Origin of the sequence: Thalassospira xianhensis MCCC 1A02616 (assembly GCF_003326475.1) — a bacterium.
In the GTDB taxonomy this organism is placed as follows: domain Bacteria; phylum Pseudomonadota; class Alphaproteobacteria; order Rhodospirillales; family Thalassospiraceae; genus Thalassospira; species Thalassospira xianhensis.
This window is the reverse complement of sequence record NZ_JPWA01000001.1, coordinates 1-220,602: the sequence shown is the minus strand read 5'-3', so window position 1 is coordinate 220,602 and position 220,602 is coordinate 1. Positions and strand designations below refer to the sequence as shown.

Annotated in this window: 257 protein-coding genes and 3 tRNA genes (1 of these 260 only partly in view); 119 read left to right on the top strand and 141 right to left on the bottom strand. The window is 51.2% G+C overall.

Annotated elements, in window-relative coordinates; translation table 11 throughout:
* Positions 1 to 550, bottom strand: the 5' portion of a protein-coding gene (locus TH5_RS01310; RefSeq protein WP_114120284.1) for a hypothetical protein. It extends 113 nt beyond the left edge of the window; 550 of the gene's 663 nt are visible here — the first part of the coding sequence; the start codon lies at positions 548 to 550; its stop codon lies off the left edge, out of view.
* A gap of 164 nt (positions 551 to 714) precedes the next feature.
* On the opposite strand from TH5_RS01310, the gene TH5_RS01305 reads away from it, so the two are divergent.
* Positions 715 to 1,509, top strand: coding sequence for a helix-turn-helix domain-containing protein (locus TH5_RS01305; protein ID WP_147250021.1), 795 nt, complete (start codon positions 715 to 717; stop codon positions 1,507 to 1,509).
* A 239-nt stretch (positions 1,510 to 1,748) separates the two neighbouring features.
* A complete protein-coding gene (gene trpS, locus TH5_RS01300) occupies positions 1,749 to 2,777 on the top strand; it encodes a tryptophan--tRNA ligase (RefSeq protein ID WP_114120279.1) in 1,029 nt (342 codons plus the stop codon).
* 6 nt (positions 2,778 to 2,783) lie between these two features.
* Here the strand turns inward: trpS and TH5_RS01295 are convergent, their stop codons facing one another.
* Positions 2,784 to 3,959 (bottom strand): DNA cytosine methyltransferase, encoded by a 1,176-nt coding sequence (locus TH5_RS01295; protein ID WP_147250020.1) that lies wholly within the window; start codon positions 3,957 to 3,959, stop codon positions 2,784 to 2,786.
* A gap of 122 nt (positions 3,960 to 4,081) precedes the next feature.
* Between TH5_RS01295 and TH5_RS01290 the strand changes: the two genes are divergently transcribed.
* Complete coding sequence (locus TH5_RS01290) at positions 4,082 to 4,801, top strand: hypothetical protein (RefSeq protein ID WP_114120276.1); 720 nt, start codon at positions 4,082 to 4,084, stop codon at positions 4,799 to 4,801.
* Between the two features lie 133 nt (positions 4,802 to 4,934).
* Here TH5_RS01290 and TH5_RS01285 read toward each other — a convergent pair whose 3' ends face one another.
* A complete protein-coding gene (locus TH5_RS01285) occupies positions 4,935 to 6,083 on the bottom strand; it encodes a DNA cytosine methyltransferase (RefSeq protein ID WP_114120274.1) in 1,149 nt (382 codons plus the stop codon).
* Positions 6,084 to 6,232: 149 nt separating this feature from the next.
* On the opposite strand from TH5_RS01285, the gene TH5_RS01280 reads away from it, so the two are divergent.
* Both TH5_RS01280 and TH5_RS01275 read left to right on the top strand, forming a co-directional pair.
* On the top strand, positions 6,233 to 6,736 hold the full coding sequence (locus TH5_RS01280; protein WP_167443425.1) for a DUF4262 domain-containing protein: 504 nt from the start codon (positions 6,233 to 6,235) through the stop codon (positions 6,734 to 6,736).
* A 59-nt stretch (positions 6,737 to 6,795) separates the two neighbouring features.
* Positions 6,796 to 6,981: a hypothetical protein gene (locus tag TH5_RS01275; RefSeq protein WP_114120271.1), complete on the top strand. Its 186-nt coding sequence runs from the start codon at positions 6,796 to 6,798 to the stop codon at positions 6,979 to 6,981.
* Positions 6,982 to 7,030: 49 nt separating this feature from the next.
* On the opposite strand, the gene TH5_RS01270 is transcribed toward TH5_RS01275, so the two are convergent.
* A complete protein-coding gene (locus tag TH5_RS01270) occupies positions 7,031 to 7,651 on the bottom strand; it encodes a response regulator transcription factor (RefSeq protein ID WP_114120269.1) in 621 nt (206 codons plus the stop codon).
* Positions 7,652 to 7,868: 217 nt separating this feature from the next.
* Here TH5_RS01270 and TH5_RS01265 point away from each other — a divergent pair, with 217 nt between their 5' ends.
* The 8 genes from TH5_RS01265 to TH5_RS01230 all read left to right on the top strand — a co-directional run bounded on the left by TH5_RS01265 (position 7,869) and on the right by TH5_RS01230 (position 17,085).
* Positions 7,869 to 8,963, top strand: coding sequence for a hypothetical protein (locus TH5_RS01265; RefSeq protein WP_114120267.1), 1,095 nt, complete (start codon positions 7,869 to 7,871; stop codon positions 8,961 to 8,963).
* 95 nt (positions 8,964 to 9,058) lie between these two features.
* The gene (locus TH5_RS01260) at positions 9,059 to 10,186 is read left to right on the top strand and encodes a hypothetical protein (protein ID WP_114120265.1); all 1,128 of its coding nucleotides are present in this window, start codon (positions 9,059 to 9,061) and stop codon (positions 10,184 to 10,186) included.
* A gap of 15 nt (positions 10,187 to 10,201) precedes the next feature.
* A complete protein-coding gene (locus tag TH5_RS01255; protein WP_114120264.1) occupies positions 10,202 to 12,130 on the top strand; it encodes an ATP-binding protein in 1,929 nt (642 codons plus the stop codon).
* The gene (locus TH5_RS01250) at positions 12,130 to 12,417 is read left to right on the top strand and encodes a hypothetical protein (RefSeq protein WP_114120262.1); all 288 of its coding nucleotides are present in this window, start codon (positions 12,130 to 12,132) and stop codon (positions 12,415 to 12,417) included. Before TH5_RS01255 ends, TH5_RS01250 begins: the two co-directional genes overlap by 1 nt.
* Positions 12,418 to 12,500: 83 nt before the next feature.
* Complete coding sequence (locus tag TH5_RS01245) at positions 12,501 to 13,463, top strand: DUF1523 family protein (protein WP_114120260.1); 963 nt, start codon at positions 12,501 to 12,503, stop codon at positions 13,461 to 13,463.
* A gap of 60 nt (positions 13,464 to 13,523) precedes the next feature.
* On the top strand, positions 13,524 to 14,972 hold the full coding sequence (locus tag TH5_RS01240) for a dynamin family protein (RefSeq protein WP_114120258.1): 1,449 nt from the start codon (positions 13,524 to 13,526) through the stop codon (positions 14,970 to 14,972).
* Between the two features lie 34 nt (positions 14,973 to 15,006).
* On the top strand, positions 15,007 to 16,356 hold the full coding sequence (locus TH5_RS01235) for a DUF6638 family protein (RefSeq protein ID WP_114120256.1): 1,350 nt from the start codon (positions 15,007 to 15,009) through the stop codon (positions 16,354 to 16,356).
* A gap of 12 nt (positions 16,357 to 16,368) precedes the next feature.
* Entirely contained in the window at positions 16,369 to 17,085 is a 717-nt protein-coding gene (locus TH5_RS01230; protein WP_114120255.1) for a hypothetical protein, read from the top strand.
* Between the two features lie 40 nt (positions 17,086 to 17,125).
* On the opposite strand, the gene TH5_RS01225 is transcribed toward TH5_RS01230, so the two are convergent.
* Positions 17,126 to 17,746: a hypothetical protein gene (locus TH5_RS01225; protein ID WP_147250019.1), complete on the bottom strand. Its 621-nt coding sequence runs from the start codon at positions 17,744 to 17,746 to the stop codon at positions 17,126 to 17,128.
* A gap of 182 nt (positions 17,747 to 17,928) precedes the next feature.
* On the opposite strand from TH5_RS01225, the gene TH5_RS01220 reads away from it, so the two are divergent.
* On the top strand, positions 17,929 to 18,879 hold the full coding sequence (locus tag TH5_RS01220) for a hypothetical protein (protein WP_114120252.1): 951 nt from the start codon (positions 17,929 to 17,931) through the stop codon (positions 18,877 to 18,879).
* 48 nt (positions 18,880 to 18,927) lie between these two features.
* On the opposite strand, the gene TH5_RS01215 is transcribed toward TH5_RS01220, so the two are convergent.
* Entirely contained in the window at positions 18,928 to 19,230 is a 303-nt protein-coding gene (locus tag TH5_RS01215) for a nucleoside triphosphate pyrophosphohydrolase (protein ID WP_097052719.1), read from the bottom strand.
* A 20-nt stretch (positions 19,231 to 19,250) separates the two neighbouring features.
* Positions 19,251 to 19,745 carry a tyrosine protein phosphatase gene (locus tag TH5_RS01210; protein ID WP_167443424.1) on the bottom strand — a complete coding sequence of 165 codons (495 nt, stop codon included), beginning with the start codon at positions 19,743 to 19,745 and terminating at the stop codon, positions 19,251 to 19,253.
* Between the two features lie 258 nt (positions 19,746 to 20,003).
* Here TH5_RS01210 and TH5_RS01205 point away from each other — a divergent pair, with 258 nt between their 5' ends.
* The gene (locus TH5_RS01205) at positions 20,004 to 20,609 is read left to right on the top strand and encodes a prepilin-type N-terminal cleavage/methylation domain-containing protein (RefSeq protein WP_114120249.1); all 606 of its coding nucleotides are present in this window, start codon (positions 20,004 to 20,006) and stop codon (positions 20,607 to 20,609) included.
* 70 nt (positions 20,610 to 20,679) lie between these two features.
* Here the strand turns inward: TH5_RS01205 and TH5_RS01200 are convergent, their stop codons facing one another.
* Complete coding sequence (locus TH5_RS01200; RefSeq protein WP_147250018.1) at positions 20,680 to 21,051, bottom strand: hypothetical protein; 372 nt, start codon at positions 21,049 to 21,051, stop codon at positions 20,680 to 20,682.
* Between the two features lie 135 nt (positions 21,052 to 21,186).
* Here TH5_RS01200 and TH5_RS01195 point away from each other — a divergent pair, with 135 nt between their 5' ends.
* The 4 genes from TH5_RS01195 to TH5_RS01180 are packed head-to-tail and all read left to right on the top strand — an operon-like array spanning position 21,187 to position 24,046.
* On the top strand, positions 21,187 to 21,966 hold the full coding sequence (locus TH5_RS01195) for a hypothetical protein (RefSeq protein WP_114120246.1): 780 nt from the start codon (positions 21,187 to 21,189) through the stop codon (positions 21,964 to 21,966).
* Between the two features lies 1 nt (position 21,967).
* Positions 21,968 to 23,251: a cation:proton antiporter gene (locus TH5_RS01190; RefSeq protein WP_167443423.1), complete on the top strand. Its 1,284-nt coding sequence runs from the start codon at positions 21,968 to 21,970 to the stop codon at positions 23,249 to 23,251.
* Complete coding sequence (locus TH5_RS01185; RefSeq protein ID WP_114120242.1) at positions 23,244 to 23,522, top strand: preprotein translocase subunit YajC; 279 nt, start codon at positions 23,244 to 23,246, stop codon at positions 23,520 to 23,522. Before TH5_RS01190 ends, TH5_RS01185 begins: the two co-directional genes overlap by 8 nt.
* Positions 23,519 to 24,046, top strand: a complete 528-nt coding sequence (locus TH5_RS01180) for a hypothetical protein (RefSeq protein WP_114120241.1) — start codon at positions 23,519 to 23,521, stop codon at positions 24,044 to 24,046. The genes TH5_RS01185 and TH5_RS01180 overlap by 4 nt, the downstream gene beginning before the upstream one ends.
* Here the strand turns inward: TH5_RS01180 and TH5_RS01175 are convergent.
* On the bottom strand, positions 24,043 to 24,453 hold the full coding sequence (locus TH5_RS01175) for a hypothetical protein (protein ID WP_114120239.1): 411 nt from the start codon (positions 24,451 to 24,453) through the stop codon (positions 24,043 to 24,045). The genes TH5_RS01180 and TH5_RS01175 overlap by 4 nt on opposite strands.
* The gene (locus tag TH5_RS01170; RefSeq protein WP_147250017.1) at positions 24,450 to 25,163 is read right to left on the bottom strand and encodes a hypothetical protein; all 714 of its coding nucleotides are present in this window, start codon (positions 25,161 to 25,163) and stop codon (positions 24,450 to 24,452) included. Before TH5_RS01170 ends, TH5_RS01175 begins: the two co-directional genes overlap by 4 nt.
* Before the next feature lie 363 nt (positions 25,164 to 25,526).
* Here TH5_RS01170 and TH5_RS01165 point away from each other — a divergent pair, with 363 nt between their 5' ends.
* A complete protein-coding gene (locus TH5_RS01165) occupies positions 25,527 to 25,838 on the top strand; it encodes a hypothetical protein (protein ID WP_114120236.1) in 312 nt (103 codons plus the stop codon).
* A gap of 82 nt (positions 25,839 to 25,920) precedes the next feature.
* Positions 25,921 to 26,406 carry a DUF7768 domain-containing protein gene (locus tag TH5_RS01160; RefSeq protein ID WP_208638379.1) on the top strand — a complete coding sequence of 162 codons (486 nt, stop codon included), beginning with the start codon at positions 25,921 to 25,923 and terminating at the stop codon, positions 26,404 to 26,406.
* An 86-nt stretch (positions 26,407 to 26,492) separates the two neighbouring features.
* On the opposite strand, the gene TH5_RS01155 is transcribed toward TH5_RS01160, so the two are convergent.
* From TH5_RS01155 to TH5_RS01115, 10 genes are all read right to left on the bottom strand, one after another.
* Positions 26,493 to 27,071 carry a TerD family protein gene (locus TH5_RS01155; protein ID WP_114120234.1) on the bottom strand — a complete coding sequence of 193 codons (579 nt, stop codon included), beginning with the start codon at positions 27,069 to 27,071 and terminating at the stop codon, positions 26,493 to 26,495.
* 69 nt (positions 27,072 to 27,140) lie between these two features.
* Positions 27,141 to 27,728: a TerD family protein gene (locus tag TH5_RS01150; RefSeq protein WP_114120232.1), complete on the bottom strand. Its 588-nt coding sequence runs from the start codon at positions 27,726 to 27,728 to the stop codon at positions 27,141 to 27,143.
* Between the two features lie 5 nt (positions 27,729 to 27,733).
* Complete coding sequence (locus TH5_RS25235) at positions 27,734 to 27,937, bottom strand: hypothetical protein (protein WP_147250016.1); 204 nt, start codon at positions 27,935 to 27,937, stop codon at positions 27,734 to 27,736.
* A 27-nt stretch (positions 27,938 to 27,964) separates the two neighbouring features.
* On the bottom strand, positions 27,965 to 29,029 hold the full coding sequence (locus TH5_RS01145; RefSeq protein WP_114120230.1) for a TerC/Alx family metal homeostasis membrane protein: 1,065 nt from the start codon (positions 29,027 to 29,029) through the stop codon (positions 27,965 to 27,967).
* A 145-nt stretch (positions 29,030 to 29,174) separates the two neighbouring features.
* Positions 29,175 to 29,630, bottom strand: coding sequence for a tellurite resistance TerB family protein (locus TH5_RS01140; protein ID WP_114120228.1), 456 nt, complete (start codon positions 29,628 to 29,630; stop codon positions 29,175 to 29,177).
* A gap of 24 nt (positions 29,631 to 29,654) precedes the next feature.
* On the bottom strand, positions 29,655 to 30,425 hold the full coding sequence (locus TH5_RS01135) for a TerD family protein (RefSeq protein WP_244204797.1): 771 nt from the start codon (positions 30,423 to 30,425) through the stop codon (positions 29,655 to 29,657).
* Between the two features lie 67 nt (positions 30,426 to 30,492).
* Positions 30,493 to 31,413, bottom strand: coding sequence for an HpcH/HpaI aldolase/citrate lyase family protein (locus TH5_RS01130; protein WP_114120224.1), 921 nt, complete (start codon positions 31,411 to 31,413; stop codon positions 30,493 to 30,495).
* Positions 31,414 to 31,419: 6 nt separating this feature from the next.
* Positions 31,420 to 32,517: a cysteine protease StiP family protein gene (locus TH5_RS01125; protein ID WP_114120222.1), complete on the bottom strand. Its 1,098-nt coding sequence runs from the start codon at positions 32,515 to 32,517 to the stop codon at positions 31,420 to 31,422.
* A complete protein-coding gene (locus tag TH5_RS01120; protein ID WP_114120221.1) occupies positions 32,514 to 33,311 on the bottom strand; it encodes an HAD family hydrolase in 798 nt (265 codons plus the stop codon). The genes TH5_RS01125 and TH5_RS01120 overlap by 4 nt, the downstream gene beginning before the upstream one ends.
* Positions 33,301 to 34,461, bottom strand: a complete 1,161-nt coding sequence (locus tag TH5_RS01115) for a phosphoribosyltransferase domain-containing protein (protein WP_167443422.1) — start codon at positions 34,459 to 34,461, stop codon at positions 33,301 to 33,303. The genes TH5_RS01120 and TH5_RS01115 overlap by 11 nt, the downstream gene beginning before the upstream one ends.
* 20 nt (positions 34,462 to 34,481) lie before the next feature.
* Here TH5_RS01115 and TH5_RS01110 point away from each other — a divergent pair, with 20 nt between their 5' ends.
* From TH5_RS01110 to TH5_RS01100, 3 genes are all read left to right on the top strand, one after another.
* A complete protein-coding gene (locus TH5_RS01110; protein ID WP_208638378.1) occupies positions 34,482 to 34,964 on the top strand; it encodes a hypothetical protein in 483 nt (160 codons plus the stop codon).
* 24 nt (positions 34,965 to 34,988) lie between these two features.
* Positions 34,989 to 35,558: a hypothetical protein gene (locus TH5_RS01105; RefSeq protein ID WP_097052697.1), complete on the top strand. Its 570-nt coding sequence runs from the start codon at positions 34,989 to 34,991 to the stop codon at positions 35,556 to 35,558.
* A 177-nt stretch (positions 35,559 to 35,735) separates the two neighbouring features.
* Entirely contained in the window at positions 35,736 to 36,521 is a 786-nt protein-coding gene (locus tag TH5_RS01100; RefSeq protein WP_097052696.1) for a hypothetical protein, read from the top strand.
* A 99-nt stretch (positions 36,522 to 36,620) separates the two neighbouring features.
* On the opposite strand, the gene TH5_RS01095 is transcribed toward TH5_RS01100, so the two are convergent.
* Complete coding sequence (locus tag TH5_RS01095) at positions 36,621 to 37,025, bottom strand: hypothetical protein (protein ID WP_097052695.1); 405 nt, start codon at positions 37,023 to 37,025, stop codon at positions 36,621 to 36,623.
* A gap of 317 nt (positions 37,026 to 37,342) precedes the next feature.
* Between TH5_RS01095 and TH5_RS01090 the strand changes: the two genes are divergently transcribed.
* From TH5_RS01090 to TH5_RS01060, 7 genes are all read left to right on the top strand, one after another.
* Positions 37,343 to 37,960, top strand: coding sequence for a type IV toxin-antitoxin system AbiEi family antitoxin domain-containing protein (locus tag TH5_RS01090; RefSeq protein ID WP_097052694.1), 618 nt, complete (start codon positions 37,343 to 37,345; stop codon positions 37,958 to 37,960).
* Positions 37,961 to 37,971: 11 nt separating this feature from the next.
* Positions 37,972 to 39,069: a nucleotidyl transferase AbiEii/AbiGii toxin family protein gene (locus TH5_RS01085; RefSeq protein WP_114120217.1), complete on the top strand. Its 1,098-nt coding sequence runs from the start codon at positions 37,972 to 37,974 to the stop codon at positions 39,067 to 39,069.
* Positions 39,070 to 39,078: 9 nt separating this feature from the next.
* On the top strand, positions 39,079 to 39,462 hold the full coding sequence (locus TH5_RS01080; RefSeq protein WP_114120216.1) for a hypothetical protein: 384 nt from the start codon (positions 39,079 to 39,081) through the stop codon (positions 39,460 to 39,462).
* Between the two features lie 72 nt (positions 39,463 to 39,534).
* Positions 39,535 to 39,990: an SsrA-binding protein SmpB gene (gene smpB, locus TH5_RS01075; protein WP_114120214.1), complete on the top strand. Its 456-nt coding sequence runs from the start codon at positions 39,535 to 39,537 to the stop codon at positions 39,988 to 39,990.
* A gap of 61 nt (positions 39,991 to 40,051) precedes the next feature.
* Positions 40,052 to 40,125 (top strand) — tRNA-Gly (locus TH5_RS01070).
* 95 nt (positions 40,126 to 40,220) lie between these two features.
* Positions 40,221 to 41,459: a hypothetical protein gene (locus TH5_RS01065; protein WP_114120212.1), complete on the top strand. Its 1,239-nt coding sequence runs from the start codon at positions 40,221 to 40,223 to the stop codon at positions 41,457 to 41,459.
* A 99-nt stretch (positions 41,460 to 41,558) separates the two neighbouring features.
* A complete protein-coding gene (locus TH5_RS01060; protein WP_147250015.1) occupies positions 41,559 to 42,632 on the top strand; it encodes a hypothetical protein in 1,074 nt (357 codons plus the stop codon).
* A 79-nt stretch (positions 42,633 to 42,711) separates the two neighbouring features.
* On the opposite strand, the gene TH5_RS01055 is transcribed toward TH5_RS01060, so the two are convergent.
* Positions 42,712 to 43,059, bottom strand: a complete 348-nt coding sequence (locus TH5_RS01055) for a hypothetical protein (RefSeq protein WP_114120208.1) — start codon at positions 43,057 to 43,059, stop codon at positions 42,712 to 42,714.
* 155 nt (positions 43,060 to 43,214) lie between these two features.
* A complete protein-coding gene (locus TH5_RS01050; protein WP_147250014.1) occupies positions 43,215 to 44,051 on the bottom strand; it encodes a hypothetical protein in 837 nt (278 codons plus the stop codon).
* Positions 44,052 to 44,283: 232 nt separating this feature from the next.
* On the opposite strand from TH5_RS01050, the gene TH5_RS01045 reads away from it, so the two are divergent.
* From TH5_RS01045 to TH5_RS01005, 9 genes are all read left to right on the top strand, one after another.
* The gene (locus TH5_RS01045) at positions 44,284 to 44,544 is read left to right on the top strand and encodes a hypothetical protein (protein ID WP_097052687.1); all 261 of its coding nucleotides are present in this window, start codon (positions 44,284 to 44,286) and stop codon (positions 44,542 to 44,544) included.
* A gap of 1 nt (position 44,545) precedes the next feature.
* Positions 44,546 to 45,334 (top strand): hypothetical protein, encoded by a 789-nt coding sequence (locus TH5_RS01040; protein ID WP_097052686.1) that lies wholly within the window; start codon positions 44,546 to 44,548, stop codon positions 45,332 to 45,334.
* A 28-nt stretch (positions 45,335 to 45,362) separates the two neighbouring features.
* Positions 45,363 to 46,151, top strand: coding sequence for a hypothetical protein (locus TH5_RS01035; RefSeq protein WP_114120204.1), 789 nt, complete (start codon positions 45,363 to 45,365; stop codon positions 46,149 to 46,151).
* A gap of 198 nt (positions 46,152 to 46,349) precedes the next feature.
* Positions 46,350 to 46,426: transfer RNA gene (locus TH5_RS01030), tRNA-Tyr, on the top strand.
* A 195-nt stretch (positions 46,427 to 46,621) separates the two neighbouring features.
* A complete protein-coding gene (locus tag TH5_RS01025; protein WP_097052684.1) occupies positions 46,622 to 46,945 on the top strand; it encodes a hypothetical protein in 324 nt (107 codons plus the stop codon).
* Positions 46,946 to 47,008: 63 nt separating this feature from the next.
* Positions 47,009 to 47,365 carry a hypothetical protein gene (locus TH5_RS01020; protein ID WP_114120203.1) on the top strand — a complete coding sequence of 119 codons (357 nt, stop codon included), beginning with the start codon at positions 47,009 to 47,011 and terminating at the stop codon, positions 47,363 to 47,365.
* Positions 47,366 to 47,457: 92 nt separating this feature from the next.
* Complete coding sequence (locus TH5_RS01015; RefSeq protein ID WP_114120201.1) at positions 47,458 to 47,718, top strand: hypothetical protein; 261 nt, start codon at positions 47,458 to 47,460, stop codon at positions 47,716 to 47,718.
* A 15-nt stretch (positions 47,719 to 47,733) separates the two neighbouring features.
* Positions 47,734 to 49,137, top strand: a complete 1,404-nt coding sequence (locus TH5_RS01010; protein WP_114120199.1) for a hypothetical protein — start codon at positions 47,734 to 47,736, stop codon at positions 49,135 to 49,137.
* Between the two features lie 9 nt (positions 49,138 to 49,146).
* A complete protein-coding gene (locus tag TH5_RS01005) occupies positions 49,147 to 50,136 on the top strand; it encodes a hypothetical protein (RefSeq protein WP_114120197.1) in 990 nt (329 codons plus the stop codon).
* Between the two features lie 5 nt (positions 50,137 to 50,141).
* On the opposite strand, the gene TH5_RS01000 is transcribed toward TH5_RS01005, so the two are convergent.
* On the bottom strand, positions 50,142 to 50,924 hold the full coding sequence (locus tag TH5_RS01000; RefSeq protein ID WP_114120196.1) for a metallophosphoesterase: 783 nt from the start codon (positions 50,922 to 50,924) through the stop codon (positions 50,142 to 50,144).
* Between the two features lie 11 nt (positions 50,925 to 50,935).
* A complete protein-coding gene (locus TH5_RS00995) occupies positions 50,936 to 51,436 on the bottom strand; it encodes a hypothetical protein (protein ID WP_114120194.1) in 501 nt (166 codons plus the stop codon).
* 14 nt (positions 51,437 to 51,450) lie between these two features.
* Here TH5_RS00995 and TH5_RS00990 point away from each other — a divergent pair, with 14 nt between their 5' ends.
* Positions 51,451 to 52,023: a hypothetical protein gene (locus TH5_RS00990; RefSeq protein ID WP_114120192.1), complete on the top strand. Its 573-nt coding sequence runs from the start codon at positions 51,451 to 51,453 to the stop codon at positions 52,021 to 52,023.
* A gap of 22 nt (positions 52,024 to 52,045) precedes the next feature.
* Entirely contained in the window at positions 52,046 to 52,387 is a 342-nt protein-coding gene (locus TH5_RS00985; RefSeq protein ID WP_114120190.1) for a hypothetical protein, read from the top strand.
* Between the two features lie 64 nt (positions 52,388 to 52,451).
* Here the strand turns inward: TH5_RS00985 and TH5_RS00980 are convergent, their stop codons facing one another.
* Both TH5_RS00980 and TH5_RS00975 read right to left on the bottom strand, forming a co-directional pair.
* On the bottom strand, positions 52,452 to 52,730 hold the full coding sequence (locus TH5_RS00980) for a hypothetical protein (RefSeq protein ID WP_114120188.1): 279 nt from the start codon (positions 52,728 to 52,730) through the stop codon (positions 52,452 to 52,454).
* On the bottom strand, positions 52,693 to 53,004 hold the full coding sequence (locus TH5_RS00975; protein WP_147250013.1) for a hypothetical protein: 312 nt from the start codon (positions 53,002 to 53,004) through the stop codon (positions 52,693 to 52,695). Before TH5_RS00975 ends, TH5_RS00980 begins: the two co-directional genes overlap by 38 nt.
* Positions 53,005 to 53,150: 146 nt before the next feature.
* Here TH5_RS00975 and TH5_RS00970 point away from each other — a divergent pair, with 146 nt between their 5' ends.
* Positions 53,151 to 53,900 (top strand): hypothetical protein, encoded by a 750-nt coding sequence (locus tag TH5_RS00970; RefSeq protein WP_114120184.1) that lies wholly within the window; start codon positions 53,151 to 53,153, stop codon positions 53,898 to 53,900.
* A gap of 59 nt (positions 53,901 to 53,959) precedes the next feature.
* Here the strand turns inward: TH5_RS00970 and TH5_RS00965 are convergent, their stop codons facing one another.
* Genes TH5_RS00965 through TH5_RS00955 form a run of 3 tightly spaced genes read right to left on the bottom strand, consistent with a single transcriptional unit; the run spans position 53,960 to position 55,336 of the window.
* A complete protein-coding gene (locus tag TH5_RS00965) occupies positions 53,960 to 54,361 on the bottom strand; it encodes a hypothetical protein (protein ID WP_114120183.1) in 402 nt (133 codons plus the stop codon).
* Positions 54,358 to 54,864: a hypothetical protein gene (locus tag TH5_RS00960; protein WP_114120181.1), complete on the bottom strand. Its 507-nt coding sequence runs from the start codon at positions 54,862 to 54,864 to the stop codon at positions 54,358 to 54,360. The genes TH5_RS00965 and TH5_RS00960 overlap by 4 nt, the downstream gene beginning before the upstream one ends.
* Before the next feature lies 1 nt (position 54,865).
* Positions 54,866 to 55,336 carry a hypothetical protein gene (locus TH5_RS00955; RefSeq protein ID WP_114120179.1) on the bottom strand — a complete coding sequence of 157 codons (471 nt, stop codon included), beginning with the start codon at positions 55,334 to 55,336 and terminating at the stop codon, positions 54,866 to 54,868.
* A gap of 266 nt (positions 55,337 to 55,602) precedes the next feature.
* Here TH5_RS00955 and TH5_RS00950 point away from each other — a divergent pair, with 266 nt between their 5' ends.
* On the top strand, positions 55,603 to 55,974 hold the full coding sequence (locus TH5_RS00950; RefSeq protein WP_147250012.1) for a hypothetical protein: 372 nt from the start codon (positions 55,603 to 55,605) through the stop codon (positions 55,972 to 55,974).
* A gap of 22 nt (positions 55,975 to 55,996) precedes the next feature.
* Positions 55,997 to 56,590, top strand: a complete 594-nt coding sequence (locus tag TH5_RS00945; protein ID WP_114120176.1) for an HAD domain-containing protein — start codon at positions 55,997 to 55,999, stop codon at positions 56,588 to 56,590.
* Positions 56,591 to 56,751: 161 nt separating this feature from the next.
* On the opposite strand, the gene TH5_RS00940 is transcribed toward TH5_RS00945, so the two are convergent.
* The 6 genes from TH5_RS00940 to TH5_RS00915 form a co-directional block, all read right to left on the bottom strand.
* Complete coding sequence (locus TH5_RS00940; protein ID WP_114120174.1) at positions 56,752 to 57,843, bottom strand: hypothetical protein; 1,092 nt, start codon at positions 57,841 to 57,843, stop codon at positions 56,752 to 56,754.
* Positions 57,840 to 58,193, bottom strand: coding sequence for a hypothetical protein (locus tag TH5_RS00935; protein ID WP_114120173.1), 354 nt, complete (start codon positions 58,191 to 58,193; stop codon positions 57,840 to 57,842). Before TH5_RS00935 ends, TH5_RS00940 begins: the two co-directional genes overlap by 4 nt.
* A gap of 20 nt (positions 58,194 to 58,213) precedes the next feature.
* On the bottom strand, positions 58,214 to 58,627 hold the full coding sequence (locus tag TH5_RS00930; RefSeq protein ID WP_114120171.1) for a hypothetical protein: 414 nt from the start codon (positions 58,625 to 58,627) through the stop codon (positions 58,214 to 58,216).
* A 135-nt stretch (positions 58,628 to 58,762) separates the two neighbouring features.
* On the bottom strand, positions 58,763 to 59,497 hold the full coding sequence (locus TH5_RS00925; RefSeq protein ID WP_114120170.1) for a hypothetical protein: 735 nt from the start codon (positions 59,495 to 59,497) through the stop codon (positions 58,763 to 58,765).
* A 14-nt stretch (positions 59,498 to 59,511) separates the two neighbouring features.
* Complete coding sequence (locus TH5_RS00920; RefSeq protein ID WP_114120168.1) at positions 59,512 to 60,042, bottom strand: hypothetical protein; 531 nt, start codon at positions 60,040 to 60,042, stop codon at positions 59,512 to 59,514.
* Positions 60,043 to 60,046: 4 nt separating this feature from the next.
* A complete protein-coding gene (locus TH5_RS00915) occupies positions 60,047 to 60,568 on the bottom strand; it encodes a hypothetical protein (RefSeq protein ID WP_114120167.1) in 522 nt (173 codons plus the stop codon).
* A gap of 151 nt (positions 60,569 to 60,719) precedes the next feature.
* Here TH5_RS00915 and TH5_RS00910 point away from each other — a divergent pair, with 151 nt between their 5' ends.
* A complete protein-coding gene (locus TH5_RS00910) occupies positions 60,720 to 61,274 on the top strand; it encodes a hypothetical protein (protein WP_114120165.1) in 555 nt (184 codons plus the stop codon).
* On the opposite strand, the gene TH5_RS25230 is transcribed toward TH5_RS00910, so the two are convergent.
* The 13 genes from TH5_RS25230 to TH5_RS00850 all read right to left on the bottom strand — a co-directional run bounded on the left by TH5_RS25230 (position 61,232) and on the right by TH5_RS00850 (position 72,418).
* A complete protein-coding gene (locus TH5_RS25230; protein ID WP_147250011.1) occupies positions 61,232 to 61,690 on the bottom strand; it encodes a hypothetical protein in 459 nt (152 codons plus the stop codon). The two genes, TH5_RS00910 and TH5_RS25230, sit on opposite strands and share 43 nt — an antisense overlap.
* A gap of 22 nt (positions 61,691 to 61,712) precedes the next feature.
* On the bottom strand, positions 61,713 to 62,258 hold the full coding sequence (locus tag TH5_RS00905; RefSeq protein ID WP_114120163.1) for a hypothetical protein: 546 nt from the start codon (positions 62,256 to 62,258) through the stop codon (positions 61,713 to 61,715).
* Between the two features lie 141 nt (positions 62,259 to 62,399).
* Complete coding sequence (locus tag TH5_RS25415) at positions 62,400 to 62,546, bottom strand: hypothetical protein (RefSeq protein ID WP_167443421.1); 147 nt, start codon at positions 62,544 to 62,546, stop codon at positions 62,400 to 62,402.
* Between the two features lie 81 nt (positions 62,547 to 62,627).
* The gene (locus TH5_RS00900; protein ID WP_114120161.1) at positions 62,628 to 63,095 is read right to left on the bottom strand and encodes an HAD domain-containing protein; all 468 of its coding nucleotides are present in this window, start codon (positions 63,093 to 63,095) and stop codon (positions 62,628 to 62,630) included.
* Positions 63,096 to 63,111: 16 nt separating this feature from the next.
* The gene (locus TH5_RS00895) at positions 63,112 to 64,194 is read right to left on the bottom strand and encodes a hypothetical protein (RefSeq protein ID WP_147250010.1); all 1,083 of its coding nucleotides are present in this window, start codon (positions 64,192 to 64,194) and stop codon (positions 63,112 to 63,114) included.
* Positions 64,195 to 64,235: 41 nt separating this feature from the next.
* Entirely contained in the window at positions 64,236 to 64,949 is a 714-nt protein-coding gene (locus TH5_RS00890; RefSeq protein ID WP_114120157.1) for a hypothetical protein, read from the bottom strand.
* A gap of 13 nt (positions 64,950 to 64,962) precedes the next feature.
* On the bottom strand, positions 64,963 to 66,087 hold the full coding sequence (locus TH5_RS00885) for a hypothetical protein (RefSeq protein ID WP_114120155.1): 1,125 nt from the start codon (positions 66,085 to 66,087) through the stop codon (positions 64,963 to 64,965).
* A gap of 10 nt (positions 66,088 to 66,097) precedes the next feature.
* A complete protein-coding gene (locus TH5_RS00880) occupies positions 66,098 to 67,198 on the bottom strand; it encodes a hypothetical protein (protein ID WP_114120153.1) in 1,101 nt (366 codons plus the stop codon).
* Positions 67,199 to 67,356: 158 nt separating this feature from the next.
* Positions 67,357 to 67,920: a hypothetical protein gene (locus TH5_RS00875; protein ID WP_114120151.1), complete on the bottom strand. Its 564-nt coding sequence runs from the start codon at positions 67,918 to 67,920 to the stop codon at positions 67,357 to 67,359.
* A gap of 117 nt (positions 67,921 to 68,037) precedes the next feature.
* Positions 68,038 to 69,300 carry a cation:proton antiporter domain-containing protein gene (locus tag TH5_RS00870; RefSeq protein ID WP_114120149.1) on the bottom strand — a complete coding sequence of 421 codons (1,263 nt, stop codon included), beginning with the start codon at positions 69,298 to 69,300 and terminating at the stop codon, positions 68,038 to 68,040.
* A gap of 169 nt (positions 69,301 to 69,469) precedes the next feature.
* Positions 69,470 to 70,321 (bottom strand): hypothetical protein, encoded by an 852-nt coding sequence (locus TH5_RS00865; RefSeq protein ID WP_114120147.1) that lies wholly within the window; start codon positions 70,319 to 70,321, stop codon positions 69,470 to 69,472.
* Positions 70,322 to 70,324: 3 nt separating this feature from the next.
* A complete protein-coding gene (locus TH5_RS00860) occupies positions 70,325 to 71,203 on the bottom strand; it encodes a hypothetical protein (protein WP_147250009.1) in 879 nt (292 codons plus the stop codon).
* A 732-nt stretch (positions 71,204 to 71,935) separates the two neighbouring features.
* A complete protein-coding gene (locus TH5_RS00850; protein WP_114120142.1) occupies positions 71,936 to 72,418 on the bottom strand; it encodes a hypothetical protein in 483 nt (160 codons plus the stop codon).
* Positions 72,419 to 72,585: 167 nt separating this feature from the next.
* On the opposite strand from TH5_RS00850, the gene TH5_RS00845 reads away from it, so the two are divergent.
* From TH5_RS00845 to TH5_RS00835, 3 genes are all read left to right on the top strand, one after another.
* Positions 72,586 to 73,164 carry a hypothetical protein gene (locus TH5_RS00845; protein WP_114120140.1) on the top strand — a complete coding sequence of 193 codons (579 nt, stop codon included), beginning with the start codon at positions 72,586 to 72,588 and terminating at the stop codon, positions 73,162 to 73,164.
* Positions 73,165 to 73,623: 459 nt separating this feature from the next.
* The gene (locus TH5_RS00840) at positions 73,624 to 73,890 is read left to right on the top strand and encodes a hypothetical protein (protein WP_147250008.1); all 267 of its coding nucleotides are present in this window, start codon (positions 73,624 to 73,626) and stop codon (positions 73,888 to 73,890) included.
* 52 nt (positions 73,891 to 73,942) lie between these two features.
* Positions 73,943 to 74,662: an SOS response-associated peptidase family protein gene (locus tag TH5_RS00835; RefSeq protein ID WP_114120136.1), complete on the top strand. Its 720-nt coding sequence runs from the start codon at positions 73,943 to 73,945 to the stop codon at positions 74,660 to 74,662.
* Positions 74,663 to 74,670: 8 nt separating this feature from the next.
* On the opposite strand, the gene TH5_RS00830 is transcribed toward TH5_RS00835, so the two are convergent.
* Entirely contained in the window at positions 74,671 to 75,210 is a 540-nt protein-coding gene (locus TH5_RS00830; RefSeq protein WP_114120134.1) for a hypothetical protein, read from the bottom strand.
* A 232-nt stretch (positions 75,211 to 75,442) separates the two neighbouring features.
* Here TH5_RS00830 and TH5_RS26120 point away from each other — a divergent pair, with 232 nt between their 5' ends.
* The 3 genes from TH5_RS26120 to TH5_RS00815 are packed head-to-tail and all read left to right on the top strand — an operon-like array spanning position 75,443 to position 77,564.
* On the top strand, positions 75,443 to 75,679 hold the full coding sequence (locus TH5_RS26120) for a helix-turn-helix domain-containing protein (RefSeq protein WP_114120133.1): 237 nt from the start codon (positions 75,443 to 75,445) through the stop codon (positions 75,677 to 75,679).
* Complete coding sequence (locus TH5_RS00820; RefSeq protein ID WP_167443418.1) at positions 75,672 to 77,012, top strand: type II toxin-antitoxin system HipA family toxin; 1,341 nt, start codon at positions 75,672 to 75,674, stop codon at positions 77,010 to 77,012. The genes TH5_RS26120 and TH5_RS00820 overlap by 8 nt, the downstream gene beginning before the upstream one ends.
* A gap of 33 nt (positions 77,013 to 77,045) precedes the next feature.
* Positions 77,046 to 77,564: a hypothetical protein gene (locus TH5_RS00815; protein ID WP_114120129.1), complete on the top strand. Its 519-nt coding sequence runs from the start codon at positions 77,046 to 77,048 to the stop codon at positions 77,562 to 77,564.
* 21 nt (positions 77,565 to 77,585) lie between these two features.
* Here TH5_RS00815 and TH5_RS00810 read toward each other — a convergent pair whose 3' ends face one another.
* From TH5_RS00810 to TH5_RS00800, 3 genes are all read right to left on the bottom strand, one after another.
* On the bottom strand, positions 77,586 to 78,017 hold the full coding sequence (locus TH5_RS00810) for a hypothetical protein (protein WP_114120127.1): 432 nt from the start codon (positions 78,015 to 78,017) through the stop codon (positions 77,586 to 77,588).
* Between the two features lie 34 nt (positions 78,018 to 78,051).
* On the bottom strand, positions 78,052 to 79,476 hold the full coding sequence (locus tag TH5_RS00805) for a hypothetical protein (protein ID WP_114120125.1): 1,425 nt from the start codon (positions 79,474 to 79,476) through the stop codon (positions 78,052 to 78,054).
* Positions 79,477 to 79,547: 71 nt separating this feature from the next.
* Positions 79,548 to 80,750: a hypothetical protein gene (locus TH5_RS00800; protein WP_114120123.1), complete on the bottom strand. Its 1,203-nt coding sequence runs from the start codon at positions 80,748 to 80,750 to the stop codon at positions 79,548 to 79,550.
* 121 nt (positions 80,751 to 80,871) lie between these two features.
* Here TH5_RS00800 and TH5_RS00795 point away from each other — a divergent pair, with 121 nt between their 5' ends.
* The 4 genes from TH5_RS00795 to TH5_RS00780 all read left to right on the top strand — a co-directional run bounded on the left by TH5_RS00795 (position 80,872) and on the right by TH5_RS00780 (position 83,187).
* Entirely contained in the window at positions 80,872 to 81,405 is a 534-nt protein-coding gene (locus tag TH5_RS00795; RefSeq protein WP_114120122.1) for a hypothetical protein, read from the top strand.
* A gap of 88 nt (positions 81,406 to 81,493) precedes the next feature.
* Positions 81,494 to 81,985, top strand: a complete 492-nt coding sequence (locus TH5_RS00790; RefSeq protein ID WP_114120121.1) for a hypothetical protein — start codon at positions 81,494 to 81,496, stop codon at positions 81,983 to 81,985.
* Between the two features lie 20 nt (positions 81,986 to 82,005).
* On the top strand, positions 82,006 to 82,491 hold the full coding sequence (locus TH5_RS25225; RefSeq protein WP_147250007.1) for a hypothetical protein: 486 nt from the start codon (positions 82,006 to 82,008) through the stop codon (positions 82,489 to 82,491).
* Positions 82,492 to 82,653: 162 nt separating this feature from the next.
* Positions 82,654 to 83,187 (top strand): hypothetical protein, encoded by a 534-nt coding sequence (locus TH5_RS00780; RefSeq protein ID WP_114120117.1) that lies wholly within the window; start codon positions 82,654 to 82,656, stop codon positions 83,185 to 83,187.
* A 20-nt stretch (positions 83,188 to 83,207) separates the two neighbouring features.
* On the opposite strand, the gene TH5_RS00775 is transcribed toward TH5_RS00780, so the two are convergent.
* The 5 genes from TH5_RS00775 to TH5_RS00755 all read right to left on the bottom strand — a co-directional run bounded on the left by TH5_RS00775 (position 83,208) and on the right by TH5_RS00755 (position 86,525).
* On the bottom strand, positions 83,208 to 84,512 hold the full coding sequence (locus TH5_RS00775; protein ID WP_114120115.1) for a hypothetical protein: 1,305 nt from the start codon (positions 84,510 to 84,512) through the stop codon (positions 83,208 to 83,210).
* A gap of 91 nt (positions 84,513 to 84,603) precedes the next feature.
* Positions 84,604 to 84,978, bottom strand: coding sequence for a hypothetical protein (locus TH5_RS00770; RefSeq protein WP_114120113.1), 375 nt, complete (start codon positions 84,976 to 84,978; stop codon positions 84,604 to 84,606).
* 78 nt (positions 84,979 to 85,056) lie between these two features.
* Entirely contained in the window at positions 85,057 to 85,467 is a 411-nt protein-coding gene (locus TH5_RS00765; RefSeq protein ID WP_147250006.1) for a hypothetical protein, read from the bottom strand.
* A 176-nt stretch (positions 85,468 to 85,643) separates the two neighbouring features.
* Positions 85,644 to 85,994: a hypothetical protein gene (locus TH5_RS25220; RefSeq protein WP_147250005.1), complete on the bottom strand. Its 351-nt coding sequence runs from the start codon at positions 85,992 to 85,994 to the stop codon at positions 85,644 to 85,646.
* Positions 85,995 to 86,303: 309 nt separating this feature from the next.
* Complete coding sequence (locus TH5_RS00755) at positions 86,304 to 86,525, bottom strand: hypothetical protein (protein WP_114120107.1); 222 nt, start codon at positions 86,523 to 86,525, stop codon at positions 86,304 to 86,306.
* A 280-nt stretch (positions 86,526 to 86,805) separates the two neighbouring features.
* Here TH5_RS00755 and TH5_RS00750 point away from each other — a divergent pair, with 280 nt between their 5' ends.
* The 3 genes from TH5_RS00750 (at position 86,806) to TH5_RS00740 (ending at position 88,717) form a co-directional block, all read left to right on the top strand.
* Positions 86,806 to 87,051, top strand: a complete 246-nt coding sequence (locus TH5_RS00750; protein WP_114120105.1) for a hypothetical protein — start codon at positions 86,806 to 86,808, stop codon at positions 87,049 to 87,051.
* Between the two features lie 16 nt (positions 87,052 to 87,067).
* Positions 87,068 to 87,478 carry a hypothetical protein gene (locus TH5_RS00745; protein WP_114120103.1) on the top strand — a complete coding sequence of 137 codons (411 nt, stop codon included), beginning with the start codon at positions 87,068 to 87,070 and terminating at the stop codon, positions 87,476 to 87,478.
* A gap of 102 nt (positions 87,479 to 87,580) precedes the next feature.
* Positions 87,581 to 88,717: a hypothetical protein gene (locus tag TH5_RS00740; protein ID WP_114120101.1), complete on the top strand. Its 1,137-nt coding sequence runs from the start codon at positions 87,581 to 87,583 to the stop codon at positions 88,715 to 88,717.
* Here TH5_RS00740 and TH5_RS00735 read toward each other — a convergent pair.
* From TH5_RS00735 to TH5_RS00710, 7 genes are all read right to left on the bottom strand, one after another.
* The gene (locus tag TH5_RS00735; protein WP_114120099.1) at positions 88,694 to 89,116 is read right to left on the bottom strand and encodes a DUF7831 domain-containing protein; all 423 of its coding nucleotides are present in this window, start codon (positions 89,114 to 89,116) and stop codon (positions 88,694 to 88,696) included. The genes TH5_RS00740 and TH5_RS00735 overlap by 24 nt on opposite strands.
* Before the next feature lie 301 nt (positions 89,117 to 89,417).
* Positions 89,418 to 89,747, bottom strand: coding sequence for a phage tail protein (locus TH5_RS00730; RefSeq protein WP_114120515.1), 330 nt, complete (start codon positions 89,745 to 89,747; stop codon positions 89,418 to 89,420).
* Between the two features lie 89 nt (positions 89,748 to 89,836).
* Complete coding sequence (locus tag TH5_RS00725) at positions 89,837 to 90,742, bottom strand: hypothetical protein (RefSeq protein WP_114120097.1); 906 nt, start codon at positions 90,740 to 90,742, stop codon at positions 89,837 to 89,839.
* Between the two features lie 326 nt (positions 90,743 to 91,068).
* Positions 91,069 to 92,169 carry an RIP metalloprotease RseP gene (rseP, locus tag TH5_RS00720; protein ID WP_114120095.1) on the bottom strand — a complete coding sequence of 367 codons (1,101 nt, stop codon included), beginning with the start codon at positions 92,167 to 92,169 and terminating at the stop codon, positions 91,069 to 91,071.
* A gap of 63 nt (positions 92,170 to 92,232) precedes the next feature.
* Positions 92,233 to 92,478, bottom strand: coding sequence for a hypothetical protein (locus tag TH5_RS25215; protein WP_147250004.1), 246 nt, complete (start codon positions 92,476 to 92,478; stop codon positions 92,233 to 92,235).
* A complete protein-coding gene (locus TH5_RS00715) occupies positions 92,468 to 92,761 on the bottom strand; it encodes a hypothetical protein (RefSeq protein WP_147250003.1) in 294 nt (97 codons plus the stop codon). Before TH5_RS00715 ends, TH5_RS25215 begins: the two co-directional genes overlap by 11 nt.
* 216 nt (positions 92,762 to 92,977) lie before the next feature.
* Complete coding sequence (locus TH5_RS00710; protein ID WP_114120091.1) at positions 92,978 to 93,334, bottom strand: hypothetical protein; 357 nt, start codon at positions 93,332 to 93,334, stop codon at positions 92,978 to 92,980.
* 60 nt (positions 93,335 to 93,394) lie between these two features.
* On the opposite strand from TH5_RS00710, the gene TH5_RS00705 reads away from it, so the two are divergent.
* Both TH5_RS00705 and TH5_RS00700 read left to right on the top strand, forming a co-directional pair.
* Positions 93,395 to 93,628 (top strand): hypothetical protein, encoded by a 234-nt coding sequence (locus TH5_RS00705; protein ID WP_114120089.1) that lies wholly within the window; start codon positions 93,395 to 93,397, stop codon positions 93,626 to 93,628.
* Between the two features lie 45 nt (positions 93,629 to 93,673).
* Positions 93,674 to 94,723, top strand: a complete 1,050-nt coding sequence (locus tag TH5_RS00700) for a hypothetical protein (protein WP_147250002.1) — start codon at positions 93,674 to 93,676, stop codon at positions 94,721 to 94,723.
* Between the two features lie 10 nt (positions 94,724 to 94,733).
* Here the strand turns inward: TH5_RS00700 and TH5_RS00695 are convergent, their stop codons facing one another.
* Both TH5_RS00695 and TH5_RS00690 read right to left on the bottom strand, forming a co-directional pair.
* The gene (locus TH5_RS00695) at positions 94,734 to 95,681 is read right to left on the bottom strand and encodes a hypothetical protein (protein WP_114120086.1); all 948 of its coding nucleotides are present in this window, start codon (positions 95,679 to 95,681) and stop codon (positions 94,734 to 94,736) included.
* 79 nt (positions 95,682 to 95,760) lie between these two features.
* Positions 95,761 to 97,041 (bottom strand): hypothetical protein, encoded by a 1,281-nt coding sequence (locus tag TH5_RS00690; protein ID WP_114120085.1) that lies wholly within the window; start codon positions 97,039 to 97,041, stop codon positions 95,761 to 95,763.
* Between the two features lie 1,253 nt (positions 97,042 to 98,294).
* Here TH5_RS00690 and TH5_RS00680 point away from each other — a divergent pair.
* Positions 98,295 to 98,702, top strand: a complete 408-nt coding sequence (locus TH5_RS00680) for a hypothetical protein (RefSeq protein WP_114120083.1) — start codon at positions 98,295 to 98,297, stop codon at positions 98,700 to 98,702.
* A 3-nt stretch (positions 98,703 to 98,705) separates the two neighbouring features.
* Positions 98,706 to 99,032, top strand: coding sequence for a hypothetical protein (locus TH5_RS00675; RefSeq protein WP_114120082.1), 327 nt, complete (start codon positions 98,706 to 98,708; stop codon positions 99,030 to 99,032).
* A gap of 14 nt (positions 99,033 to 99,046) precedes the next feature.
* Here TH5_RS00675 and TH5_RS00670 read toward each other — a convergent pair whose 3' ends face one another.
* From TH5_RS00670 to TH5_RS00585, 18 genes are all read right to left on the bottom strand, one after another.
* A complete protein-coding gene (locus tag TH5_RS00670; protein WP_114120081.1) occupies positions 99,047 to 100,540 on the bottom strand; it encodes an RCC1 domain-containing protein in 1,494 nt (497 codons plus the stop codon).
* Positions 100,541 to 100,794: 254 nt separating this feature from the next.
* Positions 100,795 to 101,364, bottom strand: a complete 570-nt coding sequence (locus TH5_RS00665; RefSeq protein WP_114120080.1) for a hypothetical protein — start codon at positions 101,362 to 101,364, stop codon at positions 100,795 to 100,797.
* A gap of 27 nt (positions 101,365 to 101,391) precedes the next feature.
* The gene (locus TH5_RS00660; RefSeq protein ID WP_114120079.1) at positions 101,392 to 102,024 is read right to left on the bottom strand and encodes an HD domain-containing protein; all 633 of its coding nucleotides are present in this window, start codon (positions 102,022 to 102,024) and stop codon (positions 101,392 to 101,394) included.
* An 80-nt stretch (positions 102,025 to 102,104) separates the two neighbouring features.
* Entirely contained in the window at positions 102,105 to 103,145 is a 1,041-nt protein-coding gene (locus TH5_RS00655; RefSeq protein ID WP_114120078.1) for a hypothetical protein, read from the bottom strand.
* A 19-nt stretch (positions 103,146 to 103,164) separates the two neighbouring features.
* Positions 103,165 to 104,391 (bottom strand): hypothetical protein, encoded by a 1,227-nt coding sequence (locus tag TH5_RS00650; RefSeq protein ID WP_114120077.1) that lies wholly within the window; start codon positions 104,389 to 104,391, stop codon positions 103,165 to 103,167.
* A 149-nt stretch (positions 104,392 to 104,540) separates the two neighbouring features.
* Positions 104,541 to 105,854, bottom strand: coding sequence for a secretion/conjugation apparatus DotM-related subunit (locus TH5_RS00645; RefSeq protein ID WP_114120076.1), 1,314 nt, complete (start codon positions 105,852 to 105,854; stop codon positions 104,541 to 104,543).
* A gap of 2 nt (positions 105,855 to 105,856) precedes the next feature.
* Positions 105,857 to 106,300 carry a lytic transglycosylase domain-containing protein gene (locus TH5_RS00640; RefSeq protein ID WP_097052598.1) on the bottom strand — a complete coding sequence of 148 codons (444 nt, stop codon included), beginning with the start codon at positions 106,298 to 106,300 and terminating at the stop codon, positions 105,857 to 105,859.
* An 11-nt stretch (positions 106,301 to 106,311) separates the two neighbouring features.
* A complete protein-coding gene (locus tag TH5_RS00635) occupies positions 106,312 to 106,839 on the bottom strand; it encodes a hypothetical protein (RefSeq protein ID WP_114120074.1) in 528 nt (175 codons plus the stop codon).
* A 25-nt stretch (positions 106,840 to 106,864) separates the two neighbouring features.
* The gene (gene parM / locus TH5_RS00630) at positions 106,865 to 107,911 is read right to left on the bottom strand and encodes a ParM/StbA family protein (protein ID WP_114120514.1); all 1,047 of its coding nucleotides are present in this window, start codon (positions 107,909 to 107,911) and stop codon (positions 106,865 to 106,867) included.
* Positions 107,912 to 107,925: 14 nt separating this feature from the next.
* Positions 107,926 to 108,210 (bottom strand): IcmT/TraK family protein, encoded by a 285-nt coding sequence (gene icmT / locus TH5_RS00625; protein ID WP_097052595.1) that lies wholly within the window; start codon positions 108,208 to 108,210, stop codon positions 107,926 to 107,928.
* 22 nt (positions 108,211 to 108,232) lie between these two features.
* Complete coding sequence (locus TH5_RS00620) at positions 108,233 to 109,294, bottom strand: PilT/PilU family type 4a pilus ATPase (protein WP_097052594.1); 1,062 nt, start codon at positions 109,292 to 109,294, stop codon at positions 108,233 to 108,235.
* Positions 109,294 to 110,544, bottom strand: coding sequence for a type IV pilus twitching motility protein PilT (locus tag TH5_RS00615; RefSeq protein ID WP_208638377.1), 1,251 nt, complete (start codon positions 110,542 to 110,544; stop codon positions 109,294 to 109,296). The genes TH5_RS00620 and TH5_RS00615 overlap by 1 nt, the downstream gene beginning before the upstream one ends.
* Before the next feature lie 142 nt (positions 110,545 to 110,686).
* Complete coding sequence (locus tag TH5_RS00610; protein ID WP_114120073.1) at positions 110,687 to 111,670, bottom strand: type IV secretory system conjugative DNA transfer family protein; 984 nt, start codon at positions 111,668 to 111,670, stop codon at positions 110,687 to 110,689.
* 15 nt (positions 111,671 to 111,685) lie between these two features.
* Entirely contained in the window at positions 111,686 to 112,264 is a 579-nt protein-coding gene (locus TH5_RS00605; RefSeq protein WP_167443417.1) for a DotD/TraH family lipoprotein, read from the bottom strand.
* 1,586 nt (positions 112,265 to 113,850) lie between these two features.
* Positions 113,851 to 114,225: a hypothetical protein gene (locus TH5_RS00600; protein ID WP_147250001.1), complete on the bottom strand. Its 375-nt coding sequence runs from the start codon at positions 114,223 to 114,225 to the stop codon at positions 113,851 to 113,853.
* A gap of 26 nt (positions 114,226 to 114,251) precedes the next feature.
* Positions 114,252 to 114,683 carry a hypothetical protein gene (locus TH5_RS00595; protein ID WP_114120070.1) on the bottom strand — a complete coding sequence of 144 codons (432 nt, stop codon included), beginning with the start codon at positions 114,681 to 114,683 and terminating at the stop codon, positions 114,252 to 114,254.
* Between the two features lie 41 nt (positions 114,684 to 114,724).
* Positions 114,725 to 115,099: a hypothetical protein gene (locus TH5_RS00590; protein ID WP_114120069.1), complete on the bottom strand. Its 375-nt coding sequence runs from the start codon at positions 115,097 to 115,099 to the stop codon at positions 114,725 to 114,727.
* 19 nt (positions 115,100 to 115,118) lie between these two features.
* The gene (locus TH5_RS00585) at positions 115,119 to 115,544 is read right to left on the bottom strand and encodes a hypothetical protein (RefSeq protein WP_147250000.1); all 426 of its coding nucleotides are present in this window, start codon (positions 115,542 to 115,544) and stop codon (positions 115,119 to 115,121) included.
* A gap of 414 nt (positions 115,545 to 115,958) precedes the next feature.
* On the opposite strand from TH5_RS00585, the gene TH5_RS00580 reads away from it, so the two are divergent.
* Positions 115,959 to 117,494, top strand: a complete 1,536-nt coding sequence (locus TH5_RS00580; protein ID WP_147249999.1) for a site-specific integrase — start codon at positions 115,959 to 115,961, stop codon at positions 117,492 to 117,494.
* Between the two features lie 117 nt (positions 117,495 to 117,611).
* Here the strand turns inward: TH5_RS00580 and TH5_RS00575 are convergent, their stop codons facing one another.
* Both TH5_RS00575 and TH5_RS00570 read right to left on the bottom strand, forming a co-directional pair.
* Positions 117,612 to 118,094, bottom strand: a complete 483-nt coding sequence (locus tag TH5_RS00575; RefSeq protein WP_114120066.1) for a hypothetical protein — start codon at positions 118,092 to 118,094, stop codon at positions 117,612 to 117,614.
* 30 nt (positions 118,095 to 118,124) lie between these two features.
* Positions 118,125 to 118,373, bottom strand: coding sequence for a hypothetical protein (locus TH5_RS00570; RefSeq protein WP_114120065.1), 249 nt, complete (start codon positions 118,371 to 118,373; stop codon positions 118,125 to 118,127).
* A gap of 444 nt (positions 118,374 to 118,817) precedes the next feature.
* Here TH5_RS00570 and TH5_RS00560 point away from each other — a divergent pair, with 444 nt between their 5' ends.
* The 3 genes from TH5_RS00560 to TH5_RS00550 are packed head-to-tail and all read left to right on the top strand — an operon-like array spanning position 118,818 to position 119,840.
* Positions 118,818 to 119,102: a hypothetical protein gene (locus tag TH5_RS00560; RefSeq protein ID WP_114120063.1), complete on the top strand. Its 285-nt coding sequence runs from the start codon at positions 118,818 to 118,820 to the stop codon at positions 119,100 to 119,102.
* A gap of 5 nt (positions 119,103 to 119,107) precedes the next feature.
* Positions 119,108 to 119,473, top strand: a complete 366-nt coding sequence (locus tag TH5_RS00555) for a hypothetical protein (protein ID WP_114120062.1) — start codon at positions 119,108 to 119,110, stop codon at positions 119,471 to 119,473.
* Positions 119,460 to 119,840 carry a hypothetical protein gene (locus TH5_RS00550; protein ID WP_114120061.1) on the top strand — a complete coding sequence of 127 codons (381 nt, stop codon included), beginning with the start codon at positions 119,460 to 119,462 and terminating at the stop codon, positions 119,838 to 119,840. Before TH5_RS00555 ends, TH5_RS00550 begins: the two co-directional genes overlap by 14 nt.
* A 275-nt stretch (positions 119,841 to 120,115) precedes the next feature.
* On the opposite strand, the gene TH5_RS00545 is transcribed toward TH5_RS00550, so the two are convergent.
* From TH5_RS00545 to TH5_RS00535, 3 genes are read right to left on the bottom strand one after another with little or no spacing between them, the layout of a single operon-like run.
* On the bottom strand, positions 120,116 to 120,691 hold the full coding sequence (locus TH5_RS00545; protein ID WP_114120060.1) for a hypothetical protein: 576 nt from the start codon (positions 120,689 to 120,691) through the stop codon (positions 120,116 to 120,118).
* Positions 120,692 to 120,704: 13 nt separating this feature from the next.
* Positions 120,705 to 121,274 (bottom strand): hypothetical protein, encoded by a 570-nt coding sequence (locus TH5_RS00540; protein ID WP_167443416.1) that lies wholly within the window; start codon positions 121,272 to 121,274, stop codon positions 120,705 to 120,707.
* Positions 121,275 to 121,303: 29 nt separating this feature from the next.
* The gene (locus tag TH5_RS00535) at positions 121,304 to 121,537 is read right to left on the bottom strand and encodes a DUF4926 domain-containing protein (RefSeq protein WP_114120058.1); all 234 of its coding nucleotides are present in this window, start codon (positions 121,535 to 121,537) and stop codon (positions 121,304 to 121,306) included.
* Between the two features lie 127 nt (positions 121,538 to 121,664).
* On the opposite strand from TH5_RS00535, the gene TH5_RS00530 reads away from it, so the two are divergent.
* A complete protein-coding gene (locus TH5_RS00530) occupies positions 121,665 to 122,930 on the top strand; it encodes a hypothetical protein (protein WP_114120057.1) in 1,266 nt (421 codons plus the stop codon).
* A 30-nt stretch (positions 122,931 to 122,960) separates the two neighbouring features.
* On the opposite strand, the gene TH5_RS00525 is transcribed toward TH5_RS00530, so the two are convergent.
* From TH5_RS00525 to TH5_RS00495, 6 genes are all read right to left on the bottom strand, one after another.
* Complete coding sequence (locus TH5_RS00525) at positions 122,961 to 123,365, bottom strand: hypothetical protein (RefSeq protein WP_147249998.1); 405 nt, start codon at positions 123,363 to 123,365, stop codon at positions 122,961 to 122,963.
* 77 nt (positions 123,366 to 123,442) lie between these two features.
* A complete protein-coding gene (locus TH5_RS00520; RefSeq protein WP_114120055.1) occupies positions 123,443 to 124,231 on the bottom strand; it encodes a hypothetical protein in 789 nt (262 codons plus the stop codon).
* A 45-nt stretch (positions 124,232 to 124,276) separates the two neighbouring features.
* Positions 124,277 to 124,669, bottom strand: a complete 393-nt coding sequence (locus TH5_RS00515) for a hypothetical protein (protein WP_114120054.1) — start codon at positions 124,667 to 124,669, stop codon at positions 124,277 to 124,279.
* Positions 124,670 to 124,804: 135 nt separating this feature from the next.
* Positions 124,805 to 125,446, bottom strand: coding sequence for a DUF3223 domain-containing protein (locus TH5_RS00510; protein WP_167443415.1), 642 nt, complete (start codon positions 125,444 to 125,446; stop codon positions 124,805 to 124,807).
* A gap of 295 nt (positions 125,447 to 125,741) precedes the next feature.
* Positions 125,742 to 126,083 carry a hypothetical protein gene (locus TH5_RS00500; RefSeq protein ID WP_114120051.1) on the bottom strand — a complete coding sequence of 114 codons (342 nt, stop codon included), beginning with the start codon at positions 126,081 to 126,083 and terminating at the stop codon, positions 125,742 to 125,744.
* Positions 126,084 to 126,111: 28 nt separating this feature from the next.
* Complete coding sequence (locus tag TH5_RS00495; protein WP_147249997.1) at positions 126,112 to 126,504, bottom strand: hypothetical protein; 393 nt, start codon at positions 126,502 to 126,504, stop codon at positions 126,112 to 126,114.
* A gap of 370 nt (positions 126,505 to 126,874) precedes the next feature.
* Here TH5_RS00495 and TH5_RS00490 point away from each other — a divergent pair, with 370 nt between their 5' ends.
* Positions 126,875 to 127,219: a hypothetical protein gene (locus TH5_RS00490; protein ID WP_147249996.1), complete on the top strand. Its 345-nt coding sequence runs from the start codon at positions 126,875 to 126,877 to the stop codon at positions 127,217 to 127,219.
* Between the two features lie 60 nt (positions 127,220 to 127,279).
* Positions 127,280 to 127,603, top strand: coding sequence for a hypothetical protein (locus TH5_RS00485; protein ID WP_114120048.1), 324 nt, complete (start codon positions 127,280 to 127,282; stop codon positions 127,601 to 127,603).
* A 19-nt stretch (positions 127,604 to 127,622) separates the two neighbouring features.
* On the opposite strand, the gene TH5_RS00480 is transcribed toward TH5_RS00485, so the two are convergent.
* The 8 genes from TH5_RS00480 to TH5_RS00455 all read right to left on the bottom strand — a co-directional run bounded on the left by TH5_RS00480 (position 127,623) and on the right by TH5_RS00455 (position 138,036).
* Positions 127,623 to 128,168, bottom strand: coding sequence for a hypothetical protein (locus TH5_RS00480; RefSeq protein ID WP_147249995.1), 546 nt, complete (start codon positions 128,166 to 128,168; stop codon positions 127,623 to 127,625).
* A gap of 88 nt (positions 128,169 to 128,256) precedes the next feature.
* Complete coding sequence (locus TH5_RS00475; protein WP_114120046.1) at positions 128,257 to 133,062, bottom strand: DEAD/DEAH box helicase; 4,806 nt, start codon at positions 133,060 to 133,062, stop codon at positions 128,257 to 128,259.
* A gap of 108 nt (positions 133,063 to 133,170) precedes the next feature.
* On the bottom strand, positions 133,171 to 133,881 hold the full coding sequence (locus TH5_RS00470; RefSeq protein WP_114120045.1) for a hypothetical protein: 711 nt from the start codon (positions 133,879 to 133,881) through the stop codon (positions 133,171 to 133,173).
* Between the two features lie 157 nt (positions 133,882 to 134,038).
* Positions 134,039 to 134,188, bottom strand: coding sequence for a hypothetical protein (locus TH5_RS25410; RefSeq protein ID WP_167443414.1), 150 nt, complete (start codon positions 134,186 to 134,188; stop codon positions 134,039 to 134,041).
* A gap of 86 nt (positions 134,189 to 134,274) precedes the next feature.
* On the bottom strand, positions 134,275 to 135,225 hold the full coding sequence (locus TH5_RS00465; protein WP_147249994.1) for a DUF2207 domain-containing protein: 951 nt from the start codon (positions 135,223 to 135,225) through the stop codon (positions 134,275 to 134,277).
* A gap of 137 nt (positions 135,226 to 135,362) precedes the next feature.
* Positions 135,363 to 137,486 carry a hypothetical protein gene (locus TH5_RS00460; protein WP_114120043.1) on the bottom strand — a complete coding sequence of 708 codons (2,124 nt, stop codon included), beginning with the start codon at positions 137,484 to 137,486 and terminating at the stop codon, positions 135,363 to 135,365.
* A gap of 4 nt (positions 137,487 to 137,490) precedes the next feature.
* The gene (locus tag TH5_RS25210) at positions 137,491 to 137,757 is read right to left on the bottom strand and encodes a hypothetical protein (RefSeq protein ID WP_147249993.1); all 267 of its coding nucleotides are present in this window, start codon (positions 137,755 to 137,757) and stop codon (positions 137,491 to 137,493) included.
* A 203-nt stretch (positions 137,758 to 137,960) separates the two neighbouring features.
* A tRNA-Ile gene (locus TH5_RS00455) sits at positions 137,961 to 138,036 on the bottom strand.
* A 39-nt stretch (positions 138,037 to 138,075) separates the two neighbouring features.
* Between TH5_RS00455 and TH5_RS00450 the strand changes: the two genes are divergently transcribed.
* Entirely contained in the window at positions 138,076 to 139,197 is a 1,122-nt protein-coding gene (locus TH5_RS00450; protein ID WP_114120042.1) for a phospholipase D-like domain-containing protein, read from the top strand.
* On the opposite strand, the gene TH5_RS00445 is transcribed toward TH5_RS00450, so the two are convergent.
* The 10 genes from TH5_RS00445 to TH5_RS00390 all read right to left on the bottom strand — a co-directional run bounded on the left by TH5_RS00445 (position 139,181) and on the right by TH5_RS00390 (position 149,771).
* Complete coding sequence (locus TH5_RS00445) at positions 139,181 to 140,065, bottom strand: hypothetical protein (protein WP_114120041.1); 885 nt, start codon at positions 140,063 to 140,065, stop codon at positions 139,181 to 139,183. The genes TH5_RS00450 and TH5_RS00445 overlap by 17 nt on opposite strands.
* The gene (locus TH5_RS00440; RefSeq protein WP_147249992.1) at positions 140,065 to 140,556 is read right to left on the bottom strand and encodes a hypothetical protein; all 492 of its coding nucleotides are present in this window, start codon (positions 140,554 to 140,556) and stop codon (positions 140,065 to 140,067) included. Before TH5_RS00440 ends, TH5_RS00445 begins: the two co-directional genes overlap by 1 nt.
* Before the next feature lie 80 nt (positions 140,557 to 140,636).
* Positions 140,637 to 141,596, bottom strand: a complete 960-nt coding sequence (locus TH5_RS00435; protein WP_114120039.1) for a nucleotidyl transferase AbiEii/AbiGii toxin family protein — start codon at positions 141,594 to 141,596, stop codon at positions 140,637 to 140,639.
* Complete coding sequence (locus TH5_RS00430; protein ID WP_114120038.1) at positions 141,578 to 142,234, bottom strand: type IV toxin-antitoxin system AbiEi family antitoxin domain-containing protein; 657 nt, start codon at positions 142,232 to 142,234, stop codon at positions 141,578 to 141,580. The genes TH5_RS00435 and TH5_RS00430 overlap by 19 nt, the downstream gene beginning before the upstream one ends.
* 768 nt (positions 142,235 to 143,002) lie before the next feature.
* Positions 143,003 to 144,385, bottom strand: a complete 1,383-nt coding sequence (dgt, locus tag TH5_RS00420) for a dGTP triphosphohydrolase (protein ID WP_147249991.1) — start codon at positions 144,383 to 144,385, stop codon at positions 143,003 to 143,005.
* A 96-nt stretch (positions 144,386 to 144,481) separates the two neighbouring features.
* Entirely contained in the window at positions 144,482 to 145,102 is a 621-nt protein-coding gene (locus TH5_RS00415) for a hypothetical protein (RefSeq protein WP_114120035.1), read from the bottom strand.
* Positions 145,103 to 146,143: 1,041 nt separating this feature from the next.
* On the bottom strand, positions 146,144 to 146,716 hold the full coding sequence (locus TH5_RS00405) for a helix-turn-helix domain-containing protein (RefSeq protein WP_114120033.1): 573 nt from the start codon (positions 146,714 to 146,716) through the stop codon (positions 146,144 to 146,146).
* A 251-nt stretch (positions 146,717 to 146,967) separates the two neighbouring features.
* Positions 146,968 to 147,486 carry a DUF262 domain-containing protein gene (locus tag TH5_RS00400; protein WP_097052191.1) on the bottom strand — a complete coding sequence of 173 codons (519 nt, stop codon included), beginning with the start codon at positions 147,484 to 147,486 and terminating at the stop codon, positions 146,968 to 146,970.
* A 70-nt stretch (positions 147,487 to 147,556) separates the two neighbouring features.
* On the bottom strand, positions 147,557 to 148,399 hold the full coding sequence (locus TH5_RS00395) for a nucleoside-diphosphate kinase (protein ID WP_114120032.1): 843 nt from the start codon (positions 148,397 to 148,399) through the stop codon (positions 147,557 to 147,559).
* Between the two features lie 76 nt (positions 148,400 to 148,475).
* A complete protein-coding gene (locus tag TH5_RS00390; protein WP_147249990.1) occupies positions 148,476 to 149,771 on the bottom strand; it encodes a hypothetical protein in 1,296 nt (431 codons plus the stop codon).
* Between the two features lie 193 nt (positions 149,772 to 149,964).
* Between TH5_RS00390 and TH5_RS00385 the strand changes: the two genes are divergently transcribed.
* From TH5_RS00385 to TH5_RS00370, 4 genes are read left to right on the top strand one after another with little or no spacing between them, the layout of a single operon-like run.
* Positions 149,965 to 151,518, top strand: coding sequence for a Wadjet anti-phage system protein JetA family protein (locus TH5_RS00385; protein ID WP_114120030.1), 1,554 nt, complete (start codon positions 149,965 to 149,967; stop codon positions 151,516 to 151,518).
* 1 nt (position 151,519) lies between these two features.
* Positions 151,520 to 152,251 (top strand): DUF4194 domain-containing protein, encoded by a 732-nt coding sequence (locus TH5_RS00380; RefSeq protein WP_114120029.1) that lies wholly within the window; start codon positions 151,520 to 151,522, stop codon positions 152,249 to 152,251.
* The gene (locus tag TH5_RS00375; protein ID WP_114120028.1) at positions 152,248 to 155,799 is read left to right on the top strand and encodes an SbcC/MukB-like Walker B domain-containing protein; all 3,552 of its coding nucleotides are present in this window, start codon (positions 152,248 to 152,250) and stop codon (positions 155,797 to 155,799) included. Before TH5_RS00380 ends, TH5_RS00375 begins: the two co-directional genes overlap by 4 nt.
* 9 nt (positions 155,800 to 155,808) lie before the next feature.
* Positions 155,809 to 157,077, top strand: a complete 1,269-nt coding sequence (locus TH5_RS00370) for a Wadjet anti-phage system protein JetD domain-containing protein (RefSeq protein ID WP_114120027.1) — start codon at positions 155,809 to 155,811, stop codon at positions 157,075 to 157,077.
* On the opposite strand, the gene TH5_RS00365 is transcribed toward TH5_RS00370, so the two are convergent.
* The 3 genes from TH5_RS00365 to TH5_RS00355 form a co-directional block, all read right to left on the bottom strand.
* On the bottom strand, positions 157,055 to 157,417 hold the full coding sequence (locus TH5_RS00365) for a hypothetical protein (protein WP_147249989.1): 363 nt from the start codon (positions 157,415 to 157,417) through the stop codon (positions 157,055 to 157,057). The two genes, TH5_RS00370 and TH5_RS00365, sit on opposite strands and share 23 nt — an antisense overlap.
* A gap of 56 nt (positions 157,418 to 157,473) precedes the next feature.
* Complete coding sequence (locus TH5_RS00360; RefSeq protein ID WP_114120025.1) at positions 157,474 to 158,733, bottom strand: hypothetical protein; 1,260 nt, start codon at positions 158,731 to 158,733, stop codon at positions 157,474 to 157,476.
* Between the two features lie 170 nt (positions 158,734 to 158,903).
* A complete protein-coding gene (locus TH5_RS00355; RefSeq protein WP_142994505.1) occupies positions 158,904 to 159,350 on the bottom strand; it encodes a hypothetical protein in 447 nt (148 codons plus the stop codon).
* A 280-nt stretch (positions 159,351 to 159,630) separates the two neighbouring features.
* Between TH5_RS00355 and TH5_RS00350 the strand changes: the two genes are divergently transcribed.
* From TH5_RS00350 to TH5_RS00320, 7 genes are all read left to right on the top strand, one after another.
* Positions 159,631 to 160,110 carry a hypothetical protein gene (locus TH5_RS00350; RefSeq protein WP_114120024.1) on the top strand — a complete coding sequence of 160 codons (480 nt, stop codon included), beginning with the start codon at positions 159,631 to 159,633 and terminating at the stop codon, positions 160,108 to 160,110.
* A 306-nt stretch (positions 160,111 to 160,416) separates the two neighbouring features.
* The gene (locus TH5_RS00345) at positions 160,417 to 161,253 is read left to right on the top strand and encodes a hypothetical protein (RefSeq protein ID WP_114120023.1); all 837 of its coding nucleotides are present in this window, start codon (positions 160,417 to 160,419) and stop codon (positions 161,251 to 161,253) included.
* Between the two features lie 35 nt (positions 161,254 to 161,288).
* On the top strand, positions 161,289 to 162,293 hold the full coding sequence (locus TH5_RS00340; RefSeq protein WP_114120022.1) for a phosphoadenosine phosphosulfate reductase domain-containing protein: 1,005 nt from the start codon (positions 161,289 to 161,291) through the stop codon (positions 162,291 to 162,293).
* A gap of 52 nt (positions 162,294 to 162,345) precedes the next feature.
* The gene (locus tag TH5_RS00335; protein WP_114120021.1) at positions 162,346 to 162,576 is read left to right on the top strand and encodes a hypothetical protein; all 231 of its coding nucleotides are present in this window, start codon (positions 162,346 to 162,348) and stop codon (positions 162,574 to 162,576) included.
* A gap of 97 nt (positions 162,577 to 162,673) precedes the next feature.
* On the top strand, positions 162,674 to 163,558 hold the full coding sequence (locus TH5_RS00330) for a hypothetical protein (RefSeq protein ID WP_114120020.1): 885 nt from the start codon (positions 162,674 to 162,676) through the stop codon (positions 163,556 to 163,558).
* 53 nt (positions 163,559 to 163,611) lie between these two features.
* On the top strand, positions 163,612 to 164,472 hold the full coding sequence (locus tag TH5_RS00325) for a hypothetical protein (protein ID WP_114120019.1): 861 nt from the start codon (positions 163,612 to 163,614) through the stop codon (positions 164,470 to 164,472).
* Positions 164,473 to 164,492: 20 nt separating this feature from the next.
* Positions 164,493 to 165,800 (top strand): hypothetical protein, encoded by a 1,308-nt coding sequence (locus tag TH5_RS00320; RefSeq protein ID WP_114120018.1) that lies wholly within the window; start codon positions 164,493 to 164,495, stop codon positions 165,798 to 165,800.
* A gap of 101 nt (positions 165,801 to 165,901) precedes the next feature.
* On the opposite strand, the gene TH5_RS00315 is transcribed toward TH5_RS00320, so the two are convergent.
* The 11 genes from TH5_RS00315 to TH5_RS00265 all read right to left on the bottom strand — a co-directional run bounded on the left by TH5_RS00315 (position 165,902) and on the right by TH5_RS00265 (position 177,286).
* Positions 165,902 to 166,888, bottom strand: coding sequence for a hypothetical protein (locus TH5_RS00315; RefSeq protein WP_147249988.1), 987 nt, complete (start codon positions 166,886 to 166,888; stop codon positions 165,902 to 165,904).
* A gap of 56 nt (positions 166,889 to 166,944) precedes the next feature.
* Positions 166,945 to 168,012: a hypothetical protein gene (locus TH5_RS00310; protein WP_114120016.1), complete on the bottom strand. Its 1,068-nt coding sequence runs from the start codon at positions 168,010 to 168,012 to the stop codon at positions 166,945 to 166,947.
* A gap of 28 nt (positions 168,013 to 168,040) precedes the next feature.
* The gene (locus tag TH5_RS00305) at positions 168,041 to 169,162 is read right to left on the bottom strand and encodes a hypothetical protein (protein ID WP_114120015.1); all 1,122 of its coding nucleotides are present in this window, start codon (positions 169,160 to 169,162) and stop codon (positions 168,041 to 168,043) included.
* Between the two features lie 10 nt (positions 169,163 to 169,172).
* Positions 169,173 to 170,156: a hypothetical protein gene (locus TH5_RS00300; RefSeq protein ID WP_114120014.1), complete on the bottom strand. Its 984-nt coding sequence runs from the start codon at positions 170,154 to 170,156 to the stop codon at positions 169,173 to 169,175.
* Entirely contained in the window at positions 170,153 to 171,145 is a 993-nt protein-coding gene (locus tag TH5_RS00295) for a hypothetical protein (RefSeq protein ID WP_114120013.1), read from the bottom strand. Before TH5_RS00295 ends, TH5_RS00300 begins: the two co-directional genes overlap by 4 nt.
* Positions 171,142 to 172,140 carry a hypothetical protein gene (locus TH5_RS00290; protein WP_114120012.1) on the bottom strand — a complete coding sequence of 333 codons (999 nt, stop codon included), beginning with the start codon at positions 172,138 to 172,140 and terminating at the stop codon, positions 171,142 to 171,144. Before TH5_RS00290 ends, TH5_RS00295 begins: the two co-directional genes overlap by 4 nt.
* A gap of 170 nt (positions 172,141 to 172,310) precedes the next feature.
* Positions 172,311 to 173,186 (bottom strand): hypothetical protein, encoded by an 876-nt coding sequence (locus TH5_RS00285; RefSeq protein ID WP_114120011.1) that lies wholly within the window; start codon positions 173,184 to 173,186, stop codon positions 172,311 to 172,313.
* 26 nt (positions 173,187 to 173,212) lie between these two features.
* On the bottom strand, positions 173,213 to 174,256 hold the full coding sequence (locus TH5_RS00280; protein ID WP_114120010.1) for a hypothetical protein: 1,044 nt from the start codon (positions 174,254 to 174,256) through the stop codon (positions 173,213 to 173,215).
* A gap of 63 nt (positions 174,257 to 174,319) precedes the next feature.
* Positions 174,320 to 175,375: a hypothetical protein gene (locus TH5_RS00275; RefSeq protein ID WP_114120009.1), complete on the bottom strand. Its 1,056-nt coding sequence runs from the start codon at positions 175,373 to 175,375 to the stop codon at positions 174,320 to 174,322.
* On the bottom strand, positions 175,372 to 176,313 hold the full coding sequence (locus TH5_RS00270) for a hypothetical protein (RefSeq protein WP_167443413.1): 942 nt from the start codon (positions 176,311 to 176,313) through the stop codon (positions 175,372 to 175,374). The genes TH5_RS00275 and TH5_RS00270 overlap by 4 nt, the downstream gene beginning before the upstream one ends.
* A 100-nt stretch (positions 176,314 to 176,413) precedes the next feature.
* Positions 176,414 to 177,286, bottom strand: coding sequence for a hypothetical protein (locus tag TH5_RS00265; RefSeq protein WP_114120007.1), 873 nt, complete (start codon positions 177,284 to 177,286; stop codon positions 176,414 to 176,416).
* A 167-nt stretch (positions 177,287 to 177,453) separates the two neighbouring features.
* Here TH5_RS00265 and infC point away from each other — a divergent pair, with 167 nt between their 5' ends.
* Both infC and TH5_RS00255 read left to right on the top strand, forming a co-directional pair.
* The gene (infC, locus tag TH5_RS00260; RefSeq protein WP_097052217.1) at positions 177,454 to 178,005 is read left to right on the top strand and encodes a translation initiation factor IF-3; all 552 of its coding nucleotides are present in this window, start codon (positions 177,454 to 177,456) and stop codon (positions 178,003 to 178,005) included.
* Between the two features lie 414 nt (positions 178,006 to 178,419).
* On the top strand, positions 178,420 to 178,827 hold the full coding sequence (locus TH5_RS00255; RefSeq protein ID WP_142994509.1) for a hypothetical protein: 408 nt from the start codon (positions 178,420 to 178,422) through the stop codon (positions 178,825 to 178,827).
* Here TH5_RS00255 and TH5_RS00250 read toward each other — a convergent pair.
* Positions 178,824 to 179,735, bottom strand: a complete 912-nt coding sequence (locus tag TH5_RS00250; protein ID WP_114120006.1) for a hypothetical protein — start codon at positions 179,733 to 179,735, stop codon at positions 178,824 to 178,826. The two genes, TH5_RS00255 and TH5_RS00250, sit on opposite strands and share 4 nt — an antisense overlap.
* 233 nt (positions 179,736 to 179,968) lie before the next feature.
* Here TH5_RS00250 and TH5_RS00245 point away from each other — a divergent pair, with 233 nt between their 5' ends.
* The 15 genes from TH5_RS00245 to TH5_RS00170 all read left to right on the top strand — a co-directional run bounded on the left by TH5_RS00245 (position 179,969) and on the right by TH5_RS00170 (position 191,554).
* Positions 179,969 to 180,691, top strand: a complete 723-nt coding sequence (locus tag TH5_RS00245; RefSeq protein ID WP_114120005.1) for a DUF2161 family putative PD-(D/E)XK-type phosphodiesterase — start codon at positions 179,969 to 179,971, stop codon at positions 180,689 to 180,691.
* A 45-nt stretch (positions 180,692 to 180,736) separates the two neighbouring features.
* Positions 180,737 to 181,426, top strand: a complete 690-nt coding sequence (locus TH5_RS00240; RefSeq protein WP_147249987.1) for a hypothetical protein — start codon at positions 180,737 to 180,739, stop codon at positions 181,424 to 181,426.
* 576 nt (positions 181,427 to 182,002) lie between these two features.
* Positions 182,003 to 182,395 carry an ASCH domain-containing protein gene (locus TH5_RS00230; protein ID WP_114120002.1) on the top strand — a complete coding sequence of 131 codons (393 nt, stop codon included), beginning with the start codon at positions 182,003 to 182,005 and terminating at the stop codon, positions 182,393 to 182,395.
* An 88-nt stretch (positions 182,396 to 182,483) separates the two neighbouring features.
* Positions 182,484 to 183,224 (top strand): hypothetical protein, encoded by a 741-nt coding sequence (locus tag TH5_RS00225; protein WP_147249986.1) that lies wholly within the window; start codon positions 182,484 to 182,486, stop codon positions 183,222 to 183,224.
* 96 nt (positions 183,225 to 183,320) lie between these two features.
* Positions 183,321 to 184,049: a hypothetical protein gene (locus TH5_RS00220; protein WP_114120000.1), complete on the top strand. Its 729-nt coding sequence runs from the start codon at positions 183,321 to 183,323 to the stop codon at positions 184,047 to 184,049.
* Between the two features lies 1 nt (position 184,050).
* A complete protein-coding gene (locus tag TH5_RS00215) occupies positions 184,051 to 184,497 on the top strand; it encodes a hypothetical protein (RefSeq protein ID WP_114119999.1) in 447 nt (148 codons plus the stop codon).
* Between the two features lie 158 nt (positions 184,498 to 184,655).
* Complete coding sequence (locus tag TH5_RS00210; protein WP_114119998.1) at positions 184,656 to 185,183, top strand: hypothetical protein; 528 nt, start codon at positions 184,656 to 184,658, stop codon at positions 185,181 to 185,183.
* 80 nt (positions 185,184 to 185,263) lie between these two features.
* Entirely contained in the window at positions 185,264 to 185,791 is a 528-nt protein-coding gene (locus TH5_RS00205) for a hypothetical protein (protein WP_114119997.1), read from the top strand.
* A gap of 248 nt (positions 185,792 to 186,039) precedes the next feature.
* Positions 186,040 to 186,420, top strand: a complete 381-nt coding sequence (locus TH5_RS00200; protein WP_147249985.1) for a hypothetical protein — start codon at positions 186,040 to 186,042, stop codon at positions 186,418 to 186,420.
* 66 nt (positions 186,421 to 186,486) lie between these two features.
* Positions 186,487 to 186,702 (top strand): hypothetical protein, encoded by a 216-nt coding sequence (locus TH5_RS00195; protein ID WP_147249984.1) that lies wholly within the window; start codon positions 186,487 to 186,489, stop codon positions 186,700 to 186,702.
* A gap of 60 nt (positions 186,703 to 186,762) precedes the next feature.
* Positions 186,763 to 187,221, top strand: a complete 459-nt coding sequence (locus TH5_RS00190; protein WP_114119994.1) for a hypothetical protein — start codon at positions 186,763 to 186,765, stop codon at positions 187,219 to 187,221.
* Positions 187,222 to 187,473: 252 nt separating this feature from the next.
* A complete protein-coding gene (locus tag TH5_RS00185; RefSeq protein WP_114119993.1) occupies positions 187,474 to 188,184 on the top strand; it encodes a hypothetical protein in 711 nt (236 codons plus the stop codon).
* Positions 188,185 to 188,195: 11 nt separating this feature from the next.
* The gene (locus TH5_RS00180; protein WP_114119992.1) at positions 188,196 to 189,554 is read left to right on the top strand and encodes a hypothetical protein; all 1,359 of its coding nucleotides are present in this window, start codon (positions 188,196 to 188,198) and stop codon (positions 189,552 to 189,554) included.
* Between the two features lie 32 nt (positions 189,555 to 189,586).
* On the top strand, positions 189,587 to 189,925 hold the full coding sequence (locus tag TH5_RS00175; protein WP_167443412.1) for a hypothetical protein: 339 nt from the start codon (positions 189,587 to 189,589) through the stop codon (positions 189,923 to 189,925).
* Positions 189,926 to 190,246: 321 nt separating this feature from the next.
* Positions 190,247 to 191,554, top strand: coding sequence for a Fic family protein (locus TH5_RS00170; protein ID WP_114119990.1), 1,308 nt, complete (start codon positions 190,247 to 190,249; stop codon positions 191,552 to 191,554).
* A 29-nt stretch (positions 191,555 to 191,583) separates the two neighbouring features.
* Here TH5_RS00170 and TH5_RS00165 read toward each other — a convergent pair whose 3' ends face one another.
* On the bottom strand, positions 191,584 to 192,735 hold the full coding sequence (locus TH5_RS00165; protein WP_147249983.1) for a hypothetical protein: 1,152 nt from the start codon (positions 192,733 to 192,735) through the stop codon (positions 191,584 to 191,586).
* A gap of 140 nt (positions 192,736 to 192,875) precedes the next feature.
* Here TH5_RS00165 and TH5_RS00160 point away from each other — a divergent pair, with 140 nt between their 5' ends.
* From TH5_RS00160 to TH5_RS00145, 4 genes are all read left to right on the top strand, one after another.
* Positions 192,876 to 195,197, top strand: a complete 2,322-nt coding sequence (locus TH5_RS00160) for a hypothetical protein (protein ID WP_114119988.1) — start codon at positions 192,876 to 192,878, stop codon at positions 195,195 to 195,197.
* A gap of 194 nt (positions 195,198 to 195,391) precedes the next feature.
* Entirely contained in the window at positions 195,392 to 195,781 is a 390-nt protein-coding gene (locus TH5_RS00155) for a hypothetical protein (protein ID WP_114119987.1), read from the top strand.
* Positions 195,778 to 196,500, top strand: a complete 723-nt coding sequence (locus tag TH5_RS00150) for a hypothetical protein (protein WP_114119986.1) — start codon at positions 195,778 to 195,780, stop codon at positions 196,498 to 196,500. Before TH5_RS00155 ends, TH5_RS00150 begins: the two co-directional genes overlap by 4 nt.
* 153 nt (positions 196,501 to 196,653) lie before the next feature.
* Positions 196,654 to 197,523: a hypothetical protein gene (locus TH5_RS00145; protein ID WP_114119985.1), complete on the top strand. Its 870-nt coding sequence runs from the start codon at positions 196,654 to 196,656 to the stop codon at positions 197,521 to 197,523.
* Positions 197,524 to 197,630: 107 nt separating this feature from the next.
* Here TH5_RS00145 and TH5_RS00140 read toward each other — a convergent pair whose 3' ends face one another.
* Positions 197,631 to 198,257, bottom strand: a complete 627-nt coding sequence (locus tag TH5_RS00140) for a hypothetical protein (RefSeq protein WP_114119984.1) — start codon at positions 198,255 to 198,257, stop codon at positions 197,631 to 197,633.
* A 202-nt stretch (positions 198,258 to 198,459) separates the two neighbouring features.
* On the opposite strand from TH5_RS00140, the gene TH5_RS00135 reads away from it, so the two are divergent.
* The 6 genes from TH5_RS00135 to TH5_RS00110 all read left to right on the top strand — a co-directional run bounded on the left by TH5_RS00135 (position 198,460) and on the right by TH5_RS00110 (position 203,132).
* Positions 198,460 to 198,996, top strand: a complete 537-nt coding sequence (locus TH5_RS00135) for a hypothetical protein (RefSeq protein ID WP_114119983.1) — start codon at positions 198,460 to 198,462, stop codon at positions 198,994 to 198,996.
* A 29-nt stretch (positions 198,997 to 199,025) separates the two neighbouring features.
* On the top strand, positions 199,026 to 199,688 hold the full coding sequence (locus TH5_RS00130) for an OB-fold-containig protein (RefSeq protein ID WP_114119982.1): 663 nt from the start codon (positions 199,026 to 199,028) through the stop codon (positions 199,686 to 199,688).
* Positions 199,689 to 199,710: 22 nt separating this feature from the next.
* On the top strand, positions 199,711 to 201,378 hold the full coding sequence (locus tag TH5_RS00125) for a flotillin family protein (protein WP_114119981.1): 1,668 nt from the start codon (positions 199,711 to 199,713) through the stop codon (positions 201,376 to 201,378).
* A gap of 134 nt (positions 201,379 to 201,512) precedes the next feature.
* Positions 201,513 to 202,376 carry a DNA/RNA non-specific endonuclease gene (locus TH5_RS00120; protein WP_114119980.1) on the top strand — a complete coding sequence of 288 codons (864 nt, stop codon included), beginning with the start codon at positions 201,513 to 201,515 and terminating at the stop codon, positions 202,374 to 202,376.
* Between the two features lie 9 nt (positions 202,377 to 202,385).
* The gene (locus TH5_RS25205) at positions 202,386 to 202,595 is read left to right on the top strand and encodes a hypothetical protein (protein WP_147249982.1); all 210 of its coding nucleotides are present in this window, start codon (positions 202,386 to 202,388) and stop codon (positions 202,593 to 202,595) included.
* Between the two features lie 279 nt (positions 202,596 to 202,874).
* Positions 202,875 to 203,132: a hypothetical protein gene (locus TH5_RS00110; RefSeq protein ID WP_114120513.1), complete on the top strand. Its 258-nt coding sequence runs from the start codon at positions 202,875 to 202,877 to the stop codon at positions 203,130 to 203,132.
* A 36-nt stretch (positions 203,133 to 203,168) separates the two neighbouring features.
* Here TH5_RS00110 and TH5_RS00105 read toward each other — a convergent pair whose 3' ends face one another.
* The 3 genes from TH5_RS00105 to TH5_RS00095 form a co-directional block, all read right to left on the bottom strand.
* Complete coding sequence (locus TH5_RS00105; RefSeq protein ID WP_114119978.1) at positions 203,169 to 203,663, bottom strand: hypothetical protein; 495 nt, start codon at positions 203,661 to 203,663, stop codon at positions 203,169 to 203,171.
* A 1-nt stretch (position 203,664) separates the two neighbouring features.
* The gene (locus TH5_RS00100; RefSeq protein WP_114119977.1) at positions 203,665 to 204,447 is read right to left on the bottom strand and encodes a 3'-5' exonuclease; all 783 of its coding nucleotides are present in this window, start codon (positions 204,445 to 204,447) and stop codon (positions 203,665 to 203,667) included.
* A gap of 2,028 nt (positions 204,448 to 206,475) precedes the next feature.
* Positions 206,476 to 207,159 carry a hypothetical protein gene (locus TH5_RS00095; RefSeq protein ID WP_147249981.1) on the bottom strand — a complete coding sequence of 228 codons (684 nt, stop codon included), beginning with the start codon at positions 207,157 to 207,159 and terminating at the stop codon, positions 206,476 to 206,478.
* A 185-nt stretch (positions 207,160 to 207,344) separates the two neighbouring features.
* Here TH5_RS00095 and TH5_RS00090 point away from each other — a divergent pair, with 185 nt between their 5' ends.
* Positions 207,345 to 208,148 carry a hypothetical protein gene (locus TH5_RS00090; protein WP_114119975.1) on the top strand — a complete coding sequence of 268 codons (804 nt, stop codon included), beginning with the start codon at positions 207,345 to 207,347 and terminating at the stop codon, positions 208,146 to 208,148.
* 86 nt (positions 208,149 to 208,234) lie between these two features.
* Here the strand turns inward: TH5_RS00090 and TH5_RS00085 are convergent, their stop codons facing one another.
* Positions 208,235 to 208,798 carry a hypothetical protein gene (locus TH5_RS00085; RefSeq protein WP_147249980.1) on the bottom strand — a complete coding sequence of 188 codons (564 nt, stop codon included), beginning with the start codon at positions 208,796 to 208,798 and terminating at the stop codon, positions 208,235 to 208,237.
* 624 nt (positions 208,799 to 209,422) lie between these two features.
* Between TH5_RS00085 and TH5_RS00080 the strand changes: the two genes are divergently transcribed.
* Together TH5_RS00080 and TH5_RS00070 are read left to right on the top strand one after the other, a co-directional pair.
* A complete protein-coding gene (locus TH5_RS00080) occupies positions 209,423 to 210,409 on the top strand; it encodes a Hint domain-containing protein (RefSeq protein ID WP_147249979.1) in 987 nt (328 codons plus the stop codon).
* Between the two features lie 713 nt (positions 210,410 to 211,122).
* Complete coding sequence (locus tag TH5_RS00070; protein WP_114120512.1) at positions 211,123 to 211,683, top strand: MucR family transcriptional regulator; 561 nt, start codon at positions 211,123 to 211,125, stop codon at positions 211,681 to 211,683.
* Positions 211,684 to 211,715: 32 nt separating this feature from the next.
* Here TH5_RS00070 and TH5_RS00065 read toward each other — a convergent pair whose 3' ends face one another.
* Entirely contained in the window at positions 211,716 to 212,036 is a 321-nt protein-coding gene (locus TH5_RS00065; protein WP_114119971.1) for a hypothetical protein, read from the bottom strand.
* Positions 212,036 to 213,010, bottom strand: a complete 975-nt coding sequence (locus TH5_RS00060) for a queuosine salvage family protein (RefSeq protein WP_114119970.1) — start codon at positions 213,008 to 213,010, stop codon at positions 212,036 to 212,038. Before TH5_RS00060 ends, TH5_RS00065 begins: the two co-directional genes overlap by 1 nt.
* A gap of 147 nt (positions 213,011 to 213,157) precedes the next feature.
* Between TH5_RS00060 and TH5_RS00055 the strand changes: the two genes are divergently transcribed.
* Positions 213,158 to 213,748: a hypothetical protein gene (locus TH5_RS00055; protein WP_114119969.1), complete on the top strand. Its 591-nt coding sequence runs from the start codon at positions 213,158 to 213,160 to the stop codon at positions 213,746 to 213,748.
* A gap of 11 nt (positions 213,749 to 213,759) precedes the next feature.
* Here the strand turns inward: TH5_RS00055 and TH5_RS00050 are convergent, their stop codons facing one another.
* From TH5_RS00050 to TH5_RS00035, 4 genes are all read right to left on the bottom strand, one after another.
* Complete coding sequence (locus tag TH5_RS00050; protein WP_147249978.1) at positions 213,760 to 214,434, bottom strand: hypothetical protein; 675 nt, start codon at positions 214,432 to 214,434, stop codon at positions 213,760 to 213,762.
* A 47-nt stretch (positions 214,435 to 214,481) separates the two neighbouring features.
* The gene (locus TH5_RS00045; protein WP_114119967.1) at positions 214,482 to 215,030 is read right to left on the bottom strand and encodes a hypothetical protein; all 549 of its coding nucleotides are present in this window, start codon (positions 215,028 to 215,030) and stop codon (positions 214,482 to 214,484) included.
* 110 nt (positions 215,031 to 215,140) lie between these two features.
* Positions 215,141 to 215,401 (bottom strand): hypothetical protein, encoded by a 261-nt coding sequence (locus tag TH5_RS00040; protein ID WP_114119966.1) that lies wholly within the window; start codon positions 215,399 to 215,401, stop codon positions 215,141 to 215,143.
* Positions 215,398 to 215,940: a hypothetical protein gene (locus TH5_RS00035; RefSeq protein ID WP_114119965.1), complete on the bottom strand. Its 543-nt coding sequence runs from the start codon at positions 215,938 to 215,940 to the stop codon at positions 215,398 to 215,400. The genes TH5_RS00040 and TH5_RS00035 overlap by 4 nt, the downstream gene beginning before the upstream one ends.
* A gap of 186 nt (positions 215,941 to 216,126) precedes the next feature.
* Between TH5_RS00035 and TH5_RS00030 the strand changes: the two genes are divergently transcribed.
* From TH5_RS00030 to TH5_RS00005, 6 genes are all read left to right on the top strand, one after another.
* A complete protein-coding gene (locus TH5_RS00030) occupies positions 216,127 to 216,822 on the top strand; it encodes a uracil-DNA glycosylase (RefSeq protein WP_114119964.1) in 696 nt (231 codons plus the stop codon).
* 139 nt (positions 216,823 to 216,961) lie between these two features.
* On the top strand, positions 216,962 to 217,372 hold the full coding sequence (locus tag TH5_RS00025; RefSeq protein WP_147249977.1) for a hypothetical protein: 411 nt from the start codon (positions 216,962 to 216,964) through the stop codon (positions 217,370 to 217,372).
* 100 nt (positions 217,373 to 217,472) lie between these two features.
* On the top strand, positions 217,473 to 218,396 hold the full coding sequence (locus TH5_RS00020) for a hypothetical protein (RefSeq protein ID WP_114119962.1): 924 nt from the start codon (positions 217,473 to 217,475) through the stop codon (positions 218,394 to 218,396).
* Between the two features lie 10 nt (positions 218,397 to 218,406).
* Complete coding sequence (locus TH5_RS00015) at positions 218,407 to 219,207, top strand: hypothetical protein (protein WP_114119961.1); 801 nt, start codon at positions 218,407 to 218,409, stop codon at positions 219,205 to 219,207.
* A 5-nt stretch (positions 219,208 to 219,212) separates the two neighbouring features.
* A complete protein-coding gene (locus TH5_RS00010) occupies positions 219,213 to 219,782 on the top strand; it encodes a hypothetical protein (protein ID WP_147249976.1) in 570 nt (189 codons plus the stop codon).
* Positions 219,783 to 219,843: 61 nt separating this feature from the next.
* Positions 219,844 to 220,509 carry a hypothetical protein gene (locus tag TH5_RS00005; protein WP_147249975.1) on the top strand — a complete coding sequence of 222 codons (666 nt, stop codon included), beginning with the start codon at positions 219,844 to 219,846 and terminating at the stop codon, positions 220,507 to 220,509.
* The last annotated feature ends 93 nt before the right edge of the window (positions 220,510 to 220,602 follow it).

The following is a 220,602-nucleotide window of genomic DNA, read 5'->3' as shown; positions in this document are numbered from 1 at the left end:
CCTGTCCGCCAAGCTCATCAACCAATTTCACAAGCTTGGCGACCAGTATCCCCTTCTCATACTCAAACGCTGCCCCCTTTGTGATTGCGAAACTGCTATCCTGGTCGCGGATCAATCGCTTCATAGCCTCATATTCATCCTGCGAAACGACTGTCGCCTCTGAGCCTTCGCGCTTAACGATGAACAGGTTTGCCTGCAAATCCGCCACAAGAGCCTCGATTTGGCCCAGTTGGTTTGCGGCGGACTGAGCAGATGCGTCTCCTTCTTTAAGTGCGGAGATTGCGGCCTCGATTTGATTTACAGGAAGCTTCATCGCGGCTCGCATGCGAGACAGTCCGATGGCAGCCGCAGCGCTCCCCGCTGTGCTTAAAGCGACAACCCCGGCAGCCAGGCATTTTCCCATGAACTCGTAAGGGACCTCCCCTCCGCCAAAGCCAGTCACCCATAGACTGGATGAGGTGGCTCCAGCAACGATGAATAGAGCACCTGCCCCGATGAGAAAACCTTTCCCGGATGGTTTTTCTGTAGACGAGTTGTTTGCCGAGTTCATTTCAGAGAGACTCCGACTGAGTGAGACTGCTGTAAGTCTTTCCTCGTAGGTGGCAAGAGACGAGGGATTTTCCGTTGTGGACTCGTCGTCGGTTTATGATATTTTCGCCAACTCAATTTTGACTGTAAGTATTTGTGCCTGCCATGCGAAGGAAGGTGGATTTTTTGAGCAAGCGCCCGGTTTTACTGCCTCTGAATGAGAGAAATCCCAAGGTTTTCGCGCTAGCCAAGAAGTTGATTGAAGACCCTTCCGTGCCCCTCTATGAGATCTCGCAAAAAACTGGCATTTCTCCAGGCGGGCTTTGCAATATGTTTCCTGATCGTCCGTCACGCAGGTCGGTTCCGCTCAAGGTGAAAAAGCCAAGTGCCTACGTCTTGGCTGAGGAATTGATGAAGGACGGTTCAATTCCCATTTCAGAGGTCTGCAAAAAAACGGGCTTAAGCAAGTCCGTGCTATATAGACACTTTTCTGTCCGAGCAGACAGGCGGATTTCATCGCATATGCGTGAGCGTCAGCGATTTGAAGAGGTCAAACGGTTGGCCCAAGACCCATCATTATCTATGAAAGAGGTCAGCTTTAGAACCGATATACCGCTATCAACTCTTTACAAGTTGTTTCCTGGGCGGTCAGAAATGAGGGAAGGGGTGGATCAGAAGCTATACGAATTGGCGAAGGCATTGATTCAGGATACGTCAGTGTCGTTAGTTGACATTTCTGAGAAAACTGGATTTTCACCTGCGATTTTGTGCATCATGTTTCCGGAACGGCCTACCCGTCGGCTCCCGGCGCTGAAAGTGCGGAATCCCGAACTTTACGCAAAAGCTGAAAACATGATGATGGATAGTCGAATTCCTCTGAAAGAGGTAAGTGAAAGTACCGGAATTAAGATACCGACATTGTGCAAAATGTTTCCTGACCGGCCAGAGAGGAAGAAAGGGCGCCCAAGGAGTAGAGTGTGAACTCTTGGTATTGTATTTGGGAGTACTGATTTTGTTGATCGGTACCACAGTGTCTGGTAGATTGTTGAAGGAATTTGAAGGAAAATGTCGATGTCGAAACACAATGTCTGCATGATTGTAGTGTGGTGGTCCGCGTAATCAACGCGGCATCGACGAATTGTGTCTGAAACCAATGCCGCTCGTCAAGAGTGGCATTTTTTTATGAGCCAGGCGCGCGGTGAATCAAAAGGAACTCCATTATGGCTCAGGTCATCAACACAGATAACTCAAACGTCCGAACTATCTTGACTGGCGATCGCCCGACCGGGCGCTTACATCTTGGACATTTCGTCGGCTCTCTTAAGTCGCGAGTTCAGCTTCAAGAGAAACATAGGCAATTCATTCTGGTCGCAGACATGCAGGCCCTGACGGATAACAATGGAAATCCGGCGAAAGTGCGAGAAAATGTGCTTGAAGTCGTAACCGATTATCTGGCGGTGGGGATTGACCCTCAACGAACGACAATCTGTCTGCAATCGGCGTTGCCCGCCATCTCCGAACTGGCAATGCTATACCTGAATTTCACAACAGTTGCCCGCCTGGAGCGTAATCCGACCATCCGAAGTGAGATTGTTCATCGAGGTTTCGAAAGAAGTGTTCCTGCGGGCTTCCTATGTTACCCGGTGTCGCAGGCGGCAGACATCACTGCGTTTGACGCTGATTTGGTACCGGTGGGCGAAGACCAGGCACCTTTAATCGAACTTGCAAACGAGATTGTCACACGGGTGAACAATCAATCCGGAAAGAGCACGCTCAAAAATATGGAGGGACTGTACTCGGAAACTCCAAGACTCCCCGGCGTCGACGGCAAATCCAAAATGAGCAAGTCCTCATCGAACTCTATCACTCTGGGCTCGTCTCCAGAAGAAATCCGGGCAGCTGTCCGTCAGATGTATACGGACCCTAAGCATATTCGAGTATCCGACCCAGGCACCGTTGAAGGAAACGTTGTTTTCAGCTTCCTTGATGCCTTTGATCAGGACAAGAATGAAGTTGACGCCCTGAAGGAGCACTATCGCGCAGGTGGGCTTGGCGATATGGTTCTCAAAAGACGACTGGAGGACCTATTGCAATCGCTTCTGGAGCCAATTCGTGAGCAGCGCAAGCGTTTCGCCGCGGACCCTGAGTATGTGCTGTCTGTGCTGCGCACTGGTACTGAGAAGAGCCGAGATGTCACGAGTGAAACCCTGTGTCGTGTTCGGAAGGACCTGGGTCATTTTATCCTGTAAGCGACCTTATCGTCGAGATGAGGCCGTTGGTCGGTTCCCCTCATCTCGACGGTGCAGACTGGTAAGCATTGGCTCTACACAGTGTTGCACGAGGTGCTGGACCACAGGAACAACCACGCCGTCTCCTGTGATGTGCAGAGCCGCAGTGTCATTGGAAGGAAGCCGGTAGCTCTCGGAGAGGCCCATCAGACGAGCACATTCTCTTGGTGTCATAAACCTGGATTTGACATCCCCATTTTCGATCACAAGTACGAGCTGCTTTGATGAACCGCCTGATGGGGTTCTCAGGCATCCGGCAACACCGTCAAACCGCACTTCAGCCCTTACTTCCCTGCCCCTATCCTTCGTCATTCTGGTGCGCCGGAAAACAGTGCCAATTTTTCGACCGCCTGAAAGGATTGCAGCTTTGACGTGGGCAGCGTGAGTGGCGCTCATACTATCCAGCAGTTTGGTTGTGAATAGAGTGCTTTTCCAGGTGACTGCGTCATCTGGCTCCAGGATATCCGATAGAGTGGTGGTTCGTGCCACAGGAGAGGGAAGTCCTATCCAGACACGATGCTCCCTTGTGTGATCTGAAAGGAACTTGTCTGCCTTAAGAATAGCCTTCGACGCAAACAGTTCTGTGGGGCCATCCAAAAGCATGTCCTGTGGGAACTCTAGTTCCGCAGCGAAGCAAACAATAAAAAGCCGCGGCCTGCTTTGAGGGACAAACAGGCTGGCATTGACTTCGAAGGGTGCCACTCTGTATCCAAGATTTACAATAGCTTCCAGTAAGGCGGCGTAATCTTTCCCATTGTTTGAAGTTAGTGTTCCAACGACGTTCTCGAGGATTATGAAGGGCGCACGCCTACCCTGCTCCGCCATATCCTTCATGATTTTGAGGAACGGCCAGATCAGGCCGCTTCGTTTACCTGAAATCCCGGCCTTCGGACCGGCAACCGAGAGGTCCTGACACGGGAATGAGGCCCAAACCAGTTCAGGGTGGCCGGGCAACTCGTCAAGTGTGATGCCTCGCATATCACCTTCAACGAAGCAGTGACTTTCGAAGTTTGCCGAATATGCCGCCGCCTTGACAGGGTTAACGTCATTCGCAAACAAGCATGACCATTGTGGTGTGAGCGCGGCCGACACTAGTCCCCCGCCAGCGAAAAATTCATAGAAAGTGGCCATATTTTCCTGCAAGCAATGTTTTCCTTATGGTCGCATCAGACTTTTACTATTTCAAGCAAAGGAATTAATCTCTTGTGGAAGTGTATGCTTGGTATATATTGGAATAAATGTTGACAAGACAGCGGTGAAACAAAATGACCCCGACGGCCAAGAAAATTTCTTCAGCTTTCTGTAAACTGGCACAGGAGAAGTATGGTTTTCCTGTTGAGCTTTCGCTTTGGCATAAGGAGTTGCCCGTCTTCTCAAGTGAATGGGACTCTGTCAGGCAGTATTTGTCGGCCAACAGAGCGTTCAAACTCGGCGTAGGAGCGATTGAGGATTTGACGCCAGAAGAATGGCTGACAAAGCTCGACGAATATGCAGCCAGCGTGACTGATGTGTGGTCGGAACCGCCTGGCACAGCCACCCGACATGCATGCTATTGGGGGCTGCCGAGTGGCCGAGTGCTGGGGTGTGCATGGATGATGCATCACGCGACAATGCACGAATACACTGATGTCATGATGCCGGGCTTTTATGAGCGGGCTAAAGGCGACAAATGGAGGCTGGACCTCCAAGGGCTGGCGGAGCTTTTGATGCAGGATCACGGATGGACCTGGGTCAGGCTGCCCCTGGCTGGGTCCGGCTTGGTGACCGAGGTATCTGTCAGATGCGGGAGCCCCGACCCAGCAGCTTTGGAAGCAACCATCAAGCTATTGCGGAAGCGTAGCCGAGAACTGCGCGGAATTTTCACCTTTACGCTGAGTTCGGTTTCAGATTGCTCAATGGAAACGTACCCCAAACTGGGAATGCTCATTTCAGCGCTTGAGGCAAAACGTCCAGTCCTGGCTGCGACGCCGCCAGCTATCCCATGACCCGAAAAATAGAACCCTGCCTGAACGCAGTTACAGGCAGGGTTCTTGGCTTAGATTGTCTGTTGACCCTCCCTAGATGGCATTGTTGGAGTCGCTCGTCAATAGGCAGATTCATGAAACGTTCCATTTGAGGTCAAGCGGCCCGGCAGGCAACTTCGCCCCCCGCCAGTTTCGCTGTTAGCCAACTGCTGACAGTAGATGCAAGTGCGACCGGCACCGCATTACCGATCTGTCTCATATTTTCCGACCACGCGCCCGATAAATACCAGCTGTCGGGAAACCCCTGCAAGGTTGCTGCCTCGCGCACGGTAAAATATCGCACAGTGCCATCATCTTTGACCATCATGTTCTCGCCGCCCGGGACACCATGTGTTCCGGCCTTCAGAGCTTTAGCCGGGAGGTCCAGCGGACTTCCGGTGTGACCGGGATAGATGCGAGCACCGCTTTGAAAAACGTGCTGATTTATACCGTCGGGTTCCCCCAGTCCGCCAAGCGCGTCTCGGACGGTTACCCAAGCTGCGCCAGTGGGCTCCGAGTTTGATTGCTGAAGGCGGGAGAGAATCCCAGCTTCCCGTTTGGTTGGAGTGCACGTTGGTGTTGAAATGCCGTGCCGGGCCCAGTAGCTACCAGTGACCCATTTATCCCATACCAACTTTGCTTCGCCGTGAGTGGGGGTTGGTTTGTCGATATCCAATGGGGTGGTGTTCATCCCTGCCCTAACTCCCACTAGGAACACGCGGTGGCGCTGTTGTGGTACGCCGAAGTCTGCGGCGTTCATGGTTAAAATGGTGACTTCGTATTCAGGAACTGCCGTCGTTGTCATCTGAAGGATGTTACTAATTTTATCGTGACTCTTGGTTTCCACGCTTGGGTGCTCAAGTGATGCCGTTACCCATTTGACGTAGTCCTTAAATGCAGGCCGCAACAGTCCTTTTACATTCTCAAAGATAAAGCCTTCCGGACGCAATTCACGAACGGCGCGAATTGCTTCGGGCCACATATCGCGTGCATCGAGATAGCCGGAATGTTTTCCGCCCATCGAAAACGGTTGGCAAGGTGGCCCGCCAGTCAACACCAGGGGGACTTCGCCTCTATATTTTTCCCAATCAACCTGACGAACGTCAGTTCGAATAACGTCGGCATGATGATGTTTTGCGTTTATGCGCAGGGTGTCACAAGCTGGGCGGTTGAATTCAAACGCGTGGCTGTGACGCAAGCCGCTGTATGAGCTGCCAAGCAGCAGGCCTCCGCAGCCAGCAAAAAGCTCTATGCAGGTTCTCATGAATCCCTTAAGGAAAAGTTTTAGCGTTTTCCTTAAGTGTCACCTGAAACCTTGCTGCCAGTAAAGAAGTTCTTCCCGATCAGTTGTTGCTCATCGCAAGAGGGAGTGATATGCCTTCCCATGTTCGTTTCACGTCGGTGGAGAGTTTGATGTCCGATATCACAAGCAAAGAAGCACTTTTTGCTAAACGGGAAGAACACATTAAAAACTATGGATATACCATTCAGGGGGTGTTCGCCTCTCAAGATGGTGCAGAGCCACCATTTTCATACACAATTGGTCTCCTTGAGACGGCAAACCATCCAGAAATCATGATGGTCGGGTTCGATGTCAACCTGATGGCTTCCATCATTCGCAATCTGGCAAAGGAAATCCTGGCAGGGAAAGTTTATGAAAACGATGCCAGGGTTAACAAGGTTATTGAGAGCTATCCTGTTGCACTGAGAGATGTGCCTGCCGCTGTTGTACAAGAACACTGTTTAGGTGCTCTCCGGCGGGGCATTCCTCATAAGTCGGTCAAGGTGCTTCAGATGTTTTTGCCGGACGTAAACGGAAAATTCCCATGGGATGACGGTGTCGATCCCAAGTATGCCGGGTGGCAGATGGCATTCCAGGAAATGAGGAAAAAACCAACCTTGCGCCCGTTGAATTAGCTCTGTTGACACATGTTGTTCTATTGGGCTGACTAGGCCGCCCTCGAGGAGGGCGATTAATGAGTGACCGCGTTGAGATGGATGATCTATTGGAGGCTATAGATTGGCTTCGGCTCAATGATAATGACTTCAAGGACGACAGGGGCGTGACAAAGGCGCAATCATGCAAGCGCGTCGCCGACGCGCTTGAACGGGAATGCGTCCGACGCATTACCCGGCGCCACTCCAGGCGTAAAAATAAATGAACACGCAGTTCTGCGCATCGTCGCAGGCATTTGGTAACGATGCCTTGGCTTAGGCATGAGAATGATGAAGTACGAATAACCGATCCGTTTCGTTCCATCGTAGCTTTGTCAGCAGATTATCGGCCAGCTCCTCAATTGTGATTCCGCAAGCCCGTGCGATTTCCTGTGCATTTGGACCAAACGGTTCAGACAGCTTTTCCCAGTCGTGCCCCTCGATCCGGCTGGGCGTTGTCTGAACACGCCCCATCGTCGCGAGCCAAACATTGGCGACCCCTGTTCTGTTCTTTACGCCCATCGCCGTAATAAGGTCTCGAACGATAATACAAACCGTCGGGCAGCTTTTCCCAATCAATGCAGCAATCTCGGCATCCGTGAATCCAAGCGACACTAATTCAGCAACTCGTTTGTGGGAAGCCGGGATGTCGCTTAACGACACCGGAGTGGTGCCAAACTCTGCACCCACAATGAATGTCAGCTGCGTACGGCGCTCGATACCGAGCTTTTGATACGCAGACTTCACGTGAGCCTTCACTGTGTTTTGTTTTAGCCCAAGAGTGTCCCCGATTTCTTTGTTACTGCGTCCCCAGGCTGCGAGTTTCAATACTTCTAGCTGAACACCGGAGAAGCTAGACAGGTTTGGAGTCTTCTTGTGTTGCCTTATTAACTTCATCTTATCCTCGGCAAAGATCTGGGCTGCTTCATGTCTTTATTCGATTTATGGGAAAGTTCGCTTTGAAAGCAAGGAAATTATCGGCTTTCCCTCAAATTTTGAAGGAAAAATATCAATTAGAGTAAAAGTATGTTGACAAGAATGTGCGTGAATGACATTTCTTTGGGTATCAAACAAAACGGCGGCGCATTTTGCTGCCATCCTAAGGAGAACTCGGATGCCAAAAAGTAAAATGTTGAGCCGTGCCGAAATTGCGAAGATGTCCCCTGAGAAGGTTCAGGAGCTTATGGAAGCTCGGATCAGTGACATTGGGCGCGAAACAGAAAAACATGCGAAGTTGGCATCCGACATCGGTGACATCGGCCTTGATGTGGACATCGCCGGAATGCGCCTGAGCGATATTCAGGCTCATCAGGAAGCGATGCAGGCTAGTATTTGCGAGTTGGTTGTCGGCCTTGATGTATCGGTGAACGCCATTGATGGCCACATTACTTCACTTCAGCAGGCGACTGTCGGCGAGAAACTCGTGGGCTACTTTTCAAAAGCAACCGCCAATGACATGCGCGAGAAACGCATTCGTGGTGCAAACCTGCGGACAAATCTGAACAACCTTCTTGCCAAATCCGATCGTATTGCTGCGATTCTCAAGGAACAGCTTAATACCATTTCAGGCCAGCAAGACGTTATTTCGCAATCACTCCAGTCGGTAAGCGAAGAGCGCGAGCAGGTTATTGAAGAAATGACCGGTCTAACTAGCGAGCTCGACAGGTTGACCGCTGATATCAGTCAGCTCCAGGAAAAGATCACCGCCGAGACTGACCTCAAAGTGCGTTCCAAACTGGAGACGGAGTATCGCGAGCTTGTAGGCCAGTTCGAACAGAAGAAAACGCGCGAACAGGAACTGCTTGCGGCGAGTAACACTCTGGAGAAGCACGCCAAAAACTACGAGATTTATCGTTCTTCGCTCAACGACCAGGCAGGTGCTCAGCGGACCCTTATCACTGTACTTGAGAAAGATACTGTGGCGCGCATCAATCAGTGGGACGCTCTTGTTGAAAGCATGAAGACAGCGGCCATTCAAGAGAGTGCGCATGCTATCCGCGAGGTTGGTGCCGCAGTCGACCGCAAGGCAATCCAGATTGTTGCCAGCGTGGCGGCCGCCTCTCAGGACCGCCTCGGCGATATGCTCAATAGTCATCACTCGACTTTGGCATTCCAGGCAAAAGTTGAAGAGGAGCGGGAAACCGCTCGGGATGAGTTCGAAAACTTGCTGTCCGATCTGTTGGAAAAGCATCAGGCCGGTCGATCCTGATAGTCGCCTCCACGGACTAATGGGCGGACTGCTCCTTTTCTGGAAGCCAGTTCGTCCAGCTTTCCCTTCTCGCTTTTTCCAAGCTGGTGCCGTGCATGAATAACAATCGCAAACATTACCGAGAACTTCAAAGTAGCGATGAAATTCACGGCTATTTTGCGAAGTGTGCGTCCGTTGTTTCGGCTCTCAAGAGCTTGTGCAAGCTCAGCGATGCTGAACAGGTGTGGGGTTGCACAAGCTCCGCAGAGCTAGACGTTGTGTCACACTATGTAGACCTTCTTGGAAACATGATGCGGCTGCTTCTTCTGAAATATGCCTATACGCCATACCTTTCGACGGACATGCCGCAAAAGCTCGCGATTGACGTTTCAAATGGCGGTATGCCCTACGGTGTTGAAGTTCGCCGACTTGAGAATGACTTCGAGGAGCTTTGCAACAAGGAGATCCCTTGGCACGACTATCGCAGCAAAATCGTGGATTACATCTTGGTCAACAAGAGCATTCCCCGGCATCTCCAGAATGAAATGGCACAGCAAACCTATCGCCACGCTGTGAAGCAGGGCCAGTTTATGAAGACGTTCGAGGCACCAAAGGTGTCAGCAATCGGAACGCCAGACTCAAATGGGGTCAAGTACGTTTTCATTCATTGGGCTCTTTATGATACATCGCGCTGTATGCCGGTCATCTACATTATGGTTGCGGAAGACTCATCTCGTAGCGGCTTGGTAAAGGATGACGGGCTTAAGGAGGTCTTGTCAGAGACCTGTGAAAGCTATTCGCAGTCGGCCCTCAAGTTGCTGACGGTAGCGACCGGGATTGACGAAAAGCTCGCGTTTCTTCATCCCAAACAGTTGACGCGTATTTCGCTCGGCTCCTTTTCAAGTAGCGATTTTCCTGAGAAGGAAAACAGTGTTTCTACGCTGCTTCAGGGGTTCTCAGAAAGTCCGTCTGAGGACTGGGTATTTGAGTGGAAAGTTGAAATCCTTCGCTCAATGGGCAGTGAGACCAATAAGGACGGCGTGTTCAGCGGTGCAAAGCGCACAGAAGTGTTTGACGTGAACAGGGCTGAGCATGGCGCCAATCTGTCTGGAGCGTCAGAAGTCCTGCGGAGAGTGGTCGTTCCACACTCCGTTTATCAATCCTTTCAGCAGGGAGACCATCCCTTTGCTGAGACACCAATTTATGTTGTCGGCAAGTCCGGCCACGTTGCATTGCATATGTAAGAAGGTCCAGATTTTATGGCTGAAAACACAAGTCTGATGGAAATCAAGCGGTCGGAAATTGAATCCTTTGTTTCGTCTGTAACCGATGCGCTCAAGAAGTCACGCTACGCCCCGGCAGTGGCTACATCTGCATCCTCCCACGATGTCGTCGGGCGTCGACGTTCATTTTCAATGAACCCGGTCCAAAACGGTGTAGGTGTCGCGAGCGAATTCAGCCTTGTCGATGCCATCCACGCCGTCAGCGCCGATGATGGGTTGCCGACAGCGGCTGAGATTCACATCCTTCGGGAAATTCGCGAGGGTGTCTCCATTGCCCGCGCGGTGGTCGAATTGTTTCAAAAGACAACGGAGCTTGGCAGGTTAAAGGCTCTGAACTCTGCAACACGTCTTACGCAGGAACAGCGTGACGCCTTCTGTGAGTACCAGTATGCGGCTGGTGTCATTATGAGTTTCGTGGCAGCTTCATATGTCGCATGGTCGCTTGCGGACTATCTTGCTGACCCGGCTGTCGTCGATGAAGCTCCTGAATCGTGTGAATTTGGTTTCACCAATCCCATTGCAGCCCAAGACGCTTTCCTATGGGAGTTGTCCACAATCGTCAAAGCGGCCAGAAGCGACGCTTCCCTCGCAAAGATCGTGCGCGACTTCTGTGCAAAGCGGTCCAAAGCTGTTTCCCTCACATCGGCCGGTACGCGGCTTGTTGAGGCGTTTGTGTCTGCCAACTATAGGGTGGAGGGCTCCGAATTCAGCATCAATGGCTTTGCACCGTCTGAACGCAAGGTTTCATCGGCCTCCCTCTCCATGACTTTCAAGAAGCCCGAAGAAGTTGTTGGAAACCATCTGGCAAAGTCGCAGTGCAATCGTCTTGCCAAAATGCTGATGGCATATGACTTCAAATTGCAGACAAGTCCGTTTGTTGAACTGGGTGGTCACATTTTCACCTTTATGGGGGATGGCTTCCCGGGAACCGGCAAAACCACCCTCATTCAGATGATGGCCGGTTTGTTGAACGACTACTGTCAGGTCGCAGGATATCCGTTCGTCTATCGGAATTTTGGTGTTCACGAGATTTCCGAGTATCAGGGTCGGTCTGGCCAAAATTGTCAGGCTTTCATCACGGCGGTAACGGACCCGCGTGTTATCGGCTTCGGTACGGTTGACGATATCGACCTGATCGCGGCCAGCCGCGACGATGCCCATGCATCAAACGGTCAAAAAGAAGTTACGTCCGTTCTGATGGATGCCTGGGCCGGGCCAGGCACGGTAGTTCGTGGCAATTGTACCTTTGGTGCTTTTTCCAACTACCCAGAAAAGGTTGATGACGCTCTTCGCCAACGTGCCGGTGCGCGCTTCCTGATTGATGGTCCGCAGACGACCGAAGATTACATCGACCTTCTCGCTTTACTGGCGGGACAGTCCGGGCAGAAAGCTCTCGGGTTGGGTGATGCCGAAGGAAAACTTTTTGCAACACAGAACATTCAGGCTGCCGCCGAGAAATCGTATGCAAAGCACTCGCGCCCGCAGGAAGCGAAAATTGCCAACCTTCTGGACCAGGTAACCGGTGAAATCGGGGAGTTGGACAACCTCCACAAGATTGGCGTCTATATGAAGCGCATTCAGGAACTTGAGCCGCGATTCACAGGGCGTGCCATCAAAAACATTATGGACAGCGTCAATACGCGTTGCATGGACTTCGAGATTCCCAACGAGTGGATGGAGAAGCCGGAAACTTTCATGCACCGTTCGATGCCGGACAAGATTTCAATGGTTCGGGAGCTTATGAAGCCTATGACCGCTGAAATGGTGTTGCAGGAAGTTAATCGGTACGCCGACAGCGAGGTACGTTATTCGGACAAATCGTTCGACAAAGCCGTCGAGAACGCGGTCCAGGATGCCAAGGTGCGTGCGGCCGCGGTTGAAAAACTTGGAAGGGGGCATGCGTAATGGGAAGATTTCTTGTTTGGGTGCTGCTTTTGCCCATTATCCTTTACGTCGCCTGGCTTTTCGGCTGCAAACTCAGTGAGTTCTTCGCGCGCCGTAAGCTGCGGCGCACGTTTCGCCAGGAAGCTCCCGATTTGAACGGTGACGACCGCAATTTGAACGAAGATGACTATGTCGAGAAGCATCTGGTTTCGATCAGCCGTTGGAAGGCAATTCAGCTCGGCTTTTTCACCTTCGTTATTCCGGTCGCTCTTCTAATCACGCTGATCTGGCATTCCACCAATCATTAAGGAAAATCCCAGTTGGATTCACGCTGTAATCCTTGGCTGCTTTCCTTAAATGTTCATAAACCTGCCCTCGAGAAAGGGAAAACATGACTGATATGAAAACAGATGGTTTCGCTTCACTGCGCTCAGCGTTTCGCGTGACCAAGATGATTGTGCTGGTATCGCTTGTACTGGTTGGTGGTGCTTTCCTGCACTACATCACGCCACGCGGTGAAGTTGTCGTTCTCACGGGCGCAGATGTTGTCCGGTTTGATGACGACCACGATAGCGCGTCGACCACGACTTCTTCTCGTGAAGATAACCAGAAGAAAAAGAGCCGAGACGTGCGCATTAACAGTGCTCAAACGCTCGACGGAAAATCTGTTCGTTCTTACCGAAACGAAGACAATAACTTCTATCTGAAATGGGACAGTGGTTCTGTTCAGTCGGAGGTTAACGCTATCTTGCTCAACCAGAGCCGAAGCCCCGAACTCCTCCACACTCTTGTTTACCGGATGGGGTGGCGTATTGAGCCAGTACTTGGCTGGTATCCCAACATGCTGTCGGTCGAAGTTGTGCCAGCAGATTATGTCTACTATCCGGTGCGCGAAGCCATCTTCGTGAGTGTTGTGTTTGCTATCCTGGCAGCAGTTGCATTGGTTATCTGGCGTACCATTCGCTTCGTGCGCAAAGAGGCCACGGATACAGTCACCAAAGTTCGCAACAGCGTGTCACAGACCGTTGATGACATCACCGAAACGGTAATGGGTGATGACCTGGCACGTGGCAACGCATCAACTGCGGCTCGCAACTCATCACGCGGAGTTAACACCTCTTCACCCCGTGGCCGACATCGTCGTGAAGGAGATGACGATGATGATTTCGACATTGGGGTATGGGCCGGTGCCGATTTGAGCTCCCGGTCTTATCGCGGTGGGAATTCCGATGATGCGTATCGTGGAGGGGATTCCGACGATAGCAAAAGTTCAACGGGCGGTGGTTACACCGGTGGCTATAGCGGTGGCAGTGATAGTGGTTACAGCAGCGATAGCGGCGGAAGTTCTGATTAACACGTCACGCCCCACCACTGCTGCCTCCATTTCCAAAATCGCTCAAGGGAGCTGACGATCATGTTCAAACCAAAAGAAACCAGCCTTGTTAAAGGCAAGAATGCAATGGTTCAAAGCCTTTGCGCGCATTTGGAAAAAGAAGACCAGGACCTGTCGTCCTTCGTTCAAACCACACTTGACATGGACAGCGTTCTGCACCGCTTGGGCCTGTACGAGCGACATGAAACATTGACGTCCCGGATCTCGTGGTGGCCGGTTGTTTCCGTTGTCGGGCTGTATAGTGCAGGCAAGTCAACAGCTATTAATGATTTGCTTGGTGTGACGGTTCAAAAGACCGGCAAGCAGGCTGTTGATGATAAGTTCACCGTCATTTGTTACGGGCAAAAACAGATGGATTTGCCGGGCACGGCTCTGATGAATGACGGGCGGCTTCCGTTTTATCGGATGTCTGACGAAATTGAAAAGGTCGCGCCAGGTGAGGGTCTACTGACCGACAAGTTCCTTGCTCTTAAGGCGGTTAACTCCGACGTGCTGAAGGGGTTAGTGCTTGTCGACAGCCCGGGTTTTGACGCCGATGAAGAGCGGGCCAGCAAATTGCGACTGGTTGACCACATTCTCGATTTGTCTGATCTCGTTCTTGTGTTGTGCGACGCCAACAAGGTTGAGTCTGGCGTGATGAAAAACACGCTTGAACATCTGGTTCGTAAATCGCATCGGCGTAGTGACTCACACAAATTCTGCTACATTCTGAACCAGATTGACGTCACTGCGAAGGACAACAATCTGGAGGAGGTTGTGGCAGCTTGGCAGCGTTCAATGTCGTCGACGGAACAAACATCGAGCCGGTTCTATCTGACCTATAGTGAGTCCGCGCGCATTGACATTCAGGACCCTGACGTGGCCGCACGTCTGAAGAGTATCCGGGACCGGGATATGGGCGACCTGCGCAAAGCAATTAACAAGCTTCGCGATGTCCGTGGGTATCACATTGCCCGGACAATTGAGGCGGTGGAGAAAGTCCTGTCAAATGACGTCGGGCAGACCCTGGAACGCCGTATCAATGCATGGCGGAAACTGACAAACATTTGTACGATTGCGGCTGGGACTGCGGGGCTGATTACATTGACTGCCGTTGCCAGCATCGTCCCGGAACTTCTGGCCTTGTTCATTGAGCAAGCTGCGGTCGCCTTTGGAGTTTGCGCTGTCGTTGCTTTCGCTTCTCATTGGTATATTGGCGGCTTGGTCGCCGCTCGGTTGGCCAAGAACCTTCCTGAAAAATACAGTGAGTTCGACCTGAACGTTCGAGCCGCATTCCTTCGCCGAGCGCGCGGTCTGGCCTTCCTGCGTAAGGGGCCGCAAGTTATGACGGGAAAAGTCGTGGATAAGGTTGGAGCCATCCAGAACAAGGTTTCAGCACTGGTTCAGGAATTGAATGACCGATTTGCGTCACCGACGGGAAAAGCCAGTCGCAAGCCAGTCAAAGACGTCAAGCATGCAGTAAGGGCTTAATTGACCCCGGCTCTTCCCAAATGAGGCATTGAATATGAGTGAACTGTCGTCGGCCGTTATGGGTTCCATCGAAAACCTGATGCTTGTTCAGCGTGAGCACCTGATTTCACGCTATAGTAACGCTATGGAAGCCCTTGGCTTGCCTAGAACTCGTCTTTCCTCATTCCATATTGATGCAACCGGATTTTCGCCGGAGATCGCTGAAGAGCTCGGAAATCGGCAGTACCTGAACGCGTTTGGGGTGAACCGAAAGTACATCTTGTTGGCTATCGAGCAACAGAACCTGGCTGTCTTGGATGCTCACTTCACCACGACCCCGTGGATGATGCGAGAGTTCATTTCCTTGAATGAAAAGGCCCTTTTTAACCTGACGGCGAAGGACGCCGTTTTCGGGGAGTTGGACAACAAGACATACCGAATTGACTCACTTGATGACCTGCTTTCGATGAAAACGGTCACCTTCAGCGTTCACACACCGTCCGGTCTTGTCGATGGCGCGGCGAGGTTAAAGACACTGGCGACGGATGTGCGTGAGTCCAGTGAAAGCTGGAATGATGAAGCTAAGCTCCTTGAGATGGTGAAGCTGGCCAAGAAACTGGGGGATGTCGAAAGTAATGACTGTCTGCCCGAGCATGTTGTGTTTGACAAAGGGAACTTCTACTCTCGGCATCTTGGTGGGCTGTATCTGTTCGATGTTAAAGACGGTATTGCGTTGATCCACGAAGACCCAAATTTCAATTGTCCGGCGACATGGAAAGGAAAGACGCTTTATCCGATCGATATGCGTGATAAGGATGCCCTGATGCAGTTCCTCGTGAATTACGATTTTATTGAAATTCCAAATATGGATTTCCTGCAAAAGAACAAAGCGGCGCTTCAGACCCGGCTTGAAGGGTTGCTTTTTGCTCATCTTGCAGAAGCAAAGCCGAATATGGATCTATCGGGCTTCACCTTTGCTGCGAACAAGCATCACATTTATGAGCAGTTTTCGTTTTTGCCAAAGGCGTTTCATACACTGAACTCGATGCTTAAACACATCGACAATGGAGTTTCCTGGGAAGATGACACTATGGGCGCGACGTGTTTGGCTTACACGACAAATGCGATGCCCGGTCGCGATAATGCTCTTGTTAATCACCTGCTTTCAAGGCTGACTCCGGCCGACTATGTTCGTTGTTATCACTACAACCCGGATTTATTCCAAGAGCGATTTGGCGAACTGCCTCCATCGGGCAAAGAATACGTGCTTTCTGTGGTTGTTAAGAAATACGAAACTGTGGATCATGATACCGGGGAAATCGTGGTTAAAGGGGTGTCGGAGGAAAGTGATACCCGGACCAGCTCTGTGACAAAAGGCCTAATTGGGCTGCTCCGTCCGTGGTAATTGGTGGCTTGTATGTACTTGGCTTTCATTCTGAACGATACCCAGCGTCAGGCGGTGGAACTTGAGTTCCCGGCCCCAATTCCGTTGGTTCACTGCCACACTCATGTGACAGTGCGTATGAGTGTGGGGGATGGAACTCCCCCATCTCGAGTCCCTGCCCGCCTTGATGTTGTCGGCCGACTGACAACCGATAGTCATGATGTTCTCATCGTGGCCGTCGACGGCGAAATCGAGCGCCCGGACGGCCTTATCTACCACATCACAAACGCGATGAAGGCGGACCCGGGTGCTCGCAAGTTCCATTCAAACGAGGTGATAGCAGATGCTATTGAGTCCGATGGGCTACAGTCTCTTTGGAACCTTAAAACTGCGGTCACAATTGGTGACCAAGTAATGTCCTTGGTGAAAGGGCTGAAGCAACATCGAAAAAGAAAAGGGCCTAAAAAGGACAACCCGAACGAAATCGTGGGCAAGTTCGACATTAACGACGCACTTGTGGCGGAGACAAATTTCAATGGACGCTACTTGAGAGTTGAAGTGTTCGATAGGCAGGGTGAGCGGCTTGCCCTGAAGGTGTACGACCGCGTGCCTGGATGCGGTGTCGTGGAAAAGAGTTTCGTAGCTCCTGGCACCAGTATGGAGGCTCTGATCGAGCGCTATGGCGGTTCCGATGCGGATCAGACTTGCGGAGACAGGAAAACGAGTAATGGCGTCCCGAAGCCGATGTAGGGACGCCATTTCGGCTTGACCGGCGACGTTGCCACCGAAATCAAGGCATCAAGGCCGCATCGTTGTCCGGCAAGGAGAGAGAGGAACAATCGGTTACCCACTGCGCCACCAATTCATCTATTACCTCATCCACATTGGGTGGGGTAATAATTCGGGAGGTGGCGCTATCGGAAGCAATCCGTGTGCAGTCAGCACCTTCGCGCACCATCTCATGGCAAACCATCGATAGGAAAACATAGCCCAGTCTCTGGTAAACTTGCTCATTGGAGGCGCCATCTCCCACATCGTGGGGTAGCGACTGAGAAACCCCAAACTCTATGCTATCATTCTCCAGAGGCGTTACAGTGATTTTCAGTGTCCCGTAAAGGTGACCCAGTTTGCTCGACAGATTGATGCCGCTAAACCCGAAATCGTTCTCCATCTCGTCATCGGTTTCGGGGCGCTCCCACATGCTAACGGAAATATCGTGTGTCGCGTTCTGCAACGACACCAGCACTTTCTCCAGCGCGGCGTTCAATTTCACGAGAACATTCTGTACGTTGCGGATCATATGGATCGCGACCGCTTTCTTATCATCGGTGTCAGGCATGCCTGCCGCCGCATCGGAATAAAACACCTGCATAAGGTCCAGCGGTTTAACGTCATTCGTATAATCAGCCACTTATCGGTATACCTTGTTCCCATCAACTTGCTGTGACAATAGCCTCCTGCCATGAGTGGAACAAGTTTTCTTTTCCATTGCTGACGCCAAAGATTTCAGAAAGGAAAATGTTGACGGGCAAAGCAAACATGATAGGCTGGTGCTCATTATATAGAATATGTCCTTTTGTTAAGGAGGTCTAAATGGCACACGCGTGGATTATCAGCAATTCTCCCTATATTGTTGGATTTAACCTTACTCAGGCCGAAGAAATCCTTTTAATTCATGCCTTGAACGTTGTTACATCTGATAGTCACGGAAAAAGTGATCCTCAATTGGTACAGTTCGAACGCTGGTTTTTTGAGGAAGGGAAAGGTGTCAGTGAGCAGGCTATTGCTCGGATTAATTCATTACTGAAAGCGGTTGGGAAAGATAAGCTGGAGTTCCATCCCTTCCCGTCTGGTAGTGAACCCTACATGAAACGGCGCGGCGAGGATAAATGTGAAGAAAGGCGGGTGTTGCGGTCACGCCTTAAGGGAATTGAAGTCGACCTTCTCCTGGCTGAGGCGCGTGATAAACATCAATGCCTCAATCATGATAATCCAATTTCGGAGCATGACTGGGAAGTCCAAAAGGATTTCTTCCGCTCGTATTATGACCGTCATGGCTTGAAAGATTTCTCTCATGACAATTCATTAACAGATGGAGAGCGGAAGCGGCGAATGGCGGCGCTTGCCAATGCCACCAAACAGTCCGCAAGTACCACCAATAAACAAACCCATAATAAAACAGATGTGCCCCCAGGCATGGGGGAGCAACCAATTGTCGCTAACGATGACGCTCTGAAATATATGCATAGCGACGCTCTTGCCAATGCTCAGCCATTTGGGCCACCCACCGGGGAAGCACTGGCAGAAATCGAAGCCGCCCGGCAGAAAAGAAGCTCCAACGCTCCAAGCGAAAGCGCCCACGGCACAAAGGCCTCAAAGCCAGGGCCTGCCGTTGATGTCCTGCTCCGGATTGAACAGATTCTCATGACTATCAACGCGAGCCTTGGTGGTATTCATAACGAAATTGCGACTTTGAATCAGCGTATGTCCAGCGTTGAACAAAGCCAGGCGGAAATCCGGCACATCGCTGGCTATCAGAAGTGAAGCCATCTTAAGTTTGATTGTGCATGCCAGTAAGTGTCTTGTCGGGCCCTAGTTTTGTGGGCCCGACCACACCAATCCTCTCTCAAAGCGCCCTTTCTCAGCTGCCTTCTTGTCCCTGGCGCTGAATACTTCTTCTTCCGTAATTCCACCTTGCTTAGCTATGTGCAAGACGACCTCGAGCACATCTGCAAACTCGTTCACATCGCTGTAATCCGTATCGGCAAGCTCGCCGAACTCTTCATGAAGTTTACGGATTGCCATCTGCCGCAGGCTTTCCGGGTTTTCCTCGATACGCAACTCGGCGGCTGGAATTCGGTCACTCAGTAAGTCTCGGACTAGTTTCTCTGCCATTTGGTTGGGTCTCCTATCTTTTACGGGTTCCTGAGGATAAAGACGGCGTCAGCGTCGGGCTTGAGGGCATAGAGCTCCGGGTACTTGTCAATGTGTATTGCTCTTGCCTCCCGGTTCTTCGCGACTGCGGGGGTCTTCGCTTCCCACTGTTCAAGTGTTCGGGTCAAACGTCCGTCGCGCTGAAGCAGTCGATCTGCAATGTCTACAACAAGTCCGTTTGGCATGGCTTCAGGCCTGACCTTCAGGATGTAATCAAGGGCTTCCTGTTCTCTTCCGGGTCCCAGCCGATCAGAGGCAATGGCGTACGCGAGCGCAGTTGACCGCCGAATTCCTGCTACACAATGAATGAGCATTTTCGATTCAGCATGCTCCCGTCCGAATGAGAGTGCTTCAGATACGACTTCTTCGGTTGCTTGCCACAGATGGGGGCAATCCTCGTCTACGTCTTCAAATCGCAGGATAAGGTGATCTTGGCGGTGCGGCCCATGGAACCGAACTCTGGAGCTGACTTTCATCAATGGGTCTTCGCAAGTCAATACGGCATCAAACAGTCTCTTATGCCGCCTAGCTTGTTGAATACTGCCAATGGCCAACCCGGGCTCTGTGAGTCGTGGCAAAGGGGTGGATGCCCATCTGTTTTTCATGCGATTCCCATTTTTCTTCCAAATACAGGAATACTGATGTTAGCCTAAAGGAAAGAGTTGCGCTATTGGCTAAATTCAATCAGAACTTTCGGTTCTGAATGCGCAGCGCTCTTATAAAGGGGAAATCGATTGAGCACTCATGGAACGGTTCTGCGTAGGCATTGGACTTCTGGTCGGCGCCAAGTTGGATTTGGCCTGCTTGAACTGTCTGTTGCGATTGGTATCTTTGCTCTTTTAATTGTGGGTGCCTACGCTGCGTACCTGTCGATTACTCATGCACAGCGGGCTCGGGATTTCGAAAAAGTCATCACGCAAATTACATCAAGTATCGGTGATTTGTACAAGGGCCAGGCTGGCTTTGATGAAATTTCGCCACAGGTGCTCGCTTCGGCCGGAGGCGTGGCGTCAAAGTTCGTTCGTAATCGTGGAACGCTTTCAGAGATCGTCGTCGCGGACAGTGCACTGATTGACATATTCCCCGACGCGCTTGGCCAACGGTATGTTCTCGTCGCAAGCCAGTTAAATGAGGATTTATGCGTAGCCGCTGCAAGGATGAATATGAAGGACAGGTTGGACCAAGTGTTTGTTGGCAGCAATGACCGCTCGGTATTTATTGAAGGTCGGCCGCTAACCCTTGAAGAAGCCATAGCCGTTTGCTCAGAGTCGACCAATAGTACAGTGGGTTTTTCGGGCAGGCTTTATGAAGGTAGCATCGTTGCATGGATTCTCCGGTAGATGCCACCACCCTTCCTTATGCGAAAAGCGCCCCTAGCATGGGGGCGCTTTTTTGGGCCTACGCGGTTCCCTAGGCTGCCAGATATTCCTGGAGTTGTTCCTCTTGGGATAGCGCGGCGCGATGTTCCTGTATCGTTGGTGTGTTGAAGCGCGCGCGAGGATTGGAACAGAGGCAGCACTGACAATCTTTCAGAGTGTCGCGGTGAGTTTTGGCCCAAGCGCGACGTGCCTCCTCGACAGAAGCCCATGAAGTCAGTCCCTGTTGACGCTGCCCTTTTGTGTCTTTCGTTTTCACACGATCCCTGTTGAGGTCTGGCTCGCCGAACAGATGATTGCTGTTTGCATAATTCAAGGCTTTCGCCTCCATGCGCTTCCTGTGATGAATGCGTTTTGCCCTCTTGGGCTCAACAAAGGATTGATGATAAACGTCGACATCGAACATCGCATTTCTCCTTTTTTTCATAGCCACTTCATTATAGCGCTCAGCATTTAAAAGAAAACATTAATCGTCACTAATAATGTTGACAAGCATAGGTTTGGGCTTATTATTCCCCTGACCCTATAACAGGAGGTTCGCATGGAAAAGGTCGACGAAGCTATCGACGCATTGCGCAAGCTGGTTTCAAGCCACGTTGCGGCCGTTGTAACCCATTTGCCTGACGGTCGGAAAGAATTCCGCTGTTTTGCAACTTTGGTCGCAAGGAACGTTTACGCAATGGGTCACGGCGTCTTCGCAAACTCCAACGTTATCTACATGGCCTATCGGAACCTGCACTTGCATTCCGTCGGTCCTGATGGGCAGATCTCGAACGACGGGGTTCGGGTTTCCACAGTCTATCGGGCCCCGCTGGGCGAAGTTTCATTACTATCGCCGGTCAGCAAGGTGGCGGAAAGCTTTGACCTTCCGCACGCATCTATGACCTGGTTTGCTTCGTCGCGTAATGCAGCACTGTCGGTTCCTTTTTTCAGCTCTGCGGTAGAAAGAGAGCTCGACAGTATCCAGTTTCAAACTGTCGTCTGTGGCTTTGTTCTCGGTGACTTTTCTGAGTTTCAGGTATCGCTCCCCCGTGATGCCAGCCGTACGACGCACGTTCGGGAATTCACTCTCGCGGGGTTTGCGGCTGATTGCGGCTACCTGTCTTCCCAAGACGTTGGAATGCCAGCATTCACCGAGAACAATCAGGTGGCGGGTGTTCTCGTCGGATGTGAGGTCGGCGCTGAACAGAAAATCGGAGTGTTTCTGCCAATGAGTTTCCTTTCACCCCTCGTGGAATATTTCAACAGCGTGCGCCTTTCGACGCGTTACGATCAATCGTCCCCCTCCACCCGCTTCTTTGCTCCAGAGTATGAGTTTTAGCATGGATATGCTTGACACCCTTGCCATTTTGTTTCTGGCCGTTGTTACCATCGGTTGGTTGAATGAGCGTTTCCTGAAGCTGCAAAATGAAATCGGCCTCCTACTCGTGGCATTGATTGCGACGAGCAGTGTGGGCGCGCTTGATGTGGTCAATCCTCATTGGACCATTTGGGAAAATTTACAGGAATTTACCACCAGCATCGATTTCTATGCGGTGGTTATGGTTTGGATGTTACCATTTCTGCTGTTCGGTGATGCATTGCATACCTCGGTCGGCCCCCTCCTCGCGCGCAAATGGACAATTGCATTGCTCGCCTTGGTGGGCACCCTGTTAACCACAGCCATTATCGGAACATCGATGTGGTATGTTTTGAACAACTGGCTGGGCGTTGAGCTTCCATTCTTAACAGCGCTTGTCTTTGGTGCAATCGTTAGCCCGACAGACCCAATTGCTGTCATCGCTATCCTCAAGAAGCACGCTGTGCCCGAGACCCTGGAAGCAAAGGTCGCCGGGGAAAGCCTCTTCAATGATGGTATCGGTGTCGTTGTGTTCGTGGTTCTGGTGCAGATTGCCTTTGCCAAAGAAGCAAGCATCTCTCCTGCACATATTGCAGAGCTGTTTTTTGTTGAGGCTATCGGCGGCATCGTCCTGGGGGGCATTCTTGGATACGGGGCCTATCGATGGACCAAGACCTCAAATCAGCACAATTGGGAAGTCTTGCTCACAGTCACCCTTGTGTTTGTTCTCAGTTCATTTGCGCGCGTCCTTCATGTCAGCGCCCCTCTTGGGAGTGTGATTGCCGGGCTATTCATCGGTAATCATGGGCAAAAATACGGAATGGTCGAAAACACCCGGCTCTATCTGCATAAGTTCTGGGAGGTCGTCCATACCGGTCTAATCGGTATGCTTTTTCTGCTTATTGGGGTCGAAGTCTTTGCCATCGACCACGGCACGACCGCTTTATTGGCGACAGGGATTGCGATTGTGGTGGCACTGGTCGCGCGCTTTATTGTGGTCGCAGGAGTGCTTGGCACTCTCTCAATCGGGTCTCACCAGTACACCCCGGGGGCTATCCCAGTGTTGACGTGGGGTGGTGTCCATGGCGGGATTTCTGTGGCGTTGGCTCTGGCTTTGCCGGAAAACCCGTTCAAGCAACTTCTTTTGACAATGGCCTATGGTGTGGTGGTGTTTAGCATCGTGGTCCAAGGATTGACGATGGACAGGGTCATCAAGCGATTTGTCCCTCAAAGCTCGGCAAGTTCGAAAGGGAATACTGATGTTTGACTTTCTGCTGTCGGCCGCGCCGGTGACACTGGTGTTCGTCGTATTTCTGATCGTTGTCATTCTCCCTCCCCGGCGAGCCGCCGCGCGCTTACGCAAGAGGGTCCTGGCGCTGCACGGAGGTGACCGTGTGCTCTTGAAGGACGGCCTCCTTGGCACTGTAATCACTAGAAACCGGGAAGCTCTCAACATCAAGATTGACGACGGTCCTTGTTTGAGCGTGCAAGTGAGTGCCGTCGAGAAAGTTGTTTCTGGTTCCGGGAGCGTGGCATGAAGGTTCTCACCTCATCGGTTCAAGCAGTCGAAGATTTGGTATCCTTCTTGACCAGAAATGGGCGGATGCCTTTTCTGGTTTTGGGCCTTATGCCAGAGGGAGAATTCCATCACAAATTCCCACGGAAACCCAAATTCTCAGACGGCATCAGATATGAGAGCATCCCTATGGGTGACACGGACACGGAAATTCCGTTGCTCCGCGGTGGGAGTGTGATGCCACCATCCAAGGAAGATGCGGCCGCCATTCTCGCCCTGGCAAGAGAGGTCATGCAAGTGGCCCCGTCAGCGACGGTTGTCATTCATTGCAATATGGGGGTCAGTCGAAGTGTTGCCGCGGCAGCTCTTTTTCGAGCTGTTGAATTCGGCCCTGGCCGGGAGGCTGATATTCCGTCACAGCTTCGAAAGGACGCGGGTCTTGAAGATTTTGAAGATCTGTCTCCCCTGGCAATTCTTATTCGCTATGGTGACGAACTGCTGGAGCGCGACGGTCGGTTGGTCGCCGCGCTGCTAAGTGACCGTTAGGGCTGGAAGGTTCCATCCTGGGTCATGCCCCCATCCCGCCAGCAACGTTCGACAACAATGAATGTCAAACCTTCTGAAGTAACTGCCGCTTCGAACGCATCAACGGCGCGCTTGCCATGTTCTATCGCTTCTTCTCGGGTGTTGAACCTGTAGTTTGCGATGAATGCTTCGTCGCGCGCTGACGGCAGACGGTCCGTCATCTCCATTACTCTTGAAAGGTCTCTCCCCACTGGTTCTCCATCACGGAACACGCCCCACCGGATTACAGGTTTGCGCTCGCTATCCAATCCGGGAACTTTCCGAACAGTGATAAGGGGTCGACCGTTATCCCGGGTGGCAAGAGTGAACTCCGATGCCAAAGCCAGTAGCTCGGTCAGCGTGGCATCTGCATTGTTTTGGTCGCTCATAATGATGGATTTTTCCCTGCTTCCAAAGTTCTGATGGCAGATGTCAGCATATCGATGCTTTTGTGATAACGTTGCTGAAGGCGCTCAATTCGTCGGATGTCCGATGGCTTTGTCAACTGGCTGTTTCGTTCGGCGCAGCTATTGTGCCGGTTGTCCGCCAGCTTCACTTTCATTGCCGAGATGTTCCCGCTGTCAATGATTCCCTGAATTTTCTCGAGGTACATCTTCTCGCGGTGTGTCCGGATGGCCTCCGCACTGAACCATGACGGCGCAACCCAGGACGATTTCCGGGTCAGAAGTTCGACAATTTCAACGACATCACGTGGAACACCCAAGGCGCGCAGATCTTCCCGAACAAGCGGTCGTTTGCCTTTTGCCCCGTCATCAATTGAGCAATCTTCGATCGTGTCGTGTAGCCAGGCTGCCATTCGTTCCGTTTCGGTTGCCTCTGGACCAAGATTATCGTGAACTGCCTCAAGGTGACCGGTGTAGGGCTTCCCCGCCAGGTCTTTCTGGTGCTTATGCAGCTCTTTGGCCAAGGCTACGACATCATCAAAGCTGGCCACCGGTTCGCTCAGTTCCAGATTGTGTCCATCGAAAACCTCCAAGCCGACCGGGACTCCACGGCCAGCCGACACGGCTTCCTTCAACGGCTGTTCGCCCAGGAAACACATCGCTAGCTGCATGCGACTGGGGAAAATCATATCCACGCTACGGTCATTTTCGTCTTCGAGATCAAGCCAACCCCAGTAATCGGGAGTCTGATGGATCGGAGAGCAAATCCGAACGGTTACAGGTACCGCATTTCCCTTGGAGATGCACATTTCTGTTTGCATTGCGGTCGGATAGATGTGCCGGAACATCGGATGCGTGTCGCGGCGGGCCGCATACATTTCAAACTGTGTTTCCATTGGCGAATACCTTCATACTGTTGACAATAAGAATAGCTGGAACTGACGCAAGGGAGAAGCCCATATTGCACCATTAATTAATTAATGTTGACAATAAGAGAAATAGGGGTAAAATCGGCCTTGCCGAGGGGTGCGCCCTCAGTAAATTGCAAGGAGAGTTCCATGGAAACGAAGTCGTGGGCAGTAAAATCGAACACTTTTGGAAGAGAGTATCAGATATCAGGATCTGATATCAAGGATGCAATCCTTTCGAACTTTGAAACCATTTCCAAGCATGCAAAGATTCCAGGCACGGCGAAGGTTAACAAGGTTACTGTTGTCTTCCAGCCGATGATTTTGAAAAGTCAGGGCGGCGTTGAACTAACCGTTGACTATTCCTCCGCCGGACGAAGCGAGCAGGCGGTGGTTTGGGTGCATGCATCGCCTAATGATATGCCGGATGGTCCGTTGAACCTGTCTGACGCCTTCAAGTAGGTAATTTCCTTTGTGTGACGAGAGTTTTCCAATATAATCGGGGCGACCGAAAGGAAAACTAGCTCCATCTTGAGGAAAACAGATGAATTGCGTCATTCTTGAAACGCCATACATGTATCGTCACGACGATCCATGCGAAAGACTATTGGGCCAACTGCGCAACATCACTTATGGGCGTCTGGCCATGAATGATTGTGTTGTTAATCATGGAGAGTCCCCCTATGGGTCTCACCTGCTTCTCACGCAACCTTTCGTGCTCAATGATGACGAGCCACGTGAACGCGAGCTTGGAATTAACGCTGGTTTCCAATGGCATGATAGAGCCGATTATTCGGTTTTCTACGTCGATTTGGGAATCTCTTCGGGGATGGAGCGAGGCATCAGCAATGTCGAGCAGAAAGGTGTCGCTGCCATTCGTCGGAACCTTCCTGGTTGGGAGAACGCATGCAACGAGACACCTCGTGAAACCCTGACCAGGTTGGGCCTCTATACCGATGTAGAGCTTGATGCCATTCTCACCTTCAGCGTCGAAGCGAACCCAGCAGCGGCGCTCGCAGGTTTTAAGTAAGAAACCCCAGCGAACAAAGAAAACCCCATCCAGAATTGGATGGGGTTTGATTTTATACAGCGTGTATTGAGAGATTTCGTCGGCAGTTAGCCGATATTCACACCATAGTCAGTTGCGACTTTGGCGAGGCCACCGGCATAGCCCTGCCCGATCGCCTTGAAGCGCCATTCGCCATCGCGACGGTAGAGCTCGGCAAAGATCATTGCGGTTTCAACAGAGGCATCTTCCGACAGGTCATAGCGGGCAATTTCGGTGCCGTTGTCGGCATCAACGAGACGGATATATGCTTTGTCCACCTGGCCAAATGCCTGGCCGCGGGCTTCCGCCTGGTCAATTGTCACAACGAACGAGAGTTTTTCGATGTCGGCGGCCAGACCTTCAAGTTTCACTTTGATGGTTTCATCGTCGCCATCGCCATCGCCGGTACGGTTGTCGCCCGAATGTTCAACAGCGCCTTCGGCACCGATTTTCGAGTTATAGAATACGAAGTCGCCTTCACCGCGAACTTTGCCATCGGCACCGAGCAGGAAGACGCTGGCATCCAGATCGAACATCGTGCCATCGGTTTTGCGCGGGTCCCAGCCGAGACCAACGAGAACATTTTTGAGGCCCGGTGCTTCTTTCGCCAGCGATACGTTCTGGCCTTTTACGAGACTTACAGCCATTGTGGCTCTCCTTTAGTGATGGTGCGCGCTTTTGTGCGCGTGGGACACAGAGACAGACCGTCGCCTGTGTTAATTTTCAACGGTGAGGCCGTAACTGACGACCAGTGCGGCCAGTCCACCATTGATACCTTGTCCGACAGCCTTGAAGCGCCAATCGCCATCACGACGATACAGCTCTCCGAAAATCATGGCAGTTTCGTGCAGGCCATCGGAAGTCAGATCGAACCGTGCAATTTCGGTGTCGGTATTTTTGTCAACAAGGCGAATGAACGCATTGCGGACCTGTCCGAATGTAAGGTCGGTTCCATGCTGGTCGTGGATCGACACCACAATCGGCAGGCGTTCGATAGCTGTGTCGATTTGGGTCAACTTGATGTCGATTTTCTCATCGTCACCATCGCCAGCACCGGTGCGGTTGTCACCGTGGTGAACGACGGTTCGGCTTTTGTTGGTCAGGTTGCCGTAGAAAACGAAGTCATCCTCGGTGCGGCATTTGCCACTGCCACCCAGAAGGAACACACTGGCATCCAGATCCGCCTGAACCTGGACGCCATTTTGACTGGGTTCGTCCCAACCCAAGCCAATGGTGACCTCGTTGAGGTTTGGAGCTTCCTTGCGGAGAGAAATGCCTTCTCCTTTATTCAGCTTTACGGCCATTTCTTTTATCCTTTCCGATGGCGATTTTTCTTACTCTTGGGGTGTGAGGTTCGCGGAGATGTTCTTCTCCGCTCTTCCTTCTGAATCAGATTGCTGATATCAACATCGTCTTCATCTCTCTCAAGCCGCTGAATGGTCATGGAGGCAAACCTCGCAATCAATTCACCTGCGGTTTGAAGCGGGCGAGCTGTTCGGACGGGCTTTTCCATAGCGAGCTCCAGCGGCTTGAGGGCTAGTTATTCAGCGGCACCAGTTTTTTGCTCGGCGGCTTCGTCTGACTGATCATCGTCCTGTGATGGGAAGATGATGGAGGCAATAACGCCGACGGCGAGTGTACCGAGAACGATTGCAAGGCTTACATTCGGGTCAATCGTGAACCCGGGCCAGCCGAACATGTGATTGGCTGCGCTGATGGTCAATTTGAACGCGATGAAGAACAGCAGTACGATGATAGCCTTTTCGAGGTGGCCCATGTATCGCTGCAAAGCATCCAGAACAAAGTACATCGACCGAAGACCCAGGATGGCGAACATCATGGCCGAATAGACCAGAAGCGGGTCTTTTGTGACCGCGATGACGGCCGGTACGCTGTCAAAGGCGAACAGGACATCCGAGAATTCGATGCAAACTAAGCAAAGGAACATCGGTGTCGCATAGAAGGCCGCGCGCCGAACTACGGACATCCCTTGGTTTTCCGGCTTCGCAAGTTCCGCATCAACCGTTTTCTTTGATGCAAAGAAATTGTGACCAATGAGCTTCGGGACAACCGGGACAATGCGTTGCGTCCAACGAACAGAGAAATGGTTCGAATAGTCGGTAATGCTGTCATCGTCGTCGCCGCCACTTAGCATTTTGTATGCCGTGAAGGCGATAATTCCAGCAAAGACAAACTCAACCCACGGGCCCAGGGCATATAGTGCGGCACCACCGACTACAAAGACCAGTCGGAAGAGGATGGCACCAATGATGCCCCAATACAGGATGCGGTGACGGTAGGCTTCTGGAATGCTGAATGCATTGAAAATGGCGATAAAGACCATCAGATTGTCAACGCTGAGCACTTTCTCGAGCGCGTAACCCGAGATAAACAGTGAAGCTTTTTCTTCGCCATAGGTGTATCCGAGATAACCGGCAAATCCCAGTGAGACGAGCACCCAAAGGAGTGACCAGGCCAGCGCGTCTTTCAAGCTGACAGGCTTATCCTTGCGGTGGGCAAACAAATCAATTCCGACAAACAGAAGTACCAAGCCAACAAACAGGGCAATCGTTGTCGCCGAGTATCCAAGCGTACCTTCAATCATTACAAACTACTTTCAAACCAAAGTGTCATGCCAACAAAAACGATGATCGTCGTCACCAAGTCAAAAAGCGTACCTTCGGTCATTTCAAATTACCCTCTTTGGGGAGTGGTCACCCCACTCCCCGAGTTGGCTTCCGAGGTTCGACCTACAGGTCAAACAGGCTCGGGTCGATTTTCATCTGCACACACATGTCTTTGACGGCTTTCTTCTCGTTGTCGTCAAAGTTGCCGTCAGCAGTGCCAAGGATGATGACGAAACGAACCAGAGCCATGCACTGCTGTTCGTTTCCCGCGATTTTCCCCACCTGTTCAAGGACTTGGAGCCTTCCGAAAATGTTGTCATCGGTGATCTTCTGAACATATTCGTTGAAGTGACCGATGATTTCGGATGCCTTGAAGACCTTGAGTTCGTCCGAGGTTTCCATGCGGCGAATAATCGCCGTCTTTTCTTCGGGCGATACTGTTCCGTCGGCACAGGCAACAAGTGCTGCGGCAGCGGCATTCGCAATCATGAAGTCACGATTGGCGAACTTCTTGTAGTCCGTGACGACTGTTGCACGTGCTTCGGTAGCAAAGTCCTTGATACGGTTCCAGAGCGACATGGCGCGGACCCCTTTTGTTGGAGGTTACAGTGCGGCCTGAATGACCGAATTCAGATCGGCAATCGTCCGGCCGGAACCCGGCAGCCCGTGAGCTGTCATCTTCCAGCCTGTCCCATCACGGAAGACGGTGGCCATCACCATGCCGGTGGCCGACTTGCAGTCGCTATCAGAAGTCAGTGCAAACTTTGCCAGCTCTTTGCCTGCGCCAATCGCCACGTTGGGGTCGCGAGCCGCAGTATTGCTGGTGTCAACCAAGCGACAGAACGCGTTGTCAACGTCCGCAAACTTCTGACCGCGGAAGGATGAAACGGTAAAAACAAGGGTGTGCACAGAAGCTGGCAGCTTTTCAAGATCAACGCCAATTACCTCGTCATCGCCTTCGCCTTCGCCGGTGAGGTTGTCTCCGCCATGTTGGACGGCACCCCCAGCGCCGGTTTGGCGACCGAAATAGACGGTTTCGAGAAGTTTTTTGTTGGCATCAAACAGCCCAACTGAGGCATCAAGGTCAATACTGTTCGCGACGGGGGCGGTAAGTTCGGCCATTGCGCGCCTGATCCAGCCACCTTTTTTCGTCTCTTGTTCCACCTGCACGGCATCCCAGCCGAGCCCCATGACCACTTTCGTTAGCTTACCGCCATCCTGTTTGGCAAGCGAAATGCTTTGTTTCTTTGCAAGATCGACCATACGGCCCTCCTTTTGATGCGTTTGCCGACAAGGAAAATGCGGCAGTGAAGAACAAGTATTCTTTACTATTTGCTTTGTCAATAAGGAAAATACCCGAACTGATAATCCCATTCGTCTCTGACGTTAGTTTTCCTTGTTGTATTTCTTTCCGAGCAGGCTCTTACTGATATTGCGAAGCCTAAACCGCTACTCGGATTTGAAGGTTTTCCTCGCGAATTCCATAAATTTCTGCCCGCGTGACCATTTTCAAAGAAGCAGATCGGTGGGTTGCTGGCTCGCACATCGTGTTGTGCATGTTGAAAACGGCCGGGGCGTCGTCTTGGAGGATAGCGGTGGCTACCTCGAACTCTTGCTGTGACACTCCATAGAAGTGCTCGATGAGCGGAATTTGTGACGGGTGGATGGCTGTTTTGCCAAACAGGCCGTGGTCCAGATCCTGGACCACTTCACGCTTCAGTACTTCGGGATGCGCGAAGCTTTCGAACACCGGGCCGGTCAGGTTAAAGCCATGCGGCTTGAAGGTTGATGCCAAGGAAGCAATCGTGTGCCCGAGGCCGGTTTCATAGATCGTTCGCTCAGGCGACCGACGAATACCAAGAACGGAAAATAGGTCATTGCCACCAATTCGGAGCGACAGAATGCGTTCTTGCACGCCTCTCGTCAGTAGCAGGTCTCTGAGCTTCTTCATAGCGTCCTGGTCAAAGACCTCTGCTGTTTCGAGAGTTGGCATCAAATGGAATTTCTTGTCGTGGCTCGACAAGAGATCGAGATAGGTTCCAATATTGTTTGCTGTAATTTTTGGCAAAACGAACCCGTCGACATTTGATGCGCCCTCCATGCTAAGGATTTGGCCCATCACGGAAGCATTGCGAACCCGGATAAAGCGCAATTTGTTGGGTGTTTTCTTGAAGGAGGGAAGCGACTTGCGAAGGTTGTTGAGCGCAAAACGCACCTCTTCAAGGCCAATAGAATCTTCCGTGCAGAAGATCATAGACCTGACATGCGGCAGCCGCAGACCATTCGCGTGCGCCAAAATGTCATTCTTGATTGCTGGAATGTAGAGGGAGGCGCCGAGCGCTTCTGGAAGGATTTTTTGCATCTGTCTTTAGCCCTCGCCAAGTGTTTTAATGATAACGGTCGCGCGATACGGCGGTTGAAGGTTCGGGTCATGCCGAACGGTTACACCGCGCTCGTTGGCAAGTTCAATTAGGTGTGCTGTATCGGGATGGTTCTTGTCCTGCACAATGAGCGTGTCTGGAACCCGGCGAAGCAAAGAACGGGTTGATTCCCCAATGCCGGGTTTCACTCGATTGCGATCGGAGATTTGGTACTCGGACATTACCTTGTCGATAAATTCTTCGCATTCAATACTCGCCGCCTGGGGCGCACTTTGCGAAGCTTGGGGCTGCCTGCCAAAAGCAATTTGTCGGATGCACTCTGTAATGGTGTTCACGAAATCCCGTGAAATGTCGTGTTCCCGAAGGTGGTCATAATACACACAGCCATGGTAGTCGTTCGGCCCAACAAAGGCCTCGTTGAGAACGGTTCGGCTAACGAGACCTGATACGACTGCATTCAGGATAGAGCTGGGGATGAGGTAGTCCTCGCGGGAGGCCGTGTAATCTGCGACGCCTGCGAGGTCTGTAATGACCGCCAAATCATCGGGAATGCGACAATTGTACTTCGCATTGAATTTAGCGATAGCAGACTTCAGCTCGCGCGTGATGGCGCCTTTGCCGGTCCACCCGTCGACGAAAACAATGCTGCTGTCGTTGTGATTTTCCGTGATGTAGCGGAGTGCATTTTCATCAATTCCTCGGTCACGGATAATTGAAATCGAATAGTGATTCACATCGCGTGCAAGCATCGAGAGCGCGTGCTTGAGCAAAACGCCGACCGGCGTCCCGGCACGAGCGAGACTTACGAGGGTGATTTCACTACCTGGGCGGGCGGCAGACAGGCAGTTGGCCAAAGACCAGATGTCGGATGCAAACCTGTGCTTATTGCGCTCAAGCACACTCCAGAAAAACTCCATGTAGGACGTTTCCGGTGCATGTTCCGCTGAGAGCATCTCAGAGTAGTGCTGTCGTCCCGACTGGATCAGCTCTTCCTTCTCGTCTACCGGTGTTGGCGCCATGTCGATAAACTTCAAAAGGAACGTGACGTCGTCCGGCTCATAGCTTCCTGAACGTTGAATGTTCATTGATGGTATTCCTGAATTTTTGAGAAGTTTTGCGAATGAGAGGTTGGAAAAATCGCGAAATCGCAAAGTCCAATGAACTTGAGGTCAGAAAGGCTGTCCCCCATGCCAAGTGTTAGCCCGACATCACGAAGTTTGTGCTCCCACAACCAAGAGACAGCTTTGTCTTTGCCGAGATATGGCGGCAAAAATCCAAGATTGTTGTCGTTGAGATAGAGATGCCAATTGCGTGGGAGCATCCACTTGAAGCGTCGGGCAAAGTCCGCCAGTTCAACTGTGTCGTAGCTGTTATGCCTCACGCAAATGTATAGGGGCTGTCCGATGTCCCAGATGACTTGAACCTTGAGGTCGTAGTGACCGGCGGTGGCAACTCGCTTCAAATCATCGACAAGAACATCAAGATGTTCCTTGTACTTGCTGGCTTCTGCTTCTGTCCGCGCGCTCCAGTCTTCGATGAAGCGACATTGCTCATCAAGGATAAAGCCGCCAAAGGAACCAATGGAATATTCGGCATTCAAAGTCGTGGTTACTCGCTGGAGGGCCGACATCGAGCGGCCGGTAACCACAATAACCTTTCCGATGGCTTGGAGCGCGGCAAGAACGTCCATCTGTGCCGGAGACCGAAACGAATGGTGTTCCCCTGTTCGGTCGACGGACGCCGGTTGATGGTCGGACGTGACGCCACCCTTCTCAGAAAGTTTCCGTTTGCTGTTGAATAGGCAATCATCAAGATCAACAAAGGAATACGTCTGCCGTCTTACGGCGGCTGCTTCACTACCGTTACTCTTAATAGGCATGGGATGCTCCAGGAATTTCAAAAAACTCTGCTTTTAGGAAACGGAGAAGATCAGCGCTCATCGATGGCAGACCGGTTTCTGCGCTGATAATGACGCGGTCGTATTTGGCGTCTGCGACGTTGTAGACGTAGTTATCGATGCACTCGCCGTAATTGTCTCTGAAGGTAATGGCGCTCTTGACATCATTACCGACGAGAATCGGTGACCTTGTGGTCGACTGGTAGTGCACGTCGACACCGGCCTGCTCCAGGTCCTCAGCGAGGCGGAATGGGCCCCAGGCAAACTCACCGGTGCCAAGAACCAATGTTTTCTGATGCTTCCTTCCGGTAGCAAGAACTGCCGCGTTAAAGCGATAGGGGTCTGACCAGCAACCACACCGGCCATAGTCAGTCCGCAAGGTCGGTTGTTTATGTGTAAGATCCTGCCCACCCCCTGATGCCCTGTGCGGAACCAGGTGTCGCTGGTCGAACCGATAGCTCCCGCACAATAGCGACGACATATAAACGGGGACTTGGAGCGCTTTCTCAATTCCGATTTGCGCTTTTCCGTCGCTCCAGTCAGTCAAAACGCACGCGGCAACTGCCTCGATATTTGTGCAGAAGGATTTGGAGGCTTTGACGAAATTTGCAAAAGTTTTCCCGGTTGATGCCTCGTCATCCACCAACACAATAGACCTCGCCATTCTCAAGGCCTTCTGCATTTCAGGGTCCAATGGGCTATGGACGAAATGGTCCGTCGCGTGGCTATGTTCCTCCTGAAATGTAAAAGCGAGAGGAGTTCCGGTCTTATATCGAGTGGTATGAAGGAAAAAGGAATCTGAGCGGCCAGTTTGTCGTGACCATTCGTCGAATACGCCGGTTCCCAGGCATACAGCGGTTTCCGCCATACCCACAAACAGCACCGGCCCGGGGAGGCTTTTGGGGATCTTTCCGGCGAGAGTGCGGAATGTTTGTCGCATCGCCGCCGGACGCACGGGAATATGCTTTCCGAGAACACGGGATACAAACAAAAAGCCGCGCTTCAGGTTTCGTCGCCCCGCAAATCCACAAATCTTCGGCACGGCAGCGACGTCTGGTGTTCTTACCGCGAGCGTGCCCGTCGGCAATTCAACCAAAAGCTCGGCCATATCAAAGGAATGAGCAATATTCATTTTCTGTTTCTCCTTAATGTATGAAGGAAAACAAACAGATTTGTACTTTTCAGTCAACATTTTTTGCTTCGATGGTTAAGTTGGCAACGGCGCGAAAGAAAATAATGTTGACATATTCAGGGTTCGAGCTGATTCTCCTGACGGAATTAACTATAAAAAGGTCTTCAGAGATGACGAAATATCAAGCATTGATTGGTAGCTTGGCCACAACGGGCACCGGAACCATGAAGTGTTTTGGCTCCAGTATGTTGCCGCTTCTGCCCAATCCATCTGTTTGTGAATACAAGCGTGAAAGCACCTATCGAGTTGGAGATATTGTCTTTTGCAAGGTAAATGGGCGCTTCATCGATGCTCACAAAATCACAAAAATTGGCCCAGACGGTCGCTTTATGATTTCCAATAATCACGGGCACGATAACGGATGGACGCGAACTATTTACGGACGCGTCGTGCGCGCCACGGCAAAGGATGGAGCAGTGTCGGAATTTGCTTCAAGAGGATGATTCTCTACTCGAAAGGCTCGTCGTATGGTAGCCTTTTTCATCTGTGACACTCGGATTATTAAGGCGAGAAGAAATATGGGCGCTCAACCATCGACAATAGCTTATAAAAAGAATGCTCTTCGAGCCGATCATGGAGAACCCCTGGTTCTATTTCACGGTTCGAAGGAGAAATTTTCAAGCTTCAGCCACCGCCCTGGCGGGGACCAAGGTTTCCACTTTGGCTCCGAAGCACAGGCGCGTATGCGAGCGGGGTCAAGTGGGTGGTTATACTCCGTAGTTCTCAATGTCTCCCGCATCAAGAATGCGAAAGATACCGGCAGTTGGGGGAAAGACACCTTTCGAAGGGCTAGGGCGGCGGGCTACGATTGCATTCGCTATCTCAATCGGTATGAGGGCGTGACCACCGAACGGATCAACGAGCTGTCTGCGAATGGGACTCTTTCGAAATTGGATAGCCTCTCTGACAAAGATTTTCTTCGCGTTGTTCCGGAAGCTGACTATAGCTATGCGGTCTTTGATCCCGGCCTAATCCACGTCTTGTCGGTGGAATCCCTTTCGCCTGAAGCTTCCGTCGCCAGCACTATGCTTCCTTGAATTGTTGACAAGGAAGCCTGTTGCGTGTAAATTCGGGTTTCGACATTCAAAAGAGAGGTTTTGCCCTGCCATGAAAGCCTAACCCTACCGGGTCTCTGACCCGAGGATTTAGCATTCAAGTTATATTGCGCCCGTCATGTTTCGAAGGCGGCACGCTATGCTTTGCAGGAGCATTCCATGAGTAACACCCCCGCAATCCGTAAGCCAAAAGGCTACAGAAAAATTGTCGTGCATGGCCGCACGTTCTTCTGGAAGGTCGGTCACGACTTCCACCAGAATGGCATCGTCCATATTCTGTCGACTGATCCCAAAAATTACTATCGCACCGACTTTTCATGGTGCCTGAATAGCTCTGACGACGCTTACGCAGATGATTCTGTTATTGGCGACAGCTATTCCCCCGTGTATCCAAGAGATGTGGCTAGGTGGATTCTCGGGAACGTTCCTTTTGAAGGGGTGGGTTCCGTCAAAATTAGAGAGCCTGAGGTCATTGGGCGTGGTCACCGGGCAAGGCGACGGCCTGCGACCTCTACCGCAATCAAACGGCTCAGAAAGGCTATTCTGCCCAGTCGACCTGAAGAAGACTCTCCGGCGAATGTGCGTCCTTCATTGACGCCTTATGTTGCTGTCGTTTTTGCACAGTGCAGTGACGGAAACGAAGTAGTCACGTTGCTGGATTCCGTACATCAGGATATGTCGGAAGGGATTGAATACGTGGCGTCTTTGAACCGGTTGGTTGCCGCCTATCGCAAGGACTCTGGGAGGCTTGAGAAGAGCCTGAATTCTATCATGGAATTGGATGTCGACCCCGAACGAAAAGAATACTTACTCCAGAAAAAGCGAGCTAGATTCGAAAGATTTCGTCCACTCAGAGCAGATGAGCAGAAGATGGAACAAGTGATCGGTCTGTTCGAAAAGGCTGACAATGTGCGGTTCTTTGCCATGGAGGCCGTTCTGGCATAATTGTCTGAGGGCGGTGGCGTTAGCGTTCTTCGAAAACGAGGTGAAGCCGTGTTCGCATTGTGAGCGCGGCTTCTTCGTTGTTGCTAAGCTGTCAGATGTTCAGGCGAGCCTAAGCTGTGGCATGGTTTCTTTTTGAATGAGCTCGCTGTCTGCCGCCAAGGCGCGTGCCTCTGCAATAATACGTGTCGCGTGTTTGTAGTCCTTTGCCACTTGCTGCGGTGGACATCCGTGTAAGTTTGCGGTGTGGACCAATTCTTCCGGAGAGATTTCTTTCGATTGGTGAATGGCTCGGATCGGTCCTTCGTGGTCGTAGACTTCATCGTCTAAGGAAACCATGGCGTGCACGAACTCTGTGGCCAGTAAAAGTCGCGCGGGTAATTTCTCTTTTCGCAACGCCGCAAACAATGCCAAGGCCATTCCCCAGGCCCCCTGCTCCTCAAAATACATTCCTGCGGCGGCAACTCGGACCGCTTCTCGCATGTGGTTAATGAACTCTGGACGCATACAAATCCCCTCCCTGTATTCTTGCGGGAAGATTATGGTGTGCGTTTGCAAGTGACCTCACTTGCCATTGGAAACTATACACTTTTCGAAACGGCAACAAAAAATCTACCTGTTTGTATAGGCGATCATTCATTCCACTCAATGCGATGGCTAATTGAGTAAGACTGACGCGTACTTGATAGAGTTCGCTAAATAAACTCAATACGTTCTCACATTGAGTGAAAATTATGCTTCCCACTTTCAATGTGACAGTGTATCTTTTTCACTCATAGTATTATGTATTTGAGTGTATTTGGTGGTTTAGGGGTGCTCTTGAGATGCCTGATGTAGCGCGAGAAAGGCTGTCCAAACTTTTCAAAGACCGGCAAATTGTCCGATTTGTTGACCTAAAGGATATTGGGCTGGGTTCTAGGGAAATTGACCGTCTGGTATCAAGAGAGGTGCTGGAAAAGGTCGGGCATGGAGCCTATAGACTTTCAGACGCGGAGGCGCCATCAACATGGCTCAGCTTTGCCGTGCTAGCGGTCCGGCATCCGGAGGCGATCATTTGCTTGGACTCTGCGGCGGCTTACTACGGCTTCACCACCGCCAACCCAATTAACGTGCATGCGGCCTTTCCCTACAATTCATCGATTCCGTCGTCACGCAGCCCATCGGTGCAGGGTGTACGGTGGCAAGAGAAATCAATGACGTTGGGTATTGAAACCGTGACAGTAGCCAACACGCCGGTAAAGATTACCTCGAAGGCAAGAACGGTGGTTGATTTGCTTCGCGCGGCCGAGAGGTCAGGGGATAAGGAATTGGCTCTCGAGGTTCTGAAATCTTATGTGAACGAGGGCGAGCCGATCCGAGATTTGAGCCGATATGCCAAGGCTTTGAACCGAGAGAAATCCATTCGGCCATATTTAGATGCCGTACAGGCATTTCGGATGTGACAGGTGTGACGATGGCGAACGTTTCTGAAAGAACTTGGGTTTGGCTTCGAGATGAAGCGAAGGTGTCCGGGCTAGATACGCAAGCATTGGCCACCGCCTATGTGATTGAAAGATTCATGGAACGCCTCATGCGAGCAAATCATGACGGGGCGGTGGTCGTTAAAGGCGGGCAAAGCTTGGGCATCGTTCTGGGGAACGAGATGCGACCAACGAAAGACCTGGATCTGAACATCAAAGATGTTGGCGCAACAACACCCGAAGAAAGACGGGACATCATCTTTGGTGTCATCAAACGCGCGTGCCTGGACACGATTGATGACGGTGTCTTCTATGACGCAGACAGTATTTTATTGGACGAGAGAAACCATCAAGGAGATGGAGGATATCGCTTCACAATCCCTTCAAAAATCCATAGCTGCAAAGTTGTGTTTGTTATTGATGCCGGTGTGAACAATGAGATGAGCTTTCCACCTCCCTGTGTGCGGGTTGGTGGCATTCTTGCTCAGCGAAAGATTCCGCCAGCTGCGGCGGATGTTCTGGTATATCCGATCGAGAATACTATCGCCGAGAAGTTGGCTGCGAAGATCGAAGACGGTGACGTCTCTATCCGGCACAAAGATTTCTTCGACTTGTGGCTGCTGTTCGAAACAGCCAAAAGAGTTGGCGACCTAAAGCTCCTGAATGCAGGTATAGACCCTGACACTCCCATGCCCGCAAATGGCGACGTTGTTGATAGAGTTCGCGCAGTCAGGGCCTCCCTGGTGAATGGTACACTTCTATCGCTCCCTGAAATCGGCCTTGATGAAGAGTTCATGCAGCGAATTGCCATGGCGATTGTTCGCACCTTTGAACATAGAAGAACCCCTCTGCCCGGCAGCATTTCTGAGCAACTCCGGGAAGACTTCGCCGCAAACAAACGGCAAAGTGCCCAGTGGGTTAACTGGGTGAAGAATAATGTCACGCGTCTAAGGCACGTCCCACCTGGGGTTTTCGATGGACAGCCACAGAAATCACTGGCAGTTCTGATTGATGCCTTGGCGCCAACGTTAGACGGTATCCAGGAAAGAACAATGTTAGAAGCCCCTTCCCTCTCACCCATGCGTCCTTGAGGTATACCAATGAAAGTTCAAATCGTTAGCTCGTCAGTTCTTGCAAAGCATCAGAGGTGGGATTCCGCATTCATCATCCCGGCATCTCAAATTGACGAACTTTTCGAGCAGCTCAAGCGAGAAACTGATGATGTTTCTCTGGTCAAGGAAGCCTTGCTTGCGATGCCGGTGGGGGTTAAGCGCTATCTTAGTGTTTTCATCGGGGAACCGGTCGGTAAAGGGCCTGAGGCAAAGCTGGATCAGCTTATTAGGCGACATCCTCTGGTGTGCAAAGCGTATCTGCTCGAAAATCAGACTGAATTTCGTGCAGATATGGAGCAGAAACAGGCTCGTGAACGCGCTGAGCTCGCGGCACTTCACGTTGAACAAACGGAAGCATTCAATCGCTTTTAATCTGAGATTTCCTTTCTTTGCTGTTGCGTAGTTTTCCTTTGCTTGTAATATGTCTCGCCAAGGAGAACGAAAATGGAAATCACCAAAAACAGAAAAGCCAACTTCAACTACGAGATTGTCACTCGGTTGGAGGCTGGTATTCAGCTAACTGGGCCTGAGGTCAAGGCATTACGGGCAGGGAAACTGAATATCTCGGAAGCATATGTGTCCGTAGAAAATGGCGAAGCGTGGTTGGTGAATGCTTCTGTCGAACCCGTTATGGGTGCGAACATGCGAGGTCTTGACCCTGTTTCTCCCCGGCGTTCACGGAAGCTTCTGCTGCGCAAAAAAGAAATTCTTACCCTGAGCAAAGAGCTGGATCAGCAGGGTATGACGGCCGTTCCGATGTCGGCGCACTTTAACGCGGGAGGACTTGCAAAGATTATCGTCGGCGTGGGCAAGGGTAAGAAACTGCACGACAAGCGCGCCACTATCAAGGAAAGGGAGTGGAATAAGCAAAAACGTCGGACTCTAAAGGAATATTCGTAACATTTCGAGAATTCCGTTGACACTTGGCAGTGCGTTTTACATACTGCTTTTCTTGATTGATGCGGGTGTAGCTCAATGGTAGAGCAGAAGCCTTCCAAGCTTACGACGAGGGTTCGATTCCCTTCACCCGCTCCAACCCCTCCCTGATTGTATCCTAGATTTCCATGTGTCTTGCATGCTGTTCGCTTATCTTTCCAAAAAGCAAAACGATTTAGCTGGAGCTAGCTGTTATGGAATTTCGCGGGCAGATCAACAAAAATGACGTCGTTATTGAGGTCGATGTTGCAGATGGTACGGAGCTTGACGAACTGATTCGGGACGTCATCAATACCAAAGTGGTGTCAGATGAAATTCATCGAATTGCGGCACATTCATACCCTTCGAAATACGCGCTAGCAGGTCCAAGTGACGGCTTTGGCCAGAAAACCCTTGCCAAAATCGCGGAGGCTGCTCTGGATGCTGCGGCGGTTCTGTTGACCTCCGAAGATGATGACGCGCCTCTTCCAGAGCATGCTGCATCTGACTATATTGCAACAGACCGAGAAGAGTTCGATTTGGGGTACTATGAAGATTTCTTCCAAAATCATGTGAAATCTGATCGTGATACGAAAAGCCTGTTCTCGTTCTTCACAGATGTCGTCTTTGAAGACGCAGGATACAGCAACCGCGACATCGATAATCTTGATGTGCTTGATGAGATTATGCAGGAGAAATTTGCCGAAGCTCTTGCCGAAGCAGACGACAGCTCTCCGCTCGACCTTATTCGTAGTCGCGATGAAGTTGAGATTTGCTATATTCCTGAAGGCGGCAAATATGCCATTGATGACATTCAGACGTCATACACCAGCGTTTGCAGTTCTTCAGTCGATGTTCGTCCCGATGAAAATTTTGCCAGAGTTTTGGCATTCTTTGGCTGGACCGCAGAGGAATTCAAAGCGGCTGTGAAAGAGGCTACCGGTGACGATTTGGCAGCTCAACCTCTTATCGAAGATTTCGAGGATGGCGATCAGCGGTTTGCAGATTACCGTTTCCGACAGGCGACCGAACTTGCAGAAATGTGGAAGAACCTGGAAACGAACAACGTTCGTCCGGTCAAACTTCTCAACTACGACAAGCTAACAGAGGTTCTTGATAACGCCACTTACGGTGGTGTGCCTGTTTTTGCTTGTCGCATCAAAGTCGAACAGCTCATCAAGCATGATTGGTCCAAAGACATGCGGATTACCGGTGGTGGTGAAGTCGGTCTTCATGATTTTTGCAATGGGTCAGGTCACATTGTCGACTGGGCTGGCACCGAATTTATTCTGCCACCTGTCCCCGGGGACTGGCGCGTTACCGAGGGCAACAGCTATGGCATTGATGGCGTGTACGGTATTGTCCATAGCTATCACAGAGTGGACATTGAGGCTGTAGAGCCGAAGCCGGATGTTGAGCCTGAAGTCCCTGAACTAGCCGGGCCATCGATGTAATGTGACGATTTTGGAGTGTTGGCTGCTGGTTTAGTCAGCAGCCAACTCGTTATCTTGTGCGAAGAGGAAGCTTCTCTTCGCTTATCGTGGGAGTTTATCGTGAAAATTCAAGGTTTTATCAATGAGAAAGAAGTGTCTTTAGACATTTCAAACACCGATGGAATGGGGTTGGAGGAACTGCTGAAGGCTGTCTGTAGCAGCAAGCAGGTGAGTGCCATCGTTCACGAACTTGCGGCTTCCTGCTCGCCGCGGCGATACAGCCGGGAAAACTACGGTCGCAAAGTCGATTTCGGTAAGATGTTTCTTCGAAGTGTCGTTGATGACGCCTTGTCGAACTACGATACTTTCCCTGTGGGTGAGGCTGTTAAGGACGCCCTCTATGATGAGGTGGATCGTTGGGACCCGGGCTACTACGAAGACCTCTATGAGGATAAACTTCAAAAGAAGCCGGAGTTCACCGCGATCCGGGACTTTTTCACGACGACTGTATTCGTGGCTGCAAATGCAGACACCCTCGATGACGATAATCAGGGAATCCTGGACGACGTCCTTGAGGCGGAATTCTACCATGCTCTTGAGTCGGCAGAGCTCGGGGCTCCAGTCGACATGCTAGATGACAGGCACACTGTCGAACTGTGCTATATCCCTGGCTATGACGAGAACGTGATTGGGGTTATGTGCGGGAATGACAAAGTTGACATTAAAGAAATCCTGCAATTCTTCGGTTGGACCGAAGAAGAGTATCGGGATGCTCAAAGCCTGGGCGAAGATATTGATGCCGGTGTTAAGCCTGCCAACAGAATCTTGAGCTTCAGCCAGTTGCAGGAGTTCACGAACGACCAACACAGAGGTTCTCTCGTCTTTGCGTGTCAAATGCGTATTAAAGACATCATTAACCATGATTGGCAAAAGCCTCTCAAGGTCTCAGGTGGGGCGCTGGTGGGTATCCATCGCTTTTCGAAGGGTAAAGGCTACATGGTCAAACCCGATTTCTCAGAGTTTGTTCTGCCAGCGTGTCCACAGGATTGGTACATGTCCGAGGGGCGAGGCAAACGTCGTATTTCCGAAGCATATCCCGACAAGGCTGACGGTCTGCTGGTGAGCGTAGAAACCATCGATGAAGCCCCTCGGGCTGCACCGGACTTGGACGTCAAAGCCGGGCCGTCCGTCTAATCTTTGATGTCGCAGTAATCAGGTGCTTGCTACCCAGCTACCGGTAGCAAGCACCTTTTTTATCAAGCATGCGTTGAATTCAAGCGTCGGAAGGGGTGGTTGGGCCAGTAGGCTCAATCTGATAGATTTTGCGCCTTTCCACACTCCTTAGTTCATCCTGCAATTCCATGAGAGCTATCGGATGGCCGAGCATGTATTCGCCTTCTTTGCCTGCTTCTGGGATCATTTTGCTATCCCCGAAGGCTCTATCATGCATGAGGGCAGCCATTAGTTTGTAAAGGCAGCCCTCATGCTCGTCAGACATCGCTCCAGACTTTTCACGGAAAGTCTTCTCGTTTCTGAGCGCTCTAAAACGACGGCGTGCATTTTCATCCAGCAGGTCTGGGAAAGCAATTGCATGAAGAGCATTAGACGCGACGTAAACCAAATCCAGTAAGTCTTCCAGAACGACGAATGTGTCCGGTCGGTACTTTGCCGCCTTCTTAATTCAGTCCTCGGACGAACAAAATTCGTCCTTTAGGTGATCAATGGCTTCTCTCAGTGGGATAAAGTCTTCGCGAGCCAGGTTTCTCGTCTGAGTGGTCATGATTTTGCCTTTACTGGTTGCGGAATGTTTCTGCGGTCTGTCAAATCTGAGATTTCGCCGTGGTGCAGCTCCTCGGTGTGTTTTTCCAACGCGGAGTGTAACTCGGTTGCGCTTTTGGACACTTGGGACAACAATTCAAGCAAGCGGCCTAGCCCGGACCATCCAGACCGCAGGCCGATGCGATAGACTACTCCCACCGCGTCAAGGAAGCTCTTGTCGTACAAGAGTGTTTGCGTATTTTTACCACAGGCAGATGAGATGCCTTCGAGCAACTGCGCATTCACTTCGTCCAGTCGTCGGTTACTTTCGGTTCGGCGACGCGCTTCATCCTGAACACGCTGTTCCATTTCGGAGTGAAGCTTGTTCCTTTCCAGGCGCAGCATATCGTTGACTTGACTCTCCGATACTTTTGCCGCCGCGCGCAGAATGCTTGCGATAAACTCGCGGGTCAACTCTACCGGATTTTCCTCATAGTGGGCTTTCTTGACTATTTTACTGCGACCTTTCTCATCGCATTCAATCAACCCCCACCGCGGCGGGAGTGAAAAGTCGTCGGCAAGATTCTTGGGGGTGACCAGATAGAAAGTGTTGCAGTATTGCGCGATAGCCTCGGACTTCTGCGGGTTCTTTAGCTCTTTTCGCAGATCATCTTTTGAGACCTTTACCTCAAACGCTCGAAACTCGAGGCCATGAGAGGGCCACATGTTGACGGCCAGTCCGTCGACCCGGCGCCTTGAAGCTGCTCCTGTCCCATCTGTTACCTCGGTAAAGAAGGCCCATTGTGGCTGAACGTAGGAAGACCTCAGGCACGCAATGATGTCATGACTTTTCACTGTATTCACCGTCTTTTGATGGTTTGTCACCCAAGGCCAGTGTGCGGAGGCTTCGCGTATCTGCCACTGGAGGCAAGGTGACGTGAACATATTTTTCCTTTTATGGTGATTGTTTTCCTTAATCAACAAGAAAACCTTGGCTTGACGAATTCGTGTTCTTTGCTAAAGAAGGGGTTACTCTCTTCTCAGAGTAAGAATTTTGCTTTCCGCATTTGCGGAGGAAAGGATTTTCATGATTGATGTCGCACTGGTGCCCAAAGGGTCGATCGTCATGATGGCACACGGAGATGTCTCCGATGCCGGATGCGTGCGCGTTAGGGTTCTGAAAGACGCGGTCGAGATTGTTGAGCAGTCGGGTCGGGTCATTGCACGCACGGAGCATATGGCTGGTTCGGCCGCTCAGCGTCTCTCTATTGTCAATCATGCGGCAGTCCTCCTAGCCGGACGTACCGGCTTAACAGGCTATTCTGCTCCGGTGGAAAGGAGGCTGTAATATGAATCTAACCGTCCCGCAAATTATGGGGATGATGACAGAAGGTACGCAAGTACTCGTCGATCCGGTAACCCCAGGTGCTTATGCTGCTGTCAACGCAACGGCAACAGTCGCAATTGTCTTGGCTTCTAGCGCCAAATCTCCCGACTTCTTGTACGACAGGGTCTATGCTGAAGTCGGAGACCGCATCACTCAAATCTCAGATGAAGAGCTGGGATTGGCGATGAAACACGCCTCCGAAGAGTTCACCATGGCTGTTGATACTCTGCTGTGTTCGAGCGGCAATCAAGACCGACCAGTTGACTTGACTGACTGGGTCAAGATGGCCCAGCAGGCGCGCGCTACAAATTTGAGCGTCGAGGAGCAGGAGCAAGCATTGCTTCAGCACGCCCGGGATGTGAGGGAAGTTCTTGGAGATGCCTCTGCGGCACTCACGTCGCGCGGGCCTCTCGCTGGCGACATGTTCGCTGAGAAAATTGCCGGTGCTATTGGGGATGAGCTGTCATATGGCATGGCACCGGTCAATGTCACCTATGAGCGCGGCAAAACGTCATTCCACTTTGACCATCCGGAATCGGATGCGGAGTTCATGTTGTCCGTTAAAACCGCCGGGCAGTATGCCGGAACCATTTTCCGGTATGTAGATGGCAAGCTAAGCGACTTTGGGGAGGGTCGCCCTGCGGGGCTACTGCCCGATGGGCAGGTAATTCACAGGGAGCCGGATGTTGCCAAGCTTCCGCTCTCGTGGAGTGAAAACCTGCAACAGGAAGAACCGGCCTTCGCAATGTAGGCCAAATGAACTCGAAGAGGAACGCGTTATGGCAGTTTCAGTTACAGGTAAAACGTCAGATTTGCTTCAGGATATTTCGAGCTTGCGCACGATTCTGCCAAACATTGTTGGCTATCATGGAGCATCCTGGAACGAGTTTGGTGGTCAGATTTCAGCGATTGCCGACGGCCAAAGCCAGGAGCTCCCGGCACCCGTGGAGATTACACCTGAAACGGTGGCTCAGCGCCTTCCTTTGAAGCAATCGCTGGCCATGTTCGGTCATATGCGCGGTATCCTTGGGGACTGCGAGGTCTTGAGTCGAAAAATATCCGAATATAACGATGTGGCGCGGTCGTTTGATCCGCAACTGTTTGCAGACATCCAGTCCGTTGCGGCCACAAAGCAAATGAGTGAAGGTCAGGCAATTCGAAACGTACTGGACACTTCTGTCACCGACCCGGCTTTTAGCAGCTTGCGGCCAAGAATGGCGGACCTGGCAGATCATCCGGAACTGTCCTCTGCGCGCACAAGAATCGTGTCAATTTCTCGTCGGATTGCGAACTGTGCGGAAAGCGTTGGGCAAAGGCTCCCGGTGATGGAGACGAGGACCATGGAAGATGCGACCAAGATTGGTGCATTTCTTCGCGAGCGGGTCTATTGTAAGGCAGACAATATGCCGACGGTTGATGTTGAACACCCTTCCGTGATGCCAGGGGCGGTGAATATCAACATGAAGCTTGCATTCAATGGCTTGCATGAAAAGCTGGTTTCGCATATTCAGAATCTTGCGGCAAGCACAGAACTGGCCGCAAAGCAGACTGGACCGGCTCCAGTCTGACCTTAAATCCGCAACCCCAATTGCGACTTGTAAGGTCACCTCGGTCCCCCCAAGGTGACCTTCTTTTTGGGAAATAGCCTGTCAAGCCATGTACAGAAAAAGGCGTTTCTCTTCGACGCACAGAGATGGAAGTAAAATTTTACCTTAGCCAGCATTTTTTGTTGACAAGTATCCTGTGAGTTCCTAGTTTTCTTTCAAGACCTGTTAGCTCAGCGGCAGAGCATCAAGAGTAATGTCCTTGAAGGCCAAGGGTTCGAATCCCTTACGGGTCGCCAAGTTTTAGGAGAGCAGAACATGGTTTGCATGTCTCATTGTTAAGGCACGGTTTAAGGCCGCACGGCGTACATCGCCGCAAACAATCTGCTTATTTCTGACCGTAACGGACCCGAGCAGTCCCGTCCACGCCCGGCAATTGCCTCTATGAACAGAGGTGATGCCGGGCTTTTGTATTTCTGGAAAGGAGTTTGACCATGACGACATATGTAAACGAGGAAACCTCGGTCGAGATTGTTGTCGAGACTGAATACTATCAATACAACTCAGGGATGGGTGACAACGGTCGTTATTCAGACAGCCATCCCTGCAATAGCCTCCAGGAAGCACTCGATCTTGCCCAGAATATTAATCGTGCCGCCGAAATCTGGGAACGGAATGAATCACCTGATAATGCCCTTCTCCGTCTTCTGCCTCGCATTGACGGATACTACCTGTCTGCCAAAGTCGTTGAAGTTACCGAATGCCGAAGGGAGGTTCAAATGCCCACCGCTGATTCGACTGTCACCCATAAGCCCTAGTTGCATGCCTTCTAAGAGGGGATAAGGTTAGAACAGCCACCTAACAACGATTGGGGTAATCCAATGACCTATATAAAAAGTACCGATGCCATTCGCGCAAAAGCACGTTCGTTTCGTTCGGTTGATGCGATGATCGCCGTCTTTATGGAAGAGACTTTTGGTCCCGGAAAAGACATTTACAGTGACCATGAGCGTCTTCAGAAGCTTGAAATCGAAGCGATAAATGCTTTGCAGTTCGACGCTGGAGACACTGCGCCTCAAAACATGCGGTTCCTTGATGACCTTGTCGAAATTGTCTGCGGCCGTCATGTTGGTGACGAGCCTGACGTTTATGCTTCCAAGCATACTCAAACGGAGTTCGAGAACCGGTTTTCGAAGTTGTCCTTCGATAATGACCCTGCGCCAGCCCCTGCCCTTTGAAGCCGCCCGATTAATTCTTGTCAACATTATGTATTGCTCCTCGGAGGGTAATGATATAGCATCGGGACAGATAACTTTGGGAGTTTTAAACAATGGTCATATCGTCATCAAATGTCGCCATCGATGCCGCGACTGCGGACGAGCTCGCGCAGAAAGCTGATGCTCTTGTCAAACGCATGGACGAGCTCGGAGTTAAGGGCATAACCAGCTCGGAGGTTTTCATGATGAAAGCTTCCGAGCTGGTTACACGTGACCCGTCTCTTGCAAATGAACTTGGTAAGATGGCTTACGAACTTAATCTTGATGCCGCACCTGTGATTGCTGAGAAGCTCAAGGAGATTGCGGCCGTCTAATCTGGAGACACAGGCATGAGCGACCGTCAGCGCGGGAATTTCGACGAAGACTTCGAGATTCTGCCATCTTCCGTTACCGGGCGTGTTAACTCCGTTAATACCATCCGGCGCTCTAATGGGGATGTGGTTGCAATTGTATCTCTTCGGACCGAGGCCAAGGGCGGCACATCTTTACAAGACGTTATCGTCACGGACAGGGGTATCCTTGGGGAACTCAACATTGATTTCTCGAAGCCCCCTTACCTGCCGCCGCACGACAAGCTGGTAAAATTTGAAGTGTCCTCCCTGGGTAAAGGGCACCTGTTAGCGACCAGTATGGGCGTCCCTGAAGTGCTGCTTTCGAGGGAAACCAACGTTCGGGTTGACGGCATTGGCATTATTCCGGCTGTCGCGCGCATTCTGGCACGGATGTCTCTGGCCAGTTGTGTCGGTCAGACCCGCGGTCTCAGCGGTCACTCCGAACTGTGCGCACAAGTCGCTGAAAAAGTCACATCCTCGATGCGAGACTATTCGCGAGTGCGCGAAAACAAACTTGGTGCGGATGCCGAACGTCACGCAATGATGAACACGCTCCATGACATCAAGAACGGCATGGAGCGTGCAATTCGGATTGAGCTTGCCAAGAACAGCCTGGACGAACGTTCATTGCGCCAGATGCAGCATGTCTATGATGAATCCCAGTCCCTTCTCACGTCATTGAAGGAAGCTGTCCATGAAGCCCATGAGGACCACAACAGGGTACTCTCGAAAAGCGCCGCGGTGAAGAAGCTCCTTCCTGAGTTTCCTGCTGCACGCCGTCAGGCAGCTGCGATGGTTGCCTGGGGCGCACACCAGATGGTCTCGAACGAAAACACTGGTGGACTGCATACTGATCGATTGGAGAAAATTAAGGCACATCTGGCGAAGTCGCATCAATCCGATCAGGAAGCAGACCGGCATATAGAGCGGGCGCTTCATCTCGCATTGAGAAGCCTTGCTGTCGTTGAACGCGATGTACAGCAAAACAAGATTATGCTTGATAGTATTGAAGTGGCTCGAGCAAACATCGCCACCGCCATCGAATGGATTGGCGGAGAGGTCCCGACATTTGACAGCTACGAGGAAACCCGCGCGCTGGTGAAGCGCGATGCTGAAGCGGCAGTTCGGAAAATAGTAGAAGAGCATGCGGCGCGTGACATCGATGTGCAGGCCGTTCGAAATGACGAGGGAGCAGGCATCATTGCTGTGCACTTCGCGAATGGCGACAAGCTGTCAGTCAATAAATCCGGTGTAATCCGGATGACCGACGCCAATGACAAGTTATCCCTGCTCCAGCGCCCGGGTGAGACAGCCCGTCACTTTGTGGGTGGTGTGCCGATCGGAGATAAGGACGCTCAGGAAGCGTTCGACAAGACCCATCCCGTTCTGTCGTTTGGATAAGGCGTCACCATGAAAATCATCGAATTCGCTCACCCGGGTGCGCCAATAACCGCAGGCGCGACGTTCTTGAACCCCTTCAACGTGAAGAAATTGCTGAAAGGGTGTGAACGTGGCCCGACCGCGAGCATGGTTTTGACAAAGCGGAACCTCGCTATATCGTCGATCCCTTGTATGGACCATTGGTCGCTATCTGTCTCGTCCGGCCTGAGCCTTGATGAAATCGATCCATTCTTCGCCAGTCAGCCAGGAATTGGCGCATTGCGTGGCTGGTTGAGCCAGGATGAGGTAACGATTGAGCTTTGGCGGCCGGATGACGAAACTCACGAGGATTTCGACAAGGGGGACGGAGACGTTCCTGCGATAGACGTGAAGCGGCTCGATGAAATTATCAAGTACGTTACCTCACATCAGAGGGTGCATGCCGCACTGCGCACCAAAACACCATTTGTACAAGTGTGTGTTCTTTGCGCCAACGGTCGAAAACCATGGTATTACTCCAGTGTTCAGCCTTTTTTGTCACGCGAACCAGTTGAGCCCATGCAAGCAGACATTGACCGTTTAAACCAGTGGCTTTCCATAACTGACGACCTGCCAGTTGAATGTGACGGGCATGCGAGAATAGTCTCAGCGTTGTTGATCCGCGAAAACATCGACCACACGGTCTTATACGGCTCACTTCATTTTCCGGACAGGCCACCTGTCAACTTACATTACTGGATAAGGCTCAAAGAGGTCGCGCCAAGATGTATCATTGACTATCGAGCGCGCATGTGGCTTGGCGAAGAGGGTATTTCGCACGGTGTATTCGTGCCTGAGCGGGGCCGGTACATGGCCCAAGGGGAACTCACCGAGCCATATTCACCCCTGATTTTTGAGGTGCTAAGCGGGCGCAAACTCGAAGAATTCCCTACCTGGGCCGAGACTTGTCAGAACATCGCAGAAGCGACCGCACGAGACGCTGGTGACACGGCATCGCCAACCGGTTCTTTGACGCCTTAATGCATCTAGACGGATGCCATGTCGAATTGTGGCCGGTCCTGGCCACTCCTGACGTCAAAGAGAAGGCCGATTTCAGGATCTGTGGTAAAGTCCGCCGGTCCAATTCTAAGATCGGCAATCGTTAAGCGACCTGCCAGTGGGTTCATTTGCATCAAGCCGCGAATGCATCCTGTATCAACGTAAAAGCGGTTTCCAAGGCAGATTGGGGCATGTTGAATGGTATGGCCATGGAACACTTTGGAAACACCAGGAACGCTGGATGTGTCTTCGTGTTCAATACGCTCCCGCCCCCAAAGGGCACTGTCGATCGCGGTTGTGTCGTTCTGGTCGAGAGCCGCGATAAAAGTTGGCCAATCCCATGCGTAGGGAACCTCGGCATGAACGATGCCCACCAGCCCGTTCTCGCTTTCAACTTCAATGGCCAGCGGCAGTTGTTCAAAGACGGCCGCAAATTCCTCTCGAGTATCGTCCGAAAGGCCAATCCACCACTCCATGCCGTTTCTTCTCAATTGCTTGCGGACCTCTCCCAGGTCCTGGCCGCTCCTTTGAAGTCCTAAGAGCATGTCTTCGTGGTTGCCACGCACGCAGTGTGCAGATTGGTAGTACCGCAGGGCTTCTATTGACTGCGGTCCGCGGTCAATGAGATCGCCGACGCAAAACAAACGGTCTGTATCCGCATTGAACTCGATGGCGCTCAGGGCAGCCTCGAGGACTGAAAAGCAGCCATGGATATCGCCGACAACAATGTCCCTACCGACTGTGTTTCTCTCAAATCTGCGAACGTTCATGACATTTCCTTTCAGAGCCTGAGGGCATCATCCGCCTGTAGGTCCCTTTCTTCTTTCCAAGATTGTATGAGCCGCTGGAAAAATGGCAGTTCCAGAAAGTTCGGCGTTCCTTCCGGGCATTCGGCGTCAAAGAACAATTTCTCGGAGTGCATCAGGAAAACGTGGTGTCCTCCTGATAGAGAAATGTCCGCCGCCCATTCGTCGAGAGAGTCCCAGTCCATTCCTTCAGGAGGGACGACACCGGGCCATTCGTCAGAAAGTAAACAGCGATCCAGTGGCCTCCCCTCCTCAAACTTCCGGTCATCTGCATCGTCAAGTGACTGGTCAACCGTCTGAAAGGCCTCAATACTAATTGATTCCAAGCCTGACTGCCCGCAAAGCTCATCGGCAAAATCAATGCACTGACCACTATTGATTTGAATGGCGCTATCGGCCAATCCGTTCACCAGATATTCGTTCAGCTTCGCGCGAATGGCCTGCCGCGCACTCACCAGAAGTCGATTATTTGTCATCGAGATGCTCTTTCATGAATGTATCATGCTCGACTGATAAGGTAACGGTTTTGTTGGAAAGAAAGAAAATTCTTGAGGATCTCAAGAAAAATGGGTTCTCTTTCTTTCATGGTGCCACGCTAAATTTGAGAAATCCAATCTTTAACACCATGAGGTCTTCAATGTCTGTCTGGGCGAACAAGCACTATGTTAACGAAAGTCTCCGCTCACTTCGAATCCATGCTGACCGTGCGGGGCGACAGGACATTCGGGACTTACTGGATGACCCGGAAAAGGGCTATCCGGCTGCTCTGGCTTTCGTGCTTGAGGAGATCACCTGCACTTGTAGCCTGGAAGTGCTTGAGCCCGAAGAAATCGGCGCACTGACATCATTTACCATCATTGCCGACGATGTGGAGCGCGACGAGGAGAGTGATAAGGTTTTGTCGGTAGGTGACGTCTTCTGGGCAGACCGGCAGGCCGTCGAAAATGAAATGGAAATTCTCGCACGCGATGGCTTCTACGACGTTCGGTTCGCCACGCGAGGTGTTGCGCCGGAAGATACTGTCGCTCCCGCAGTAGATATGGCCCCTGCCCCTGCGATGTAAATTTTTACCAAAGGAGACTACCATGGACCAAATGAAGGACCGGTTCCGCAATCTCAGACGTTGTGCAGAAGACGCCCCCGAAGGAACGTATGAAACGGCGAAACAGGTGCATGAACTAATCGGCGACACATGCGATCGCGTCATCCGCGAAATCATGGAGCTGGGCCTAAAGGCTGACAAACTGGACGTGGCTTTCGCACTTGAGACAGCGCTTTACCAATATGTGCTGGACTCCAATAAGGAAGCAACCCTCTTTGCCTCAGCAGAAGGTTTTGGTGCTGCGATGGATGGCCCAAACCGCGACAGGATACTCGCCACGACAAAGCAGAATCGCGATGTGCTTCAGCAAATTCGTTCCATGTGATTTTTAAACAAAGAGAGGGCGCTCTGTAACTTGAGCGCCCTCTCTTTGTTCCGCCAACCGGCAATCAGTTAGGCTTGGAAAGACCTTTGGCTGCTGCCAACTCGTTTTCGATTTTCATGGCGAACCCCAACGGGCTGCCATATTTGTACGTGACGGCTTCAATGCGGGAGATGCTGTCGATATTGGCGTCGACCACCGCGCATTGCTCAGGTGTCAGCTTGTATCCGAGACAATCTTCTGCCCCGTCCTCAAAGTGGAACATCAGGCCGTCTTCAATCAGGCTGGTGAGATAGCTGCGCGCGTCTTCAAGCGTAACCAGGGTCTGTTTTTCCGTAGCTTTCATCGTGCGGGTCCTTGTACTCAATGGATTTAATATAGGCTTTGTGAGCTTCAGCCTGTTTCGCAAACTCGACTTCCATACCACGAGCAATCATGCGGGCCGTTGGCAACCAATCTTCAGTGCTCGTAGCGCGCGGCCGAAGGCAATAGCAGGTTTTCGGCGGGAATGCTTTCGATGTCACCTTGACCAAAAGCGTTTCTCCGCTATCCAGCCTGTCTTCGACCTGCCAGCCGTCGGGAAAATCTTCAGTAATGATGACATCATTAAATTCACGCATTTGGCCCATCCATTTTCTTTTATAGCGACAAGGTATGACGCGAATAACTCCTTGTCAACATATATAAGGTGGACATCTGCTTGCCCTCTATGTAAAACTGCTTCCATAGAAAACAGCAAGAAAAACCTCGTAACCATGGGGGCCTCATGCGCATTATTTACGGCAAGGACTACTATGATAGCGCACTGGCGTTTGGCCAGGATGCGAGCATTGTGTACGTTCGGAACAAAGACAAAATGCTTTCTCTAGATGAGGCCGCTAAACTTGGCCTGACAGTCCCTCAGTGGAGTGACGGATTGCGGGTTTTTGATGAGACCCGTAATCATGTGAACAAATTTCTCAACTATTATGTAACGCAGAAGCAGTGCCTCCGCTTTCGCGATGTCGCGGCCGTTGTTTGCGGGAAAATCTATGCTGGTGTCGCTGTCTCACTTGAGGGCGCTTATGACTCAACGGATACGACCTGTGTAGTCTGGACGGAAGATGCGTTCAGCGACTATCTTGCGCAGTTCAACCTCAAACTTCAAAAGAAAGACAGTCGAGCCTATCGCCGCGATAAAAGCGTTGGAAGCTTCTTCGGTTCCAAACCATGCCCGCCGACACTTACGGATTATCTGCATCGCAACAAGATTACGGTGATGACCTACGATAGTCGCAAGGACTTGCTCAACTTCACCAAAAAATCCGAGGGTTGGCGGGTTGATCAGCCAACTCTGAGCGGCATTGAATTCTATAAGGTGCTCCCGCCATTTGAGATGATGCAGGAAGCTTCAATGTGGGTTGGAGGCGTCCTGGCAGCCAGCGGAAACGATACCGTTGAGATTACCGATGATGTTATCAAGGCAGAAAAGCACGGGTTTGACAAATGGAGCTTTAGAACGCCCCCATCGAGATAAATAGTTCGGACATTCCGCTCCACTATTTACTATGAAGACGCCTGACCGGTGAGGCTCTCTTAATATTTGGGGAACGCCAGTTCCGAACTTATGTTGAGTTTCTGACACTCATGTATAGCCGACAGCAGATATGTTCGGATGGTTTCTCTGGCGTCATTGATTTCAACAACTCCACGGTAAGGTGGCTTTAAACCGGCGCAACCGGCGTGCAGTTCAACGACTGCACGGTCGACGACATATATGACATCACTGTCAAAGCCAGAACAGAAATCACTTTCCGTTTCTAACGCCCCTCTAATATCGAAGAAGCCGAAATCGCCTTTAAGACCGACATGGGTTGGAAAGTCCGAGCTCCCTATCGCAACAAAGCTGGCATCAGGGAAGTGCTCTGCCATCGCCAACGCCATGTCAAAACAGCCACCCGTTAGCCAGCGTCGCTGCCAGTACAGAATCTTGGTCATGGTGCTGGTGAGCCGGAAGTGGCTCCTGACTTTACCAGTCCATCAGGCAATGACAAATCCTGCCGCTCGGCTTTCTCACTGTCGCGCAGATCCTGGATCGGGCTGTTCCCACAATGGTCGGCAACCGTAACCCGATGGTAGTCAAGATTGTCAAAAAGCCAGGACATATAGAACCGGAATTCTCCAAGAGCCTCTTCCTGGTTCGCAAAAGGTTCTCCCTCCCCAATCATGGGGCCTTTGAAATCCTCAAAGAATTCGAGCATGTCGTCGAACTGTGGAAAGTCCGAGAGGCACGGAATGACCAGAGGGACATTCCGTTTAATCAGTTCACCCAATCGAACGATTTTAGCGGCCATTTCAGCGTCTGTGAGCTTCGATGACCCAATTTCGGTCGGCAATCCCCCCAGGCCAACTTCCCCGCGCCAGGCAAGTCCAAATTCATGAATGCCAGCGACGGACGCCTGTTTGTGTTCCGGGATGCCGGTCAAATCAACACCACTCATGTTACATCACCCTCATTTCGGGTGCGCGAGCTGGCTGCGTGTCGACACTCATTTCGGATGGTCTCAGATCGCGTGGCGCAGAGTACCCAGTTTGTTTGGAAACGAGAATGCGGTGCTTCTCAAAGATGTCGAAGACTGGTTTTGTCGCCAGCCGATACGCTTCAATCGCCTCGAACTGGTCGTCATATTTGTCCCCGAGCATGTCGGCGTCAAATTCCAACAGCCAGTCGACAGCTTGTTTAAAGGCTTCTTCGTTTTCCAAAAATGGAAGAACAGATGGAGCTTGCAGATTGAGTGCGCCTCCCAGCATATTGAGAATGCGGGCAAAATCCTCGTCTGAGTAGGCTTCTGCATCATTGTCGACTTTGCCCGGCAGGCCGCCGAGGCCGATATAGCCGCGCCATGCCGTCCCAAAGTCTTCGCTCGTGACATTGGTGTTGTCTTCGATACCGGCATACGAAACTGCATTCATCGGTTAATCCCCTATTTTTGTCTGTTGGCGGGCTACGCCCTGATTTCTGCCTAAACCTACTGTTCTCCATCGCAAGACACAGTAGTTATTCTTAAATGCAAGGCGATACTGTCAGAACTATTCTTTGTTTCAAGCAAAAAATAGTCTCTTGCCAGAAATTCCTTGCACACTGTCCTTAAAGCAAAGGATTTCCAAGGGCGGACCATTTTCAGATGGCCCTCCACGGAAGCCGAACCCCGTGAAATGCAGTGCACAGGTGCGTAATGGTGGCGAAGATATTCAGATACGATGTTCTTGGCGGTTTGTCGCTTCACGTTATGGAGCAGGATATTGGAAGTGCGCTCATTGCGTTCGAGAAAATTCTTGGTTTCGTTCCAGCGGTTAAACAAGTTGATGAGGAATCGGTGCTCGACTTCTTCTTCAGCCACGGGCATCACTACAATCAGGCTCACGAGCTCAGCGCATTCGTATCAAAGGTAGCTCAGGCGTTTATCCCGGCCAGCTACGAAAGCCTGTCAGCCCACCGTGTTGCATCATCGCTGGATATGGAGAAGGCACTCAACGCTGCCGCTTGTGTGTCGGCCTATCTCGCCGGGCTTTTCGAAACAGAAGTGAAATCGCTACCCACCTTGGACTAGGTAATGTCGGGGGAACAGGAAAATGCCCACAGAACGGATTGTATTCCTTGATTTCGACGGGGTGGTTACTCAGATAGCCTGCCGGAACAGAGAACACCGCTCATCGGTTGCGGCTCAGAACATTAACGATCTATGTGCCCGGTGGAACGCGTGTCTGGTTTTGACTTCATCATGGCGCTGGGGATCTGTCCAGCCGGGCGACGAGGTTCTTCCGGGCCGTGAGGCTGCAACAAGGTTCTTGCGCTCAATTGGTATCGTCGCGCCTCTGTTTGATTCAGAGAGCGGTTGGGCTTTGCCGGAGCTGTGGCTCAACAGCGAAGGCTATGCCATCGCACGCAGATTGCGCCAGAGGCACAATGTTGCCATAGCTGAAACAAGAGCACAATTCGGGGTCGCCTTGCGAGGAGATGAAGTTCAGTGCTGGATCGACATGTATAAGCCTGACTTGCCGGATCGATGCTTTGTATTTCTTGATGATGAAGATAGCTATTGGCCCGGGCACAAGGCCAGACTCATCAAATGTGACCCTCGTTCGGGATATGACCTCCAAACACATGAGCAAGCGTTGTTGATGCTCGATTTGAAGGATACTAAAACCGTCGATCTGACTGCCTGAGCGTTTCCTTGCTTTCTGCGGCCGCGATGAAGTTGTCAAAGACCGACACTGTTCTGGAAAAGGCCGAGAAGGCCTCCACATCCCCCAAGAAGTGATAACGCGGCAGGGCATTGGTTCAGAAAGGGAGGTGTAGCCACACAGACTACACTTCCCTTTCTGCATTAAGACCGGCCAATGCATAGCTTCAAGACAGGTCGTCGTTGGGGCGCAAATTTTTGCAGGATTTCTTGCCAGGTCAGGAAGTGATGATCTTCGAGTTCGATGATGGCATTCTCGAGTTGCTTATTGGCGTATGCGACCATCTCGTCTTTCGTCACGTCTGACCAAACGGGAAGGACGCGCCTGAAGTCAGCAATGTAGGAATGCACAGTCTGGCGGGCATTCCAGTTGGTCAGAAATGTCGAGAATTCTGTATCGGAAGCTTCGGTGCGTGGAATGACCTTTTCCCACTGTTTGACGGCCTCGACGAAAGCATCATAGTCCACCAGGTCCGCCTCGGCATCCTCGTACTGATACTCCAGGAGGGATGCAAAGAACCCGTCCAGTTCGATTTCCGGTTCGTTCCCCGCATAGCTGGCTGTATCGATCGCATCGTCGTGCAGTTCAGCCATCGCTTCGAAGGTTACGGGTGGCATGTTCTGGCGGAGGCTCGCGAACACATAGGGCTGGCAGTGCTTTCTTTGCCATTCTTTGAGGTCTCGCTCCCAGACAGCGTATTTCTCACTGTTGAAAAGTGGACGTGGATTTTCTTTCTCGAAGTCGGCTGTATCAAACAGATCCCTTACCTCTTCCAGACTTCCAACAAACGTATGCCCGTTCAGGAAGACATACGTGTCGATTTCTGATGAGTACTGGGCAGATGATACAAGGCCCAGACGTCTTGTGGCTTCCTCGATTGCATACTGCTTCACTTCTTCCTGCTGAAAATACTTCTGGGCCGCTTTCGCGGCATCCCTGCTGTCAACATGCACCAGGAATTCCGCAACTTGCTCATTGAAATCAAGAATCTGATATGAGTCCTCCCCCAGATGCATGGCCCAGTTTGGTTCTGACTGACCTTCAGGAGAGGAGAGAGTCATTTCCGCCTCTTTAACCAGGTCATAAGTGCTCCACTTGAAGCTTCCCACAGTCCATTCACGGGGGTTTTGGTTGGCCAGATGGGTCAAAACGCCTTTGGTAATGTCCAGCTTGCCGCAGATGGTGCCATTGTCGGCCTGCACCGAGACCGATACACGAGGAAGCTGCATGTTCATGTTCTCTTCTGTATTTCAGGGACAAACCAATAGCATTCCACCCGAGGGTCTCGAATATTGAGCGTTTGACCGGTGCAGGGATGCGTCAATTCACCGCTTTTGATTGCGTCCAGCACATCGGTAACCTCGACCTCGTATTCCTCATCACCTTCGTGGACCAGGAAGCCGCGCTGAAGCGCGTTCCCTTCTGCCATCTCATCCAGCAGTGCCAGAATTTCCCCGTAATGGGTGATGCCGAACTTTTCTTCGAGCGCACCAGCAAAAAATGAAAAGGCCAGAAATCGGCGCTCCTGCTCGGGCATGTCCTGCAAAAGATCGCTGAGGAATTGGCTATGAATGCCGGGGTCCATGTTTGTCCTTTCTTGGAGGGCTATTCCACCAGTCTCAACTGGCTCCGTGCATGTTCAAAGCCATTTTTTAGGCCAGTATCATTGGCAGCCATCTTGTGGCGCATGACTTCTGTAAGAAGTGGGATATGGGAGTCGTCTTCTGGGAGTGGGCGCAAGTGGAAGCTGGAGGCGTGTTTCGTTAGCTTGAATGCGCCTGCGGGAAGCCCTGGCGATACAACATGGCCTTTCAGATTGTAAACGGCCGCTGTTCGTGGTCGGAATTCCCGGGTTTCATAAGGCAGCCCTTTTCCCGAAAGATCAAAGCGGACCCCGCAACCTTCGACAGTGACCACATTGTCTCGGATGCAATCAACGCGCACGACAGCGACCGGATTTCCCGAATGATTGTCTGTCAGAACAAAACGGTCACCCTTGGATGAATTTGACAGCAGCATATTGACCTCCGCCCGTATTCAGAATGAATTCAAGTGTGAGCGTCAAAGATTATGCCTCGATGTTTTACTTGTCAACATATTAGGCCCGCCCCCTGTTGCATCGGAGGACGGGCCATGCAGCCTCAAGCTTTTTGGTCAGTTCTTTTGCTCTTCAACCATTTCGTCGATGGTTCGCGTATCCGCTTCGTCAGGAAGTGGTGCGGTGTCAGCGACGCCGGTGAGACCCGGGTTGCCTGCCGCGCGCGCCGCTTCACGGGCATGGTAGTATTCGGTCGGCTCCAGTGTTACATCAACAAGAAGCGTGACGCCATCCACGTCGAGAGCGAAGCGATCCGTTGATGCACCGTCCGTGACCTGGATGGCCCGGCCTGCACCAATGATACGGGCGCGTGCATACGGGTCGGTCTCTTTTCCCGAGACCTCCAGCTTGTATTTCAGAGTGGTGTTTCCGTGGCTGTCGGGTTGCAGGAGTGTCCGTACACTGGCACCGGAACACCGGTAACTATAACCATTGCGCTCACGTTTCAGCATCGAGTAAGCGGTTTCCGGGCTTTCGCCAACCTGCGCAACGATAGGTGCATCCATCCACGCAAAGGTCGATTGGCCGTCTTCCTGCCGCCAGTTGATGGTCAGAATGCCAAGCGGGTCCGACTGGCCATTGATACCGGAATATGGAGGGGTACCGGCACATGCATCAATCAGGTCAGAAGTGCCCCTGCGCAACTCGACAGCGTGGGTCAGAGAGTAGGTTTCGACAATCGGTTCTGGCGCCTTTTTCTCGAAGAGAGTGGGAAGCGGTGTATTTGCACAAGCAGAGAGTGCCGCCAGCCCCAGCCAGACGGCCGCATGTTTCAGGGTGCTGTTTTTCATGTCCGATCGTTCCTTTAAAATTCGCCGTCACTTGCCTCGAGCAGGTCAAGAAATCCACCTGCTTCAACTTCAGACAGTCGTTTAAGGGTCTCCGGTCGCGACAGTATTGTTCTTGTCCCGACCGGTATGAAGCTCTCTATGTGTTCTTCGGAGAGGCGGCAAATATTCAGAAAGAAGTCCCCCGCCTTGGTTTCCATAGCCGCTATGGAAACCGGACCATTTGTTCCGCTGCATATATCAAGCGCGAATGCCACGGCCGACCGAAGTGCCTCGGAGACGTCCAGACTTACCGGTATGGTAACCCCCTGCTCTTCGAGCCGCAGCGCACCGACAACGTCTTCATGGTGCAGGAGCATGCACAGCCAGCCGGAAACACGTCTATGGCTAAAAGATTGCAGGATGTCGGATTGTTTGAATATCGGGACCAGCGGCCGGGCCGGAGCAATTTCGTTGTCACGGCCAAATTGCGGGTCAATGAACTCGCGAAACCCGTCAATCAGAGCGGTATGGGTGTCAATTGGTTCGTGGCCGTGTCCCAACAGCATGAGGTTACGATGCCTCTGCTATCACGGGTTCTGATTTCGATGCATTGGCATAGCCTTTGAGCATCAATGCCTCGATTTTCTCGACGGCCGAGCGCCACACTGCGGTAATATTGCGTTCAACCCACTGGTCATATTCGCCAACAAGGTCGTCAATGTCGAACATCTTCGCTTTGACGAGTTTTTCTTTGGCGGTGTCCGCTTCTGATTTGTCGGGAATGGTTCGGTCAATATCGTCCAAAGCCACCGGGAGACCGATCTTTACGAAATCAAACATGTCGTTGATGCGCTTTTCCAAAGTGCCAAGACCCAACTCTTTGGCGCCATTGATATCCATATCTGTTTTACTGGCAGCGTCCTCGAAGCACTGCCGGGCTTCCCGCGCAATTTCTTCCCAAATATCCGCGTCGTGAGAGATGAGCGATTTCTCCTGCGCCACCTGAACCATTTTGAAGGCCTTCTCCTGAGCCGCAAGAGCTTCACTTTTGATGTCTGCAACGTTGCTTTCGTTATACTTTTGCAATGGCATTTCTTTATCCGCGGTGATGTTTTCCTTAGATTAAAGGATTAGCATAAGGAAAATGGAAGTCAATGCGAAAAGAAATGCTTAATTATCCCTGTCTCTTGTGATAGGAGAGAGTTTCAGCACGCTGTCTTTACCCGCCACACAGGAGTGTTCAATGGGTTGGAAAAACATCAGAACGCACTATGATATCAAACATTATGTGCGGGTCGAGGACAAGGGCATCTGTATCGGGTCTCCATACATCCACGACATTATTATTGTCTCGCCGACCGGGCGCATTCTCAAAGGCCTCGACAAAGAGTTCTCCGTTTACGATTTGGGTCGATACGTCAGGGATATTGTTGCTGATCCTCAAACCTTTGCCAGGTTGTTCGAGGAACCGGACCAATTTGAACGGAGCCTTCCGGTCTATACTTATGAGGACGGCGAAATCCTGACGAAATATTGTGAGGAATACGGCTTTCCGAACGTCACTCATGACGGTGCCATGATGTACGACAACCTCTTCTTTGAAGATTTGGGTGACGCGCTGAAGTCGGCGAAGATGGAGGCTGAGGCGGCGGTAAGGTACTGTACTCAATCTTTTGAGGAAGCAACGCGGCAATTGGAGCGGGCAAGTGTCCGGTTGACGACTCAGCAGGCGCATCTCGATAGACTGATCCAGACCTATCCTGAGCTTGCCGACGAGTGCATTGCTTCCGCCAAGTAATTCTTATGGACTGACCGGCATTGTTCGAACGTCTCTGAGCCAGCCGAGAGTTCATTGGCCAGCTCAGGGCCGAGTTTGAACAATGCTATGCTGCCGCGAATATTAAGGTGAGACAGAAGCTTGCACTGCATTTGATGGTGGCCCGCTGTCTTTACCGTAAATCGGGACAGTGAAAGACGCTCCAGCGCACAAGCCAGGGCGTCCCGGTAGTTCCGGTCCATCTGAGTGAAGTCAACCTTCATACTTGCTTCACCGGTATATTCCGTAATCAACAGATTGATGAACAATGCAATGTCGGCGCACTGTTCGTCCGCGCCGCGTAAACTCGAGGAACTGCGCGCACAACTCATCAAGGTTTCCATAACAGAAACCGGTGAGGCCTCTTCCATCGCATCAATCGTCGATACCGATAGCATGCTCTGATCACCCCAAAAGCAGTCAGTGTCTGGAACGAGAAGGTCCGGTAGCACTGAGCAGAGCCGAAAAATCCGGCAACGGGACACCTACTCTGTTACGGAAATCGATGCCGAAGCAGAACCCTTCGAAATTTTCCACTATTGCGCGTTCGTCCTGAGCCAGCTCTCCAGCTGCGCCGCCGGGGGGTGCTACAGCGATAACTTCCGGTGCTGTGGGGTATTCAAGGATGCGCTGGCCGAGGTCATATTCTGTCTGCCCACCGCCGATCATGACAACTTTGCCGATATCGTTCCCCGCGAACATTCGCTGAAGGTATTCGTCGATAGGTTCGTTCGCCATCCTTGGGATATACACGCAGTCTTTCGGTTCTTTACTGCCCATTTCCTCCTGAACGGCTTTCCCCATGTAATAATCCATTTCGTCGGTCCAGATCGAAGGAACATGCTTTGTTAGCAGCTTGGCAAGTTCGAGCAATGCAAACCTCACGACATAGTTGTCCCTGGACTTCGCAAACGGGTCGGTTTCCTCAGGATGCCCCGACAAAACCAAAATCTTGGATTTACTCAATCCAGCCTCCTTGATGGGGTTTTATGGCAAACTTGACGCCATGGCGTCGCCGTGCGTCACTCAGAGCTTCGTGGAGGGACTTCATCATACCGTGGTGGTTAAGCCCCCTTCCAGCATCTGTCTTTCAGATTACGATCAATTTTAGGAAACTTCACGGATTTTTCCTATGACCTGCTCAATAGACATGCCCGGCTTTTTCAGAAGTTCCTGGGCGACGCGAATTTTCTCCCGGCGCAGGATTTCAACGGATAACCATTCTTCTGCGCGAGCTTTTTGTGAAGGCGACATTTCTGGAGCAGATTGCAGGGCCTGCTTTATGACATGCAAGTCCTCGATGCTGATGTTGATTCGGGTTATCCGTTGTTCCCCTTAATATCGTTTTTGCATGAAGTCCTGTGCGGACAACATACGCTCGAGACTCTTCAAGTCCCGTTCAGATAGTCCCTGTGCTCCGCATGGGGCGACGAGACGGTTCAGGTGGCGGTAACACTTGCTCCCTGCATCATCGACGATCGCGTACGTGTCATATCCGTTTTGAGCGGCATGCAGAGAAACAGCGTCCCCCCTGGAAAGCCCACCACCGGTATAATCGGCCTTGCCCGTGATGCTGACACCAAGGAAATCGGCAATATCCCCCACTGTATGGCGGGTGCACCAAGAGCTGACAACGACAAGGTCCAATCCGTGACGGACGACAAACTGTCGAAACAGGTTCAAAATCTTTACCAGAACGTAGTTCCCGGGAGACAACTCCTTGATGTCCGCAATGTCATGCAGCGACGGGTGCTTACTGTCGTTCAGAACGCCGTCAATATCGAAATACAGTGCCCTGCGCATGGATCTTCTCACCTCCTCAGGGCGCCATCGAACTTGTATGGTTCAGTTCTGCCCGTCTGTCCTGAATGGCGTCGATATACTCGCTATGAATACGCAAGCATGCATCGATTATGCTGTTTCTCCCCGGTTCCCTGCTCACAACATCGTGGAACTCCATGAACGCAGAGAGCAAGTCGTCTGGAACAACAGCATCGAACGGATCTGGCATTAAGACAGCGCTATCCTGAAAGGCGGTGAATGCCTTCTCCAGGTTCTGGAATGCTGGCCATGCTCTTTCGCTGAAGTGAAAGCTCTGGTTGGGGATAACACGGTCCTTCACACGCCAATCATACATCATTCCATTGACGCCCCAGAGGAAGAAGAACTCTTCAACTTTCAGTTCGTCGAAGCTGTCAGGAAGAAAGTTGTTAAACTCCCCATCAATGTAGCCGGTGGCACCTGCAAGGGCGTTGATATCATCATGGCCAGACCAGTGCTTTACTGCGTGGCCAAAGCGAGAAGAAAAGCTTCGATGCGCCGGAGTGATGTTCAGCAATGTCAGGAAGCGACCGTGTCCACTGTCGTCGGAGAAAACCCGATCGTTGTAACGCTTCCAGACAGCAATCCGCTGGTCAGATCGCCAGACTTTACCGTCGACCGTGAAGAATACCGAGCGTGCTACTGCCGCATGAATGCGTGAAACGATATCTTCCCGATTGTCGGCAACCACCCGATATCCATCTTCCAAAAGGTCTTCCGCGTTAATCACGTCCTCTTCCACAACTTCCCATTCCGCCCATGGTTTGGAAAGGGTCGGGTCAAGGTTGAAGTCCCGGAAGTAGAATTCTGAAAATGCACCACCAAATATCAGGTCTTTGTGGTGCGAGATTTCTGGATTGACCGCAGGCATATAGTGACGGCCGTTCAGAAAGCGATAGTTGATATCATAGCTTTCACCCGTCGTAATCGCCGCGGACACAGGGAAATCACTTTCATTCTCTGCGCGCGGTAAATCCACCCGCAAATAGTCTCGCACGATATAGGTCCGAAGTTTGCGCCCTCTGGGTGGGGTGGCTGTCGCCAGGTACATGAACGGGATTTCGATGGACTGCGTTTTCACGATGTTTTTCCTTCCGATGGATAGGGCTTCTGAATCAGGGGTTAGAGTGAAAACGCCACTTGGGCCGTCACATCGTCGCTTGATGGCCGAACCCACACGGTTTCAACATTGTCGGAGCGAATGTCGAACGACATTCCGCATTCCGTAATCAGTTCGAGAGTTCGGGCCCCATGCTTGGCATCTGCGCCTGAAACCTCATGAACCACGCCTTCATAAGTGATGCGATAATTGCGCTCGATGACACCCGCCTCTGCCAAAGTATGCAGGGCAAAGAAGATTTCTTCTTCGGTCGCTGGCTTGATGGACCGAACGGTTTGCACAATTTCCTTAAGAGTGCTCGGCAGGTAGTCTGTAGAGGCCAACCATTGAATGAGGGACGTCACCGGAATATCGTTTTCGCAGGCATACCTTGTGAGAATAAAGGAAGCTCCAAAACGGATGTCGTTGACGCCACTGTTATTGGGAATTTTACCAAGCAACATATTGTCAGCAAAGCTCTGGTAGCGACCAAGAGCGGAAGAATGCGTTTCGAGAAGGTCTGGTAAAGACTGATGCAGCAAGCCATCGTGGGGGTCTATCCACAGGCTGTGGTTGAATGGGTCGTCATTGTCGTAACGATAGAGCCAACCCAGGGCCACCGCGAGTGGAACATACAGCTCATCAGAGCTGACGGCAGGGTCAATGAGCCTTTTAACCAGGCTGGTAACCTGGTCAAGGTAAGCCGCGCGCGCCGCTTCAATGGTCAATTGTGTCATAATTTTCAGATCCTCATCGTGTAAATGTCTGGCTTGATTGCACATTCGGGGCGCAAGCCGACTTGCGCTCAAGAATTGCGGAAACACACTGCGCGTTGATGTCGTTGCACTTGCTGACCAAATCCGCAATCGACGCATTGTCCCCATTCTCGGCATTGACCGCGTCGTACAACTGAAGAAAGGATGAAAGCATCCTGTCAGGGACATCTGCTTCAAACATGTCGGGGATGATGTTGTGATCCTTGCGGAAGGCGATAATTTCATCCCGCAAGCTGCAATAAGCATTCATGGTGTCAGTAGAGTAAGGCAGGATGTCGCCTACACCGGGATTGGTCCGAAGGTGAATTAAGGAAAAGACACTCCGCAAGAACACGAATTCCTCAAACCTTGCGGCGGCAAACGGCTCGTCATTCAGGATTTCCATATTGCCAAAGCGTTGGCCTTCGATGCCATCCAGCGCTTGCGCCAATTCATGACCCGCGATGCAGTCGAGATTGGCGTCTCTCATCGGATTAAACCTTCGCCCCCTGCTTTGACCAAGGTCCAAAAAGTTTAGTTCGCGACAGCTTCCATCTGGCCGATACCAGCTTTGTTCGTTCACCTTTCGCCATACAGGGTAGACAAGGTGCGAGTGCCAGATTTTTCCTTGAAACATCACGGACTTGGAAACTGCATCCAGAAGGAATGTTCGCATTTCGTGTCGGTTGCTGCTGAACACGCGGTGAGACCGCTCAAACTCTGCAATTGGCAATACGCCCTCTGCTCCACCATACTGAGGATCAACGCCGGTCTGGCTGAATTCCAGATCACTCCGCCATTCGTTTTCCACCGTCCCGTCTAACCGTGCGAGTGAGGTCACGTCGGTGAATTCATAAACGGTCTCGTCGCCCAATGTAGGTTTTTGGGTGACGCGTGTGTGGTCACTATAAAGTCGCCCATCGAGGTGCCTGAGCAAGAACGTCTGACGTGCAGAGGGCATCTCGGCTAACGCTGCAACCGGAAAGTCATCACTGTTGTCGGCCACTCTGATATTCACGGGGATGGTGTCGGAAACAAAGAATCTCCGCCGAACGCGAGCTCTCGGTGCCAGGGCTTCCACCATGTATTTAAAGCGAACGTCAATAATCTCGGTCTTCATTGTTCCTCGCTCACAGCATAGGTGGAGTAACGGTTGGATCGGCCAGTCGAGTTTCAAGCTGGTCATTGGCACGAGCGGCTTTGCGGGCCATGATGTTGTCAAAGTGAAAATCGTTGAGTGTATAGGCGACATCCATCAAATGCTCTACTTGCGGCTTATGCACGTCGTCTTCCGAAAGAGCGCTCAGTAATTCCTGGAATGCCGCAGCCAAATCATCCGGAACCTCTGCCTCGTATGGATCAGGAATGATATCGACGTTGCTTTTGAACTTGTCGAAGGCATCGCGAACATGGGCATAGGCGACGAGCGTATCGGCCGACATTTCAAGACGACTGCCAACATTCCCCTGGACACCTCGGATACGTAGAAGCTTTTCCATTGATAAGAGGAACAGATATTCATCCAGGTGAATATGTTCAAACGTCGAAGGGTGTAACACCTCGAAATTCCCGAAAACCCATCCTTCCACATCAGCATGAGCTCGGACAATGTCATTGGCCAGCCAGTCTCCTCTCATGCCGTCATCCGTACTAAGAATGCAGCGGGACACGTGGTCGATCTTGCGGTATGTCAACATACGGTTGGGGCCATGTATGTCTGCGTGGTCTTCGTTATCCGTCGCCACCCAAACCGGCAGCTTTAAATCCGAACGCCAAACAACACCTTGAAAAAGGAGGGATTTTGAAACGGCATCAAGCAGTCGCGCCCTGACGATAGCTCTGTTGTCGTGAAGTATCCTGTACTTCCTTTCAAACTCACCTAGAGGGACACCCGTAAGCCAGTCCGGGGCCGCAGGAATATTGCGTCGCCAGATGTCTTTAAGGTTAGGTTCCGTACACGCTATTTTCTTCGGTATATTTTCGTGAAAATCTCTGAAAACGTCATCGCGGTCAGACGGCGTGTATTGGCGACCGTCGAAATACCGAATATCCTGGTCCCGGCGCGCCCTCGATGTAAAAACGGCCGAAACAGGGAAGTCATCAGGATGCGAAACTTCTCTTATGCTAACAGGGATTGTATCGAAGACGGTATGGCGTTGAACCTTTGTCCCTCTCCGAAGCACTGCTTCAACCGTGTATGTAAACTGGACATCAATAATCGAGGTGGTCATTACTCAATCTTTCCGGAGCTCTGGACTAAGAGGGGGAAATCAACTTGTGACCAAAATTTTACTTCCGTGCTTGGCAAGGGACCGGTCGTGAAATTCTTACGAAAGAACAATCCAGCGCAGCTATTCCTTACTGCTCTGGATTGTTCGAGGAGTTGCCCCTACATCACTCGAAAAACGAAGAGAGTTCGGCGTATCGGTGGTTGTCCCATCCCGAAAGTCATCTCTTGCGCAACGCAATCAAACATCACTCCTGGAGCCAGGACATTTCCGTTTGGGCTCCAAAGCGACGTTATGAGGCTTGGTTCGCTCAAAGAAGGGCCGTTAAGCTTCTCTAAGTAAGTGCAAATCTCGTTTTCATCAATCAGGATATCTTGCCTAATCTGGAGCCATAGGACGCTCTCCCCCGGGGTGGGGTTCGCAGTCATAGCCCAATGAATTGGTCCTGGTAAAGACGTTTCAGTGAAGCCTGGGATGCCGGGCGGAAAGGGAGGTCTTCCCATTTCAGAGAAAGCTTGCGTCGCAGTGCTTGCAGGGTTCGAAGATGCACTCTCAATGATAGCTGTTTGCAGCACCGCCTTTACCTGTTCACCGGCATTAATCAGCGCCAGTGCCGTGGTCTTTGCAGAAGATGTGGTGAAGGCTGAACCACCATAATACAGGGCAGCAAGCGCTATGCCCAGGCCAAGGACAATTGATATTGTTACGGCAATGAGGGAGAACATACTGGTATTCCTTAGGGCTGGAGCTGGTGTCCTTGATAGGAAAACGGCCCTTGGTTGTTAAAGATTAGAAAGAGTTTTCGTCAGGTCGAGATCGCGTTTGTAATGATTTCTGTTTCCTCAAGGGGTTGTCGCTTCACTTTTTGATGTTGCGGTGTCTGGTAACTCGTCAGTTGGTTGGACTGGATCGCAGGCAGATGGCTCCGTGTTCTGGCTGAGCTTTGTTGCCAACGTGACCAGAAGCGGCGTCGAGACCAAGCTGAGAATAGCGGCTCCGGACCAGAAGGCGACTGTATCTTCCGGAAGAACGGTTGAAACTGATCCTAGAATGATGAAGGCGAACTCGCCACTTTGCGCCAGAATCAAACCCACACGGGCACTTTGTCGAAGGTCAATTCCGTTCAGAACCGCTGCTCCAAATCCTGCAACGGCTTTAATGGTTAGAATGCCAAGCGCAGCCAACGCCATCTGAAGCATGTCAATCGGAGTTGCCGACAGCGGAACCTGTGTTCCCAACGACATGAAGAAAATGCCCAGAAATGTACTTTCAAGTGGCTTTACAGTTGCCCTGACATCGTGGCGCCATTCCGCACCGGACAGCGCGAACCCGGCCAGGAACGCACCAAGACTGGCAGACAGGCCCAAGTGATGTGCAGCCACTCCCATCGAAAGAGCCACCGCGACGACGGCCGACAGAAAATAGGAACTCCGTCCACCAAGCTTTTTTGCTTCCGCGGCTTCTTCATCATGAATGTAGCCAATCAGGTGCTGGAGCAGCAGGCGTGCTACGACAAAGATAATCATCATGGCGATGATGGCGACGGGAAGGGAAATCGTCGCATGAATTGCCTGTGTTTCAACGGGCTTTGACAGCAGGGACACCACCAAAGGAAGTGCTGCCAGGATAGGCGCTACCATGATGTCCTGAAACAGCAAAACAGAGAACGACTTGCGCCCTGCCCCGCTTGCCAGCTGCCCACTATCAGAGAGGGTTTGCAAAACAAATGCCGTGCTGGACATTGCCAGCGCAACGCCAAGAACAACGGCCGCTGTCAGACTTTCCCCTAACGCCCATGCAAATCCGCCGAGAACCGCTCCACTGAAAAGGAAATGAGCGGTTCCCAGGCCGAAGATAAATTTCGCCATTGCCCGGATACGGTCAGCTGACAGCTCCACACCAATAATGAAAAGCAAGAACAGAATGCCAAGCTCTGCCATTTGATGCACGCTACCGATCGAGGAAATGACCTGAAAGCCGTTCGGTCCAAGGGCAATTCCCGAGGCAATCAACCCCAACACAGGGTTCCATCCCATACGCCGAAAGGCCGCCGTCACAATTGCAACAGCAGCCATCAGGAACGCAACAGCTTCCATCTCGCCCATCTAGTCAGTTCTCCTTCTTGTCGCCCGTGAGGACGCGCCTGATTATCACGACATTCCTTAATGTTACGTCATTTTCTAAAGACAGAATATAGAGATTTGCATAGTTGGCCGGGGTTTTCCTATGCATTTAAGGAAAACCCCGAACTGCGTTTGGCTGTGGTGCTTTTGATTACATTGACGGTGCGGACTGGCTCTGTTCCGGGCCGGTTGCCGTTGGAGCATTTTCTTCGAGCGCCTCACGCATCAATGTCAGCACTTCCCCTTCGCTCAGGCCAAAGATGGCCGAAGCTTCCTGATGGCTTGCGATCGCTTGGAGTTCTCCGGTCAAACGCACATCCACCGCAAAGCCCTGCTCGTCCGGTCCGGAGTGTGTCACCTGAGATGGCTCCAAATACCAAAGCCCTGGGCTATCGGCCTCGGGAACTCCGAGGCTATAGGCGTCATTGTTCCCGGATTTCGAATTCCAGAACAAATGTGGGCCGGTATGCGCGACGACCTTCGAAATCACGTCACCATGTTCGTCCTCAAAGGCGAAGACGAGGGCAGTATTGGGTTCCTTGCCGACTTTGATAATATGGGCTTCTTCGCGCAGATCATCATTGGTGCGAAGTTGAACCCCGAACCGGCGCTGACTATCCGAAAGGCGAAGGGACTGCATATGGAAGTTAGCCTGGTCGACTGCCATCGCTTCGTCTTCGACACCCTGGAAGATTGTGAACCCATCTGCGTCTGCCACCTGAGCCGCCAACCCGCGCGCGTCAGGATACCCCATTGTTGATGGGGCAATAATCAGGACAGGGAACTCAACGTCGTTCAGTACTGAGCGCGACAATTCCGGTTCGAGTATTTGGGTTGCGCCGATGCTGCCGCCCTCGCCCGAGCTGTAGACCATTTCACCCCACGCGACGCGCACGGGCTCTGGTTCAACGCAGCATACGCCCAGTGAGGTTTCGATCACCGTTTTGCCATTGTAAAAGCCGCTGCTATCGGCCGGGCCGTCGATCCAAAATGCGGTTGCCATGACTTAAACTCCGCCCATGGCCATACTTGGCACGTTGTTGGAGTTTTCCGCTTCCTCGATAAGCATCTCCAGTGGAGTTCTGCACCCAAAATTGAATTGAGCCTGAACCTCGAGATTGTCACGGGTAATACCAAAATGCTCGCACGCATCAGCCACGGAAATCGACTCCCAATCTCCATTCAGGCCGTATCTGGTTCGCACTGGTCCATCAAGCTCCTCAAAGTAGCTGCCATCGCGCAAAACCAATAGCCCACATGTCTCGGCAGCCGGGAGCCCAAGGTCCGCCGCCTGGAACCCAGCAGGGCCATAGTCGCCCCCACGAATTTCGTAGGAGAGGTAAGGGCCACGAATGGCAACGACACTTGCAAAGATTTCGCCGTTGTCATTGCGCACCGCAATTGCTAGCGCGTCGTTCGGGACGTCCCTTAGCATTTCGTCTGCAACGTCGTGATGCACGTTTTCCATGGACTTGCTGATCCGAAATTCCGGATGGTCTTCGAGCATTGCAATCGCAGCTTCGTAGCTCGGCGCGGTACCGACGATATTGTGAGGGCCGTCCAGCTGAATAGCAACGTCGTCGCCATTCGGCCAGCCGACAGTTTTCTCGGCTGCGATGATGTCACCAACTGCAAACGACTTCGTGTTTTTTGCCCAGCCATCGGCGTTCGCGACGGAGACGAGTTCCCGCGTATGAGGCTTGCGGTACCACATGCCCTCCAAAACAGCCATTTCAGGCGTCTCTACAACGGGGAAAGCCGTATAACCTGGATACTGCAATAGCCTTCCATAGACCGTTCCTGTGTCTGCAATACGGCTCACATAAAGGAATGTTTTTCTCATCACCACCACCAACCTTGAACGTAATTCTTTATCTAGATGCAAAACTATACATCTTTTCCTTGCAATCAAGAAAAATATCATACATTCATGAGGTCAGAAAAAGGAAAACAACAGCCTCGGAATTTATCAGGATGCCCTTGCATAAGGCAGTTAGTCCAAAGCGAACGAAAGCGATTGATATCCGGGATGACGAATTGCCACATCTCCTTGAATCCTCGTCTGTGGTAGTTCGGCGGCCGCTCAAATTCCAGCCTCCAGAATGGGTGAACGGGCCTCCGGGGTATTCATGTTTGACGCCCTTCCGCTGTGTGGAGTTTCGAGGGCACTTCCCAGGGAACGGCTACTGCGCCACGTTTATTCCTCAGCCCTTTGTCAAGGGCGATATGCTGTGGGTAAGAGAGCGCGCGTGGAAGGTGGTTCGTGCAGATGGGCCGGATGTTGCCGACCCGGAGAGCAAATCAGACGGTGCTGACGGATACATCTATGCGTCGCGCTATCGCTATTGCCCTTGCCCGCATTACGCGGATGTCCCATCCATTCAGCTACCGCGGTGGGCGAGCCGCCGAATGTTGGAAGTGTCTAAGGTTCGCGTTGTCCGCTGGCACGATATCACGGATGCGGATGCAGAGGCTGAAGGAATGCCGTCTGTGACCAGTGGCGAGTACGAGAAGCGAGTTCGCAGGGTCTTTGGCAACAGGTCCTGGGACAACAATGAATGGATATGGTCGGTGTTCGCCAATGTATGTTGGGATGTCTCCAAAATTTGGCCGAGGTTCAATATTTGAAGCTGTTGCTCTGGCAGGTCAGCGACGTGCAGTCGCCGACGGCATGGCAGTTGTGGAAACGTTCGCAATGAGCTGGCGGAAATGCGTCAGGATTTTCAGCTAATGAAATGTCGTGCAATTTCCTCCGAAATTCTTCGACGGCGCTCCTTTCGGCCAGATAGAGGTCTTTAAGTTTGTAGTGATACTCAAGAAGGACAACACCATCTGAACAGCTAAGAAGTTCATTGCAAACCGAAAAGTACCTGTCGGACCATTCGAGCGAAGCCGCAATGCCCGCCCCACCGCTTAGTTCATATTCGTCCAGCATCTTCAATAAGTGAAGAGATGTTTGCTGTAAGCGTACGCGAGCAGCCGCACCTTCAGGCATCAGGTCGAGGATGCGTGACAAGGCTTCACGTGTTGCAGGAATTCTTGACAGGATAGGCTCCGCATCAACGTCGGCACTTTTCTTCGAGGTCTGTTCAGTATCCATTGCCTTACTCTCCGCTGCGCTCCTCTACTTCTGAGAATAAACCATAAAACCATTTTCCTGTCACCTATAATGTTGACAAGAATAATTAGCTTGATTACTGTCAAAATATTGACGGGTGCACTTTCCTAGAGGCATCCATAGCTTATTCAGGGACAGAGGATGTCGCTATGAAAGTCACAGAAACGAAAAAAGTCACCCGGGAAATCCATGTCGCCTCCTGCATCAAATGCGGTTCCGATGATGTCCAGATTACCGACTGTGGATACTCATCTTTTAATATGGGCGGTGGCACATGTAAGTCGTGCAAGCACTCCGTTTCCGATTCATGTGACATTTCACCTTCAAAAGACGAGTTGGCCCGTATCTGGAACAAAAAGAACGACATCAAGGCACTCATCGCAGCCCAGCAGAAGAAAATCGAAACCGCCACGTCCAAGATCGAGGAACTCAAGGCATTGGACCAGAAGTACAGGGATGCGAAGGCCGGGTTGAAACGTACCGGTCAGGGCTTTGACCTTGATGCCCGGTCCAAACGTATGCAAGCCCTGAACAAAAAGGGCGAGCGGGCTGTTGGTGATTTCAATTCTGCTTTCCCCGTTGGCAGCCCCGTCACTCTCGAGCTTGATGGTGGTCACGTGGTCGACACGACAGTCAGTGCACCGGCACAGATGATGTGCGGACATCCAAGCGCCTGGTTCTCGGGTGTAAGCGGCTCCTATCATATTGGCTGTGTTCGGCCCAAATGATAGCGGTTGTTTGAAGTCTGGAATGAAAACAGATACCTTGCGGTACGATGTGTTCGCTCCATAGGGGATGTCAATGACACCGAAGTTGTTGCTCGATATGATTCGCAAGCACGGCTACACGAATAGTCAGATTGCCCGTAATTTCAAAAATATATACCCGGATGACGCGGGCAAAAACAATACTGTCATTTCGGAACGCCTGACAAACTGGCCCTAATCAGCGAGAGCAACGAAGCAGAGTTCCGCCACCTCAGGGTTTATCGACAGATGCGCTACGTCGTGAACCAAATGCGACTGTGCGAACGGCGGGAAAAGCAGTCGATGGCGCGGCGTTCGCGAGCTGAAAAATGGGGCTACTGGCAATTTGATAGTGACCGATAGTACTCCCAGAGCCAAACTGCTTGCATCCTCTGTTGCATTTCACAAATATGGGGCCTTCATTTTCAGAAAGGTGGCTTCATGCAATCTCCGTCCAATTCCGAAACCTTGATGTATTCAGTATTCGCTATTGTGTTGGCGGTGGTGACAGCTGTTCTTGCCGTATTCGAAGTGGCAGAGATATTGGCAATCCTTTTGAACAGTGAGACCAAGCGTGGAGGCATGGTATTCGCCTATCAGGCTTTCCTGATGGTCATGGTTGGATATGCAGGCGTCTTTTTTACGGTGCGCGCGGCAAACTGTTGGCATGATCGCTCGAAATACCGCAAGACAAATGCGAGCTCTTGAACCACTCTGGACTTGCCTTCATACTACCGCGCCATTGTTTTGCTGATGAGGCATGGTGTTCATGTGCGGTCGATACAGCCATCAACTCACTTGGTCCGAAATCCACGAACTGGCGGGGATGGCGTTTCCTGTCCCCGAAAAAGACCCCAAATCAAATTTCAACGTCGCCCCCACTCACTTTTGCCCGGTCGTTCTAACGGATGGGAAAGATACTTGGGGGGAGACTGCATACTGGGGTTTTGTGCCGCACTGGTGGAAAAAGAGTCTGAACGACAAAAAGTTTAATACCATCAATGCAAAGGCGGAAGAGATCCACAAAAAGGCGACATATCGCGACGCTGTCCAGCAGCACCGTTGCCTTGTTCCGGCGACCTGCTTCTATGAATGGCGGAAATCCGACCGTCAGCCTTTCGCGATCGGGATCGGCGACGGACACGACGGCTTTAAACCATTTCTTATGGCCGGGATTTGGTCCAGGTGGTCGGGAAACTACAAAGATTCCCAATCGGAAGATACATTCGACGCATGCACATTCACCATACTGACACGCGAGGCCGGTGACCGAATGGCGGAAATCCATACTCGTGAACCGGCAGTCCTTACAGACGATGAAATAGCCAGCTGGATGTATAAGCCGCTCAATGAGGTGATTTCACAGGTTCTCGAGCCGACGCCTTCACAGCTTCTGTATTTCCGCCCAGTCGCAAAGGCGGTCGGAAACGTCAGGAATAACTCGCCTGACCTAATGCAGCCTGAGAGTACGCTTTTCTGAGGGCATCTTCAGGAGCTCTGACTCCCGACTCTCAGCGGGCCCAGATCTCCAGATTTTATCATTTCGGCAATCTCTGTGCGCCATGCCTGATAGGGCTTCACCCATTCTTCGAGCATAGGCTCGAGCAAATGCTTCCCCGGTGATATTTGCCGCGTGCGCAGTTCCGAATGCCGCATATCGCTGAAGGGATCACAGATGAAATTACCGTCATGTTCAAAGCCGAGTTCGGGAGAAATTCTATGCTCGGCTGACAGTGTTCGCGACATTTGCGCCACAGCAAAGGCTAAGACATCCTCGATACTCAGCTTGAAGCCGTACACCCGATAGTCGCCCGGGCTGGTCTGAACACTGCTTGTTTCCAGGCGGATGTCGAACAGATTTGAGTTTGTACCAGGTAATCCAGCCGTCAGAAAATCGGTGACAAACAGCTTTTGAGAAACCTCGCGCGTGGACAAATCCAGGACATAGCTGTCAGTTTCCGGTATGAACCCGGCGACTTTCAGAATTTGCAAAACAGAACTCATTTCCCGCCGCCCCGCTTCAGTCATATGAAACCTCAGTGTTGACCGGTTACCTTGGAAGCGCAACAGCGCATCTCTCCTTCACGCACTGAATTGTGGTGTCTCTTGAATGTTTACCGTGCGGTGAAGTCTGCCAGAAATCACGACTTGGGAAAGGGAAATTCACCGCACGGTGAAGTCGCTCTTGCAATCCAGCAGATTTACCTCTAAATTCACCGTACGGTAAAGTTAATGGTCATTTGCATGTTGTGAGGCAATAATGAACCACACAATGTCCGACATTGGTACACTCCTTCGCACGCGCCGGGAAGCCCTGGGCCTGCGACAAGAGGACGTGGTTTTGTCAACGGGGAGCTCCGTCAAGTTTCTGAGTGGTATCGAGCGTAATGGGCCGCGACCGCGGACACCATTTGCTGATCTCCGGACGCTCGTCGAGGCTCTTGGAGGAACCATCGAAATCCGGTTCCCTGACGAGAGTGAAGACCAAAATGAATGATATGACGAAAACGCTTCAGGTTCGGCTTAATGACGAGCTTGTTGGACATCTCCGGATGGATACACACGGGGAGATGTCATTTGAGTATGATGATGCCTATCTTGGCGTCGCATCCACTCCTCTTTCGCAGAGCCTCCCACTGCGCAAAGAGCCGTTCAACCAGTTGGAATGCGCACCGTTCTTCGCAGGGCTTTTACCAGACAATCCTCAAGCGCGCCAAGCATTGGGCAAGCAGTTTCATGTGTCTGATGACAACAGTTTCGGCCTGCTGGCTAATATCGGTCGCGATTGCGCCGGTGCGGTGGTGATTGCTCCAGAGCCGCAAGCATTGGAACCGAGGCAGGGATGGCTCGAGGAGCTTGATGAGGCGCAGTTGGCTGACCTCATTGATAACCTGCCCCACCGCCCGCTGGCGGCCGTTGAAGGCGAAGTCATGCTGTCTCTCGCTGGCGTCCATGACAAAGCTGCGGTGTTTGTTGATCCGGCCGGGCAAGTCAGTTTACCCCATCACGGTCATCCGAGTTCGCACATCCTTAAAGTCGATATCAAGGGGCTGCCGGACTCCATTCGCACGGAGAGCTTCCTGCTTAAGCTCGCGCGCGAAATGAAACTCCCTGTACCGCACTCGCGTGTGGGCGAGGCCGAGGGTAAGACATATATGCTGGTCAGCCGGTTTGACCGCGTGGTGTCGTGGAACGAAGATGGCTCGGCCGGGCGCATCCGTCGTCTCCACCAGGAGGATTTCTGTCAGGCACTGGGCGTGCCCCCGCACATGAAATACGAGCATGAAGGCGGGCCAACACTTGCCGACATGTTCAAGCTGGTTTTCAAGGTAACCAGAGTGCCGGTCAAGGAAGTATTGAAGCTGACAGATTACGTCATTTACAACTTCCTGATCGGAAACCCCGACAGCCATGCCAAGAACTATTCTTTGGTTTATCGGCCGCGCGCGGTGGAACTCAGCCCGATCTACGATTTGAACAACGCCAAGGCGTTTGAACACCACTTCAAAAAGGTTCGACCCCGTATTGCTCAGGCCATTGGCGGTGAGAGAAACCCTGAGATGATTGGGCGTGAACACTGGCTGAAATTCGCCGATGAGTGTGGCCTGAGAGGCGCTAGCGTCCTGAAACGTCTGGTGGCCCAGGCCGAGATGATGCCCGCAGCCGTTCGGGCCTTACGGGAGAAGCTTCGAGGAACCGTCGCTGATTGCGAAGCATTGGACCTGGTTGTGAACGATATCGCAGATCGATGCGCCAGGGTTTTATCATGGGAAGCGGCACCGGTTCTTCCGGCGCCTGACGCACCCGAAGCGCCATCTCTTAAAATTTGAGCCTGCTGTCAGGTCGCAACGGAGGACTGGGATATGAATAAGAAAGAAGCAGAAGTCCTTGGTGAGATTGTTCTGGATATGTTGTATGGCGCCACTGCGACGGACGAGACGAACGATTTCGCTAAGAGCATGTTGCATAACTTTCCCAAGATTAAGAAGCATGTCCAAGACGATATAAATGTTGCTTTCAAACTTTTTGATAGAACCAAAAAGCTCATCGTTAGCCATCTTTGTGAGAGTGAGTTTGGCCAGGGCTATATGGAATCAGCGGCCGGAATTCAGCGGCTCTACGATTGGAGAGCTAAGTGTGACGGTAACGACGGGGTTTTTGAAGTTCACTACGATCTGATTGAAAGGCTCGGCGTCAGGGGATACTTCGAATGGATTGATGAACTGTTTCCATTTTCTAATCCAGTTTGGATTGAGTTGGTCAATCAATACGAGGTCGACTGGCTTCCTGTCCAAGAAAGCCCGGGTATTGACCTCGAAAGCGACGAAGATGAAGATGAAGAATACGATGACGACGAGCCGCCACACTCATTTCGTCCTTAGAACCCCTCACTTCTTACCGGCCTAGACGGCATCATTCTTGGCGGCTTCCTTCTTTTGCAGCCTCCACGCCAGATAGGCATCGCGGTGGAACGGATCGCTCAGGAATTCATTGAATGTCGCGCGCTCTTTCCGCAAATCAGAAAGCTCCCTGTTCATTTGAGATAGGGTCTGCGCTAGCTCAGACTGCGCGTCATCCTCAGACGGAGTGCTTTCCGCATCCTCGGCCTCCGTTTCAAGCCCTAGAGCTGCAATGACTAGCAACGCTGCCTGGAGATCAGATGGCGGTTTGGGATGGTCTTCCCAGGCAATCTTCAAAATACGCCGGGCCGCCTCAATATGGCGCTGACTGACTTTGCCACCTCCCAGCTTGACATACTGTTCGACCATCTCAGGAAACTGGATTGCGCCAGGGACGTGCTCAACATGTTTGACAGGAATTATTGCTTGTTTCACTTGTCAGCTCCTTGAAATTAACGGTCCGAACAGCCTATGGTTGCTGGAGGGCAGGATCTTCCGGCTTATCTTGCGCCACCCTTTCCAGCCGAGCCCTCTCCATGTAGATGATGTGCAACATCATTCCAACGCCATACGGTTTCTCGATGTTGGCGGAGACCCACTCGGTTAGTTTCCCTTGGTCCAGTTCGCGAATGGTGCTCAAGAACTGAAGCCGATCACCAAAATGAAGCGGAACCTCCTGGAGTGTCGGTAGCAAGTCGATTGGGATTCCATCTGGGAACACGGCGTAGAAGTCCTGGGACGCTGAAATCAGATGGTGCTTCGACTTCAGGTTCTTGACGAAACTCCAAATCTGCAAGCGTGGATGGCCAAGGATGACGGCCAGTCTCTTTGCATCGCGGATGGTTTCATCGGTGAAATCTGCCATGAGAGATGCGTCAGGCGCATTCGGGGTTCCGATGCCCAGCTTGCCCTGCTCGGTCGCAATGATTTCACGCTGAATGTCTGACAATCCCGTGAGCTCGATGAGTTCGGGATATTCTTTTTGGTTGGCTGCGAGAAGCATCGTCCGCAGAACAGGCCATGAGGCCCGGGCAATTTCTCGGGGTGCAACGGACTGAATAGCTTGCTTCAATACCGTTTCACAGCCTGCTTCCACATCCCCATCGCCCAGCGCGGTAATGAAGGGAATAAAGGTTTCCCATCCACGGCTTTCAAGTAAGCCCGGGGGGATCGCGATTCCCGCAGATGGGTGCTGCTGCACAGTGAAACAGGCCAATTCTTCATCTTCGCGTGTTTCCCAGGCGAGGAGCGGTGAGTTATCATCCACTTTGCCCAAGCTGTTGATGTAATAATCGCGCACGACAACCGGCCGGAGAAGGTCAAGTAGCACTGTTCGGTATGCTGTTCCCAGTCTGTCTTTCAGCTCAGGGACCGCCTCCCCTCCATTTTCCCTCAACTTCTCATAGCTGCCACTAAAGAGCGGCTGAAAGCTCAAAGCGCAAACGTGGCCCGCATAGGGAACAACGCTTACAATCAGGTCTGGTTCAGGAGAGCTAAGGAACCATCCGCCACACAAATCTTTGTAATTATCAGTCGGGACATGGGGTGGACCAAATCTACGATGCATGTAGGCAAACAAGTTGGCCCAAGACAGTTCAGCCAATGGCGTGGAGTTTAAAACGACGTCGTCAAATCCGTCTGGTTTAAACAGGCGGTCGCACTTCGTGCGATGCTCAAGCCGGTTCGTCACAAGTTCAGCCAAGAAATTCCGATCAGGAAGATTTTGAGCGATGTCTCTTTCTGCATCTGCCCGCACAGCGTCATTCACTACCCGTGCCAGGTCTCGCAACGCGTCCTTGTCGAGTGAGAATACAGAGGTATCAACTCCTGAGCGGATAGTGATGCCGGTGTAGCCACCATCCAAGGGACGGGCACGAGTGGAAAAATTGGACATGGCTCTTCTCCAGAAATGATAGCAAGTTGTGTTTTCAATGGTGGACGTTGAAGTCCAGCCAGTGCCTAAGGCTACGTCTGCTTCAGGCGTTCGAGAAGCCACTGCTTATTTTCAAGATTTCGAACAGTCCAGCGCGGGTACAGCCGAGGGTAGCCGAGGAGGTTCCCCAACTTCTCTGCCTCATCAATTACGTCGCGAGTAAACTCTTCAAGGATACTTTGAGCCTTTTGATTGCCGATGCCAAGTTGCAGAAGATCATCTTGGAAGATTGCTTCGTCAGCGGGTGAAAGCGCCAGCAATCGTTTGATGTCCTCCTGGAAGCCTCCAGGGCGCGCAGAAAGCAAGACAAGCCGAAGGACTGGCCAAGACGCTTTCCTGACATGATGTTGCGCGGTCTTTTCGATTGCATGATTGCAGGCAATATCAAGCCCCTTGAGAGCGTCGTCTTCCCCTAGTGTGGTGATAAAGGAGATAAACTTCCTCCATTCGTCGCTATCGAGAAGGCCGATGGGCGTTGCAACGCCACAAGATGGGTGGTGTGCAACCTGGTAATAGGCAAACTGGCCCTCGCCGACTTCTTGCCCTTCGTGTAGCCTTGACTGGTTCCACAACGGGCCCAGTGCGTTCATTGAATGCTCTGGATCACTCTCTGTTTGGAGGAGATCCTCGATAAACGAGTGCTCTCGGATGCCTACAGGACGCAATAGGTCCATCAGGACCGCTCGGTAAGCTTTCGACAGCCGTCCGTGAAGCGCGGTATCTGGTTTGCCCTCTTCTTTCTCAATAGTGCCATCGAAATAGGGCTCAAAGCAATTCTCGATGCCTTCCCCGGCACATGGCACAATGTCGACGACCAGGTCAGGCTCAGGTGAGCTCAAGCGCCAGCCTGCGCTAATATCCTGATGGCCAGATGTTTGAACGTATGGTGGACCAAAGCGCCGATGCATGTAAGCGAACAGCGTCATCCAGTTCATGGATGCCAGTGGTGTCGAAGCAAACACGGTGTCGTCGACCTCCGGCGCGGCAAACAGCTTGCGACAAGAAGTAAAGTTATACGGAGGTTCGGCCACCAGCTTTGCCATGAAATCGACGTTCGGTAGGTCGTCGGCCAACTTGCGATTCAGTAACTTCCTTTGCGCAGCACGGATGCCGTCAGCAAGATCCGCAAGCGCTTCCGCATCCAGGCAATACTCTGGGTCATCTGCCCCCTGCCCGATTGTCACTCCGGTCGTTCCGTCGTCTCGAACGCGCACGCGAACTTCAAAGTTAGCCATGAGTTGCTTCCTGTCATTCTGCAAAAGGAAAACTGTTTACATATTTTCCTTATTTGATACCGTACCAAATCCTCGATGCATAGTTTTATTTCTGTTTTCTTTCATTCTGAAGGAGTTCTGCATGCCCCCTATCCCAGAGAGCTTGATTTCTGATGCACGTATCGCCGAGGTGCATGGAACAGCCAATTTTGGTACGACTGCCCCTAGAGATGTTGTCAGCCAGGCCTTGCTTAAGGTTGCGTGTAGCTACCATAACGGCAGCACAGCGCTGAGAATTCTCCTGGAGCATGGGCTGGTCAGTGGTGACCCCATCAAAATCCTTGCGATGGGAAGCAGAACTGCGCCAAAACTCACCGCTTCTGGCCGGAGCTATCTTTGGTCCAGCTTCCACGCAGTTTGTCACACAAAAACGCATGAGGAAGCGGGCTCAGAAATGATTTCGGATGCTGAGATTGCTGAAGCTTTAGGAGGCGCAGATTTTGGGGTGTTGCCTGCCCGCGTGGCTATCAATGAATCTCTCCTGAGGCAGGTATGTCGATACCAGAACGGTGACCTGGTGCTTTCAATCATGTCCCGCCTTGGGCTCACACGTGATGATAAGTATAACCTGACAGATATTGGACGTCGCTATCTTTGGGCGTGCCTGGCCAATTAAGGTCAATTGATTCTTTATTGTGTTCCGTCATAAGCATGTGGCCGGGTTATTCTTGTGCATGTGTCCCCCTATAGAATTGAGTGAGTGAATGGAAATCTCCAAGGAACTGATAAGAACTTATTCAGGCAATGATTCACATGCTATGGCAATAGCAATGCATAACTTGACCGGTTGGCCGATACACACACTCACAGTGGTTTGCAGAGACCGTACAGGCATGCCGCATAGCTGGGTGCAATCGCCGGATGGTGGTGGGTTTGACATCTCGGGTTCATTTGATGTCAGTACACTACCGGACAAGTATATGCCTATCATCAATGTGTCCACAGGCACTGCGGAACGAAATAAAAAATACCGGACACATATGGAGTATTCTTCTCACAGTACCGTGAATGAGTTCGTAGAAGAGCTGAAGGACTTCTACGATATGGAGTGGGGTGGGCTCGACTTTTCAACGTTCTTCCTGCCTACGTTGTGGCAAAAAGTAGAAGCTGCGCAGCCGGTTGCCATTGCTTGTCTGCGTTCACACTTTCCTGATCTTCCGCTTGTGTGTGAGGGCACCCCGGTCCCGAGCCCATAATCTCCAGTTCAGGTGCCGAGATGGATATAACAAGCGAGCTTATTCAAAAGTATACTTCTGGCTTGTGCTACCCTATGGCAATAGCTCTACACACGATTACAGGGTGGCCAATTCAAACGGTATCTGTGCGTTCCAAGTCTCGCTCTGGCGTGGCACATAGTTGGGTGAAATCACCAGACGGTCTAGCCTTCGACATTTCCGGTGCTTTTATTCAAGGAGCTATGGTCGACCGGTATGCTCCCCTTAACCCTCAACTCAGTGAAGGTGATTTGAAGCGATACAAAGAGTATCGCCGCGGCATGCTGTTCTCGACGCACAGAACTACAGCCGAATTCCTTGAAGAGTTGCAAGACTTCTATGGTGAACCGGCTAAGTTTAAAGCGGACTATCTACCGTTCATGTGGGAACAAGTCGAGGTCGCCAAGGAAATTGCTCTGGGCGCTTTGCAGAATTATTTTCCCGAGCTTCCATTCGCACCTCATTATGCCACTGCCCCAAACCTATAATCTAAGCGCGAACGACGCTCAAAGTATGACTTAACACTACAGAAGTGGAAGTCAAATAATACTTTGGGAATCTTTGATGTCACATTACCCTATAAGTAAAACGTCTCTCTCCCGGAAGGATGTATATTATGCGGGGGCTGGAATTTCATATATGAGGTTTGAATGTACTCTCTGGTTGTAGCTGTTCTTTCCATCGCGCTTGGTGTTGGTATTGCTCTTTCTACCGTCTACTATGGTGGGCGTGCTTATACCGCGTCTTCTGCCAAAGCTGAGGCGTTGGAGATCATAAACGCAGTCCAGCAAATTAAGGCAGCTCTTGCTGTGCGAGGACTGACAACTCCATTGTCATCAGTTACCGTCAGGGTGCTTGCGGACGAGGGGTATTTATCCGGGCCTAACCTTTACATCAAGAACAATCCCATTAGGGTTATTGTACGTTCGTCGGACGGAAAGGGGATTGTTGGCACCCGTGTTCTTGTTGATGAATATAATTATGAAACAATTGATCAGGACATACCTTTGTGTGGTGCTTTGGAGGCCCTCAATGGCGCGTCTCAGAATGACCTAGCCCCGGTCGCAAACGGTCCACAGATGATTCCTTATGTTCTAGATTATGCTCATAACAATAACATTCCCTTCGATTGTTTTCCAGATGGAGCACCTGGGTGGGTGTTCGTTTTCTTCAAATTGACTTAGTTGGTCCAAGCGAAAGTTAGTTAGGACAACCCGTTTCTCGGGAGCCTCGGGTTCTGAGCCATCTCTGAGGTTTCTTCGAAGCTTAATGTGACAGACGAATTTGCATTCTCCTCTGTCCATGTGTACGGCACAAGCGGATGGATGCTCGGCCCTACCTGAAAGCACACACCTTCTGGTCGATTGCGGCCCAAGAACGCACAAGGGTGGCCTCCTCCCATTTTCGGATGGAAGGCCGGGCCACCTTCCAGAAGCAGGAGGCCATTTTCTGACTCGATGAAATCGAGAGTGCAGTTGAAGCTTCCTTCCGGGAACCTCTCACGGAGCAATGTCTTGCGTTCGGCGTTCAGGGTTTGCACTTCGAAGTCGGGATGCACGGGGACAACGGATCGCTGTTGTGCAACATCGATGATGCGCTCCGCCAACGCCTTGGCCTCAAGTGCCATTTTGGCGCTCTCCGGGCTCATAGCGTCGGTCCAGCCGTAATAGTTGGCTACACCAATAACCTCGCCCTGCTCAACAAAGACACGCCATTCTGCGGGCCAACGGCCGCGCCCAGCGGGGCCGTCCATTCCGCGGTGGGGGTCAACCCCCTCAAACCAGCGTGCCGCTGTAATCCATGGTCGCGCGACATAGACCTGTTCGTCACTGACTGGACCGGTTACGACGGACGACACAAGTCGGGCATCTGCAACATCAATGTGGCGCCGGTTGCCAACCCTGTACCAGCCAGGGCCGACTTCGACATCAGGTCCAAAACGAACTTGTGGCGCTGTGTCCTCAAGAAGCCCCGTGCCAGCGAGTGCTTTGAGCGTACTGGGCCCGGCCCGGACGTGGCGAACCATCCACCCTTCTGGAACGTCGTCCATTGCCTGTGCCGCTTTCTCTGCACAGTCCCCGATCGGCTCACGTGGTGATCTTTCCGACTGGCCGTCTTGCACAGCAAGTTGTGATAGCGCTTTTTCCAGGCGGCGTGTGACGGCCGACCCCGCAATCTTGACCTTTCCCGACAGGGCGCTGACCTCGCCTTCTGTCAGAGTTAGTACCGGGCGCGCTTCAACGAATGCAACGTTGGCCTCTTCCGCCAAAGACAGCCAATGCAGAAGATTGCAGGCATCAAACTCGCCGTCGGTGTCTCCTGGTCGTAGAAAGTCGCCTGTTCGGTCCGCTAGGAACTGTTCAATATCTGCCATCTGCTTCAGACGATTTGGGAGTTCAGGGATGCGGCGCGCGACATCGGCGGTAATCCGTCGAAACTTGTTGGTCAGCGAAACCTTGTTTCCTTCAAGGTTCATGCCAAGAACGAAATTTCTCAATTGGTCTTTCATCGGGATATCCGCTTAGTTGCATGCACGGGTGTTCTGTACATAGTTACGCGACCTGAAGCCCAATGTGTAAGGCAACCTCTGGCAAACGAGGTCAGGAACCTCTTGGTTTCAGCTTGCGCCAATAGGTGTCGTTATTCCTGTTGAGTTCTTCCAAGATGCGCTGGCTCGGCGGTGGCAGCCTCAGAACCTCAACAAAGTCGAAGGTGTCTTTCAGACATTTCTGAGCGTCATTTGGGGTCCAGTGCGCAAGGAACTCGATACTGTCAGAAGCGCACGCTTGAAAATAGTCGGTAATTTTATTCGCGGTGGGATTGTCGGTGTATTGCACCCTCACCGGCATCACAACGGTGTCCCGCCACTCATCTAGCTCTCTCGCCTGCATTAAATTAATCGCCACCACTGCGATCAATAAAGGCACAATCACAAGGCATCTTACGAGAAACTTTGTAAACGGGTCATTTGACATTGAGTACCTCAATCCTGCGGGGCGCTAACAGCACTCTTTGGTGTGATCGGATATAAGTCTTTTGCAGGAGGCAAGCGGCTAATCGCGGTCTGAATTCCAGAATGCGGTGTTGTTTATCGCCAATTGCCTCATCAAACCAAAAGCCGACGCAGGGAGCTGAAGTCTTTCAACGAATTCGGCAGTTTCGGTCAGGCAATCGTTAGTAATTGCTGGATTGACATAATAGCCCGCACAGCGGCGATAGTAATCAAGAACAACAGTCAGCTCCTGATTGCCTCTAAGGGGCGCTTCTAGTGGCGTCACAACCTCGGCAGTCCATGACGATGAGGTTCGGTCAGCAGAAACCAAAGACACGCCGGGCAATAGTGCAAGGATTACCACCCCGAATAAAACGATGTAGAAAGGGATCTTGTTACGCATTGAATGGCGCCTCTGATAACGTTTGAGAGCAGCTTCTCCTGCCAGTGAGGAAGTCAGTGAAGCAGGCATCAGTTCTCTTTTCTCCGACAGCTTAACCCGCTTTCGCGAACAAGGAGTTTTTAGTGTTGTCCTGGAGCGAACAAAAACAAAAGCGTGATACCAACTGTAATCAGAAGGAACAAAACGGCATAAACGCGTGCAAGAATCATAGTGTATCTCCACTTTAATGAGTGGCCAGGACCACCCTAATGAAAAGAAAGACGATCTTTTTTGCGCTGGCTAAGGGACCGATTAAGGTCGCCTTGGATTACAACGAAGTCAGGGTCACGCGCTGCATCTTCAGCTACGTTTTCCTTCACGGCTTGAGTTTTACATTCCTCGACCAGTCGGGTCATCTCAGGTCGGTTCTCTTGTGGCTCAGGATTGATAACGTCATAGCCTATTGACATGCTGATCCCGGCAAACATCCCGGCAAACAGAAAGCACATCACAGGGGTCGGTACACGGTCTACCGCCCAGCATATTTCGTCTACTAGTGAGATAAAACCGTACAAATCTTTAGCCTTCCAACTTGTCTTGGAGCCCAAAGAAGCCACTCACTAGTTTCCACTGCTCATAGCTTACAAAGGGGTGTGTGGGATATCGTCTAGGCTGAAAGGAGAAGGCTTCATCCCCATTGCGAGGTTGCGTTCTTCTTCAGTTACCAGTATGCCTCTTGCCGACTAAGCGGCAGTATCAATCTGAACGGTTTCTCGACGATCGCTCAACTCCACCATGTGGATCTTCCTCTGGACACAAAAATCACCTTAATGGCGTTGATTTGCTCACGAGAGTACCTATGGTAAAGGAATTGTCAACACGTTTTACTTTATATCTTCGTGTTTTCTTTGGATGCGCAGGAGTTGTTACACCGAGAAAGCGGGATGGACTTTGGTGGTCTCGTCGTATTCCCGAATGTTTCCACCATTTTTGTGGAATTCGATCAACCGCTCTTTTTCGTCGCTGCCGAGTTCGTGCCACTGGTTGAAGTCATCCGCAATGGAATTCCAGGCTTCTTTGACGTCCTGCCAAATAAGCGACTCATCCAACTCTACCCGTCCGTTCCCTGCAATGTTTTTATCCGACATCTCACCGGTTCCTTTTTATTACTGACCCATCTGAAAAGTGAATTCCACCATACAACCAAATGGTACTCATTGCCTTTCTTCTTTTTTATGCTAGATTAGCGGCTTCATCAAGAGAGCAAAGCATCGCTCAAAGGTGTCCTGACAGGACACACAGGAGGCTAGGATAGCTTTCTTTGATTTATTGGGCGGCCAATTCCTTGATACTTGGAAAGCATTTTTCTGCTACCCCGAAGTAGAACCTGCCAAACCTGAGACTAAATTCGGCTAAAGGATATGGATAATGGCTAAGAATATCGTTGATCACCTGAACCGACTGAAACCCGATGACGTCAAAGTCGGCGAGATCACAGACCCGAAACTCATCGCAGCAATCACTGCGGAGTTGAAGGATGGTACCTCAGACCACCCCGGTAGAATGTCTTTTCATGCAACCGGGGTAAACATCTCGGCGAAGCGGGTGGTCGACACCACGCGGTTCACGGCGCATACATCAGGTGCCGATGTGCCAGACGCTACCAGTTTTTGATAAAGAGTAATAAGCGATGAATAGTAAGAGATCGAAAGAAGACTTTAAACTGCTGGGTACTTTCGACCATGTCGAAGTTCGCTATACGAGTGATACAGGGGATCAAGAGCCTTTGCTATTAATCGACCAATACTTCCACCGTTTGTCGAACTGGTGGGTGCACTGCGAAGCGACAATCGACGCTCTTGGTCTTTCCGACTGGTGGAGCGGCCAGAATGAAGAAATCTTGGATTGCGTTTGCGAAAAAGGAATCCTCTCTGAGGAAGAACGTCGTCAACTGGACCGCCTGATTTCCAATAGATATCAAATCAGCCCAAATCCTTCACTGCGTGGATTTCCGATGTTCCCAGGCATTGTAACCGACGGATCAATCAGGCAACTGGCAGATAAGCTGGTTGAGAGCGCACCGGCGAGCAATTGTAAGTAAGCTTTCCAAATTTAGTCCGGCGAATTTGTCTTTCCTCTGGCCTTCCCTTTAACGCTATGGTTGTATTTCCATTTAGGGCTATTGCGCGATGGGGGAGGCACGATGGCTGTGTCCAAAAATCCGGATTTGCGGTGGTCGCAGAAGGCGATTAACGGATTGTGCTGGCTGATTTTAGCTTGTGCTGCCCTGTCGCATGATGTTTTCGCCGTTGAAATCATTGTAAAGGCCGACGAACAGAAACCAAACGGGGGTGGCGTCGTTTGGGATAACGGCTTTAATCATAATCCGGACATGCTGCTCTGCTATGTGCACCCAGGATATGATGCAGATGACGCACAGTGCTTTATAGGAAATGCGTTGGAAAATGCCATTCCGAAGCCCATGGCGTATTTCGAAAAATCGACCGCCAAGGTGGGCGTATGTCAGAACCAGTCAAGTTGCCTTTTTTCTGGTCTTCCTATTCCCTCTGATAGAGGAACCATAGTCATTATTGACAAGGACTTTGACCAGTCTGACGGAATGCTGGAAGAAAAACTCGATGGCGACAGCGAGTGTCGAATCAACAAAGATGGTTCTATCTCTTGCGCTTGGCCCTATCACGGCGAGGGTGCCACTTTCGTCGTCGTTGATAGAGCATTTGTTGAGGAGCTCAATAAGAACGGCTTACTGAAACATTTCGCTAACAATCTTGATGCCTTGGCGGAAGGCCATAAGAGAGCAATCAGGGCCAGTCTGATGGAAACCTTTGCCGCCCGGAGAATGGATGATGCCAAAGAGTTCCTTGGGAACTTCAGGGATAAAATGCGCCAAATAAGGGTTGAGAGGGAAGCTGCTGAAGCTGAAGAAAGGCTCGAACAGTGGTTGGAGGGGATGGAAGAACCTGTATCTCGCGTTTATGAAGAATTGACGGGGCACCCATGGTACACGTGTCGCAAACAGCGAGCGGCAACGATTAAAGCCCTGGAGCTTTCGGTGCGGATGACACAGATATCGGATTTCCTTCGGCCTGACCTCATGAATGTTTTTCTTCAGGCAACAGCGCCTACACGTTTTTTCGCGCTTTCGAGATTAACCAAACCTCAAATTGCCGAAGTCGTTGCCATGGCGGAGAATGGATATACTTTGTTCATTAGTGCAGCTGGTGATGGAACGAGAGAGATTGAGGTTCGAACACCGCGAGGAGATTTTGATAAGCGCGTTATGACACAGGGCCTTTTACAAGCCTGTGATTGGCGGTGACTTTGTAACATCTTGAGACAGGTTTTCCAGTGCCTCGAGGTTTCTCCCGATTGAAGCGGCAATATCAGGGGCGCAAGCAGACAGCCTGGCATAGCCGGTTCCAATCCCCCCACTTGGCCATACGATAGTGCCACCTTGCTTGGCGTGCCTGAAGAGGCGGCGCCAGTCATTCATGCTGGCTTTCTTCCACCTGTCAAAGTCTGCATTGCAAAGATAGGCACCATCCTTGCTGGATGGCCAGTTCTTCGTCGGGATGCCAACAGCATTGGGTTCGCCACGCAACGCTGCCGCCTGCCCCTTGTAGCCCTTCCTGAGCATATTGTCGCCAAAGACAAACAGGGTATCTGGCTCAGCACGCGCCATGTCGCGCGTATACAAATCTCGGTACTCGACAGGCATTGACTTCAGCTCGTTTACGGAATTTATTTGGGCATTGTAGACGAAGTTGGACAGATTATATGACTGATAACTTTATCATAGAAATCACACTGGCAATTAACAAATAGAAGGCCAGCGTTTTGCGTCAGCTGTTGATGAACCCAGAGTCACCTCGAACAGGCAGTCTGTCCCGCTGCTATCAGAAATGATGGTGTGGCTGGTGCTTTAACAGGAGCCCGCTTAAGTGGCTCAGATGTGGCAAGGCACCACATCTGAGCACAGAAGGAAACTCTGTAAATGAAGGAGGACGTCAAAGACTTGCTTAGTCTCTCTGGGGATATATGCCCTGGATTGCAATGCAGACCTTGATATCCTCTGATCCTGTTTCGCTGGAGCCGTGAAGTTTTGGCAAGGCAAACGTCACGCGGCCATCTCCACCATAACGGTTTCCCAGCAAACTGAAGAGTGCTTGGTTCTGGTTAATCTGTAAAAGTTGACCATTGGCTTCACTGTAGCCCCGAGGGCAAAAGCTATAAGGAAGCATAATAATCTCGCCCAGAAACTCCTCATCTGCATAGGCTATTTTGAAGGAGCCGATAACGAGCAAAGAAAACAGTAAAATGACAGACAGCGCATTGATGGCGACACGCATACACAGGTTGTACATAATAGTTTTACCTCTTTGAGAGATGGTCTGGTTAGTTTACCCATCGGGTAAGCGGATATTCCGCCATTTTCTTTTTACAGCTCGTCATTAGGTCCGACCACGATCTGCCATTTGCCGTTTTTGTAAATTTCCCACTTACCCGTTGAGTTTACAAAGCGATGCAAATTCTTGATTGGCGTTCCACCTTTAACCTGAAACTGTGTTTCCCCTCCGCCGTTGAGGCTACAGTCGCGCAGTCCTAATACAGGAGAAGAAGGGTTCATCTGGAACTTATACACCGTACCTCCAAAGCCGCTTGCGACTTCGTAGTCCAAAGCGACAGAGCTAAACTGACTCATTGGTTTACTGCTATCTGAGGTCGCTATCATCTGGAATGAATTCAAAGTGGAGCTTTTGGTTCCATAGTCGATTTTCGGTCCGTTTTGCCTCCAAAACGCGGACTTGTCTGTCACCTTTTTCTCTCGTCGCTCAGCTTTAGACAATGTCTTCCCGGCTTCAAGAGACTTGATTTCATCTGGAAAATCTGTGGCCCTGTACCCCCAAGTGTTGGGGTCAGTAACCTCTAATGTTGTCATCCATTTATCAGTAGGACGAAAGGCTGAAACTTGCGAACTTGTGATGGTGCCAAGGTCACCGGTTTTCTTCGCATCATCAAGAATCATTTGAGCTGATCGCGAAGTCCGACATCCCACCTTGACGGCCTCTTCGGCTGTGAGGCTAATTTTGGTGCAGAGACCCATGCCATCCCTGACATAACCGGCATTACAGGTATAGGCTGTCTTCCGACAGGAGCTGGCTTCCGGGATACAGCAGAAGTTGAATGGGAAGTAGACCGTGACCTTATCGACGCATGTCACGCATGCTGGTTGCCCTAATTTTCCACACGCCTCGGCTGAAGAAGGCGTCGCAAAACCAAACATAAGGATTGCTGACAATATGACGCCCAGGCCCAGCAAACGGCCTTGCTTGAAGATGTTCATTCCGCCTCCTTGATGGTGTTTTGAATTGCCACTATTAAGGGTTGGCACCAGAAGAAATACAACACAAAAAACTCACATCATCACAAAGTTCACGGATGTTGCATGAGCGTTCTCTCAACAAACAAGACTGATTGGGGAGAAGTCAAATTTTACTGGGATGGCCAGTTCTTGGTTGGTGTCCCTACAGAATTGGGCTCACCGCGGCAACGCCGCCTGACCTTTGTCGCTCTTTCTGAGAATGTTGTCGCCTAAGACAAACAGCTTATCTGGTTCTAATCGGGCCATCTCGCGCGTGTAAATGTCTCTGTATTCCACCGGCATGGGCACTAGTTTACAAAGCCGGTGATGAAGGTCCACACACCCAGTCTGGAGAGGTCGTTCCACGTTGAAAAGACAATCAACGCTAAAATCAGGCTACCTCCAACACGGTAACTCCATTCTTGAACGCGGGCTCCCAATGGCTTTCCACGAACCGCTTCAATGCCATACATGACAAGATGTCCTCCATCTAGTGCCGGTAGAGGAACCAGATTGATGACCGCGAGGTTGATGGAGAGGTACGCCATAAAAATGACGAGGGGCCCGATGCCTGCCTCAAACATTTCCCCGGACATCTGAGCAATCATGATGGGGCCACCAAGATCAGAAGTTTCAACTGCACCGGTAAAAAGACCGCCAAATGAAGTAACAGTAAGTGCGAACAGCTCCCATGACATCGTGAAGGCCTTGCCGGTGCCCTCAACAAAGTTTAGCCGGACGGTTTCAAACGCTCCGACCCCAATGCCGAGATATCCCGCTTCAGTGCTAGCAGCATTGTCAGCGTTTGAGCTGCCAGTCGTCACCAAAAGGTCGATAGGAGTGCCGTCTCGCTCAATGCTGAAGGTCATCGCCCGGTTAGGGTTATCATGCACAAGCTGGGTCAGATCACTGAACTTCTCGATCTTCTGGCCGTCAACGGAAACGATTTTGTCACCGGTCTGAAGATCTGCCAATGCCGCTGGGCTGTTCTCCTGAACTTCCCCGACAACCGGAAGTGGGTTCTGGATGCCAATGACTGAGAACAGAACCACAAAGGCCACGACAGCGAATAGCAGGTTGGCGATTGGCCCGGCCGCGACAATAGCGGCTCGCGCTTTCAACGATTTGTGATGGAAGGCGGAAGCGCGTTCGACGGCGCTCAAATCATCGGACTTTCCAGCGCTGGCGGGGTTCATGTCGCCATGCATCTTTACGAACCCACCCAGAGGTAATAGGCAGAATTTCCATCGGGTGCCATTCTTGGAGTTCCAGCCGAAAATCTCCGGCCCAAAACCAATAGAAAAGGCTTCGACCTTCACTCCATTGCGAAGAGCAACCCAATAATGTCCGAACTCATGCACAAAAACGAGAATTGACAGAACAATCAAAAAAGAGAGAAGCGTTGCCATTTTTAGTCACTCCAACACCCCTAGCGGGGTTCACCAAAACAAGTAAATGATGTCTTCGAAAAGTTATTTGGCTTTAATTATGTAATAGGAGGCGGGAATAATCTTGCTGCATTCAGGGCCAATGTTCACGATTTCATAGTCTCCAACTTCACCAATATCTTCTGGGTGAATTGCGTTTGACCAATTTGATTCCTGCGAAACGTAAACGCGCACGCTGTTCCCCTTTAATGCGCGCTGACAAATATGGCAATGCGGCCCTTTTGGGGATTTCCTGAAATCTGGGTCCAGGTAAATTTCTTCATGCTTCATTGCGTGTCTCCTTTGCCCTGTAGCCAGGTGAGTATCGCTCAATGAATGCCCTGGCATCAATGGCGTACTCTTCCAGTCGGACATTGTATTCGCCCCTCGACAGTTCACCTCTATCAAAAGCAAGGAAGTCTCGCATTGTCAGAATTGCGAAATCGACCTTTTTGCGTGCTTCTGCCCGGACGACTAGCGCCGACATTAAAACAATCAGCCATTCATCCCCCAGTGACGGGTTTTCTCGAATGGTCTTTACCCGTTCCTCACCAAGGAACAGCGATGCTGCCACGACGGCAGTCCACTTGCTCGACCGAGAGAGAACTGAAACTTTCTCTTTGATGGTGTCACAGGACAATTTTCAGCCTTTTCTTCTTCAAAAGGATTATGAAGACATTTGTAAAAGAGTTGACAGGTAACTTCAACGGAAAAGTCCAAGAATTTTACTTCGAACTCACCTGTTGGGGAGGCTCCGCACTGTGGCTCACGACCTCGTCGGTTCGCTCCCTCATCGCGTGTCGCTGTGACGCCGACCGTACCCCCATATGTCAAAAGCGAACGGAGCAACAAGGCAGGTGGCAATTGCCGCCACGCCCATCGCAAACAACAAAGAAACATCCGACAATGTCACTGTCCAGCGAACGACATAGAAAGCAATCACATACCAGACGATTGCAATCGTGGTCCACCGGATACCCGCGTGAATTTGACGAAAGCGTTGTTCCGGAGCTGCCGCTCGCTCGATGTCTCCGGTATTCTCCTGGTCTTCTTTCCCGGAGGGGGCCTGATAGTATGGGGTCACCGATGCAAAACAGCGATCGGCGCGCGCCAGGCGTTCACTAAATTCATCAACATCAATTGGCATTCAGACATATCCCGTTTTCAAGCAGACCGTTGAGTTCTTGCGGCATGGAAATACTCTGGTATGTTACAAGTGAAATCTAAAGCACCTCAAGGAAAACAGGAGGAGATCATCAAACAATTCTTTAGAGCGAAAAGCGCTGTTCGATGGTGTGGTTTCGTCCTTTTTTCGGTGGCGGCCATTTGTTCACTGTTCGTGAGCACCCCCTATCAGTTACTCAGCCACACGCAGGTGGTATGTATTGCTACAATCGCCACTTGCCTGCTGCTGGCAGCTCATCACAAAGACAAGGTTTGATACCTTCTTGACGATACGCCTCGGGCATTGTTCACTCGACAACTATTGAGCGATTTTGTGCTCGGGGTTGGCTGGCTTTACAAGCCATGGGGGCGACAGATGCATGGGATAGTTAACGTCGAAAACCTGATCGACAGCCCTGAAGGTTTAAGCAGGCTGAAACGCGACATTCTGTTTGTCGACAAAATCTGTTTGATGTCCTTGCCCCGGGAGGTGTTCCCCTATCGAAACACTGCATCCAGTGAGATAATCAGCGAAATCGACTACCTTCAGGATACGGGCTTGTTTGAGTGGACAGAGATCCGTATGTTCCACGCGCAAGCTCAACTGGGTGATGGAAGTAAAGTCGGGCCGAGGTTGAGCCAACAGAATCAGTTGCCTGACGATGCCCGAGCGCAAATTCAGTCTCTATTACAGGCCGCAAACCGTGAATTAGACAGCATTTCTCAACGCCCAATTCCCGAACTTCACAAGAATCCGATGTCTGTTGTGACGACGAACCTGGTTAACGCCTTTCGGGAGATTTCGACTGCACTCGCCTTTGCGAGGAGCATAGACACCAGGTTAGCGGTAGCAGAGCAGCAGGTTATGGGGCACGAAGCGGTTTCTCTGGATATACTTCCGTCGCTCTCCGTGCTGGGTGTCGCGAGCCCTGGCGAGCAGGTACTTGATGTGTGCATCAACAAGGTCGCCATGCCCGGCCCCAACGTGCCCTGGGAAGCAATTCTTGAGCTTAGGGCAGATGAAGACGTGACACAACGAGCCCGGAAACTTCGCTTATGGTCTCGAAGTCTGGGGCAAACTGAACTGAACCCGAAGCATGCAGTGGAGCGACTTGAAGATTTGCTTGCGGACTATGAGAGATATATGGCGTACCATAAACAGAAACTTCAGCATGGCACACTGAAGACCTGTGTCTACTGGGCATCCGATATCATTGAAAGCGCAGTGAAATTAAAGTTCACTGAACTCCTGAAGGGCTTTCTAGAGATTGGTGCAGCAAAGAAGGACTTGTTAATCGCAGAAATGGAGGCCCCAGGAAGGGAGGTTTCCCTGATTTCGAAGTTGAACAGCGACAGTCGGTACAACTCGTAATCTCGTCGTTTCAGAAAAGGGAAATATTGCCCCGGTCGGCATTCAGGGTCATTTCGCAGAACCGATGCGTATAGATTTCTTGCGCGCCCTTTTGCAGAACGATGGGAATATTCGCCTCCTCGCGCACAACGGTGACAAGATGTGCGGTGGCACCACCCTGCTCGGCAATGACAGCCCCTCCGCGCCGGGCCGTTTCGCGCACAAGGTCCAGCCACTTAACTGACAGGCTGGGCAAAATGAGAACCGGGACGTCCGGAAGCTTGTCAGTGGGAGACGCTTTCATAGGGTGCCACGCCACGCCGCGGACCTCGCCGCTTCCGTTGATAATGTTGCATTTGTAGTTCAGCATCTCATACTGGATTTCGTCCGCTTTCTCGTAAGCGGCGCTATTGATATGTTCGGCCGACTCAGGAAGTTCACGGTTGTCGAGTGCCCACACGTCATTGGGGTCAAGTCCAGCACCAATAATCCAGTCGGTGTGGGAAGGATCGTCATTCTGGCACTTCATACCCATAGGAGAAACGATATCCCACTGTGGAGCAAGATGCCGATATCGGTACTTCAATGCCCAAACGACAAACGGTGCACGCGGCACCCGGAGAATATCGTTCGGGACATGCCCGCCCGGAATCACCAGTTCAATCCAATCGTCTCCGGCTTGCGCAATGATTTCTTTTCGCAGCCTGGCGACAACACGCTCCCAACGCTGTTCTGGCGTGTACTGGGCGTCCCAGTTCCGGCAGAATTGGAACCACGCAGTTTGTTTGGTTCTGCCAATTCCGACAACATCTTGCTTACTCAACGCGTGCGGCGCATAAACACACCACGCGCGAGCCGATGGCGCATCTGGCATCTTCTTGCACAGACCGATCTCGTCGTCGCCCAGCAACACAGTGTAGTTCCCGCTCAGGCGAACGCAGCGCAGGCTTGGGTCCACAGATGACGTGACAGGTTTCATGGTTCGGGCTCCAGAAATGACTTTGTGAGAGTGAACACTCAAGAAATACTTGTCAACATTATTATGGGTGCTATCAAAATCAGCGACGGATTGCTTGAGGTGTGACAGAAGAGGCTTCCAGAGATCGCCGTTGCTTGACCGTATGGATGTGATACTCCACGTCTGGAGAGACATTGAGTTGGCTCTCTCGGATGACCGCTTCGAGGCGGTCTACAGTACTATCCGTTAGTTTGATGATCGCTTCGTGTGGTTGTGTGACCAAAAACTCTTCTTTGTATTTGAAAGTGTTCTCCAGGTTCAGGTTTTCATTCGTTTGGATGCGAACTGCTGCGATACGCTTATCGTCTACCCCTATCCCTCCGTCCTTCATGGTAACAAGCCCACGGTACGAGTTGTCAGGATAAAACAAAAGATCAAGGGCTTCTTCAAGTCGTCCAACCAAGTTTGGACATAGACTGACGCCTTTTTTACGGAGCGTTAGCAAAATAGCGCGGGCGTTGTCTTTCAGAAGAGGGGCTCTCATTTTCCTTTGCAGAGGCACCTTTGTGAAGCCTAAGTCTCGCAACCGTGCTTCGAGATCTTTATCTGTGTGAGCTCCTAGATCCACTAACACCAAGCCGTCCTTTTCAATGGCATAGAAACTATGGTGAAGACCTCTAAGTGTTTCCCATGAAGAAAGTTTTGCCACTGCAACATTCTCGGTCAGTTTTATCGGAGGAACCGATATCCCAAACCTGTTTTGAATATCTTGCTGTAGTTCCATCAACAATGTGTTAGTTAAATTGCATTTCAACAATGTCGCACATAGGCGTCCATCGATATATGCTATCGGCCCCAGTAGAACTGGTCGGTCTCCAAGCTTTTTACTTTTTGCAGTCTCTAGTTTTCTCCTTGTTTCGTCATTGGAATGAGCCTTGCTGACGCACAGGACATAATGCGTATCTTGTAGAGCTTGCTGAATAAAGGTGTCGGTGACACTCAAGTCAATCAATCGCGGAAATGAAGCATTGCCTGTTGTGACAGATTCCTTACCCCCCATTTCCTGAAAGAATTTATCCCGGTAGCCCGACCGCCCTGTGATTTCGTCCATTCTGTCGCCCATTGTTCCCAAGAATGACTTGGCTAATTTGCGCAGCAGTAAATAGTGGCTCGCTGGATTGAGATATCCAGAATTCCCTGAAATTGCGATAGCGTCAAAATTAGCCCCCGGCTTCTTCAGGTTTACGTGGTTTATCGCGGCAGCAACTATTAGATTCGGGATATTGTCCAAATCCACTAGTAGGTGTTCAATGCCAATACGGCCAGAGGTCTTGCTTGTACGCCCCCCATTTTTCTGAAACGGATGATATGGACTTGGCATGTGATATCCCTTCAAATTTTCATTACAGTTATCGTCTTTCTAAATACGAAGAAGAGTCAATGTTAAAAATAAAAATATGATTTACCTCAGTATCATGAAATAAAACCTTCTTGGCACTCTCTGCCACTTCTTGGCACTCTCTGCTACCTCCTGCCATTATCTGCCATTATCTGCCTCCTTCGGCCGTTGATTTACTGTGGATGGTTTTAGTTTGGACGACATGTATTTCGTGTAAAGGTGTGTTTATTTAGCAACACACAAATGGCAGTATGAGGCGACCCATGTCATGTCTATCCAGTCCTGTCGTCCTGCCCGACCAACCATTTTACCGCAACCGTCACACTCAACGACTTCCGGAACATCCTCGTCCCCGGAATCAAATAGCCGCCCGTTTTCGAATGGGTCATTTGCGGTTTCAAAGTCATCGCAGGCGTCTTCCAGCTTTATCAATAGGACGCGCTCCCGTTCGTTTAGGTGGCGTCCTAACCGTAGTAGTCTTTTCCTGGTTTCCAGTTGTCGGGTTCGCGCTAGATTACGGCCGATTATGTGAAGCTCACGCATGACACACCCCAACGCCTTCAACAACATCTCACCATGCGATAGTCGACTTTGGAAGTTTGGGCATTGCGCATTGGAGGTTTCTGTTGACCGCAGCCGCCCGCCTGGCGCGTCTATTGCCTTCGGATGCGCATAGGCGTGCCTGAAGGCCCATTTCTCAGACCAAAGATCGTGTTCTGGACTATTGGGTGGCCACGGGTTGTTGGATAGAGCGAAGCCTTGGCAATGGGCCGTTATACCATCTCGTGGTGCCAATTTATGTTCTGACATGCTTTGTACCAGTGATGAGGGGACGCAAGGAAAAGTCCAACTTGAGCTTTACTGTTATGATACAATAGTCTTTCTCACATTGCATAATTCAACTGCGCGGCCGCCGTCAAAGCGCAGCTTGTTCGACTTGAAGTAATGAAGTCCTGCAATGATTCGACAGTTTCCCTTACGTTCTCCTAATTGGAAGGGTAGGATTTTCACTGATGACTAGGCTAAAAGTTCTGAGGGACTAGGCTATTAGATAGTATTTGAGGCATTCAGTCTCCAGTGTACAGAACAACCCCAATCTTCGGCGAATCTTTCTGTCACATGCTGATGCACACCGATACCAAAGAATACCAAGGACAATTACATGATAGAATTCCTTGTGATATGGTATCTGGCATGCAAAATTAAGAAAGATATTTTACCCATATGAGGTTGCAATGGATATTGAGCAAGCGATCAGAGAGCGCGATGAGGCCGTATCGAAATGCGCAGCGATGGAAGATTTGAAATTGCGAGCTGTTGACAAATTCAAAGGCTGGTTCGACACCCGCAAAAAACTTCAGGATGAACTAGACCCGGTCGTGCAGTCGCGTGTGACGAACTATCTGGATACCTGTCGGACGCAAGGCATGACGCCAGATGACGTAGACTTGGTAAAAGAAGTTGTCCAGAATATGTGCCGCCTTGGTGTGTTTGCAGGCGTATTCACTCAGGCCTTGCGTGGGGACGGCAAGGAGCAACCCCTCCCCGTCAGCGTGGAGCGAATTTCAAAAATTCGATTGGCAGACATTTTGGATAATTCATCTGGAAACAATGCCGCTCGCTCCTCCCATGGGAAGGCATGAGACATGGGCATTCAGGAAATCATCAAAGAACGAGACGAAGCGCTGGCAAAGTGCGCTGAGTTCGAACTGCTTAAGATTGATGCCGAGAAAGGATTGGAGTCTTGGTTCGATACCGGTAGAATCTCTCACGAAAGCATCGACCCTATCGTTATGGCCTATGTTGCTGGCTATCTGCGACGATGCGTGAGCGGAGGAATGGAACCTGAAGAGTCCAACATGGTTCAGGCGGTAATCAATGAAATGTGCATGTCTCAAGCGTTCTCATCTATTTTCAAAGGTTATCTGTCTGACAACGGACCAGCATCAAGCTGCCATGCTGGGAGGGGGTAGTCCCCTCCCGTTCTTCACAGTTGGGGAATCACCACGAAAGAAGTGTACCCGATATCTAGTGTTTCAAGTCGAGGGTATTCAAACAGGTGGGTCATTGTTACCAGATCGTCTTCCGTTCCGTAATAGTCCTTTGGCCCACGAGCATAAAGTGAGCCGTCCGTTTTGAGCGCCAGTATGCCGCCAGCATATCCGAAAATCTCTGCCCAGTCTGTAGAGCTGGAGATTTCCGTCCATTCGGAGTAGTTAACTTTGGCACTGGCGTCCCATCCGCGAACCCATAAAGTTCCGTCAGTGCGGATACCGTACATAATCCGGCGGCGCGGCACCGTCGCAATCTTTTCCCATCGTTCCGGTTGCCCTAAATTGGTCCATGTGGGCAATGCCTCGTAAGTATACTCTGGACCGCGCGATGAGTCTCCTCCAGCATAGACACCACCATACGCATACAGCTGTCCGAAGTTGTCGAGCGCGAACACAGTAGAATATGTGCTGGCAACCTGTTTAAAGTCATGGCCAACGCGATAGTCGGGCTGAAGTTCAACCCACTGGTTTTCGCCAGAGGCCGTATCGGTCGCGTAGACATCTGATATCCCCCAGACCATGAGTGTTCCGTCATCTTTTATTCCGAGGGCCAGAGACGAATAGGCTTTTACGCTAACAATTCCGTTAGAGTTGCGAATTTCAGTCCAGGGCCAAATGACTTCGGCAGTATCCGGGTGCGGAAGCTCCGTTTTTCCCATTACCCACGTAGAACCGTCTGACTTTACACCGATAACGCTGGAAAATTGCGCTACGACGTCAATCCAGTCGTTTTCCTGGCTGACTTTAACCCATTTTGTTGAATCGGCATGCCCGTTAAGGCCCATTGTGCTGCCGACGCCCCAAATCGTCCCGTCCTCCTTGAGGCCGTATGTGTTGTAGGCGTTGTTGGTAGCCTTAACAAAATCGGGTTGCGATGGGTCAATTTCAACAAGGTCATGGGTTTTGGAAACCCCTCCTAAATGAGGCCCGGTCCCTTCCCTGCCAAATCCATAGATTACGCCGCCAAAGCCCGATGTTGAGACTGCAAGCTGTGTTGACCCGAAAAGTCCTCCTGAAGCAATGGTTTCAAGATCAACTTGGTAGAAGCCCTTTGCTTGAGCGACTGTCCTGACACCAAGATTACATGCCGAGCCGGAGGTAAGCACGTCGCCGCATGGGGCAACTGATGAAGGACAGCGCTCAAAGACTTTGGCATCTTCCCCTGAGAAGGCCGTGACGAGAGATGTCACTTCACCTGACCCGGTAGCCTCAATTCGTACATTCTCGCATTCACCAGGAGATTGGCCGTCAGTAATTTCGGACAGAGTCAGGGATGGAGGGACGAGGAGCCTAAGCGGTGGAGTATCGTCATCGGCAGTGATCTCGGCATCAATTACGTGGCGGTATTTATAGACTTCTGCCAAGGCTGGCATAGAGACAAGGCAGCCGAACAATATTGTCACCGGTATGACCTGACGGATCACCATTTTTTCTGAACCTTCTTCTGAAGAAATACGCCACGGACAGCAATACTCTAGGGCCCGATGGAGCCAAATTCTGAGCAGGAGAATAGCACAGTAATATTACAAAATCAGCAAACAGACGAAGAAATCTGGAAGGATTTTTTGGGCCGCGAAGAAATATTTTCTTCGAGACACGGTAGATTTCCTTCCCTGCAAGGCAACAAAAGGACATGGATCAAACAAAGAGGAAAGAGCAGTCGTCCAATTTTTTCTGAGGGTTATACACGGGGGGTCGGTGCACCGGCCGGTTGGTGAAGTGCGGCATGGACGAACCGCGTTACATCAGCCTGAACGTCAGGAACCAAAACAGATAGTGACTTCTCAAGACGCATAGCCATCTCCGGCTTCCCATGCTCCCAAAGCAGAGCGCAGCCCGAAATCAGTCTATCAATGGCACGCTGCAATTCATGCCGCAGGCGGGCGTTCTCGATCTGGCTAAACATCTCAGGCTCTTGCGTGGCCTTCCGAGGCTGGAAATCTGGTAGCCTATCCAGGCATGTCTTGATGGAGGCCTCACGTTGAGCGTCAGATGCGTCGACAGGATGACCAACAGCCTTCTCGCTGAGTGCAGCAATCGCAGAACCGGCTTTTTCCTGAAAATGACTATCTAGCACAGAGGATTTAACAGCCAGCGACAAGCTGGGCCCCATAGCACCGCAAGTCCACAGTTCGGCGACTATTTGGACGGCCTCGTTCGCGATAATTTCCAGTTGCTCGATGAGGCTACTAAGTTCGCGATCATCTAGCTTGCGGATTTTATCTGTGACCGAGAGTTCCTGATCCGGCATACTTGCCTCCTTTCAAGTGCTCAAGAGCTAAAATCTCTTCCCAGGGCTTGGTGGCACCTGAAGATGGGAGAGCTCATTTCGGATGTTCCGTTGCGCGATGCTCTCAATCCGGTTCCTGAAGTGCCTTGAAAGGAAAATGCTCTCTCGGTCGAGCATGCCTTCAAGGAATGACTGCCTTCCACGATTGAATTCTTCCTCACTGAAAACGGTCAGGTACTCCTGGCGAATATTGTTTGCATACCTTTGATACTCGTCCGGGGGGCTTCCTAGAACAGAATTGTCGATATCAAGGAATAGCGCGCAATCCTGCGTAAAGCTCTCATCCTCAATCGGCGGGATTTTGTGGTCTGCTGTAGCCAAGATCAGCAAATACGCTCTTTGTGTCACTTCCCGGTCGTACGGGGAAGCGCTCATCATCAAGTTCGCACTGTTCTTCTCGTTGAGTGGCGACTTGGCCCCGACATCGTAGATGGCATCATGAAAAATCAGCGCCAGCTCAAAGGCTTCCTTGTTGGCAACAATATCCTCGATGGTCAGAAAAACCCGCTGGCAATGCACGATATGTGCGACACCATGATGCGACCGGTGTGGCTCTTCATATCGGGGTCTTAAGTCACGGAATAGATTCTGTGCTCGGTCGGACAACAGTTTCTCTAACATGGTCGATGCCTTACTTGTCAGATGGCTTCTGGCGAAAATAAGCGACCGGACTGCAAATGACCACCGTTGTCTGGCCTGGGTTATCTTGCCGGACGCGAAATGTCGCCGCTCGGCTCGTCAAACAGGTGAGCCGGAATGAGCAACTGAACAGGAATGCGATAATGTGGGAGCCTTCCCTGGGAAGCACCTTCAACACTGTATTTTCCGCTTTTATCAATCACGGCTTTGTTGATGTAGCTGGTATCAGAGAAAACCCCTGACCTTTCAAGCGCGCCGTCGTCATCGACAATGACCGTCATTACGCCTCTTCGCGACAGGTTTTCGCTCAGGCTCTTAACCCGCACAAGCTCATCAAACTGCCAACCTGACAAGTCGCTGAAGATTACACGGGTTTTGCGTGCAGCGTTGATCTCCGGGTCAATCGAAATCGCTCGAACGAACAGATCCGTGCAGTCTTCAATGCCGTCTTTGCTGTCAGAGATGTGAAAAATGGACAGATTGTGCTCAAGGTCGGCGGCCGTGCAGCGCATTCTCGGACGAACGTCATATCTGTGCAGATGGCTTCCAACCCAGTCGCTAAGAAGTCGTACCCGGGTGGACATAGCCGTCTCGTCGCCGGTAACCCACAGCACCTGACCGAACTCGTCATGGACATGCTTGCCTGCCATGGTCGCAATGTACCTGAACAATTCATGAGCTGCGGCGGCATCAGATGTCATCATGAGCGTGTGCTTTGCAAACCTTAATGGGTCAGACCTTCGTTTTGAAGGATCGGTCAGAAAATCGAACATAGCTTGCAACCCTTTTGAAATCAAGAAACCGCGAACCCAAAGGAACATTCGAAGATTGGCTTTCAGTGTGGTGAGTGCCTGATCGCAATCGGATGGCCCGACCAATAGGAAACTTTCGAGCTTTACTCTCGTAGCAATGGCTCGTGCAAAATGTGATATGTCGGGGCCGACCTCGTCTGCCCGACCCCCCTCAAAGCTGGTCGAAATTGCTTCGGACAAGACGCTATCAAGATTGTTCAGATAAGAACTGACATCAATGACACTCATGCCAGTAGCATTCTGTTGCGCCACGTACTCGGTAAACGGAGCCCAGGGAGCTTCCTGCGTCATTGTGTGCCGTCCTAATCGACTAATCGAGCTGGATGCCGAAACTTTTGAAGTCCTCAACTGAGCGGATGTCACCACTGCCCGGTAAGGGGATGACAACACGGCCATTGGTGCTTGCCCAAGTGTTTGCAGGCGGAATATTGGGAATGCCATACCGGTCTTTGGCCGCGGCCTTCATATCCTCGTCTGTCAGGCGCTGGCTTTCGCGAGGTTTGACTGTCGCGCGCGCGCTGATCGGCTGCTCATACAGCTGTTTCTGTTTCAGCCTTTCAGCAAACTGTGATGGGAGACCTTCCAGCATCTGCGGTGTCACCTCTTCGCCTGCGTCTGCCGTCTGGCGGATTTCCTTAAGCCTTAGCAGCAGTTTTTCAGCGCCTTCGACATCAAGTGAAAGCGGTGGCATCGATGCGACATCGGACGGGTCATTCATAGGTTCGTCTTGCTGTGACATCGGACCGGGAAGGGCTTCGGAAGTCGGCTGACTGGTAATGGATGGTTGGGGTGTGGCCGGAGCCTCAAGGAGCGGTCCTGGAGGCGGAGTCCAGGCATTATCGATCGTGTACGGCTTACTCTTCGGTTCACTCGGCCGGTGTACGCGCGGCACACTCGGATCGCTCAAATCAGGATATGGCACGTTAGCTTTTGGCCTGAAGAACCCACCCGGCGTCGATGACATCGGCTTTGAAGGATTTTCCGACATTTCCGGTGCCACGGTGGGCGGAGTAAATGAGCCTACCTTTGGGTCAAAAGACGGCGGCATTGGTGGGAAAAGCTTGTCATCGGTAGCCATGTGGGGGAAGTGTGTCGGGGCATATTCTTGGTACCCATTGTCGCGCGGACTGTCATCAATCGAAAATAGAGCCAGCGCTCCAAGAAACAGGGAAAACGCTGCCACGCCCAGCGCACCGGATTTGACAACCGAAAGGATGGATTGGAGGTTCGTATGACCTGTGACGCTGGAGGACAGATAGTCTCCAAATTCCGAGAGCTTCGAGCACAGTTCGGCATCGTCCTTTTTGTCGACCGTCATCAATTCGGTGACATTGCCATGGAAGTCAACAAACTCCAGTGTCGAATTTTTCAGATCTCTTTCAACGCGCAAACGGTACGGACCTGCCGAAGTCACGACATTCAGCCCACGTTGTCCAATCACGATACCGATAATCGCATCAGGCTTTACCATCCGCCAAAACGAAATAATATCCGCGATTTTGCATGCGTCTTGTGCTTCGGCTTTTTGCTGACTCATTGAGATTCCCCGCTTGAGCATAAAGAACTGTTATGCTTCTTATTGACGGTTTATCCTTATTAGTCAAGGAAAAGAGCGCCGAGTTTTCTTTACAACCAGTAAAGTTCTTCAGGCGCTCTTTCGAAAGCGTTTGCCAAGTAAAACAGGCATCAAGGCTCTATAAAGTCGATCACTTTCCGATTGTATTCCTCGATATCGACGATGTTGTGGATTTTCAGATAATCGACAAGCCCACTCATTGCATGTTCGACATGTGCTTCCGCGATTTTGCCGCCGGATACGCGTTCTGCAAAGAAATGTGCAATGATGCCCGCCCCTTCAATATGAAATGCGCGACGGCCTACATTATTCAATGCGTACCAAAGTGACCGGTCGATCCGCTTGAGCCAGCGGAACATGGATGGAGCCAACACCCCGGCCTTCCCGCCACCCCACTCTTCCATGGGGCCGCCCCAGCCATAGATTGCCACGACAGCGGTGGTGATGTAGGCATGTTTTGCGGCTTTGCTATTGATGGCGTTCGTAATGACCGCATCGGTCATATAGGGCTCAATGAGTTTCGCAGCCATTTTGTTGGCTTCTTCGAGTGCTCTTTTTGGGTCACCATAAATTACAGACAGCTGGTCTCGGACAAAGTTATTCTGCGCATGTCGTTTCAGATTGAGTGCCGCCATGATGCACATTGCCTGGACATGGACTGGTGTGGTCTCGAGGCTCCCCCAATACTCTCCGAGCTGGCGCTCAAATGCCGCCTCGACAGCATCCTCATCCAGACCTTCGCGCCTTGAAAGGGTTATATTGTTGGCCTCTAACCATTGCACTGGTTTCATCTGCGGATTTTGCATCGGGTCGTCGACATTTGGGTCGAAGTTGATGCCCGTTTGCAGGACTTTCCACTGCTTCGCCTGATAGTGCATAAAGCTAGGGCCACCGGTACGGCGCCACTCTTTTCGGCTCTTCAGTAGAATGCCCTTCGTGAAGGTTACGGTTGTCAGGCAGAGCAGGATGAAGCGCAGGATTTTACTGGTGACTGGAATGCCGACAAAGCGCCACATCTTTTCATGGGATTCACCTGTTAGTGTGAATTCACGTCGAAAATTGTCACCCTTCATCCTAAAGGCACAGACGAAGCTAAACAGCCCGATTACCCCTGCCAGAAAATACTGACTGGTTTTACTGACAATCTTGTCGACAGAAGTGAGGTATTCCCAAGTCACGGTGTTTGGGTCATAGATGCCAACAAGGTAGCCCTCCATGTCTTGCAGAACCTGCTGGCGGGCGGGTGACAGCAACCCAAGCAGGTCAAGCAGCTTGTACTGTACCCAATCCATACCAAAGAAGGTGTAAACGAAGACCGGCCGGGCCTGCATCCATAACACCCAGCAACCTGCCGCGATGACCGCGGCACCCACAATGTAGGTAATTTCGTCAGTAGGCTTGCCAGAATCACTTCCGTTCGCCATTGCTATTCCCCCTTCTTCAGGCCGAGCATATCAAGAAAATTCTCTGCATATTTCTTCTGGTATTTTCGCTTAATCGCGGGCGTATGGCTGTTGTAGAAGCCAATCGCCTCGATATAATCCCCGTTCGCCTCGTCCAGATACTGGCGGAAGATCCAAGTGCCAACGTGGATATTATAGCATCCCCAGTCTTTCAGGGCTGTTCGAGCTTCATCCTTGTTGCCGTTAAAGTGCAGATCGGCAATCACCGGCACCCATACTTTATCATTGACCTGCATAGGGCCGAGGTCATGAGAAAAGACCTTGCCGTCCTTGCCCTTGTTGGGCGTCGCCATCCCTACGGAGCCGCCTTCGGTTTTAAGGAATCCAAGAACAATCAAGGGCGGCACGCCCTGCAAGTCAGCGGCATCCCGGATGCATTGCTCGGAAACGGTCATCAGATCCAGCACTCAAGTCTCCTTTACATTATCTGTCTTAAGCGCGTTCGGGGCGTCTCCGCTGCCAGCTGCTCGGGAGCGGCTGAGGTCTCGCTTTTCTCCCGCGCCGGATCTGAAGTATTCGAAGTCGCTTCGGCTACCTGCGAGGTAGGCAATGAGTTTTCCATCTCATCTGCGGAGTTTTCCTTTATTGATTCTCCCCCAGTTTCCTCTTTTGAACAAGCTACTTCGCTTTTCGTTTTCACAGGAAGCCCGGCAGGCGCCTGCCGGGACTTTGTGCCCTTCTTCGGCTTGGGGGGCTTCGGGTGGCGCATCATTTGCGTCGCGGTGGCAAGCGGGACAGGATATAGAATGTCGACTTCAAGCTCACCAAGTGCCACTCGCGGCAGTTCCCCGGTATCAACCATAGCCCGCAATCCTGCGCGCAGCATGCGCCGGAAAATATCCTGAGGACGTCCCCGCTCACGAAGAGCCTCCCAGACAGCATAAATCTGGTCATCCTCTTCAACACCTGGCTTTAGGTATATTTCGATAGAGCGGGAACGCGACATTCTATTTTCCTTGGTGCCTTCTGGATTAAGCGAACAGGCGAGCGTATTTGAACATGCCGCGCGCGTTCGAGAACTCCGGATCTTCGGCCATGTGACCATTGCGGAAATGTTCGGCAATGGTCTTGAACAGAGCTGACCCGCCGCCAACGAACAGAACCTTGTTCAAACTTGCGGCCGAGCCAAGACGTCGCTCCACCTCCCTGGCGATTTTGCCTTCCTGCTCCAGGACCACGCCTTTTACAAGGTCTGTCACGTCGTGGTCGTCGCCCCAGAGATTAATTTTGCCGGTGCGAACCGCAGCGTCGATCGTGTTCGTCGGAAGTCGGTCATGGAAATCGAACCTATTGCCAATCGCTCGGTTGACGGCGCTGTAAACATCAAGCACGCCGATATTGGCCGTGCCACTCATGCTGTTGTCCAGGCTTTCACCATTCACAATGACGGCGACGTCTGTTGTGCGACCGCCAATATCAACGACGGCGAACTTGCCGGTAGGGTCGGCTCGCTCTTCCAGATCATCCCCGGTGATGTAATCAACGAAGGCCGCAACAGCCTGGCAATTGACTGTAATCGACTTTAGGGATGCAACCGGACGCTCTGTCGGATTTGTCGAGGACACACCTTTCCCAAGGTTCGCGCGTTTCGCCTCGATGCGAGCGTTATTCTTCTCACTATCGATGAAATAGTCATCGACCGGCAGTCCTGTGACAAGGTCAACGTCCAGGCCGCCGTAACCGGCGCTGATAAGAGCGTGGGTGACCAGCACGCGGTTCATCGTTGAAACGTGGAACGTGTCAAACTGGGTGTTTTCTGCCTCGATTTCCTCTGAGGCCGTGAATTTCTCACCTTCTTCCGTGGTATAGCTCCCGACGTCACCACGTCCTGATAGCGCGGTCAATCCGTGCCGCCCGGGCCGAACAGACGAACGCATCTTCAGGGTGATCATTTTGCCATCCGGCCCCTCACCATAGAGTTTCGTCTGTGCATATCCGTCGTCAATGGCGACCAGAAGTGGTTTTGTCTGCGGAGCGGTGGTTGATGAAACCTGCTCGCTCGTTTTGGCTTTACTCATCGAGGTTTTCTCCTTCACTGACGAGAGTTCCATTTGCTTTCGTAATCAATACGACCGCGTTTTGAGTTCGTGTTTGCCGGACGAAGACGTCCGACCAAAGTGCTGCGGATTAGTCGCAAGGCGGATGCGACGTCCATTTCCAATCGCTTCTCGATGAAATAGAGGACAATGGTGATAATGATTGTCGGGACAACGGTGTACCAACGGAAGTGCACAAGAGTTGGTAGAATAAGGGCAAGAATGCGCGCATCCACGATGAAGAACTTCGGGGTTAGATACGTGTTCCGCCAGTTAATCATATTCTGTTTCCCTTCTCTTTCACTATGCCGCCAGCTGCGCCTGCATCCATTCGCGATCATCGCTTTCGGAGACAGCGACTTTGTCGTCAATGACGCCGTTCCTGAATTTTTGGAGCAAGTCCTGGTCAAATGTCTGCATGTGTTTGTCTTCTCTTTCGGAGATTGCCTGCTTGAGTGACGTCATCTCGTTGAGCCGAACATGCTCCCGGATCTGCTCGTCCATGAGCATCAGCTCCATCGCCGCAACACGCTTGTTTGCGGTGGTTCTGACCAGGCGCTGCGAAATAACAGCACGCAGGTTGAAAGAAAGGTTCAGCAGTATCTGACGCTGTTCCTCAAACTCGAAGAAGTTCGCAACACGCTGGATCGCCTGATGGGAGTTGTTGGCATGCAGTGTAGCGAGGGCAAGTTGCCCTGTTTCAGCAATATTGAGCGCTTGACGCATGACGTTAGCCGACCGGATTTCACCGACAAGTATCATGTCAGCTTTCTGGCGGAGTGCGTTCTCCTGTGCGTCTTCGAAAGAAAGAGCGTCACGTCCGATTTCTCTTTGTGTGACGATACATTTCTTATGTGGGTGCACAAACTCAATCGGGTCTTCGATCGTCAGAATGTGTCCGTCACGAAGCTCATTGCGGTGATTAATCATAGCCGCCAGGGTGGTGGACTTTCCGGACCCTGTGGCCCCGACGACCAGAATGATCCCGTTCTTCTCGCCGCTCAAGTCGGCCAGAATACTCGGGCTGCCGAGCTCTTGGAGTGTCGGAACCTCCATGGGTATCTTGCGAATGACTGTCCCAACATGCCCTTGTTGCATGAACAGATTTATACGGAACCGCCCGACACCCGGGAGTTCAAGCGACATATTGAAGTTCTTGGTCTTTTCGAACCGGGTAATCTGGTCGGTATTGGTCAGGCTGCCAATCAGCCGCGTCAAATCGCTGTCCGTGAGCGCGGGGTAATCCACGCGAATGAACTCATCCACGACACGGATAATCGGCGGCGCACCGAACGTCAGGTAAAGGTCTGATCCGTCACGTGCCACCATCTCGGATAGCCAAGCGAATATATTTCCGACTGACATTATCTGGCCTCGCTGACAGACGAGGTGACGGTTTGAGCGAAACCACTAAGGGGGGAAGTTTCCGCAGTGTCCGGCTTAAATAGGCTGGCCTTACGCGTGACCTCACTTTCGGACGAACTGCGCTGAGCGATGTATTCAAAGGTCTCGGCAGTAATTTTGCCTTCCTTGTGCAATTGGCGCGCACTGTCTTCCATCGAACTTCCGATAGAGGTCCGGGCTTGAAGGATTTCACGAATGGTTTGCGGCCACTCCGTGATGGGCATGTAGGAAAGACGCGTTCGTATTTTGGCATCAAACACCAGATACTCTCTGCACCCAACCATGCCGCCACCAATTTTCGGGATGAGCAACTGGGTAACAACAAGGTTCAGGCATTCGAGCAGATCGATAGCAACGCCGTGCTGTTCATTACCAGGAAACACCATGAGCGCACGACGAATGGTCTCGGCCACCCCAATCGTGTGCATGGTGCTCATGGATAGGTGACCGGTCGATGCCAGTGTCATGCAACCGCGAATGGTCGCCGCGTCACGTGCTTCACCGATTACAATAATGTCAGCAGCACGCCGCAACGCGTTACGGGCAGCATAGGCCCAATCAGACATCTCGCTGTCATCACCATAGCGGTCCCTAAGGTGCTGACCGACCTCCGTCTGGAATACGAACGAGTGCGGGAAATGCAGCCCGTCGTACACATATTCGATAGGGCGGCTGTACTCGATAACCTTGTCACTGACGTCTTCTCGCTCGCAGTGGTTCCGGATCAGAGAAGACAAGAGAGTTGACTTACCAGAGCCCGTTGGTCCGGTTATGAGGTTAAGCCCCTGCTCCGGCCGAAAGGCTTTGACGATGTCGTCTTCAATGCCAAGAAGTTCCAGCTTGATTGGTTCGCTCGGCAGGGTCCGGATGGTAACCTGATATCCTCGGCCGTTCTCAAGCCGCCCTCCGGTCACGTTGACGCGGAAAGAGTATCTCCCGACACCATTGGGATCGCGAATTTCATACAGAGGGTCCAAATCGTGCCCGGAGTTGACCTCGCCAGGCCCGTTTTGTCCATAGACAGCGACGACCACACGATACATGTCATCATGGTTTATTCGGCGGGTGGTTAGTCGCTGCCATTTGCCGCCGACTTTGCCCCACGCAACCACGTCACTCTGCAACGTGATGTCAGATACCCGCTTCTCCGTGCACCAGATCAGGAACTCATCAAGAGTTTCCTCGTTGAACTGGCCAACGAATTCAAACACGGACCCGTCATGGCCAGTGCTGAAAAGCGGTTTACTTTCTGAATCTATAGACATGTCGACAGCTCGTGAATGCGGTGGCTCGGGGCAAAATCGGAGGAATTCTTGTCCCCTCCCCTAGAATTTTCCTTGAGGAGGGGGTCATTTATCGAGGAGGCATGGAAGCTTCACCCGGCGTCATCCCGGAAACCGGTGCTTCCCAGTCCGGAGAAGAATGGACATTCAGGCGTGGATCAGCGGTAATGCTCATCGCCCGGTCATTAATACGCATGTCTTCACCGGTGCCGGTCACGCCAAGATTGGCGTTGGCAACGATCGGTTCAGAGACCAGCCCTTTTTCAAGAAGCTCGGCATAACGCACCATCCCGGTGAAGTCCCGTTCCAGCCTACGCATGTCGTTGCGGAAGATGTTCTGCGCCTGGCGCACACCCTCTTCGAAACCCTGGGCAACGAAGTTTTGCCAGACTTCTCGCTCTGCCGCGGACTTTGGTAACAGGGCCGGGTTCGGCAGTTCCGGAGCGGAGTAAGTTCGCAGAAGATAGTTATGCCAAAGCGGAGCAATCGGCGTGAAGCGAGCCTGCTCAATGATTTCATAGTAGGTATCGGCAATCCGTAGCGACCGACCGGCATCGAACTGCTCGTAGGTTTCCCGGCTTTCCGAGATCACCGGTGGAAGAATTTTTGTGCCCGACGGCCCTTGGATCAGGAACGAACTGAAATTGAAGGTTCTGGATAGGTTGCTAGCCTGGTTCTCGAGCAGTTCAGAGATACGTCGCGTTGCCCATGCGAGACCTCCGCGTGCACCAAAACTCATCGCTGCGGTACGCATCGCTGGTAGCCGGAGCCTGTCTTCATTCGACAACTCCTCTGCACCTTCATCGCCTGCATCAAGTGCCATCATCTCTTCAAGGGTCATGAGTTCCTTGCGAGGCTGAAGCAGTTGCCCTGGCTGATAGTTCGGGTTCACGTCGGTACGCAGGACAGTGCGCGCAGGAACCACCTCGATAACCGTCTGAGCTGTCTCAGGCTGAGAGACATCCACGGAAGCATTGTTTGCCCCTGTGGTTTGACATGCGGCTAGAAGCATAATCAAAGGCGATGCCACGAGGTAGCGTTTGATTTTCAACATCGGGATATCCCCTTGTTACTTGTGGCTACGAGGGGACCGCTTCTGGGCTCTCATTTCCGGCCCGGGCTTCTGCGCTGTCCGATGCTTGAACTCGACACGTCGCTTGTTCGGATCGACGAAAATCTTCGCAAAGGTTTGCACCTGAAGGCCGATATCTTCGAAGGCTTTGGCTGCCGAGACGTCCCGGATATCAACCTGAATCATTGCCGGAGATGACGGCTTGTTTCCCGTTTCGATGAATGAATAGCCAATGTTGGCTGCGAGCTCACGAACCAACGTAATGGCCGGGCCACTCCACTCGACAGTGGTTGGGCGTCTCAGATCTTCAGGTAGGGTGTCCTCATTGATGGGGTCAGGCTCAGGCTCGGTACGTGTGCGCTGAATCATCGCCAGGTTTTCCAATGCCTGAGCTGCTCGGTTAGCGCCCTGACCAACTGTCTGTTGAAAGTCAGATGTAATGGCCTGATCCCACGCATGCTCTCTCTGGCTAACCTGGATGCTCTGGGTCTTGTTGGTCTGGGTGCATCCAGAAAGCGCACTGCCAATCACGATTGCGGACACTATCAATCCACAACGCTTCATCGTTCGCTGCATACCTTCTCTCCTGGGTATCCCGCCGGTCGCGGGCAACAGATTATACCGGTATTCCTTACGGAAAACCCCGCATATCCTTAGGTAAACCATCTTTTACTTTAAGTCTAGGGATTGAGAAGGAAAACAGTAACTTTTTAAGCAAAAGTAAACATATTTTGCTTAAATACACGGTAGGATGCGGTGAGTACACGGTGCACGCACAGGATTGCCACGGTTTATTCACGGTATGATACCGTATATTACCGTGATTCCAGGGTACATCTCGGGTCAAAACATCAGGCTATGACTTGTGTTTTTCGTTCTGGCAAAAATGTTTATCATTTCGGTAAATTTGTTACCCGAAACATATTGATCGTTATGCAGTATGTCTGGTTGCCGCAGATTTCTCTCAGATAGCCGTTAAATTCCAAGAGAAGCCCTCTGTGCTGCGGTCAACTCACCTGATGTGCACCTATCCGTCAATTTCACGTGCTCGGCCGCAGCGCGCTTTTTCTCATACTTGCACAGTCCGTCCACAAATTGCCCGAACATGTCCGTATGAGTAAAGATAATTGAAGCGACTGACCTTTTTCCGAGGGAAATCAACGATAAATGTCGTTTGGTGTTGGCCGAGACCTGCAACGGGTTTAATTATACGCTTGAGCGCTACGTGATTCAGACCTTGAGCGATGAGAGCAGGGGCAATTTGAAACGTTCAGAATAGGCCGACGAAACCGCCTCAAGATGAGGTAACACTTTTACGGAAAGTCCCATTTAGTGCTATTCGGACATAGTCGCCTCCGACATTGAAGCGGTAAGAATGGGAAATAGCGGGATATCGCGTAACACTTTTGCTAAAAATCAAAACGTATTCGCCAACAATGTGGAAAATTAGGTAAAAGGTTGCGTTGGAACCTGTTGGCCAACCGGTTAATTTCCGTTTTTCTGTTACTATACCGTTTGTGTTTGTTACCAGTTTTTGGAGTAACGGGGGGACGAAGTCCTCCCGGTCTAGGGGCGGCCCTCCAGCAGCTAAAGCGTGCTTGCATGCTCCCCGGACGGCCTGAAGCGCCAAAGGGGCTACTCACCAGCAAGGGGCTGCCTCGAAATCCCCCGGGCTTGGGGCTGGCCCCGACCGCCAAGAGGCGCCCTCTGGCCTGGAGCCGCCTCCTCGGCCTGCCTGCCGCAAGCCACCCATTCCGTCCAATGTTGACACTGTTGACAGAAAAGCTCATCCCGTCCAATGTTGACACTGTTGACAGAAAGGCGTCTTTCAAACATGCAGAGTCACCTCTCATACCGAAAAGATGTCTACTTGATTGATGGCCCGCCCCATCACAATCAGGACACCGTGCTTTAGGCGCAATCAGTGCGAAGGGTTCTTCGGTCAAAGAGAAGAGTGCGATGGAATGGTATGGTGGGCCCCAATTAGGGTTGAGGCTCCAGATCACATATGGCTAGCCGCCCTGCCCTGCATGCAAAACATTCACTAGGGATGGGGCCGCTACGATCCACAGGTTAAAGGCAGATCCGCCGAAAGATGAGCTTTCCTTCACAAGGTAAAGATATTGCAGGAGCAGGAACCTGTCTGTTGTGGGACTTCTTTGTCACAGCGTTAGCAATAACTGCATAATCATAGGGTTCGCGGCTTCGCGCCGCTTCCGGCGTTGCTCAAGGAGTCTCGCGTCCCGCAATTTGGTTTCTTTGTCGATCAAGGTCGCCAGTTTTTGATAGACGTCGAACTCGCCGGAAGACTTGGCATGGTTACCGACCGCTTTGGCACATTGAATTCGAAGCCTTTGCTCTCTGACACAGTCAATAAAGCTCCTAGCAAGAGCGTCGAGTTTCGGGTCCTGAGTAACAGCGACACTCTCGAGGAGCGGACGTGAAATGTCATCGATCCACGCTTTGTCCTTAACCCCAGGGGATGTTACCCAAAACAAGAGGATAAACATTGCCAGAGCGATAAGGCCAATTGTCATGAGGACTCTTTCTTGTGCGCGCACAGTTAGTTCACCTTAGATAATTTCGCCCGCACCAGCTTTTTGGCTTTTCGCCACGAGGAGTATTTTTCCCACGTATCACTGGTCAATGTTGCGAATGCTAAAACATAGAAGAGCCCAAGCAACCACGGCATGTACTCTTCGCTCACCACTTCATGGTCGCTCAACATCAGGATATGCTTATGGGCCAATATTAACATAGCGGGCATCATGGGGAGGGCAAAAAGTGCAAGGCCATTGGGCCACGGATGTCTTTCCAAGGCAAACTTGCATATCGTCGCGACCGCCAACGCCCATAGAGCGTTGTGAGACCATGACGGATCTTCAGGTAAAGCGCGGGCCATAATATCGGTTGCAATTTCTGTCCCCAAAGTTACCGGAAATCCGAAGACCATTGCTCGCGAGAACCACGTTGCTATTCTTTGGTGCCAATTCATCGGAACCACCCTTTATGTCGATTTCACGAATAGCTCAGAAATCACCACATGCCCTTGGCGTCTCGCATCTTGGTGTACTCCTTACGCAGCATCGAGCTTTGGGCTTCAATCTCTGCAAACTCCGCTTCCCGACCAAAGGCTGTCGCCTGCTGTCTTAGCTCTTGGACACAACCGGCATGGAAGTCACACTTAAGAAAGGCGTCCACCATACTCCCCATTAGCGTTGGGTTCGAAGCTTGAATGGCGAAATCCTTCAGTGGGGCAGTCACATGTGTGTTCCATTCATCAGGACTATGTGGCAGGGCTCCCGAGTTCAACGCAAAACAGACCCCCACCATCGTGATGATGAGAGCGAACCCTAACATAGCTAAGTAGAAGCGCACGACCGCACCGAATTCAGTACAAATAGCTTTCATTTGAGTATTGAACTCTCGGCTAGGATAGGCGGGGCAGAAGGAAGCGATCAGGGTTGGCAAAATATGCGGCGTTAAGCGGCGACACGATATCTGCGAAGGTGCCATAGGCATTCAGAAGATTGTGCTGTTGTGCAAGGTTCTCCAGCACTTTCATGCAATTGCCATGCCTCGACCGCTCGCCAGTACCTGAATTGCATCGCAGATACTCTTCTGCAAAATAGGATACAAAGAGGTCATCGCTTTTTAGTGCTTCGATACGTAACGGTTGTGCCACATCAGATCCCCAAACTTCCGGGTCTTCGGCCGAATACAGGATAGCCGTCCCCACAAAGGCCATCCAAGCGATCATGACCGCTAAGATAGACAGGGCTACGGCTATGAATAAAACATCGCGGACCCGTTTGCCTGGCGGGATAAGGCAAGCACTTGATTTGGAGCTACTCATATGAACACCTTTCTGTTCTAGCTATGTCGACAATATGATGTGTGATCGCAATTAAAGAGTGTCCCGTTTGTCCAGAGGCCTCTTAATCTGTATTGAGTTTTGCGGTCGCACTTGAGTAACACACTAGGTTTATTTTGTTTAAAGTCAACATATTTTCCTTAATATGTTTCATATCTCCTTACAGCACGTAGGCAAATTCTTCCGTCTTGTCTCACTGAAAGCAATACCCACCCTTCTCATAAGGAAAACGTGGACTTTCTCCAGCGAGCAAGCAACACTTATCTAAGCTTTGAAACACATTTACGCATTACAGATCAAAGATTGTCGGCTCGCTGAGAACGCGCATTGGGTCGTGTGTCAATGTCTCAACGCCGTCGAGTTTTTCGTCTAAGTTGCTCGCCTGGAGATTAGAAGATGAGTACAGATAACCTGCGTTCTGAACGCTCTACAGAAACAAATGTCAGCGGTCGCGGGGAGCCTGCACATAAAACAGCTTTACCCCTTAAGGGTGGGCGTTTTTCAACGCCGTTCGCTGGACACATGGGCAAAGTTGCTGTGGCGTCTGGGTCTAGAAGTTCAGAAGAAAGTGAACTCAAAGCTTCCCTGGATGCGCTCGATGCACAAACGAGCCAGGCCAATCACGTTACGTCTTCTTCTGTATCGACATCGGATGCTGAGTTTGTAGATCCGGATGGGCCACGCCTTACGCGTCTTAAAGACCCTCTCCCCGTCGCACCGCAGGGCAAAGGCAGTGGTACAACGCCGGGAGGCCCCCGGGAGGATGTTCTTCAGAAGATCAGGGAGGCCGCCCACAAGCGCATTATGGCAAGGGCAACCCAAAAAGGTATCAATCCGGGAAGGGGCTCTCTTCCATCGCGTGAATCCGTGAGCCCGCTTGCAGTCCAGGGCACAACGGCAAGTCAGGCAACTTTGGATCAGTATTTGAAGCGTGGGCACGAACTGTTTTCCAGATATCGCCGGGAGCGCAATATTCATGCTTCGGCAGAAGACATATCACCGATTGAATGGGTCAATTGGCTCCTCGCAATGAAGCCGGACTTGAAAGCATCAACCTGGCGTGTCTATCGGCAGTCGGCCTATCATTTTCTTGAGGGCTTCCCAAGTCACGAGACACCGGGTGCGATCGGGATGCTGGATGCTGATGTCATAGACCGTCATAAAGAGAGTCAACTGGACGAAAGAGCCGAGACACAAGATGCGGATGAACGGACATCTTCTCTTAAGCGAAAGAATTTCCCCCTGGAAGATATGGAGAAGCTGCTGACCTATCTTCGAGCTTACAGTCGATCCAAATGGGCACCTGTGCTCATTGATTGGTTGAGGGCTGGCGTGCTTACAGGTTTGCGCCCGATTGAGTGGAGGATGACCGACATTGAAGTTCGACCGCTGCCCGACGGACGAACGGCTGCCTGGCTGTACGTAATGAACGCCAAGGCCACAAACGGCCGGGGTAATGGTGTGGTGAGAACTTTAGATCTCAGTGAATTTTCACGAGAAGATCTGGATTGCGTTCAAAGGATGGTTGACCGGTCACAAAAATGGTTGGAAGCCGATAAGTTCTCTCGCGCAAAATCTGATTGCTCAAACCTCCTTTATTCGCTGAACAAGAAGCTCTGGCCATCGAGGAAAACGCATTTCTCGCTGTATAGCTGTCGTCATCAGGCAATCGCCAACTGGAAAGGGTCTGGTGTTGCGCCGCCGATCATCGCTGCCATTGTCGGGCACGGGATAACGGCGACGGCCGCAGAGCACTATGGTAAAAAGCGGAGTGCATGGGCACCCGAGAAAATACCGGTTGTTCCGGGGGCGGTTCCTGAAGAGCTAAGCAAGGTTCGCCAGCGCATCAGGCTGTTCAACGACCGTATCAAGCTGGAAAAAGCTGCTGGTATTCGACGGGAAGGCGATGTTGTTCAATATCCCGTCGGCTAATCGTTTAGCCGCGAGGGACTAATGACTTGTTAGTCTCTCGCCACCGTCGAAACTTCGTCTTGAGAATGTGTCCTCTGTCCGCGAACACAGGACACATTCTCTGTTTTGCGGCTTGCCTTATGATGGCCCGGCGTCTGCCTTGAAGTGATCCCCGTATTTATCTTCGCTGAGTGCAGCGCGGATGAGACTGAGTGCCTGCATGTTGCTACCAAATTCGGTTGCAAGCTGTTGTGGCAGAATGAATTCGATGTAGTCCTCGTGGCAGACTAGGCTTTCCGCCAGGGCGAAGTTGACCGTAAGAACGCCATTACTGTGTTCGAGGTTACCACGGACAACGGTGCGCGTGGCTTGAGTTAAGGTGTCCACCAAATCCAGATTTATGCTGATGTCCCGATGCCTTGGCACCCGGCACAGCCCGGCATGCTCTGCACGGTAGGTTTCCGCAATGGCCGTCAAGAAATTACGCCGTTGCTTTGAGCTCATTTTGGGGCCGTCGAACGAAAGCCCGATCTGCTCTTCGTTTCCCCGCAGCCACTCCAGCAGAATAATCACGGCAGGGCTCAACGGGTTCTGACTTTTGTCTGCGTCTCTTTCGTTCACGAATATCGGGCCTCTCGGAAAATGTTTGCCTCACGGCTTGATTGACAACTGAGACTGCTCGGTGAAGTCGGCTGGCAATCGCGCTTCAAGGTCACCTGGCTCAACTGTATCTTCTTCAAATACAAAGCAGAGTGCGCGGCTCGCCCAGCAACCTACGGTCCATTTGGTACCATCGCCTTCAGCTCGGTGATCGAGAATAACCACGTTGCCGTCGACCGTACGAAAGATTTGTCCTTGCTCTAGCTCGTCGCGCCGCTCGTACCAGTCGATAGCACTCATATCACCGCCCCTCTACTTGCGAGGGCCTCACCAAACATGGATACAGGCGCGTCCCCTCATGGAAAATCATATAATCCGCCTCGAAAAGTAGATGGATTATGCTGCCCTTTCAAGGAATAATCCAATGCACAAAGAACTATTTTGTTTACACAGTCTTTCAGCGGTAATAAAACGATATCACATCAACAAACAGCGGAGCACTTTGATGCGTGAGGGTTGCACCGCGAGCGGTCCATGTACGTTAGATGATTTTTTGGAGTTCGAGCGCGCTCGCATCGAAGCATTTCGAGCTTATTGGCTCAGATGCCATGAGTTATATCCCGAGCAGTTCCCCATGACATTGGACCCGGGACAATGGGACGAAGCTCTTATGATCTTCGATATCTCAGACAGCGAGCCGCCCGATATTGACGCCACGTCCGTTTAATACAAAGGAGAACCTGAATGGATAAGCTTTCAGAAGTAGCGGCCGCAATTTGTGCCGTTTCCGGTACTGTGAACTGGGATGTGCTGCCTGAGCATGACGAGAACGGTATTTCGCGCGATTACTTCCGTGAACAAGCTCGGGCTGCCGTCGTGACTCTCCAGGCTCCCAATTCCGCAATGAAAGACAATTTGCTGGCCCAATTTGAGGCGGATGTCACCATTTCGAACGCAAAGGCTGCGGCATGGGATGCTTGCCGGGGCTATAGGTTTTTGCTCGACGCCGTCATTGACGAAGGGAACTAAGCACCGTGCCCTTATTAAGCGTTGAGATTCTCTTTCTCGGTCTGTTTCATGCTGCCGTCATATTTTTCCATTTGGCACATGACAAGCGGCTGTGGTCGAACCTGATATTGGTGACATTCTTTAGCGTGGATGGGCGCATTTTAATAGGCGCCATTGAAGCACTCACTCAGTGGAGTGCAGGTGGCGATGATGTGAGCCTCCGCACTTTCTGGGGGCTGATAGTCATATTGACCATGGGGCACCTGCTTGGCTTGTCCATCATTGACTGGATGAAAGAGAAATCACCGTTCCAAAAGACGTTCTTCGATGGTGAGGTGCGCATCGCATGGGATTTGCGAAAACATCAAGGGGACAGACATGACGCGGAATAGTCAAAGCGGAGAACCCGTCTTTCAGCTTCCCATGTTAGGGCTGGTGCCTGCGTTGTTTTTCATGACCCTTCTGAGTTGTGCTGTTGCAGAGTGGGGAGAAAGCCAGAAGTGGTGGGGAACCGATATTGATGGTCTGGTCTGGTGCGCAAATCAGATGCCGGTGGGGGACTGCGAGGTTTTGCGGGCACAAACCAATGACTTACCCTTCGATATTTCGTTTAGCCAGAGTATGTTGTTCGGGGACGTTTATCTATTGGAAACTGCGCATCATGAACGTTTCTTGGTGACCAGAAGCTTCTTCGAACCGACGGCATATCGTGCATTTGAACGATTGCCGTCCGGCCCGGTTGGAGGCTCCAGTGAGTGACTTCCGCATCGACCAATCGCTTCCAGGTATTGCGGATGAACTTCTCATCTCATTCTTTGAAGTGGTCCGCCCCTGCCTTTCCGATGAGATGCTCGCCGATTTCAGGACTGCGTGCCTAATTGAGGATACTGAGGAGATGGCGTTAAGCATGGCTAGATTGGTTAAGCGGAATACTCCCTGGCCCCTGCCCGCGAAGTTTGACATCGTTGCAAGGCATATCGAAGCTTGCTCCGCGAGAATCGCTTATCTGGTCGTAAACGAAGGTATTTACTCGCCTACACAGATGCGATGCCACCGGACATTGCGTCATAGTGATGCTTTGCCTTCAGGTAGTCTTTTGGGCTGCCATAATACAGATGCCATGTAGCTTTGAAGAAGACCACGATCTCGTCGTGTGTGGTGAAGACTTTCCTGGGTAAAAAGTAGGTCTCTCTGCCAGTGTAATCATGATGGATTTCGCGACCATGCTGGTAAAACGCAACGATGCACTCCATCAGATATCCAGCCTTGTCGGCGCAGCAGTAATCGCCTTCATTAGCGGTAACGACTTCCTCAAATAAACCCTCGACAAAGTCGTAGTTCATCATGAGAAAAGTCAGCTCATCGGATCTGAGGTGCTTTGAATAAAACGCTTCCTTGATTTTCTCAAGGGGGTCATTCAACAACTGCCTGGCTGTCGCAAGGTCCTGGTGCTTCAGTGCCGCGGTGGCCTGCTGGATTAAGGGGGTTTGTTCGACGGCCTCGAGCATCTCCAGGTTTTCGGATGACACCGCATCCAGAATGGATGAAAGCATCTGTGCAGTTTCCGACGTAACACTTCCTTCGGAAGTGCTGACAGGATGCTCCGTCATGTTCGGTCTCGTTTCAATAGCTTTGATTCGGGATGTTTGAATAGTGCTGGCACAAAGCAGCGAATTTATCCGGCCGCCCATAGAACAAGGAGTGCACAGCCTCAAAGAAGCCCATAATCTCCTCGTGCTCGCGGAAAACCTTGGCGGGGACGTAGTATGGGCGACTTCCGTCCTGTTCATTAACCGGGTGCACAATCTGCTCACCGGTGTGCAGGGCTTTGAACATGCACCGGATAATATAGCCAGCCTTGTCCGCACAGCAGGCCGAGCCTTCTTTCTTGTTGAAGATTTCGCGAAGCTGGGAACGGAAAAAGTCAAGGTTCTGCATCAGAAAGACGAGTTCTCCGGACCCCAGGTGTTTCGTGTAAAATCCGCGCACCACTTTATTGATCTGACCGCTAAGCATGGTATGTGCGTCGGAGACATAACCCTGATTAAGGAGCTCCTCTGCCCTCACAAAGGGCTCTGTCCCCTCAAAAGCCTGCAAGCTCAGCAAGGCATCCTGTTCGAATGCGTGCACAAGATCTTTGAGAAGGCCTGGAATTGCTTTTTCGATTTCAACTTCTGTCGACTGCTTGTCCACGGATCTCATTTGCTACCATTTTCCTGTATTTAATGCCGGGCAGCATGAGTGACTTCAAAGCTACCAATCAAGACGGTCAAGGCTGGCTTATTCGCGGTGGAAAACTCCACTTCGAAAGCTTCGCCGTCTTGATAGTCATGCACAATAATTCCTGTTGTTCCCGCAGGTAGGGACGCAACGGACTTTGTAAGAGTGACTTCATCACCTTCTTTAGGGTGGCTCTTAACTTGTACTTTCATCGCGAGGGCCTCGGCGCTATTCATTCAACTATTCTATGGTAAATCCTTACCGGAGACAAGACGCTCAAGGAAATTGGTTCAATTTGCATTGCGTTTCTCTCATTTTCCATGAGACGCTTATTGTAATCCTAGGCAACCGAAAGAAACGACTATGCTTCAGCACCTTGCAGGTTACTTTTACCGTGCTCCTTATTCTGAGGGTGATGAGAAGAGTGGAGAAATTAAATTCTCCATGCTCGATCCGAAAGAAGTTACCGTCCCCGAAGAAGATGTTGTTCACGTCGGGACGCTGACTCATATCGGTGGGATTCACGAGTTAACAAAGGATTATGTATCCAAAGTTATCGAGTGGGATGGTCGACTATATGTTGAGCCATCGCCGATGGAGATAGTCGGTATGGCAAGGCTCTGCCTGCTGTACGTGGAGCGCTTGTTTGGCCAACGATCTACGAAGATTTCGGACAAGCAACTTTGGGCACTTCAAAGTAAGCTCAAGAGAGCGGTGGATTGCGTTGTGCCATCCTCCTTCGACGAGGCCCTTGCCCACTTTGGCCCAGGGATCAATGCCTTTTTTGAGGCTCTCTCTCAAGAAGAGCAAAGCCTTGACATCACTCGGTCAGGTGCTTCCGGGTCCCTTGACCCCAAGCCTCATCTAAGCTGGTTTTCCGACATTAACTATCAGCTGGAACAGATTGCTAGAAAGGGTGAAGGTATATTGCCACTTGGTAACGATGCCATGAAGCGGAAAGCCTGGTGGGAGGAAAAGACTAAAAACCATATCATTCGTTCAAATGGCAAGGTCTACTACTACGTCGAAGAATTTGTAGTTGGATATACAAGGGAAGGCTATGCCGACAGTTTCCCGTCAGACCGGCTTCGTTGTCATTACAGAAGTTACGCTGACGCAGTAAGGGGCTGTCTCGCGAGCCAGCGGCCCAAGTCAGTTCTGTCTCCTTTTGACGGTTCTGATCTGGTCGATATGCGAGGCTACTCGTATCTGCCGCCAAAGGGCTGGCCGAAACTCCCTTTAAAACCTTGTCAAATGGTGACGAGATTAGAGCTTTCAAAGTCTTACCCTTCGACCGTGCGTAAACGGCTGTATGAAGAAGCGATTATTCATTTGCTGAACGCGGCAACGAAAATTTCCATGCTCTCGTACACGGATGGCGTATTCCCTACCGATCTAATCAAAGATTGGGATGCCTTGATGGCGTTCAGGAAAGGTGAAGAAAAAGTTCGAGGTTACGAAGATATCTACTCAATTCTGAAAGAAAACGTATCTCGACTATCACGATTTTCTGATTCCCAGAACAGGGAAAATCGTGAGGCAATAAGAAGGTTCTCATCGTTCATGAATAACCTCTCTATTAGAGAGAACTATCTCAAGGAAGCGACAGAAAAAGGGGAAGTCGCTTAAGCCCCAAGTAGCCAACGCGATTGCAACTTCTCACAACGTAGGATTTGCAATCGCGTTACTATTGGGTTCCATTTCCTTGTGCTGGTGCAGGAGATGCTCAAGCATGAACTCCACCATGGCGCGTCGCTCGTCCTCGTTGAAAATGTAGCCATGACGTAATGGCTCGCTATTCATGCACAACCGCGGCACCACTGGTGCACTCAACAGTGTTGGGTTCTGGTCCCGGTCGTGAATAACGTTCACATAACGGATCACGGTTACACCCACGTTTTTGGTCCAGGCGAGGCAGTAACCATGGTCTCCATCAGCCAATGCTTCATTGAACGTCAATCCAGATGAATTCATAACCAAAGCGTCAATGTCCGGGAGCACGGCATAGGGCGAACAAATCGCCAGTGGGCGACACGGGGACATTTGCGAGTATTTTGATGTCATGTCTGGTCACGCCTTCTCGGACTGTTCATCGGTTGATGGGCGGGCACTATCTTCTGAAGGATAAACCCGCCTTGACCTTACTTTAGCGTAAAGCTCGGCACCCCCAAACCAAAATAGTTTTCTTCGAAGAGAATGGTTGGAATGGTTCTGTAAATGTCAGCTTTCTGCCTCTGACAAATATCAAGCATACGATTAAATTGCGCGGTGTCCGGATGCCAGACCGGCCAAATGAAACGCTGTTTGTCGGGGTCCGTTGCCTCATCCAAATCCGTTGCAACCCGATTATCAATTAAATCATAGGTAGGATAGCGATAGAATTTGACATCGTCTCGCGCGGAGAGTGCTAAATAGGCATCTTCAATTGCATGCGGATCATTGAATACATACATCTCCGGCGGAATGAAGATAGGGACCGGCATGGCCACCCCGTCAAGATAGTGGAATACCATTGGCCCTACGTTCTCGCCGGTCATGCCGCGGCGGAGCAGGTTTGATTCACTGCCGGGATTCTGCTCAAGACATGAGAAGGTTTTATGGGAAAAGGTCAGTTCCCGGTCGCCTTCAATCGCCGAAAGGAATGAGTTTCCATATTTTTGAACACCATCTTGAACGTCCTGGGAGAGATAGAAGGATTTGTGGTCTTTGAGGGGAAATCCAGCTTGCAGTTTCGGTAGGTCGACCGTGGACGCCAAACCTTCGAACATCTCAGGTTCAGGCGGTTGGACTGTTGTTCCTTCAGGGTTCACGGCTTGCCACGAGATCGTCACCCGATATGCATGCATGTCGTGCCCTACTTCAACAGTCTCCACCATGGTGTTAGCATTGAATGGGGTTGTTTTCTCGATAATCTGTGTATGGCGGGTCATGTTGACGCCTCTGACTGATGTGTTTCAAACAAAACAAATAAAAAACTATCGCGGCATGAACCACTTGGCCCGATAGACACTCCCGTTCGCAGCCAGATATTTACAGACCTGACGATAGCTACCGCCCGGTTTGACCAGGAATGGTTCGCCCATGGCATCTTTCAGCATTTTTGTATGCCGCGACTTGTTCGTGTGTCTTGTCTCGGCGTACCCATAATTCGTGCCGCCATAGCTCAATTTTACTGATTGAGGAGCCTGTTTCGCTTCGTAGGACAGGCGGCCGTCCTTCAACTCCGTGACCTCACAGTCAGCAATCTTTACAAAGACCACATGATTGGCCATCACCTGAGAGCCGTGAGCGTCAAAGTCGCGCTTCGGATCGGCTTTCCTGTATCCCATTGAAGGGACGCGCGTCATCTTTCTGCCATCGTGAAGCATGTTCGTCTCCTGTGTGTCGAGCCGCTCTTTCGATAAAGACTACCTTAGACATTATTCTTATCAACATTTAATGCTGAGACAGCAAAAGGGTCTAATCGCTTCTTTCCAAGAGATTCGATTAGACCCTGGCAACTCTCACTTTGTTTGTTTATGTGGAGCCGTTCTGGGATAGCACCGTCGGATCGAAAATGTGTCTCGTGTGCCATCTGTCCGAATGACTGCAAATGTCTTGAACTTACCGAGAAACTTTTCGTCAACCACAAAGGACTTCACGCCGCAGCCGATCTTAGCAGCGGCCGAGGGATGATGCCTTAGCCTTGCGAGGAGAACTTGCGAAACATCGTGGCTCAGAGGTGTTTCAGGGTCCGACTGATGAAGAACACGTGACAGCTCTTGGAATTCGTTCTGCGCTGGAAGGTTCGAGCGCAACTTTCGCTTCAGATCTTCCTCCTTGGCCTCGGAGAACCTGGAACTAATGTATTCCAGGCGTTCACGTGCATGTGCACGATTTTCGTCGGTAACCTCCCCGCTTGTATTGCCGTCCAAATCGGTTCTGACTGCGCCATCCTCAAGAATACCCTGGTGGTAGGAGATGCCACTTGTCCACCAGTGCATGAACCATCGAAGAGGGCGCGACTTAAGCTCGGGATGTCTCGATTTGATTGCGGCCGTAATACCCAATGCCAAGGGGACACGACGTTCTCCGAATAGATGCGGATAGGCAATTTTCAGAATTGCGTGCACCTCTTTAGAGGTGCTGACTTTTTTGATATCCATGATTAGGTGCCCTGGATTGAGAGATTTGAGGACGTCTAGGCGCAAAGTGTTCTGGTGCCAGAACTCATCGCTGGTCATAAGGATTGAACTCATGGCTGGGGACCCGCCGCAGAAATTGCGACCAACAGTGCGTCACGAGTTTCGTATGCCGTGTATTCTTCGAGCACCGTGGGCTCTTTGCCAACAAGTGGAACCTCGCTCACTTGGACAACACACCCAACTGTGCTCGCTGTCGTCCCATCGGCGTCTGAAACCCCGACCTCTCGAATTGTTCCTTCGCTGTCGATGTACCAACTCATTGCCGCGCTGCCTTCATAGCTACCGTTCTCTGCCACCACTTCGCCAGCTTGAACCACACAGCGGACCAGGTGAGAACAACAGCGAGACTTAAAGACAGCACCAAAATCCATGCGGCTGCATTGATCAACGGCTCTTGTGGAAGGGCTGAACGCAATCCCGCCAATAGTTGGCCGAGCTGCTCCCAAAACAGGAAGCACCCACCCAAGGCACAGAATAGAGCCCCAATCATCCGAACGTCGTCATCTAGGAAGAGCCTGCATTTCTCTCCGGCAGCCGCGTAAATCAAAGACACAGAAATCACAAGGCAGGCAAAGCCGAAAATCAAGTTGAGAACCATGAGATCATCTCCGTGATACGATTTTGTTTCATTTTTCTAGGGATTTGGTTACCCGAGCCTTCAACCTTCCTGGTGATTGCTTGGATGATGCATGGCGCTCCTGTACCTGCTCTCCTATCAGCAGCCAAGCCATAAACCAACCAAACATGCTCATCGCAATCAGTGCCAAAGGAACAGCAAAAGCCGTAATCTCAGTCAGGGGCTCTTGAGGCAAAACATTCAAAAGATAACGATAGAGAGCCCCTGCCAGATCGGAGAACAGCAAGTATCCGCCAACCATAGAGAGAAAAACTCCGCTTCCCATTCGAGCTGCCGGGAGATCACACTCATCAACCGCCTGTGCTGTAGCGATTGGTACCGCGATGAGCAGTGGAACAGAGCTTATGAGGCAAAGCACTCCCCAAAGAATATCAAGACTCATGGGCATCTCCATCGATACCACATTTTACTTAAACCGTGGTCGAATTACGAAATTTTCAAGGAAAACTGTTCTCACGTTTCTGGAGTGTTTTCAAGCAAAATTATTGACATCTGCTGAACTTGGCTCAATGTATCCTTTAGCCTTATTAGCCGTTTCAGACGCTAATAGGATTGACATCCCGCCCTTTCCTTTCGATTCGACCATGAAGTATCCCTAAATTGAAGGCTGATTGGCGGGACTGCGCGTCTAGTGTGCTGCCCGGACAAGTGCTTCGGAGTTTTCCTTGCGCTCAAAGAAAATGGCGACCAACTGTGCTTGAGTGCCTGTATCATATCGGAATGCACCAGCGTACACATGATGGAGATACACTGTGACCACTTTGAAAGACAAGATTTTGTCATGGGATAAACGAATGGTATCGAAGATTCAGTCGGTCCCTTACCTGATGCCGATGTTTTTTGGACTCGGATGGGCGGGAGGTTTAGCTTTACTGCTGGTGCTAGTGCCGGTTGCCTGTGTCACGCTGTTTGGCATGTCTTCCTTCGATTTTGCCATCGCCAGACTAATGGAGACAGCGAATGGCAATTGTTCCCTCAGCAGTTTCTTCACCGAGGCAACTGATTTGTGCGCACTTAAGATTAATGCACAAGTTGAGGCAAGTCGCTTGATGTCGGATGCCGTCCGCATCCTGAAAGAATCCGATATTGCCAGATAGTGGCTCCTCGACGCTCGGAAATCTATGCGCTGTGCGCAATTCACAAGTTGGTGGTCCGTCATGAAAACATCGAACTTAGCAAAACAAGTTCACTTTTACCTGTTCTTTTCAATGCCTGTGATTGCCTCATTACTGGCAGCCTTCGTAATACATGATATCAAGCAAAAATCCGAAGATTTAGCCGCTTACAGTCCGGTTATCACGGTTATGTTGAGGTCGTGCTATGCGGATGAAGGTCAGACTGACCGGCAAAACACGCTTCGAGCGCTGGGCGTTCCGGACGAGAAAATGAAGACGTTTTGCGCGTCGGAAAAGAAAGTGGCAGAAGCCAGCTCCCTGTACAAAGCAGAGCTGCAACGACAACAGACAGCGGGAGCTGAATAGCCTTTCGAAGGCTCTGGTTTCAGTCCATGTCAGTGACGGCAGGCTCATCTTTTCTAAGGGGCTTGCCGTCACACCACCACTGAACGGCTTTCCAGGGCATCTTGGCCTTGATTACAGGATATCCATCCATTGTTTCGGTGTGATACCTCGTCGATTTCATCAAGGCAAATGTCGTGACTTTGTTGGGGTCTACCACATCCAGGTCTACGATAAGCTGTTCTGCTGTATCAGGCTTCGACGCCTGACTATAACGGCCTTTTGAGCGCGCGAGGTGTGGGCATGTCCTGAGCGCGAACTGTCCACATTCGAGGTGAACAGGACCATCAATAAAGTAGCCATTTTCTACGCATTTCGGTCCGCCAATGAAGAAGACATGGGCCCCCATCTTTTTCCCGCAGATAGCACACAGACGTTGCGCGATAGCCTTGGCCGCCTTGCTCTGGTCAACGACACGAAAGTCCGGCTCACCGGTTTCCGGCACAATGAACTGAACAAACGGGATAGGAAATCCACGCTTGTCGCGTTTCATATGCATCATTTTGGGCGGCAATGCGGGAATATTCATGGTCTCCTCCACGACTGGGAATGGAGGATCATTCTGCTGTCGCAGAGAATTTTGTCAACATTATTATAACGTCGAATTTTTCCTTCGGTTAAAAGATGTCGAAAACATCATCAGCCAATTTTTCAAATGCTGTGTCAGCTGGTAGCTCAATGTGAGGTGGAATAACCTCCTCTTCCAGAATTGCGTCTGCGACCGTTCCTGACGTCGGATGTTCCACTTTTTTCCGAGTTGGCAATGAAACGTTCTGAATAGTGTGGTCATGCCACCTGAAGGAAGCCGTTGACATGTGAACGCCATCATGGTCACGCCAGGGCAACTTGATATCGCGGCGATTTTCCATCGGCGTCTCGGCAAAGAGCTTCAACAACCGGGATTGCTCAAGAACCTTTACCTCTCTCCCCAGATGCTCCACGAGAGGGCTGCTCATGATAGCAATGAATTTGGCGCGGGCACGCGAAGCCATCACGTTGAAGCGGTTCAGGCTGTAAAGGAACTCCTCCTCGTCTGCAATGGCGTCGGGGTCTGCCATCGCAAATGAACAAATCATGATGTCTCTTTCCTGCCCCTGGAAACGCTCGACAGTGTCAACGGCTTCGCGAATCATGTCATGGAAGCGATCATCAAAGTGCTTCTGGATTTCCGCGATGACGAGCCCCTGTTGCGCCCGGTGCGGCGTGACAATGCCGATCGCTTCTTTCCAGAACCTTTCCGTGCATTCGGAATAGTTCCGGTCAGCTTCAGGAGTAACTGGACGACCGTCGTGGCCCATGCGTCCGCTCAGACCAACCTTCAGGTGACGAGACAGTAGAAGTACCATCGATGCAATGCACTGTGCTTCGAACAGGCTGGACTGGTTGCTTCTGTCATCCTCGTGAACGATGCTGACAAGCGAAGTCGCCGGATCAAGAATGTCTGCCCAATTCGAAGACCATGGGAGTTGCTCTTCTGGCCACCAGCCGGGAACATCCCGGGGCAGCTCACCTTGCATGCGAATTCTCATCTCCGGTGAATGCGACGACAATTGTTCATACCCGGCTTGCCGGAAGAAGCCGACGATGTCTGCATTTGAGCGGTGGTTTACGTTCAGAAGTGTCTGTTCGATGCCATGTACTCGCATCAGGAACTCATAGATTGAGCCCAGCATGGCTTCCAACCCTTCTGGCGAAGGCGCTGTTTGAATGGGAGCGAGCTGCAACCAGTCACCGGCACAAAGCACGGTCCCGTTTCGGGCAAGCGACGCCAGGCTGACAGCAGCGGTCGGGACATCCATCTGTGAGCCTTCATCAATGATAATGAGGTCAAACAGTCCTCTCTCCGAGGCCTTGCCACAAAATCCCATGAGGTTTGAAACCTGATGGGCGGTGGCACCGGTGACCGTCAGCTCAAGGTTGCTTAGATCTGCGGCTGATGCTGTCCATTGTGTCAGTCGCTCCTTAAGCTGCCGTACGGCATGGCTCGGGTCGTGCCGGTTCAATGGCATGTCAAACCGTGCGCATTCATCGGAGGGAGGCCTGGACGACGGCGAACGCAGACGCGAAATCATGACATCCTGTTCTTTGGTCACGAGATTGATGCGTTTGGGAATATCAGCGAGAATATTGTCGATCGCCGTCCATGTGGCTGCTGTAACTAAAATTCGCAGCCGCGAGCCGCGACGAATGGTCTCCAGAACATAGCCAAGAATGATTGCACCAATAGTGTGACTTTTACCGGTGCCCGGCGGTCCCCAAATCAGGTGCACGCGTCGCTCAACTGCATTGATAAAGGCCTCGCGCTGGGCACTGTTGAGCGTGATACCGCGGTCTGCGAGCATGGAAAGGAGGTGACGCGCATTGGTCGTGCCTCGACGCTCCATGGCTTTAGCTTTCCACAGAAGCTCGGCGACCGGTTTGCAGTCATCCGTCGGGAAATTCAAAGGAGGTTGTCGACCCTCAAGCAACCTCTGTGCGATCGGGTATTGGCGAGCGATTTGCGGATTGCCAATGAAGCCAAGCGCCCGGTCCAGTTTATTGAGGAACATGTCGACATGAACCGGGTCCAGAACCACTTCGTTTGAAAGTTCGCACGCTCCGGTTTGCTCCAGGATGTCCAACGCACATTCGTCACCGGTGACCGCATGTGCGTCCAGAACAACCAGTCCACGGGTGCGATCAAGGCCTGCAATCGAGACAGACGTCAAGTCCTGCATCCGCCAGGCTCCCGCCGTCCTGAATTTGGTCAGGACCTTCGGAATTTCATGGTGGTGAGTTTCAAACCAGGACTTCACTCCGCGGTCAAGAAAACCGGCCGCGGCACCCGGAGCAATCGCCCAATCGATTTCCGACTTTCTGGCCGAAACCTCGCGCGACGAATATTCCATTTGGTAGACCCGTCGACCGATCGTTGCTTCAAGACCCATACGGGCGAGTGCACGCTCGGCATCTCCATCGGTTAACCTGTATGCCAGGCGGGCACTTTTACCCCTCGCCTCACGCTCAGAGACGGTCATTGACCGGACATCGTCAACCTCGAAGCTCGACATCGAAATCCCGAGAGACGTGAAATTGAGCCAAAGAGCGCCGTCCGAACTCATGTTGCCCTGTCCGCCCGGCAGTAATAGTTCCGGTTCCTCACATTCCGACTGTTCGAACAACTGCCTTTGTCTGTCCTTTTGATCAATGCGACCAACAAGATCAGGGACTGAAGGGGCTGCTCCTGCAAGAACATGGCGCATGTCACGTTCCAGTCTTTCCGTAATCTGGGAAAGAGCGAACAGATGTTTGCGGATTGTCGCTTCGAGCTGGACGTAGCGGATCTCCCAGTTGGAGGTTTGCTTCCAGATCTCGTGCGCTCGTTCGGAAGGAATGTGGTCCGACAACGGGTCATCGAAAAGCGGACTGGCCTTAAGCATCTCTCTGGCGACAGACTGGTCCGCAAAAGTGTTGAATTGACGCGCCACGTTAAGAAGAGAATAGAAATGTGGAATAGGCGCAGAAACCGACGCTTCGACCACTCTCTTCACGATTGTGAATGGCGAATGCTTCGACGCAAGCTGCTCACCGCGCATCTGCTGGTTGGCCGGAAAGATATTGTAGAGATGCTCGAGGTCTTCGCGCGCAATCAGTTCCGGAAGGTGACGCCCCACCACCCGTCGAAGGTGTTCGTAAGTGGGGCTGTCCCACAGATAAATTTGATAGCTCGAAGGCTGTCCACCTGACCAATCCGTCCCCTGAACACGTGGGTCACGGATGATGCTGTCAATGTGCTCAAGGAATGCAGTGAACGATTTTAGTTCGGTGCCCAGAGTGTCTCGCTCTACAATGAACGTGGTACTCGGCCAATGGTTCCAGTTTTCGGCCGGTTCATCCATATAGTTTTCGGATCGCGCCGCAGCGAACTGCGCATCAATGTGAGAAGCGGTCTCCACGATATCAAGGCCACCATCAATCTGGTTGCCCTCTTCGTCAAGGATTGGCGGGACAGCATATGTCTCGGCATCCGGTTGCTTTATGGGGGACACGAGCGCGGCATCACGTGGCATGGTGATGCCGCGGCTCCAAAACGCGCTAACCCCAAAGGAAAGTGTCATTGCGGTGCTGATATCGAATGTCGCTGTTACATAAATCTTCAAACCACTCCATTTAGGCATAGCAGCTGAAGACTTCGTGTCGTCGGCAACCCGTGCGCGGTAGCCCGGAGTTGTCAACGCATCGGCACGGGCCTGCACGATTGAACGCTTGGTATTCAGTGCCCGATGGTCGGAAAAGATGAATTGGGCTCGTGAAATTCCCTGCGCGGTAACGTCATCAACATTCCGTAGCGGCTTGTTCGCCCACTCTCCGGCAAGCGCCAGGTCGGAAACACTGTGAACGCCGTGTGCTTCCAGTGCCTTTCTGGCACCGCGTGGAAGGAATGGTACTCGACTGAGATGCCCAATCGTGTTGGCCTGAGGCATGCAGTATTGAGACCTTGCCTGCACTTCAGCCGTGGAACGTTTTTTGTTCGGGAACCAATTGTGCCCCAGATACTCACATGACCGACAGGAACCATCGACATGCCAGTCAAGGTCTTCCCAGTTTGCATCAAGCAGGCGTACCAGATCCCGTTGCAAGAACATTCGGATTCGATTGGCAAAGATTGACTGAGGAGCCTCCAGAAACTCGTTATTCATCAGTTCAAAGAGACGCTCTGGATCAGTGAGGCCATTGTCAAATGCTTGGACCAGGACCGGCTCTTCGTGTGTTCCTGGCCAAACGGCCCCGTGAGGCACAACAACGAATTTTCTGCTATATCCTCTGTCCAAAAGCCATCCGGCCAGTGCCATTTCGTAATAGGCAATTTCAGCGAAATAGTTTGCGCCGGGCTGTTCAGTGACCTTGATGTCAATCACGCGAAGCTGGAGCCTTCCATCTTCTTCACTGAGTTCTTCCGTTTGCCCGGACGGCATCACAGCATGCGTGTAAAATCCTGACGGGTAAACCATGAGGATGTCAGGGATTGCGTCCTGACACTCCAGCCCTCGCTCTTGCTTGAGATTATCTAGACCGTGAGCCCGAGCAAAGCTTCCATTGCCAACGTCAAATTGCGCCTGCGCCAGAATGTCGCCAGCCTTTGCAGAATTCAGCATATGAGGCGCATTTAGACGAGCTGCGGCGATTTGGCCACTTTTATCCCGGCCGCAAAGCAGCCGTTCATGTCCGAATGTCTGCTCAATTTCAGCGAGCTTCTGATGTTCCCATTCGTCCCCAATACGCTTGGCCGCCGCCGCAGCCGGGCGCTCACGGTCTGGCATAGGCATATTGAGAGCCCGGCGTTCGTCAGCGCAAGACTTGACCGGGTAAAGGTCGAATTTTGCCAGTTTGTCACAGCCGGTCTTAAGAAACCGAGACATTGCAGCTTTGCCAAGAACCGGCATTATCGTTGACCCCGCATATCTTTGCTTGAGTATGCTTAATGCATAAAGAAAACCACCTTGATGTAAGGCAGTTTTCTTGTCAACTATATTAAGCTCGATAAGTTTTCTTTAACTTGGCTTGAGGAAAGGCATTGCCAGCCTAAACGGAAACACGCAGCAGGCTATAAGGAGAATGACGTTTCTCGCGATAAAGAGAAGGTACTGATTAAAGCCGTTGGTGAGTGCGTTGCCAACGTCAAAAACAAGCGCGTTGTAGTTTTGCGGGGATATCCAAACCTTCGAGAAGAGTGTTGTTTGTTCAGGGCTCAATCCGGAAATGATTTCGTCGACAGCTCCTGGTCCAGCACTTTCGATATCAACTTCGGGCAACAAGAGTGCATTAACTTCATTGTTTGTTAGATGCTTCGGCCGGAATGTAGCAACTTGGTCGGACACCCTAATCGTTTGTTGGGCAAGAAACTTGGTGTAAGTACAGAACTGTTCCAGTTTCTCATTGGGTTCAATCTGAGATATGCACGCACTCTCCCGGAAATGCGCCGCCGTTAATGCCGTCTCCTTCAGTTGGTTCCAAGCAGTATCTGAGAAATCCTGCACTTTGGAATACCTGGCCTCATACCCAACGGTAAAAGCGGTCATAAGGATTGTCGGAACGAATATGAGTATCCAGGTCAGATCCACTTTTGCCCAGAAAACGCTATTTCGACTTCGACAGAATGCAATCAACACGATAGCACCCAACGCGAAAGAAATCAGACATGCCGCAACCAGGTGAAGGTTGAGCCAGTTGAAGAAGTCCAGAGCAATGGCGGCGAGGTTCATGCAACGTTTCCTTGATAGTCACCTCAGAGATACTCTCAAACGTATCCCACACGATCTGTCTAAATGTCCACGGGTTTATTCATTAATGCCATATGGAACAGGTCATTAGGTGGTTATGCTCCAGCAACATGGTCGGCAGAATGGACCTGGACGTCAATTAAGCGAAAACAGCCACAGCGAGCGCGATAATCAATAGCGTGACAAGAAAGGCATGCATAAATGCGAGAAGCAGTTCATCTGCTTTGCTATAGCTTTCTGCATTTTCTTCAATAGCAGCAATTAGCACCTGCCCGCCCGGGCTAGCCACGAACTCGTCGCGCGATATTCCAAGCTCGCTGCTTAGATTGTCTATTTGCTGCGAGATGGTGCGCAGTGTTGCGCTGTCGTTGGTCTTCAGCGCTTATCCATGCTTCTTACTACCTTAGGCTCCTGAGAGTCAGGCCCGTTTGCAGTGTTTTGGTTATGGCCTTTAACGGCTTCTCTCATCTGAAACACACTAGGTGCTTTCTCGAGACTGAGGAGGCCGAGAAGCAAAAGGCCCACAAAAAACGCAACAGACAGACCGCCCATCACCAACCACAGGATCGGGAACATGCCAATCCCAATTGCGATACCGATATACCTGAATGCGGGTTTGAGGTTCATCACCAATTCGAAAATTTCCTCAGACGTATTCCAGGGCTCGACGGAAATCATACTTTGGAAGGCGGGATCGTCCCAATCTAGTTTTTCTCTCGTGTTCAGGAAATCAATCCCCTTTCTGGTTTTGCACCGGCTAAGGAATAGTGCTCTTTCTGCATTCGACAACCTTCTGAACGTACCCTTCGTAAGTCGGCTGAGCTTGTCTTCTTCGATGCTAGCTAACGTCTGAACCAAGTTGCCTGGAAGGGCTTTGGGTGAAAAGTACGCTTCCATCAGCTCTACCATCGTAGATGCCAGCCAACTTCCGAATATGGTAGCCGCAGAGCAGAGCAATCCGATGTATGCTGGAAAAAGCACTGCTTGGGTCGAAAGCTCAACTTTCGTTAGCAGAGACGTGAGCGCAAGCAATGCCGTTGCCAAAAGGCCTACTCGCGTAAAGATCCGCTGTAGGCTGAAGAACGCCGACTTCATCAGATCCAGACGTCCCATAGCGATTGTGAGAAATGCTATCGCAAATAGCGGGAACACCAGGATGATGGCGGTAGATGCTGAAATCTGTATCATCTCAGAACCAAGCCGAGAAATCAGTTCAGGATAGGTCTCTGTGACCAGCGCACGAAAATCGCCGTTCAAAAATGGGGACGTGATGTCGTGAAGCTGATACTTCTGCTCCGCGCTTAGGGGGGAGGGCTTAATGGTCATGATTACCTCACGTGAAAGTTCCATATAAAGGAAATATCACGCATTTTCCTTAATGGCACAGGAAAACTTAAAGCATTTTACTTTAAAGGTGACGAAACCGGCAATCTCCAGAACGTTCAGTGCGTCCCAAATTGCGTCTAATGCCAGGGATTTTCCTGCGCCTGAGGAGCAAAAAGGGTTTGGACCTGTTCGGCGGTGGCGTTTACCTGGACACCGTCCAGCATCAATACGTGCTGCACCTCCCCCGTCGATTTCGAGATAGCTGGCCGTGCCATGCCAAGAGTCGATAGCTTGCCATCGTGGTTATAGCGCAAGACATCCCCTTTCAGGCTTATTACCGCCCTCGAAAAGTGACCATCGGCTTCCTGTAGATGCACAGTTACCTTTTCGCCAACACTCAGGAATTGAACAATCTTGGCGCCATCTTCCATATCGGAGCTGAGCTTGCCGCTGATCCAGTCAAAAACGGCATCATTGTCTTCGAGCTGGCTTGCGTCAAACTCTGTACTGGCAACATTGCCAATCGTTGGCGCATATGCCGATTGTAGAGCTCCTTCAAGCTGCCCGATAAAGTCCACTGGATACGACAATCCGGCTTCATGGCCGAAACTGGACTGCAACACACCGGTTATTTCTTTGATCTCATCGTCAGACAAGGCAATTCCGCCATCAACCTTTTCAAGGTGTCGCAGCACCTCTTCAAGCTGAGGCTTTGCTCTCAAATCAGCTTGTTTCTCTAAGGCTCTTGCGAGTGCCAAAGCCTGATGGATAACACCATTCGCACGACCACCCATGTTCAGAGCGTTTTTTGCATCACTCCGAAAATGCGGAAGGCTCGAAAGATCGCCTGGGAGCTGACGGCCCGGACGTGCCATTGTGAAATTGCCTTCGTCATTCGGCCGCCTGGCAAAAATGGTTATCTCCCCCGCAGCAGCCCGCGCGGCGTATTCGGGATCGCTTTGAACCCTTTCGATAAACTGGGACACCGCTCCGATTTCGGCTTTTGATAGACGACCGGCAGAGAATTCTGCCCGTTCGAAACGTCCTCCATGTCGCGCGCAGAAACTTAGTAACGTTGCCAAGATATGGTCATCTGGTGCTTTCACGGACATCTGATGAAGTACGGCATATGTCCGCTCGAAACTGAAGGACTCATCCCCCATCTTTAAGTTCACGGGGAAAGATGTTTCGGAATTCTCTTCAGCATTCAGCTGATACCGCACGGCGTGCTGGGCTTTGGCGAACACCGGCAAAGCCGCATGTCCGCCAAGCCACTTTTCATACCCAAAGGCATCAAGCTCGCCATTAGCGCCTCTAAAGGCCTCGTCAACGATGCTAACCAGTAACCCGTTGAACATGCGCGCACGCATGCTTTCGGTCGTCTCTGTAGAAAGAGAACGCACGTGAAAGGCGCGCTCAAGTCCACTGCGAAGGTTGGAGAAATTTATCTGGCTTTGAGGTTTCGAAGCAGCAAGCTTGTCCGCATAAAGGTCTTTGTATATTTGGAGCTCATCTCCAATGCGGTAATAGACCCGTTCTGTCGTACCGCCTTGATTGCGTGCTGCAATTGCACCGTCCAAGTCAATGCCATATCCATTCCGGTGTTCCCAGTCAAAGCCGGTTATCATCGCTACAGCTTCGTTATTCTTCATCGAGGAGGATTGCCCTTCGAAGGAAAAACTGTCCTTTGAATAACGTGGAAACACACCGGCGTCCAAGCAGTGTCCCACAGCTTCATGCAGGATGACGTAGGCCATTGTTGAGTTTGTTACCTGTCGTTCCGGGGCGTATTGCCACCCGTAGGCTAGGCAGCGCGCGCTGCCGTCAGCCACTTCCAGGGGTAATGCCTCGCCACCGGTATAGCCTTCAATCCGCTTTTGCCCGATTTCTTCAGCCAGCTTTGCGCCGTTGTCGATACCCAAGCGGGAATTGATCCGTTCAATTTCATCATCCGCATTGTTGAACGGATTAAAGATCGCCACTTTTCCGGACGCTTCCGGGAACTGCGCATCAATGGCTCGTTCCAGGCCCGTATAAATTCGGTTCAAGCTTTCCTGCGTCGCTGGTGCGGCTGGGTCCACATCAACCACATAGGCGTCGTCAGCTGCCTGCACTGGCGCAGCCTTCACCGGGTGTCCGGCCCCCAAGGTCCCAAATATACCAACAGCCGCAGCGATAGTCCGCACCCTTTTAGCTGCATCCGTTGGGAGATATAGGCGCCCGCCATCAGCCAAATGTTCCTTTAATAGTTTGAAATCCATTGGCTTATCCTCGCGACAGTCTGACTGGCATCATGTGTTCGGATTTTAGAACCCCTTCGGCCGAAACACCACACACTAAAATTCGAGAATTCTCAGATACAAGTGCTGCGGCGCGCGGTGGTAATTGATGCTGGCTACAAGACAGGACATCACGCTGAATGTTCAAAGCTTCTTCGCGCAGTGAGATCGACAGCGGTTGCTTTGACAATCCTTCGATAAAAATTGCCACTTCGTTACGTCGATTAATTGAAACGGCGTCCGTTATCTGCATGGGAACCTCATTGCTGATGCTGCATCGACCTTGGCACAAAACAAGGAAAGAGACCTGTTTTGAATAGAATAGACACTATTTGGTGATGACATAGCAAAAGGTTCTAAGACCGTCGCCCGATATGAAGGAACCGGTCGGTGTGCTTCAACTGAAATGTCAGAAGCTGCCCGAAACCGTCCGGTTCCAAAGATAGTGAAGGAAAATGGTGGGACCGGAGGGACTCGAACCCACAACGAGACAGTTATGAGCTGTCGGCTCTACCAATTGAGCTACGGTTCCACATGGGAGGTGTAATTCAATTAACATGGAAAGCAATCCATGTCAACATTAATGAGAATACTCTTGTGTCCTTCAATAGCTTTAGAGCGTCGAGCCGTAAAAACAGTTGTGGATCGGGCTGGCACCTGCTTAATTCTTTCTGGAGTTTTAGAAGAAATTTTGGAGTGCCCAATGAACTTTTTGAACACGTCAAGAACAAGCGAGGCGATTAAGCTGGTTTCCAGCGACGGGCACGCCTATTACGCGGTGGCGTTTTGGGGGCGAAACTCTCTGTTCAGCCTTGGTTTGGAGGGAGATAACCGCGGCAGACGCGTTATTTGCAACCTGGCAATGGGGGGTACAAACCCGGACGTGATCAGGGAGCTGATGGAAAGCGGAGCCCAGGTCCGGCACAATGACCGGCTGCATTCCAAGGTTTATGGTAATTCACGTGTGGTGGTTCTTGGCTCGTCAAACGCATCGCAAAGCGGGTTGGGCTTGAACAATCTCGGAGGGTGGCACGAAGCAAATGTCATTTTGAATGAAGCGCAGGCACTCCTTGATATTCAACGATGGTTTGAGCATCTCTGGAATAACATTGAAACGCGTGACGTCGACGAAGCCGCTCTGAAAAAGGCTCGTCTGGATTGGACTTATAACGAAAAGCATAAAGGGCCACCTCGTAGACCGACACGCAAGAAAGAGTTTTTCGAAATCATCCGGGACCGACCCGAACATTTTTACGATCAGAATATCCACGTGGCTATTTATAGGGAGCGTGGTACCGAACTTACAGATAAGCGACTAAGCGAAGTTCAAGAAGAGGTTTCAAAGTTAAGCGGTCCTAGTGACAAGGTCCGGGAGCTTGGATACTTTCACGAGTGGCCTGGTTTGCCCAAAGGAGCCGACATCATCAGCTTTTTCCTTGGACCCAACGGTGGTCTCTCGTATGACGGGGTTTGGGAGACGTTTTCTGAGCCTTGGGTAGTGACAGCAAGTGATGGGAGTCAGCTACACTTATGTCAAAAGTCTTCAATGAAGCTGGCTGTCTCCAAGGGCCGGAAGTTCATTGCGCGGTGGGTGTCTAATGCCATTGCTCGCGAATTTCCCGAAGAGGACGCCGGAGTCATGCCAATTGAAGATTTTGTTAGACTGTACGTCGACTTCACAGACTTGGGCTAATTGACTGTTCCGTAGAGGGAAGATGCTTCCAGCATACCTCTGCAAATTTCTGATATCCCCCATCCGGAAAGATTTCGTCAATATGCCATGTGGCTAGGGCATCAAAGCGAGCAAAATAAACTGCGAACCTGTCAATCTTTGGGGTGATTCTTTGCCGATCAGCGACGTAGATGCCCTCAATGTCACTAAGCAACTTCAATCCAACCATTTCTCGCAGCGTTGCAGAAGAGTATCCAAGTTTTCTGGTTGTCTTCATCTCGTACAAAGTGTCATCGACAAAGAGGTCGCCGTCGGCTCCCTCAACAAGGGGTCCGGCCACCATCGCCGGGTTAAGGACAATCTCAGCTTTTGGATTGAACAGCCGCACCGGATCGAAGTTTGCGTTCAACGTGAGCAACTCATCCTGGATGCAGTCTCTGGCCTTAAAAAATGGGTTAAACTCCCCACGCCTGGCGAGCATATCCATATTGCCGAGATACTGGCAGCACTTTACTACCCGGGCGATATCGTTTTCATTGCCATTGATGTAGTCGTTGAATAACCGGCGCGCGGCCGTAATCCAGTTGAACCATTTGTCATAGTGTCGGGCGTACTGAGGAATGTCTGGCATCATCTGAACAGCATTCTCAGCGACCCACTGTTCTTCGTGCACAACCACCGGTGAACTTGGCAAGTTCTGCATAACATCACGCGTCAGCCTGAAACGAACCAGGTAGTCAAATGCAATCCCAACAGCCGATGAATATTCGCTGGTCGGCGGGGCCAATAGCTCCTGCTCCTGCAAGTTGAACGGCAGGCTGATTTTCCCGGTGTACTGCTTGAAAGCGTCACGGATTGCTGGCTGATCCATGAAATTGGAAATCGACATCACCTGCTCCTTCTTCCTGTAGCCTCAAAGAGCGAAATTCGGCTTTCGCGCGCAAAGTGCACTGTTCGGTGCCCATCATCATCCATCACAATCTTGTAGGGCTCCAATCCGAGAACTCTGCGCAAGTGGATATCCCGTCTGCGTTCGCATTCAGACGTCAGTGTAATGCTCATATGCTTGTCCACGCACAGCGACACATCGGCAACAAACTGAAGACCTTCAAGCTCGCTGTCAGGAAGAAACATCATTCCTGTTTTCTTGGTGTTGTAAAGCACCCACCCGATTTGTGGTGAGCGTCTGACAATCTGATATAGAGAGTGCTCACCGCAAATCTGCAAGCTGCTCGCGAAGTCCGAAGCCAGCTTGCGCAGGGATAGTGCCGCATTAATCAAGCGCGTCGCTTTGTTAATCGGTACCGCCGAGCCTTTGGATAATTGATAGCCGTTAACACCAAGCGGTGGCAACAATGGCAATGGATTAGTGCACAGCATAGCGCTCTCAGGGGTTACGTTTTCTTTTCCCTTTATACACTTTTGCTATGCAAGAACAACTTTTACTTTGCTATCTCCTGTCAGGGAGTGAGTGCTGGTGCTAATTCCTGCCATCCACCACCTGGCGTCCATTCCTTTCTGAATGCTTCTCCTGTAGCCGCAGCCGAAACAACCGGCAAAACGAAGGGGCGGATTTCCTGGATGGCTTCCATCAACGACCCAATTTTTACCGAAAGCCCATTTCTGTCTGCTGTAAAATTGTCCCAGATTTGTTGCTGGATAATTGCAAACTCGTCAGACAATCCATCAATTGGCTCTGTAATCGCTGGCGAGATCCGCTCATCAAAGACCTCTACCAACGCTCTTGCGAGCACTTCTCCATCGAAACGGCCATTCCGGGCAAGCATAACCAGGTCATAGAAATCTTTCGCTCGTGTATTGAACATCCCGTGTTTGGCGATTGTGTGTACTTTTTCGGCAAAAACACGAGGCCAAGAATACATGGGGATAGCAACCGAACTAAAGCCCTTGAGTGTTGACGGCAAAGAATCCAGCCGGTACTCGTTCCTTGGGTTCGACGGGGCGAAGTCGAGCTTCATGCGAACACGGACCGGTCTGCCAGCTTCGTTGGGGTATTCGGCCCAGAATAGCGCGCGCAATCCATTGTCCCCGCCTTCCATGATTGGCTTTATGGTCAACTCTTCTGTTCTGAAAATTAATCCATCTTCTTCATCGGGAACCACAGATGCCACTGTTGTCACCAAGTCACGGACGGTTTGCTCACTTAAATCATCGATGTTGGCATCGATGTCCTCTGTCGGTCGCAACATATCATTTGCCAGGGTGAGCATGACTACCCCCCCTTTCAAAACGATTTTTTCCCGGTAAGGAGAACTACTGAGTCTTTGCAGGAATCGCTCCAAAGCAAAGCGCTGATGAAGGAATCTCGTTTCGATGGAGTTTAATTTCGCCAATGACCGCATGCGGTCCGTTACCTTTTGAGCGGTATCGTAAATTGTTTTTAAGGGGCGAGGTTCCATTTTGTAGCCTCCTTGAGCATTTGAACGTGAGGAGCGATGTCCGCAAAGCAGCTAAGCTTAACTGCATAGACACCCATTTTTGTGAGACAGGCATTGTCCTGAGCATACAGGCGAGCCAATGCCTCACGGGCAACCTCCAGATTGTTTCGTCGTCCCTGCGTACGGCGAAAGAGGTCCAATACAGTGCGGGCGGGGTCCGTAATGAACAGTTGACCTTCTGAGAAGTCTCCAAAATTGATAACGCCAACTTTGAAAAGATCGGGGTTAGACCAGCTGGTTAGAGCGACATTGTCCAGGTAAATCCTGCGGCTTGATGAAGTTGGCACTGCAATTTGCTCTTCGAATGAGCCAACCGGGTTGTCTGTGAGATCCCAGTGGTAAAGAGCACTGGCTCCACACAGTACCGCGCCAGGTCGCGATGCTGCAATCTTCTGGTAGATGTCTGGTTCAAATGTCGTAAGCTGGTATCCGATGTGCTTGCCCTTCTCGATTACTGCCTCTACCGGACTGTCAGGCTCATTAACCAACCGAGTTAATGTGCTAGGCTGAACGCTCCCACCAAACACTCCAGGAATGTCCCTATGGCGAAGAATGCGTCCACCGCGAAGATACTCTAGGAGTGTCTCTCTCTGGGTCATTTGATTTCCTGTGTATAAAATGCACAATAAATACGTTTATTGAGCGATATGGGGACATTCTAGCTCGAGACCAAGCAAGGTACAATACGTTGTTTCTATTTTGCACAAAATAATGATTAGGTGTGCATATTATGACTCTTTGGCGGGGTTCGCCATAGCGCCCACTCGAAAGGATAGCTTGCGAGTATTTCATTGGTCATTAGTATAGAGTAGGATAACCAGTGTTTTTACTTGTTAAAGTCGGTATTTATTGGTACTCGCCATATCCATATTAATTAACCGGCAGATAAGATTTGGCCACGAATATGCATTTCCTTGCGAGGGCTCTGAATTTATTACGGTTTTCTCGGGAAAAGAGGACCGGTACCCCGGAAGCGGAGAAAGAGGCGACGGAGCCGTTCTGTGACGCGCTTCCGGGTATTGAGTTGCCTGTGATTTCGGTCATCTTACTCCTACGCAACCCGGCACAAAGCAGCGCAGAGGAAGCCTTGAGGCTTAGAGCCGAATATTTGGACAAGACGCTGCCTGATTGGCGTTATTTTCCCGATACATTCTTTATCGAAACTCCGGACATGCGACTGAGTGCATTCACCAGCTCCGGTCGAGTTCAGAGTATTATATGGAAATCCCACGATAGCTCCACAGAAGTCCATAGTTCCTGCGAAGAAGCGCTAAATCAGATGTATCGTGAAACCCGCTCCGATAGCTCCAGAGATATTCTTGGAACTGTCATCAGGTATCTGCCATGACCGAACTTGATGGCGTAGCCTAAAATTGGCTTAGGGGCTGGCAGCTTACCGGCCGGGAGTTTGAAATCTTCAGTTCCAAACGATTGCGTAGGTCTGGATCAATGGCGGTGGCGATGCGGGTTGCTTGGGCATCTGTCATCGACATCACTCTATCAATGACAGATCGAACCCACTGATACCGATTGTCGCCTAGTTTGTGCAGCTCCTGCCCGTCATAAACAAGCCGTAAGACGTCTCCTGCCTGGCCAGAAGGAATAGGACGGCCGGTTCGCTCTCGCTCCATGTGCGCCTCACATAGCGCCGTCAGGAGTGTCGCGATAACCTCATCGCCGCATTCTTCACGGATTTTGCGGTTTGGAGAATTATAGATTTTCTCGTTAGCAACTCGGCCAATTAGTTCGAGTTGGCTCGCAACCGGTAGAGACATCAGAATATCCCCCGGGAAAGTTCCTTGCAGAATGCTCTGCTCTTGGTCAAGGAACGCTTCTGATGAATCATTAACCAGCCTGCCAATGGCTTTGCTTTGCAGGTATTCAAGTCTGCTCATCGGGTCGGTAAGATGCTGATAAGAGCTTTCACCGTCTGGCAGTAACGGCATCAGTAGCTCAATAGCCTCGATATGGCTCAGATCACCAACCAAGGCAGCGTCTACTGTATCCACGACGGAATAGCACAAATCGTCAGCGGCCTCCAAAAGGTGCACCAGAGGATGGCGACACCACCGCAGAGGTGAGATTTCCTCAAGTCCGACATTGGCCGCCATTTCGGCGAACAAGTTGCTTTCCGATCCATAGAACCCATACTTCCGCTTACCCCATGGCTTTGGGCAGTACTCTGCGGAGAACGGATACTTCGCCATTGTGGCAAGGGTTGCCGAAGTCAGCTGAAGACCTCCCGTCTTTCGCCATCCAGCTGTTTTTGTGAGAATTCGAAAACCCTGGGCATTCCCATCGATGTTGGCAAACTCCGCTCGCAAGCGTCCGGGAATTTTGCTCAGGAGTTCTTGGTTCCGCGAGAAGAAGCCCGCGATGGCCCATTCGCCCGCGTGACCAAAGGGAGGATTACCGAGATCATGTGCTAGACCCGCGGATGAAATGATAGATGGTAGCGCATCCAGAGACACCGTATCCAACAGATTGTGCCTAGCGAGGATAGTGCCCGCAACATTTTGGCCAAGTGAACGCCCTACCCTCGACACCTCGAGGGAGTGGGTTCCCCGAGTTCGCACAGGAAGCCCAGCCATGTCTGGTTCATGGACTTGCGTTTTGCCCGATGCACGCCGCCATTCCATTGAAAAGGCGATGCGGTCACCGTCTGTCTCAAAAGGGTTTCGGCTCTCGTGTGTGAACGAAGCTCCACTTCCCTGTAGTCGACGATCACTTAGTAGCGACACCCAATCCATGAACGATTCCTCTGCAAGACATGCTAAAGCATTTTCCCCACAATCAAGGAAAATAACCACAACTATCCTACGTTTTACATCAACACAAAGGAAAGTCTATCGAAATAAAGAGAGAATTTTCTGCACTCTCGACGGTTGTCTTTGCGGTTCAGAGATGGCTGTTTTAGGGTGTTCTGGGATGCAGCTCAGGATTTCTTCCCATTCTGGCGGGCTATTGAGAAAAATCATAGCTTGGTTGATTGTATTTTCTCTTTGGGCGAACTCAGTGGACAGGTAACGAGCATTCGGTCTGATCCCAAGACGCCACAGGTTCAGTCTGTCGGCGTCCCAGCAAGCCCCGATGGTGCTATCCTTTGGATCGACAGATGCCTGATTGTGCCAATATATGGCTAACCTTAACCGTGAGATGTCCGCCTCTCCACCGCCAATCACGCCATCATCCACTAGGGTATCAAGGTATTCAGCCGCTCGTTGACCGTGAAATTCGTCATATCCGTCGTCTTCACGCATGCTGTCGTGCAACAGGGAAAATAGACTGAGGGTCGCGAGGTCGCAGTTTGGGGTGTACTCGGCAATAAAGTTCGCGGCCGAGGCTACACAGCGCCAATGCTGTTCTCCATGAAGGGATGAACCTGGGTATCCGGCATCACTCCGCACTCGGTTTAGCAGGCCTTTTCGTGATGCGACATACAGCCCTTCAAAGTTGGCGCTGTTCACTGGCAGTCCAGGATACTCATCTGTAGGCACAATTAATCCTTTGGGTCATGGGCTCTTGTTCGCAGCCTTAAGAATACCTTGCTCATTTCAGTTTTACAATCGCTTCACCATTTGACCTGCGAGTTTTCTTGTTAATGTCCGCGATCCAAAGTAGACTTTTCCTTATCTCCAGATTGAAGACCAAAAGGGCTTATCCATGCGCAAATGGTTCAGCAATATGTCGCGCAAATTTGTCGTCGCATTGCTTTTATCGTCCTCGTTCATGATGATGGCGCCCCCGGCTATCTCGCAGGACTTTATTTATCGGCATCGCACGACCGGCACGGATCGGCTTGTTGAACTTTGTGACCTGCCTTGGGGCGGTAAACTGCGCTCAGGAGACCAGGTGTCTGCCTATTTGGCTTCGGAGTTAGACTATGGTGAGGTCTGCTCTTCTCAGGTTCGGACGTGCAAAGGAAAGCAATTGTCAGGATCTTTTGAGTACCCATCGTGCTCTGTTTTGGGGTTGGAGAACTATGACTTAGTTAGAACGAACGACGTCCCCAACGGGACATTCCATACCGTAGGCTGCTCAGTATATGAGAACACGGATAGGAAGGAGACCTACAAGCGGGACGACGGCAGTGAATTCGTTGTGGACGCTGGCGCTGGGAGCCGCGTCTATCGGTATGGTAATGACCAGCATCTTGAAAACAATGTTTGCGTCGCCAATAGCAGGACAGTCCCGATTAGCTATGGCACAAGGTACGACACTTGGAATGGTACGCAGTGGGTTGTCTCGAATGTTACCTGCGCCTCTGGATACGTCCGTTCCGGCAATTCTTGTATCAGGAAAACTGGGACGTGGGTTGCGACCTCTTGGGGTTACACAACTGCCCCACACTGTTATTACGACACAGGTCACAGCACACACTGGTATGGGTCACCGACAAAGGCATGCTATGTTGGCGAGCAGTGCTTTGTGCTCCAGGTCGAACCGAAGTCCGACAGTGATAAGGCGCACTTATTCACTTGCCGGTAGGTAAGAAATGGCGTTGACAGCTATTTTTCAGGGTCTGATGACCGCTTGCGTTTTCTCGGTTTGGCTATTCTCTCTGGATCGCTCAAAAGACCACTTTGCTCAAGGGCTGTCGCCATCATTTTCAGGCTAATGAGGAACGGGTCTCTAAAGTTTTCAGGTAGTTTACTGACAATACCGGCTACGCGTTTTACATACAGACCCTCTCTCACTCTATGCTCAATTTCTCTCTCATCGACGTAAGAAGCCTTCGAGCGACCGAGGTTTTCGGCTATATCAAGGGGAATTTCCTCAAAGAAGAAATTGATATCAACCGAAAAGGCTTGCGCTATCTCATAAAGGCGCGAGGCAGAAATCCGATTGGCGCCAGATTCGTATTTTTGAACCTGCTGAAACGTCAGGCCGATCATTTCGCCCAGCTTTTCTTGCGAGAGCCCGTGTGTATTCCGTAGCGCGCGCAGTCTTATGCCGACAAATTTGTCGAGTACTGAGGTTCTGCGTTTACCGCGGCGGGAACCCTTTCCGCTATTGACGACTTCATTATTGTCCGCAGCATCAACACCGACATCTTTTTGCCCAGTAATCCCATCCGACATCCGACAACACCTTTGCGCAGCATAAAAAGTTGCCCCTTTGCTAAATCATAAGCACGTGGTGGACAACTCATTTTAGAATGAGCAACGTTTTTTTGCGAAACATGTCGAAGTAAAAACTTCGGGGTCAGACACCTAAGCATCGGACCCCGAACCTTGCAACAGGTAGGGCTAAGAACACCTGAATACGCGTGTTCCAACCGAGATGGTGGTATTCTGGAGACGTGTCAGTGTCAACAGAAATAGGCGCAAAACTAGCGCTGAAACGCTTTAATCTCTGCTGGCTTCGGGCCTTCGTGCGCCGTGCCCCCATAGGCCAGTCGGTTGTAAACTTCGAGACACGCGTCGTAACTCGTCAAGCTCGTTTCAATTTCTGACACACTGATTTGCATGAAGTTTCGTTTCTCACCGGCAGACAGTTCTTCGAACAAATAACCGTGAACCGGGAACTCGCTATTGGTGTAATTGATGATTGAAGTCCACCGCTGTTGTCCGTCGAGCAGCAGGCTGTCAAAGTCGTAAGGTTCTTTTGTGTCAATGTTGACCACGAACACACCAATGGGAATTCCCGCGTACAGGCTCTCAATCAGTTTGATTTGCTGCTCTTCAGTCCAAACCTGCGGTCTCTGGAAATCGGGAATGATAAACTTTCCAAGCATGCGCTCGCCAGCCCTAACTTCTCGAGCGGGTTCATGGGCAATAATATAGTTGCCGATGAGCCGGGCATTTTTCTTCCCGCTAAACCATGGGCGAGGCATCTTGTAATCTTTCATTACCGTCTCCTTTGCAATAATGCACTCGACCCTACCCTGCGGTAATGCAAAGTAGCGTATGATATTTCAATTAGGGCTCCAGGAGCTTTGCCTCCAGGTCCGCTCGCTTGCTTTGTGCCGCGACATACTCGATAAGGTCAGTCGACACTGGCTCTAAGAGGTTCCCGATGAGCGCTGTCGACATCAGTGGCCAGATAATGCGATTTTCGTAAGCTGCGGCCTCGTCAGAGTCAGACCCGTGCGCAGCATTGTCCGGCAACTCGGTCCCGAAATCGCCCCTGATTGTCCCTTTGCCGTCCGGGCTTTGAGGGTCGGTCGGCCCAAGTAGCGCCCGAAGAGAGTTTACGGGGTCAACGCCGCACAGTTTGCACGCTACCACTGGGCCATCCGTGACTGATCGCAGTAGTCGTTCGAAATACGGGCGGCCGGTGTGTTCTCGATAGAACAGTGCTGCGGTATCGCGGTTAAAGCAAAAGACCGACTTGAGACCCCCAAGTACGAACTTTTCACTAACGACCCGGCTCACAATGTCGTTTGCCTGCCCGCGGGCCACCGCGGCGCTCTTGACCAGCAAGATGGTGTGTGTGATGCCATGAATGGTAATGTTTGTGCAGTGTTGGCCTGGCCCGAAGGAGTAGCTTTCGGTGATGTCGAAACGGATATTTACCGGCTCTTCCAGGCCCCCGACCGTCACTCCTGCATATCGACAGTGCTCGTCAGAGTCAAAAGTCGCTTCACGCAGCAGAAGCAGAAGTTGTTCGTGCTCATCAACACTCATCCGGAAGAAGGCAGGCGACTTCAATGCCCCAGTGGGAACGACCTCTACTTGGTCAAATGAGGGGCTCTTAATCACGGTGATTTTTGAATGGCCGCGAATGGTGGCCCCAAGAATGATTCTTTCCAGCAGGTTCATGTTCGTTTCCTATTAGTTCCAAAAGCCCTAGTGAGGTATAGGGCAGGCAACGGTTACGCAGATGACGCCCGTATTTTCACGGCTCAATGCGGTTAAGCATCCGAAGGACCTTTCTGTCCCACTTCATTTGCTCTGGTGAAAGAAGGATTCTGCTTCGGTCGAAAGTCACATGATAAAACTGGACCCACAACGAGAAGTGCTTCCCATCATCGCTTTGTCCAATCATCGAAATATCATAGGCGTTGGCATGCGCTGGCATAATCGCCCGGATTTCACGCTTCTCGTAACGCAAGAAAGAGCCAAGCAAGGAATCTGTCTTCGGAAGGTGAATAGCTTTCCCGACCTCCTTACAAGTCAAGACGATAAATTTCCCGATCCCGGTATCGAGGTCGCCCGTGCGCGGCGCTTCAATAACGTGCCATTTATCACGCTTCATAAGCTTGTACGGCGGCTCTCCCAGCTCTTCCGAGAGATGACCCTCAAGCGGTTTGACCAGAAAGCCCTGCAACAGGTCGAGCGGGGGCTTAAACAGTTCGGCATACAGATTGTCTTCAAAGCCGTCCTCAATCAGGGTGCCGGGCCCACTTCCATTCATGGCAATCAACCGCGCACTTTCCCCTTTGCTCTGAAGGCTCATCTTCAGCGACAGGGTAGCTGGCCTGTTACCGCGGGAACGACAACTGTATTGTTCAGCGACAATCGGGTTACAGATTGCCAAATGTCCGAGGCGGAGGTAGTCCCAAACTGGGCTATAAAGCTCCGGTAGCATTTCTGAGAAGTCAAATGACCGGTCAGAGAAGTCAATGCCGAGAGACGCCGCGTGGGAGAGATAGGCTTCCCATCGCGGACCGAATACGGCCAAGACCAAATCCTTGAATGCACCGTCGAAGGTGTCACAAATCTCTGTATCATCTCCAATGTAGTTAAATGGGACCTCCAAATCATGGTTGCCCTGGAGACGAACCAACACCGGCACCAAATCAACGACATAAATCCGGTCATCACCCTGTGATAGGGAAATTAACTCGGAAAAGGCTTCACTTGTGACTTCGGCGTACTTCTCAACCGTAGGCGAAGAGCCTTGTCGGTCCCAGGCTCTGACGAGGTCATCAAGATCCGCAAACTGTCCCACCGCCCCATGGGCTACAACCATCTTGGGATGGCCTGCATGATATCCGATATAGCACATGGAGTGTGTGGCAAAGTATCGGGTATAGGCGAGGCTATCCAAGTCCCCTTCACATCGTGCGTTCACCAAATCAAGCATTGTTCCGACTTTCAGGTCGTCGCCAAAGAGTAATTTCCCCATCGCCAATGCGTTGGCTAGGCCTTTATGGTCATAGCATGCAATAGCCCTGTTTGGCTGAGACATTGGACCTCTCTCCTCGGAACTGAGCTTGAAGTAAAATATTCCTTGAAACTTTGATACGTCTTGAACATATTCCTTGTCAACACATTTGGTCGCTCTGGCCTGCACCCTGAAGCTGATTGTTGGTATTTTATCTTTGCTGCGCTATTTGTAGCTGTGATAGAAATCAACGGGTTCAGTCACTTGAAAGTTCGTAATGTCGCTATTTGGTTCTCTGCATGACGATGTTTTCCTCGTGTTCTCACGCGAGAGGAAGGCTCTCTATGAAGCAGTGCTCACCTCCATCTACAAGAGCTTCTTTGAAGTATCAGCGCAACGGGTGCGGCGCCACGAGATTCTGGATGCCATCTATTTAACGCTTCAAGACAATCCCGAGCTATGGGTGGACGAGAACGACGAAGAGTTCGTAATCCTTGATATGCGACATAGCGCTTTTCGAGGCGCCCGGCGCAGGGGTGGTGACTTGAATGAAGCCACTCAAAAAGCGACGGATCGGAAGACGCAGATTTACCAAAACTTGCTGCGAACTGGCTGGCTAGAAGAGTTCCGGTATGGCATCGACGTTCGAGTTGACATGCCATACGGCTCCCTTCTCCTTTTAGAGCGATTAATTGACATCAAGCGCCATGACCGGGTTCGCATTGGCGGACTTATCCACCGCGTGAAGATGCAGATTGAGGAATGCCTTAAAAACCCACAGCAGGCTGCTCACTCTCTGGGGGACTGCAAAGAGTCTTGCCAGGCGTTCATTAGAGGGATGCGCTCCATACTGGGCAGTCTGTCAATGGTTGAGAAAAATATCGTCAATCAGGCCACGCGCAATGACAAGCTAAAGCTTTTGATGGAGGATTTCATCGGGGAGTTGTTACTCCAAGACTTCCACGAGATGTACGCCTCGAAAACACATCCTTACCGCTATCGTGCAGATATTCTCAACAGCATCGAGACCCTACTGCATGATGAAGGGAACATGCTAACGCTAGCCCATGTCTATGTCGGTCTCGGTTACGGACGAAATGTCGAAGAAGCCCGTTCGCGTGTTGTTGTAGATCTTCACCATGTACGGTCCACATTTTCGGCAATCGAACGCCACCTCCAAGATATTAACGCTGCCCGTCTACGTATCGAACATAAACTGGGTAACCTTGTCAGGTATTCCCACCTCAGAAATACGGACTTTATCAAGCGCGCCTTGCCATTGGTTGAAACTCTCTCTCGCCATATGGCGACCGACAAGGGAATGCTTGCACCGGTGAGGATTGCGACCCCGAACAGGGTTGTAGGTGAAGGGCAGCTGCGCGCCCCGGCCAAACCTCGGAAAAGGTCTGGCCCCTCCTACGCGAATGCAGAGGAAATCTCACCCATTGAGCAATACAAGATCGAGCTCAAGGAGGCGCATGCGCAAAGAATCCGGCTGCCAGTCGAGCAGATCGTATCCTACGTTTTCAAGCAACTTCCTGACAGTGGGACTTTGGAAGCAAAGGATCTGCGTATCGAGAGCGTAGACGATTACCTCGTATTCATTGAAATATTGAATGTGATGTATGCTCCTACGGACCAAAATCAGACAACGGCTGCCGTCCGTCGCCGACTGCTTCTGAAAGAATTCAGTGTTTCAACTGACAGTTTATCGAGTTTTGTCGTCGATAACGACTGGGTACGTTGTGACAACTTCCGAATTACAATCGCAAGGCCAAAGCCCCATCCGACGGCCGACCTCGCGACGCCGACTATAAAGGTATCAAGCTGATATGCTTATTGAGTTCAGTGAAATTGAATCCCGCGATGCCAAACGTGCGGCAGACTTACGTTTTGGTATCGGTCATCTGCTGATGCATCAGGTGATTTGGTCTGGCGACCATAGTAGCACCCGAGCGTATTCCGCGCTGTCCTTTCCCCAACACCGCAACTTCCTCACCAACTATTTTGATGTCGCTGGCTTTCGGTTCATCCATCAGGCTGAAGAGCAATGGGTCGGGCTGATTCCTGACGCGGACGCCGAAGGTTCATGGGGACGGTTGCCTTTGGACCTCACGGTGACTTTGTTGGTTCTTGGGGTAATGTGGAACGAGGGGTTTGAAAACGGCGAAGCCGGTGCTCGTTCCGTGGTTCGGGTAACTTTCAACCAATTTTATGACCGATATTGCCAAATCGTAGAACGAAACGGACGTCCCACTATTGAGTGGCGCGATGCGGTCACTCTAATCAGAGAAATCAAACGACGTCGTCTCATCGATATTGGTGAGGAAGATCACGAGATGAGTGATTTCGATATCGATATCAGGCCTATTATCCTTCAGCTGGTCAGCGAAGGTGCCTTGAGCCGATTGGAACAGTTCGCCCAAGATATCGAATTGGACATCAATCAGTCTGACTCTGGAACCGATGAGACTTCGGACGAAGAAGACGACAACCCTGAGGCTTCCGACGAAAAAGTTGAGGATACTTCTGGCGTTCAGGTCAGCAAAGGAGACGACGTATGATCCGGATTAAGAAGCTAATCCTTGTCAACTGGCATAGCTTTGGTTTGAAGACGATTCCGCTCGAGGGTAATGTTGCGATTCTTGGTGAGAACCAGGCTGGAAAGTCGACCATTATGGATGGCTTGCAGGTTCTCCTCTCCGGTGGGAATTCCAAATATTATAGGCTCAATAAGGCCTCCGACGCTACCAGGTCTACCTCGGACAGAACGGTCGCCGATTACTGTTTGGGTCGAACATCTCCGAACAAAGTTATGCGTGAGTCAGCTCGAACGTACCTGGTCGCTGTCTTTGAGGATGATTTGGGCCGTCGCCCACCTGTATCGATCGGACTGTTCTACGATGTGAGCAAAGGGCACGAACGTACTATTTCTCCGGATGCGCGATTTGTATGCCCCGGGTTGGCACTGGACGAGCGCATGTTCGTCGAAACTTCTGACACTTCACAGAAGATGGTTAAGGACTGGGATGACGTCCGGACACAAATCAACGCTATGTGTGCCGAAAAGGGAACCTCTCTGGGTTCTTATCGCGAGAAGGCGGATGACTTTATTGCCAATTACATGCATCTGGTTGGCACGCCAGGCGACAACATCGAGCCAGCGAGAATGTTGCGTGCGCTCATTCGTGGTATTGCATTCTCCAACATGAACTCAGCAGATGATTTTGTGCGAAACTTCCTGTTGTCCGAGAATCATGTGAGCATTAGCGGTGTCAGGTCATCCATCCAGACATATCGAAAAATGGCAGATACTGCAAAAATGCTTGAAGACCGTTTGATTGCACTGGATGCGATGGAACCCGATTTAAAAGAGTTCGTTGAACATGAGCAGGATATTGAATGCCTGAGATATCTCTCTAAGCGTTTCGAGATGATGGATGTGATCGTTCCGCTTCGCAAGCACAGGCTCGCTTCAATCAAGGCGGCTACGGAACTCGAACGGATTGAAGATGAAATCGCCCAAATCCAGGGTGAGATTTCAATTATCGAAGATAACCTCAAAGACGTTAATGACCAGATTGAGCCCCATAATGAACGTTTGCGTGCGCAAAATCTACGCGATCAGCGCGAACATCTTGTGCAGCAGAAAGCTCAACTGGTCACGGAAGTTTCCAACTTTGCTGATTATGTCGAGGCAGCGGCTCGCCTCCTGGAGAATGAGAACGCGAAGGATCTGGAGAGCTTCCCGGTTGTTCGTGATACGCTTACATCTCTCAATGAGACCTTGGGTGGCGCCATTCGATATAACTGGCCCGAAGACCCTGTTGCTGTCGATGCTCTCATCAAGAACCTCAAAGAGAACGCGGCTCCAGTTCTGAATTACCTCGAAGTCTGTCGAGACGAGCACAACAAGGACAAAGGGAACGCAAAGGATGAGCTCAAGGAATTGGAAGAACGCATCCGGAATGCTGAAAATAATGTTGTCTCTCTCCCCGCAGAAGTAGCCGACTTGCGCAATCTACTGCAATCCGAAGGGTTGAACCCTCAGATCCTGTTTGAGCTCGTCGACCTGAAAGAGGATAAGACCGAATGGCGAAACAGTGTCGAAGGGATGCTCGGACCTGATCGGTACGCCTTCTTCGTCGAACCCCATCATGTCGAACGGGCAATCAAGCGTATGCGTGCGGAACGCAAGCGCTTTCCTCGAACACGCATTGCGCGCACTGACAAGCTTCAAGAAAAAACATCAGACATCGAACCCGGGACGCTTGCATCGGTGTTGCGATGTGAAAACGATATTGTTGCGGCTTTTGTAAATATGCGCCTCGGGAAAATCCGCCTGGCCGAAGATCAGGAGGCCTTAAAGCAACCTGGTCGAGCCATTATGACGGATGGAACCTACGATGATGGCATCGTAATTCAGAACAAATATACTGATGAAGTTGTGTTAGGACGAGGTGCCGCCGCCCTGTCGCTGGTGAAGCTTAAGCAGATGGAGGGGCCTCTCCGCGATCGGGTGAAACATGAGAGCGTTCAGCAGCTCCGCTATGATGGCCTCATCAAGCGCCTGAGAAAGGTAAGTCTTGATGTCGACGTAGCATTCTCTTTGACTGATAAGGTGAACAAATTATCAGATTTTAGTGCTCGTATCTCAGCGATCGACGAACAGCTTGAACGTTCGGCAAATGAAGTTGCTCCTGAACTGAGAGAGAAAAAGCGCCTGCTCGAACTTCAGCTCACTGAATTCAAAGAAGATTATACCTCAACCCTTTTAAAGAAGGGAGGTGTGACTAAAGTCTTCGAGGCCGCCACTGAAGCGTTAAAGGGACCGGATGGCCTGCCCGTTTGGACTAAGGAAAAGGGCCTGCGTGGGTGGCACAAGGAAGTGTGGGCAGGGTATCGTGAAACTGTCTCCACCGCCGTCACGGCGAAGACCAAGGTGCAGGGACGGCACACAGTGCGCCATCGCAGTAAAAGTGATGGCCGCCATCATGCACTGGAGCGCCTCGAAGATATAGAAGACGTTGTTGCAAAGTCCTTGCGTAAAACACGCGACCAATATGACAAAGGGCTGTTACTCCAAGGGGAAATCAAGGATAAAGTATTCGGGGCCGTACGGCGCTATGTCAGTCGTTTCCAGCTTACGAAGCCCTTTGATGATCAGGCATCTATCAGTCGTGTCGTCGTCAACTGGCATGCAGAAGAAGTCCGGCGCATCCGGGACGATGAACTGATTAACTACAAAGAGCAGGCTGAAGAGGCTGCTGACGAAGCTCAGCGATTGTTCCTCAATCACACATTTGAGGAATTACGAGGCCGGTTCTCCTTGATGGATCTGGAGATTGAAAGCGTAAACAAGGGGTTGGACAAGCACACTCTCACTCGTGAGAAATACAGTGTGGTCAAAGATACCCGCGCTGACTTCGAGCCTGTCGTGTCGCTTCTCAGAGCTGGCAGCGTCAGTGCGCTTGAACTGGACGAGACGTCGCTTTTCTATGGAGAAATCTCAGCTTCAAATCCCCACAAAGAAGGCATCGAGCGTCTGCGTGCCCTGCTTCTCGATGAGGACCTGGATGTCGAGGCGTTTGAAGATTATCGAAACTACTTTGTCTTCGATCTTGAAATGAAGAACGTTGAGACGGGAGAGCGTGTTCGGCAGTCGGTCCGCCTGGCAAACGGCTCGGGTGGTGAGTTGCAGGCACCATTCTATGTGACTATCGGCATAGGCTTGGCGTCCATCTTTCACGGCGTGCGCCGAGCATCTCTGGACGACCCCCACCGCGGTTTCGGCATCGCCTTGTTTGACGAAGCGTTCTCGAACCTGGATGCCAACAATGCTGTTGAGGTCTGTGACTTCCTGAGTGGCATCGGCTTGCAGGTAATTGCGGCCGCCCCGGGGGACCGGCGCAATACGATGAGTGAGGTCATGAACTCCATCGTGACAGTTACGAAGGTCCAGAACACTTCGCACGTAACGCAGGCGGTCATTAAGCCCCTGGCTCGCAAGGCGCTTCGGGATATCAATCCGCGATATCTGTCTCCTGAGCAGTTGGAAGCCAATTTTGAGAACGACCAACGGGCAAAAGAAACTGATGTCTTGGTGGATTAAAGGTGAACGATGACCAAGTCACGTAAGACAGCACTGGTGTTTGTCGATCCATGGGACGCGCTCAACAGTATCCTTGACCGGTATGAGGCCAAGAGGACGATGACACCAGAAGAACAAGCCTCGGGAGTTCCGAGGCTCATATCTCGAACGGACATCGACGGTCTAAAGGACCTGCCATTTGACAAGACGAAGGAGTTCGAGCGGGTGATGCATGACGCCGAGAAGGCGGAAGCTGTCTCCCTTAGATTTACGTCAAAGTTCAAGACGCTGGTTAACGCCGCCCATTTGGCAAACGTCGAAAAGCTATACGCCTTCCTGTCTAGAACGCCTGCTCATGAGGTCGCGGCAAGCGGCCTGGCACTGCTCGACACAAACGCTAACATCGCCTCAGGGACCGTTTATCGGGCTGCGCGGGGTGAGCTGCTGTCGACCTGGGGGCGCAATAAGAAATGGAGGGGGACATATACGTCTGCGGAGGCCGAGGAACTGGTCCCTGCTTTTTTGCTGGCGCAGGCAATTGTTGACGGAAAGCATTCAAATGCAAGTGATATGCGCTCGTTCTCTAGCAATGTCGCCCAAGATTCCAAAGCTCTCGAAAACTGGAAGGACCTGGTCTACTCACTGGTATCAAAATATGCGCCCGATATCCTTCCTATTGAGATCGGGTCGGCTGATGAAGCATTCTCCTATCTCGGCATAGAGAAGGTTGCCCAGCCCTTGATGCTGTCGGGGCCATTGTCAATCCTCGAACAGACCTCCCTGCCCTATTTGGGCTTCCCGCCTGACAAGCCTGAGCTGATCCGATTTTCAACGGACCCCACCGCCATCCTTACAATCGAAAACTACACTTCCTTTGTTCGCTATGTCGAAACTTGCAATCCGTCGCGCGACACGCTGGTGCTATATACCGGTGGTTTTCCGTCAAGGCGTTGCCTTGCGTTCTATAAGGCAGCCCTGGAACGTTTCCCCTCGGCCGGATTGTACCATTGGGGTGACATTGATGCTGGTGGCTTGCGCATCCTGTCCCATCTGCGGCGTAATGCATCGCGTAAAGTCAATGCTCACCAAATGACGGCAGACTTGCTGCGCGCCCATGGCGCCCTCAAGAACGGTTTCAAAAGTGGTTTGGAGCCCACTGGTGCCGCCGCTCTAAACGAGATGACGGAGGAAGAACAGGTGATTGAACTGGTTCGGCAGGGATACTGGCTGGAGCAGGAAGTTCTGCCACCTAAACCAGTTCCTGCACAAATTGACCCTATGGGCCAGGCGACCGATTGAAATTATCAGCCCTGTTCTCTCGAAGCAATTCGATCTTCATCTTCGCTTGTGCAAGGTCCTCCAGAGCACTACGAAGAGAACTTTCAGCAAGCTTGATATCAAGGACCGGCTCACCTTCGCAATCCGCTAATGCTGCCGCAATGCGGTTGATAGCATCCGAAGAATTTCGAATAGCCCGTTGCAGTGCCATTTTTAAGCTTGTGACGCTTGTTTCATTCTCAAGTGTGGACATGTTATTTTCCTTCTTCTGTGTTCCTATAAAGAAAGCAACGCACAGTCCTTTGCAAGCCGCAAGCGTTAGGCAAGCAATATAAGAAGGCAGCACAAACTGTTTTTTCATATGAGGCGTCATCTGGCAGGGGCAGCAACACAACGGCCGTGCCAGATGACGAGAACTCAACACCCCGGCCCTGCCTTTTCCAAATCATCCAGCCTCTCGCTGACGGATTGCCAACTTTCGGTGTCTGGCATACCGTTACCCACCGCTATCATCGCAGTAACATTCGGGTTTGTTTGATATCCACAATGTGCCGTGTCCGGGCGTTCCAAGCCGATCTTTGTGAATGAGAGATACGTCTTGTCGTTGGAAACGATTACGTTGATGATTTTGCCCTTACCACCGCTTTGCGCCTCGAAATACTCCACTGGCATACGATAACTCAAGATGTCATTCGGGTCGGTGAAGGAGACCACCTGTAATGGGTTGGCCTCCAGGGACTCAGAACTGCGCAGTTTTTCGAACAGCTTGGCAATGGTCGGTATTTCAGCTTCTCCGTCAGTGAAGCTTTCCCCTGGGAGTGGTACTGTCGCCAAATCAAGAATTGGAATCTGATTGGCTTCCATGAATACTTGGTTGATTGTGGCAAGCCGAGCATCGAACAGAGTTTCCTGACCGGTCACGGGTTTTAAGCGCCAGAGTGCTTCTGTGAGAATTTTACTTCCGAGGCTCTCGGAAATAAGGATGCGATTTGTCACCGGCTCTGCTTCGGTAAACGCGCATTCACCGGCTCCATTCATTTGACCATCAAGGAAGCTGCAAATGTTACCCATCATATGGGTATAGAGGGGAGCACCAGCGGTGCCTGAGGCTATCACCGCGTCGGCCAGGCAATTGTTCATCAAGGTGACTTTAACGGCCTCATTTACCGGTGCGCGCTGATAGGCAAACTTGGCTTCGGGCTCATCTTCCGATACCGGACGGTCAAAATCGAGCCTTGCTTTCAAGGCTTGCGTCTGAGGTGTCCAGACATAATAGGTGGCAGTCAAAGTCCCCTTGTCTGACTTCAGGGGGATGGTCATCCAGTAAGGCATCCCGCTCTCTGTTGCGTCACCGGCAACCATATCAAGCGTCTTGCGATAGCCATCAATCTCGCTTTGCGGGACTGCTGCCTGTAAGGCCGCTCGCAATTGACTGTTGGTATCGGTTATCCACCCAGGCCCATGGTCGCACATCCCGTGCGTAATAAAGGCTTTGGTTCGCGTGTTTGGCGAAAGAGTATTGGCAATGCCGTTGAACTGGACAGAAGCATCCTCTGCTTCAACAGGGTCTCCCCCTGCATCAAACGCCGGGTTGCTGTATGGCGTACTGCACGCGGCCAGCAGGACAAATGTCAAGACACATGTCGCCCTGGTAGTTAGGCTATTAAGCTTGTTCATGTTCGACCCCTTCAAACCTCAACAACCGCAGTTCTATCTGCTCGCCCCTTGAGAGACATCAACTCATGGTTGATTACGAGCATGATTGAACACAAAGGAGGATTAATCAACTTCCTTTGTGTTCAGTCGCTAACGAAAATCGGGGGTATTCTGGATGGGGCCCTTAGGCGTTACGCTTCGCTCGGGGTTGCTGTCGCTTCAGATGCGAGCCTTGCTTCATGCTGGGCCCAGTTGGTAACAGCATCCTCGCAGGCCGCCGGATTTCGGTTCCCCGAAATGAATGCCTTGAGATCTTCCATGCACTGTTTATCGAGTGCGTCATATTTGTCCATCAAGGGGAGCGCGGTTTTGAAATCCAAGCCCTTGCGTGTCAGCAAGATTGACTTCACCGACGCGACAAGGGTGCCAAAAAGCACCAGGCAATAAGCGGTCCACAATGAATCTGGTTTGTCCCCTGTAATGGACTGCATATACCCAATCATCAACAGCTGCACAGCGATGCCAACAATCATAACGCCAGATAACATGCGTTGAAGTGATACGTTCTGGCTCCAATAGTTCCGCACATCGTTACGCACGGCACCTTCAATGCTCAATATGTCAGCCGTTCTTGTCATGTCCTGATATCCCTAGATGCCCGAAGATTCCCTCGGCATAAATTACTTGTCAACATTTCGAATGTATTGCGTGAGTGAGGGCATGTCAAGGCGACATTCCGGTCAAAGCCGACTAAGGGCCGGAGTCTTCAAGGGTCTCAGTATTTGGAAATCAATTTCCCCTTTTGTTTTCCATGTAAAGGTGCAAGATTTAGTTCGAAGAGAAGCTATCGGATCTCCTTTATGGGCGGCGTTCCGGTCACCGTATTCCAAAGGAGACGTGAATTCCTGGAGTGATGTAATGGAAGATAGAGAGATAGCGTTAAAGCTCGTCCTGGATGCCATGGATGAGGACTCATCGATTGTGACTGTCAATCAACTTCTACGCATTCAAAAAGCAATCTACATGGCTCAAGTATTTGGCGTGCCGCTCGGCTATGGGTTCAGGTGGCATACCAAAGAACCGTACTCCCCAAGTCTTACCCAAGACTGTTACGATCTCAATGCAGCCCTTGGGGCAGGATATGATGAGGTTTGCAAGTATCATCTCAATGCAAGTTTGGACGGATGCTTATCAAGGATACGCGAGTGTTTACAGGTCCCTTACAATGTCAAAAGGGATGATTGGTACGATACCATCTGTTCTCTACACTACCTCATTGAGGCAAGCGGTAAGAGCTCAGATGAAGCTGTGACCTTTATTCGAGAAGTGAGGCCTCATCTGAGTGACATGATTGATGCCGCGCATGCCCGCTTGAGCCAATTCAACTTACTGCATTGATTTTTCATTTGCAGCTCACCGACTAATGGAACTCAACATGTTCGGCGCTACACCTCCATTCTGTTGTCAACATTTCGGAATGGTGGTCACTACCACCGGTTTATCAGGCTAGTATCATGGCTAAACACGCCGCAAAAGTTTAAACGGTTTAAACTTTCCGGCATCAAGAACGCATGAGATCCAATTTTTTCTTTAACTATGCATACAAAAGTGTAAGAAGTTTTCCTATAAATCTTTACATATTCCTTTGGTAGCCTCTCAGTCGTCTATCAAGGCAAATTTCAAAAGCCAGAAGGGTTGTTTGCGATGGCTATGAAGCGTTGGATGTGCTCACCAAAATCAAAGATGAACTGGGATGAACTGGCAGCCTCCGCCCCGTATCGGGCCAGTATCGGCATGAGTGTCGCCGTCCCCATGCATGACGTGCATTTGAGCGCAGCGTGCAAGGTGTCACGTCGTGGGCACCGGTTGCTTATGGCCTTCGAGTTTCCAGAAACTCGCGACTATTTTCTCGAAATTTATCGTGGGCAGGATGCGCACGCAGAGCCGGACGGAACGGATAAGGCTAGCGCCAAGAGAAACATCAAAGGTCACGTGCCGCCGGTTACTCTGGGTGCCCGCATCGCGGCCGTGAACTCTTGCATCAAAGCCGAAAAGGAAGCGCTGCGTGAGGTTGAGGGTTTGTTTAACAGGGAAATTGAGTCCCTGTTGGTCAATGGTCAAGCCCATGAAGCGCTAGGTCTCATTCAATCAATGCACCACCGCTGTGTTTTGCGGCTAATTGCTATTCAAAGGGTGCTTGAAAGTGGACTTTGGGACAATAAAGCGCATCCACTCTCCGAGTTCGACCCGACTCCCTTCACCCAGGAGAGAGCGAAACGCATGCTGTCATGGTTGCGAGCGTATAACAAACTCCGTGTTGCCTCCCAGGATTTGGACGGGCTGGCCACCCCTATGGCCCAAGAGATTCTCGCTCTTGAGGGACCGGAGGCCCTAATGGCTTTCAGGGATACCCTTCCTCAGGGTATCACCAAGGCTCTCATTGGGGATATGGCCCGCGTGGCATTAAAAAAGAGCCTTCGTCCGTCTGAGGACTCAGCACGTGAGGATGAAGCGACCTCCTCGGGGCCTGGCTACCGTTAAAGCGCAAAAGAAACAGAGTAGTCTTGGGAGGCGACATGACATCCATTCAGTACAACTTAGACCTTGAAGTGACAGAGGTAGAAGCTGCAAAGACAGTGGACTTTGGCTCCTATGATCACATCATCGTCGCTTTTTCTGGTGGCAAGGACTCCCTCGCCTGCCTGTTGCACTTGTTTGACCTCGGCGTTAACAGGGAAAAGATTGAACTGTGGCATCACGACATTGATGGCCGTGAAGGTTCCACGCTTATGGATTGGCCGGTTACTCGTGACTATTGCCGCAAGGTGGCCCAGGCTTTCAATCTGCCGATTTACTTCAGCTGGAAGCAGGGCGGCTTTGAGCGGGAGATGACCCGGGATGGAACCGCAACAGCCCCTACCATGTTTGAAACACCTGACGGATTGCAAAGCCGCGGCGGACAGGGGAAACCCGGAACCCGGTTGAAGTTTCCACAGGTAGCTGCCGACCTCAAGGTTCGGTGGTGCTCCGCCTATCTCAAAATTGATGTTGGGTCGGTCGCCCTTCGAAATCAGGACCGGTTCAATGGCAAGAGAACCCTTTTTGTCACAGGTGAGAGAGCTCAAGAATCAACGTCGCGCGCCCGATACAAAGTTTTTGAACCACACCGGACGCATGGAAATAAACGCCATGTCGATCACTATCGCCCGGTTCACGGATGGTCAGAAGAACAGGTGTGGGAAATCATCCGGGACTATCGGGTTGCGGCCCACCCCGCCTATGCGTTGGGTTGGGGGCGGCTGAGCTGCGCTTGCTGCATTTTTGGCGATGACAACCAGTGGGCAAGCCACCGCGTAGTTCTTCCGGATGCCCATGCTGACGTCGTCAAGTATGAGAACAGTTTTGGAACGACAATCCACCGTCAGAAAACCATCACGGAGCGAGCGGATAGCGGCACTCCTTATGAAATGGACCCTGCGCTGATCGAACTCGCCCGGTCGGAAATCTATGACCTTCCGATCATCGTGGATACGTGGGCCCTGCCATCTGGTGCCTACGGCCCGGCGTCTGGACCAACGTAAATCATCTGAGCTCAATTTCTTTACCGCTTAACAAACAACGAGGACGACACAAATGACAGATCACCTTAAGGGCCACAAATCGCTTGCCGAAATGGTCAGCGCACACATCAACGTCTATCGCGACCTTCTTCAAGACGCCCTGAAGAAGGCACCTGCTCCAACCCATGATATGGACGATGCAGCCTACCTTCGTCATGAACTGGAGGCTCTGGCTGACATTGAAGCCGCATGCGCGGTTGAGATGGTCCAGGAGGTTAGTGCACCGGCGCATGGAATGCGGTAAGCGCATTTGTCTTGCCACTATTCCAAGGTTAATCAAGGATTGAACGGAACAGTTGGCGTCCATTTCACTGAAAGCCCGGCCACTAGGAGAAATATTGATGTCGAGAAAAAATAAGTCGATCACGACGAACCGAAATGGCGCTATTGGTGACTTTTCCGACTTCGCTCCGCAGAAACTGAGTGTTGACGATATCGTAGCGAAGTCGCTTGGAAAGCCTGGGTTCTCGGAGCCGCGTCCACCGCGCACCGTTTTGGATATCGACAGTTCTTATTCCTTGGTACGATACCATCTTGGCTCCGATGAATTGCGTAACGACCTCGAAGCTGCCCGTCTCGACCACTCGGTTAGCTACGATAGGGCTCCACTCACGGCTCTGTTTGGCATCAAGGATTCCAAAGGGAATCTCGAAGCGCTATTTGATGTCATTGATGACAGTAAGGATGGCGGGCCAAAGATTGCCTATTGGTATGCGGCACAAGAGCAATCGGTGCCAAATGATGTCGTCGTTAGTTGTCTGACTTACCTCGATGTCCCGGCTTCATGGCGGGCCGGAGCCGATGCAAAGCTGGCTTATCTGTTTGATGTCTACTGGGACACTGAGAACGGTGGATGGGAAGTGCGGGATGCACGCCATCTCGTCAAGGTATCTTTCGTCCGTCAGTGTTTCGCTACGCGTCCGATCCTCACAGAAACCGTCGACGTCTTCGTACTGCCATCACCTAAGTATCTGCTGGATGACCCTGACAGGGAAAAAGCCTACTGGGCTAAAGATTACTACCGTGAAGCAGGATGGGCCGAGCTTGACCGGTTGTCCCCATCCCTACGACCGGGGTTTTCCAGCTGGACGATTGCTGCTGCCTCTCCGCCGCAGATGGTCAAGGTTGTCAACAGCGCGTTGGATGAAGACATTGCTCGTTTGACAGAACCGTCCTCGCCAAAGGCTGGGGAAGTCCCGATCGTCAATGGGCCGCAGGCAAAATAGCAAACCGTCTCTGTTGTGCAGTGCCAGTCTTCCACTCACCGAAAGGCATCTCTATGCCCAAAGGATACAACCTGAATAATGTTGTCGGCTACAATGCGGCCTATGCCGTGCCGCTGAAGCAACGCAAGGACCTCCACGCGAGGGCGAGAAAGCTCCTCTCAGGAGGTCAGGCAATGCGAAGTGACACACAAGGCTATGCCCCTCAATTTGTTCGAGCCTGTGATGAGTTTGATCTTGTTAGAATGTTTATCGGCTCAGCTCCGCTCCTTGCATATATGAAAGCCCTTGGATGTAAGGAAGACCTCATCATTACAAGGGATGACAACACATCTGTGTTTGGGGTTAGACACCAGCGAGGCACTCCGGTAGCGCTAATCATTGCCGTCGACCTCTTAGGGGATAGTAATGCGGGCATTCTGGACATTTTAACGTCGTCACAGGGAAGCCGTATTCGAGAAGACGTGCTGGTCGAGTTCCTAGAGCATCTGGACATCCCACCCGCGACGACATCTTCCCAACGTTCAATCTATGCATCGCATAATTTAGTATGGGATGCATCTTCCGGATGGTCGGTGGTAGAACCAGAATACATGGCTCGGGTTACATTCGAGCGCACGTGCAATGAAACTGAGCCTCCATTGCGCGAGACAGTCGACGTTCTGGTTCCGCACCCCAATAATCAAGACTTGGCAACTGTTTTTGAACTGAAGCAGAGCGAGTTTTATGAGCTCGCCTCCGCAGCATGGAAACAGTTTGCCCTGCTTCAAATTCGGCACTCGCATGATGATCTATGTTTCTCGTCGTGGAATCTCTCGGCCGATATCCCGACGAAGGTCAAAGTCGTTTCAAAGCTCTTGAGCAAACAACTGGCTGATAGCCCGGAAGAAGCTTCTCACCCCACACTTGTCCCCTAACTATTGCAAAGGGCCACCACATGCTGTCGAACACAAAGACAAAAGCCGAGTTTGTCACCGAACTTGCCCATCTCGAGAGAATGCCTCTTGGCGCGAACGCTCTCCTCAGCCAGGCCGGTTTCACAGTCGAGGACGCCATCGGAGACAGATGGTTGCATTTGCCTGAATGGTCGACGCTACTGGCGTATATGTATCGCCGTTTTGGCCCGCCGAACTTTTTCGGGTCGCCAGACGTTGATTTTGCCGGAAAGTGGATTGTCACCACGCCGCTCCATGACATTTTCGTGGTGGTCGCTCCCTCACCGGACCACGGATACGAACAAATCCAGTTCTTTGTCTCAAAAGAGCGCTTTCAGAAGCTATCGGTAGCAGAAGTAGCCGAGGACTTTCTACCAAAAGCAGGCGAACTCTTTGTCAGCCTCCTGGAGGATCTGGAACGGGGTGTTAAAACGCCTCGTGGCGTAATCAATTCTCATGGGCATACGGAAAACAAACGAAACGACCTTCCTCCGGCAGCCCATGCATGTCGTGCTTTTCCGACAAAGTTGATTGCGGACGATCGCTTCGTCAAGCAATTGTGCCCGGCCATTCATGCTCTTGGTGATGGTGATTTCGTTGAGGGACAGAAGCGCGCTGTTGCCAACCTCACTGAAGGCGTCTGGAACCAGGCCAGGGGTGCCTGGCGAGGCGTTCGCGAGATGATGGTAATGCTGGCTCGCAAAAGCGATTTGCCCGTCCTTTGTGCAAAGATCGATGTTTCGATGAACAGGGCCCAAAACCTTCAGAAATCTCTTTTGGGCATTCAGGAAATGTCTGCTATTCGAGACGCGCGAGCTCTCGATTCATTCCGCGAACATTGCGCCGGTGTCACATACGAAGACGTCAAACAGGCCATTCGCTACATGAACGGCGTTGGTTTGAGGGCCCGCAGTGTCAACCCTCTGGATTTGTTGCGGACGGCAGAATACCAAGATAAATGCGAAGGGTGCCTGCTAGACTTATTGGCAGAAAACCCACTGGATGACAGTCAATATCCGCCAACCGAAGTGTGGGGTTCCGGGGTCTACCTCTGCGACCAGATGGGAGCATATTTCCGCGGCATCGGACGCGCCGACATTGGGTCATGGATCTTGACATCCCGCGACAATGTTCCGTCTTCGGATGAAACGAACGAAAAGGCTTCAGATGTCGGACGCGAGGTAGTTTGTCAGGCATTGTTGGCCGCTTTCTATAGGGAGGGGGAAACACCAGTGGTTTCCATTCCGGGCTCCCCTAGCGCCGTCAATTCCGCGATGAACGAGTTGATTAAATCTTCTCCGCAGATTTAAGGTCTTCACAAACCAAAACACCGGTCAAGGATACGCATTCCCGGACCGGTGTTTTGGCTTCTCTGCACCGCAAGCATTCTACAATCCGCTTAAGCAAACCACTATGTGTGGGCTTGGGACGTGCATGCTACAGAAAATGCCTGGACGACCAAGCTCGGGGATGGGTATCGTCTCTGGAAGTCGGCGACATCCGCCATATATTGCTCACGGGTGTATTCTCCAGCTTCAATCTGCTCGACAAGCAAGTCTTCCAATGCCTGTGAAACATCGTGAGATAGCGTGATTGGCCGCAATGCGTGGACTTTCTTAGTCTTTCTATCAACCAGGATACACAATATCTGAAGTTGACCGTCGATGTTGGCATTATTCAGCTTGCGGTTTTTATGCTGCTCGACCGCCAATGAAAGAGGCATGTCTGCCCATTGATTAGCGGTAAGGTCTCCACACCGGCCACCGATGACGCACAGATGTTTGTTAACGCGCACCAATCCTAATTCGAAGGGAGCTGTTTGCAGAGACGCAATCTCATGTTTTCTGGGGCTCTCATAACAAGCAATTATGGTGATCAACCCTTCATCCGGTAAGATGAACAGCCCATCTGTATCTGGAAGGTCACCTTGCATTGTTGCCCCGACCTTCCAGTCACGTCGAATGTCGAGGTTATTTATGCGGTTAACGGATAAGACTATAGCCCCGTGTTTTTCATAAATGACGAGAGAGCCGACACCCAGGGGGACGCCCCAGCCTTCGAAAGTTCCTTCTACCGTACCGGCCGAGGCCGGGCGGAAATCCAGTTCACCATCCCGTTCCACCAGTCCCCGTGTTGTGCGCCATAGGCGCTTGTCTGCGTCTTCGACACTAAGATGGACATCAAGGCTGATTGTGGCGTCATTGTTCATTTCAGCGCGAACCGACGTTCGTGCTGTTTTTCCTTTTCGCCACATCTCCATCATTTGAGCACCCGTCGGGTCCTGGGTCATGAAATTTGAGATGGTTGCTCTTAAAAATGTCGCCTTTGTATTCGGCGATAGATTGCCAAACCACTCAATTGGACTGAACTCAGGATGACTGCTCAAATCTACGGGCATTGGTTGACCTTGATTACACGGTGAGTGCGTAAAAATGGATCAGTCGCCCTGATTGTTCAAGGAAATCTTGGAGAAGCTGGTTCCTGTCTCAGCTCTGGGAAATCCTGAGCATAGCGTGAACCTCTATAAGCTTCCACAGCCAAGGTGAAATCGAACAGAAGTTCACCACGCCTACGATCATAGTTCAGGCTGTTCGGGAGGTCATCCGTCGAAACAATCTCCGTCACAGCTTCCATGAATTTAGGTGTCACCTCGGCGGCGGTCGCCGAAAAGCTCTCAAGAGAGGTAATTCCTTCCGTCGCTTCCCGCAGCGCAATATACTGCTGGAAGAAAGCCATGTTTGCATTCTTGAGGTGGTCTTCGATATCGCGGAGGAACCGTTTTGCTGCGTCGACCAGTTTTCGGTCCGCAAAGCGCGTGTTTATCACCTCTGGCATCAATACTTCCAGCACATCATGCACAGTGACGTCTTCCCCACCGCCGATGAACTCGCGTGCGTAATTCATCGCATTTGGAAGATCACAAAGCGCAAAAGTGTTTTCATACCCTTGGTTCTCTACCGTATGCCATTGCGAGGTTGGTACAATTTGCAGGCGCTTCGTTACTGGCCAGATGCTTGACGTCAATAGCCAGAAAGGCTCACCGGTTTTTCTCCAGACCTGACCGTTGGCAAAAATGCAGTCGTCGGCCAACCTGTCTATCAGCATTGCCACTGTCTCCCGCCTGTTATCCTTCAGGACTTCGCCATTCAAGTCTGAAGCCTTGACGTCCTGACCACGCTGCATCGGTTGTTCTGACAGATCGCCGGGCATCCAATCAGGAAGGAGCTGCGGAGTAAAGCCTGCATTGCCTGCTTCTATTTTTTCAACGAGAGCACTCAGTTCCCGAGAAGGCGTCGAGGCCCGGTAGAGGGAACCGCCATAAAAGCGATAGTCCGACTTAGCGTGCGGAGAATTGAATGCGGAGCATTGGAATGCAATCGGAAAGTCGTCGCCATCAAGTGCGGTAATGCCGAGAGGGACGCGGTCATGGACCGTTATTTGACGTGGAAGTCTTTTTTTCGGCAGCATGACCTCCGCTTCATATGTGAACGGATAGTCGACAACGATACTGGTAACGGCCATGATGGGTTTCCTATGTTAAGCACCGCGTTCAGAAACGCGGTGCTGGAATTGCCAATGTCAGCTGCGCATCGTGCCCAGGCGACATTCTCTGCCGACGATATTGCTCGACAGCGACATCCAATCCGTAAGGGTATTCGCTGGATTTGGAAGGTCTCATTGGGTCGCCGAACAGGGCGGGGTGATCGTCTCGCGCCAGTAGCTCGTCGATGGCATCAAGGAATCCCGGAGTGAGTTCGGCCGACATTGTGGAAAAATCATCCGCTCTGATAATGGCGTACCATTCATCTCGCAGTTTTGCATAAGCTTCAAAGTATCCTACACTCGCATCATATACGAGGGAGCGAATACGCCCCATGAAGTCGGAAACCTTTGCAATAATCCGACGCTCGGGCAAGCGATGTTGCAAGAGATCCGGACGCAAAATCTCTACATCTCCGTAGCATTTGATATCGAAATTCTCGTCAGGTTCAAACTCGTTCTCCACAATGACCTGTTTGCCAACTTCCAGTTCGTCCAGGCCAAAAATACGATGATATTGCCAGTGTTGACTACGGCGTTCAGGTGTCATCCATGCACTGTCACAGACATCCAGGTCGAAGCTAGAGTTTTCTTTGCCCCTAGCGTAGATGGACGTGCTCGGAGAGAATTTCCAGACTGGTTCATAGGCTACTCGCCACAGTTGACCGTCTGAAAAAATGCAGTCAAACGGGAGATTGTCGAGAACTGCTGTAACCGATTCTCGTCTGTTGTCGTGAGATATCTGCCCGGCAATTTCATTGGATTTTATCTTCTTTGTTGCATCGTTGCCGTAATATCCGATGGAGGGAATGTCTTTTGTCCATTCATGGAAGAGTACCGGGACATAGACATTGTCCTCGGCTGCTACTTTGGCGATGAACTCGGCTTCCGTCACCTTCGGAGTTGTCGCGACATAAAAGCGACCTTCATGAAAGCGGTAATCAACGTATTTGCCTTCTTGTCGGCTCTCTGCGATCCTGAAAGCTATCGGGAAGTCTTCTGCTTCAATTGCAGGCAGCCGAACAGGAACCTTGTCGGTTATCTCGAACCGCCGGAGGTTCCTTTTTCCCGGGGGAACTATCGCAGCTTCATAGGTGAAAGGATAATCGACGATGATGTGGGACGTGGTCATAACTGGGCGCCTATGGTCTGGGAGTTGATGTTTCAATGGTCAGGGATGGCTGCTGCACGTATTCGTATCGCTGGACGGCATGTCGAAGAATTTGGATGCGTCGCCGGTCACCGAATTCTTCCCGAGAAAACAATCTGTCATGTTCGTTCAGGTACGCGACGGCGTGTTCGATCAGGTCCGGAGCCATATACCCTGAGAAGCCATTGCGAGCGTCACCGCCTTCTGCGTACATCTCGAGCAGAGCATCCCTGATGCCCGCATAGGCTGCGAAAAACTCACAGGTCCCCTTACGAAAGCATTCCATGGACGTCCATGCCCATGTCTGTTCACACGCATATGTCAGGAATGCTGCGTCAAGTTGATGCCTGACGACCTCTGGAAGAAGAACTTCAATGTCTCCATCAACGACAGTGTTGCTGGCGGTATCAAGAGCTAAGGCCACTTCTTTCTCGTCTGCGCGATACATATTCCCGGATTCAATGTCCAGGCTCGGCTCTGCGCTCCACCAAGAAACATTGGGTCTCAAACTTGAATACGTTCTGGTGCCATGGACCTCGCGGAGCTCCCAAACAGGTTCAGTTGCTGGAGTCCAGAGTTGATCGCCAATAATCCTGAGATCAGAAGCACTGGAAATTATCCGGGCAACCACTCGTTGGCGGTCGCTGTGTGTCTGCTTTGTAATTGCCTCTATCGCTATGCGTTCAAGCGAATGGTCTTTTATTTCGGCAAACCTTGCAAAGACCTCAAGGATGTCATCCTGAGGCACTCCGCAATTCTCATTGTAAGAAAGCAGTCGGCCTTGATGCCACCGATAGTCGATTTTCTTTCCACCGGGGAGAGTTACCACCATTGCCAAAGGGGCTTCATCCTCTGGCACCTCCTGGATGGCAAGTGTTAGAACGTCCCGCACCTTAGCCCACCGCTCCTTCTGGCATCGAGGTGGGATATGCGTGATTTGATACATGAACGGAATATCGAAAAGACGCGTCTTCATCTTGGTGTCCTCTCGCTGATTGCCTCTTGTGAAGCTTCGGCGATATCCGCCTTCGGGAACGTGCCGTACCACTTGCGCGCGAAGCTCAGTCGCTTCCTGGCGTCCTCCCGGCCCCACCGCTCGCTTTCCATGAGTGCAATGGCAGCATCCGCCGCCTCCAGCAGCTCTTCGGTCGGCTCGGTTATCGGCGTAGCCATGACATCCCGGAGTGCCGCATAGACTGCGAAATTCTCGACGGGCTGATCAAGGATTACCGACCTCATCTCTCTTTCAACCTCAAAGCATGTCTTCATAAGCAGTGCCTTCTGAGGCTCCAACTTATAGGGGTCGGTTCGGGAAATATCGCACCTCCCCTCAAACTCGGGCTCTGGGTACACGCCGTCGAAGTAGGTGGTCAGGTAGTCGTGAATTTTATCGGGCCTGACGAGATGCGGTGAAGAATACTCTTCCCAATCATTCAGCATTGTTGCCGAGAACGTGTGAGTGGATGGATTATACAAGAAGAATGGTTCACCCGTTTTGCAGTACGCCTGACCATTGCAGATTATCAGTTTCCCAGCATGCTCAAGGAGTCTGCTGATGACCATTCCACGGTCTGAAGATTTGATTTTACCATGCCTGCTCACCACCTCCGGATTTAATGAAATGGCATCATCAGGGATGTGAGACCTTTCGAAACTAATACGGTGCTCAAGGTACTCCTTGGGGCTGTTCTGCAATGGACTGTAGAAATGCTCCCCATCAGTCATAAGCTTCAACTCAATAGCTTCTGACTCACGAGATGCCAAGCCTGTACGAAACACACCTGCCTGCACGAAGGAAGCGCAGTCAATTTCCTCAATCGTTAAAGGAATACTGTCTTCCACGTAGATGTTTTTCCCTCCTTGCGAGTTGCTTGGCAACATCAGTGGCTTTCCGTGCTCAATGAATATTGGTCGGCTTGGGATGTAGTTCGCGGCAAACACAAATTTCACGTCGTCGATAATCATGGGTGAAGTCCTTCCAGCGTGCTTTCCGATGTGTTCCCGGGTTGAATCTCTGTCGTCAGTTCGGCCTGTAGACGGCGCCTGGCCAGTTTCAGTTCGGGAACAAGAGGAACGAGATAGTCGGGAATATCTTCGACCGGGGAACCTTCGAAGAATGCAATGGCAGTTTCACTTGCCTCAATTAGCTCTGAGGTTACTTCCCCCTCCTTCGCTGCGTGAAGTGCGTCCCGAATACTGGCGAAAACAGTAAAGAACTCGATTGACTGACTTCCAATTTCCTCGTGCATTTCCTTGCGTACTTCTTTGCATGCTGCAAGAAATTGAACCTGCTCGGGACGGAAAGAGTAAACGTCTGGACGGACTATTTCGCAAACACCGAGAACCGGAGCGGCTTCGATATTCATGACCTCGAAGTACCGTTCCATCTGATCCGGGCGGACCAGGGTGTCTGGTCGTTCATGAACCCCGTGTCTCTCAGATGCATTAACCAAGACGGGGCGCATGTAATTGAGATGACTGTCATACTGAAGGAAAGGTTCACCTACCCTTCTGTAAATAAGGTCATCAACGATAACAAAACTGGAGGCGTCTTCTACGATTTCTCTAATAAGTATTTGCCGGTCTGAATGTTCAAGGCGAACGTCATTTGGTAGACCTGCATGCAAGTAGCATTCAGTTCCAAATCGCTCAACCAACTGCCCATGTCCGTGCAAGGAGAGCATCGAACGCAAATAAGATCGAAATTTGTCTGGCGACAATAACGATTTCCCTTCTGGATCTGTTCCTATAACCGGCAGAAAGAAGTGAGTTCCATTCGTGCGAAGCTCACTAACGCGGTCCTCATCATATCCGAAACGGCCAGCAACGGGAAAATCGACTGGCGATACTTCACTGACATTGACCGGAATATCGTCACGAAAGTAGTGGTAGGATGCCTTTCGCTTCCCCGGCGGCCGATATTGGGCCGAATAAACGAATTCCACACTGTCGATAATCATTCAGGTCACCCGACTTTGATTTTTGAACTTACCAATCTTCACACAGCAATAAGCAAGAGACACCGCGAACGACTTTGCCATTGATGAATTACGAACGTGTTTCTGGGGTGTTAGGTCCGCTGTGATTTCTCTTATGAGAGGGAGCCCAACTCTCCCAGTCAGAACGTGCCCTAAAGAGCTTGCAGGATGCTAGCCGCGCTGTGCTCGTCAGCCATCGTCATATGAGCCAGCGCGTCTTGATATATCTGTCTTAGCTGCGGAGAGACCTCACCTTTTCTTCGGCACTTCTTTTGAGTGTCCCTCAGTTCCGCAAACAATGCGAACATCTCGTGTGTCGTCTCGAACGAACCCAACTGAATTTTGTTTCCCATATCAAGGATAAGTCGGTCGATTTCCTTCAATGTCATGAGTTCTTCACGAGCGAATTTTAGATGCCCCGGATTGAATATGCGTACACTGCCAAAAACCTTCGGGTCCACCGTAACGCGCATGAATGCTTTTACGTCTGCCACATCATCCAGACGGAAGTACATTTCCGGGTTTGTCACTTTCAGCTTGTCACTGGGAAAGCAGACTCTGGCCGCAGTGCTTGTCACCCCCCAAACCGGTTCCGGACATACCCGATAAATGTGGCCATCAACCATCAGAAACTGGTCCAAGAATCGCTTTATCTTGGATATCTCGCCATTCTTGGTCGAGGATTTGACAACGCCAAGACTTTCAGGGGCTTCTCTATCCTGTATTGAGGCGGCCTCGCGAGCGATTGCTTTGATGATTGGCGAACTCGGTTCGATTTTGGCTAATGCATCGAGAAAGCCTCCGTGGGGAGCATCCTTCAACGACCGACAAAACCGGTTTCCAAAAGCGTAAACAGAGACCACCTCATCAGTCTCTTCGACATTCTGCACTTCAGCGACAAGGGACAGGCTTTCTGCGTCCATAGTGCAAGGGGCGTATTCAAAGGTTTCCCGGAAACGCGCTTTCTCACGCCAGCGGTGCCCGTGGCGCACAAATACCGCGTCATATGAGAATGAGATGTGGAACATTTTCCCTGTCGCTCCCGTAGTAAACGTTACGGCCGTGGCCCGGCAGGAGGTTCTGATGCAACCTCGTTCGCCTTCTCATCCATAGCGTTTCTCCACGCCTTGAACGCCTTCACGAGATCGCCAGAGGCAGCGCCACTATCAATCAGCGTTGCTACTTGATCGGTTAGCTCTCCAAGAAGATCTGTGTCCCCTGGGGTCTCGGTGTAGTCATTGAAAGCGTCCCGGAAGGGGATGAACCGTTCCATTTCTTCGATGGAAACTTCATCGATGTGTCCAGCGATTTCCTTCCTCCAAGATTGCAGCCAGAACCTGACTTTGTCATATAGAACCGGAAGGGTCAGGTCTTCCTTGTAGATTTCGGGCGCAGTGATTTCCAGAACACCTGACCGATTAATTTCATCGATCGGTATCCTGTATGTTGCATTGTAATGCTCGATAAAACTATCCAGCTTATGTGCAGGCAGCAGCTGGGACAGATATGACGTAGCCTCCCCGAAATTTTCGTTTTTGATGACTTTATCCATGAGGCTCGATGGAACCGTCACTGGAGAGAGGAAGAGCGTCTTTATATTATTCCTCATGGACGTGGAGACACGGTATTTCCAATACGGCTCACCAATGGTGGAAACGATTTTGCCTGCCCTCACCCGATATTGGTTGGCAACATCGAGTATCGTCGCCCTGCGCTCATCAAGTGTGTCAGTGCCCTCCACAATCCTACCGTTTATGACGTCCCCCTCTTCAAGGAGGACGTCAACATCCAACCGGCCCCGCAGATAGAGGCGCTGAACACTACCTAGCGGGTTGTTATCGGAATCAGGGGCGAGACATAGTTGCTCGAACTCGTCCGCATTCACGCCGGTGTCGATGTAAAGCTGATTGCCGTCGTAGAACACATCACGCGGCTCAGTTTTGTCATTTTCAGCGTACATCCCGACAAGAGGGGATTCTGAGGCGTCAGTTTCCAGGATGTTGAGAAGCATTGAGCTTTTCGCATAAATCTCGCGGGGATTGCGTGCTCGCGGCATCAAGTAGCGCATGCTCCGGATGAACGGGATCTCGATAATCATGTTGGTAGTCCTCTTGCGTAGGTGACTTAGGCGAACTATTGGCGTGATGTTGTCCGGTCCGTCTTACGGCGCCATGTTCGTACATGAGTTGAAGGGCTTAATTTCGCTCAACACGCTTTCCCGCCATTGCTTATGGGCGCTTGCCAAGGACCGTGCCCCGTCGGCATCATAGTGGTTTGCCGCCAGCTCAATGGCGACGGACAGATCCTCTGTGATTTCCCGCCCCTTTAGGTTTGTGAACGCATCACGCAGAGCTGCATATGCTGCGAAATGTTCGGCCGATGTGGATGCAATCGATGTCTTGATTGAACCTCCCCATCCCTGCACAACTCTCTGTGCAGCGGCCAACAATTTCGGCGTTTCCAGATCAATTTTGAGAGCTTCGGGCTCTGAAATATCGATAGAGCCAAGTCGTTGAATCTTTTTAGGGGCACGATCACGGCCAAACTTCGATTTGTTCAAAGCGTCGGCTAACTTGGTGTAGTAGGCTTCAACGTCGCCATCTCGGAGGAGGCTAACCAGCGTCTCCATGACCTTCGCCTGCCTGTCGTCTTCTTCGACCGCTTTGTAAAGCCAGTCTTCTGTGACCAGCAGCGGGCGAATTTCAAACACAGGGGTGCCATCATCCGCAAAAGTGATTTTATGATGCCAGACGGGCGTGCCGACGCGCTTGATAAGTTTGCCATCGATAATGGCAAACTCCATAATCGCCTGAAGAACTTTGGCCCGTTGTTCATGGAAATCACTGGAACCGATCCGTTTGGGATCGACATCTTCTGCAATGATTAATCTGTCGGTAGGTTGGCCGTTGCTGGTCGTTCCCCACCAGAGCTGCTGGACGTCTCGCAGAGGATTGCGGTGCGGGTCATCGGTATTTATTACCTCTTTAAGGCTCTCCGGTGTCAGGCCGGTATCGGCATAGCACGTCTTCCCATCAAAGAAAATTTCGACCGGGTCAGCATTCGGTTCCTTCGTAATGGTTCCAACAGATTTGCATTGGTCTCCCGTGAACTCCTGAAAGTTCCCGAGTATCGTCTGCCGCATCGTCATGTTTTTCTCATTGCGAGCGCGCGGCGGTGTGTAAGTTACGTTATGGTGAAAGTAGACATCGATAATCATGGACGCCAATCCTTTGCAATCAGATCAATATTTCTCGTTCGAGCGCGTGGCATGACGGCTGCCAGCGCGTTGTTGATAGCCATGCGTCGTTCCTCCGGCAGCTTCTCAAGTGCATGCGCAGCGCACTTAATGGCGTCTGTGAGCGGCGAAATTGGTTCGTCGATGGAAGTTGTTTTCCTGACAGCTTTATAGATGGCCTGAATGGCATCAAAGTCGTCCGATGACAGGTCAACTATCTCTGGTTTGCGCGGGTCGCCAAACCAAGACATCATCCGCCAAACCTGATGACGCAACGCCCATTCTTTTTGTCTGTAGGAGAAAGCGCCTGCTTTCAGGTCGGAAAGGTCGCCATCGAGACATACGGTACCACCGCCGACTTCCCTCCCCAGAATGTAAGCTTCCAGCTGGTCCGGTCGAACCCATTCCCGCAAATGGTCCGGAGACGAGACATTTGGCTTTCTGAAGGATGTCCGCAGATGATCCGGAGTAATCACTTCCCATCCTGGTTCACCGCATTGAATAAACAGTTGGCCGTCGAGGAGCCTGGTATCCTCCAGTGCTCGGATCGAAGAACTCAATGTGCTCGCCCGATCTCCCAAGGAAAACGTTTCACCAGCAGCATGCAATTCTGCCAATGGTACTGCTGCGGCGTTCGGGACACTGATGGCCTGCGCAGCCAAGATACGAGCAATAGATGCGCTCGTATCTGCACTCTGATCGGTAAGCTGGTGATAAAACTCGGCACCGCTTTTTCTGATTTCGAGTGTCTCGTCCAATAAATTGGATGTATCGCGTTTCAGGCAGGCAACATATGGGAATGCCTCTGCGTCAATCTCAATAACAGGAAGTTGCACGACCTCTTTGACGTGTACGGTCTCAGCCTCCCCGTTTTCACGCAAGAGTGCAGTTTGGTAATATATTTCGACAGGAAAGAGCATTTTCTTTCGGGTTCCCATGAGCCCCTAAAAGAAAAACCCTCAGGGACAGTTGCTTCTGTCCCTGAGGGTTGCGTGGATAGATGCAAACAACAAATGTCAATTACATCGTTAGTGACGTGCTCGCCGTTTGAATTGCGATATCAGGAAAATATTTCGTTAATTCTTCCTCGCTAAATAGTGGCTCCTTATCAGGAGCAAGCGGGTCGATATTATTCCAGAGTCGCCAAGTGTTTACGACAGACTCTGCCTCCTCCTTGGTGTCCACGTAGATCAGCGGTTCCCCATCTGAGAATAGCACGCCGAATGGCTTTTCCCATGTCGCGAGGTCGTCACTGGAATCAAAGATATCCGGTTGCTCGATAGACACATCCTGGCCAATATAGGGGTGGTCGAAGTAGTCGATGAATAGGCAAGGCGGAACCAAGTCAGCGGTTGCCGAGGCGTCAACGGCAAATGACAAATCATACCGAGCAGGGCGGAACCGGTCATCCCGTTGTCCAGAGCTATCAAGTGCCACCAATTGTTCATCAGGTGCATAAAGGTCAAACTGAACTGTCAAGCCATCGGGATAAACGGCACAACAGTCAAACCTGGGAGCAGGGTTGTCCGGAGACCGGAAGCATCTTTTCCATGCTGCTACTTGTACCCGCGCTTCGTCCAGGGAGGGAACTTCACAGGTAACAACATCCTGAGATGTGGAAGGGATCATTGACACAATGAAGTATTCTGGCTTGAGCTGTAACTTGACTGGCGCTGGCGGCATGTCCTCGCTCTTTTTGTTCTCGCTCAGCATCAAAACATCCAGGTAACCTACTGCCTCCTGATATGCGCCATCCGGGAGCGTGAGGTTCAAGCCGATTTCGGTTGCCTGCGCTCCAAACCTGTCGACCAACTGAATGAAATGGTCAGACCGAACCGGAATTTTGAAGTTCTCATCTTGCCCGCGAAGGCCCCTGATTGGTTTGGTGCGCATTGGGTTGTCCTCGATAAAACTGTGATGTCCCCATTTTTATATGTTTCGTTGCAATTGAGAAGGCAAAGTTGCATTTACCCGCCGACTTCACGGATAAAGTCGATTGACAAGCAAAACATAGAAGATATAGCCTTCAGATTGAAGGATAACTTCAAAACTTTCCTTTGATGGAGAAGGTCATAGTACAGACGAACAGTGCCCCGGCGACGAAGAGTAGCCCGAGGGTAAACGGGAATATCACGGCGCCTCGTGTTTTTCTTATCGATGAATCAGGTGAAAAAATCGGAGACGTTGCGATTGCCGAAGCAATGCGACTAGCCGAAGCCCGCGACCTGGATCTCCTTGAAATCAATCCGGTTGGTAATCCGCCGGTGTGCAAGATCCTTGATTTCGGGAAGTACAAATACGAATCCCAGAAGCGAGCGTCAGAAGCTCGAAAGAAAGCCAAAGTCGTCGAGACCAAGGAATTAAAGTTCCGGCCAGTGACGGATACCCATGACTATCAGGTGAAACTCCGGGCTGCGGCCAAGTTCCTGAAGCAGGGGCACAAGGTCAAATTGACCATGCGGTTCCGGGGTCGTGAGCTATCCCATCAAGAGCTTGGGCTGGCCCTTCTGACACGTGGGCGGGATGATTTGGCTGCCTACTCGAAAGTGGAACAGCCACCGCGTATGGATGGGCGACAAATGTCCTTGGTTTTGGTCTCGACATGTTCCTGACCTGAACCTTCAGATCAAGCTTGGGCGGAGATGATTATCCCTCGGGGCATATCTCGTTGCATGTTTGATTGCGAATTCGCAAGGTTCTATGAAATCGCCCAATAGGAAATCCTGTCGGGCGATTTTCTGTTGGCATATGTGTTTCGAACACGAGCCGTTTCAGAACGTGTAAGTTACAAGTTTAAATCCGCTCATTAGTTGAAGTGAGTTTTGATTTTACTTCAAATAAGAGAACTTCGTTTTACTTTATTGCTTAAGTCGCGACATGTTTTACCGCCTTAGTTAGTATAAAAAGGACTTATTCTTAAATTTATCTTCAAATTTGCTGGATGTGCTAGACAACCTTATTATCTTGAAGCAATAATTATACCTGTGCACGTTTTGTGTAGATGCGCGGCTCCGAAGAGGTAGAACATGTTACCAATTGCTTATCCCGCTACGAAAATGGATGTGACCAGAAATGACAGTGGGGAGGTTCTTCTGAGCATTGTTCTGCCCAAGGGAACGTCACTGGTTTGCCCTGTTATTACTTTCGGGCAAGCGGGCGACCGCTGGGTGGCCAATATTTCGGAACAAGGAAAAGCTGAGCGCATTATTCTCCCCTATGTGCATGACACGGCCGTTGAGTGGATTTCTTCGGTTCCACGTCATAGCGAGGCACTAACAAAAGGCCGCACACCAATCCCGGGTGACCCGCGTAAATTTGGCACGCATTACCTTCTTGTCTGTGAAGTGGTTAACGACACTCCGATTGGTTCATATTTTGCACGCATCAAGGACAAGCCTTACACTGAAGAGCTTGTCCTTGATCAGGCCAGTTAGTCTATTACGAGATCCATCACTTCAGTATTGGGTCTCCGATTTACCTTGGCGAGTTCAATCCGGTCAACCTTGTCAAGCCTGGTTCCAATCGTTTCGGCGATGACCCCCGTCACGTCCGGCAGCTCTATGTCAAGAGCCGCGCTCAAGTCTCCCGAAAGCATCTGTTGATACACGGAGAAGGGCATTTTAACCGTATCGACGATTTCCTTCGCTCGGTGGGAAATGTCGTCATCTGTCATCCACGTTAGCGCGCCCTCTCCTTGAATGACGGCCCAGGTGACGGCACCATCAATAGCTGCTGACGTCAGGCTGACGCTAATGAGCTCTCTTGGCAACTTGCCATTCATAGCCTCTTCGAAATCAAGAAGGCGTGAATCGGCAACTTTTGTGACGAACTCAAGTGGGCCACCATCCCTGATGACCTGTAAGGCACCGTAGGCATCGGCATAGTTCGCTCTCAAGTAAGACAGGTATCCGGCTTCCTCTGAGGTTAGTGTTCTCTCTACGGCTGGATCGACCCAATAGTCGTCGTCAAAAGATGCCTCTCGATACCATGTCAGAAATTCCCTTTTTAGCCCAACATCCATGTTATCTGCCACGAAAGTCAGCGCATCATCTGCACGCAGGGAGGCATGCAGCACATTTACGCAGGTGAACGCACAATCATCACCGCTGAAGGCATTTCCAGTAATCTGATAGTGTGGTGTGCTTGGCGAAGCGTCTTGCCATTCACTCGCTGCGTTCATTGCCAGCCCCAGAGACACACCAACTACAGCCAGCACCTTGAAGTAGGGGTGACTTCCTTCGGATGGAGCGCCAGAACTAACTGTTTGGGTGAAGCCGTCAAATTCATTTGATTGCATGTTGTCGTGAAATGCGCGCAGTTGCGCCAAATCCTGTTTTTTCATTCTGAACCCTTCAGTCAGCAGGCGGGAGCATCTTGAGAGCAATGGATGTCAGCTCCCGACGTCATAATCGCTTTTATGCACATCTCAATAAGATTACTGCGCAAGAAAAGGCGGGCGTGGCCTTGATACTTGCTTCTTATCTTGCAAGTCACAATAAATAAGTCGCTGTTCTAATATGTTGACAAGATAATCCTGCTTGAATAAGGTATATCCAACAGAAGAAAGAGGCTCCCATGGCGATTTCGCTCGAAGAACAACTCTACAGCCCGGTGAAAGACTATTTTGAAAGCTTTGGGTATGAGGTGAAATCCGAAGTCCAGAAATGTGACCTCGTGGCTATGAAGGATGACGCCGTTATCGCGGCCGAACTCAAATTGAAGTTTGGCCTTCCTGTGATTTATCAAGCTCTTGAACGGTTGTCGGGTGTGGACCTCGTCTATATTGCCACCGCCCTCCCGGAAGGAAAGGTCGCGCGCAAAAACTGGGACCGACAGGCAAAGAAGGCTATTCGATTGTGCCAGATGCTGGGTGTGGGGCTGATTGTTGTTCACCACAGGACAATGAAGGCCGACTGTCTAGTGGACCCTGCCCCCTACACCCCGCGCAAGTATACCAAGAAACAAAACCGTATTGTTAGTGAGTTCAAGCGCCGCAGCGGCGACCATAATGTAGGTGGAACAAACCGGAAGCGGCTGGTTACGGCATATCTGGAAGATTCACTGCGATGCCTGAGAGCCTTTGGGCTTTATCAGCAGTACCGCGGCGTGGAGATCCGTAATCTGTCCGGGGTCGACAACGCATCGGCTATTCTGCGCAACAATCACTATGGTTGGTTTAATCGGGTGGAGCGAGGCGTGTATGAAGTGACACCGAAAGGTCGCGAGGCATTGCAAGAGTATTCTGACATTATTGCCGCGCAACTAGCACAAGAAAGCCAGGCCCGGTTGCTTGCCTGACAGCATTGTATGGTGCTGCCAAAGCAACATAGTAGTGAGTGGAAAATGGAAGCGATCAGTACAGACGCGTGGCAAGAACATTGCGAACAGCCGCTTGGCCAGAGTTTTTCCCGGACTGGCCCTTACCAGATGAACGGGAATGCCGAAATTGTGTCTGCGGATGGCGTCGTCCTTTTCAAGGTCGTGCCTGAATATGCAAATGCGGTCCTGTTCTGCGTTAATAACCGGGCCGATATCGTTAACTTGCGCATGAACCTGTCGGAAGTTGCACACAAAGCCGGTATCTCTATCACGCGCGCGACCGACGCAGATCTTGGGCCGAGCATTCACTACCTCGAAGCGGCCTACATGAGCAATTATAGGCAGAATGCCTTTCTTTGTGGTGCGAACCCGTATGAACCATATTGGAGTTGCCCCGGGAACCCTGTGGAGGGACTTAACCAAACCTGGCGCTACAATATTGGCATTGATTCCTTCGTTAAGATGTCCACCGCCGTCACCAGTCATTGGGATAGTTTGAAGCTGAGCGAAACTCTTACCCATCTGGAGTTCATGAAGCGGATTGTGCTGCTGCTGAACACACAGCCTGACTTGCCCGAGAGTGTGTCAAGTGTGCTGACCCGAGCGCAGGAAGTGGTCGAAAAGAGCCTTAATGGCAGTCCCGAACTGATGGCCTTCAAACACCGGATTCAGGCAGAGAAGCCGCCGCTGTCACAGAGAGGTCCAAAGCTTTAGTTCCCTGACCTTGAAATAGCGGCGGAGAGTATCATCTCACTATAGCGTGCTTGTTGTGCGCACTCGGCGCTTTGATGCCGTCTCAGGGTCACGTCTGGGACGGCATTTTCTTTTTGTGCAAGGCGGGCCTTTTATCCGGCGACCTCGCCGGTTCCCCGGAGGCATTGGAACATTGGTTTGAAATTATCTGTCACTGTGGTTTCGAGTGGCACCTTAAGGATAACATGATTGTTGACATAGAGAATGGTATGACTTAGATTGAGCCATCGCTGACTGCTCATTAATTATGCAATCCGCGAAACTCGCTTAAAGAAATCCTGACTTTTCAATGTCTTATGGGTCAGGGCCTTCCCCGCATGTGCGGGGGTACACCAGAAACCATTGCGAAGGCGTTGGACCGCCTCAAGTCTTCCCCGCATGTGCGGGGGTACACCTGTAAGATACCAATATGGTTTGTGAGTAACTACGTCTTCCCCGCGCATTCGGGGGTACGCCACTCCTCGCGCAGGTTGTTAAGCTGTTCCATTCGTCTTCCCCGCACATGCGGGGCTCCCCCCTCCATATTGAGGTTATAAATTGTTCGATACTGGGCTGATTATCCACCAGCAATGGCTGAACAAGATTTTCTTCGAAGGCAAAACACTCGAAATGCGTTCGCGTGCGACATCTCGCCGCGGTAGAGTTGGCCTTATTGAAGGCGGTTCAGGGCTAATTATGGGCGCTGCCACACTGGCCGGTACAAGCGGTCCGCTCGGCCGGGACGAAATGCTTGCACTAACGTCGAGGCATATGATTCCGGTAGATGACATTGTCCAGGGAAAAGTGGACAAGTGGAAATATGGGTGGGAACTGGAGAATGCCGTCAAGTTCCGCAACCCTGTTCCTTACACGCACCCACACGGAGCAGTGATTTGGGTGAAACTCCCACCGCCTGTCCAGGAAGCCGTCAGAAAAGAGTATTTCTTCTAGTTGGTTGCCATGGTTATAGATATGATTGAATGCAACAACACGTCGTCATGCACACTCGCCTCTAAGCCATTCAATGGAGGACAACCCCTTGAACAAGAGCAACTTTGCAGCATCTTCAGCCGTTCTCGGATTTTTCCGGTCCGCGATTTCCCAGACGGGCCGAGGTCCTGGAGGAGCCGCTCCTCAACCGGAGAGGCTGTCTGAACACCTTCGCATCATTGCTGAGTACTGGGGTGGGAATGGCCAAACCGACAACACGTTGGGAATGGATGTTATTGTTGCCTCTGGTATTGCGGCTACCATCGCGATTTCAGACAGTGGTTTGTTCGTAGCGGAGCTAAATAGTCGCACGGCAACGCGCGCCCTCGACAACCTTGCAAGAGCGGTTGAGATTTCGGCAAAACCAATTCTTTCATCCGAGGTAAATCCTGACACCGGTGATGAGGGGCCGAAAGGAATTTTCTCTGGCCTGTCGTGCAGCATCAGCAAGATTAGAGGGCTGATTCATGACGATGGCGAAGATTTGTATCTCGTTGGTCGTGAAGGAAAACACGTTACTAAGGTGGCACGGGAAGCATACCTTAATGCTCGCCGTACGGCCCTGACGTCCCCGGAAGCTCTCCTGCAAAGGGGAAGTGATAACCTTCAGTACGAAAATGGCAAGATTGCCGATCGGTTCCTATGCCCTTGCCTTACTGTTGAACCCTGCTTGGGTGATGCTGAGGTGATCTCCAAAGGTGCCGGTGGTGTTGACCCTTCCCCCCTGCTATTGAGGGACTATGTGAGGTATCCCGTGGCGGCTGCGCCCCATGGGCTAAGCCAGAGTTAGGCGGTAACAGTTTGTCCTTTGCAACCTGGTGGCGGACCATGGGTTTAGTCCCTTCGTCTACGGGCGCGGGCATAATTCACAATGGAGTATTCTCTCATGGGAAATCTGTCTCTTCGTTCCGATTTCAGCAAGGCTGCGGTCGCTCTGAGCGGACTGGTGCCTGCTGCTGTTGTCGTGACAGGCGGAACCATCGGTGGAACTGGTGTTCCAATGTCCGACACAATGGCTTCAGTCGCCGGGCATATGGTTGAAGTCGCTCACACACTTGCTGCGAGCTTCGCCCAGGCTGGTTCCTCGACTGATATGGCAACGACCGCGGCGTGGGCGGCCGTTGCACTCGCGCCCATTGCTACGACGTTTGCCATTTCCAAGGCAGGCGAAATTGCGGCCCATGTTGTTGGTGACAAAGTCGGGCAGATGTTTGGGAAGCTCAAAAGCGCTTTCACCGGCGGCGGGATGTCGCGGGAGCTTGCTGCGCAAATCCATTCTATTGAAGGAATGGTTCACGATCGCAATAAGGATGCCTATTTCGTCCAGCGTGCAGGCAGTGATAAGCTCGAGAGTGTTTCAAGGGATGACTACCTTGCCATGCGTCGGGTAATCCTGCGTTCGAATGAAGCAATGCTCCAAACGGGCGGTGAAAACATTCTGTATCAGAATGGCAAAATTACGGATCGTTACAGTGTCTCCTCCCCAACGCCGGGCAGAGGCTTTAGCGACTATGAAGTCGTTTCGCGAAAGCTGGACGGCCCTGGGGAAACACGGCAGTCGATGCGTGAATATGTTGGCGAAGGCGGCTTCGTTTCCTCGCAGGCATACGCCTAAGATGCTTTTCCTCCGCGCAACCATTGCGCCTGAGGACGACGTCGTCAGAAACTTCTCTGGTGTTTATAATGCCTGGGTGAGTAGTGTCTCTGAGATCGCTGAGGCGATTTCAGAGACCTATCCTGATGGAGCGGGCCACCTCCTCCCACCTCGGCAAGACCCCGTTACTGGCGACTGGTGTTGGGAGCCAGAGGCTGGTCTGTCAGGGTTTGGTTTTGATGATGAAGCGTCATTCACCGAAGCTATGAACAAAGTGATGCCTTATGCACAGCACATCGGGTGCATCGCCGTGTTCCGCTCTGGGGACTATGATGCTGGTAAGGGTGTTGATGGCGAAGATTTGTTCAGAGATGCCGAATATCTTGGACAGGTCGAATTGGATATCAGCTATGCCTCACTAATCGAAAAGTTCCAGCCATCACCTCTTATCAACGCTCCTACTCTTTAACATATTTCAGAATTCCCCTACTGCCGCTAAGCGAGATTGACGGACTTCTAGATCAAAAGAAAATCATAATTTTCTGTTTTCCTATTTTTCTTTCGTGATACCATTAGTTTGTCATGTCATTGAAAGACACTTCTCTTGTTTTACTTTAAAGGGCCACGATGTATAGCCTAGTTGTAGCAGTACTGTCGATTTCACTTGGCGTTATATTGGCCTTGGCCAGTGCGGTTTATCTAGGCAATGCGTGGTTTTCGAATACCACAACCAACCAGGTTAAACACTTGTTGGCTGTGGCAGAACAAGTTGCAGCAGCTTCCAAACTGGCAGAAGCGGACGGTGCTCAGTATCCATTATCTTACGGTCTTAGCGTTAATGGGTATTTGTCATCAAATCCTTCCGGTGCTGTAGGGACAGAGGATCAATGGGTAACTGGAGGGGCACCTATTTTTCGCCGCTCCTGGTCTCGTTCAGGTACAGGAGTCTGGTTGCGGCCGATAGAAAATTTTGGAAGACAAGTTACTCTTGAAGACATTGAGAATAACCCAGTGTGTCAGGCGATAGAAAAGATAAATGGGACTGACAACAATATTGGGCCAATAATTACCTCGACTTCTTCCGTAAGTTTAGGGCCTGTTAAGTTCGACTGCATCGGGTTTTCCTACCATATCCTCTTCGCATACAAGGAGTAAGAAAATCCCAAGGCTAGTCACTTTTCGATCTGTTGTAGAATGATTGCTTCCCTCTTACAATTCTCCTTCCAGAGGCTCGAATGTATAGTTTAGTCGTTGCAGTATTGTCGATTTCACTTGGTGTTATACTAGCCTTGGCCAGTGCTGTTTATCTAGGCAATACGTGGTTTTCGAATACCGCAACCAATCAAGCTAAACATCTATTGGCAGCGGCAGAACAAGTTGCTGCGGCTTCTAGAATACAACAAACTGAGCATGGTCCACTTCCGAATTCTAGGGCGCTTGTCACTGCTGGTCATTTGTCGTCAAATCCCTCTAGTGCAACGAAGGTTAAATGGATCGGAAAATCACCCACGCTAAGCAGTTCATGGTTTCGTTACAATGAGATTTGGGTGTTGCCGATAGAAAATCTTGAAAGACAGGTTACTCTTGACGACATCGAGGACACCCCAGTGTGCCAGGAAATAGAGAAGATGAATGGGTCTGACAACAATATTGAGCCGATAATTGCCTCACTTTCTTCCGTAAGTTTAGGGCCGGTTAAGTTCGACTGCATTGCATACTCATACAATAGCTCCCACCACATACTATTCGCATACAAAGAATAGAAAAATTCCTTTTCACCTGTGTGTAAAATGTTGACAAGCGCTTTCTTGAATTATATCTAAGAAATTAGATTGCAAATTATAAGGATGCTTGCCATGCCTACCAAGCATGTAGACCAACACCAGTGGCTAGCGATTGAAAAGCTTGCTGTTGACGCTACCACGCTACCACGCTGCTTCAGCGGCCAGTCAAGGACACCGACGTTCTCAAACTGGTGATTGATGCCGGGTTGGAAGCTATCGGCGATACCGTGACTGATAAGCTGGATGCGTTTAAACCAACCTTCAAAGTGCGGCTTTGGCAATATCCCAACGGCACCATGACAACCAGGTCCCTAAGCTCGTTAACTGATGCTGTTGAGGCATTGGAAGCATCCGAAGCGTGTCTGGTAGTTGTTTCTGGTCGCACTAACAGTGGCCGCACAACCTTCCTAAGCGAACTGCGCCACAGGGTCATCAATGGCAATGACATCGCCATCTTTGACGATGTTCCTGTTGGTGCTGATCTGGTTGGGATCGCGTCCGCCTTCCTTTCTGGTCAACGGACTGTCATCGCACTTCACGCAAATGGTGATGACGCTGTTCTCTCTGTAGTGCAGGACGCTTTATTGCGCGCCTCAAGAGAGGTTTGAAAGTTCAAGCCTTTCGCGATAGAACAGACGGCTGAACTTATGTGTGGGTTGAAGGAGATTTTTGGGATGGCGGACAATCAGTTTACCAAGGGTGCTTTGCTAGTCGAGGTTCGAGGTAAAGCCTATGCCGTGCGCATGAGCGAAGCAGTATTTATCGCTGTTCTCGACGCCGCAAAAGGCGCTACCCCAAATGGGAAATTGGTTTTGGATGACCTGCCCAATCAGAACATCTTCACTGAAATGTTTGAGGTCTCAGAATTGAAGCCGCATCACTTAAACTGATAGCTCGTACGGAGTTGGCAGGTCGCTCCCCGAGCTACTAACGAACAAGGTGGCAATATCATGCAAACACGTGATTGCAAGGACGTCGACGCCCAGTTTGCTCGAAAAAAGCCCTGCGTGGATTGCCCTTTCCGTAATGACGGAAAAGCGCTGAAGCTGGCCGAAGGTCGCCTTGAAAGTATTCTTGGGGGTTTGCTGAGCCAAGCTGACGGCACGTTCCATTGCCACGAGACCGTATACAAAGAAGGTAACGAGAACTTCGACGCTAACGGGAACTACGCTCCGACTGAAATCCATCAGTGTGCCGGGGCGGCCTCAGTCATGCAGAAGCTTGGTCAAGACACGCAGATTGTACAGGTCGCAATGCGCATGGGCATTATCAAACATGACCACTACGAAAAATCTCACCCGCTGACTATTGATCCGAACGCTTTGGATCGAGAAGCTATTCACAAATCGATTTCACAACGTCGCGAAGAAGTCGTCAATCAGGTCAAAGAAAAACTGCTCATTCGATAAGCAATATTTTGCTTGAGACGGCATTCTTTTGCTGGTACTACGGGAAAAGTTTACGCAATCGTTTCTGTTAGGTGAAAATCCTATACAGAGAGTTTATGCCGCCCTCCCCGCTGCAAAGATGCCTAGTTTCCTCTAGGGAAGCTTCCGTAACGGCCAGCACTTTAGGAATCCGTGGACTTTGCGATGCTTTCTTGCATGCCTCGCTGGTAGCCTGTGTCGAACACCGACATCTAGTTTTCAAGGGTGAAATCAATGCAGTCTCAATCTTACGTCGAGCAAATTGGCAAAACATCTGATGATTTATGGCAGCTCCCAAGACTGTCCGCATTTTATCAGCGTGAAGCATGGGTCGATGGTCACGCCACACCATTCGGCGACCCTGAAGAGTTCGATGCAAGCCAAATTTTTCTGTCCTTGGGGATTGATGAGGCTCATGCCGTGCTGGCGACAGTCGAAGCAGGGAGCGTTGCCGCTCTTGACGTTCTCGCTGTAAAGTCTGGATTGGCTGACCGCCCAGGGCATGATGGGCCCTTCACTGTTCGGATTGACGCAGACGAACTTTCCGATTTTCTCGCTGCATTGCGACTAGATGGAGAATTCGACGCTTCCAGACTGGCCCAAACCAGTTTCGTCTATGCCGAGTTGAAGGAACTCCATAGCGAAATTGACACCGGCCGATCTGTTGACGCAAGCCAATTGAGTGCGTCGCTCTCCAGGTCAGCATGCATTTGCGAAACAGATCAAGATAACGACCAGGAAAAATGGTTCCAGATGGCCGTGGTTGATGGGTTGTTTATCCGGCTGTGCGGCAATGCCGCGCTCTGTGGCGATGCTGAGCGGGCATATCTGTTCAGCGCGCGAGAAGCCAAGCCGATGCTTGAAGGCCTTCTGGATGACGACCAATTTGAAGCCCTATTTTCAGACACGGCACCCGGCGGCTCCACCACCGCCCCCAGAATGTGAGGGAGATATCAATGTCGGACCAATTCTACATCATCTCTTTCAAGAATAGCCGATTGCAGGAGCCATTTCGCTTTTGGCGATCCAGCGACGCAGGTTATGCCCTCTCCATTGAAGAGGCCGGACTGTATTCCCCTGCGGACATCATTCAGCATCCCACCTACTATAATGGGGGATCGGAAACCATTGCTGTCCCAAAGGCCGTAATTGATGACTTGGCAGCAGCACCGGACGCCGACTGGGTAAGGCAAAGCAATCTGGCCTTTGGGTATGAAAATCAGAGGCTCCTGGGCTGGAATAAAAAGACGGAAAACAAGCTGGCTCTCGCATCCATTCACGCAACGATCGCACTTCAGGCAGAGGTGCCCACATCAGTGGCCGCGCAACCTGAACAGGCGAAAGTTTTCCAGGGAATTGAGCACCTTCTTGCGGCGGCTCCCAAGATGCCGGTGGGCGTCCAGAGAAAGCTTTGGAAGCTCCGCGAAGACATCATCAATGTGTGTGAGATTGCCGACACAGATCAGTTGTCGTCCGTGCTTGGGAAATCGCTATCCTATCTGACCCAATGTCGTGAGAAATATGCACCTGCTCGCCCGGTAAAAAACGGCCCAGCCAATGTCGGTTTCATGATGGAATGGGCAAAGATGTCCGACGTCAGCGCGGAGGTAAAACGCAACACAGCAGGCGACCTAATTGAGCTTTCTGATGCAGCATTTTCATTGTGTGCGTCTTTCCATGACCTCACGGTGGATGCCAAAGAGATTGCCCAAGAGACCATTGACTACATGGTTCACGATTTGGCCGATGAACTCGACCGCTCAGATGGGTCAAATATCAATAATGGCGGGGTTGAAGCCCAGATAACGTTCCTGTTGGCTTATAACGGGATGGGTGGCGTGCCGCGTATCTCAGCTGCGATTGAGGCCGCCAGATACCCCGACAATGCCGTTACTCCGCAGACCTATCTGGAACGACCACCGTTGGAGTTCAAATTCGGTGACGACAGCGCAACACTGCACTGGAAAGACTTCGAAAGCAGCATCCTTGGACAAACTCTCGATACCGTTTCCGATGAATTTCTGGCCGCCGTAATGGATGGTTCTGATGATCTGGCTCCCAAAATCTATGACGACTTCACCAAGCTGTGCGAACACTTTGTCAAAGTGCAAGCAGCGCTTTTGACCCGTGACGACAATGTTGAAAAGCGCGCAGCTTTTGCAGAGTTTTCGAAGCTTGTGTTTGGTGAGCAACCGCTCGATCCGGGCGAAGACCATCCGGATATTTATCGGGATCAGGAAGTGTTGTCCAACTGGTGCAGGAACATGGCCAGATTTTCCCATACCGCTCTCCCTGCTCGCGCTCCAGGCTATTGACAGCCCGCCCGAAACAATTGCGCACGTGACCTATGACTTCTAAACTCATAGGTCACGTGCCATTTTTGGATACAAACAGGATGATTTCACCACGCACTTCACTGGCTCGTTTTATTGATGTCGTTCGGGATGTTCCAAACTTCGCATTTGGGGCAGATATTGATGAGGCGGCAGCATATCTCTCGAAAGGCCGCATTTTTGCCGCGGATGATGCTGAGGTATGCGCTAAGCATCTTCAGAACCTCGTGGATGGTGCCAAAGCGACCAAAGGGTTCATATTCCAGCCTGACCTTGATGACGCCGAGAAAGCACTCGATGCCTATCGTGCAAGCTTGAGCACAAAATCTGCATCACCGTCTCGGTTGGGTTAGGGCTTTTGATTCACAGCCCTCAGCGGACTGGGCTATTTAACGACGGGATACGGAACTCATCTGGTTTCAGATTGTCGTGTTCTGTGATGGTGTTGTATGCGTGAATCTATTCACGTATCAATTCAACCACTTAGTGGTGACGTGGCTGATTCTATTCATGTTTCTATTCAAAATGCGCATGTCTACTCGCTGCGCATAGCCTTAAATTATTGAAAAATAGGCGCTATTGATGTGTGGGATCAGGGCCTTTCAATTCATAAAACAATTCTCCAATTTTATGCATGAGTCGCTGTGGCTTAGTATCTATTCAGGAATCTATTCATGATAGACCGTAACAAGTTGATTATCGAGGCGGTGAAATCCGGTAACAACACGGTTCCAAAAATTCTGTCTTGGCTGGAGCGGAACGGAACACGAAGTAGTCAACCAACAGTATCGCGTGGCCTTGCAGAACTCATCGCGGATCAACGCATCCGTTCGGAAGGTAGAGGCCGTGCTACGGTATATCTTTATGACGATTACCATGACTACTTCTCCGTTCCAGGCGCACATCGGCGGGCAGTCCCGTATAATACTGATCTCATTGACCAATATCTCCCGAATGAAACCAAATGGTTTTCGCCCCAACAACTAAAGGCGATGGTCGAGGTTGGTGGTGGAGCAGAGATGGAAGCGAGTGCCTATTCCAGGGCAATTGCGCAAAAGCTACTTGTTGACTTAGCGTATGCGTCATCCAGGCTGGAGGGGAATTCATACAGCTACATCGACACCGAGGTTCTCGTCCAATATGGCAAAGTCGCCGAAGGAAAAGAGACTAATGAAACCTTGATGATCCTAAATCACAAGGCGACTATCAGTTATCTGATCGACAGCATCGAAGATATCGAAATTGACGTCCGTGAATTTAAAACAATGAACTCTTTGCTCGCAGCGGGCCTTGTCGATGAGCGGCAAGTGGGCACGGTGAGACAGCACACAGTGGGCGTCGGAAATTCCGCATATGTTCCGCTCTCTATACCGGCCCGACTTGAGGATGAATTTCAGAAGGTCGCTAATAAGGCTGCGCTGATTGTCGACCCATTCGAGCAGAGCCTGTTTCTCATGACGATGATAAGCTACGTGCAGTTTTTCGTCGATGTGAACAAGAGAACGGGACGCCTCATGGCAAATGTGCCGCTATTGAAAGCTGGGCTCTCTCCGCTTTCGTTTCTCAACGTCGATAAGACAGAGTACATGAGAGGGCTTTTAAGCTTCTACGAGCTAGGGCGCACAGACGTTATTGCCTCCGCCTTTGCGAAAGGTTATGTCGCGTCAGCTAGCCGGTATCACGCCTACATTGGGCGTGACCGGTCAGAGATTGAGTTAGAAGCCCGCAACAGGGTCGAGCTTCACCGGGCGGTCAAGGAGTACGTTGAAGGCTCGCTTGAGCTCGGGCAGAAACTTGGGGGCGACTTCTATTTGCGGGAATTCGATGGTGTGGTTGCTGATGACCACGATGCTTTTGTTGTTCTCCTCAGGAAAGCCATCTCGAATCTTCACGATGGCAACCATGTTGTCTATGGGATCAGGAGAAGAGCCTTTGACGAGTACGCCAACCTGCCAGCGTACGGACGGGGCAACACCCCTTGATTATATCGCCATTGGCCAGTCAGGCTCATTTATGGTTTGAGGATAGAGGCGAGCTTCTCGGTATCCTTGGCCAGCATCAAGGTTCCGGCTTCTGAAATCCCCCATTCTGGTGCTGACTCATCTTCATTGACCATCCTAACGAGTTTCAACGCGCGCAAACGACCGACAATCGTGTTGGTCAATTTCAAACTGCGTCCACCTGGAATGTGAAGCGTAGCAGGTGATCCTGGGTATGGCTGCCTGATGACCCCGTTAGTCATGAGGTGATTGATAATGCGCCGATATTCCCTGTTTTCGATAATGTTCTTCGCATACTCCAACGCATTTAGCCTATGAGCTAGTTTCCGCATGTCTTCATACAACCACGGAAATCTATTCATCATTTCAACAGCACGGGATTCCTCGCAAATTACACAAGGCCTGCCAGTGACATCTGCTTGATAATTGTGAGTTTGATAGACGGCGGAAAATTCTTCACTGTACGCCGAGAATTGGTCCGAACTAGCGGGAAGTACGCTATGTGGGCGAATGATGATTTTGCCATTCTCACATCGCTCAACATCCAACTCGAACGTTTTGCTCCGCATATGCTCCTTGGCTTCATTCCGCTGTTTTGCGGTCAAAAAAGAGCCATACAGTCGAAGCTTTTCGGGGGCATGTTCGCCGGACCGGACAGTCTCAATCGCTCGCATGCTCCCGAACCCGCCGCCCAGTTTATTGAACGCTGCGATCTCACTGAGAACATGCCTCCATTTCTCAGCTACATCCTGCTGGGCCAAACGCCTCTTGGCAACTTCCCGTCGGACTGCGATGTTGTCTTGGACCAGCCTGCGGATTTCTTCAATTTTCTCTTCTGAGACATGTGGGATGAGAGTAATAGCGTCATTTAATTCAGTCGCGGCGGCTCTCTGGTCGCCAAGCCTGCCAATCAAAATCAAGGGCGCAGACTGTGAAGCAATGGCAACCATTTCATTCGCATTCAAATACTCCAGTGCCATGGCGAAACCAGTTGCATGTTGCTCGTTTTGGAACACGTGAAGCTCCAGAACAAAAAGCGGGAGCTCTGATGCCGATGCGATAGGCTGATCACCACCGTCTTCATCACGGAAAGAGACGCCCAAAGGGGACTGGCTATCAATCACCAACCGTGTGAAGCCGTGAATCAATGTGTCGTCACTCATCCCTGTCCCCTTCATCATTCAGAACCGAAAGACTTACGCAATATCAGAATGTCGTCAATCTTAGATATTCTTCCCCCACTATGTTGACAAGGAAAAATATTCCGGTTTAGCCTTAATGAATACCTCTTCGGAGCATTCCAATGTATGGCGACAAGCAAAGTTCGTCGGCTCTCGCCGACGGCTTCACGAATGATGAACGAAAGCTTCTGCTGTCGGCGATTGCCGGATATTGCAGCACGCCACGGCCGAGCTGGCATCCTATCGAAGGCTTTAGCCTGTACGAACTTATCAGAAACATCGTTCCGAAGATGTTTATGGGCAAAAACCCGGAGAAACCGGTTAAAAAGGTGCTTCCGTGTGTTGTTGACGAACTGATTGCAGATAATGTTCTCAGTGTCGGCCTCCGCAAGAGGTACGGCGCTTCTGAAGCCGTCTTATTTTACAACCATTCCCGCTACGACGGACAAACCAAGCTTGAGAAAGGGGTGAACTACCGGCGTGAGTGGGTGCGCCGTGTGTATGCCGAGATACCACCCTTGTCGCAGGACAGGATGGAAGATGTGTTTCTCGCCGCCAGGCAGGCTTCAATGTCTTTTGACACTGCGTCTGGTGCACTGACTGTAGCCGGGCTCGATTGCTCTTTTGCTGCGCTAGTCCCGCAGACCATCAAGGTGATTGGTAATGACGTCGTTTATGAAGATGCCATTCTTGCTGCCATCCTTCCAAGCCGGGAAGTTCGGCTATTTCTCTGTGCCCCCGGGGACATCAATTTTGCAAGTTCTGTTGGCCAACCACTCGCATCCGTATCGTTTTCGTCCCCGCCAGATGTTGCGGCATCCCTTGAAGATGGCATGGCCATCTGGCCTTGGACCACCATCCCACTCCTGCCAGCTTCCTTCGAGTTTGATTGGCCTTCTATCGAAGCTTACATCAGCTGCCCGTTGCGCAAGAACCTTCGAAGAGCCTTCGAGAAAGTGCTCGCCAAGAAGACCGCTACTTACAAGCACGTCTCCGGACAAATCAGGGAGCGTCTGAGCGAGGATATTGGTACTACCTGTTCCAGGATTCCAATGAACCGGGTACCCTTGAAAATCTATAATCATTTCGCATCCGGCAGCGAACAGGATATTAGTCGCAGGCGACAGGCTATTGAGGTTTACCCCATCTTTGCCGGGCTTATTGCGACAAGTTCGACGATTGATGCCGCAGTTACCGAGGGCCGACCCCTTCGAGAGCTCATAGTGGCGGAGACCGGCCTTGCTACGCCGATCGTAAAGCGGATCGGGCATTTCCATTGGCAGATGGTCGCGCAGTCGGTAGCCTCAATCCTCTCAGGTTTGCCGGTATCAAAGTTTGGTGACGCGCAAAATGTTTCCGAAGATGAAGGGCTGATTAGAGAAACCATTGTCCGTGCCCTGTCTATCTGTCCTGTTGAGAATTTGCCTCGCAAGCGTGCGGCATGGCGGTCTCTTGAACAGGCTGTCATGCTTCTCGTGAAGGCCGAGAAGACCTGGCTGAGGGTCGGTCAAAGCCCGTGGCGCCAGAAGATGAAAGACGACTTCATCCGGTATCTGTCGAAAGACTGGAAACGCTACTCGGCTAAAGGCATCCCGGTATCGAATGAGTATGTCAGCGATATGCTCTACGATGTCACATCGTTCGTTTCCAGTGCAATCCAAAGTCATCCTCTTCTGGATGATATTCGGCCATCAGATCTCGCCAGGCTTGTCGAGAGGCACCTAGTCTTCGGACAACATCAAACAATCGCGAAAGTGATAGCCACAGCAATCGACTGGCATGACCGATACGAAAACATGCAGGCAACTCTGGAAGACCTTATGGAATACGGCCATCAGGCTTCATCATACAAATGGCCACCGCTAGACAGTGAATTTGCATGCAGCTCCGGAAAAATTGAATGGCTCACATCTCGAACAGACCTGGTGGAAGAGCATCTTGAGCAGTTACATTGCGTGTCGAATTACACAGAAGATTGCTTTTTCGGGCGGTCTCATATCGGTCGGGTCACTGGCGTAGACGGTTCAAGATCCACTGTCGAGTTTGTCGCCAAACCCACGGAGCTCTCTGTCAATCAACATTATGGCGCAAAGAATATGCCTCCCCCGGAAATGTGTGTGCGAACTGTAAAGCAGTTCATATCAAAGCGGCGCAAACACCTGAAACTTGACGCCCTTGAGGATGCGAGAGCCCAGCGCGCGAAACATCGGCCACACAGGAGGGATGACAGCGCATTTGATATCAACTCTCCGACAGAGTGCAGCGCCGTCTTGCGGCTCTATTCTCCGTTTCTGGTAAAGCCATTTCGTTCTATGGAGCGCGACGAATTGGTCGAACTCTTCTGCGAAAGACACCTCCGGCGCGTTGAGGTTGAACCATTGGGCATTAAGGAGTTTGATATGTCCGCAGGAAGCGTCACCTCAACCGCTGTTCTTGCTTACTAAATCAATGTCGTTGTGCCCGTTGCTAATCAGTTGCTTCTGTCTATTTTTTGAACAAGCCATTAAGTCGTTTCCCGATATTTCTTGTCAACAATTATCGTGGGATTTGTTTTGTTCGTCTGCACTTTCCGCTTCTCCTTTGCGTGTTTCCTCGATAAGTTTAGACAAATTTACCGCATTGATAGCGAGGTGACCTTATGCCACTCCAAACTGAAAAGACTTATGCCGAAACAAGCCGTGTACAAGACATGATGCTCGCCCGAGGCTTTGAGGTTTACCATTCTGGTGGAGGCTGCTTCCACTGGTCTCAGGACCTCTCTTTCGGCCGTTATACACTGGTGAACACCGATGAGGATAACCCGCTTGACGGGTCACCAGAAGCGAAGGAATGGCTGTTCAGCGTCCAGACCGAAAATGAAAACTTCATTCAGGTGCTTGAACTTTTGAGCCTGGAGCAGATCTTCGAATTGACAAGCCTAGCTCCGACGAACATCGACGATCAATATGACTGTGATGACTACGACGACGCAATTGCGCTATTCGATAAATTGAAGCTCGACATTTCTGGTTCGAGCGCGAAGCCATGAGCAGGAATCTTCTAATCCGGTCGGTATCACGGTCGACCGGATGTTGGGATATCCACGTTCTCGACTCACGCTCCAAGGCCCGCGCCTTCATTGAGGGTCTGGGCGAGGACGACATCGTGACATTCCCGGCCGGGACATTCCGGCATGGTCTGTATTATTCGAAGGAAGTTGCGATTTCCCGCAATGCAGACGGTAAACTTCAGGTCGCAGGAGTGCCCTGCCCTATTGCAGATCCGAGTTGGTCCCAGCTTTTGAAGGCATCCGAGGCTATTCTTCGAGACGCCTTTAACTTACAACAAATTTTGCAGAACGAAGATGAAACGAGAGCTTTTCTCTGGCCGCGAGACCGCAAGGTAGCACCACATGTCGCTACCGTCGCGTACATCATGTGGCAGTCCTTCACGTCTTCGCCGAACCCTCGGCACGTTTACGAATATAACGAAAATACCAAGGTGACTTTTGAAAGCCGTGCCTTGCAATTCGAGAAGCTGGTCTCTGCCGTACCGAAAGAATTTCGGACACCAGACTTTTTGGGCGAGCAACTGGACATGGCCACACTGACTCTGCCGGGGAATAGTCTGACCCAGGAATGGTACGATAATGGAGACTGGCGTCGGACGAAAGACGCCATGCGCAATGACAGAATTGAAGAAGCTAAGTTCTATTGGGATGCCATGGAAGAAGCGAAGCACGAATGTCGCCCTGTCACTCGGATGTAAAGTCTTCCTCAGTGGAACGGCAGGCTCCACACAAGATTTCCAAGGTGAAACACCGTTTCAAGATGTCTTTTGACCGCTGCCGATAATCAGCAAGTCATTTGCCAACGCTCCGATTAGTCTTGCTGAGCGCACTCTAACGAAAGGCACCTGACAATGGAAACCAAAACCTACGTGGACTTCGTCCTGTCACATGACAAGTGGTCCAAACAGTCCTGCGACACCCTCGTAAAAATGGTGGAAGCATACAACCAGGCGCACGACGCTGGTCGCTACTCACCCGGCAGCGAATATGTAGACGTTTTCGGCAATTTGCTAAACGACATATTCATGTCCGATCTTCGTGTCAAATTCGACAAAGTTGATTCCGGTCTGTCAGTCAAAGGCGACTATGTGGATATTAACACGCTCGTCAACGTCTTCTCTACCGCAATGAAAGTTCTGGACATTGAGGACAGAATTGCTGTCGATTGGGTGTCCGTCGGTGGCGAAAATCCAAAGTTTTCTGCCGGTCTTGTGATTTTCCACAAAGATGGCCGCTTGTACGACAGTACCTTGAAAGAGATCAAGGCTAACGTCCTTTCTGCTGGGGTGCGACAGAATGACACCCCAGATGACTTTGCAAATCAACTGGCGAAAGCGAGTTCGATCTATAACCAGATGACGGAAGCCGGTTACACACCAAAGGTTAGGCAGTATTGCTTCGCCACCTTGGTCTACTGGTCGAAAGAATTACCCGATGGCCTCCACACACAAGTTTTCAACCAAGAAGCTTGGCGAAATGGTCAAAATTCCTTGGATGGCTCGCCAGATGAGAGGGAATGGGTGTTCATTGTTTCAAACGAGACGGATGAGCTTAACTCCATCACAGTGGATGAACATCTGTCCCTTAAAAAAATCGCTGAGCTTACAGAGTTGGTCCCAATGGCGTTTGAGGGGAACTATTCTTGCGAAACGGCGGAAGATGCTACTGCCTTGCTTATTGGACTTAACTCCATGTCGCCTGCGATTTCATCCCGACCTTAAAGCGCCCTCGGCCTGAATAGTCCACAAACAGAAAAGTTCCCTTTTCTTGATGCGGAAAAGGGGGCTTTTCTGTTTGTTAGACTTACTTCTGCTGAAGTCAAAAGCAACTAGGACAACAAGTAGGACATAGATATTGGCAGAATAGTGAATGTTGCGAAACTGACATGGATTGATCCGCGGTTTCGCAGGGAACTTGGTGAAAAAAGCATCCTGCTAACGATGGCAGGCCCCACGAGAAGAAGAACACACCAAGACAATGACGTCGCAAAGCCTGTTTCAGACCAATCCATCGCATTCACGACGCCCAACCCAACAGCAAAGCAAATCCCTCCGAAAATCAGCACCACATTGACGATGTATTCTGCGCTAGGAATCTTACGTTCTATTTCGTGGAAGTTTAGTTCGAGTAGCTTCCCTTGCAACGACTTTTGTCCCACATGCAAAATAGTGGCTGCCAGAAGGTAATATGACGACGACAAACAGATCAGAAAGCCGGTCAGCACCGGTGACGTCGAGAATCTGTCGACAACTTTGCCGTACTCGCTCGTGACTGATTGAACGGCTCCAACGAACATTTCCCAGAGATAGCTCAGGAAATCAATCACGTGAACCAGGATGCCTGTTCCTGACACCACCATCATCGTGGCACCGCCAACCACGGCCAGCCAGACCCACAAATAGGTCAAAGGCAATTTACCCTTGTCATCTCGCAAGCTGTTTTGAGTATCGCTCATATCATCACCATCGAAAGGAAAGAAAAGGAGCCGGATGGTTGAAATCCAACGTGCAGGCTGCCATTTCCCGGAAAACTCCCTTCGGTTTACGCCATTTTCCTTACAATTGGAAGCAATATCAGGAAATAAGTTGACATTGTTTTCCTTTACGATATGAGTTTTCCTTACAAGAGAACAGCAACCATCCTGATTTGGGATTCACATGACGCAAATCGAAACAAGCTCTCCAACAGAGAATGGCAATTCGCTTGCTGCACATGCCCTTCGGGTAAGGGACAAGCATCCGTGGCTGGCCGAAGATCAGGCGCTTGCAATCGCGCATCTGGTGCAGCTTGCAGTTACACATGGACGTCTAACCTTTGTGCCGGTAGCGGGTTCCAGAGGAAATGCGGATGAATCAGTGTTCCTCTTGAGCCTTGAACATCAAAGCAGTTCCGAAGAGAACGGTTTCCCCATGAAGCTCAAGGACATCATGTCCATACGCCCGGCTCTGGCCGATGAGCTTAACCGGCTTCCTATCTATTGTGCACTTCCAGAAATCTTGACGGGTGTGCCGCAACGTTTTGCCTACCGCCGCGCGGCGTCTTGCAGTTGCGGATGGAAGGGACAAGTCTCCGAACTGGGTATCGGCAAACGTCAAGGGAACTGCCCCGCCTGCGACAGCCCGGAAGTCCGCCGGGAAGATGATTTCGAACTGATCGATACCGAACTAAGCATCTCCTTATCTCCGAAACAGTAGATATCTCCTTTTTGAAGGGCGAAACTTCTATGTCATTGCTAGAATTTTTCCTTGCCGCAGAGAATGCATTCTTTGTCTTTTGCGTCGGCTTCATACTGCTGATCTTTGTGCTTGAACTCGCTGGGGCGGTGACAGGTTTTAGCATTCTCGGCTTGGATGACGGGATCGACCTCGATGGTCTTGACCTGGATGGTGGCGACTTCAATCCACTCTCATGGCTGAGCTTTGGTAAAGTACCCATCATGGTCTGCTTGCTATCGCTTTGCCTTAGCATCTCTGTCGTTGGCTATTCTATCCAAGCTCTTGTTTACCTGCTCGCAGACGAGCTCGCCAGCTTGCTGGTTGTCAGCTTGTGCAGCATGGTTCCTGCCTTTGCAATCAATCGGAAAGTTGTCCGTCTCATCGCTGCAATCTTGCCATCAGATGAGACCTACGTGGTGTCGACCAACAGCTTCCTCAATGAAGCAGCCGTCATCATGACCGGGACAGCCGTCAAGGGGCGTCCGGCTGAAGCAAAAGTGTACGACAAATTCGGCCGGGCGCATTTCGTTATGGTCGAGCCCTCTGACGATCAGGAATTTCCCGCCGGGACAGAAGTAATTCTGCTCTCCCGCAACGAACATCTTTTCACATGCGCCCGTGCTCTCAGCGAGAACCGGCCTGTGTTTATCAAACCCTCCCCAAACGCGTAATCCAACCCTGGAGTAAACCTGTATGATTGATATCCTTATTTATGTTGCGGCGTTTCTTGTCATCGCCGCAGTGACACTCGGCACCATCGGCTTCGTGTTTGCCCGTTTGTATAAGCGGAGCACCAAGGAACAGGCATTCGTCCGCACCGGTCTTGGCGGTGAGAAAGTCATCCTGGACGGCGGTGCCGTTGTTCTTCCGGTTTTCCATGCCATGACGCCGGTGTCCCTCAAGACACGGAAACTTATCGTCAATCGCGACAAATCCAACGCTCTCATCACCGCAGACAGCATGCGCGCCGATGTTTCCGTTGAATTCTATGTTCGCGTTAAGGCTGACAAGGAATCCATTCTAGTAGCCGCGACAACTCTCGGTCAGGCCACCAACGATGTTGGCGCAATCCAAGCACTTGTTGAAGGTAAATTCGTTGACGCATTGCGTTCGGTCGCCTCGACGATGAACCTTGAGGAACTCCACCGCAAACGAGAACAGTTCGTCCAGAACGTCCAGAACACTCTTTCCAAAGAACTCGGAAAGAACGGACTTGAGCTCGAAGGCGCTTCGCTTATCCAGCTTGACCAGACGGACGAGCAATATCTGAACGAGGGCAACTCCTTCGATGCGGCCGGTCTCAAGAAGCTGCGTGAGATTACGGAAGGCAAACGCCAAGAGCGCAATAATATCGAGCGCACCACCGAAGTTGCTATCAAACGCCAGGACGTGGATGCCAAGAAGTCCACTCTCGATATGCAGCTTGAAGCCGAAATTGCTGAAGCCGCCCAGGAACGAGAAGTCGAGAATACGCGTGCCCTTCAGCGCGCGGAAATCGCTGCTCGCAAAGCCGAAACGGATCAGTCTGCTCGTCAAGCCGAAATCAAGTCCGGTCAGGCGATTAAAATTGCTGAAATCGAGGCGCAGGAAAATCTGGCACTCAAACAGCAAAGAACGGACGCTTCGGTCGCTAATGCGTCGAAGGAAGTCTCGCTGTCGCGTAAAGAGGCCGCAGAAGCCGAAGCAAGTGCTGTGAAGGCTACCGAGGCGATCGAGACTGCCCGGACGGTTGAAGTCGCTGAACGTGAGAAGGCTGTTAACCTGGTCAAGGCGGAAGAACAGGCGCAGGCCGCTCTCATTCAGGCACGTGCCGAAGCTGATGCCGAGAATGTCCGGACTGATGCCATGATGCGTCGGTTCCAGGCTGAAGCTGACGGCAAACGCGCCCTCATTGAAGCCGAAAACGTTATGTCGGAAGGTGTTCGTCAGTTGCACATCATCCGCAGCCTGCATGCAGCACTGCCGGAAATTATTGCGCAATCTGTCAAGCCGATGGAAAAAATCGACAGCATCAATATTGCCCAGATTGGCGGTCTTGACGGACTTGTCGGTGGCGGAAATGTCGGGCAAGGGGTATCCAATGCCAGCTCAGGTAGCCTTCCAGAGCAGATTGTGAACTCGGCGCTAAGGTTCCAAGCCTGCAACCCCTTGTTGAGCAAGCTACTGGCACAGGCAGGAATTTCCAGCATGTCAGCTCAAGGGCTGTCGGAAACACTTGGCGCCAATATCACCGGTGAAGCCTACGATGCTGTGGTTGAGAAAGCGAAAGAAGCGGCCTCATCGCTTGAAGCTGAAGCGTCAAACGATGACAGCAGTGTCACTGATGCTGTCATGACCGAAGACAACACAACGGCGGCCTAACAGCGTCTGCGCTTGTCGAAAGAACCAAAGCATCCTAAGGGGTTGGCGCTGCAAAGTGCCAGCCCTTTTTAAATGTTGACAAGGATAGTGAACCGTCTATTCTTGAGGGAGCAATTCAATTCGGAGATATCACCATGCAAAGAATTTCAGCAGCCGCTATTCTTGTAGCTGCAACACTTGTGAGCATCTCCGGAGCATCCGCAGCCCCCACCGCCTGCCCGAGCCACTATGTCAATGGGGAAGCTCCAGATATTATCAATCAGAAACTCGCACCGAAAACCCGCGAGGTCTGCTTTGAGGCATTTGGCGTCCTGCATAGCGGGATTACGAGAACCCCGTTGTTCTCTGCCGAATATCTTACTGTGGCGCGCCTTTCGGACGCGCGCGGTGATGAACGGAACGATACGTTCCACGAGGAACAGCGGCTTCCAGAAGACGAAAGGTCAGAGCTTTCGGATTATAAGCGGTCGGGCTGGGATCGAGGGCATCTGGCACCATCGGCGGATATGCCCGATCCCGAGACGCAGCATGAAAGCTTTTCAATGGCGAACATGATTCCCCAAGCCCCCAATAATAACCGTGGGGTATGGGCAAACATTGAGCGTGCTGTCCGTGAACTTACCTTCAATACGGGCGAGGTTTACGTCGTTTCCGGGCCAGCGTTTATCGGAAGCCGTCTGGAAACGCTGAAGCGCCGCGTGGTTATCCCCACACATGTCTGGAAAGCTGTCTATGTCCCATCCCAGAATATGGCGTCTGCATATCTGACGGTGAATGCCTCCGGGAGTGAATGGCAGGAAATCTCTATCCAGGACCTCGCAGAAATGACCGGGATTGACCCCTTCCCTTCTTTGACTTCCGCTGTCAAACAGCAGCTTGTCGATTTGCCCGACCCCATCGCTTACAATCGGCAGAAGGTATCGTCTTCGGAACAGAATAAATCCAGTCAGGCTGCCAAAGTGATTGGCGATGCCTTGTTCAACATGATTCGTAGGTAAGAGGTTTTCATGGTAGCAAAAATGAACACCCCTGTTGGCAATCACGAACAGGATCAATTGAAACCCGACATTCAAGCTGTTGGTCATGGAGGCTGTTGGTTTACCTTAAGCCCTGGACAATCCATCATGCCAACCATCACCCCAACCAAACTGAAGAAGCTCTATGATGGAAACGACACGTCAGCCCGAAACCGCATTCGCGAACCGCAAAAATCCTAAAACCTTAGTCCTTTCCGCCGCGACCGGGGAGGAAGAGCTGACACGGAAGACGAGTACCATTCTCAGGCTACACCCTGAGCTGGTGCTCGTCAGCAGAGGTTCTTCGTTTGACGTGAAGCAAACTCTTCGACGGTTTGCTGACGTCGGTATTGATGCAAAGGTCTATTCTGAACCATTTGAAATCCAAGGCCACTGTCGGACTATCTAGATAGTACCGGCGATAGCCAATGTTTGAATGAACACCTGTTGCCGTTCTTCCCCTCAATCAAGGAACGTTCAATGTCTGTTGAAAAATTCGCCCCATTCGAAAATGAAGAGCAAGTTCTTCAGCTTGGTGAACTTACTATCGAAAATCGGGTCGACCGGGTCAGTTTGTTCGGCTCCATTGATATCAAGCGATCCAAAGATGGCCTCGCCGTCGCCCGACAGCTTAAACAGCTCCTTGATGGTGTTACGGCCGCGCTTGAAAGCGAAGTCAATGCGCTGCCCGGCACCATTGACGACGCTCGGACAGACAGTATCGAAAATCCATTCTAGGGCTTGCAGCGGGTTTTCAAGCAGGCAATCACCAACTCAGGATTTAGCTTGCTTCGACATCAGCGCATCAACATCAGGCTGCCTCTCCACAATGAGTGCTTCTGCGTCTGACCTTAGCCTTTCAGGCATCTCGACGCCAAGCCTCTGTGTGAAATACAGCAACTCTTCAAAAGTTTCACGGTCCGTAGCCTCCCAATCAATGGGAGAGCAAATCTGCTCCAATTCCCTTTGGGGCTGCCTGATCCTTTCTTCATAGGACAATAGCTCTTCGAGGAGTATCTCAGAGAGGTTTTTGATTGCCTCATCAGAGAGTACTAATTCCACAATCGTATCGTCTTTTAACCACTCGCCCTCATAGGCGCGGGGGTCTTGCTTATGCAACTCGCTCAAGCCTGGAAACAGGTGCGCTGACCAATGCCAAGGGTGAAACCTCTTGCCTATCGACGCCTCAATCTTGTCACGTGCATTGCCTTTCAGCACCTCACACATGAACACGTAACCCGCGTAGTTCAGAGACATCGATGCCGACATATCAGACCATCCCCATGCCCGCGGGCTCGGACGACATTGTATCCAGCGTCAGTTGATTGAGACGACCTTCAACGTGATGTGGGAAGATACGGGCATCTTCTTCCTTCATCCACCCCAGTGGCTCCAAGATTGCGAAGCAGCTTGCCGCCATCCTGGCATCAATCAAGGCCCCATGAAGTTCTTTACCGGTTTCCGGCTCAAACCGCTCTGAATTGTCGACCCCCAGTGTTTCGCACAGCCGGTTCAGATTGGTGCCAGATACATAGGACATTGGCCGCCCCTTGCCGAGCATGTCTGAAAACGCCTGCTTTGTGCAAATAATTGGGTTTGCGGTTAGCGCGTGGTGTCCGAGACGAGTCAGCTCGGCATCCAGGAAAGCCAAGTCGAAGGCACTGTTGTGAAACACCAGGGGAGCATTGCCGAGATAGCTCATCAATTCTTCGGCAATCTCATCAAAGATTGGGTACCCAGCCAGGTTAATTTTGCCATCTTCAAGCGCACCGCCATCAGGTAACCACTCGAAGCCGTTGACGGCGGACGCTTCCGGCGGTACCGGGCAGAGAGGATTGACGAGTTGTGAAAAGCTGTCTTCGGTGGCCCACCCGCTCTTCGTCCGAACCAGGCGATGGAAACCGACTGAACACAGGCGCTCACCGGCTGTGTTGCCATCAGGGCCTGGGAACGGGGATAGGCCCGTTGTTTCCGTATCTCCAACGATAACCATGTCATGTGCAATTGGACCATATGCGCCGCACGCAATCGGGGACTGTGGGATCGAAGACATCGACCTCTCCTATAACCATAAATTGACCTTAGTCATTATCCTATGACGCTGGCTGGAAAGTAAGGAATACCAAGAATGACCCATCGACGTAAAGGAATACATTTGGGAAAGATTTCAAGGAAGCACCTGTTATGCGTCCGTTTTTCTTTATAGAATTCCTCTTTCATGTTAATTTTCCATAGATGCAAATAAGACTCACTATCGTGAGTTGCGGTTTTGGAGGGATAAAGTGCGAGTAAAGACATTTTTATGGAGCTGCGTCATCATCGCGGCAAGTTCGTTCGCAAGCCCGGCGGACGCAGAGTTTGTTTATCGGCACAAAACCGTCGACGTGGCAGTCGTGCCCGATACCTGTGACATCCCATGGGGTGGCAGTCTGACAAACGGTGAGGATATCGTCGCCTACGAGAAACAAAGCGTGCCACACACGGAAACCTGCTCATTCGAGACGAGAGTTTGCAGGGATGGTCAGTTAAGCGGGTCTTTCACGCAATCACTGTGCACGGTCCAACCGATTCCTGTTTGTGGCTCGGAAGGCCAGTCGGGCCTTGACTGCATCAACGGCACCAAAACTACGGCAATTTCACACGGTGTGCAGACGCTTCAATGGAATGGTAGCGATTGGGATTTTGTAAGTGTTTCGTGTGACTCAGGTTACAAAGCATCGGGCCAAACCTGTGTCGCCAATACTGGGAAATGGGTGCAGCTGGGGCTAGGCAACAAAGGTACAGAAAACATATCTGCAACCAGCCCTTGCTCACCAATTGGGGCCTACGGTTATGCCTGGGTAATGGCACCTCCCCCGACGATGAGACAGCCAATGCAATTTCAGTGTAGATAGGTTTCAGGTGTCCATGTGCACTAGTCCTTTAATAACTGAAGCGTCTCTTCGTTGTTGAACCGGGTTGTCAACTTTTTTCCAAAGGCAGCCCAACCGCGCTTGCATTTTCCTTGATATTTCTTAGCGAAATAATGGATAATCACGCAAACTTGTAGGAAATCTGATCGATGACCAGGTGAACACTGGCGGGCACTCAAGCTGCCGCTGTCTTTCCTATCGCAACAAAATGGAGAAGTCGAATGAGGTTAAGCCTACTTTTGGCATTGGTCGTTCTCACCGCATTTTTAGGTGCCAGAGCAGAAGCAGATTACATCTACCGTCATCACGCAGAGGGAGTGAAGGCGATACCAGAGACCTGCGATCTGCCATGGGGTGGCCGACTGAGCAATGGTGATTCTTCTCTGGCTTATGAAGCCCAGTCTGTCCCTCACAATGAGAACTGCGTTTCTGAGACCCGGGTGTGCAGCAAAGGTAAACTAAGCGGAAGTTTCGCAGAAGAATATTGTGTTGTCGATGAACCACCTGCTTGCGGCTCAGAGGGTCAGACAGGCATGGATTGTGTCAACAGTACCAGAACCGTGAATGTTGCGAATGGTGTTCAGACACAGCACTGGGATGGAACGGAATGGATCACGGTCAGTGTCGCCTGCGATGCGGACTACATTTCCTCTGGATGGTCGTGTGTTCCCGAGCCAACAACGTATTGGTCGGGTCCTGTTGTGGTCCATGAGTACATTCACTTTGGAGGCAAAGGAAAGGCCTGTTCGACCAATCCCCCAGTAGGAGCATGTGTTGTCGGCAGTGAATGCTATATTGATCCGCCAACAGTCGCTTATCTTCGCCTGAAAAAGAAAAGTAATATCATCTTAGCGTCGGCATCTGATACGGGAATCTCTTCGTGGAGCCCTCAGCTTGCGGTTCCTTCTCGGTACTACAGTGTCTACACGTGCAAAGCGCGGTGATTTTGCCTGTCATGTTTCCCAATGGAGACTTTGACAACACAAACCTTAGGGCGTGGCGTTGTGCCACGCCCTAAGGTGTTCCACAGTTTGATACTGGCTACAGACCATCAAAGAGGCTGCTGACAGAGTGTCGACGCTCGGGTTGAACAGTGGATGATGGATAGTTTCCATCTACGGTTATCAGAATTCCGTATTAGTCAGCTGCCCCTTGTCGCTTGCCGGGGCCTATCTTGTAATTTCGGTATCAATCCCGATTAACTTGGCAAACACAAGAATGTCTTGAGATTCTGGGCACCGGGCTGACAATTTACACAAGCCATGTCCTCCCACGCGTGGAATGCTTGCGCTCCAAGAGAGTTGGCCTTTGGCAGGAAACGAGACCCACAGGGTCTTGTTTGCTCCATCCTGCCAGCGCGCCCTGATGGTTCCATCATCAGCTGTGAATAAAGCGGGTAACACCGTACCTTTTTGGTCTTTCCAGAACGCCAAAAACCTGTCGAGACTTTGGGGAGTTGGCGGTGTCGCTTCCTTGCGCAATGCCGCTATTCTCTGCTCGATGCCCTGACTAACCTTCTGAGAGCGATCGGGAACCTTGTCTCGTCCATGCTTTGCAAAAAACTTAGTATCTGCGGCACGGCAAAGTGATTCCAATGCGTCCATAGAGTCAAAGGCTAGCTCAAGGCTGGTTCTGGCAACGCCATGGTCTTGAGGTATGCGCGAAATGGGATTATCACCTGCGTCGTAGTCAGAGGACTCAACCGTTGCGAATAGCTCGAGACCATGCAGCCCACGTATAACAATCGTGTATTGCCGGTATGCCGGATCGCCAAACCTCGTAGATCCGGTGGTCAGTTTCCACGTGAGATTGCGCCCGACGCGGGACATAAAGTATTGTCTGATGGATGCCACTAGACCCGACCCTTTGCTGAAATATCCTTAATCAGGATTCCACATCTTAAGGAAAACTCAAAGGACATTCCCATCTTTTGCTTGTGGCATTGAGGGTATTCGAGCCATGCTCAATGAAACCCTTCGCATGTCTGGAGCCTTACATGACTATTTTGAGAGCTGTTACGGCCGGAGCAGTGTCTCTGATGCTTACATCAGTCCAACTGTCCTTTGCACATGCTGCATCGTCTCTGAAGGATATGCCCGAGCTCATAAAGGGCTCTTGGTTTATCAAATACAATCGCTATGAAACACAGAGTGCATGCACGCAGAATGACGAGGTCCTGCACACAACAATTGCTTTCGACATTCCCGGCATCACCCCAGACACCGTTCACGACATTGGCCGTATAAAGTTCAGGGATATTGTGAATGATGTCGTTGCCGAGCTGCCTGTGAACGATGACGGCTCCTACTTTTTCCAGACTGAGCGGGGGCCATTCCGTGAGTTTGCAGAAGGTATTTGCGATGATGACGGCGGCAATTGCGGGATGTCGATGCAATATTGGCAAGCCGAATACAATCTGACATATGCGAATACGCTGCTCGCGATCGAAGCCTTTTCCAAATCTGGTGCGCATCTGTTCAGTGCCGCCATCCCCGATGTCATCCTGCCGAACCCTGCACATCCGGACGTACCGGTCTTTCGGCGCGTAGACATGAAGCTGGAAGGCAGCGAGCTGGTTATTCAAACCCTACCCGACAATGTTGATGAGCCGATTGACCTTCAGATCCAGTATGCCGACAGCGAGCGTTATCACCTGGTAAATATTGATGACATTCCCTCAGATGAACGCAGGGAGCATCGGCTGCAAATGCCAGACGATTACGTGTATATCGGCGCACTTGTTGATGATGACAAATACAACTCCGAAAACAAAGTCGAGATCTACGATAAGAATAACGCCATTTTCGATTGCGGGCCTGGTGAAATCAAAGCCTCGCAATAGGGCTGCGGGTGTTACCGGACACGATAGTAAGCGACAGAACCGTAATGACCTCTCCCCTTCGGAGTAAGTTAAGAAGGCGGGAACGGTTAAAGTCGGTAGAAAATCGCAAAGATTCCTCGTGGAGACCCAAAGCTTGCATATTCCATGCAGTCGAACAAAACCTGTTGAGCGTAGGCGACCATATTGTCGTTAGTCGACTGTTGATTGCGAAACCCAATATATGAGGACGCATCCAGAGTGCCAGGGCCGTTGAGCTTTTCGATTTCTGTACAGACCAGCTCCCCTTCGTCAAGGAGGCCCTGCAAGTAACCATCATTTGAGGACACGTCCAGAATAGCAATCCGCTTCGGTGGCTGGTTGACCTCGGTTATCGCAGATACAATCTTCACCGGCTCCCACTGTCCAGAAAAACTCGGTGTGGATTTGAGATATCCCGCCGTCACAAGGTCGTCAATTGACGTCGCGGGTGCCCCGGTTTCAACCTCAAAGAGTTGGTCTGCTGCTTTGATTTGCTGCATGGCAGTCAATACTGTATTTGCCCGCGTCTTGGCTGAGGAGGCAGTGAAGGCTTCGCCGCCATAGTAGACGGTGGAAAGGGCAATTCCGACGCCTAACGTTATCGAAATAACGGCTACAATCAAGGAATACATAACGCCCCCAAAGAAGAACTTCCACAATTCTCACCCGGAAGACTAAAACGCGCAACTCTAAAAAGTTAAACCATCGCAGGACGCACATAATTCTTATAAATCAATGAAAACCGTTGACATGTTTTCCTTTACGGGAAAGCATTATCCTTATTGTTTTAAGGAAAGATACTCGTGACGCCTGGCATGATGAAGCATAATGAGCAAAGCTCTGACGCGTGGGCATCGGCATTGCCCGCTTCTTTGGCCGACTTTATTTGGCCAAAAGAAACCCTTCCAGAGGTATCACTATCGCGAACGGAAGACCACTGGGTGCTTGAGACAAGCGTAGAACATCAGGTCCGGTTGGGCCGCTTCGTTGGTTCCGAAGCTCGTGCTTTGGGGGCGGGTGTGCTCATCCCGAACACCGATCATCACATCAAACAACTTATATGGCTGTCAGCGGCGATGCCTGTTACGTGCAGTGATGGCATAATGCCGGAATTCCTTCCCCCGTCTGTTGAAAGCCTTCGCAAGGAGGTATCAATGCTACCAAGCCGGTATTGCAAGTTCGGCGCACTGTTTCGCCTATGTGACGGGCGTGAGAGGTCTATTCTAATAGACTACGTACTCCAGGAAGCCCGGCACATGTCGGTAGACGTATCGGCACAAGGGAATGCCCAGCCGCTTGATGCGAAGGTACTTACTCCTCGCGGGTGGATGGCGATGTCCGATATGCGGATCGGACAACTGGTAATAGGATCGAACGGATTTCCCACACCAGTAACCGGTGTCTTTCCAAAAGGGCCGCGTGATGTTTACCGGGTTACCTTTTCCGACGGCGCATCAGTCGAATGCTGTGATGAGCATCTTTGGGATGTGAACACGCCATATCGGCGTGCCGCCAACAAGGTTTCTCGAGTTCTCAGTCTTAAACAGGTCATGGACAACCTGTTTGATAATGCCAACAATCCCCGACATAGCATTCCCGTTATGGCAGCCGCTCATTTCGATGCGAAAGATATAAGTGAAGGATCGTCCTATCAGCTGGGCCTATTGCTTGCCGGGGCCACATCACCGGGCATGGCAGCCAAAAATGAAGCTGCGAACCTCTTTGAGCAACATTCTAACCTGACATTCCAGTCTGCTATTTGGTCGGCGCTGTCCCCTGATAGCGGTTTGCCAAGAGACAGTCTCTGTATCCCCATCAAGTCAAGAGTATCTCTATTGCAAGGATTGATGGATGTGGCTGGCCTTGTGGAAGATACCGGGGCAGTCGAGTTCGCAACGGGTTCAAAGCGCATGAGTGAGGCTGTGTCCACATTAGTGCGTTCACTTGGTGGCACGGCTAAAGCGACCTTTAACAGAACCAGGTTCCTGAGTAGTGAAACGGATGGGCATCACATCGTCAATATTTGCCTTCCTCGCGATATCGTCCCATTCTCTGAACCAGAGCGGTGTGAGAGATGGGCGGCCGCAGCAAGGTACAACGAACCGGTTCGCACAATGGAAAGCGTCGAATATGTAGGAACGAAGAGGTGCCAGTGCATCTCTGTTGCCGCGGCGGATCATCTCTACGTCACCGACGACTTTATCGTGACGCACAACACAGCTCGTAAAAGTGAGCCATTCTGATCACACCGTAACACAAAAAAGCAAAACTATTCCTCACGGTTCTTCAGAAAAACATCCTGCTTTTCTTGTTACTTGCTCAGGGAGCTCTACCACTGGTAGCGCTCTCAGCCCTGGGGCAGCGACAACTTTGGAAAGGAGACAAAATTTACGGCAAACTTCACAGGGAACTGCAATACTACTTCAAGATGTCGATGGAACAATGGCTCGTCAATCAATTGATTTGTAACATTTTACTGCAATTCTGTAGCTTCTGGCTCCTGAGTTTAACCAGACCAGTTTGCCTCATGCACCTCATTCTGAAATGCGGAGGCTTATCACAATATGGGAAGGCGTTGAAACGCTTAGAAACGCTTCACATCCTCCAGGAGTGACAACAAATAGTTGTAAAAGTCCAGAACTCGAGCTAACACCACCTGAGTTTAGAAGCAATTTATTTTACAATGTCTCAAAAAAATCTATCCAATTAAGCATCTTTTTCTTCTTTCCTTAAGAATTACCTTTAAAAATGAGTCTCTTGCATATTTTTGCTTTTAAATGGGGCGTGAAGATTTCACGGGGAAGTCTAATAAAAATGAAGGTACCAAAGGATACTTTATCCTTGTACGGCAATAAAATGTCGTGCTATCGGGAAGCTCGTCGCCCAGATAGAGTAAAACAATCCTTTGGTCGCTGATAAATGGCTCGATACTAGCCTGAATTTGATGGAGAAGAACATGTCCCATCCTGAAGTACCTGCAACCGAGGTTGTTGAGACAACCTTTGATGCCACTGTCCGGGTTGTCTTGGCCTATGTTGGCCACAACTCGGTAGACGCTGCTGCCGTTCCTGACCTTATCACCCATGTGCATGAGCGTCTGGTGTCGATTGCAAGCGGGACACCTGTCTCCGAGGAGGATGTGGCCTTTTTCAACCAATGCAAGGTTGATATCGCGCCTGTCCAGCCGGTCGTAAAGAAAACACCCGAGGAGATTGAGGCTTCCATCAAGCATGACTGCCTGATTTGCTTCGAAGACATGAAGCCCTACAAGATGCTGAAGCGTCCGCTTGCGACACGCTTCGGTTTGACGCCGGAAGAGTACAAAATCAAGCATGGCCTCCCGGATGACTATCCGTTGGTCTGTCAGGAAGTCATCGACGCCAAGTCACGCTCGGCCATCGCTTCCGGACTTGGGAAAACCACGCATACGCGACGCGTCCGAAAGTCCGAACCGGCTCAGATCAGTTCCCCGCGGTTCGACAGGAGTGCGGAAGCAGCTCCCTCGCTGTCGATGTAAGTGCTTGGTACTACAAGAGCCTCCCCATAGGTCTAGTCCTGTTGGGAGGCTTCTTCATTTTCTCTGGCCTTCAGACGCGCGATTTCGGCGGCCAGAAAGGCGCTAGCCTTGGCCAATGTATCAATTCTGCCCTTCTTGTCGGGCACATGCCGCGTTCCAGGCCAAGGGCAGAAAGCTTCGTCACCGGTAAGGAACCAAATTGCGGCATTCACCAATGTCCCATCCGGCTGGGCCTGATCATGTCCCAAATCAAACCCTTCATCGTGAATTTGGTGATACCTTTGAGAAACGACCGGCTCAAGTCCTGCCTCTTTCAGAAAGGCAGGTAAGTCGGTGATGCGAGGGTCAATCATCAGAACCAAATCCCATTGATTTTCATTGGCGGAAGCGCGCCTTTTCGAAAGTCGTCGTTCACCCGAAACGTATTGAAAAGGGCCTGGTCAACTAACCAGTCCGGCACGTTGGACAACTTCGCCAAGTCCCTGCAAGCAACGATGGCGGCAGCTCGAAAGTGCATCACAGCATCGCACTTCGGTTCCAGAAGACGCCCGGACTTGAGTGCTCTTTCAAAACCATCCGAAAGCTGAAGAACGCCACGAAAAGCCAAAATCCGTGGAATTTGATAGTCCGAGGGGATGACGATATCGGTTTGAACCTGATAGCCCAAACGAGTGAGATAACAGGTGATCAACAAAACAGAAAGGCACGCTTTCTTCTTGAAAGGGTCGATTTTAAAGGATTGGGGAAAAATATCGGCGATTGCGCAGACTGTATCCCAACTAAAACAGCAATCTTTCAACGAGTTGGCCTCGCCAAGGATGTTCTGCATCAATTGCCTGAAGCGGTACTGAGCGTCCTGGTCAAAGAACTCTTCAAAGATTTTCCTACGCTCCACAGCATAAGGTACGCCACTCAGATGCTCATCAATCCGCAAACGCAATTCATCAGTCAGCCCTTGGCAACCAAATGATGGAATAAGGCCTTCCTGATTGAGGCTATCAAGCCACGAATACATCGCCTGAGAGCCGGACCCATTAACCTGCCACTGAAGTGCTTCGCCGTCATCCGTGTCAGCGGCCTTGTAGAAATAACCACCATTCATCGCGGAATTGAATGCGATGTCGAAACAGGCTTCGGCCGGACCCGGGTGTCTGACCTCATAGGTAACGTCCGGCACAGAGGCCTTCTGGGCGAAATCAACCAGAGTGTCCAGACATTCGGGATGATATTTAACGTATGGACTCTGAATCATGATATCGGTGCAAGCCTCATATAGAGACGTCGCGGTTCTCGCGTAGCGCAAGGATTCAATGTTTTCCGTGAACATGTTTTGCTCCAAAATTTAAGCAAAACTACCAACACAAAGGAAAATGTCAATATGTTTTACTTTGTGAAACTGGCCGAGACGTTTTTATTGAGGTTGGGCAATCGATCTGATATCCCCAATGCAATGTTTTTCTGGTGGTGAGTTGATATGTCTTCCGAAGAGTTCAAAAATAAAGAGATCCTCCTTGAAATTATGAAGGAAGAGTTTTCAGTTTTTCAGAGCATTTTGCTCAGAGATGGGCGGCTCCCCCTGATTTTCCGTCTCTATGGACGTGACAATCAGGTTCACCACATTCAGTTCGAAGAAGTTTCCGATGAATCGAAACCTAAAATCTCCGAGCTTATCCGGCTTGCCTGCGTAGCCAACGACATTTGGGGTCTTACAAGCGGATTTGAGGCATGGATGGCTGAGCCCGGCGGCAGGCCTTCGCTAAATCCCGACAGGAAGGAGGCTTTTGTCCATGTGGGCTCGTGGGTGGAGCGTGACGGCAGTATATTGACCTATCTTCTTCCCTACCTGATTGAGCGCAACGCGGATGGCGATATTATCGACCTGCAAGAAGCGGATAGACCGCCAGAGCCGACACAGGAAAGTAAGGGTCATTTGGCCCACCTTCTTCCGACAGAGAGGCCAACACTCAAAGAGCGACGGGATGCCCGGCAAGCCTTTAACAAGCTGATGAAACGCGCTACTCGGGGCCACGAGAGTGGTGTGGTGCCACGCAAAAAGCTGCACTGAGGTCTAACTGTTCACACTGGTACCAGATCGCGGCAAAGCCCAAATGCGTCCTCCATTTCACGCACTGAATGGAAAACCATTGTTGTGTTTAAGGGAGGCATCGGTAACCGCTCGGCGACGTCAAATATCTCTGTGATGTCATGAAGACTTTGAAGCAGGATAAATCCGCCCTCTCCCAGGCGACATCTGGTCGCAAACCAACGCGCATTGATAGCGCTGGCACCAATACTGAACCCTATACTGTAGAGCCTGATTTCGCCACCGCCCGGGTGAGCCTTCCGCCATCCCTGAGTGCCACTATCCTGATAGAACGGACAGAATCCGTGTATCAACATGGCAGGAGTATCCTCACAGAGCATGGCGCTTTCAGCCAACTGACGGACCTCAGGGAAGTCATCGTCTTGACTGACAGTAATCGGAGATGACAAGTGGAGATCGTCAATAATTCTGAAAGTCAGAGTTCCAGGGTTGGGCATCCGAGCCAATATCGCCACCCCTTCGAACAAGCTATAAAGAGGCGTGGCCTGAACGCGACCCATTTCTGCACGGCAAATTCTGCTCAGCCGCCACAAGGGTTCCATGGGATTGATGATATCTGCCGGGTCACCAAGATATCGGAGCCGTAGTGATGTTCCATCCTTAAGCTCCCTCTGCCAGGTTCTCACAGGGTCGCCGGGTACTTCCATGAGGCCAGCTGCCTCCAGCAAGCCCTGGGCTGGAAACGGCGCACCCATCATAGGGCCATTTGTGAAGGAGTGCTCTCCATGAGTTCCGGGCCTGCCGGAATTCGCCCCAGAACCATGTCGATGATTTGCTCCTGACATCGGTCTAGAGCTGCGGCGGCCGCGTCTGCGTCCTCCTCTCTTTCGAAACGCCAAGATTGCTCAGATTGGTTCCAGAAGAACATGCCTGTCGTTACCTCAACGATAACCGACAATTGGGCCACCAACACTGTTGAGTGGATTTCGACGAACTGTGACTCAGGTAGATCTGCCCGCACTGGATGCTTCAGGTCAACCTGAGCCAGCCTCCCTGGCCCGACCTGTCGAAGTGCGCCGTAACGCGGATGGGTGCGGCATAAATCCATAAAGGCAAGTTGTTGGGCGCCTGGTAAAGCTTGTCCATTGCTGTACTCGACCAGAGTCTTCTGGTCCAGTATCGTGCAAGGGCGACCGATTTCCTCACGGCATTTAACGACTTCATCGACGTCATCAAAGTAAAATTTGGTGAGAATTGACTTTCCGCTTTTGTCCAAGACAAGCAGCAACCACCTGTTCGACATGATATTCTCCCTGAGAGGAACCTGGCGTTTGAAGGTTACGGGCCAGACTGGCAAGGAAGACGAAAAGAAAAGCGATGGCCTTTTGTTTATTGCCAGGCTATCGCAAGCTACTACATCAGGAACATCAACTTCTCGGGTGTCGTATCATTAGCCTTGAGCCAGGCGTCCACAGTACTTTCGACCTCAAGACGAGAATACGGCTTGAGGTCTGCGTAGCTTGAAAGCGCGTCAAAGACGGCTTCTTTAAAAGCCGCATAGGTCTCGGGCTTTTGCCGAACCTTTTCTCCTGCTTCGCTGAGATCGTACGCGATTGCACAAATTGGAGACAGGATGTTGTTCCCAAAGGTTTCGTAAAATGAAAAGCCAATCATGCCGCCTCCTGTACTTCCTGCTGTGAAAGTGACTGTGGGGCCACTTTTAAAAGCTTTCTCTGGATTGCCTCGACCCTCACGTCATTTGCAGTGCTCAAGGCGGCTGAAGTCCACACACGCATGCGCTCGGAGACATTCTGAGACAGGCGCACTTCGTCCTCTATCGTCAACCACCGATCGGGACAAAGGAAGAATGGGAAATGCAGGTTTTCACCGTCAGGCTTGGCCAAATCGCCTGCGGCAACAAAAGGTTCGTCTTTCACTACCGCATCGATGTAGATGACAAGGCTGCTACGAATGTCGACACTGTATTTTTCAACAAGTCTTTCAGCTTCGGCCCGGGCGGCATCTAGAGCATCCATGAAAGTCTCTTCGTCCACCAGATGAACCGGTTCGCCAATTGTCTCGTTACCGTGAGCAATGTGAACGGCCGCATGTACACGCCGAAACCAGAAGATCGTCTTGCTGCTGATAGCTAGATCGCGACCAGATGGGGTCCCGGCACTTCTGCGAACAACATTTGCAATCGGGTATTTCATGTTTCACATATTCTCCTTCAATATAAAGGAATATGAGTAAATTACTCCTTAAATGTCAAGGAAACTGTGGAAACTTCGACACCATTGCACAGAGAAATGCTTTCGCTCGCACTATCTTGTAGCCACCCCATAGCCAATAATGTAAAAGCTCCACAATATTGATGGTGGAGCCGAAGGAGAACCTCTATGCATGCTGACCAATTAGACGCTCAGAACATCCCCGCTGGATGGCGGTCGGCACTGTCAGGTGAGTTCTCAAAGCCATATATGGCAAGCCTGCGCTCTTTGTTGCACGCCGAGGCGGTGGCGTGCAACATCCTCTACCCGGCCGCTTCCGACATTTTTCGGGCGCTAGAGCTGACGAGCCTTGAGGATGTAAAAGTGGTCATCATTGGCCAGGACCCATATCATGGCCCCGGCCAGGCGCACGGTTTGTCATTCTCCGTCCAGCGCGGGCAGAAAATTCCACCAAGCCTCAGGAACATTTACACGGAACTTCAGGACGATATCGGTGTCACTCCACCGCGGCACGGGTTCCTTGAAGAGTGGGCTCAACGGGGCGTGTTGTTGCTGAATACCTCCCTGACCGTGCGCACCAAATCACCGGGTTCTCACTCAAAATGGGGATGGGATCAGTTTACGACTGCCATTGTACAAGCCGTCAGCAACCGGCCTTCTCCGGCCGTCTTTATTCTATGGGGACAGCATGCGCAACAGTTGAGTGTCCATATTGACGCGCAGAAAAACCCTGTCATCGCTTCCGCACACCCATCACCTTTCGCCGCCAGAAAAGGTTTCTTTGGAAGTCGACCGTTTTCGACAGCAAACCAGTTCTTATTGAATGAAGGAATCAGCCCAGTCAACTGGGCGATCTCAGAATAATAATCTTGAGACGGGTATTACTCTTCGCGGCCCACAGGCTGCTATCGTGACTCTTTCCTTAGTGCGCTCTCCTTTTGCTTGTTGCTATCCTTCATATATGCTAGTTTTCTTACGCCGAAGCGAAGTCAAGGAGGGCGTAATGAAGACTATTGACGTTCGCGACTATGAAGCGCAAAGCCTTTACGACGGACTAAGAACATTTGTTGTTTTGGGGGTTGATGCAAGTATTCTTTTCTTCTGGGGAGAGGGGAATAAGATTCCGTGGCGAAATCTAAAGCCGCAGCTTGATTTCATGCTGCCCGGTGGGTTCCATTGTTCAATAGACAATATTTTGCTCGACTCTCCGGAGGTTGTTCTTAACTTGCAACGCGGGGAGGATGGAGACGCCTCGCTGTTTGTGAAAGAGCTTTTGGACAGAGACTTGATTCTTTCCACAGCGCCAGTCACCGCCCACTACGGGAACGGTGATATGGAGTATCTGGGGCAAGCTGGCACCATTCTAAGGAATGCTGTCAATCCAGAGGCTGCTGGAATGTCCTTCGCCGCATAGCCACGTCCGTAGTGCCGGAGGGGAAATTGAGCACTCGCTCACCAGTCATGGCACCTTTGGTGTTTGGCTATGCTTTAATTTATCTACATTGGGTTCTGATATGAGCACTAAAATCTATGATGCCTTCCGCCTGGATGTTCCGTCACTTCTCGATGCTTACACCCTCGTCGACAGCTTCAGGCATCAGCTGATCCCAATGCGAAAAGAGCTCATGGATCGTCGCTATGCTGGCGATATGATTTCGACGCTGGATATGCTTGCCTTGGGGCATATGCCTGATTTGAAAGACCAAACCAACCCGTCACTTTACAGGTTTGTAAACAACAACTGGCATGAAATTGAGCGAGAGCTGATTAAAGGCCACAGAAGTCCTCTCCATGACTTCGGATGTGAAATCATTCTGTATCCGCACGATGGCGAGATTTATGGGCAGATGCTTGTCGAACAAAGCAGCTATCGCGAGGCTTGGTTCGACAACCCATCCGTCGTTGACTTCCATTATCAGAATCAGACGGATGGCCCCGATAATGTCAGCGAGGAAGAATGGGAAGCAAGAAGTGATATTTGGGATGCCATTTTCAACAGGCACCCATCATCAACGATGGCACTTTGTGGTCTGACCATCACGTGTGCGCCCGAGAGAGGTCTGTGCAACCGAAGCACCATTGAGGAACTCCGCAAAGCTGCTCCATCTTATGAAAGCAGACTGGATAAAGTCGCCCGTCAGGCAATCTGCGATATGTTCCTCAGGTCGTCCAGTGCTGACATCGAGGCTTTCAGGCCGAGCGATTTCGTTAACTTTCACTATCGTGTTCGAAACTTCCTCGACGAAGAGAGAGGAAAGGCATATCTGGCTGAAGTAAAGGAGAGCCTTGACAGCACGAATGCCCTTGTTCGGGAGTTGGGCGAGGACGTCGTCCTGGCAAAACTTGATGACTTGCTTAAGAAGCCTCCAGTCATTCCTGAGTGCGCGGTTCCTGACAATTTGTACGAGCGCAGTATTCCGGATAATTTGAAACCATGAGAGATCTGCAATGTCGCTAAATATCGAGTACGGGTTCAAGTTTCGGGCCGCAGATTTTCCCAAGGTGTTCGGACAGGTGCAAGACTGGCGACCGGAGGCGACGAGGATTGGTGAAAAGCTGCTCTACTCACTTATGGCTGCCGAACTGTTTTGGCGGGTTGACCTTCGTCGAGCCGGAGTTCCCCTGGTTCGTGATGAAGATGAAGAGAGCATCTTTGATGGCGTCTCACGTTGCTTCATGATGTCAGGCATTGATCAGCGGTGGTCAGCGTATAATTTTACCTGCAACATCGCCATTATTCCGCATCAAGGTGAGTTCTACGGCGTTTTGAGGGGCGTTGCCGCCCACCATTACAAGCAGTCTTGGTTCGAAAGCTCGCAATGCGTGGATTTTTCGTTCGATGAAAGCTATGGTCCAGATGTTCCAATGGGCATTTCCGAAGCAGATTGGCAATCACGCAAACGCACATGGCTCGAAATTTCGAAGAATGCCGGATCTGATTTATGGTCGAAGATGAGCGTGACGGCAGAGTGCTTCAATACAGGAGATGTGCCTTTGCTTTTTCCAAGCTGGACAAAGATTGAGCAACATGCCCCCTCCGAAGAGGAACGCGCACTTAAGATGCGTGAATTCACGCGCGTCAGCACAGCAAAGATTGTCCCAACAGGGTTAACTGGTCCAGAAAAGCTGGACTACATTCAAAACAACATCATTCGCCCGGTCACACACCAGGACATTCTTCGGTCGCCAAGCGAAATCGCACCGGTAAATCCGCTCAGCACCGCCGCAACTCGATACCGTCCCGGATGAGTTTTATGACTCTTGATGAACTCACCTGCTTTTGGCAGGACGTCCCTCAGCTTTGCCCACCGCCAGGCATTGCATCTTGGATGATGTCGCCTTCTGATTTTGCCCGGGCCGAACCCGGATTGTATCGTGGCTATCGGGCGGCCGATACGAACTTGTTAACACCATATTCGACGGGTGGCATCTTCATCGCACAGAATGCGGAGTACGCGTCGTCCTACAATGAACGCGTCTGGCGGATACTGCTGGATATTCGTAAGCCGTATGTTGAAAATGCGTCGAGATTTACCTTTGTTTCTGACGCGTACAGGCAGGCTCTTCCTGCTGGAACCGATGCCATCATCCTCCCGCAGGGGGACATGAATATCGGACGAGGGCCGACTATCATTGCTTTGGATGCCCGCGTGATTGTCTCGGTGGAAGAGACATGGAATTACGGTCAGGTTCTGTACGCAATCAAGATGGGTGAGATAAACAGCGTCCCAGATGACGTGCTGGCAGACTACCCGACCATTCTTCACCGACGCGCGCAAATGCACGAAGTCTACGGTGAGACGTTCCCTGCGAGACAATTCTGACGTCTCCCTTGCCAATGATGAGCTTATGCTCATGGCAAATCCACTCTCAAGGGCAGGTGAAATGGAATACAAGATTTCTGTCGATGATGGCGTCAAAGTCCCGGATGAGGTTTTGGCTGAAGTCCAAGGGTACTATGCCATTCCGGGTGAGACGGTTTGTCTGGACAAGAACGTCAGTTTTGTCGGCGAAACGCAGTCTGATTTCGAAGCTCGCAGGGCACTTTACGGCGATACGGTTTTCACTGTCAGTAAGACCGGACTTGAACTCTTCGACGGTAGTGACGTGCGCGTCTACCATGAGTTTGTCGGTCACACAGGTCGCCATTTTGCGAAAGCATTTCGGTCACCAGGCGTACATATCCAAGTCAACGGCATTCTTTTCGAAGAGGCAGGGCAACTATGGCTCGTCGAACTCACAAAAGAGTTCGAGCTTCATGATGATGCGCGCGCCTTCCCGATTGGTGGCAACTTCGACAGGCTGGCCAAAAACAATATCGCTGGCTTCCATGAAATGGAACAGCAGGAGGAACGGATGGAACTCTTCCTCAGCGAAGTTCGACGGAAGGGTGCAGCCGGGCTATTCTTGGTCCTGGGGGATGAAAGCACAGGCTTTGAACTCGGTGGCCTGCCTATGGGATTTGAAACCCACGCGGAAGAAGTCGCTGCCGCGAAGGCCATCGTTACTGAGAGGATGGCAGCCGCTGCCTCCCCTGCCCCGGCACTCTAAGCAAATCAAAGGTGACTGTAATCAGTCACCTTTTTTCTTGCCCTTGGCGTCGCTTTGGCGGTCTTCACCCTCGGCCGAGAAATTGGTGAAATA

Excerpts from the sequence above, each read along its gene's own strand:
- trpS (WP_114120279.1), top strand. The coding sequence starts at position 1,749 with ATGGCTCAGGTCATCAACACAGATAACTCAAACGTCCGAACTATCTTG.
- TH5_RS01290 (WP_114120276.1), top strand. The coding sequence starts at position 4,082 with ATGACCCCGACGGCCAAGAAAATTTCTTCAGCTTTCTGTAAACTGGCA.
- TH5_RS01285 (WP_114120274.1), bottom strand. The coding sequence starts at position 6,083 with ATGAGAACCTGCATAGAGCTTTTTGCTGGCTGCGGAGGCCTGCTGCTT.
- TH5_RS01280 (WP_167443425.1), top strand. The coding sequence starts at position 6,233 with ATGTCCGATATCACAAGCAAAGAAGCACTTTTTGCTAAACGGGAAGAA.
- TH5_RS01275 (WP_114120271.1), top strand. The coding sequence starts at position 6,796 with ATGAGTGACCGCGTTGAGATGGATGATCTATTGGAGGCTATAGATTGG.
- TH5_RS01270 (WP_114120269.1), bottom strand. The coding sequence starts at position 7,651 with ATGAAGTTAATAAGGCAACACAAGAAGACTCCAAACCTGTCTAGCTTC.
- TH5_RS01265 (WP_114120267.1), top strand. The coding sequence starts at position 7,869 with ATGCCAAAAAGTAAAATGTTGAGCCGTGCCGAAATTGCGAAGATGTCC.
- TH5_RS01260 (WP_114120265.1), top strand. The coding sequence starts at position 9,059 with ATGAATAACAATCGCAAACATTACCGAGAACTTCAAAGTAGCGATGAA.
- TH5_RS01255 (WP_114120264.1), top strand. The coding sequence starts at position 10,202 with ATGGCTGAAAACACAAGTCTGATGGAAATCAAGCGGTCGGAAATTGAA.
- TH5_RS01250 (WP_114120262.1), top strand. The coding sequence starts at position 12,130 with ATGGGAAGATTTCTTGTTTGGGTGCTGCTTTTGCCCATTATCCTTTAC.
- TH5_RS01245 (WP_114120260.1), top strand. The coding sequence starts at position 12,501 with ATGACTGATATGAAAACAGATGGTTTCGCTTCACTGCGCTCAGCGTTT.
- TH5_RS01240 (WP_114120258.1), top strand. The coding sequence starts at position 13,524 with ATGTTCAAACCAAAAGAAACCAGCCTTGTTAAAGGCAAGAATGCAATG.
- TH5_RS01235 (WP_114120256.1), top strand. The coding sequence starts at position 15,007 with ATGAGTGAACTGTCGTCGGCCGTTATGGGTTCCATCGAAAACCTGATG.
- TH5_RS01230 (WP_114120255.1), top strand. The coding sequence starts at position 16,369 with ATGTACTTGGCTTTCATTCTGAACGATACCCAGCGTCAGGCGGTGGAA.
- TH5_RS01220 (WP_114120252.1), top strand. The coding sequence starts at position 17,929 with ATGGCACACGCGTGGATTATCAGCAATTCTCCCTATATTGTTGGATTT.
- TH5_RS01215 (WP_097052719.1), bottom strand. The coding sequence starts at position 19,230 with ATGGCAGAGAAACTAGTCCGAGACTTACTGAGTGACCGAATTCCAGCC.
- TH5_RS01210 (WP_167443424.1), bottom strand. The coding sequence starts at position 19,745 with ATGAAAGTCAGCTCCAGAGTTCGGTTCCATGGGCCGCACCGCCAAGAT.
- TH5_RS01200 (WP_147250018.1), bottom strand. The coding sequence starts at position 21,051 with ATGTTCGATGTCGACGTTTATCATCAATCCTTTGTTGAGCCCAAGAGG.
- TH5_RS01195 (WP_114120246.1), top strand. The coding sequence starts at position 21,187 with ATGGAAAAGGTCGACGAAGCTATCGACGCATTGCGCAAGCTGGTTTCA.
- TH5_RS01190 (WP_167443423.1), top strand. The coding sequence starts at position 21,968 with ATGGATATGCTTGACACCCTTGCCATTTTGTTTCTGGCCGTTGTTACC.
- TH5_RS01185 (WP_114120242.1), top strand. The coding sequence starts at position 23,244 with ATGTTTGACTTTCTGCTGTCGGCCGCGCCGGTGACACTGGTGTTCGTC.
- TH5_RS01180 (WP_114120241.1), top strand. The coding sequence starts at position 23,519 with ATGAAGGTTCTCACCTCATCGGTTCAAGCAGTCGAAGATTTGGTATCC.
- TH5_RS01175 (WP_114120239.1), bottom strand. The coding sequence starts at position 24,453 with ATGAGCGACCAAAACAATGCAGATGCCACGCTGACCGAGCTACTGGCT.
- TH5_RS01165 (WP_114120236.1), top strand. The coding sequence starts at position 25,527 with ATGGAAACGAAGTCGTGGGCAGTAAAATCGAACACTTTTGGAAGAGAG.
- TH5_RS01160 (WP_208638379.1), top strand. The coding sequence starts at position 25,921 with ATGAATTGCGTCATTCTTGAAACGCCATACATGTATCGTCACGACGAT.
- TH5_RS01155 (WP_114120234.1), bottom strand. The coding sequence starts at position 27,071 with ATGGCTGTAAGTCTCGTAAAAGGCCAGAACGTATCGCTGGCGAAAGAA.
- TH5_RS01150 (WP_114120232.1), bottom strand. The coding sequence starts at position 27,728 with ATGGCCGTAAAGCTGAATAAAGGAGAAGGCATTTCTCTCCGCAAGGAA.
- TH5_RS25235 (WP_147250016.1), bottom strand. The coding sequence starts at position 27,937 with ATGGAAAAGCCCGTCCGAACAGCTCGCCCGCTTCAAACCGCAGGTGAA.
- TH5_RS01145 (WP_114120230.1), bottom strand. The coding sequence starts at position 29,029 with ATGATTGAAGGTACGCTTGGATACTCGGCGACAACGATTGCCCTGTTT.
- TH5_RS01140 (WP_114120228.1), bottom strand. The coding sequence starts at position 29,630 with ATGTCGCTCTGGAACCGTATCAAGGACTTTGCTACCGAAGCACGTGCA.
- TH5_RS01135 (WP_244204797.1), bottom strand. The coding sequence starts at position 30,425 with ATGGGATTATCAGTTCGGGTATTTTCCTTATTGACAAAGCAAATAGTA.
- TH5_RS01130 (WP_114120224.1), bottom strand. The coding sequence starts at position 31,413 with ATGCAAAAAATCCTTCCAGAAGCGCTCGGCGCCTCCCTCTACATTCCA.
- TH5_RS01125 (WP_114120222.1), bottom strand. The coding sequence starts at position 32,517 with ATGAACATTCAACGTTCAGGAAGCTATGAGCCGGACGACGTCACGTTC.
- TH5_RS01120 (WP_114120221.1), bottom strand. The coding sequence starts at position 33,311 with ATGCCTATTAAGAGTAACGGTAGTGAAGCAGCCGCCGTAAGACGGCAG.
- TH5_RS01115 (WP_167443422.1), bottom strand. The coding sequence starts at position 34,461 with ATGAATATTGCTCATTCCTTTGATATGGCCGAGCTTTTGGTTGAATTG.
- TH5_RS01110 (WP_208638378.1), top strand. The coding sequence starts at position 34,482 with ATGAAGGAAAACAAACAGATTTGTACTTTTCAGTCAACATTTTTTGCT.
- TH5_RS01105 (WP_097052697.1), top strand. The coding sequence starts at position 34,989 with ATGGTAGCCTTTTTCATCTGTGACACTCGGATTATTAAGGCGAGAAGA.
- TH5_RS01100 (WP_097052696.1), top strand. The coding sequence starts at position 35,736 with ATGAGTAACACCCCCGCAATCCGTAAGCCAAAAGGCTACAGAAAAATT.
- TH5_RS01095 (WP_097052695.1), bottom strand. The coding sequence starts at position 37,025 with ATGCGTCCAGAGTTCATTAACCACATGCGAGAAGCGGTCCGAGTTGCC.
- TH5_RS01090 (WP_097052694.1), top strand. The coding sequence starts at position 37,343 with ATGCCTGATGTAGCGCGAGAAAGGCTGTCCAAACTTTTCAAAGACCGG.
- TH5_RS01085 (WP_114120217.1), top strand. The coding sequence starts at position 37,972 with ATGGCGAACGTTTCTGAAAGAACTTGGGTTTGGCTTCGAGATGAAGCG.
- TH5_RS01080 (WP_114120216.1), top strand. The coding sequence starts at position 39,079 with ATGAAAGTTCAAATCGTTAGCTCGTCAGTTCTTGCAAAGCATCAGAGG.
- smpB (WP_114120214.1), top strand. The coding sequence starts at position 39,535 with ATGGAAATCACCAAAAACAGAAAAGCCAACTTCAACTACGAGATTGTC.
- TH5_RS01065 (WP_114120212.1), top strand. The coding sequence starts at position 40,221 with ATGGAATTTCGCGGGCAGATCAACAAAAATGACGTCGTTATTGAGGTC.
- TH5_RS01045 (WP_097052687.1), top strand. The coding sequence starts at position 44,284 with ATGATTGATGTCGCACTGGTGCCCAAAGGGTCGATCGTCATGATGGCA.
- TH5_RS01040 (WP_097052686.1), top strand. The coding sequence starts at position 44,546 with ATGAATCTAACCGTCCCGCAAATTATGGGGATGATGACAGAAGGTACG.
- TH5_RS01035 (WP_114120204.1), top strand. The coding sequence starts at position 45,363 with ATGGCAGTTTCAGTTACAGGTAAAACGTCAGATTTGCTTCAGGATATT.
- TH5_RS01025 (WP_097052684.1), top strand. The coding sequence starts at position 46,622 with ATGACGACATATGTAAACGAGGAAACCTCGGTCGAGATTGTTGTCGAG.
- TH5_RS01020 (WP_114120203.1), top strand. The coding sequence starts at position 47,009 with ATGACCTATATAAAAAGTACCGATGCCATTCGCGCAAAAGCACGTTCG.
- TH5_RS01015 (WP_114120201.1), top strand. The coding sequence starts at position 47,458 with ATGGTCATATCGTCATCAAATGTCGCCATCGATGCCGCGACTGCGGAC.
- TH5_RS01010 (WP_114120199.1), top strand. The coding sequence starts at position 47,734 with ATGAGCGACCGTCAGCGCGGGAATTTCGACGAAGACTTCGAGATTCTG.
- TH5_RS01005 (WP_114120197.1), top strand. The coding sequence starts at position 49,147 with ATGAAAATCATCGAATTCGCTCACCCGGGTGCGCCAATAACCGCAGGC.
- TH5_RS01000 (WP_114120196.1), bottom strand. The coding sequence starts at position 50,924 with ATGAACGTTCGCAGATTTGAGAGAAACACAGTCGGTAGGGACATTGTT.
- TH5_RS00995 (WP_114120194.1), bottom strand. The coding sequence starts at position 51,436 with ATGACAAATAATCGACTTCTGGTGAGTGCGCGGCAGGCCATTCGCGCG.
- TH5_RS00990 (WP_114120192.1), top strand. The coding sequence starts at position 51,451 with ATGAATGTATCATGCTCGACTGATAAGGTAACGGTTTTGTTGGAAAGA.
- TH5_RS00985 (WP_114120190.1), top strand. The coding sequence starts at position 52,046 with ATGGACCAAATGAAGGACCGGTTCCGCAATCTCAGACGTTGTGCAGAA.
- TH5_RS00980 (WP_114120188.1), bottom strand. The coding sequence starts at position 52,730 with ATGAAAGCTACGGAAAAACAGACCCTGGTTACGCTTGAAGACGCGCGC.
- TH5_RS00975 (WP_147250013.1), bottom strand. The coding sequence starts at position 53,004 with ATGCGTGAATTTAATGATGTCATCATTACTGAAGATTTTCCCGACGGC.
- TH5_RS00970 (WP_114120184.1), top strand. The coding sequence starts at position 53,151 with ATGCGCATTATTTACGGCAAGGACTACTATGATAGCGCACTGGCGTTT.
- TH5_RS00965 (WP_114120183.1), bottom strand. The coding sequence starts at position 54,361 with ATGACCAAGATTCTGTACTGGCAGCGACGCTGGCTAACGGGTGGCTGT.
- TH5_RS00960 (WP_114120181.1), bottom strand. The coding sequence starts at position 54,864 with ATGAGTGGTGTTGATTTGACCGGCATCCCGGAACACAAACAGGCGTCC.
- TH5_RS00955 (WP_114120179.1), bottom strand. The coding sequence starts at position 55,336 with ATGAATGCAGTTTCGTATGCCGGTATCGAAGACAACACCAATGTCACG.
- TH5_RS00945 (WP_114120176.1), top strand. The coding sequence starts at position 55,997 with ATGCCCACAGAACGGATTGTATTCCTTGATTTCGACGGGGTGGTTACT.
- TH5_RS00940 (WP_114120174.1), bottom strand. The coding sequence starts at position 57,843 with ATGAACATGCAGCTTCCTCGTGTATCGGTCTCGGTGCAGGCCGACAAT.
- TH5_RS00935 (WP_114120173.1), bottom strand. The coding sequence starts at position 58,193 with ATGGACCCCGGCATTCATAGCCAATTCCTCAGCGATCTTTTGCAGGAC.
- TH5_RS00930 (WP_114120171.1), bottom strand. The coding sequence starts at position 58,627 with ATGCTGCTGTCAAATTCATCCAAGGGTGACCGTTTTGTTCTGACAGAC.
- TH5_RS00925 (WP_114120170.1), bottom strand. The coding sequence starts at position 59,497 with ATGAAAAACAGCACCCTGAAACATGCGGCCGTCTGGCTGGGGCTGGCG.
- TH5_RS00920 (WP_114120168.1), bottom strand. The coding sequence starts at position 60,042 with ATGCTGTTGGGACACGGCCACGAACCAATTGACACCCATACCGCTCTG.
- TH5_RS00915 (WP_114120167.1), bottom strand. The coding sequence starts at position 60,568 with ATGCCATTGCAAAAGTATAACGAAAGCAACGTTGCAGACATCAAAAGT.
- TH5_RS00910 (WP_114120165.1), top strand. The coding sequence starts at position 60,720 with ATGGGTTGGAAAAACATCAGAACGCACTATGATATCAAACATTATGTG.
- TH5_RS25230 (WP_147250011.1), bottom strand. The coding sequence starts at position 61,690 with ATGCTATCGGTATCGACGATTGATGCGATGGAAGAGGCCTCACCGGTT.
- TH5_RS25415 (WP_167443421.1), bottom strand. The coding sequence starts at position 62,546 with ATGTCGCCTTCACAAAAAGCTCGCGCAGAAGAATGGTTATCCGTTGAA.
- TH5_RS00900 (WP_114120161.1), bottom strand. The coding sequence starts at position 63,095 with ATGCGCAGGGCACTGTATTTCGATATTGACGGCGTTCTGAACGACAGT.
- TH5_RS00890 (WP_114120157.1), bottom strand. The coding sequence starts at position 64,949 with ATGACACAATTGACCATTGAAGCGGCGCGCGCGGCTTACCTTGACCAG.
- TH5_RS00885 (WP_114120155.1), bottom strand. The coding sequence starts at position 66,087 with ATGAAGACCGAGATTATTGACGTTCGCTTTAAATACATGGTGGAAGCC.
- TH5_RS00880 (WP_114120153.1), bottom strand. The coding sequence starts at position 67,198 with ATGACCACCTCGATTATTGATGTCCAGTTTACATACACGGTTGAAGCA.
- TH5_RS00875 (WP_114120151.1), bottom strand. The coding sequence starts at position 67,920 with ATGTTCTCCCTCATTGCCGTAACAATATCAATTGTCCTTGGCCTGGGC.
- TH5_RS00870 (WP_114120149.1), bottom strand. The coding sequence starts at position 69,300 with ATGGGCGAGATGGAAGCTGTTGCGTTCCTGATGGCTGCTGTTGCAATT.
- TH5_RS00865 (WP_114120147.1), bottom strand. The coding sequence starts at position 70,321 with ATGGCAACCGCATTTTGGATCGACGGCCCGGCCGATAGCAGCGGCTTT.
- TH5_RS00850 (WP_114120142.1), bottom strand. The coding sequence starts at position 72,418 with ATGGATACTGAACAGACCTCGAAGAAAAGTGCCGACGTTGATGCGGAG.
- TH5_RS00845 (WP_114120140.1), top strand. The coding sequence starts at position 72,586 with ATGAAAGTCACAGAAACGAAAAAAGTCACCCGGGAAATCCATGTCGCC.
- TH5_RS00840 (WP_147250008.1), top strand. The coding sequence starts at position 73,624 with ATGCAATCTCCGTCCAATTCCGAAACCTTGATGTATTCAGTATTCGCT.
- TH5_RS00835 (WP_114120136.1), top strand. The coding sequence starts at position 73,943 with ATGGTGTTCATGTGCGGTCGATACAGCCATCAACTCACTTGGTCCGAA.
- TH5_RS00830 (WP_114120134.1), bottom strand. The coding sequence starts at position 75,210 with ATGACTGAAGCGGGGCGGCGGGAAATGAGTTCTGTTTTGCAAATTCTG.
- TH5_RS26120 (WP_114120133.1), top strand. The coding sequence starts at position 75,443 with ATGAACCACACAATGTCCGACATTGGTACACTCCTTCGCACGCGCCGG.
- TH5_RS00820 (WP_167443418.1), top strand. The coding sequence starts at position 75,672 with ATGAATGATATGACGAAAACGCTTCAGGTTCGGCTTAATGACGAGCTT.
- TH5_RS00815 (WP_114120129.1), top strand. The coding sequence starts at position 77,046 with ATGAATAAGAAAGAAGCAGAAGTCCTTGGTGAGATTGTTCTGGATATG.
- TH5_RS00805 (WP_114120125.1), bottom strand. The coding sequence starts at position 79,476 with ATGTCCAATTTTTCCACTCGTGCCCGTCCCTTGGATGGTGGCTACACC.
- TH5_RS00800 (WP_114120123.1), bottom strand. The coding sequence starts at position 80,750 with ATGGCTAACTTTGAAGTTCGCGTGCGCGTTCGAGACGACGGAACGACC.
- TH5_RS00795 (WP_114120122.1), top strand. The coding sequence starts at position 80,872 with ATGCCCCCTATCCCAGAGAGCTTGATTTCTGATGCACGTATCGCCGAG.
- TH5_RS00790 (WP_114120121.1), top strand. The coding sequence starts at position 81,494 with ATGGAAATCTCCAAGGAACTGATAAGAACTTATTCAGGCAATGATTCA.
- TH5_RS25225 (WP_147250007.1), top strand. The coding sequence starts at position 82,006 with ATGGATATAACAAGCGAGCTTATTCAAAAGTATACTTCTGGCTTGTGC.
- TH5_RS00780 (WP_114120117.1), top strand. The coding sequence starts at position 82,654 with ATGTACTCTCTGGTTGTAGCTGTTCTTTCCATCGCGCTTGGTGTTGGT.
- TH5_RS00775 (WP_114120115.1), bottom strand. The coding sequence starts at position 84,512 with ATGAAAGACCAATTGAGAAATTTCGTTCTTGGCATGAACCTTGAAGGA.
- TH5_RS00770 (WP_114120113.1), bottom strand. The coding sequence starts at position 84,978 with ATGTCAAATGACCCGTTTACAAAGTTTCTCGTAAGATGCCTTGTGATT.
- TH5_RS00765 (WP_147250006.1), bottom strand. The coding sequence starts at position 85,467 with ATGCCTGCTTCACTGACTTCCTCACTGGCAGGAGAAGCTGCTCTCAAA.
- TH5_RS00755 (WP_114120107.1), bottom strand. The coding sequence starts at position 86,525 with ATGTCGGATAAAAACATTGCAGGGAACGGACGGGTAGAGTTGGATGAG.
- TH5_RS00750 (WP_114120105.1), top strand. The coding sequence starts at position 86,806 with ATGGCTAAGAATATCGTTGATCACCTGAACCGACTGAAACCCGATGAC.
- TH5_RS00745 (WP_114120103.1), top strand. The coding sequence starts at position 87,068 with ATGAATAGTAAGAGATCGAAAGAAGACTTTAAACTGCTGGGTACTTTC.
- TH5_RS00740 (WP_114120101.1), top strand. The coding sequence starts at position 87,581 with ATGGCTGTGTCCAAAAATCCGGATTTGCGGTGGTCGCAGAAGGCGATT.
- TH5_RS00735 (WP_114120099.1), bottom strand. The coding sequence starts at position 89,116 with ATGCCTGTCGAGTACCGAGATTTGTATACGCGCGACATGGCGCGTGCT.
- TH5_RS00730 (WP_114120515.1), bottom strand. The coding sequence starts at position 89,747 with ATGCGTGTCGCCATCAATGCGCTGTCTGTCATTTTACTGTTTTCTTTG.
- TH5_RS00725 (WP_114120097.1), bottom strand. The coding sequence starts at position 90,742 with ATGAACATCTTCAAGCAAGGCCGTTTGCTGGGCCTGGGCGTCATATTG.
- rseP (WP_114120095.1), bottom strand. The coding sequence starts at position 92,169 with ATGGCAACGCTTCTCTCTTTTTTGATTGTTCTGTCAATTCTCGTTTTT.
- TH5_RS25215 (WP_147250004.1), bottom strand. The coding sequence starts at position 92,478 with ATGAAGCATGAAGAAATTTACCTGGACCCAGATTTCAGGAAATCCCCA.
- TH5_RS00710 (WP_114120091.1), bottom strand. The coding sequence starts at position 93,334 with ATGCCAATTGATGTTGATGAATTTAGTGAACGCCTGGCGCGCGCCGAT.
- TH5_RS00705 (WP_114120089.1), top strand. The coding sequence starts at position 93,395 with ATGTTACAAGTGAAATCTAAAGCACCTCAAGGAAAACAGGAGGAGATC.
- TH5_RS00695 (WP_114120086.1), bottom strand. The coding sequence starts at position 95,681 with ATGAAACCTGTCACGTCATCTGTGGACCCAAGCCTGCGCTGCGTTCGC.
- TH5_RS00690 (WP_114120085.1), bottom strand. The coding sequence starts at position 97,041 with ATGCCAAGTCCATATCATCCGTTTCAGAAAAATGGGGGGCGTACAAGC.
- TH5_RS00680 (WP_114120083.1), top strand. The coding sequence starts at position 98,295 with ATGGATATTGAGCAAGCGATCAGAGAGCGCGATGAGGCCGTATCGAAA.
- TH5_RS00675 (WP_114120082.1), top strand. The coding sequence starts at position 98,706 with ATGGGCATTCAGGAAATCATCAAAGAACGAGACGAAGCGCTGGCAAAG.
- TH5_RS00670 (WP_114120081.1), bottom strand. The coding sequence starts at position 100,540 with ATGGTGATCCGTCAGGTCATACCGGTGACAATATTGTTCGGCTGCCTT.
- TH5_RS00665 (WP_114120080.1), bottom strand. The coding sequence starts at position 101,364 with ATGCCGGATCAGGAACTCTCGGTCACAGATAAAATCCGCAAGCTAGAT.
- TH5_RS00660 (WP_114120079.1), bottom strand. The coding sequence starts at position 102,024 with ATGTTAGAGAAACTGTTGTCCGACCGAGCACAGAATCTATTCCGTGAC.
- TH5_RS00655 (WP_114120078.1), bottom strand. The coding sequence starts at position 103,145 with ATGACGCAGGAAGCTCCCTGGGCTCCGTTTACCGAGTACGTGGCGCAA.
- TH5_RS00650 (WP_114120077.1), bottom strand. The coding sequence starts at position 104,391 with ATGAGTCAGCAAAAAGCCGAAGCACAAGACGCATGCAAAATCGCGGAT.
- TH5_RS00645 (WP_114120076.1), bottom strand. The coding sequence starts at position 105,854 with ATGGCGAACGGAAGTGATTCTGGCAAGCCTACTGACGAAATTACCTAC.
- TH5_RS00635 (WP_114120074.1), bottom strand. The coding sequence starts at position 106,839 with ATGTCGCGTTCCCGCTCTATCGAAATATACCTAAAGCCAGGTGTTGAA.
- parM (WP_114120514.1), bottom strand. The coding sequence starts at position 107,911 with ATGAGTAAAGCCAAAACGAGCGAGCAGGTTTCATCAACCACCGCTCCG.
- icmT (WP_097052595.1), bottom strand. The coding sequence starts at position 108,210 with ATGATTAACTGGCGGAACACGTATCTAACCCCGAAGTTCTTCATCGTG.
- TH5_RS00620 (WP_097052594.1), bottom strand. The coding sequence starts at position 109,294 with ATGTCAGTCGGAAATATATTCGCTTGGCTATCCGAGATGGTGGCACGT.
- TH5_RS00610 (WP_114120073.1), bottom strand. The coding sequence starts at position 111,670 with ATGTTGAAAATCAAACGCTACCTCGTGGCATCGCCTTTGATTATGCTT.
- TH5_RS00605 (WP_167443417.1), bottom strand. The coding sequence starts at position 112,264 with ATGCAGCGAACGATGAAGCGTTGTGGATTGATAGTGTCCGCAATCGTG.
- TH5_RS00600 (WP_147250001.1), bottom strand. The coding sequence starts at position 114,225 with ATGACAATTGGCCTTATCGCTCTGGCAATGTTTATCCTCTTGTTTTGG.
- TH5_RS00595 (WP_114120070.1), bottom strand. The coding sequence starts at position 114,683 with ATGAATTGGCACCAAAGAATAGCAACGTGGTTCTCGCGAGCAATGGTC.
- TH5_RS00590 (WP_114120069.1), bottom strand. The coding sequence starts at position 115,099 with ATGAAAGCTATTTGTACTGAATTCGGTGCGGTCGTGCGCTTCTACTTA.
- TH5_RS00585 (WP_147250000.1), bottom strand. The coding sequence starts at position 115,544 with ATGAGTAGCTCCAAATCAAGTGCTTGCCTTATCCCGCCAGGCAAACGG.
- TH5_RS00580 (WP_147249999.1), top strand. The coding sequence starts at position 115,959 with ATGAGTACAGATAACCTGCGTTCTGAACGCTCTACAGAAACAAATGTC.
- TH5_RS00570 (WP_114120065.1), bottom strand. The coding sequence starts at position 118,373 with ATGAGTGCTATCGACTGGTACGAGCGGCGCGACGAGCTAGAGCAAGGA.
- TH5_RS00560 (WP_114120063.1), top strand. The coding sequence starts at position 118,818 with ATGGATAAGCTTTCAGAAGTAGCGGCCGCAATTTGTGCCGTTTCCGGT.
- TH5_RS00550 (WP_114120061.1), top strand. The coding sequence starts at position 119,460 with ATGACGCGGAATAGTCAAAGCGGAGAACCCGTCTTTCAGCTTCCCATG.
- TH5_RS00545 (WP_114120060.1), bottom strand. The coding sequence starts at position 120,691 with ATGACGGAGCATCCTGTCAGCACTTCCGAAGGAAGTGTTACGTCGGAA.
- TH5_RS00535 (WP_114120058.1), bottom strand. The coding sequence starts at position 121,537 with ATGAATAGCGCCGAGGCCCTCGCGATGAAAGTACAAGTTAAGAGCCAC.
- TH5_RS00530 (WP_114120057.1), top strand. The coding sequence starts at position 121,665 with ATGCTTCAGCACCTTGCAGGTTACTTTTACCGTGCTCCTTATTCTGAG.
- TH5_RS00525 (WP_147249998.1), bottom strand. The coding sequence starts at position 123,365 with ATGACATCAAAATACTCGCAAATGTCCCCGTGTCGCCCACTGGCGATT.
- TH5_RS00520 (WP_114120055.1), bottom strand. The coding sequence starts at position 124,231 with ATGACCCGCCATACACAGATTATCGAGAAAACAACCCCATTCAATGCT.
- TH5_RS00515 (WP_114120054.1), bottom strand. The coding sequence starts at position 124,669 with ATGCTTCACGATGGCAGAAAGATGACGCGCGTCCCTTCAATGGGATAC.
- TH5_RS00510 (WP_167443415.1), bottom strand. The coding sequence starts at position 125,446 with ATGGATATCAAAAAAGTCAGCACCTCTAAAGAGGTGCACGCAATTCTG.
- TH5_RS00500 (WP_114120051.1), bottom strand. The coding sequence starts at position 126,083 with ATGGTTCTCAACTTGATTTTCGGCTTTGCCTGCCTTGTGATTTCTGTG.
- TH5_RS00495 (WP_147249997.1), bottom strand. The coding sequence starts at position 126,504 with ATGAGTCTTGATATTCTTTGGGGAGTGCTTTGCCTCATAAGCTCTGTT.
- TH5_RS00485 (WP_114120048.1), top strand. The coding sequence starts at position 127,280 with ATGAAAACATCGAACTTAGCAAAACAAGTTCACTTTTACCTGTTCTTT.
- TH5_RS00480 (WP_147249995.1), bottom strand. The coding sequence starts at position 128,168 with ATGAATATTCCCGCATTGCCGCCCAAAATGATGCATATGAAACGCGAC.
- TH5_RS00475 (WP_114120046.1), bottom strand. The coding sequence starts at position 133,062 with ATGCCGGTTCTTGGCAAAGCTGCAATGTCTCGGTTTCTTAAGACCGGC.
- TH5_RS00470 (WP_114120045.1), bottom strand. The coding sequence starts at position 133,881 with ATGAACCTCGCCGCCATTGCTCTGGACTTCTTCAACTGGCTCAACCTT.
- TH5_RS00465 (WP_147249994.1), bottom strand. The coding sequence starts at position 135,225 with ATGACCATTAAGCCCTCCCCCCTAAGCGCGGAGCAGAAGTATCAGCTT.
- TH5_RS00460 (WP_114120043.1), bottom strand. The coding sequence starts at position 137,486 with ATGGATTTCAAACTATTAAAGGAACATTTGGCTGATGGCGGGCGCCTA.
- TH5_RS25210 (WP_147249993.1), bottom strand. The coding sequence starts at position 137,757 with ATGCAGATAACGGACGCCGTTTCAATTAATCGACGTAACGAAGTGGCA.
- TH5_RS00450 (WP_114120042.1), top strand. The coding sequence starts at position 138,076 with ATGTCAACATTAATGAGAATACTCTTGTGTCCTTCAATAGCTTTAGAG.
- TH5_RS00445 (WP_114120041.1), bottom strand. The coding sequence starts at position 140,065 with ATGTCGATTTCCAATTTCATGGATCAGCCAGCAATCCGTGACGCTTTC.
- TH5_RS00440 (WP_147249992.1), bottom strand. The coding sequence starts at position 140,556 with ATGCTGTGCACTAATCCATTGCCATTGTTGCCACCGCTTGGTGTTAAC.
- TH5_RS00435 (WP_114120039.1), bottom strand. The coding sequence starts at position 141,596 with ATGGAACCTCGCCCCTTAAAAACAATTTACGATACCGCTCAAAAGGTA.
- TH5_RS00430 (WP_114120038.1), bottom strand. The coding sequence starts at position 142,234 with ATGACCCAGAGAGAGACACTCCTAGAGTATCTTCGCGGTGGACGCATT.
- dgt (WP_147249991.1), bottom strand. The coding sequence starts at position 144,385 with ATGGATTGGGTGTCGCTACTAAGTGATCGTCGACTACAGGGAAGTGGA.
- TH5_RS00405 (WP_114120033.1), bottom strand. The coding sequence starts at position 146,716 with ATGTCGGATGGGATTACTGGGCAAAAAGATGTCGGTGTTGATGCTGCG.
- TH5_RS00400 (WP_097052191.1), bottom strand. The coding sequence starts at position 147,486 with ATGAAAGATTACAAGATGCCTCGCCCATGGTTTAGCGGGAAGAAAAAT.
- TH5_RS00395 (WP_114120032.1), bottom strand. The coding sequence starts at position 148,399 with ATGAACCTGCTGGAAAGAATCATTCTTGGGGCCACCATTCGCGGCCAT.
- TH5_RS00390 (WP_147249990.1), bottom strand. The coding sequence starts at position 149,771 with ATGTCTCAGCCAAACAGGGCTATTGCATGCTATGACCATAAAGGCCTA.
- TH5_RS00385 (WP_114120030.1), top strand. The coding sequence starts at position 149,965 with ATGTCGCTATTTGGTTCTCTGCATGACGATGTTTTCCTCGTGTTCTCA.
- TH5_RS00380 (WP_114120029.1), top strand. The coding sequence starts at position 151,520 with ATGCTTATTGAGTTCAGTGAAATTGAATCCCGCGATGCCAAACGTGCG.
- TH5_RS00375 (WP_114120028.1), top strand. The coding sequence starts at position 152,248 with ATGATCCGGATTAAGAAGCTAATCCTTGTCAACTGGCATAGCTTTGGT.
- TH5_RS00370 (WP_114120027.1), top strand. The coding sequence starts at position 155,809 with ATGACCAAGTCACGTAAGACAGCACTGGTGTTTGTCGATCCATGGGAC.
- TH5_RS00365 (WP_147249989.1), bottom strand. The coding sequence starts at position 157,417 with ATGAAAAAACAGTTTGTGCTGCCTTCTTATATTGCTTGCCTAACGCTT.
- TH5_RS00360 (WP_114120025.1), bottom strand. The coding sequence starts at position 158,733 with ATGAACAAGCTTAATAGCCTAACTACCAGGGCGACATGTGTCTTGACA.
- TH5_RS00355 (WP_142994505.1), bottom strand. The coding sequence starts at position 159,350 with ATGACAAGAACGGCTGACATATTGAGCATTGAAGGTGCCGTGCGTAAC.
- TH5_RS00350 (WP_114120024.1), top strand. The coding sequence starts at position 159,631 with ATGGAAGATAGAGAGATAGCGTTAAAGCTCGTCCTGGATGCCATGGAT.
- TH5_RS00345 (WP_114120023.1), top strand. The coding sequence starts at position 160,417 with ATGGCTATGAAGCGTTGGATGTGCTCACCAAAATCAAAGATGAACTGG.
- TH5_RS00340 (WP_114120022.1), top strand. The coding sequence starts at position 161,289 with ATGACATCCATTCAGTACAACTTAGACCTTGAAGTGACAGAGGTAGAA.
- TH5_RS00335 (WP_114120021.1), top strand. The coding sequence starts at position 162,346 with ATGACAGATCACCTTAAGGGCCACAAATCGCTTGCCGAAATGGTCAGC.
- TH5_RS00330 (WP_114120020.1), top strand. The coding sequence starts at position 162,674 with ATGTCGAGAAAAAATAAGTCGATCACGACGAACCGAAATGGCGCTATT.
- TH5_RS00325 (WP_114120019.1), top strand. The coding sequence starts at position 163,612 with ATGCCCAAAGGATACAACCTGAATAATGTTGTCGGCTACAATGCGGCC.
- TH5_RS00320 (WP_114120018.1), top strand. The coding sequence starts at position 164,493 with ATGCTGTCGAACACAAAGACAAAAGCCGAGTTTGTCACCGAACTTGCC.
- TH5_RS00315 (WP_147249988.1), bottom strand. The coding sequence starts at position 166,888 with ATGCCCGTAGATTTGAGCAGTCATCCTGAGTTCAGTCCAATTGAGTGG.
- TH5_RS00310 (WP_114120016.1), bottom strand. The coding sequence starts at position 168,012 with ATGGCCGTTACCAGTATCGTTGTCGACTATCCGTTCACATATGAAGCG.
- TH5_RS00305 (WP_114120015.1), bottom strand. The coding sequence starts at position 169,162 with ATGACCACGTCCCACATCATCGTCGATTATCCTTTCACCTATGAAGCT.
- TH5_RS00300 (WP_114120014.1), bottom strand. The coding sequence starts at position 170,156 with ATGAAGACGCGTCTTTTCGATATTCCGTTCATGTATCAAATCACGCAT.
- TH5_RS00295 (WP_114120013.1), bottom strand. The coding sequence starts at position 171,145 with ATGATTATCGACGACGTGAAATTTGTGTTTGCCGCGAACTACATCCCA.
- TH5_RS00290 (WP_114120012.1), bottom strand. The coding sequence starts at position 172,140 with ATGATTATCGACAGTGTGGAATTCGTTTATTCGGCCCAATATCGGCCG.
- TH5_RS00285 (WP_114120011.1), bottom strand. The coding sequence starts at position 173,186 with ATGTTCCACATCTCATTCTCATATGACGCGGTATTTGTGCGCCACGGG.
- TH5_RS00280 (WP_114120010.1), bottom strand. The coding sequence starts at position 174,256 with ATGATTATCGAGATCCCGTTCATCCGGAGCATGCGCTACTTGATGCCG.
- TH5_RS00275 (WP_114120009.1), bottom strand. The coding sequence starts at position 175,375 with ATGATTATCGATGTCTACTTTCACCATAACGTAACTTACACACCGCCG.
- TH5_RS00270 (WP_167443413.1), bottom strand. The coding sequence starts at position 176,313 with ATGCTCTTTCCTGTCGAAATATATTACCAAACTGCACTCTTGCGTGAA.
- TH5_RS00265 (WP_114120007.1), bottom strand. The coding sequence starts at position 177,286 with ATGCGCACCAAACCAATCAGGGGCCTTCGCGGGCAAGATGAGAACTTC.
- infC (WP_097052217.1), top strand. The coding sequence starts at position 177,454 with ATGGAGAAGGTCATAGTACAGACGAACAGTGCCCCGGCGACGAAGAGT.
- TH5_RS00255 (WP_142994509.1), top strand. The coding sequence starts at position 178,420 with ATGTTACCAATTGCTTATCCCGCTACGAAAATGGATGTGACCAGAAAT.
- TH5_RS00250 (WP_114120006.1), bottom strand. The coding sequence starts at position 179,735 with ATGAAAAAACAGGATTTGGCGCAACTGCGCGCATTTCACGACAACATG.
- TH5_RS00245 (WP_114120005.1), top strand. The coding sequence starts at position 179,969 with ATGGCGATTTCGCTCGAAGAACAACTCTACAGCCCGGTGAAAGACTAT.
- TH5_RS00240 (WP_147249987.1), top strand. The coding sequence starts at position 180,737 with ATGGAAGCGATCAGTACAGACGCGTGGCAAGAACATTGCGAACAGCCG.
- TH5_RS00220 (WP_114120000.1), top strand. The coding sequence starts at position 183,321 with ATGGGAAATCTGTCTCTTCGTTCCGATTTCAGCAAGGCTGCGGTCGCT.
- TH5_RS00215 (WP_114119999.1), top strand. The coding sequence starts at position 184,051 with ATGCTTTTCCTCCGCGCAACCATTGCGCCTGAGGACGACGTCGTCAGA.
- TH5_RS00210 (WP_114119998.1), top strand. The coding sequence starts at position 184,656 with ATGTATAGCCTAGTTGTAGCAGTACTGTCGATTTCACTTGGCGTTATA.
- TH5_RS00205 (WP_114119997.1), top strand. The coding sequence starts at position 185,264 with ATGTATAGTTTAGTCGTTGCAGTATTGTCGATTTCACTTGGTGTTATA.
- TH5_RS00195 (WP_147249984.1), top strand. The coding sequence starts at position 186,487 with ATGGCGGACAATCAGTTTACCAAGGGTGCTTTGCTAGTCGAGGTTCGA.
- TH5_RS00190 (WP_114119994.1), top strand. The coding sequence starts at position 186,763 with ATGCAAACACGTGATTGCAAGGACGTCGACGCCCAGTTTGCTCGAAAA.
- TH5_RS00185 (WP_114119993.1), top strand. The coding sequence starts at position 187,474 with ATGCAGTCTCAATCTTACGTCGAGCAAATTGGCAAAACATCTGATGAT.
- TH5_RS00180 (WP_114119992.1), top strand. The coding sequence starts at position 188,196 with ATGTCGGACCAATTCTACATCATCTCTTTCAAGAATAGCCGATTGCAG.
- TH5_RS00175 (WP_167443412.1), top strand. The coding sequence starts at position 189,587 with ATGACTTCTAAACTCATAGGTCACGTGCCATTTTTGGATACAAACAGG.
- TH5_RS00170 (WP_114119990.1), top strand. The coding sequence starts at position 190,247 with ATGATAGACCGTAACAAGTTGATTATCGAGGCGGTGAAATCCGGTAAC.
- TH5_RS00165 (WP_147249983.1), bottom strand. The coding sequence starts at position 192,735 with ATGAGTGACGACACATTGATTCACGGCTTCACACGGTTGGTGATTGAT.
- TH5_RS00160 (WP_114119988.1), top strand. The coding sequence starts at position 192,876 with ATGTATGGCGACAAGCAAAGTTCGTCGGCTCTCGCCGACGGCTTCACG.
- TH5_RS00155 (WP_114119987.1), top strand. The coding sequence starts at position 195,392 with ATGCCACTCCAAACTGAAAAGACTTATGCCGAAACAAGCCGTGTACAA.
- TH5_RS00150 (WP_114119986.1), top strand. The coding sequence starts at position 195,778 with ATGAGCAGGAATCTTCTAATCCGGTCGGTATCACGGTCGACCGGATGT.
- TH5_RS00145 (WP_114119985.1), top strand. The coding sequence starts at position 196,654 with ATGGAAACCAAAACCTACGTGGACTTCGTCCTGTCACATGACAAGTGG.
- TH5_RS00140 (WP_114119984.1), bottom strand. The coding sequence starts at position 198,257 with ATGAGCGATACTCAAAACAGCTTGCGAGATGACAAGGGTAAATTGCCT.
- TH5_RS00135 (WP_114119983.1), top strand. The coding sequence starts at position 198,460 with ATGACGCAAATCGAAACAAGCTCTCCAACAGAGAATGGCAATTCGCTT.
- TH5_RS00130 (WP_114119982.1), top strand. The coding sequence starts at position 199,026 with ATGTCATTGCTAGAATTTTTCCTTGCCGCAGAGAATGCATTCTTTGTC.
- TH5_RS00125 (WP_114119981.1), top strand. The coding sequence starts at position 199,711 with ATGATTGATATCCTTATTTATGTTGCGGCGTTTCTTGTCATCGCCGCA.
- TH5_RS00120 (WP_114119980.1), top strand. The coding sequence starts at position 201,513 with ATGCAAAGAATTTCAGCAGCCGCTATTCTTGTAGCTGCAACACTTGTG.
- TH5_RS25205 (WP_147249982.1), top strand. The coding sequence starts at position 202,386 with ATGGTAGCAAAAATGAACACCCCTGTTGGCAATCACGAACAGGATCAA.
- TH5_RS00110 (WP_114120513.1), top strand. The coding sequence starts at position 202,875 with ATGTCTGTTGAAAAATTCGCCCCATTCGAAAATGAAGAGCAAGTTCTT.
- TH5_RS00105 (WP_114119978.1), bottom strand. The coding sequence starts at position 203,663 with ATGTCGGCATCGATGTCTCTGAACTACGCGGGTTACGTGTTCATGTGT.
- TH5_RS00100 (WP_114119977.1), bottom strand. The coding sequence starts at position 204,447 with ATGTCTTCGATCCCACAGTCCCCGATTGCGTGCGGCGCATATGGTCCA.
- TH5_RS00090 (WP_114119975.1), top strand. The coding sequence starts at position 207,345 with ATGCTTACATCAGTCCAACTGTCCTTTGCACATGCTGCATCGTCTCTG.
- TH5_RS00085 (WP_147249980.1), bottom strand. The coding sequence starts at position 208,798 with ATGTATTCCTTGATTGTAGCCGTTATTTCGATAACGTTAGGCGTCGGA.
- TH5_RS00080 (WP_147249979.1), top strand. The coding sequence starts at position 209,423 with ATGTCGGTAGACGTATCGGCACAAGGGAATGCCCAGCCGCTTGATGCG.
- TH5_RS00070 (WP_114120512.1), top strand. The coding sequence starts at position 211,123 with ATGTCCCATCCTGAAGTACCTGCAACCGAGGTTGTTGAGACAACCTTT.
- TH5_RS00065 (WP_114119971.1), bottom strand. The coding sequence starts at position 212,036 with ATGATTGACCCTCGCATCACCGACTTACCTGCCTTTCTGAAAGAGGCA.
- TH5_RS00060 (WP_114119970.1), bottom strand. The coding sequence starts at position 213,010 with ATGTTCACGGAAAACATTGAATCCTTGCGCTACGCGAGAACCGCGACG.
- TH5_RS00055 (WP_114119969.1), top strand. The coding sequence starts at position 213,158 with ATGTCTTCCGAAGAGTTCAAAAATAAAGAGATCCTCCTTGAAATTATG.
- TH5_RS00050 (WP_147249978.1), bottom strand. The coding sequence starts at position 214,434 with ATGGAAGTACCCGGCGACCCTGTGAGAACCTGGCAGAGGGAGCTTAAG.
- TH5_RS00045 (WP_114119967.1), bottom strand. The coding sequence starts at position 215,030 with ATGTCGAACAGGTGGTTGCTGCTTGTCTTGGACAAAAGCGGAAAGTCA.
- TH5_RS00040 (WP_114119966.1), bottom strand. The coding sequence starts at position 215,401 with ATGATTGGCTTTTCATTTTACGAAACCTTTGGGAACAACATCCTGTCT.
- TH5_RS00035 (WP_114119965.1), bottom strand. The coding sequence starts at position 215,940 with ATGAAATACCCGATTGCAAATGTTGTTCGCAGAAGTGCCGGGACCCCA.
- TH5_RS00030 (WP_114119964.1), top strand. The coding sequence starts at position 216,127 with ATGCATGCTGACCAATTAGACGCTCAGAACATCCCCGCTGGATGGCGG.
- TH5_RS00025 (WP_147249977.1), top strand. The coding sequence starts at position 216,962 with ATGAAGACTATTGACGTTCGCGACTATGAAGCGCAAAGCCTTTACGAC.
- TH5_RS00020 (WP_114119962.1), top strand. The coding sequence starts at position 217,473 with ATGAGCACTAAAATCTATGATGCCTTCCGCCTGGATGTTCCGTCACTT.
- TH5_RS00015 (WP_114119961.1), top strand. The coding sequence starts at position 218,407 with ATGTCGCTAAATATCGAGTACGGGTTCAAGTTTCGGGCCGCAGATTTT.
- TH5_RS00010 (WP_147249976.1), top strand. The coding sequence starts at position 219,213 with ATGACTCTTGATGAACTCACCTGCTTTTGGCAGGACGTCCCTCAGCTT.
- TH5_RS00005 (WP_147249975.1), top strand. The coding sequence starts at position 219,844 with ATGGAATACAAGATTTCTGTCGATGATGGCGTCAAAGTCCCGGATGAG.